Genomic DNA, 230,686 nt, shown 5'->3' with positions numbered 1-230,686 from the left:
ACCGCGCGATAAAGGTGCGGCTGTTCCGCGCTCCACAGCAGCGGGTTCGCCAGCGGCAGGCGCAACGTCGCTTTCTCGGCATAAGCTCCGCGCTCGTCAATGATCTCACTGCCAAGCGGCTGAATATTTTCTGCGACATGTTGATTACCCTGCCACAGTTGCACCTGAATTTTCAGGGCCTCGAGCGAGGTGGAAGGCGCACGCACAGCGATGTTGGCTTCCAGTTCACCCAGAGTAAAATTGGCATGCAGATGGGTTTGCAGCTGAACATCGGCGAGCTGGATTGCAGGTTTGTGCAACAGGCTGACGTCGCGGAAGATACCGCTCATTCGCCACATATCCTGATCTTCCAGATAACTGCCGTCGCTCCAGCGCAGCACCATCACCGCCAGTCGGTTGCTCCCCGCTTGCAGATAATCGCCAAGGCTGAACTCGGCGGGCAGGCGACTGTCCTGCGAATAGCCGACCCAGCGGCCGTTGCACCAGAGATAAAAAGCGGAATTGACGCCGTCGAAGATAATGCGCGTTTGCCCGGCTGCCAGCCAGTCTGCATCCACCTCAAATGTGAGCGAGTAACATCCGGTAGGGTTTTCTGCGGGAACGAAAGGCGGCGTTACCGGTATCGGATACTGGACGTTGGTATAAATCGGCGCATCATAGCCCGACATCTGCCAGTTTGACGGTACGGTAATATCGTCAGCATTTGCCAAATCGCCATCGAGCCAGGCTGCCGGTACCGCCTCCGGTTTCGCGAAGTAGCTGAATTTCCACTCGCCATTCAACGATTTTCGGCTCGGAGACTTCTTGTCTTCTCTGGCTTCGTCGGCATTACGCCAGCTTTGAAACGGCGGATGGGCCGGCAGGCGATTTACCTGCGTACAAACCGGATTCTCCCAGTCGCGGCGCGCCAGCACGTTGCCTAGCGGATTGATCGCCTCGTCTTTGTAACCTTTCATAAACCTTCCCCGTGAAAATGTTATGCGCTCACATTAATGATTTTAAAATGAGGGGAGAGAGCGGTTAAGTAAAGAAAGGAGCATTCAGAAGGCGACGCGGATCACAAATTCACTGGCAGAAGCGCACGCAAGGTATCAAAGCCGTTCCAGTCTTCGCGCAAGGCGTTTCAACTCGTCGGCGAGTGTCTGGGCGCATTCGTGCTGTTCGCCCGGAGATGAAGTGGTGTGACGTAACATCAGCGTCGTGTGCAGCAACAACGACTCGGGAATGCCCTGCTGGGGGTGTTGCAGCACCTGCACCATCCTGTTGACGCTTTCCCTTCCGCTCAGGCGAAAATCCTGCGCGATGGTGGTTAAAGGCGGTTGAAAATAGGCGCTGTCTTCCGTGTCGTCGTACCCTACCACCGACAGCTGTTGCGGTATCGCAACGCCACCTTCATGCGCGGCACGCAGCACGCCGAGCGCCATCTGGTCATTCGCGACCAATATTGCCGTGGGCCGCTGCGGCTGGTTTAACAGCCCGAGGGCAAGTTGATATCCCGAAGCCGAACTCCAGTCGCCGTGCAGGACACTAAACGGATTGAGGCTATGTTCTTTTAGTCCGCTCAGCCAGCCCTCGTAGCGCAGACGGGCCGACACTGATTCCAGCGGGCCGGTGAGCAGCGAAATATCCCGATGTCCGAGTGAAATAAGGTGTGCCAGCCCCTGACGTGCGCCTTCCAGCGGATCGAAAAGGATACTAAACAGATTAGCGTGCGGATCGACATCCAGAAACAGCACCGGCAGATCGCCGCAGCACTGTTTCACCTCATGGGCATCGGCGGTTTCGAGCGGCACATTGATAAGAATGCCGTCGACGCGCTGGGCAATCAGTTCATTGACGGCCGCGCGGCAGGATTGCAGCTGCAAATCCTCGACCATCGAGATAACCACATGATAACCCAACTGATTGGCGCGAGTCTTGATTGCCGAGGCACCCTGCGACGGCGCATTCAGCGCCAGATTGGTACTCGCCAGCCCCAGCGTAAAACTCCGTTTGCCCGCCAGCTGCTGCGCCATGCGATTCGGCACGTAGTTCAACTCGCGCATGGCCGCTTCGACCCGGACACGCGTTTTCTCGGAGACCTGCGCCGCCTGATTCAGCACGCGCGACACCGTCTGATAAGAGACGCCGGCGTGGCGGGCAACATCATCGAGCGTAACGGATCTTGGCTTGTTCAACGGCGGTATCCTGAATCGGTTTGGAGAGGACAATGGCCGATAATAACAGATTTTTTGACGCACAGAGTAGCCGACCGCGTAACCACGCAGGCTGTGCACCGATTTGGTTCAACCTCTCTCGTCAAAAGCAGAAATATTGCTCACTTCGCGCACAAATCAGGCCATGACAGCACAAAACTTGAAAGGTCATGTCATTTAACGCGCGGAGCACGCATGGCGTCAGAAATTATTTATCCTAGTCTATCAATGGGTTAATCATTACGAATAAGTGCTGTGCGTCGGGTGGCCCAGGAATTGCTAATGGGTGGAAAGACAATGATTTTACCTTTGGGGAAAAGACATGGATTCGCAACACACAGAAAGCCAGCTCAAAAGAGGGCTGAAAAATCGCCATATTCAGCTGATTGCGCTGGGCGGCGCCATTGGCACCGGCCTGTTTCTCGGCATCGCGCAAACCATCAAGATGGCGGGTCCGTCCGTGCTGCTGGGGTATGCCGTCGCCGGTATTATCGCCTTCTTTATAATGCGTCAACTGGGTGAGATGGTTGTTCACGAGCCGGTTGCAGGCTCTTTCAGCCATTTTGCCAACAAATATTGGGGTGGTTTCGCCGGTTTTATGTCGGGGTGGAACTATTGGGTTCTCTATGTGCTGGTCAGCATGGCGGAACTCACCGCCGTCGGGATCTACGTGCAGTACTGGTGGCCGGAAATCCCGACCTGGGTTTCCGCCGCCGTCTTCTTCGTCGCCATTAATCTCGTCAATATGTCCAGCGTGAAGATTTATGGCGAAGTCGAATTCTGGTTTTCCATCGTCAAGGTCGCCGCCATTGTGGGCATGATTGCCTTTGGCGCCTGGCTGCTGGCCAGCGGTAATGGCGGTCCCGAAGCCAGCGTCGCCAACCTGTGGCAGCACGGCGGCTTCTTCCCGAATGGCGTCAAGGGGCTGGTGATGGCGATGGCGGTTATCATGTTCTCGTTCGGCGGCCTCGAGCTTATCGGCATTACCGCCGCCGAAGCGGACAATCCGCAGAAAAGCATTCCGAAAGCCACCAACCAGGTTATCTATCGCATTCTGCTGTTCTACGTCGGTGCGCTGGCGGTGCTGCTGTCGCTTTATCCGTGGCAGAAAGTGGTTGAAGGCGGCAGTCCTTTTGTGTTGATTTTCCATGCGCTTAACAGCAATCTGGTTGCGACGCTCCTGAACGCCGTCGTGCTGTCGGCGGCCTTGTCCGTCTACAACAGTTGCGTATTCAGCAACAGCCGTATGCTGTTTGGTTTAGCGAAACAGGGCAATGCGCCCAAGGCATTAATGAAAGTGAATCGCCGCGGGATCCCGTTTAACGCGCTCGCCGTGTCTGCCGTGGTGACCGCGCTTTGCGTACTGCTCAACTACCTGATGCCGGGCAAAGCGTTTGAGCTGCTGATGTCGCTGGTCGTTTCGGCGCTGGTGATTAACTGGGCGATGATTAGCATCACTCACCTGAAATTTCGCCGTGCGCTGCATGGCGAGGGTCGGAAAACCCGTTTCCCGAGTCTGGGATATCCGTTGACCAACGTTGTCTGCCTGCTGTTTCTGGCCGCGATACTGGTCATTATGTTCCTGACTCCGGGCATTCGGATTTCAGTCTGGCTTATCCCCGTCTGGCTGCTCGTTCTCGCCGTGAGCTATCAGTTCAGGAAAAAGAGCTCTGCCGTCTCGGCGGTCGACATTGTAGAAACACCTCACTCATAAAACAGGGCAACAATGAAAAAAATATTCCCTCTGATCCTGCTGCTTGCCGCCGGAAGCGCCAGCGCCGAATCCCACCTGCAAACGGTGGTTAAACAAGGCACGCTGAATGTCTGCACCACGGGCGATTACAAGCCTTACACCTTTCAGAAGCCTGACGGCAGCTATGAAGGTATCGACATCTCGATGGCCGAATCGCTGGCGAAAAGTCTGGGCGTTAAACTCAACTTCGTGAAATCGACCTGGAAGACGCTGACGCCGGATCTGGTGGCCGGCAAATGTGATATCGCCATGGGCGGCGTTTCCGTCACCCTGCCCCGCCAGAAGCAGGTCTATTTTGCCGAAAGCCTCGACGTTGACGGTAAAATTCCGCTGGTTCGCTGCGAAGACGAGAAAAAGTACCAGACAATCGAGCAAATCAACGTCGCTTCGGTACGGGTCATCGAGCCTATTGGCGGCACCAACGAGGCGTTTGTCCACGCTTATCTGCCAAACAGCAACCTGATTCTTTCGCACGACAACGCCGGTATTTTCCAGCAACTGGCCGATAAAAAAGCCGATGTCATGATAACCGACGCCTCGGAAGCGCTGTATCAAAAGAAATCGCATCCTTCGCTGTGCGCCGTAAATCCCGAAAAGCCGATGCAGTACGGCGAGAAAGCCTACATGCTGCCGACCGACGACATCAGCTGGAAGCTGTATGTTGACCAGTGGCTGCATCTGGCGCGCGCCACCGGCGAGTATCAAAAGGTGGTGGCGGGCTGGCGCGGATAAAACCCGGCCCTGTCGACATCTGCCAATAAAAAAGGGGCCGTAAAGGCCCCTTTTGCGTGTCTCATTGTCTGTGTTCACACCAGGCTGCTTTCACAGTCTGGCAATGAATTACAGGCGGTCGACGTCGTTCAGTTCCTGGAACGCCTGTTCCAGACGCGTCACCATGGATGACTGTGCAGAGCGCAGCCAGACACGAGGATCGTAGAATTTCTTGTTCGGCTTGTCTGCGCCTTCCGGGTTACCCAGCTGCGCCTGCAGGTACGCTTCGTTCTTTTTGTAGAACTGAAGGATACCGTCCCAGTTTGCCCACTGCGTATCGGTATCGATGTTCATCTTGATAACACCGTAGCTGATGGACTCTTTGATTTCGGCAGCGGAAGAACCTGACCCCCGTGGAACACGAAGTCCAGGGAGTTGTGCGGCAGGTTGTGTTTCTTGCTGACGAAATCCTGGGAATCACGCAGGATAGTCGGGGTCAGTTTCACGTTGCCTGGCTTGTACACGCCGTGCACGTTACCGAAGGAAGCCGCGATGGTGAAGCGTGGGCTGATAGCGCTCAGTTTTTCGTAAGCGTAATCAACGTCTTCTGGCTGGGTGTACAGCGCAGAGGCGTCCATGTGGCTGTTGTCGACGCCATCTTCTTCACCGCCGGTGCAACCCAGCTCGATTTCCAGCGTCATGTCGATCTTGGCCATACGCGCCAGATACTTGCTGCAAATCTCGATGTTTTCTTCCAGCGGCTCTTCCGACAGGTCAATCATGTGGGATGAGAACAGAGGCTTGCCGGTAGAGGCGAAGTGTTTTTCACCCGCGTCCAGCAGACCGTCGATCCACGGCAGCAGTTTCTTGGCGCAGTGGTCGGTGTGCAGAATAACCGGCACGCCGTAGTGTTCGGCCAGCAGATGCACATGCTGTGCACCCGAGATGGCGCCAAGAATAGCTCCGCCCTGAGGGATATCGGTTTTCAGACCTTTACCGGCGATGAAGCCCGCGCCACCGTTGGAGAACTGAATGATGATAGGGCCTTTGACCTTCGCCGCCGCTTCCAGCGCAGCATTGATAGAATCAGTGCCTACACAGTTAACGGCAGGAAGCGCAAACGCGTTCTCTTTGGCTACAGCGAAGACTTTCTGAACGTCATCACCAGTGATAACACCAGGTTTTACGAAATCAAAAATTTTAGACATATTACGTTGTCCTGTTTCGTCGGTCGTAGATGGATTGAATCGGATTACAAAAAATACAGCGTAGGCAGACGATGTCTCTCATCTGCCCTGGATTATTACTTTTTAGCACGCTCTTCCAGCATCACAACGGCTGGCAGCTCTTTTCCTTCGACGAACTCGAGGAATGCACCGCCACCGGTAGAGATGTAGGAAATTTTGTCGGCAATACCGAACAAGTCGATGGCTGCCAGAGTGTCGCCGCCGCCCGCGATAGAGAATGCATCGCTATCGGCAATGGCATGCGCCACGATTTCGGTTCCTTTACGGAAGTTAGGGAACTCGAACACGCCAACCGGGCCATTCCACAGAATGGTTTTGGCGTTTTTCAGGATCTCGGCCAGACGCTGTGCAGACACGTCGCCCATATCCAGAATTTGCTCTTCGTCTTTTATATCGCTGGTCGATTTTACGGTCGCGGTTGCCGTTTCGGAGAATTCGGTCGCGACACGCACGTCGGTAGGAACCGGAATATCACAGGTTTCGAGCAGCTTTTGCGCGGTACCGACCAAGTCGGCTTCGTACAGTGACTTACCGACGTTGTGGCCCTGCGCCGCGACGAAGGTGTTGGCGATGCCGCCACCGACGATCAGCTGATCGGCGATTTTGGACAGCGCATCAAGCACGGTCAGTTTGGTCGACACCTTGGAGCCGCCAACGATAGCCACCATCGGGCGTGCAGGATTCCCGAGCGCCTTGCCGAGCGCCTCGAGCTCTGCCGACAGCAGCGGACCCGCACAGGCGACAGGCGCGAATTTGCCTACGCCGTGTGTGGAAGCCTGCGCACGGTGTGCGGTGCCGAAAGCGTCCATGACGTAAACGTCACACAGCGCGGCGTATTTTTTGGACAGGGTTTCGTCGTCTTTCTTTTCGCCCTTGTTGAAGCGAACGTTTTCCAGAACAACCAACTCGCCCTCAGCAATATCAACGCCGTCCAGATAATCTTTCGCCAGACGCACTTTAGAACCGAGCTTGTCCTTCAGGTAATTCACGACAGGCAGCAGAGAAAACTCTTCGTTGTATTCGCCTTCGGTCGGACGACCCAGATGTGAGGTCACCATCACGCGCGCACCCTGCTTCAGGGCGGTTTCGATGGTTGGCAAAGAGGCACGGATACGTGCATCAGACGTCACTTTCCCGTCTTTGACCGGCACGTTCAAATCTGCACGGATCAATACACGTTTACCTGCCAAATCCAGATCGCTCATCTTAATTACAGACATGGTGAATCCTCTCGTTGATTCTCTTTAAAGTTGCTTGAGGGCGCATCGGTCGAAACCGAGTGACCTTTTAGAAACCGCTTTCGGACATCGCCAACGTCGTGTCCAGCATTCTGTTGGCGAAGCCCCATTCATTGTCGCACCAGACCAGAGTCTTGATCAGGCGCTGACCGCTGACCCGCGTCTGTGTGCCATCAACGATGGCGCTGTGCGGGTCGTGGTTAAAATCAGTAGAAACTAATGGTAGTTCGGTATAGTCAACAATACCACGAAATGCCCCATTCGACGCCTTTTGCAACAGCTGGTTAACATGCTCTACGTCGACCTTTCTGGAAACAAAAACGCTGAGATCGATAGCGGTTACGTTGATGGTCGGCACGCGCACCGAGATGGCCTCGAAACGGTCGCAAAACTTGGGCATGATGCGGGTGATACCGGCAGAAAGCTTGGTATCTACAGGAATAATCGACTGGCTGGCCGCGCGGGTACGACGTAAATCGGGATGGTAGGCATCAATCACCGGCTGGTCGTGCATTGCAGAGTGAATGGTGGTGACCGTGCCGAATTCGATGTCGAACTCGTCGTCCAGCAGTTTGATAATCGGAATAATGCAGTTGGTGGTACAGGAAGCGTTGGAGACGATGCGGTGTTCGCGTTTGAGCAGGTGATGGTTCACGCCGTAGACGACGGTGGCATCGAGATCCGGTCCACCCGGATGCGCAAAGAGGATTTTCTTCGCCCCGGCGGCAAGCTGGGCTTCACCGTCTTCGCGACTGCCGAACACGCCGGTGCAGTCCAGCACGACATCGACACTGAGTTCGCCCCAAGGTAACAGGCTGGCATCGGGCTGATGAAGCAGGCGAATGGTGTCATCGCCTACAGAGAGCACTTCGCCTTCCTGACGCACGTCCCAGGCGAAACGGCCGTGACTGGAGTCGTATTTCAACAGGTGCGCCATCCCTTCGGGGCTCGCAAGCTCGTTGATTGCCACGACGCTGATTTCCGCGCGGCGACCAGATTCGTATAATGCGCGCAATACGCTACGGCCAATGCGGCCAAAGCCATTAATTGCGATACGTATTGGCATACTTCTCCCTGTTACACGGTTGTTACCTAAATGCGATAACCCTATAGTAATGCAGTGCGCCTTTGCGGTGAATCCTCATTGCACGCTCTTCGCAATAATTCAGAACGCAGCACCCAACGCCAACCCCTCTCACATTAACGCTATTTAGACGACGTTAAGCAAAATAACGTTAACTGAAACGGTTCAGCCGAGCATAAACCAAACTTTCAGCAAAGGGAATAATTGAATTAAATTTGCTGAAACACCTTGAACGACTGCTTTAAAATTGTTCAGCAACGTCGGTTTTACCTCGCATCAGCGCGGCGCAATAGTAATGCAGAAGCCGTTTTGGAAGGTTGACGTACATCAAGACCTTTTTAAAATCAGAAAATCTCCCCCTCGACCCATAAAAAAAGGCAGCCCCGGTCTTCACCGGAGGCTGCCCTCGCTGCACCGCGGCCCCTGCGGGCCGCCGCGCTTATTTCAGCAGGGACTGCGCCTTCGCCACCACGTTGTCGACCGTGAAGCCGAACTCCTTGAACAGCAGGTCCGCCGGCGCCGACTCGCCGAAGGTGGTCATGCCCACAATCGCGCCGTTCAGGCCCACGTACTTGTACCAGTAGTCCGCAATGCCCGCTTCCACCGCCACGCGCGCCGACACCGCCTTCGGCAGCACGGACTCGCGGTACGCCTCGTCCTGCGCGTCAAACGCGTCGGTCGACGGCAGCGACACCACGCGCACGCGGGTGCCCGCCGCGGCCAGCCTGTCCGCCGCCTCCACGGTGATACCCACCTCGGAGCCGGTGGCAATCAGGATAACCTCCGGCGTGCCCTCGCAGTCCTTCAGCACGTAGCCGCCGCGGGCCACGTTGGCCAGCTGTTCGGCGCTGCGCGGCTGCTGCGTCAGGTTCTGGCGCGAGAAAATCAGCGTCGTCGGGCCGTCGTTGCGCTCGATGGCGTACTTCCACGCAATCGCGGACTCGACCTGGTCGGCCGGACGCCACAGGCTCATGTTCGGCGTCACGCGCAGGCTCGCCAGCTGCTCGACCGGCTGGTGCGTCGGGCCGTCCTCGCCCAGACCGATGGAGTCGTGGGTGTAGACGAACACGTTGCGGATTTTCATCAGCGCCGCCATGCGCACGGCGTTGCGCGCGTATTCCACGAACATCAGGAAGGTCGCGGTGTACGGCAGGAAGCCGCCGTGCAGGGCGATGCCGTTGCTGATGGCGGTCATGCCGAACTCGCGCACGCCGTAGTGGATGTAGTTACCCGCCGCGTCGTCGCCGATGGACTTCGAGCCGGACCACATGGTCAGGTTGCTCGGCGCCAGGTCGGCGGAGCCGCCCAGGAACTCCGGCAGGATTTTGCCGAAGGCTTCCAGCGCGTTCTGCGACGCCTTGCGGCTGGCGATGTTGGCCGGCTTGGCCTGCAGCTCCTCGATGAACTTCTGCGACTGCGCCTCCCAGTCGGCAGGCAGCTCGCCCGCCATGCGGCGTTCGAACTCGGCCGCCAGCTCGGGGTGCGCCTTGGCGTAGGCCGCGAACTTGTCGTTCCAGGCGGACTCCTTGGCCTTGCCCGCTTCCTTCGCGTCCCACTGGGCGTAGATGTCGGCAGGGATGTCGAACGGCGCGTGGTTCCAGCCAATCGCCTTGCGGGTGGCCGCCACTTCGTCGGCGCCCAGCGCCGCGCCGTGCACCTCGTGCGACCCGGCCTTGTTCGGCGAGCCGAAGCCGATGATGGTCTTGCACAGGATGAGGGTCGGACGGTCGGTGACCTGGTGGGACTCCTCGATGGCCGCCTTGATGGCGTCCGGGTTGTGCCCGTCCACGCCGCGCACCACGTGCCAGCCGTAGGCTTCGAAGCGCGCCGCGGTGTCGTCGCTAAACCAGCCTTCCACGTGGCCGTCGATGGAGATGCCGTTGTCATCGTAGAACGCGGTCAGCTTGCCGAGCTTCATGGTGCCGGCCAGCGAGCAGACCTCGTGGGAGATACCCTCCATCATGCAGCCGTCGCCCATGAAGGCGTAGGTGTGGTGGTTGACGATGTCATGGCCTTCGCGGTTGAACTGCGCGGCCAGCGTGCGCTCGGCGATGGCGAAGCCCACGGCGTTGGCGATACCCTGGCCCAGCGGGCCGGTGGTGGTCTCGACGCCCGGCGTGTAGCCGTATTCCGGGTGGCCCGGGGTTTTGGAGTGCAGCTGGCGGAAGTTGGCCAGTTCGCCAATCGGCAGGTCGTAGCCGGTGAGGTGCAGCAGGCTGTAAATCAGCATGGAGCCGTGACCGTTGGAGAGGACGAAGCGGTCGCGGTCGGCCCAGTGCGGGTTGGTCGGGTTGTGGTTCATGTAGTCGCGCCACAGGACTTCGGCGATGTCGGCCATCCCCATCGGGGCGCCGGGGTGGCCGGAATTCGCTTTCTGCACGGCGTCCATGCTGAGTGCGCGGATAGCGTTCGCAAGCTCTTTACGAGAGGACATGTTCTACTCCAGGTCGGATTAAAAAAGCAGTCGAAAAAATCATTTTCTCAGACTACGGATTAAAACGGCAATCTCTATTACGGCAAGGGACACTCTTTCGGAAAGCGGCGCAGAGGGCATAGAGTTTTCAGTCTTTCCAACTATATCGCCACCGCCTGCAAAAACCAATCATGGCACAGAGCTTATAAGGAGATGTTGTCGGCATGAGAGTGATATAAGAAGAGGTTGCCACTGTCTTGCTGTTTTCGCCGCCGTTTTTCGAAACTTTGCTATTTATCATTGCCTGCAACGGAAACAAAAAACCCGGCAGCGCCGGGTTTTGAAGCAGCAATCAGGAACAGGCTTATGCGCCCTTCTTGTCTGCCTGCACGTGCAGCATTTCCAGCGCCAGTGTCGCCGCGGCCAGCGCGGTGATTTCAGACTGGTCATAGGATGGCGCAACTTCGACAATATCCATGCCGACAATATCGAGATCCAGATTTTTCAGGCCGCGCACCAGTTTCAGGGCGCGATCGGAAGTCAGGCCGCCAATCACCGGCGTACCGGTTCCGGGCGCGTGCGCCGGGTCCAGACAGTCGATATCAAAGCTCAGATAAACAGGCAGATCGCCCACAATCTGTTTCACCTGCGCCAGAATATCGTCAACGGTGCGATCGTTGACCTGCGCCGCGTCAAGCACGGTAAAGCCGAGATCTTTGTCGAATTCGGTACGAATGCCGATCTGCACGGAGTTCTCGGCAGAGATCAGGCCTTCTTTCGGCGCATGATAGAACATGGTGCCGTGGTCGAACTTGCTGCCGTTGGAGTAGGTATCGGTGTGCGCATCGAAATGCACCAGCGCCATTTTGCCGAACTTTCTGTGGTGCGCGCGCAGCAGCGGCAGCGTCACAAAGTGGTCGCCGCCGAATGACAGCATGCGCTTGCCGGAAGCCAGCAGGCGATCGGCGTGCTCTTCAAGATTGTCCACCAGGCTCTGGGCATCACCGAAATCAAACACTACGTCTCCGCAGTCGACAACTTTCAGGCGTTCACGCAGATCGAAATCCCACGGCCAGCGCTTGCCTTCCCACGCCAGATTTACCGATACCTGACGGATTGCCGCCGGGCCAAGACGCGAACCGGAACGGCCGGACGTCGCCATGTCGAAGGGAATGCCGGTGATAACCCACTCGGCATCGCTGTCGTACGGCTCGAAATTCACCGGGAATCGCAGGAATCCAAAGGCGTTGGAAACCAGCGAGTTGTCAAACTTGTGCCCCAAAGTGCTCATAACTTTTCCTTTTATGAAAACCTCGCCGGAGTCTGTCTCCGCGAGGCCATGGTTCATGCCTTATTTAAAGACTTATTCGTCTTCCAAATAGGTATAGCCGTACAGTCCGCTTTCGAACTCTTCGATAAACTGCGCCTGTAGCGCGTCGTCGAGATCGGTTTCTTTAACCTGATCGCGGAAGCGGGTCAGCAGGACATTCGGGTCGAGCTGCACGTATTCCAGCATATCGGCCACGGTATCGCCTTCGTCGGACTGCTGGACTTCAATGCTGCCGTCGGGGAACACAAACACGTCAACCGCAGCAGTGTCGCCGAACAGGTTGTGCATGTTGCCGAGGATTTCCTGGTAGGCACCGACCATAAAGAAGCCGAGCGCAGGAGGATTTTCGGGGTCGTACGGCGGCATCGGCATGGTGGTCGTCACGCCGTCGCCATCGACGTAGTGATCGATAATCCCGTCGGAGTCGCAGGTGATGTCGAGCAGCACCGCGCGGCCGATTGGCGGTTTATCAAGCCCTTCCAGCGGCAATACCGGGAACAGCTGATCGATACCCCACGCATCCGGCATCGACTGGAACAGCGAGAAGTTGACGTACAGCTTGTCGGCCATACGCTCTTGCAGTTCATCGATAATCGGGCGGTGCGCGCGATTGCTGGGATCAAGCTGCTGCTGGATAACGTTGCAGATATTCAGGTAGATCTCTTCCGCCCAGGCGCGCTGGGTCAAATCCAGAATGCCGTGCGCGTACTGGGAATGGACGTCGTGCAGGTCCATCTGGCAGTCGTGCAGCCATTCGCGAAGCGAGCGACGGTTTTCGGGGTCGTGCATTTCGTTCCAGGTGTCCCACATGCTCGACAGCGCACGCGGCGCATCCTCGGCAGGTGCGACCGGCGGCGTAAACTCGTTACGCTCGACGCCTATCACGTTGGACACCAGCACCGTGTGGTGCGCGGTGACGGCGCGGCCAGACTCGGTGATGACGGTAGGGTGCGGCAAACCGTGTTCATTACAGGCATCGCCGATGCCCCAGATAACGTTGTTGGCGTATTCGTTCAGGCCATAGTTGACCGAACAGTCAGACTGCGAGCGGGTTCCCTCGTAGTCCACGCCCAAACCGCCGCCCACGTCGAAGCACTGGATATTGACGCCCAGCTTGTGCAGTTCAACATAGAAACGGGCAGATTCACGCACACCGGTCGAGATGTCACGGATATTGGCCAGCTGCGAGCCGAGGTGGAAGTGCAGCAGTTGCAGGCTGTCCAGACGATCTGCCGCACGCAGCATTTCAACCAGTTGCAGAACCTGCGCGGCAGCCAGACCGAACTTGGATTTTTCGCCGCCGCTCGACTGCCATTTGCCGGAACCCTGCGAGGACAGACGCGCACGCACGCCCAGACGCGGGATAACATTAAGGCGCTCGGCCTCTTCCAGCACCAGCTTGATTTCGGTCATTTTTTCGATGACCAGATAGACCTTGTGGCCCAGCTTCTCGCCGATCAGAGCCAGACGAATATATTCGCGGTCTTTGTAGCCATTACAGACGATAACCGATCGGGTCATGCCTGCATGGGCCAGAACCGCCATCAGTTCGGCTTTCGAACCGGCTTCCAGACCCAAAGGTTCACCGGATTCCACCAGCGATTCGATAACACGGCGATGCTGGTTGACCTTGATAGGATAAACCAGGAAATAGTCACCGTTGTAGCCAAAGGATTCGCGCGCGCGTTTAAAGGCCGCGTTTATCGAGCGTAAACGGTGCTGAAGAATTTGCGGGAAACAGAACAGCGCCGGCAGACGTTGACCGTCCTGCTCGCGCATGTCTTTCACCAGTTGCGCCAAGTCTACGCGGGCCGAAGGGACGTCCGGATCGGGACATACACTGATGTGGCCAAGCTCATTGACGTCGTAATAGTTATTGCCCCAATGGGCAACGTTGTAAGTACGCAGCATTTTGCTGGCATCACGGTCGTTCACGGCAACCTCCTGCATGGAGCGCAAAGAAACACTGTCGCCCGCATGAGACGGACGGTGGGAATGCATGTCATCAGACATAGTTAATACCCTTTTCTACACTGACAGCATGGCCAGCCACTATCGCAGTAACAACAGGTGAGAACAACTCGGACAAAGCCGATAAACGGCGGTCGAAAGCCGGTCGTCATCTCTTCGAACAAGTCGATCACGCATATAATTGTAAATCACGTTGTCAGACTCGGTGGAATGAGTCGGGAAAAACCTTGGGGGATAGCTGAATTTTTTCACCGTGGCAGTACGCAGGGATGACAGGCGACTGCTGAGGATGCTGTTGAAATGTAACAAGCGGTAAAAAGCGGGTCATTAACTTAACCACCTCCACAGGTGCCACGCCTTGCAAACGGACATCCGGCCAAATAGGGCATAAAGAGAACAGTAATTACTGGAATACGCTGATTAATCACTAACTGGAGAATTAGTGCAGCGCGGAGGCGTTTATACCGGTAAGACTGGGCAAATGCAAAATGAAAGTGAGCCGAAAACCGTTTCTCTTAGTGAATGTCACGCCTGTTAGGCACTAATTGAACACGCGTGCTGGAAAAAAGGGCTGGCAATCACCTTCGAAGCTGTCCTAAAATAGACGTCCAGATGTTAATCCGTCTATTTTGTAAACCGTCAAACGGCTTCACGGATGGGCTTCAAATCTGTCCTTTTTCATGTTGCCTAGCTTGGCAGCAATTTATAACCGTCGTATGAAAGGTAAAGAAGATAATGGCTAAACACCTCTTTACGTCCGAATCTGTTTCAGAAGGACATCCAGACAAAATCGCTGACCAAATCTCTGATGCCGTTCTCGACGCGATTTTAGAACAAGATCCTAAAGCACGCGTTGCCTGCGAAACTTACGTCAAAACCGGCATGGTTCTGGTTGGCGGTGAAGTGACCACCAGCGCATGGGTTGATATCGAAGAGATTACCCGTAACACCATCCGCGAAATTGGCTACGTCAACTCAGAAATGGGCTTCGACGCCAACTCCTGTGCCGTACTGAGCGCCATTGGCAAGCAGTCTCCCGACATCAATCAGGGTGTTGACCGCAGCGATCCGCTGGAACAGGGTGCCGGTGACCAGGGTCTGATGTTTGGTTATGCAACCAATGAAACCGACGTGCTGATGCCGGCACCGGTGACTTATGCACACCGTCTGGTTCAACAACAGGCTGCGGTACGTAAGTCAGGTTCACTGCCATGGCTGCGCCCGGACGCAAAAAGCCAGATCACTTTCCAGTATGACGACGGTAAAATCGTCGGCATCGACGCGGTTGTGCTGTCAACTCAGCACTCGGAAGAGATAAGCCAGAAAGATCTGCAAGAAGCGGTGATGGAAGAGATAATCAAGCCGGTTCTGCCTACCGAATGGCTGAATGCCTCCACCAAATATCACATCAACCCGACGGGCCGTTTCGTTATCGGTGGACCTATGGGTGACTGTGGTCTGACCGGTCGCAAAATCATCGTGGATACCTACGGCGGCATGGCGCGTCACGGCGGCGGTGCATTCTCGGGCAAGGATCCTTCCAAGGTTGACCGGTTCGGCGGCCTACGCGGCACGTTATGTAGCAAAAAACATCGTTGCTGCCGGCCTTGCCGACCGCTGCGAGATTCAGGTTTCCTACGCAATCGGCGTAGCAGAACCGACCTCCATCATGGTTGAAACCTTCGGCACCGAAAAAGTGTCTACCGAGCAACTGACCCTGCTGGTTCGCGAGTTCTTCGACCTGCGTCCATACGGCCTGATTCAGATGCTTGACCTGCTGCACCCAATCTACAAAGAGACGGCTGCCTACGGTCACTTCGGTCGCGAACATTTCCCTTGGGAAAAAACCGACAAGGCAGCTCAGCTGCGCGAAGCCGCCGGCCTGTAATTTAGCCGAACAACGGTTAGCAAAAGTTTAACGACTTATTCCTAAAACAAACCCTGCCCTTACCGGCGGGGTTTTTTTATGGCTATTCTCTTTATGCTCGTTTTAAAGAATCGTCTTGATTTGAAAACGGTTACAGAATATATATTCTTACTAATTAATAAGTTAGAGTAATGCACAGTTACGGGTTGGCAACAATTGATTGATTTAAATCAGGGGATAGACTAGAAGTCTATATCGCTAACGCGTCCGTCTTAACAAAGTCTTACAAAAGCTCGTCACAACACGTTTGCCTATGCAACAAGAAGTGTAAGCGATTACAACTATGTGATCTGGCGCACTCTTTAGCGGCCGCTAGGCCAATAACATAGCGAGCAAAGAATTATAGCCATTTTTCGGAGGCAGGATGAGTATCTCAACGTCATATAAGGCAGAGAAGCGCTCGAACAAGAGTGTAACCTTTTTTGTCTGTTTTCTCGCCGCATTGGCCGGGCTGCTGTTCGGCCTGGACATTGGGGTGATTGCAGGGGCATTACCGTTTATCAGTCATGATTTTCAGATAACCAACCACCAGCAGGAATGGGTGGTGAGTTCGATGATGTTTGGTGCCGCCGTCGGTGCGGTAGGCAGTGGCTGGATGAACTTCCGCATCGGCCGTAAATACAGCCTGATGATTGGCGCCGTGCTGTTCGTGATAGGTTCTCTGGCGTCTGCGCTGGCTCCGAACACGGAAGTGCTTATCATTGCCCGTGTGTTGCTGGGTCTGGCAGTCGGTGTGGCCTCTTATACTGCGCCGCTTTATCTGTCTGAAATCGCTCCGGAAAAAATCCGTGGCAGCATGATCTCCATGTATCAGCTGATGATTACCATCGGGATTCTGGCGGCTTATCTGTCCGATACCGGCTTCAGCTATACCGGTTCATGGCGCTGGATGCTGGGCGTTATTACCATCCCTGCCCTGCTGCTGCTTATCGGCGTATTCTTCCTGCCGGACAGCCCGCGCTGGCTGGCTGCGCGCGGCAACGACGAGAAAGCCCGTCGCGTGCTCGAAAAACTGCGTGACACCAGTGAGCAGGCGAAGAACGAACTGAACGAAATTCGTGAAAGCCTGAAAGTAAAACAGGGTGGCTGGAAGCTCTTCACCAACAACAAGAACTTCCGTCGTGCGGTGTACCTCGGCATTCTGCTGCAAGTCATGCAACAGTTTACCGGTATGAACGTCATCATGTACTACGCGCCGAAAATCTTCGGGCTGGCCGGTTTTGCCAGCAACTCCGAACAGATGTGGGGCACCGTTATCGTAGGTCTGGTCAACGTTCTGGCAACCTTTATCGCCATCGGTCTGGTTGACCGCTGGGGCCGCAAGCCGACGTTGATTCTGGGCTTCCTGGTCATGGCTATCGGTATGGGTATTCTCGGCACCATGCTGCATATCGGTGTCGAATCGATGGGCGCGAAATACTTCGCCATCGCGATGCTGCTGATGTTTATCATCGGTTTCGCAATGAGCGCCGGTCCGCTTATCTGGGTACTGTGTTCTGAAATTCAGCCGCTGAAAGGCCGTGATTTCGGTATCACCGTTTCTACCGCAACCAACTGGATTGCCAACATGATTGTCGGGGCGACCTTCCTGACCATGCTGGACAACCTCGGCAACGCCAATACCTTCTGGGTTTACGGCGCACTGAACGTGGTGTTTATCTTCATCACTCTGGCGCTGATTCCGGAAACCAAAGGCGTGTCTCTCGAGCACATCGAACGTAACCTGATGAGCGGCAAGAAACTGAAAAACATCGGCGAATAACACGCTTCTCCGCAGGTCATCCAAGGCGCTCGTTGAGCGCCTTTTTTTATCCGCTTCTCATCCGCAGCACAGGCTTTTCACTTGCGTCACCCCCTGTTGCAGATTTATGCTGCGAAACATGAAAAGCACTCGAATTCCCATCGCCCTGCAACAGGCGGTCATGCGCTGCATGCGCGAAAAACTCGCGCTCGCCAACGAGAAGCTGAAGGTCTCGTATCCCGAGCCCGAGGTAAATTATCAGCAGCGCGGCACCAGCGCGGGCACGGCTTATCTGCAACACTGGCTAATCAGGTTGAATCCGGTGCTGTTACTGGAAAACCAGCAACCTTTCATTGATGAAGTGGTCCCGCACGAGTTGGCGCATCTGCTGGTCTTTCGACACTTCGGCCCTTCCGTCGCCCCGCACGGCAAAGAGTGGCGCTGGATGATGGAGTCGATTCTGGGCGTTTCCGCCAGCCGCACGCACCAGTTCAAGGTCGCCTCGGTGCAGAGCAAAACTTACCCCTATCTTTGCCAGTGCCGCGACCATCAACTGACCGTCCGTCGTCATAACAAAGTCATGCGCAAGGAAGCCGAGTATCGCTGCTGCCACTGCAAGACCCTGTTGCGCTTCAAAACCAGCTAGCAAGACTTCGTCAGGCCGCGAGTGGCGGGCGTTACGGCGTCGACTTACTCGTTAAAAAATACCCAATATCTCATTGATAGCGCCCTCTACATCCGCTAACCTGCCTGCTTTTAGCTCTCGGGTTGATTAACTATGTCTCGCAAACTTCTGCTGCTGCTCTCCCTCGTCGCTTTTTCGTCGTTTAGCGCTTTCAGTGAATCTTATGATCACATCAAAATTAATAACTTCACGCAGGCGAAAGCAGCGGCAGTGAAAATCAACCACGATGCGCCGACCTTTTATTGCGGCTGCAAAGTGAGCTGGACGGGTAAAAAAGGCACGCCGGATCTGCAGTCCTGTGGTTATACGCCTCGCAAGAATGCCCAGCGCGCCAGCCGCATCGAGTGGGAACACGTAGTGCCCGCATGGGAGTTCGGCCACCAGCATCTGTGCTGGCAAAACGGCGGCAGAAAGAACTGCAACAAGGACGCCACCTATCGCAAGATGGAAACCGATTTGCATAATCTGCAACCGTCCATCGGCGAAGTGAACGGCGATCGCAACAACTTCCAGTACGGCATGGCCAATATTCCGGCCGGTCAGTACGGTCGCTGTGAAATGAAGATAGATTTCAAGAACAAAGTGGCCGAGCCGCCGGTGCGTGCGCGCGGTGCCATTGCCCGCACCTATTTCTATATGCGCGACCAGTATCACCTGAACCTCTCACGCCAGCAGACTCAGCTGTTTACGGCGTGGGACAAGCTGTATCCGGTGACGCCGTGGGAATGCGAGCGCGATAACCGCATCGCTGCCGTGCAGGGTAATCACAACAACTATGTTCAGCAGGCTTGCAAGCAGGGAAACAGCTAACCTACTATATCTACATAATATGCCTGTCACGCGCGCCCTGATTCTGTCATGAGTCGGGGGCGCTGTTTTTTTATCATAGGATTACAGCCTCACATGCGCATACCCCGCATTTATCATCCCGAGCCTTTGAGCGCCCATGCCGAGATTGCGCTTTGCGAAGACGCCGCCAATCACGTGGGTCGCGTTCTGCGTATGCAACCGGGGCAACAGATCCAGCTGTTTGACGGCTCCAATCAGGTATTCGACGCAACCTTGTCCCATGTCGACAAGAAAAGCGTGCGCGTGCAGATAGGCACCGGCGAACTGGCCGACAACGAATCGCCGCTAAATCTTCATCTCGGCCAGGTGATTTCGCGCGGCGAAAAGATGGAGTTCACCATTCAGAAGTCCATCGAGCTTGGGGTGAACACGATTACCCCTCTCTTTTCCGACCGCTGTGGCGTAAAACTCGACGGCGAACGGCTGGCCAAGAAACTGCAACAGTGGCAAAAGATTGCCATCGCCGCCTGTGAACAGTGCGGGCGTAACCGTGTACCCGAAATACGCGAAGCCATGCCGCTTGAACAGTGGTGCGCCGAGCAGGACGACAGCCTGAAACTGAATCTGCATCCGCGCGCCAGCCACAGCATCAACACCCTGCCGCTGCCGGTTGAGCGAGTACGTTTGCTGATTGGCCCCGAAGGCGGCCTTTCCGCCGAAGAGATTGCAATGACCACGGGCTACGGATTTACTGATATCCTGTTGGGACCGCGTGTTCTACGCACTGAAACTACCGCGCTCACCGCCATCACCGCACTTCAGGTGCGTTTTGGCGATCTGGGCTAGAAGCAGGCCTTAAAGGAGAGAAGATGATTAAGCTTGGCATCGTGATGGACCCGATTTCTTCCATCAACATCAAGAAAGACACCAGCTTCGCCATGTTGCTGGAAGCCCAGCGTCGCGGCTATGAACTGCATTATATGGAGATGAACTCTCTGTATCTGCGCGGCGGCGAAGGCCGTGCTCAAACGCGTAAACTGCTGGTTAAGCAGGATTACGAGAGCTGGTATCAGTTTGGCGACGAGCAGGACATCGCCCTGCAGGATCTCGACGTTATCCTGATGCGTAAAGATCCGCCGTTCGACACCGAATTTATCTACGCGACCTATATTCTCGAGCGCGCAGAAGAGAAAGGCACGCTTATCGTCAACAAGCCGCAGAGCCTGCGCGACTGTAACGAAAAGCTGTTCACCGCCTGGTTCCCTGAACTGACACCAGATACGCTGGTCACGCGTGATGCCACTCAGCTCAAGTCATTCTACAAAGAGCATAACGATGTGATCCTCAAGCCGCTCGACGGCATGGGCGGCGCGTCTATCTTCCGCCTGAAACCGGAAGATGCCAATGTGTCCGTTATCATCGAAACGCTGACCGAACACGGCAGCCGTTACTGCATGGCGCAGAATTACCTGCCCGCCATCAAGGACGGCGACAAGCGCGTGCTGGTTGTCGACGGCGAACCAGTGCCTTACTGTCTGGCGCGTATCCCTTCCCAGGGCGAAACGCGCGGCAATCTGGCGGCCGGTGGTCGTGGTGAAGCGCGTCCACTCAGCGAAAGCGATTGGGCCATTGCGCGTACCGTTGCGCCTACGCTGAAGAAAAAGGGTCTGATTTTTGTCGGACTCGACATCATCGGCGATCGCCTGACCGAAATTAACGTCACCAGCCCGACCTGTGTACGTGAAATCGAGGCGGCATTCCCGGATATCTCCATTACCGGCATGCTGATGGACGCTATCGAAGCCCGTTTGGCTGCGCGTTAACGTCATGTTTTAAAATCTATTACCGATCTCAAAATCCATTAGATTTCGTGTCGTAGCCAGGCCGCGGCCGAGCAGCCCTCGTCGCCTACCCCATCAGTGACGAGGGCAAGCCAGGCCCGTCAACGTCGTTACGGCGCGAAAAATAACGGACGGATACCCAAAATGAATTTACAGCACCACTTTTTGATTGCCATGCCCGGACTTGAAGAACCCATGTTCAAGCGCTCCGTTGTCTATGTGTGCGAACACAACGACGAAGGCGCAATGGGGCTGGTCATCAACAAGCTAGTCGACGATTTCACGGTTAAAAATGTCCTCGATAAACTGGATATTGATCCGACGCCACGGGATCCGGCCATCAATCTGGATCGCCCGGTGTTTTCCGGCGGCCCGCTGGCCGACGACCGCGGTTTTATTCTGCACACGCCGCGTCAGGGTTTTGGTTCAAGCATCCAGATTTCCGATCAGACCATGATAACCACCTCGAAAGACGTGCTGGAAACGCTCGGCACCCCGGACCAGCCGAAAGACGTGTTGGTTGCGCTGGGTTACGCTGCCTGGGAACAGGGTCAGCTTGAGCAGGAACTGCTCAACAACAGTTGGCTCACCATCGAAGCCAGCAGCGATATTATTTTCAGAACGCCTATTGCCGACCGCTGGCGCGAAGCGGCCAAGATGATCGGTATCGAAATCAGCCAGCTGGCAACCCACGCAGGCCACGCATAATGGGTAATCGCACGCTGTTCGCCTTCGACTTCGGGACCAAAAGCATCGGCCTTGCCATTGGTCAGGAAGTCACGGGCACTGCACGACCGCTGACCTCGTTCAAGGCACAGGACGGGACACCGGACTGGCAGAAAATCGAAAAACTACTCAAAGAGTGGCAACCCGATTTAGTCATCGTCGGCCTGCCGCTAAACATGGACGGCACCGAGCAACCGCTCACCGCACGCGCCCGCAGGTTTGCCAACCGTCTGCACGGCAGATTCGGCGTTCAGGTCGAACTCCACGACGAGCGGCTCAGCACCGTTGAAGCACGTGCCGACCTGTTCGAACGCGGCGGGTTTCGCGCGCTGGACAAGGGCAGCGTTGATGCCGCCTCTGCGGTTATCATCCTTGAAAGCTGGTTCGAGAATCAGTGGAACACGCCTTGACCCGTATCGATTTCAGCCGGCAAGCAGCCCGGCATTGATCCGCTGTTGCCTGCTTTGCTCAAAGGTTTGCATACCGGCCTCGCCGCCGGTTTGCAGACTGTCCTGCAATTGATGGGTTTTGCCCTCGCGAATCAGATTGCATACCGCCGGGGTAGTGGTCAGCAATTCATATAAGCCTACCCTTCCGCCTTTCGGCCCCTGCACGAGTTTTTGCGCCAGAATGCCACGCAGACTGCCCGCCAGCTGGGCGCGGACAAAGGCTTTCTCTTCGGCCGGGAAGACATCCACCAGCCTGTCTACCGCCTGTGAAGCATGGCGCGCATGCAGAGTCGCCAAAACCAGATGCCCGGTTTCTGCGGCGGTCAGCGCCAGACGAATGCTGTCGCTGTCGCGCAGTTCGCCAAGCAGTAGTACGTCGGGGTCTTCACGCAGCGCGGCTTTAATTGCACCTGAAAACGAAGGCGTATGCGTGCCGAGTTCCCGCTGCTGAATTAAACAGCGTTCACTGGTGTGCAGGAATTCAATCGGGTCCTCCAACGTGATAATGTGCCTCGTGCGGGTTTGATTGAGATGGCCTATCATCGCCGCCAATGTGGTCGATTTACCGCTGCCGGTTGCGCCGGTTATCAAAATCAGCCCGTCTTCCTGTTCCGAGAGCGTTTGCAATACGGAAGGTGTCTGGAGCGCCTCCAGCGTCGGGCACGCCAGAGGCAGCGGTCGAAGTGCCAGAGACAGTCCGGCAAACTGGCGAAAAAATTGACCCGCACGCGACGACCGTCGGAAAGCGTGACGGCTGCATCCGCCTGCCCCTGCCGATGCAGGGCCGTAAGCGCCTCGTGGTCGAGCCAGATTTCGCTGAGCGTAACAAGCTGCTCATGGGTGACGGGTTCCGTCAGTGCGCCGTCTATCAGCTCGCCGTCGACACGGATTCTCGGCACGTGGCCGGTACAAAGGTGCAGATCCGAGGCATTTTGCTTTACACTTAGCGCTACAAAACTATTGATATCCATTTGAAACACTCCCGAGCCACTATGAACCAACGTCAGCATTCATCTATTGCGGAAAATCTACAGCAAGTCAGGGAGCGTATCGCCTCTTCTGCCGCCCTTTGCGAGCGTTCTCCAGAAGAAGTGACGTTGCTTGCAGTCAGTAAAACCAAACCTGCGAGCGCTATCGAAGAAGCGATCGCCGCCGGGCAACTGGCCTTTGGTGAAAACTATGTGCAGGAAGGCGTCGAGAAAGTCGCCGCCTTCGCCGATCATCCGGCCGCGCTCATCTGGCACTTTATCGGTCCTTTGCAGTCCAATAAAAGTCGTCTGGTGGCCGAGAATTTCAGCTGGTGTCATACGATTGACCGGTTGAAGATTGCACAACGACTTAACGAACAACGTCCGGAAGCCATGCCTCCGTTGCAGGTGCTGATACAGGTCAATATCAGCGATGAAGGCAGTAAATCCGGCATTGCGCTGGATCAGGTCGCATCACTGGCCGCCGAGATAGCCAGAATGCCGCGCCTGAAACTGCGTGGGTTAATGGCGATTCCCGCGCCGGAAAGCGATCATTCTCGTCAACTGGCCGTGTTCCGCCAGATGACTGCGGCTTTCAGGCAGCTTAAACAGCAATATCCCGATGTCGATACGCTGTCGATGGGCATGACCGATGACATGCCGGCCGCCATCGCGGCGGGCAGCACCCTGGTCCGCATCGGCACCGCTATCTTCGGTGCCCGTGATTATTCGAAATAAACACACCTTTAAAATGGATAACCCGATTATTGGAGCTGGCGTAAAAACGAGTCACTTTACCTGATTGCCGCGTGCATCGCGGGGGCCGGATGACCGCGTCTCCGGCAGCTTTATCAGGCCAGTGGCAAAAGCGGGGATGTAATCCACGCCACGGCAGCGCTAAATAGGAAGGGTAAAGAGGAGCAACATGCAACATCGCAAGATATGCTTTATCGGTGCAGGAAATATGGCTGGCGCAATCATCGCCGGTTTGGTCACGAGCGGTTATCCGGCAGACAAGATTACCGTCTGCGCGCCTTCCGGCAAAAACCGCGATGCGCTGAAAGACAAGTATGGCACCCTCAGCAGCAGTGACAATATCGCCAGTGCGCAAACGGCCGATGTCGTGGTGCTGGCTGTAAAACCTCAGCTGATGGCCGACGTTTGCAGCGAGTTGCAGCAACAGGTCGATTTTAGCGACAAACTGGTGCTGTCGATTGCGGCGGGCGTCAGCGTCGAGCGTTTCTATGCCCTGCTCGGCGACAATCTGCGTATCGTGCGCATCATGCCCAACACGCCGTCGCTGGTGGGTAAAGGCATGAGCGGGCTGTTTGCGCCGCAGCAGGTGTCGGAACAAGACCGCGAGTTCAGCAGCGAATTGATGACGGCGGTCGGCAAAGTCTGCTGGGTAGAGACGGAAGCAGGCATCAATCAGGTGATTGCAGCGGCGGGCAGCGCACCGGCGTATTTCTTCCTGTTTATGGAAGCCATGCAGCAGGAAGCGCAGCGTCAGGGCCTGAGTGCCGACAACGCCCGTCTGCTGGTGCAGCAGGCGGCAAGCGGAGCCGCGGCACTGGTTGAGGCCAACCCTGAAACGCCGCTGTCTACCCTGCGCGAAAATGTGACCTCCAAAGGCGGCACGACCTTCGCAGCATTGAATGTATTCAACGAACGCGATCTGACTGCTATCGTGGCGCAGGCGATGCAGGCTGCGGTGGCACGCGCGGAAGAAATGGAAAAACAGTTCTAGTTTTTCGACAGGAGCCTGCTGCGGCGGGCTTTCTGGTCAAAAACGACATCATTTGGGAAAAAGTTCTGCTGGTTCAGAGTGTTGCTTTGAACTCACTATCACAAGAATAAGGTTAAATATGCTCACGCTGACTTTTCTGGTCAAGACACTGATTGACCTCTATGTCATGGTTTTACTTTTACGTATCTGGATGCAGTGGGCGAGGACCGATTTTTATAATCCCTTCTCGCAATTTGTTGTTAAAATAACCCAGCCGATTATCGGCCCGCTGCGCAGAGTCATTCCGCCACTCGGCCCTATCGACAGCGCATCGCTGCTGCTGGCCTTCCTGCTGATGACCATAAAGTACCCGCTGCTGCTGCTGATTCAGGGTGGCGGAATTTCGCTTAGTCCTTATAACCTGTTGTTTGGACTGATTGCGCTGGTCAAATCGGCCGGTTATCTGGTGTTCTGGCTTATCATCATTCGCTCGCTCATGAGCTGGGTCAGTCAGGGCCGTGGTGCCATGGATTATGTGCTGATGCAGCTTACCGAGCCACTAATGGCCCCTATCCGCCGCATCATTCCGGCAATGGGCGGTATCGATTTCTCGGCCATGGTCGTGATTCTCATTCTGTATATGCTGAACTATCTCGGCATGGATTTGTTGGGCGAGCTCTGGTTCCTGCTGTAACCAGGATTAGCTCCTACGCCACGGACGGAAGGTAACGCTTCTGCCGTGGCGTAAATTTTTCACTTTCAGGAAGTTGACATGCAAAAAGTTGTACTGGCCACCGGTAATCCCGGAAAAGTGCGTGAACTCGCGCACCTCCTCGCTGATTTCGGACTCGACGTCGTCGCGCAGACTGAACTGGGTGTCGATGACGCAGATGAAACCGGCCTGACCTTTATCGAAAACGCGATTCTGAAAGCTCGTCATGCGGCGCAGATTACCGGTCTGCCTGCGGTTGCCGACGACTCGGGTCTGGCGGTCGATTTTCTCGGCGGTGCGCCAGGAATTTACTCGGCCCGCTATTCCGGCGAAGGCGCGACCGACCAGCGCAATCTCGACAAACTGCTCGACGCGTTGAAAGACGTGCCGGAAGGCCGGCGTCAGGCGCAGTTCCACTGCGTGCTGGTCTATCTGCGCCACGCCGAAGATCCGACGCCGCTGGTGTGCCACGGCAGCTGGGACGGTGAAATCACCCGCGCCATGTCTGGTGAAGGCGGGTTTGGCTATGATCCTATTTTCTATGTTCCGGCACTCGGCAAAACTGCCGCAGAGCTGACGCGCGAAGAAAAAGCGCCGTTTCCCACCGTGGTCTGGCGCTGGCCAAGCTGTTCAAGGCGATGTCCGAGGCTGCCGAGAAGAATGCGTAAGCTGCCACCGTTAAGTCTTTATCTGCATATTCCGTGGTGTGTTCAGAAATGTCCCTACTGCGATTTCAACTCGCACGCGCTGAAAGGCGAGGTGCCGCATGACGATTATGTGGCGCATCTGCTGGCCGATCTCGATGCCGATCTGCATCTGACCGCAGGCCGCACCGTTGAGACTATCTTTATCGGTGGCGGCACGCCGAGCCTTCTGAGCAGCGAAGCGATGCAGAATCTCCTCGATGGCGTTCGCGCTCGTCTGCCCGTTTCCCCCACGGCGGAAATTACCATGGAAGCGAATCCCGGCACGGTCGAAGCCGATCGCTTCAGCGGCTATCAGCGCGCCGGGGTGAACCGCATATCCATCGGCGTGCAGAGTTTCAGCAGCGAGAAGCTTGAACGTCTTGGGCGGATTCACGGACCGGACGAGGCAAAACGCGCCGCGCACCTTGCGACCGATTTAGGCCTGCGCAGCTTTAACCTTGATCTGATGCACGGCCTGCCGAATCAGACGCTGGAAGAAGCGCTGGACGACCTGCGTCAGGCGATTGCACTGAATCCGCCGCATCTGTCGTGGTATCAGCTGACCATCGAGCCGAATACGATGTTCGCCTACAAGACGCCGGTGCTGCCTGATGACGATGCCCTGTGGGACATCTTCGAGCAGGGCGATCAACTGCTGACCGCCGCCGGTTATCGGCAATATGAAACCTCTGCCTATGCCAAGCCGGGTTATCAGTGCCAGCATAATCTCAACTACTGGCGTTTCGGCGACTATCTCGGCGTAGGCTGTGGCGCACATGGCAAGCTGACCCAGCCCGATGGCCGTATTCTGCGCACCGTCAAGACCAAGCATCCGCGCGGTTACATGCAGGGTCGCTATATGGATAAACAGCATGAAGTCGAGAGTAAGGAGCTGCCGTTCGAGTTCTTTATGAACCGTTTCCGACTGCTTGAAGCCGCGCCGCGTGAAGAGTTCGCGATTTATACCGGTTTGGAAGAGTCCAGCGTTCGCCCGCAGATAGACGAAGCCATTGCCAAAGAGTACATGGTCGAGACGACCACGCACTGGCAGATTACCGAGAAGGGAAAACTGTTCCTGAACTCGCTGCTGGAACTGTTTTTGGCTGACTAGCGGTTACCCTTCCCCGTCTGTTACAGGGGAAGGGCATTGCCTCATGATTTGATATCGGCCAGCAATTCGCTGCGCTGCTGTTCCAGCGAGGTCACGCGATGACAGACGTTGCGGCCAAAGCTCTCAAATTCGCCCTGCTGCTGTTTCCACTCTGCCTGTACCGCCTGCTGCAAACCGCCGAGATTGCCCATCATCGCCTGTAGCGGATTTCCGCCGCTCGCCAGCTGACGGGTGCCCATTTCGTTCATGCTGTCCTGCATTACGCCGCCCATCGTCTGCTCGACCAGACGCTGGCCATCCTGCTGAACCTTGTCGATAGCCTGATGGTGGAAGGTCAGGCCGTCGGGACGATGCTCGATAATGCGGTTCATCTGCTGTTTCAGCTGACCATCGAGTGTCGTCAGGCGGTTGCGCACGTTGCTGTTGGACCCCAGCTGTTTGACGATAACGCCGTCCATTGCCACTCGGGCTTTCTCGAGATGCGCCCTGGCACCCTGATCTATCCACGGCAGGTCGCGGCGCAGTGCGGCCTGATAGTCAATCGCCTCCTGCTGCTGCCTGGCAGTCAGAGAGACTTCCTTGCCGTTCTGGCTAAGGTTGCCGTTCGGCGTAATCAGCACATTGCCGCTCGCGCCAACGATCTGCACGGATTCGGGTTTGATAACCACGTCGTCTTTCGGCTTGACGCTGCATTGGAAGTCAGCGTGAGCCTGGAGCGCCGTCAGAGCAAGAAGGCCAATCAGGCCCTGTTTTAATCCTGTTTTTGCTAACATTTTTTCTCCCTTCGGTCTGACAGGCAGCAGGCTTTGCCGCGCTGACTGCGGATGCTTGTTTAAAAATTGAGCGGCCAATGCGTTGCGCCAGTAATTCTAAGGCAGCGGTTCCTGCCAAAGAGTTCCCTGCGGCATCGAGTTCCGGCGACCAGACCGCAATGCACATTTCATCCGGCACCACGGCAATTATCCCGCCGCCCACGCCCGACTTGCCGGGCATGCCGACGCGATAGGCGAACTCGCCCGCCCCATCGTACATGCCGCTGGTGACCATCAAGGCGTTGATATGACGGGCCTGACCCGGTTCTATCAAGGGTTCGTCACCGCCAGGCGGCAAGCCCTTGTTTACCAGATACAGGAAAGTACGCGCCAGCTCGCAACAGCTCATCTTGAGTGAACAGTAGTTGAAATAGGTTTGCAGCACGGTGAGCACGTCATTGTCGAAATTGCCGAATGACTTCATCAGATAGGCGATGGCGGCATTGCGGTCGGAGTGCTCGAACTCGGAACGGGCCACCAGCGGATCGTAGTGAATATCCTGTTCGCCGGAAAGCTGACGCACGACTTCCAGCATACGCTGTTTCGGCGCGGCAAGGCGACTTTGCAGCATATCGCAAATGACCAGCGCTCCCGGATTGATGAACGGGTTGCGCGGCTTGCCCTTTTCCAGCTCCAGCTGCACCAGCGAGTTGAACGGTTGTCCGGAAGGCTCCTTGCCGCAGCGATTCCAGATCTCGTGCTCTTCATATCGGCTCATCGCAAGCGTCAGGCTCAGGACTTTGGAGATAGACTGGATGGAGAAGCGGGTCTGCGCGTCGCCCGCAAAGAATTGCCGGCCCTCGACGGTGCAGACCGCTATGCCCAGATTGTCCGGCGAGACGGTCGCCAGTGCGGGAATGTAGTCCGCCACTTTCCCAAGGCCAATCAACGGCCGAACCTGTGAGAGGATCTCTTCCAGCAAACCATTGTCTAATTCAGTCGACACCCGTTTTCCTTTAGATATTCAAGTCATACCCAAGGTCGTTGGCGTTACGGCAGGCGAAGACAGACGACGTCCGATGAGCTTACTCAGGTCAGTTATTCGGATGAGCAAGATAAGCCAGTGCAACTGTAGCGTCAAAAACGAAGGGGATTAAATTAAAAGCGCCGGGAAGGCGCTTTAGAGACAGTGACAGGATAAATCAATCCCACCAGATATCAAACAGTTCGCTGACTTCAACGTCCTGCATTTTGTGGTCTTCCAACCATTTTTTCACCGCTTCGCGATGCTCGTCGGTGCAACGGCCGATTTCCTGCAGGCAGATAAGGCCTTCCCATTGAATATAGCCGCTGCCATCGAAGGCCAGCTTGTTCGGCTCGATAACGCCTTCAACGAACTCATCCAGCGACGCGTCGATGCTTTCGACGTCGGTGCCTTCAGGGAAGCGCCATTTTACCGAGAAACCCAGCTCCTGAAACTCTTCAATGTGTAACTTCTTGCGTAAACGACGACTACGATTCTTGGCCATTATTGCTTCCTCTCAAACATCAGATCCCATACGCCGTGGCCTAAACGCTGACCACGCATTTCGAACTTGGTTACCGGGCGCGATTGCGGACGTGGCACATAGTTGCCCTCCGCCGACAGATTGCCGTAAGCCTCAACGCCGCTCATCACTTCGAGCATGTGTTCGGCATAAGGTTCCCAGTCTGTTGCCATGTGGAACACGCCACCCAGCTTCAATTTACGACGCACCAGCTCGACAAACGGCGTCTGTACGATGCGGCGTTTGTTATGACGCGCCTTGTGCCACGGATCGGGGAAGAACAGCTGCACCATGTCCAGCGAACCGTCGGGGATCATGGTTTCGAGCACTTCTACCGCATCGTGACACATCACGCGCAGGTTCTCGACGCCCTCTTCCTGAGCCGTAGCCAGGCAGGCACCGACGCCCGGAGAGTGGACCTCGATACCGATAAAGTTCTGCTCGGGATGCTGTTTTGCCATGGTGACCAGCGACGTTCCCATCCCGAAACCGATTTCCAGCACGGTGTGTGCATCACGGCCAAACAGCGAGGCAATCTCGACAGGCTGCGACTGATACTCAACGCCCATCACCGGCCACAAATTGTCCAGCGCATGTTGCTGACCCTTGGTCAGGCGGCCCTGGCGGCGCACGAAACTGCGGATACGGCGCATCGCGCGACCGTTTTCATCAAACTCCGGTGAAATGACGTCATTTTTCATAGTGCTTTCTATCTGTCTGGCGATAAATTTAGGGAAAGGCGCATTATCCAAAGTTACCCGGCTTTAGCAAGCGATCGTTTAAAATCCGCCGCTTTACCTCGACTTTGTGTGCAAATCAAGGCAAGTCTTGCAAAGATCCGGTTTACAGCAGTGAGCCGGTATGCTGCAATCCTCTGCTCGATTTTAACCCCTGTGGGATCTGTAATACGCCTATGATGGAAGCGCACCGCTTCGCGCCTGCGGTACTCGATTGGTATCAACGCTATGGTCGCAAGACCCTGCCGTGGCAGCTCGAAAAAACACCTTATAAAGTCTGGCTCTCCGAGGTCATGTTGCAACAAACGCAGGTTGCGACGGTGATTCCGTATTTTGAGCGCTTTATGACCTATTTTCCAACCGTGAGCGCGCTGGCCGCCGCGCCGCTGGATGAAGTCCTGCATTTATGGACCGGCCTCGGATACTACGCCCGCGCACGTAATCTGCATAAAGCCGCGCAGACTATTGTGGCACAACATAACGGGGTTTTCCCGACCACCTTTGAAGAAGTCAATGCCTTGCCGGGCGTTGGCCGCTCGACGGCGGGGGCCATTCTGTCGCTTTCGCTGGGTCAGCACTACCCTATTCTCGACGGTAACGTCAAACGCGTGCTGGCGCGCTGCTATGCGGTCGACGGCTGGCCGGGCGAAAAAAGGTCGAAAACAGACTGTGGAAAATCAGCGAAGACGTCACGCCCGCGGAAGGTGTTCAGCAGTTTAATCAGGCGATGATGGATCTCGGCGCGATGGTCTGCACCGGTTCGCGGCCAAAATGCGAACTCTGCCCGCTGAATTTCGGCTGTGTCGCTTATGCCAATCACAGCTGGGCAAACTATCCGGGCAAGAAGCCGAAGAAAACGCTGCCCGAGAAAACCGCCTGGATGCTGATGATTCAGCAGGGTGACAAAGTGTGGCTCGAACAGCGGCCGCCGGTGGGATTATGGGGCGGACTGTTCTGCTTCCCGCAGTTTGCCAGCGAAGACGAACTGATGGCGGGCGGTAAAAAATACGCCGTATCGCGGGCCTCAATGCAACAAATGATCGCTTTTCGGCATACTTTCAGTCATTTCCATCTGGATATTGTGCCAATGTGGATTAATATCGACTCCGCAGCGGGTTGCATGGATGAAGGCTCGGGTCTCTGGTATAACTTAGCGCAGCCACAGTCTGTCGGGCTGGCCGCACCGGTTGAACGCCTTTTGGCGCAACTGGCGAAGGCGCTGCCGCGATAGCCATTTTTTCACACTGACGGGCGGACAGGCTTGATTCATGCCGCGCCGGTTGGAACAGGACTGGACCACCAGGCCATAAATGAGGAATCGAGTATGAGCAGGACAATTTTTTGTACTTTCTTGAATAAAGAAGCCGAAGGTCAGGATTTTCAGCTGTATCCGGGCGAGCTGGGTAAGCGCATCTATAACGAAATCTCGAAAGAAGCCTGGGCGGAGTGGATGAAAAAGCAAACCATGCTCATCAATGAAAAAAATTAAGCATGATGAATCCCGATGACCGCAAACTGCTGGAGCAGGAGATGATCAACTTCCTGTTTGAAGGTCATGATGTGCACATTGAAGGTTACACCCCGCCTTCCGCATAATATTTGTCGATTATTGGGGCCTCTATTCACGCGAATAGCGGCCCTATTTTTCATCACGATACGGCTATTAAGATGAAGAAAATTTTAGCGTTGCTCCTTATTGCGCCATTACTGATTTCCTGTTCAAGCAGCAAAAAAATCCGTTTAACGAAAATTACGTCAAAGATACCAACGGGTTTGACATTTTGATGGGCCAATTTGCCCACAACATCGAAAACATCTGGGGCATTAATGAAGTTCTGATCGCCGGACCCAAAGATTACGTCAAATATAGCGATCAGTATGAAACCCGAAGCCACATCAACTTTGATTCGGGTACCATTACTCTCGAAACGATTTCGGGAACCGATCCGGTCGGCAAACTGCGTCTGGCTATCGTGAAGACCTTGCTGGTCGGTGAAGATGCCACCGGCGTTGACCTCTATTCCGACGCCAACGACATCCAGATCAGTAAAGAGCCGATGCTATACGGTCAGGTGCTGGACAACACCGGCCAGCCGATTCGCTGGGAAGGCCGCGCCAACAATTTCGCAAGCTACCTGCTGCAATACAAGCTCCAGCAGCGCCAGTCCGGCATGCATATCATCTATTCCGTCACCATTCAGATGGTGCCGAACCACCTGGACAAGCGTGCGCACAAATATCTGCCGCTGGTACGGGAAGCGGCGGCACGGTACGGCGTCGATCAATCGCTGATTTTGGCGATAATGCAGACCGAATCCGCCTTTAACCCGTATGCGGTGAGCAATGCCGATGCACTGGGTCTGATGCAGGTGGTGCAACGTACTGCCGGTGCCGACGTGTTCAAGTCAGAAGGCCATTGGGGCACACCAAGCCGCAGCTATCTGTTTGATCCGGCGAATAATATCAATACCGGTACGGCTTACCTCGCCATTTTGCAAAACTCCTATCTGGCCGGTATCGCCAATCCGACTTCGCGGCGTTATGCGGTGATTACCGCCTATAACGGCGGTGCAGGCAGCGTATTGCGCGTATTCTCGAGCGACAAGACGCGGGCGTTTGATCTTATCAACAATATGTCGCCGGGCGATGTCTACGACACGCTGGTGAGTCGCCATCCATCCGGTGAATCGCGCCGTTATCTGTATAAAGTGAACAATACACAGCGCAGTTATCGTCGTACTGACTAACCGCCCTGTGATGTAACGAAACGGAGACCCTTGATGACGGTCTCCGTTTTTTTGCATTTGCTCCGAAAATGCTGCCGATACGGCGAATTTGGTCGAAAAATGAGAATCTCGCGCCAAATTTTTTCTTAACTTAGTCTACGTAATCACCTCCCTCATCTGATTCATCCGTAGGGCAATTTTCGTGGACCATTCATGACGCTAAACGCTATTTCCTCATCCGCCATTCAACCCGCCGTCTCCGAATCCCGACTCGACCGCTTCGAGTCTGCCGCCGTCAATCCTTCGTCACTCGAGTATCTTGACCTTGCGCACCGCGGCCAGCAACTGACCGAGCAGGTATTCGAGGCGCTGCAACGCCCCAGCGATGCCGAAATACAGGCCGCATTGAACACGCTCGACGACATCCTGCATGCCGCCGAAATGCAGTCGGCAGAGGCCCTGACCGAACAACCTCTCGATGCAGAACAGTTGCAGCGCACGCTGTCTCGCTATGTGCTCGACAATACGCCCCCCGATGACAGCAACCTGTGCCGCGCCCTGCATGATCTGCCCTCGTTTGTGACCGAGTCAGAAGCAAATGGCCTCGATGCCCGTGGTGGCTGGTCCCGGCTGAGCAAAATCCTGCTGTTGTCCTGTGATGGCTATCTCTGCCGCTATCTTGGCAATACCTTCAATACCCTGATGCGCACCGGCCTGTGCGTGGCGGTGCCCACGCTGGCGCGTCAGGTTATTGCTTTCGAGGTTGAGTCCGGGCTTAACGCCTGTTCCGCAAGCCGCGAAATGCGATTTACGCTGGCCGCCGTGGCCGGATTGATGCCGACTCTGCTCAATGTGCTGGGCGCTATTCGCGATCGCGTGCAGGGCACCGAAACCCAGATAACCCAGTATTCCCGCACCTTTAATATTCTGGTCTCCACGGCGGCGCTGGTGGCCGCAGGCTCTACCGGCGTATTGAGCGGACTCGCCTCGACGCTCGTCGCCTTTCAGGGTTACAGCCTGCTTCGCGAAGGACTGCAATCGGCGCTGGGATTCACGCATCGCACTACGGTGCGCAAAAAAGCACCCTCATCGCCGCAGGCCTTTATGTGCCGAATCAGCTTGCCGTCTCGCTGACCATGAGCGCGCTGGCTTCGCCTTCCGGCGCGGCGGCGGCCCTTAATCCACCGCTGCATGGCGCACTCGCCATTAACAATGTCATGCGGGCAGGTCTGAATATGGTCGGAGAAACGGCAGATTTCCTTACTTTCACCGGCGTTCACGCCATCGAGAACAATCAAAAATTAAAAATAAAGGTGGAGAGGACCTTCCCGAGCAGCAGTGAAATGGCCACCGCCTTCTGCAACGATCTGGCGGCCAGAACCGCGCTGATGAACACGCCGCTGCTTGCAAGCGCCGCGCTGGAAAGCGCCTTTGGCGAGTATTTCGATGCCGAAACGCGCGTGCAGATAAACGATGTGCTGTGCGCGGGCATACTGGGCGTTGTATATCCCAGCTTTATCGCGACCATTACCGGACATCAGCCCGCGCCCTAATAAAAAACGGAGCCATAAGGCTCCGTTCATCTTCCTGTTACGCTTTGGCGTTATTCGGCTATCACATAACCCATGACGCGCTTCCAGCCGACCGGCTTTTTCTCGACATAGACGCCCTGCAGTTCGGGCGAGAAGCCCGGCAGAATATTGATGCCCTCTTCCAGCGCCAGAAAATAGCGTTGCACTGCTCCGCCCCACAGCTCGCCCGGCACCACGCACAATACGCCCGGCGGATAAGGCAGCGCACCTTCGGCCGCAATGCGCCCTTCTGCTTCACTGATAGGCACCAGTTCTACGTTGTCGCGAATAAACTCGCTGTGGGCGTCCTGCGCGTTCATCACCACCTGCGGGAAGCCTTTCTCGCGGAACATCTCTTTTTGCAGCTCTTTGACGTCGAAGCTGACATAAAGATTGTGCATTTCCTGACACAGCTGGCGAATCGTGTAGTCGCGATAGCGTTCTTCGTTCTTGCGATAAACCGTGGGCAATACCTCGCTCAGCAATGCATCTTCTTCGATATAGCGCTCGAAACGGGCGATTTCGTCGACAAGATGCTGCATTTTCGCAGGCGTTTCCGCAGGCGTCAGCAGGAACAGAATGGAGTTGAGGTCGCATTTCTCCGGCACAATGCCGTTTTCGCGCAGATAGTTGGCAAGAATGGTCGCAGGAATACCGAACTCGGTATATTTACCGCTGCTCGCATCGATGCCGGGCGTAGTCAGCAACAGTTTGCAAGGGTCCACAAAATACTGCTTCTCGGCATAACCTGCAAAGGCGTGCCAGCGTTCACCGGGTACGAAATCGAAGAAACGCACATCGTTGGCCATTTTTTCGGTGTCGTGATCCTGCCACGGCGTGCCGTCGATGGTTGGCGGCACAAACGGCTGGATCATCGAACACTGCTTCAGCAGCATTTTGCGGGCATCGATTCCAAGCTTCACGCATTCCATCCACATATGTCGGCCGCTGCCGCCCGCGTGCATCCGCGCATTGACATCGAGCGCGGCGAACCAGCGGATAAAACGGGCTGGTGGACGCGTGCATCATAAAGGCGTTATTAAGCTTTTTATGGCTGCAATGGCGCTTCTGTCCTTTGATGTGATTATCTTTTTTATGAATCTGCGAAGTCTGCGAGAAACCGGCCTGCTGCTTGTGAACGGACTGGGTCACGATAATCCCGGGGTCATTTTCGTCGAGTTCCAGCAACAGCGGCGAGCACTCTTTCATCATCGGGATAAACTGCTCGTAGCCGACCCACGCCGAGTCAAACAGAATGTAATCACACAGATGGCCTATTTTCTCTACCACCTGACGGGCGTTGTAAACCGTGCCGTCATAGGTGCCAAGCTGAATAATCGCCAGACGGAAAGGCCGTTTCTCTTCCGCGCGATCCGGCGCAACCTGCTGAATTTGTTTACGAAGATAGCGCTCTTCGAAACAGGCGGCATCAATACCGCCGATAAAACCAAACGGGTTACGCGCGGTTTCGAGATAGACCGGCGTCGCGCCTGCCTGCAACAGTGCGCCGTGGTGGTTGGATTTATGGTTGTTGCGGTCGAACAGCACCAGGTCGCCACGGGTCAGCAGCGCATTGGTCACCACTTTATTGGCGGCCGAGGTGCCGTTGAGCACGAAATAGGTCTTGTCGGCGCTGAACACTTTGGCCGCGTGCTTCTGGGCATCTTTGGCCGACCCTTCGTGGATAAGCAGGTCGCCCAGTTTGACGTCGGCGTTGCACATGTCCGCGCGGAAAATGTTTTCACCAAAGAATTCGGTAAATTGACGACCCGCCGGATGACGACGGAAGAATTCGCCGCCCTGATGCCCCGGACAGGCGAAGGTCGAATTTTCCATCTCGACGTATTTTTTCAGCGTATCGAAAAACGGCGGGAACAGGCCCTGCTCGTATTCATCGGCCGCGGCTTCGAGCTGCGCGGCATAGAACGCCTGATTGGCATCCGACAGAGCGAACACGCCCTTTAGCGCCGCTAAAAACTGGGGTGAAACCTGTTCCGCTCCCTGTACTGCAACAAACGCAGGGATACTGAATCCCAAGGCTTCGACGGCTGCCAGCCTGCCGTTATTCAGGTCATCCACGGAAATCACTATCGCCGCAATGTCGGTGTAGTCCGCGTCATCGAGGCTGACTACGCCACGCGGTGTGTCGAGATGGGATGCCACGGAGGCGCTTGCTGCTATTTTTAACTGTTTCATATTACAGGACTCTCAAACGGTTAAGTAAGAGGGTGTGCCAAGGGGCACGGCAATGAGCAGGTTTGTTCGACGCAGGCAGACAGTGACAAGAAAGACCCACGCGCAGACACCGGCTCGGCAAAGTGACGTTGGCTAAGAGGTGAGCTCGAGAGTTAATCAGGCGTTACTTAACATAAGCATAGCCGTTTCAGAACGATTTACCGTCTTGGCCACGTCTGATAGACATCAGTAAAATCAGAGCTTCGCTCTATTTTTAATCATGCCTAACCACGAGCAAAGGTAGCCTTACCGCATGAAAGGGTTGGCAACGGGCGAGAAACAGAAAGTGTGGAGGTCGTTGCACGCTGGCGTCATCATCAATGTTCTCGGGCACTGCAAGGCAATGCGATGTGATAAACCGGTCATGTGCCGCAACCCTCTTGAGCTGTCGCGAATAAGCGAAGGAAATCTCTGTGCGTGATGGCAAGGTATGCCAAAGCGGCGCAATAATCGCACCTTTTATCGTTATCTTCAAGCTGGAAACTTTATCAAAAAATGATCCTGCGCCAGGGTGGCAGACACAGGCGTACGCATGTCGTTCGAGGAAGATATGCGAACCCCAATCGCGTTAACACTTATGAATCAGGCTCATAAATTTGACGCAGAAAATATGTTAAAAAGACGACTCTGGAAACATTGCAGCGTAAGTGCCGCGCAACCGCATCGCTCCCGCAAAAGGTCATCTCATGCTTAAAGAAAACTTTAACGATTTAATGTCATTTCTGGTGGTGGCGCGAGAACGCAGCTTTACGCGGGCGGCGGCCAAACTGGGCGTGTCGCAATCGGCTCTCAGCCATGCGATTAGAGGACTTGAGGAACGGCTGGAAGTGCGGTTGCTGACCCGTACCACGCGCAGCGTTGCCCCGACTGCAGCGGGTGAAAAACTGGTGGACAGCATTGGACCGCATTTTGCCGAAATCGAGAGCCATCTCGATGCTCTGAGCGATATGCGTGACCGCCCTACCGGCAATATCCGCCTGACCGCCGGGGAGCACGCCGTGGATTCCGCGCTGTGGCCGGTGCTGAAAAATTTTCTGGCCGAATATCCGGATATCAACGTCGAGATTATCGTCGATAATGCGCTTATGGACATCGTCAGCGGTCGTTTCGATGCAGGAATTCGTCTGGGCGAGCAGGTTGCGAAAGACATGGTTGCCGTGCGTATCGGGCCTGAACTGCGCATGGCGGTGGTCGGCGCACCTGCCTATTTCGAAAAATACGGCATTCCCATGACGCCGCAGGACCTGCAAAATCATCGCTGTATCAATATGCGACTGCCCACGCTCGGCGGCATCTATGCCTGGGAGTTTGAAAAGGACGGGCAGGAGATCAAGGCGCGAGTCGATGGACAACTGACCTTCAACAGTCTTCGGCAACGGCTGGAAGCCGCGCAGCTCGGCTTTGGTCTGGTGTACCTACCCGAAGATGCCGTCTCACGCTCTCTGGCCGACGGCACGCTGGTCAGAGTGCTTGAAGACTGGTGCGCGCCTTTCTCGGGCTATTATCTTTATTATCCCAGCCGCAAACAGCATACCAAGGCATTTTCGCTGCTGGTTGAAGCACTTAGATATAGAGCCTGACAGAATCCCGAGTATCGCTCACGTCATTGCAAAGATGACAGCACCGATTGGCAATCAATTGACGAGGGTGCAGGAGCATGATGACAGAGATTCCCATTCAACTCAGAGATTTGATATGTCCGGTTTATTCTCAACCTTCAAGTTAAAAGACGTCACACTGCGCAACCGCATCGCCATTCCACCGATGTGTCAGTACAGCGCGGTAGACGGTGTCGCCAATGATTGGCACCGTGTGCATTATGCCAGTCTGGCGCGCGGCGGTGCAGGTCTGGTGATTGTCGAAGCAACGGCAGTATCACCTGAAGGCCGCATTACCCCGGGATGTCTGGGATTGTGGAACGAAAAGCAGGCCGCGCAACTGGCGCAGATTGCCAAAGAGATTAAAGCGGCGGGAGCCGTACCGGGCATCCAGATTGGTCATGCGGGCCGTAAAGCCAGCGCCAACCTGCCCTGGGAAGGCGACGACCATATCGCGGCGGGCGACAGCCGTGGCTGGGAAACGATTTCGCCTTCCGCCGTCGCCTTTGGCGCCAACCTGCCGAAAGTGCCGCATGAAATGACGTTGGCCGATATCGATCGCGTCAAGGCGGATTTCGTGGCGGCAACCCGCCGTGCACGTGATGCCGGTTTCGAGTGGATCGAACTGCACTTTGCCCACGGCTATCTGGCGCAAAGCTTCTTCTCCGTTCACGCCAACCAGCGTCAGGATGCCTACGGCGGCAATGTGGAAGGTCGCAGTCGCTTCCTGCTGGAAACGCTGGAAGCCGTTCGCAGGGAATGGCCGGAAAATCTGCCGCTGACTGCGCGTTTCGGCGTTATCGAATACGATGGCCGCGATGAAGAGACGCTGGAAGAAGCGATTTCGCTGACTAAAAAATTCCGCGCGGGTGGTCTGGATATGCTCAGCGTCAGCATCGGTTTCTCGACGCCGAGCGCCAACATTCCTTGGGCGCCGGGCTTTTTGGCCCCGATTGCCGAGCGTGTGCGTAAAGAGGCGGATATCGCGGTAGCCTCTGCCTGGGGTATAGATTCACCGGTGATTGCCGACCAGGCTATCGAGAAAGGTCAGCTGGATCTGGTCATGGTCGGACGCGCGCACCTGGCGAACCCGAACTGGTCTTATCAGGCGGCGAAAGTGCTGGAAAAAGAAGAGCCATCATGGGTGCTGCCTGCACCGTATGCTCACTGGCTCGAGCGCTACAAAACGGCTGAATAAGCTGATTGTGTAAAACAAAAACCCGCCTGTTGGCGGGTTTTTTACTTCTTGTTCAGCTCGCTGAATGGAACTCCGCCGCGCGATTTGTTTTCCGCTTTGGTTTCCACAATCGATACCACAACACGTTCGGCATCCACGTCCAGCGACTCGACCACGGCTTCGGTAATTTTCTTCATCAATGTGCTTTTCTGCTCGACCGAGCGGCCTTCTACGGCGTAAACCACAATCTCTGGCATGTTGGACTCTCCATCAGTGATAGTCAGTACACGAGAATAATCTTTAAAAATAATACACTAGCTCGTAACCATTGATATTATTTTTAGTAACAATAATTGAACACTTTAACCTAACTGAATAGAGGGATATTATGGGGGCAAGGCGCAATGTTTGCGCAAACATTTCCTTTTCCAGCGCGAGTTGGCTCAAGTAACCTGTGGAAAATGCATTGAATTACGAAAAATATCCTAACAAATCTCTCTCTCGTTCCCCCACGCTGGAGGATGTCGCCAAAGCCGCAGGTCTTTCTCCAATGACAGTGAGCCGTGCGCTGAACAACCCAAAAATCGTGCGCCCCACGACCGTGGCCCGAGTCATGGAGGCGGTCAACCTGACCGGTTATATTCCCAATATGCTGGCCGGTGGCTTAACCACGCGCCGCACCAAACTTATTGCTGTCGTGGTGCCGCAAATCAACAACAACATGTTCGTCGATACGGTGCAGGCGATTGGCGATGAGCTGGCGTTGCGGGGTTATCATATGCTGCTCTGTATTGTCGGCTATGACACCGATTCCGAAACCGACATCGTAGCGACCCTTCTTTCGCGACGCCCTGATGGCATCGTGCTCACCGGCATTCACCACTCTTCGGAACTCAAGCGGATCATTCTCAACGCCAATATTCCGGTGGTTGAAATCTGGGATCTCACCCCCACGCCGCTGGATATGCTGATCGGTTTTTCACATGAAAAAATAGGTCAGGCCGTAGGGCACTATTTTCTGGGTAAAGGGTATTCACGTTTCGGCATGGTCTGCGCTTCGGACCGTCGCGCGCAGGTACGCAAAAACAGCGCCATCGACGTGTTACGTCAGGACCCGCAAAACGTTGTCGAAGAAGTTACGCTGCCCGCGCCGGCCAATATGGAGGTTGGGCGCACTGCCTTTCGTCATCTGTTGCAAAAAAGCGAGCGCTTCGATGTGATTATCTGCACCTCGGATACGCTGGCGCAGGGTGTGATTATGGAAGCCGAGGCCCGGAGTTTGCGTGTCCCGGAGGATCTCAAAGTTATAGGTTTTGCCGACCTCAATTTTGCGGCCCATAATCGACCCGCCATCACGACCGTGTGTGTGGACAAATCGCGCATGGGTCAACAGGCCGCCACCATGCTGGCCGATAAAATCGAAGGGCTGGAGATTGCCGAGCACGTTGTAGATATTGGATTCTCGTTAGTCGTTCGCGAATCTGCGTAGTGTTTTAGAGGCCGCAGTCTATTATCGGCATGCGGCTTTATTATTCCCCGCCTTTTATTATTTTAGTCTTTCCTTAAAAAATAACTCCTCACCGCTTATCAATGTTCAGTATCATTATTTAAGTCAGATTATTTTAACGTCATATAAAAATGAATGATAACCACTCCTATTTGTTTATTATGTTAGAAATGTTAGCTAACAAAACCAACATTTAATAACAGGTTCTTTAGGGCCGTGATTATATTTCCCCGCTCTCTTTCCCGGAAATATAAATCTCTATGCGTCATTAAACCCTCTCGCCATCGCATAATCCTTGCGCGTTAACTGGCAACGATCACCATAAATAACGTTTTATTATCAATGAATTAATAATAATTAATTGGCAGAACTTCTTTTAGCGCATGCTACGCACACAAATTATATGGAATTTATATATTCTTTTTTAATGTGACGATGATATTATAAATTTGTACCCAAACGATTATAAAAATTAACCCTCATCTAACATTTAAGCCAGTGAGAGTCGTAGTGCTATGCTCCTTCAAAAGAAAACTACCCGCCGCAAGTTCTTGCTTGGGTCAATAATGGCTTTGCCTGTCAGCACTATCCTGATGAAAGGATTAACTGCCGCACAGGCTGCCGAAATGGCCGCACCCGAATTACTCGATTACAAGCCCGTATTTTTCAGCGCCGAAGAGTGGCAATTTATTATGGCCGCCGCCGACCGTCTGATCCCCGCAGGCGGAAAAGGCAAAGCGCCGGGCGCGCTGGAAACCAACGTGCCTATCTTTATTGACCAGCAGATGCACGGCGAATTTGGCGAAGAGATCTATCTTCAAGGTCCCTTCAACGTACATGCGCCTGCCACCATGGGTTATCAACTTCCCTATCGTCCGCAGCAGATCTACAAGATGGGCATCAAGATGGCCAACACCTGGTGCCGGCAGAATCATCAAAAAGCTTTCCACGACCTGACGGAAGCGGAAAAAGACGACGTTTCTGACCAAACTTCAGAAAAACGGCATCTCTTTCGCCCAGATGGGTGAAGAGTCGCTGGTCGCTTCGCAGTTTTTCAATGAACTGCTCTCCGATACCAAGCACGGCTATCTCGCCGACCCTATCTATGGCGGTAACAAAGGCATGAAGGCCTGGATTGCCATCGGATTCCCGGGCGCGCGTGCCAGCTACACGGAATGGGTGAAACAGCACAACATCCCTTATCCCCTGGGTCCCGTCAGTCTGTCCGGCGCACGCGCCTAGCAGACACAGCGATCACCCCTTTCCGTTTTTTGATGATTTGACAGGATTAAAGATGGCACAAGTAACCAAAGAAGAAGTCGACGTCGTTGTCGTCGGCCTTGGCTGGGCAGGCTCGCTGATGAGCATTGAGCTGGCCATGGCAGGACTCAAAGTCCGCGCACTGGAGCGCGGCGGCGATCGCGGCTATGAAGAGTTTGCCTACCCGAAACCGGCGGATGAATACGCCTACGCGGTAAGAAACAAAGTGATGGCCACCCCGGCCGAAGCCGCAGTCACTGTGCGCTACAACATGAGCGAAACCGCGCTGCCGACCCGTAAATGGGGCGCGTTTGCGCCAGGTACCGGTGTAGGAGGATCCGGCCTGCACTGGACGGCGGTATTGATTCGCCCGACGCCGACCGATCTCAAATTGAAAACCTATGCCGATCAGGCCTACAAGCCCGGGATCCTGCAGGAAGACATGCGGATCATGGACTTCCCGTTCAGCTGGGACGAAATCGAGCCTTACTACACCAAATTCGAAAATATCTGCGGGCAGTCCGGTAAAACCGGCAACCTGCGCGGCCAAATCATGGAAGGCGGCGATCCGTTCGAAGGCCCGCGCTCGGAGCCTTATCCGCTGCCGGCGCTGGAAGATACCCTCAACAGCAGCATGTTCGCCGACGTGACCAAAAAGATGGGCTATCACCCGTTCCCGAACCCTTCAGCCTGCGTGTCTCGTGCCTGGACCAATCCCTACGGCAACCAGATAGCGCCGTGTAACTACTGCGGTTATTGCAGTAAATACCCGTGCCTTAACTACTCCAAGGCCTCGCCGCAAACGGCAGTCATGGATGCGCTGAAACGTATGGACAACTTCTCCTACGAAGTTCATGCCAACGTGATGAAAGTGGTGCTGCACGACGACAAGAAAACCGCCAAAGGCGTCATTTATATCGACGCGCAGGGCAACGAATGCTTCCAGCCTGCGAAGATTGTGGTGCTGAGCAGCTTCCAGTTCTGCAACGTGCGTTTGATGCTGCTGTCCGGCATCGGCAAGCCGTACAACCCCCTCACGGAAGAAGGCGTGGTCGGGCGCAACTATGCGTTCCTGAGCAACGGCGGCTCGACGCTGTTCTTCAAGGATAAAAACTTCAATCCGTTCGCTACCGCAGGCGCAACAGGCCAGATGATCAACGATATCTCGCCGGGTAACTTCGACGGTCCCGGCCTTGGTTTTATCGGCGGTGCCAAGATCCACAGCTCGCAGGCTACGGGCACACCTATCAGCACTTCGCTGCCAAAAGGCACGCCGACCTGGGGCACAGGCTGGAAAGAAGGCATGGAGGAGTGGTACGGGCATTCGATGAAGATAAGCATCACGACGACCTGCCAGTCTTATCGCGATATCTATCTCGATTTGGATCCGAACTACAAGGACGAATACGGCTATCCGCTGCTGCGCATGACTTTCGACTGGAAAGAGAATGAACTTAAGCTGCAACAGTATCTGAAAGGGATCGTCGGCAACATCACCAAAGAGTTGAATCCGGACAGCTATAGCGAAAGTTTCCTGCCGATGGATGCTCACTTCGACCTGACCAAATACGTCTCAACCCACAATGTGGGTGGCGCAGTGATGGGCGATAACCCGAAGACGTCGGCATTGAACAAGTATCTGCAAAGCTGGGATGTGCACAACGTCTTCGTGCCGGGTGGCAACGCGTTTCCGCAGAACTTCCAGGCTAACCCAACCGATACGATTGGCGCGATCACACTGATGGCGGCACAGGCGATTAAAGATCACTATCTGAAAAATCCCGGCCCACTGGTACAGGCGTAAGTGACATGAACATGATGAATTTAAAGACGATATTAATGGCCAATGTCGTGTTGATGGGCGCGGGTTTCATGATGCAGGCGCAGGCCGATGATGCGCAGCTAATCAAACAGGGCGAGTATATTTCTCGTCTGGGTGACTGTTCTGCCTGTCACACGCTGCCCGGAAAACCGGCCTTTTCGGGCGGACTGGCTATAAAATCCGATCTCGGTACTATCTATTCGACCAACATCACGCCGGATAAAGAACACGGGATCGGAAACTACAGCGAACAGCAGTTTGCCGATGCGGTGCGCAAAGGCGTATTGCCGGACGGCACCAGTCTGTATCCGGCAATGCCTTATCCGGATTACGCCAAAACCAGCGATGAAGATATTCACGCGCTTTACACCTATTTTATGCAGGGCGTGAAACCCAGCGCGGAAGTACCGGCGAAAACCGAACTCAGTTTCCCGTTCAGTCAGCGTTGGGGCATGAAGCTCTGGAACTGGGCCTTCACCTCCGACAAACCGTTCCAGCCGATTGGCGGCGCGTCTGCCGAAATTAATCGCGGCGCGTATCTGGTGGAGAGTCTGGGTCACTGCGGCAGTTGCCACACGCCTCGTGGTTTGGGAATGAATGAAAAGGCGCTCGACAGCAGCGACGCGAAGTTCCTGTCCGGCGGTAATCTCAATGGTTGGGACGTGCCTTCGTTACGCGGCGTTGCCCACTGGAACGCGCAGGAAATTGTCGATTATCTCGGCAAGGGTCGTAACGACAAAGCGGCGGTCGGCGGAGAAATGACCTCTGTCGTGGAGAACAGCACGGGGTATATGACCGATGCCGATCTTAAGGCGATTGCTGCCTACCTGAAATTCCTGGGCGGTAATCCGGCGATTCCTCCGGCCAATACGCAGGCCGCAAACGCTACCGAAGCAAAACTGACGGCTGCGAAAAACCTGAGCGAAGGCGAGCGTTTGTATCTGGATAACTGCGCAGCCTGCCACTTTGTGACGGGTAAAGGCGCACCAGGCGTATTCCCGGAACTGGATCAGGCCACTCTCGTCAACGCGCAGGACCCCACCGGTCTGGTACATACCATTTTGATGGGAGCGCAGCAGCCTTCAACGGCGCGAGCGCCTTCAACACTTGTCATGCCGGGCTTCAAGGCGCGTCTTTCCGACGAGGAGGTGGCGCAGCTATCAACCTTTATTCGTCAGGGCTGGAGCAATAACGCGCCGGCGGTAACGGCCGATGACGTGAGCAAGGTCAGGAAGAAGCTGGCCGAGTAATCGTTCGCGGCGTGCCGGGATTACACTTCTACAATGGCTTCCTTCCCCGGAAGCCATTTTTTTATCTGCGTCATTTTAGGAATCGCTCATTTAATTCATTTAAATCAATTATTTATATTTCACTTTGGGAGTTTTTGCAGTTGCGATGCAGGTAGACTGCTTGCGGGTGCTCTGGATCTTTTTGTCCCGAGCATGACGTCTTGTTTTATACGGTGAGTGTTTGCAGTAGCAGGTATGCAGAGGACAGAAAGAGAAAAGCCCCGAATTGAAATTAATCAAAACGAGGCCTATCTGCATGCTTGGAAACATCAGGTTAGCCTCTTACCCGCCGAAAGGCAAGAGTCGGAGACTATGATGTCGCAAACCCTGAAAATACTGAATCTGGTGGTTATCTGTCTGAGAATTATCATTCTTTTGCAGATAATCGGTAACAACTACTGGGAGTTACAATCCAAACTCGGTAATAACAAGATTGAGGCTGTCATAGCCTGCGAATCTACACGGTAAAGCAACCCACAGGCGGGAGTTCGCTCCCGCCTAATGGTGCGAGAGCATGGATCCGAGAGCGCCCCTTTTCAGACAAAATGCAGAGTCGAGTAATAAAAAAAGCCCCGGCTGTTTCCAGCAGGGGCTTGGTTCATCCATAAGATTTAAATCTTATTTATTGTCCAGTGCGTAGGCAATCACGTAGTCGCCACGATCCGGTGACTGGCGAGCGCCGCCTGCCGAGATAAGGATGTACTGTTTACCGGTGGTCGGTGAAACGTAGCTCATCGGAGTACCGCCGCTGCCTACTGGCAGACGTGCTTTCCAGACTTCCTTACCGGTTGAGGCATCGAATGCACGCAGGTAGTAGTCCTGAGTACCCGCGATGAACACCAGGCCGCCCTGCGTTGCAAGCGTACCGCCCAGAGTTGGCATACCAACTGGCATCTGCGCATGCATTTTGATACCGAACGGACCTGTATCCTGCACGGTACCGGCCGGAACCTGCCAGACGATTTTCTGAGTTTTCAGGTCAATCGCAGACAAAGTACCAAACGGTGGCTTCTGACATGGGATACCCAGCGGAGACATGAAGCGGTCTTTGTTTACGCCGTACGGGGTGCCTTTCAGCGGAACTGCGCCCATACCGGTGTTAACAGACTCACCACCGTTGCTTGCGGCAACGTTGTTGTTGTTCTGCTTGATCATCTGTACCCACAGGCCCAGACGCATGTCGTTCACGAAGATGTAATGGTTGTTAGGATCGGTAGACATACCGCCCCAGTTCATTCCGCCCAGTGAACCCGGGAAGCTCAGAGACTTGTCAGTATCTGGCGCGGTGAACAGACCATCATAACGCATTGACTTGAAGCTAATGCGACACATCAACTGGTCAAACGGTGTTGCACCCCACATGGAAGATTCAGTCAGTTTGTCGGCACCGATAGAAGGCATGCCTACAGAGAACGGCTGAGTCTTGGAGTACTGCTCGTTTGGAATATTACGGGTTTTAACCGGCAGCTCTTTCACTTCTGTCAGAGGCTTACCTGTTACGCGGTCCAGTACAAAGATCTGACCGGTTTTCGCACCGATTACGACAGCAGGTTTCGTCGTGCCATCTTTCATCGGGAAGTCGATCAGGCTCGGCTGCATAGGCAGGTCGAAGTCCCACAGATCGTTATGAACGGTCTGATAAACCCACTTCTCTTTACCGGTGGTCGCATCAACGGCCAGCACGGAAGCGCCGTATTTGTGATCCAGACGGTTACGGTTTGCACCCCACAGGTCGACAGACGAGCTACCCATCGGCATGAACACGGTGTTCATGGCCGGGTCGTAGGACATCGGCGCCCATGAGTTTGGCGTACTGCGAACCGTAGGTCTGGCCCGGTTGCAGTTTGGCATTCGGATCCTGATTGCCCGGGTCGAACGCCCAGCGCATCTGGCCGGTTACCACGTCGAAGCCACGGATTACGCCGCCAGGCATGTCGGTCTGTACGTTATCCGCAACACGACCGCCAACCACTACGGTAGTCCCCGCAAGCGTTGGAGCAGAAGTCAGCTGATATTTAGGATCGGATGCATCACCCATACCGGCTTTCAGGTCAACGATACCGTTGTTGCCGAAGTCTGAACAGAACTCACCGTTGTCGGCGTTGATGGCAATCAGACGCGCATCGATGGTGTTCATCAGAATACGACGCTGACAGGTATCACCCGCGGCCAGAGAAACTGGCGCTGCTGGCGTGGAACCCGGCACGGTAGGCTGAGGAATTGGTTTGGTTGCATCAAAGTAAGCCAGACCACGACAGCGGTTCCAAACCTGGGCCTGCGCGTTGATTTCGCGTTTCCAGATTTGTTTACCAGTGTTGGCATCGACGGCAATGACGTTGTTATGCGGAGTACACAGGAAGACTTTATCGCCGATTTGCAGCGGAGTTTCCTGGTCTTCTGCACCGTTTCCGCCCGGGCTGATTGGGGTATCGCCGGTGTGGAAGGTCCAGGCAACTTTCAGATCTTTAACGTTGTCGCGGTTGATTTGGTCCAACGCAACAAAACGGTCACCGCCTGGCGTGTTACCGTAGTTATCCCAGTCTTTCTGTTGTTTTGCTTTATCAACCGGGATCAAAGGCAGTTCGTTACCCTTGAAGGCGACGGTCGGGTGCGGCATGAACATCTGCACGAATGCAACCACCATACCGACTGCCAGCACAACGGTGAAACCGTAGGACATTTTGGCGAGGCTGGTTTTGCCTTCTTTTTTGCGCAGTGTAGGCCAGGTCGCGAAGCCCAGCAGCATGAAGCCGGTAGGGACCATCAAGCGAGAGATAAGCGGCCAGAAATCCCAACCCGCGTCAAACAGTGACCAGATAAGCGTTCCAATGAACACCAGAATGAATAAGGTTACAGCGGAAGATTTACTGCGGAAGTATTGGATAGCAGACAACACCATCACGATACCGGCAATCAGGAAATACCAGCTGCCACCGAGTGAAACCAACTTCCCACCTTCAATGGCAAAAAACAAGCCGCTGACGGTCAGAATAACCCCTAATATACAACACCATAGCCTGAGTATGGGACTCGACTGGGATTTTATACCAGACATACAGGCACTCTCCGAAATTATGTAATTTGATTGTTATTACAAAGTGTAATAGTTGCTACTGTCTTCTCAAGCTTGAGCGAACAAATATATTGGCGTCAAAACGAGAGCGCAGCATTGTACCACCTGATTCGTTTTGGTGTTAACGCTATAACTGTTTCAGACCAATTTGTTAACAATTTTGCACAACCAAACTGTAAAAATCATAACTATTCAAAAAGTTATGCGTATATTTTCCATGGACTTTTTGTGCGGATTATTCTGTGCCGCCTAAACCTTCCTGAAATCATACAGCTGAAAATACGTCATAGCGTGTAGAAATTTGCGTGAGATGTGGCAATTTTAGCCACTGAAGTTGTTAAGAAAGTTTTATAAGAAACAGAATGTTAATAGAATGAACCAACTTTTAAAGGGGTTATTTTCTCGTCATTGTTAAATATTTAAACTGCACGATATATACCCTCTCCTTCGTTTAATGAATCACATTCATAACTGCATACTGAATTTATCGGCTAATAGACGACCGCTTACAGAGATATCATTAACGCTGCCAATCAACTTATCTCATTCAGGAGAATAATCGATGTCCATCCGCGATCGTCGGCGACGCGATTTAACTATTCTTGTCATTCTTTCAGCCCTCATGTCTTTGGCCTCTGTGTCTACCGACCTCTATTTACCCGCTATGCCGACCATCACTCGCGAGTTTCAGGCTGCGGGCGGCAGCATCGCGCTGACCTTGTCCGGCTTTTTGGTCGGGTTTAGCCTGGGTCAGCTGATTTGGGGACCCGTAGGCGATCGCTATGGCCGCCGCCTGCCCATCGCCCTAGGTTTGATCCTGTTTATCATCGGGTCCGCAGGCTGCGCCCTCTCCACTTCCGTGATGCAGATGATTTTCTGGCGCGTCATTCAGGCTTTGGGTGCCTGTGCCGGCCCCGTCCTTGCCCGCGCAATGGTCCGTGACCTTTACGCTCGGGAACGTTCGGCGCAGATGCTTTCGACCCTGATTCTGTTCATGGCCGTGGCACCCTTGCTGGGACCCGTTCTGGGCGGACAGATAATGGCCATCAGTTCCTGGCACAATATCTTCTGGGTGATGGTCGCCGTAGGACTTGTCGCCCTCTATGGCGTCTGGAGACTTCCTGAATCGCTACCCGCCGAAAAGCGCAGCACCGAACCCTTCAGCCGCGTCTTTGCCAACTACGCCGAACTTTTCGGCAATAAACAGGTGATGGGATTTGCGCTGACCAGCAGCTTTTACTATTGCAGTTTCTACGCCTTTATCGCCGGTACCCCGTTTGCCTATATCGATTACTACCACGTCTCACCGCAGGTGTATGGCCTGTTATTCGGAGTCAATGTGATAGGGATTATGTCGACAAACTTCTTTAACGGTCGCCTGATCGCTCGTTTTGGCAGTGAAAGACTCTTTCACTTTGGCGCATTGACAGCGGCCCTTGCCGGCACAGTGCTGGGGATAGATGCCTGGTTTGGATGGGGCGGGCTGGCCGGTCTGGTTATCCCTTTCTTTATCTTTGCAGCAATGAACGGATTTATCGTCGCCAATGCCGTAGCGGGTGCTTTGGCTGCGACGCCGACGAATGCCGGTGCGTGTTCTTCACTGGTCGGAGCCATGCAATATGGTTCCGGGATCCTGAGTGCGTCGCTGGTCGGCTGGTTTGCCGACGGCACACCCTGGCCGATGGGTGCCATCATCGCGCTCATGGCCATCCTCTGCGCCGTGGCCGCCATGCGAATGAAACGCAAAACTTCACAAAACGGACTCGACCAGTAAATAAAAATCCTCCTCTTCCTGCTCTCTTCTCTTCTACCTTTCATTTCTTTACCCTTCGGAAATGAAAGGTGATCTGGCTCACAAGCCAATTATCACGCCACTTATTCAAAGGCGCTCTCACTTTTTGACGATCTGTGAATGCCCTCTCAAATCCGCAATTTGAGTATTTTTTAAGCTTGTGAAAACTGGTCATGGGAGATAATAATTACTCCACTTTACTAAATAACGTGAAGTTGGAAAGTACATCACGGTCAATTCACAAAGGAAGACAAATGTCTGAACTCAAATTTGCTACGCGTCTGAACTCATTTGCCTCGGGGGCACACCTGTATTGGCCGGAACTGAAAGGCAAGCCTTCCACATTACAAATGATTGAACGTGCATCGACCGTTAAAGGTTTGACGCATCTCGATTTGAACTATCCACAACACATCACTACCGACATCAAGGGGATGCGCCAGCACATCGAAGACGTAGGTCTGGCGGTCAACGGTATGCAGATGCGCTGGGATGCCCCCGAATTTAAAATTGGTGCCTTTACCAATCCGAATCCTGAGATTCGTCGCAAAGCCATTGAACTGACCAAGCGCGGTATCGATGCCGGTCGTGAGTTTGGTTCCAATCTGATGACTCTCTGGATGGGTCAGGATGGATTCGACTACTGCTTCCAGGCGGATTACAAAAAGATCTGGGAAGACGCCGTTGCCGCCGTGCGCGAGATTGCCGAATACGCGCCAGACTGCGATATCAGCATCGAATATAAACCCAACGAGCCGCGCGCCTTCGCCATCTTTCCAAATGTCACCACGTGCCTGATTGCCGTTGAAGAAGCCGGTTGCCCCAATCTTGGCATCACCCTGGATTTCGCGCATGTGCTCTACGCCAATGAAATCCCGGCCTATGCCGCAGCGATGGTTTCCCGCCGCTCCCGCCTGCTTGGACTCGACTGCAACGACGGTTGGGGCAAGCGCGACGACGGATTAATGGTCGCATCGGTCAATCCGAAAGCCACGCTCGAATTCCTGTGGCAGATGAAACGCGACGGCTATCAGGGGGCGTACTATTTCGATACGTTCCCGGATGCCAGCGGGTTGGATCCTGTCCGTGAAGCCGAAGCCAATATCGCTACCGTGACCCGCCTGCTGAAGCTCTGCGACAAACTCGATGACAATCCGGCGCTTCACGCCGCCATTAGCGAGCAGGATGCAGTGGCTTCACAGCTCATCATTAATGACATTCTCTTTACTCAATAAGCTGTTTATTCCTAAAAAAAGTCCCGATACCCTACAAAATGAAGGATAGAAGATGAAAAAGCTGCTTTTACTGGCCATTGCCTCCGCCCTGCTCAGCACCAGCGTCTATGCGGCCGAGCTGGCACCTTTACAGTCCGATACCGAACCGGACAGAACCGACTGGACACAGCTCGACACCAAATACGGCCCGATCCCCAAGGCCAATGCGCAGCTGAAAATCGGCGGCGTTTCCAAAACGCTGACCAATGAATACTGGCGCTCGCTGGGTCAGGGTTACAAGAACATTGCAGATAAAGACGGCTTTACACTCGCCTACCAGGCGGCCGCCAATGAAGACGATCAACTCGGTCAGCTTTCGATTGCCGAAACGCTGATTGCCCAGGGCTTCAATGGCCTGCTGGTTTCGCCACAAACCGATGCCAACCTGCAACCGGCGTATGAAGTGGCGCAAAGCAAAGGTATTGCGGTCGTCAACGTCAACGATGCGGTCATGCCCAATGCCGCTCACTACGTGGGTAACGTGCAGAAAGACAACGGCGTGCGTGTGGCGAAATGGTTTATCGAGCATTATCCCAACGGCGGCAGCGTGGCCATCATCGAAGGTCAGCCGGGCGTTTATGCCGCAGGCCAGCGTACCAAAGGCTTTCGTGAAACTATCGCCGCCAACGGCAAATTCAAGGTGGTTGCCAGTGTTCCGGCAAACTGGAGCCGTGAAAAAGCCTACGATGCCGCTTCGACAATTTTGCAGCAATACCCTGATTTAGTCGGTTTCTATGCCAATAACGACGGCATGGCGCTGGGTGTGGTCGAAGCCGTGCGTTCAGCCGGAAAAAGCAAACAAACGGCGGTCTTCGGCACTGACGGCATTTCCGATGCCTACGCGTCTATCAAACGCGGCGAGCTGACCGGCACGGTTGACAGCTTCCCTGTATTGACCGGCGAGGTCGCCATGGATGTCCTGCTGCGCCTGATTAACGGCCAGAAGATTTCCCGTGTGGTTTCGACGCCGCAGGCGCTTATCACCAAAGACAATGCCGACGCTTTCTCGACCAAAGACAACGCGAAACTGCGCCAGCTTCTCGACCAGCAAAAATAATCAGACTACCGAATAACGGGGCAGCGGAGGGGCTATGGAAAATTATCGTTTAAGCATGCAGGGGATTACCAAAATTTACGGCAGCGTAGCGGCTATCGAAGGCGTGGATTTTTCGGTCGTCAGCGGTGAAGTGCACGCCTTGATTGGCGAAAATGGCGCGGGTAAATCCACGTTGCTGAATATTCTCTCGGGCGTTCGCGAGGCGAATGCGGGTGAAATCAAGGTTGATGGCACCGTCGTCAAAATGAAGAATCCGCTTTCGGCGCGTCATGCGGGCATTGCGATGATCCATCAGGAATTGCAGCACGTTCCTGAACTCTCCGTTGCGCAAAATATGTTTTTGGGCCGTCCTCTTACCCGCTACAAAGGGCTGTTTGTTAACAAGAAGGCGCAGCTGGCGCGTGCCATCACCATCTTGAAAACGCTGGATCCGTCGATTAACCCCGATGAACCCATCAAGAATCTGAAAGTCGCCCAGCAACAGATTGTCGAGATAGCGCGCGCCCTGCTCGATGACGCCAAGATTATTGCGATGGATGAACCGACCTCCAGCCTCACGCCCACCGAATTTGATCGTCTGGCCGAGCTGATCGCCGATTTGAAATCGATGAATGTGGCGATCATTTATGTCTCGCACAAAATGAACGAGATCTTCAGGATCTGCGACCGCGCCACCATCATGCGTGATGGCCGTCAGGTCGGCGTAGTCAATATCAAGGATGAAACCGAAGAAACCATCGTTTCCAAAATGATTGGCCGCAAGCTTGAAAAGGTGCAACACCAATCTTTTATGACCGATAAAGAGATTTTGCGCGTTGAAGGCCTGGGGCGTGGCGATGACGTGCTGCCCGCCACCTTTACCGTAACGGCTGGCGAAGTGCTCGGCATTGCGGGTCTGGTCGGTTCGGGCCGTACCGAATTGCTGAAGCTGATTGCCGGTATCGATGCCAAAACCAGCGGCACGATTTATGTCAACGGCAAACACATTCACAATCTCAATGTGTCGAATGCTATCAAGGCCGGTATCGGACTGGTGCCGGAAGACCGCAAGAAAGAGGGCATCATCAAGCAGCGCTCCGTTGCGGTCAATATGGCGCTGCCCAAGATGCGCAAATATACCCAAAGCGGATTTATCAACAAGTCCCGTCTCGATGCCAGCGCATTGCAGGTAATGACCGATTTACGATTGAGACCTTTGGATATTGAAAAGCATATCGGTTTATTAAGCGGGGGTAATCAGCAGAAAGTGATTATCGGCCGCTGGATAGCCGCAGATACCCAAGTATTTCTTTTTGATGAGCCAACCCGGGGAATTGATATTGGCGCAAAATCGGAAATTTATAATCTGATTGAAAAACTCGCCAAAGAAGGTAAAGCCATTGTCGTCGTGTCGTCAGAAATGCAGGAAATAATGCGTATCTCCGACCGTGTATTAGTTATGCGAGAAGGAAAGATCGCAGCCGAGTTAACCGGTGACGATATCAGCGAAGAAAATATCGCACAATACGCCATCAATGAAGTATTCAATAAAAAATAACCCTGCTGGCCTCTGCCTTATTTTCAGGCGGAGGCAAACTGACAAAGAGGCTGACACATGAACACTCAAGGAAAAACCATGCCTGCTTTACGTACCTCAACATTATTTAAATTTAATCTGCGTGATACAGGCACGCTGATTGGATTAATTATTATCGTCTGCACCTTTTCATTTTTGTCGCCGGTATTTTTTACCGTGCCCAATCTACTGAATATTCTGCAGCAGTCTTCCATTAACGCCGCGATTGCACTCGGCATGACACTGGTGATTATTTCCGGCGGGATTGACCTGTCGGTCGGGTCGACCGCTGCCCTGTCCGCCATCTTTGGCGCGACGTTGATGGTGGCAGGCGTTCCCGTGCCGCTTGCCATTGTCGGCACGCTCGGCATCGGCGCATTGTGCGGCCTGTTCAGTGGCGTGCTGGTTGCCTACGCGGGCCTGCAACCCTTTATCGTCACGCTGGGCGCCCTGTCGCTGTTTCGCGCACTGGCCTTGATATCGACCGGCGGCAGCCCGATTTTCGGCATTCCGCTCGAGTTCCGAAGTGCGCTGACCGGCACGCTCTTCGGCATTCCCTGCCCTATTCTTATCGTTGTGGTCATTGCCATTGCCGCGTGGATATTGATGAACAAGACGCCGCTTGGTGAATACATTCTGGCCGTGGGCGGAAACGAAGAAGCCGCGCGAGTCGCCGGTGTTCCCGTCAAGCGAACCAAAGTCACCGTCTATGTTATCTCGGGCGTGCTGGCGGCTCTGGCCTCGCTAATCCTGATTGGACGACTGGGTGCCGCCGAGCCGACGCTCGGTAACTTGTGGGAACTGGACGCCATCGCCGCCGCCGCTATCGGAGGCACCTCATTGATGGGCGGTAAAGGCAGCATTATCGGAACAATTATCGGCGCCATTATTTTAGGCTCTTTACGGACCGGCTTAACACTAATGAATATCCAGGCCTTTTATCAATTGCTTGCTACCGGCCTCATCATTATTATAGCCATGCTGATTGACCGAGCGACACGAGGTAAGTAATGAAGCAAGACCCGCGAGCAATAGGTGCTCATATTAGAATGAGGTTGCCACAACTCACGCAGCTCGAAAGAAAAGTTGTCGAATCCATTACGTCCAAAAATGATTTGTCCGAACAGACGTCATTAAAAGAAGTCGCTCTGGAAAATGCTGTCTCCGAAGCAATGATTGTTAAACTGGCAAAAAGATTGGACTTCTCGGGATTTCGGGATTTCCGGACGAGTTTGATTTATTACAATAATTCCGACGTGGCCAGTCTCCATTCTGAAATTGGGCCTGACGACTCGTCGGAGCAATTACTTGAAAAAGTTTTTCGCACCTCTATTCAGGCAATTGAAGAAACAAAAACCATTCTGGATATTTCGGAATTCAATCGGGCCGCCGATATTCTTTTCAAGGCCCGACATATCGATTTATACGGCGTAGGGGGTTCTTCGTCAGTTGCGCGCGATTTATCGCACAAGCTGCTTAAAATCGGTATCAAGGCTACGGTACATGACGATGCGCATATCATGATGATGTCGGCGGCAATATTGAATGACGATGACGCGGTTATTGCCATAAGCCATTCCGGCATGACGCGAACGGTGATTGACCCAAGCAGGCTGGCGGCAAAAAACGGGGCAAAGGTCATTGCCATCAGCAATTATGCAGGCTCGACATTGGTGAAAGAGTCCCACGTGGTGCTTAATTCCACCTCGCAGGGCTCGCATCTTCTTGGAGAAAACGCGGCGGCTCGTATTGCCCAGCTAAATATTCTGGATGCCCTGTTTGTTGCCATTGCCAGGAAAGACCTGAAAAAAGCTGCGCTCAACCTTAACAAGACTCAGCAGGCCGTTAAAAACTTGAGAGAATACTAATATGAGCAAGCTCCTCGTGGTCGGTAGTCTGCATTACGATATTATGGTGGCCGCGCACCACCGCCCTGAAAAGGGCGAAACGGTTATCGGCACCGGATGTTCCTATAAATTCGGGGGAAAGGCGGCAATCAGGCCGTTTCGGCCTCGCAGGCAGGCATCGAGGTCGCTTTTTCAGGGGCCGTTGGCGATGACGATCACGGTAACTGGTTGCTTCGCGTGCTGAAAGAAAACCACGTCGACGTTACGCACATCGAGGTCATTCACGGGGTGCCTTCCGGAATGAGCGTGGCAACCACGGATGCGGAAGGCGATTACGGCGCGGTCGTGCTGTCAAACGCCAATACCCGAATCGATGGCGAACAGTTTGATGAGGACTCCTTCTGGACTGACGTCGGCATGCTCCTGCTGCAAAACGAACTGCCCGACGACATTAATACTCGCGCCGCCGTCGAAGCCAGAAAACGCCGGATCCCCGTTTGCATCAATGCTGCGCCCGCCAGAGAGTTAACAGCACAACTTGTCGCCAGCATCGATCTTTTAGTGGTTAATGGCGTTGAGGCGCGTGATATGTCAGGCATCAATGTCGACAGCCTGCAACAGGCCGCGGCAGCTGCGACGGCGCTCAGTCAACACTATCCAACCGTAGTGGTCACCGCCGGAGAAATGGGCGTGGCGTACTGCACTCGCGGTGAAAATGCGCAAACGCTCGAAGCCGAAAAAATAGTATTAGTCAGCACGCACGGCGCAGGCGATTGCTTTATGGGCAGGTTATGTGCCGCAATATTGAAAGGCGATGGGTTGAGTGAAGCGGTAATTAAGGCAAACAAGGCGGCGGCTTTACACGTTTCTAAAATACATTAACGTCGCTTAAGCACATTATTAGATAAAGAGAAAAACATCAAATAGACGAATGAAACTCCCTCCATAGGCACGGAGGAAATCTCATCATCTTTTTCGTTACACTTTCTTATAACGCAAAGTTAAAGAACCTGTGAAACGATTTGGTTGGTCAGCGTACCGATACCGCCAATTTTGACTTCAATAACATCGCCGCTTTTCATAAATAGCGGAGGCGTTCTTTTTTACCTACGCCACCTGGTGAACCGGTGATAATAACGTCGCCCGGAGACAACGGACTAAAGCGGGAAATATATTCGATAATATCGGCAACGGAGTGAATCATATTTCCGGTGGTGTCGTTTTGAACACGCATACCGTTGAGGAAAGTTTCGATAGGCAATGCCTGAGGATCACGGATCTCGTCGCTGGTCACCAACCACGGACCAAAGCCCCCGGTTTGACGCCAGTTTTTGCCGGCGGTGAACCAGGTATGCTGCATGTCACGCACGGTTGCGTCCATGAAGCAGCTATAGCCAGCGATATAATCCAGCGCATCTTCTTTCTTGACGGCACTGGCGTAACGGCCAATGACGACGGCCAACTCACCTTCATAATCGAATTCGTCGCTGCTTGCAGGCTTGATGAGATTATCTTTATGAGCGCTGAAAGTATCCGGGAAACGAATAAATAATGTGGGAGCGTTATTATTTTCTTCAAATTCTTTTCTTTTATCGGAATAATTCATTCCGACGCAGAATATCTTGCCAGGCGATTCGATAACAGGAAGAAAAACAATCTCATCCGTTGCGTAATCGACAGGGGAACCGGAAAGCTCTTGCAGGATATCCAGCGCGTCTTCATTTAATAGTGCTTGCAGTGTGGAATACTTGTCCGAAAATCGTTTCCCTGCATCAATTACGCCTTGTTCAGTAACAATACCGTAAGACTTTTCTTCTGACTGCGGGCGATAAAAACTTGCTAATTTCATACAATTCCTTAGATCAACCTCATAAGCCGCATTAATGGGATGCCGCTTATCCGATCTCTTTATTCAGCTAAAATGACCACCTGGCGTTTAAACTACTTGGTGTAACACTACAGGATGGCAAACGAGCAAATTGCTTCAGCACATCATGCGGGCGCAATTTTCGCACAGACCCAAAGATAATGCACAGTGAAACTGAAGATTAACCCAATATTATTAGCTAAATTAATGAGGAATTGAGGTATTTGTTAACAATCCATTTCAAAAACGATCAAAACAATTAATTCACCTTTAATCTGTACGAATCATATATTTCAATAATCCGCTCATTTTGCCCGTTTTCCCGCGAGATTTCCCGCACTCACCGCCAATATTGAAAGCAGCATCAGCCCAAAGGCGGGCGCGGCGACCCCCAGCAAGCCCGTTCGATATAGGGCATCCCTTCGGCCAGCACTCTACCCCACTCCGCAGTGGGTGGCGCAGCGCCCAGTCCCAGAAAACCGAGCGAGGCCAATGCCAGCGCAATGCCCGGCACACGCAGCATGGCGTGACGAAACAGCGGTCCTATCAACGCAGGCAGCAGATAACACAGCATTTGTCGTAAAGGACCAACGCCGAGCAGCGGCAACACCTTGATATAGGCGCGCGCCCTGATGTCGGACAGCAGACTGGCGGTGTGGGCGGCCAACGGTGCCCAGCTGACGGCAATGACGGCAATGGCCGCGCCCTGTTCCGTCGGGCCACTGACGGCCACCACCAGCAAACCGGCAATCACCGGCGGCATCGCGTTGGTAACGTCAATCAGTCCGTTGAGCCAGCGCGGAAACATCCCGACAAGCAGCCCCAGGGCAAGGCAAGCCCAGGATACCAGCAGCGCGAGAAGGCAGGTCTTCAAGGTACCGTGCGCGACTCTTGCCAGCAGGTCGCGCCCCATGGCGTCCGCGCCGAAGGGCAGCAAGAGCGAAGGAGGTTGCAGACGAACAAAACTCGACGCATAGGGGTCCCGCGCCGCGCCCGCCACCACAAGCATCAGCAGCAAAATAAGGCACAGCAACGGCATCACCCATTCGAAACGACGACGAACGCGATATAGGGCAGGTAAAGGCATTGCACCGGCCTTGAGTGCAGGACCCAGAATCACGGCACGAAAAAGTTGCGCGGCGGCGGCAAGAAGCATCGCCAGCACCAGCAAAATGAGAATACCTGCCTGCAAGGCGGGTAGATCCTGAGCCGCGGCGGCCCCTAGCGTGGCACGTCCCAATCCCGGAATGGCAAAGACTTTTTCTACCGCAATCGCGCCGCCGGTCAGCGACACCAGCACCATACCCACCAGCGGCATAATGCCCGGCAAGGTGCGTTTAAGCACCGCGAAGGCTATCTGACGCCGCCCGATCCCGGCGGCGCTCCAGGTGGTTATCCAGCTTTCGCTCAAGGTTGCGGCAAGCGCATCTCCGAGAATACGCGCGAGATAACCGCCTGCCGGAATGCCCAATGCCAGCGAAGGTAATACGGCGTAGTGCCATCCAGCCCAGCCATAAGGCGGAAACGCCCTCAGAAAGACTGCGCCGACGATCAGCAGCAGCGAAGCCAGTAGAAACTCGGGAAGCGCCGTCAGCATAGCGGCCGGCAGGCCGCCGGACGTCGCCGCTTTTCCTCTTAATCCGCGCAGCAAACCCACGCTGCATAGCGCGGCGCAGAGCAATAGCGCGATACAGGCGGCATACGCCATCAGCGTTAACGACACGCCGGTCGCCTGTAACATACCGGGCAATACCGGCCTGCCGGAAACCCACGAGTTTCCGGCATCGCCGTGCAGCAATCCATCAAGCCAGCCTAACAGCAGCGCCACCGGCCCGTTTTCGAGTCCGAGTGACTGACGAATGGCGTCAAGCGTTTCCGCCGTCGCCTCCTGCTCCCCCGAACGCGCCCGCAGCAGCGCCAGCGCAGGATCCCCGCCCGACAACCACGGCAGCACGCCAATCAGCGCAACTACGGCAAACAGGGTAACGAGACGCGACAGCAACGGCACTAAACCCGACAATATCGAGGACTGACTGACGCTGGCGCAGGTTCGGCAATACAAGGATCCGCTCATTAGTCCGTGATTTTCCCGCCGTCGAATTGCGTATCGCTTGCGATCAACGTTCGCTCGCGAGGATCACGCAGGACGGCGCGGATCCCGGGACTTTCCCCTGAATCACCCGCTCGTGCAGCATGGGAATCGCCGCGTCTGTCGCCAGAATCAACCTTTCGGCCTGCATAATCGCCTCCCGTCGCGCTTCACCCGCGGGGATTGCCGCAGCCTGCTGCAAAGCGCGATCGATTTCAGGACGGCAAAGTTGAGAGATATTGAAAGAACCCTCACAGGAGAAATCACTATAGAGATAAGCCACCGGATCGCCGGAATCCAGTACCGTCGCACGCGATAAAATAAAGGCATCGAATTTTCCGGCCAGGGCATCGGCTTCAATCTGCGCATATTCGCGCACCACCTGCTTGACCGTAAATCCCGCCGCCGTGAGTTGCTGCGCCAGATACACCGCCACTTCCGGTAATTCTGCGCGGTCGCTGAAGGTCGCAAGCGTAAGCGTGATGCCGTTGGGCGCGCGGGCGTCAACCCTTTGCGCAACAGGCTTTCGTAAGGCTGCCGCCCACGGCAGTGCCGGACCCAGCAGACCTTGCGCAACATCCGCCCGATTTTCATACACGTTTGCTACCAGCTGCTGCCGATTGACAGCGTCGCGCACCGCCGCCCGAAGATGCGGGTCCTGCATTGCTCCCTGCCGCGTATTGAGATACAGCGTATTGGTGCGCGGCATCGGCACTTCGTGCACGCGCGCAGGGTCGAGAAGCGGTGCCTGAGAGACGGGAATGGCTTCAACTACATCGGCCGCACCAGTGCGCAACGCGGCGGCGCGAGCCGTGCCATCCGGCACAAAGCTCACATCTATGCCCGCAAGTCTGGCTTTAGGCCCCCAGTAATCGTCGAAACGATCAAGCGTTGCGCCGCTGGTGCCCTTTACGCTGCGTAAAACAAAGGGACCGCTGCCGTGATTGACCGGATTGACCACGCCGTCGACGGCATAGGCGGCGCGGGAGAGGATTGCCAGTTGCGGACTCGACAAGCGCTGCGGCAACAGCGGATCGGCGACCGCCGTCGAAATCAACACCGCGTTTTCGCCGTCTGCGGTTATCTCGAGCCGCACCCCGTCCAGAATGCGCGGTTTTGGCGATGCATGGGCCGCCACGGTCAACGCATTGACCACACTTGCGGCCGTCAAGACGCTGCCATCGTGAAAATGGACATTCGGTCTGAGCTGAAAGCGCCAATGCCTGTCATCAAGCTGCTGCCAGCGGGTCGCCAGCGCCGGTTTTGCCTCGCCCAATGCATCCAGCACCACCAGCGTTTCGGCCGTACTCCAGCGCGAAAGCTTGAAGGCATCGTCGCTGAGCGGCGTCAGGGCGGATCGCGGCGGTTGCAGCATCGCCAGACGCAGGCGGTTATCGCCCTCTTCCGTCGTCTTGTCGGCGGGTTCGTTAAAGCATCCAGCCAGCAACAGCGCAGCCGCTATCAGTCCGGCGCAGGGCCAGCGGGCAAAACAGGCAATCATCGGGATATCCTTTTGTTCAATAAAATAGAGGGTTAGACACTCGTCAGGAAGGAACGGCCTGTAGCAAGGCGCGGGTGTGCGGATGCTGCGGCGCGGAAAAAACAGTGGCGGTCGGGCCTTGTTCAACGAAACGCCCTTCGCTCATCACCAAGACGCGCTCGCAAAGGCCGTCAATCAGGGAGATATCGTGAGAGACCATCAGCAGTCCCATACGATGAGTGCGGCAAATCTGCTGTAGCAATGTCTTGATTTGCGCTCGCAGTGGCAGATCAAGACCGCTGACCGGCTCGTCGGCAAGCAGAAAGGCGGGTCTGACAATCAGCGCGCGGGCAATTGCGACCCGCTGCGCCTGTCCCCCGACAGCGTTGCCGCCGTGCGCGTCAACAATTGCGCATCCAGCTCGACCTGTTCCATCGCGTCCTTGATTCGTTGCGCAATATTTTCATTTAATTTCAGTTGCCTGAGCGGTTCGGCAAGCAGCGTGGCGACGGTTTGACGGGGATCCAGCGATCCCGCCGGATCCTGCATCACTATTTGCACCTTACGGCGATACCAACGCAGCGAGCGCACACTTCCGGGTTGCACGCGTCGTCCTTCGCAATAAATATGCCCGCTGTCGGCGGCGTCCAGCGCCAGCAACGTGTTGAGCATCGTCGATTTTCCGCATCCCGATACGCCGACCAGCCCGACCGTTTCATCCTGACGCAATTGCAGGGAAAGATTCGAAAAAGGGTGCGCGTGGTTGCGCGTTGCCACGGAAAACGGCGCGTGGCATGGCTTCGGCCCACATTATCCAGATGCAGAAAAGTCGTAGAAACGTCGTGAAGCAATGGATTCATAAGGCAATGGCGCTCGCTAACGGTGTCGATAACTGCACGGCGGCAATGAGCTGACGAGTATAGGGATGCTGCGGATGCGCGAGCAGTTGCCGCATGCTGGCCGACTCGACCACGCGGCCCTGCTGCATGACCAGCGCCCTATCGCAAAGTTGAGCCGCAACGGCAATATCGTGGGTAATGAACAGCAGCGCGGGGGAATCAGCTGAGGCGCAGACCTGTTGCAAAACCTGCACAACCTGACGTTGCGAGATGACGTCCAGCGCGGTAGTCGGTTCGTCGGCAACAAGCACTTTGCTGCGACTCATCAGCGCCAGCGCGATACATACTCTTTGCCGCTGGCCGCCTGAAAGCTGTGCCGGGTAACGGCTTTTCAAATCGTCGAGATGGCCCAGGCCAACCTGTTGCAGCAACGCATCGAGCGCCGTTTCGTCATCGCCCCTTTTCGGCAACAGCAACTGTTTGCCCATCGTCATCAATGGATTCAGCGCGCTGGCACTGTCCTGAAAGATGGCGGCAACGCGAGAATCGGCATTTCTCATTAAAGGATGACGGCCCAGCACTTCCTGCCCCATAACCCTGATGGAGCCCGAAAGCTCGGCATGAGCAGGTGGCGTGCCAATAATGGCTTTGGCAGTCAGCGATTTGCCGGACCCCGAAGCGCCCAGCAGACACACCTTTTCTCCGGCGCGAAGTTGCAGGTTAATGTCATTAACCTGTGTTTTGCCATCAATTTGCATACAAAGTTGAGCAACATCGAGAACAGCGGGCGAAAAGTCTTCCTTGCGGTCACGTGGCATACCAGATAAACTCATGCAATTATTGTTATGTGATAACATAACAAATTATGTCAAAATTATGCAAATGAAACTTTTCGTTACGTGAGGCAAGAAGCTGCTTTCAGGTAGGAATAAAAAAAGCGCCTGAAACGAGGCGCTTTCTAAAGAGGGGGATTAATCGAGCAGCGTAATGCTGAGTGCCTTTTGTTTAAAGACATGCTGGCAGAGGATTTTATAGCTGTCGCGGTCAAAATGGGGCGGCGGAACCTGAACCGCCTTGGCATCATCCAGCGTTTTGGCGGTGCCAAGATAGAACCAGTTATTCAATACGTGATATTCACTTCCGATGTCGGATTTCTCTTCGATGGCTATGCGCCCCGGATAAGGCCAGGCGCGTATCCGCATCGCCTCGAGCGCCGTTTTCAAACGCGCCTGATGGGCTTCCAGAGTTTCTTTACCACAGCAGACACCGGCACAGCGGCCCAGAGAAAAACGGAAACAGGCGCGCTTCGCCGACAGTTTTTCCAACCCCAACGCGCCATAGCAAAGCTTTTCCTGATCGGCGATTTCGCGCAGTCTTTCGATCGCGGCAAACTTGGTCTTGAACAGCCCAAACAGGTTTTCAGCCGTCGAAAAATCGGTTTCATTACTGAACACCACGCCCGTTCCTTCGGCGCTGACACGCAAAGAACAGAGTTTGCGGGTAACGCGCAGCCTTTTGTTAAACAACGGACGCTGGTCTTTAATCATCTGCGATTCAAGCAGCAATGCCCCTATTTCGCCGACCGTTTCGATATAGTGGATATTGGTGGTCATTCGTAACAGTTTGGCTTCGGCGGCGGTTCTAAAATGCGACATCACGCGGCTGCGAATATTGATGCTTTTGCCGATATACAGCGGAAACGTCTGGTCTTGGCCGTAAAAAATATACACCCCGCTACACGACGGCAACGTCTCGAGCGTAAAGCGAAGGTGTTCCGGATACTGATAAAGCAATGGCGAATTTTCGTTTGGCATAGAGGCTTAATAACGAGGCGGTTATCGGATAATTTTTAATCAGGCCGATATTACTGAATATTTATACAGCTATCAAGCATTAGAAATGGCGAGATTTTCGCCTGCCTCTTCTCGCCAACTATACGTTGATATAATTATTAACCGCTAAACTATGCTTTATCTTACTTTCTCCGCCCCTATCAATCCGTTGGAGATTTTCATGTTGAACCTGTTACGCGCAGAACCTAAATCGACGTTTGAATATGGACCTTTCAAAATTCGTCGTATTCGGCCCGGCAAGATCCTGCCCGAGCGAAACGATGACGCTTTTGGGCCGCTAAGCGTCATTGATCATGCCAATCTGCTGACAGGCACCCTCGTCAGCCTGCATGAGCACGTTAATGACGAAATCCTGAGTTACGTGTGGCAGGGTTCTATGGTGCATGAAGATTCAACAGGCCATCGTACGCCGCTGTCTTCCAAAAGAATCATGATGATGAACGCAGGCAAAAGCTTTTGGCACGAAGAGTCTACCCCCATTGTCGCCGCCGAGATGCTGCAAATTTTCATTCGTCCGCGCAAGGCCAACCTCGAGGGGCGTGTTCAATTTATGGAGCGCCCGGAAGGAGTAAGACTCAACGAATGGACATTGCTGGCTGCGCCCGAGGGAGAAGACGCGCCTTTGGAAATCCGGCAATCGGTGTATGTTTATGACATAAGACTGGATCACAAAGACACGGCGAAAGTGCCATCACGTCAGGGTTTTGCGCAATTTCTGTATGTAATGGACGGCGAACTGAGCGTTAAAGACAAGGTGCTGTACAAGGGTGATGCGATAAGCGCGGGGAGGAAAACCTGCCCGATATCGACTCCACCGGCCCGACAACCGCCCTATGTTTTCTCGTCGCGCTGGACGCAGAAGCGATAATGGGCGGCTTGCTCAGCGGCCAGTAAGTGATAAATGATGGGGTAGCGCCAATAATTAGCAGAATATTCTTAAAACGTTAAAAGCGTGATTTTATGCACTAGTCTTTAGGTATGTTTAATCACAAATATGGAAGGAGCGCACCATGAGCAACAAGCAAAGTTCCCCTAATGAAAACGTTTTGGGCAATGCGGCATCTTACCCTGTGCCCCCTTTTAAACAGCAAAAACAACCTTTCCCGGGTCTGGCGAGCGAGATGTCACCGCGTCCGGATCATGGCGAAACCTCCTACAAAGGCAGCGGCAAACTTGCCGGTCGCAAGGCGCTGATCACAGGTGGTGATTCCGGTATTGGTCGTGCGGTGGCGATTGCCTATGCCCGCGAAGGCGCAGACGTTGCGATTAACTATCTGCCTGCCGAAGAGTCTGACGCAAAAGAAGTCATTCAGCTTATCGAAGCGGAAGGCCGCAAGGCGATTGCGATTCCGGGTGATATCACCAACGAATCATTCTGTCAGCAACTGGTTAAACAGGCTGCAGAACAGTTGGGTGGCCTTGATATTCTGGTCAACAACGCAGGTCGTCAGCAGTTCTGCGAATCGATTAAGGATCTTACTACCGAATCCTTTGATGCCACGTTCAAAACCAACGTTTATGCGATGTTCTGGATTACCAAAGCGGCAGTCGAATATCTGCCTCGCGGCGCTTCGATCATCAACACGACATCGGTACAGGCTTATCAGCCAAGCGATATTCTGCTCGATTACGCGCAGACCAAAGCGGCCATCGCTGCCTTTACCAAATCGCTGGCAAAACAGCTGGGACCGGACGGCATTCGTGTTAACGCCGTAGCACCGGGTCCATACTGGACTGCCTTGCAGGTATGTGGTGGACAGCCGCAGGAAAAAATCGAGAAATTTGGCGAGAGCGCTCCGTTGGCGCGTCCTGGTCAGCCTGCCGAGATTGCTCCGCTGTATGTCACCTTTGCTTCGTCCGACAACAGCTACGCGTCTGGTCAGGTATGGTGTTCAGACGGTGGTACCGGTACTGTCTAAGCCTTTAACCAGAATTATACCGGCCGTTAAAAGCCGAAATAAAAAGCCCGCCTTATGGTGGGTTTTTTTATTGATAAAGCTTAATTAACTATTTCCCGTCGTCTCGATTATCTAAAATTTAAGCAACAGGGTAAAAAAATAGAGCTAAAATATTTATCATTGCTTCAACCACTTTTGGCACTGCTCGCTCCATAAACTATCTTAAATAGCCTATTTCAATAATATATCTGACTTCGAGGTGCAAAGAGGTCCATATTATAGAGAGAGGAGAGTAAAGAATGAGCCTGAAATTTCGGCCCTACCCCTCAATGTTGACGCGTCACAGCGCCATACCCGCCATTTTAAACCTTGACCTTACTCATTCAGTGAAAATTCGTGATGTGTTTTTAATCAAAATTAACAGGCCATGATGTTAAGTTAATCTAAAAATCATGTGTTTGAGATATTTAAGTCAAGAAAACCTAGAATTAGCTACTATGATGACTCCCGGTGAACGCATTAAATTGCGAAGAAAAGAGATGAAACTGACACAGCGCAACCTTGCATTAGCTGTGAAGGTTTCCCATGTCACAATTTCACAGTGGGAAAGCAGCGACACCACACCGGGTGGCAAAAATCTCTTTTCTCTGGCAGATGCACTTAAGTGTTCACCAAACTGGATTTTGTATGGTGATACAGAATATTCTCCTACACCTGCGTCTGCTCTGGCGTTGCCACTCACCGAGCGTGAACTTGAGCTGTTGCAGCTGTTTGCCTACCTTCCCGAATCCGAGAAAGAACGGCACATGCTGGATCTCCGCGGCAAAGTTGAAGATTTCAATAAGCTTTTTGCCGAACTGTTACAGGCACGCAACGATATCCGCTTGTAGAACCGGTATTGACGAATGTAGAAACGAATAAAGCAGCATCTTTCATGCCTCCCTTTCAAAATCTTGTGTAAATTTAGCCAGTTACTTTTTAAACATCACGCTAACGTGCGAATGCCCGAACCGCCCTCCTTTTTATCTGACCGCATTTGACTGGCGAAATATACGTCAATATATTTTGGTAAGTATATTTAAAACAATAAAGCCATTTAATTAATTTTACTTAAAAATAATAGTTCTATTTTTTAAAAAATAAAATACGATGCCGCAGCTTTCGGCGATACTTCTGGACTTATGCCGACGATTGCACTTACTATCCCTTTCCTCTTCCTTCGTTAAGATTTTATTAAATTAATAGTCTCTCATCAGGACATCCGTCATTACTTCGACATATCAGTAATGCTCTAGCCTGCAAAAATATAATTATTGGATTCTCCACATGAAAAAACAGACTGTTTTATTTATAGGCGGTCCGTGTAATGGGGATACGGCTACCATTCCCTGGCCGTGGTATGGCACAGGGCGCGTCATTCGATCTGCAAGAGGCGAACATGATTTCCTGCTTAATGATAAACAGGAAAGTGGAGAGGAGATGTCGCTTGCGAAGGAATATATTACCCGCGAATTTCACCATGCCGGTGAAGTCTATCTAATCGCGTTTCAGCTTGAGATTTCGCCCGAACCATATTCTTCAACAGATCCAGATGAGCGATCATCAACCCCTGCCCTGACACGTCTCTCCATTAAAGGGCTGTAAGCACATCGTTGCCAGCCCCAGGGACAACCTCTCAGGGATGAGGATACAGGTAAGGTCCGCAGTTACCTCTAACACGTCCGACCACACAATTTAACCACCGTCAGGTTGTACAATTTTGAACTTTTGTATAAGTTTGTATTAATCACGCGATCTTGCACGAATCAAGGCAAATTACGCCACTTCTCACGCCTGGCTTACTCGGCGCGTAGAGGTTTATTCGATGCATAGGGCAAGCAGCATGCTACGCTGCCTAAAATTTCCATGTATTGATGATGGGGTCTAAAAAAATGTTTGATATGGCATCTACTGATTTGAAGTTGGCCGACTACATACAGATAACGAACCCAGAACTTCATACCGATAATGAAGTTATTGCCGCGATCTGCAGCGAAGTTCGTAAATATAAAGACTCCGTCAGCAACAAGGACATCATTCTTTGCCTGATAAGAAAGATTGAGTCCGAAACAGACGAAGCACAGCAGGACCGTTATCTTCAGGCGCTGGAATACATCGTCTATAACACGCCCGATGATATGGAATAACCGCTTTACCCAGATGATAAAAAACCCGCTTCGGCGGGTTTTTTGTTTTACGGTCTGGATGCTGGCTCTAAGGGCGAGTCTCAGGGATGAGACGAGTAATCGAACAACGTTCGATGAAGAGTCCGGACCTAGAAAGCAAAAAACCCGCCTTTTGGGCGGGTTCTTCAGAATAATGGTGCCCGGACTCGGAATCGAACCAAGGACACGGGGATTTTCAATCCCCTGCTCTACCGACTGAGCTATCCGGGCAACGCGGCGCATTAAACCGTATTGGCTCTCTGCCGTCAACGGCTTTTTTAACGATAAGCCTGCCAGATCGTTTGAATGATGTTTTTTGAAGCAAAAGCCGCATTAACTGCCTGTTTAACACTCATTTTAAAGCAACTTGATGCTTATGGCTCCAGTGCCAGCCGCTGCTTAAGATAAGTAATAAAAACGCTTATTCTCGCAGGAACGTGTTTGCGATAGGTATAGACCGCAAAGATATCCGCATCGGGTGCCTGATAATCGGTCAAGACAGGGATCAGCGCTTCCTGACTCAAATCGGTTTTTATATCCCATTTCGAACGCAGAATAATGCCATGTCCATCGCGCGCGTAGTTCACCACCGTCTCGCCATCATTACTCGAAAGATCTCCGCTGACCTTCTGCACATACTCTTTACCCGCCCGTGTAAATCGCCACAGGGAATAGTCGCTTTCGTATTGTCGAAGCACAATACAGTTGTGCTGCGCCAAATCGGTAACCTGTTGGGGCACGCCTCTTTTATCCAGATAAGCCGGTGAAGCACAGACTACCCGCGAATTGCTTTTGAGTTTAATCGCTACCAGACGTGAATCAGGCGGCTCGCCGACGCGTAAATCGATATCGACGCTGCTATCGAGAAAATTAAGCGGCTGACTGGTGAGTTGAAGGTCAATGTCCAGTTCGGGATGCAGCCGATGAAACGCGGAAATAAGCGGAGCGATATAACGGCGACCAAAACCAAACGAAGCATTGATATTCAGTCGCCCCGTAAGCAGCGCCTGACTGTTGGAGACCACACTCTCCAGTTCGTCGAGCTGACTGATGATTGGCCGCGCCCCTTCCACATAGCGCTCCCCTTCGAGGGTTAAATCCAGTCGGCGCGTGGTGCGCAGGACTAACTGAACGCCGAGCCGCTGCTCGAGCAACGTCAGGCGCTTGCTCACCGCGGGCAGCGTCAGGCCCATTTCCCGGGCGACTGCCGTCAAACTGCCCAGTCGCGCCACTAGAGTAAAAAATCGCAAATCGTCGAGGGAGGCCATCATTATTCACTTAAAGTTAAGAATGCCTTAAATATTTAGCAAATTGTTGCTGCAAGGAGAAGCAAATACACTCGACGGGTCACTATTAATAATAAGAGGCCCACACCATGTCTGATAGAACACATAAAATCGCCGTGATCCCGGGGGACGGGATTGGTAAAGAAGTGATGCCGGAGGGTATCAAGGTCTTGGAAAAGATCGCCGCTAAACATGATATCAAGATCGAATGGCAGTGGTTCGATTTCGCCAGCGCCGATTACTATCTCGAACACGGTAAAATGCTGCCGGACGATTGGTATGAAACGTTGAAACCGTTTGACGCCCTCTATTTTGGCGCTGTGGGCTGGCCTGATGTCGTGCCGGATCATATTTCCCTGTGGGGATCCTTGCTGCAATTCCGCCGCGAGTTTGATCAGTATGTGAATCTACGTCCTGTGCGCCTGATGCCGGGCGTCAAAGCGCCTCTGGCAAACCGCAAGCCGGGCGACATTGATTTTTATGTCGTCCGTGAAAATACCGAGGGCGAATATTCCAGCGTCGGCGGCATTATGTTCCCTGACACCGATCGCGAAATCGTGATTCAGGAAACGGTCATGACCCGCACGGGCGTAGACCGTATCTTAAAGTATGCTTTCGAACTGGCACAAAAGCGCCCTAAAAAACATCTGACCTCGGCGACAAAATCCAATGGGATCGCCATCACCATGCCCTATTGGGATAAACGGGTGGTGGAAATGGGCAAGCATTATCCCGAAGTTGACGTCGATAAATATCATATCGATATTCTGACCGCCAATTTCGTACTGCATCCTGACTGGTTTGATGTCGTGGTGGCCAGTAATCTGTTCGGCGATATTCTTTCCGATTTGGGTCCGGCCTGTACCGGCACCATTGGCATCGCGCCGTCGGCAAATATCAATCCCGAAGGGCATTTCCCGAGTCTGTTTGAACCGGTGCACGGCTCCGCGCCCGACATAGCCGGAAAAGGCATTGCCAATCCGATAGGCCAGATTTGGTGCGGTGCCATGATGCTCGAACATCTGGGCTATGAGCGGGCAGGCGCCGAAGTCTTGCAAGCTATCGAAGCCGTGTTGAGTCAAGGCCCGGAGGTTGCGCCTCTTACCGGCGATCTCGGCGGTAAGGGCAATACTCGCCAGCTGGGTCAGGCGATTGCCGACGCACTGTAAAAAAGTTTCATCCTGAAATTAGCCGGTTTGGCTATCGATACCCAGGCGAACTCCCTGCTCATTAAATATATCTTATCAATGAGCAGGGACCGGCAATTTTGCTTTCACTGATCCTGTTCCTGCTGATAAACTCCCCCTCAAATTAATATTCTTTTTTGAATTTTAAAGTATTTAATTAAGGGGAATCTGATTGTCTTGGAATAGTCTGACTTATTTTGGCGACAGCATGCTGCTACTGCCAACAGGCATTATTATTGCCCTATTTATGGCCTGGAAGGTCAGCGGAAAATTCACTCCTGTAGCCTGGTTATTTATTTTTGGCACTACCGGATTAATTATCAGCATTTCCAAGCTGCTTTTTCTCGGCTGGGGAATTGGCAGCGCCACCTATAACTTTACCGGATTCAGCGGCCACACGACCATGTCGGCCACCGTCTGGCCGGTTCTGTTATGGCTTCTGAGCGGCGGTTATCACCGCAATGTTCATCGCGTGATGGTCGCCATTGGCTTTATCATTCCGGTGATGGTTGGCATTAGCCGCGTTATTCTCGGCGCGCACTCTCAAAGCGAAGTGATTACGGGATTGATTCTCGGTTTCGCGGCCAGCTGCCTGTTCCTGATTACGCACCGTGATAAAGTTATCAAGTCTTTCACCCTGCCTCAACTGGCGCTTATGCTGATTGTGCCGCTAATCCTGCTGACCACCGGCAAAAAGGCAACCACGCAGGGTATGATTGAACAGATTGCCGCCCACATCACCGGTCATGCTCCCTGGACGCGTGAACAGTTGTTGAGCCAACTTCCCTGAAACATCTCCGGCATCGCTTTTGACAGGCGATGTCGGTTATTGTCATACCGACCCAATGAAATGTATCGCCTTTCGCCGCCATACTCCCCCTCTTTGCTATTAATTCTCTGCATGTCGCCCGCTACAATTCCCTGAATATATTTTTTGCGCTAAGGTAATAAACAGCCGAGTAGCCTCATGGAGTATTATTACGATGTCGGAAAGTATTATCTTCAGGACAGTGTCCCGACAAAATAGAAACACCTTAATACATTATTTCTTCATCCCCTTTATTTTGCTGTTATTAATAGTGAGTCTGAATGGATGTGGCGATAATGAACTCACGCAGCGCAAGGCGTTTATCGACTTTCTGCAACAACAGATTCTTGCACAGGATACAGTGCGCGTTCCGGTATTAACCGCAGACCAGCAAAAGGCGTTTGGGCAATACAGCAAGGATTACAGGGTTATTACCGAATTTCATCGTAAAATGGATATCGCGCTGGATTCATCACTGGTGCCGGTATTTACCAGCATGAATGCGCTAACTTCCGTTAATGCCCTGCTGGAACAACGAGATGAGTTACAGAGTATGGCGCTGAAAAGCGCGAAATGGCAGGAGGAACTGACCCTGTTACGCACACAGGCCGAGGCACAGCGCCTCGCATTGAAGCAGCCGCCTGACCTCGGTGCCGTATACAACCAGGCCTATGGCAAAGTCGTTTCTCAACCCGCCGACGTGGCAACACAGGTATTTACTCTGCTGCCGGAGGTATTGAAACTCATTGTGGTCAAGGCCGATTTCATTAAATCTCAGGGCAGGAAAGTCACTGTTTCGGGAAATACCCTGCAATTTGCCTCACAGGCGCAACTGAATAAATACAACGCGATTCAGAAGCAGCTGGTTCCTCTTAATGCGCAATTGATGGCGTTAAGCAGACAGATGCAGCATATGGTCCAATAACATCCCGGGGGCAAATGTCTCGCTGATTTCAAGGGTAATGACTGCATTGCCCTTTAATCACCCAGGCTGGCCCGGCGGTTGTCAATGGCATGCCCGCGCAGCAGACTGACCGTTTTCAGCACGACGCCAATCGCCCGGCGTTTGCCCGAACCGACGCTTGAAGCTGCGCGTAAAGGATTGCTGGGAATCAAAGCCCAGGGAAATGGCAACGCTGACGATGGTTTCACCGCTGCTGGCCAGCATATCGGCAGACTTCTTCATTTTCTCGGCACGGATATATTCACCCATCGGCAGACCCGTGTGCTCCTTGAACATCCGCTGCAGGTGCCAGCGCGAATAACCTGCGCGTTCCGCCACGGTTTTGATATCCAGTCGCTCTTCCAGATTGTGATCGATCCAGTCGATCAGATCGTGAATAAAATCTTCAGTTTTCATTTCCGCTCTTCCCGTATGGTTTTACCCTCTCTTCGAGGGCCTGCAATAAGGCTGACGCAGTTTCGCATTAAATGCAAGTTTTACTATTGCATTTAATTCATCTGAGTGTAAAAGTTACAGCTCTATACAAAAGTCCCTTCGAACATAGCACATAAAGTGCAACAATAATTCTTGCAGTTTGCAAGTGCGCTCCCTACAATCCCTTCGAGTTAGTGTATCAGTAATTGATACTTTATTGTGTCCACGACAGGCACAAGCCCCCAAAAAACGGTTCAGGCAAAGGACGTCACTTCGGTGGACAGGACCGAAGCTCGTGTCTGACGACGTTTATTCACTGGAAATAAAAATAATGATCAGCAGGCAATTTGGATATCCGCGGCCTCAGGGTGGCCGTGTTCGCACGTCCCTTCTGGCGCCGCTTTCAGCCGTCGCCGTCATGGTGGCGCTGCTTTCAGGGTGTGACGACAGCGTGGCGCAGAATGCCCCGCCGCCGCCGCCTGCCGTGAGCGTTGCCAACGTGGTGGTTAAACCGATTAAACAGTGGGATCAGTTCACCGGCCGCGTTGAGGCCGTGCAGAGCGTTCAGCTGCGCCCACGGGTTTCGGGGTATATCGAGCAGGTAAATTATCAGGAAGGCGACGAGGTGAAAAAGGGTCAGGTGCTGTTTACCATCGACGACCGCACCTATCGCGCGGCGCAGGAACAGGCGAAAGCCGAACTGGTTCGCGCGAAAAATCAGGCCAGTCTGGCGCGCAGCGAATCGGCACGTACGGAAAAACTGGTGAGTTCCGAGGCCATTTCCCGCGAGCTGTGGGAGCAACGTCGGGCCGCCGCGGCGCAGTCGCAGTCCGATGTGCTGGCCGCGCAGGCCCAGCTGGACATGGCGCAGCTCAACCTCGATTTCACCCGTGTGATTGCTCCTATCGACGGCAAGGCCAGCCGCGCGATGATTACCGCCGGTAATCTGGTGACGGCGGGAGACAGCGCCAGTGTCCTGACGACGCTTGTGTCGCTGGACAAAGTCTATGTCTATTTCGACGTCGATGAAGCCACCTTCCTGCGTTATCAGTCCATTGCTCGCGCTCAGAGCCAGAAAAGTGCGCCGCTGCCGGTGCATGTCGCTCTGGTCGGGGAAAATGGCTATCCACATCAGGGAGTTATCGACTTCACCGATAACCAGCTTACCGCCAGCACCGGCACCATTCGCATGCGCGCCCTGCTCGACAACCGCGACCGCAGCTTTACGCCCGGCCTGTTTGCCCGCGTCCAGATGCCCGGCAGCGCCGAGTTTACCGCGCTGCTGATTGACGATAAGGCGGTGCTCACCGATCAGGACCGCAAATATGTCTACGTGGTCGATGCATCAGGAAAAGCGGAACGCCGCGATATCGAGGTGGGAGCGCTTTCCGGAGGGCTGCGCATCGTGCAGCAAGGCCTGAAGGCCGGCGATCGCGTGGTGGTCGATGGCGTGCAGAAAGTCTTTATGCCGGGAATGTCGGTCAACGCCAAAAGCGTGGACATGGCAAAAAACAGTATGCCCGCCGCAAACGCAGCGCAATAACAGGATCTGACCCATGGACTTTTCCCGCTTTTTTATCGATCGCCCCATCTTTGCGGCCGTGCTGTCGATCCTGATTCTTGTGACAGGGGCAATTGCCCTGCCGCTGCTGCCTATCAGTGAATATCCCGATGTCGTGCCGCCGAGCGTGCAGGTACGCGCGCAATATCCGGGAGCCAACCCGAAAGAGATAGCCGAAACCGTCGCGACGCCGCTTGAGGAAGCGATTAACGGCGTTGAAAACATGATGTACATGAAATCCGTGGCCGGTTCCGACGGCGTGCTGGTGACCACCGTGACCTTCCGTCCGGGCACCGATCCGGATCAGGCGCAGGTTCAGGTGCAGAACCGCGTCTCGCAGGCGGCGGCGCGTCTTCCGCAGGACGTACAGCGGCAGGGCGTGACCACGCAGAAGCAGTCGCCGACCATGACGCTGGTTGTGCATCTTTCTTCCCCTTCCGGCAAGTACGACTCGCTGTATCTGCGCAACTACGCCACGCTGAAGGTAAAGGATGAGCTGGCGCGGCTGCCGGGTGTGGGTCAGGTCCAGATCTTCGGCGCGGGTGAATATGCCATGCGCGTCTGGCTGGATCCCAACAAGGTTGCGGCACGCGGCTTGACCGCCTCCGATGTCGTCACCGCCATGCGCGAGCAGAATGTGCAGGTGTCGGCGGGTCAGCTGGGTGCCGAACCGATGCCGAAAGAGAGCGATTATCTGCTGTCTATCAATGCCCAAGGTCGCCTCAAGGACGAAACCGAGTTCGGTAATATCATTCTGAAAACGGGTGAAGACGGCTCAATCGTGCATCTGCGCGACGTGGCGCGAATTGAAATGGGCTCGGGCAGTTATGCGCTGCGTTCCCAGTTGAACAACAAAGACGCGGTCGGTATCGGCATCTTCCAGGCTCCGGGCGCCAACGCGATTGACCTGTCGGATGCGGTGCGAGCCAAGATGGCCGAGCTGTCGACCCGTTTCCCCGAGGGCCTGACGTGGCGCGCGCCTTACGACCCTACCGTGTTTGTCCGTGATTCAATCAGTGCCGTGGTACATACGCTGCTCGAAGCCGTCGTGCTCGTCGTGCTGGTGGTTATTCTGTTCCTGCAAACCTGGCGCGCCTCGATAATACCGCTGCTGGCGGTGCCTATTTCGGTTATCGGTACCTTTAGCGTTCTGTATCTGCTGGGTTTTTCCCTCAATACACTGAGTCTGTTCGGGCTGGTGCTCGCCATCGGGATTGTGGTCGACGATGCCATCGTGGTGGTAGAAAACGTCGAGCGAAACATTGAGGAAGGCCTGTCTCCGCGTGATGCGGCGCATCAGGCAATGCGCGAAGTCTCGGGTCCGATTATCGCGATTGCGCTGGTGCTCTGCGCCGTGTTTGTTCCCATGGCGTTCCTGTCGGGCGTAACCGGGCAGTTTCTACAAGCAGTTTGCCGTCACCATCGCCATCTCGACGGTTATTTCGGCGATAAACTCGCTCACGCTGTCACCGGCGCTGGCGGCTATTTTGCTGAAATCCCACGGTGCGCCAAAAGATTTGCCTTCGCGACTGATAGACAGACTGTGCGGCTGGATTTTCCGCCCGTTCAACCGCTTCTTCAACGCCAGTTCACACAAGTATCAGCACGCCGTCTCCAAAACGCTGAGCCGTCGTGGCGCAGTCTTTGTGGTCTATATTCTGCTGCTGGCGGCTGCCGGATTCATGTTTAAAAGCGTGCCGGGCGGATTTATTCCGACGCAGGATAAACTTTATCTGATTGCCGGGGTGAAGATGCCGGAAGGCGCGTCGCTGTCGCGCACCGATGCGGCGATACGCAAGATAAGCGCCATTGGCCTCAACACCGAAGGCGTAGTGGATGCCGTCTCCTTCCCCGGTCTGAATGCTCTGCAATTTACCAATACGCCAAACACCGGCACGGTATTTTTCATTCTGAAACCCTTGAGTGAGAGAACCCGCACGGCGGCGCAGATCAATGCCGAGATCAACGCCAAAATTTCGGGATTACAGGAAGGTTTCGCGTTTTCCATCATGCCGCCGCCGATTCTTGGGCTGGGTCAGGGTTCGGGCTATTCGCTGTATATTCAGGATAGGGCCGGTCTGGGATATGGCGCGCTGCAATCGGCGGTGAATACGCTGTCTGGCGCGATTATGCAGACGCCGGGCATGAGTTTCCCTATCTCCGCCTATCAGGCCAACGTGCCGCAGCTTGAAGCCAAAATCGACCGCGACAAGGCCAAAGCTCAGGGTGTTTCGCTAAACGAACTGTTCAGCACGCTGCAAACCTATCTGGGGTCGTCTTATATCAACGATTTCAACCGTTTTGGCCGCACGTGGCAGGTCATGGCGCAGGCCGACGGACAGTTCCGCGACAGCGTGGAAGATATCGGCAATCTGCGTACCCGAAACGACAGGGGTGAAATGGTGCCGATTGGCAGCATGGTCAACATCACCACCACCTATGGGCCGGATCCGGTAATTCGCTATAACGGCTATCCGGCGGCGGACCTGATTGGCGATGCCGACCCGCGCGTGCTCTCTTCCACCGAAGCGATGACGGACGTCAGTGCGCTGGCGAAAAATCTGCTGCCCAACGGCATGAATATCGAATGGACCGACCTGAGCTATCAGCAGTCGACGCAGGGCAATGCAGCGCTTATCGTGTTCCCGATGTCGGTATTGCTGGCATTTCTGGTGCTGGCCGCGCTGTACGAAAGCTGGACGTTGCCGCTGGCGGTTATCCTGATTGTGCCCATGACCATGCTGTCTGCACTGTTTGGCGTCTGGCTGAACGGCGGCGACAACAACGTCTTCGTGCAGGTCGGATTGGTGGTCTTGATGGGACTGGCCTGCAAGAACGCCATCCTGATTGTCGAATTCGCCCGCGAGCTGGAGTTGCAGGGCAAGGGAATTATCGAGGCGGCGCTTGAGGCTTGTCGTCTGCGTCTGCGGCCAATCGTGATGACCTCGATTGCGTTTATAGCAGGCACCGTGCCGCTCATCTTCGGCCACGGCGCAGGAGCCGAAGTCCGTGGCGTAACGGGGATTACCGTGTTCTCGGGCATGCTGGGCGTTACGCTGTTTGGCCTGTTCCTGACACCGGTATTTTATGTGGCACTAAGAAAGCTGGTCACCAAAAAGGCCGAGCCGCAAACGGCAACGGAAACCGTTATCGCCGGGTAATTCCTACGCCGGAAATGCAAAAGGGGACACGCCGCAAGACGTGTCCCCTTTTTTATGGTGGCCATCAGGTTACTTGGCGGCCACTTCTTCGCCGTTGCAAATGTAGCTGCCGTTGCGTTCGAACTCGGCCAGCGCATCGGCGACCGAATAACGCGCCAGTACCGCCATCGAGGCCTCTTCGGCTTCATGCACCACGGACTTGAAATAGCCGCAGGCATTGGCGCTGACCAGACATTTCGCCGATTTTTCGGGACGTGCCGCCCACAGGCGTTTGTCTTCAATCACGCTGGTGTAGATATCGCGCAAGGTAATGGCATCCGCCAGCCGGCCCAGTCGAATGGAACCGGTTCGACCCAGAGTCGAGACGATAATGCCGTGATGGGTCAACGGCACCATCAATTTGCGAATAAAGCTTGGATTGGCTTCCAGGCTCGCTGCCAAAGTCGCACTGGTACAGCGCTGACCGGACTTTTCAGCCAGTGCCACACTAAAAACCATCTGCATTGCTGTCGGAAAGCGAAAATCTAACATGTCGTTATCCTGGTAAAGCGGGAATCAAAATTCACATCTTCGCCGCAAAAATACATCGCTGACGAAGTGCTCAATAATATAACAAATTCTGGGGTCATTTTGAAGTTGAGGCGCACATAAAGCCCCTATCAGCGGGTATCTTCGCGGCATTTTCGGACGATTATTGCGATTTGAGGAGAGGAATGGCCTTGCAGGTTTGCCCTTCCCCACCGAGGAAAGTGAAGGAAGGGCCAGAATGACAACAGGTTAGGCGCTCAGCCAGCCCAGCTTGATGACGAACAGGATAGACAGCACAATCATCGCCGCATTCAGCTCGCGTCCACGGCCGCTCAGCAGTTTGACCAGCGTCCAGGTGATAAAGCCGAATGCAATGCCGTTGGCAATCGAGTAAGTCAATGGCATGGTCAGCGCGGTGACGGTAACCGGAGCCGCAACGGTAATGTCTTTCCAGTCGATTTCAGCCAGTCCCGAGGTCATCAAGACGGCGATGAACAGTAGAGCAGGCGCGGTCGCGAAGGCAGGAACGCTACCGGCCAGCGGGGCAAAGAACAGGCTCAGCAGGAACAGAATAGCCACGACAATCGCCGTCAGGCCGGTACGGCCGCCTGCGCCGACGCCCGCCGCCGACTCGATGTAGCTGGTCGTGGTGGAGGTCCCGAGCAGCGAGCCAAACAGTGCTGCGGCGCTGTCGGCAACCAGTGCACGCCCCATTTTTGGAATATTGCCGTCGGCATCGGTCAGACCGGCGCGCTTGGTGACGCCAATCAGCGTGCCCGAGTTGTCGAATACGTCAACGAACAGGAAGGCGAAGATGACGCTGATAAGTCCGACGTTGAACGCGCCCTTGATATCGAGCTGCATAAAGGTCGGCGCAATCGAAGGCGGCATGGACATCACGCCACCAAACGGCGTAAAGCCGAACGCGATAGCCAGCACGGTGACGGCCAGAATGCCTATCAGCACCGCGCCCGTGATTCTACGGGCTTCCAGCACCACGATGACAATAAAGCCCAGAATCGCAAACAGCGGCGCAGGTTTGGTCAGGTCGCCAAGCCCGACCAACGTTGCCTGATTGCCGATCACGATGCCCGAGCTTTCCAGCGCAATCAGCGCCAGGAACCAGGCCGATACCGGCGGCAATGGCCGAACGCAGCGGCAGGGGAATACTGCGAATGATCCATTCACGAATCTTGAAGATAGAGAGTGCGAAGAAAATACAGGCGGAGAGGAAAACGGCACCCAGGGCAATCTGCCAGGTGTAACCCATGTGCAGCACAACGGTGTAGGTAAAGAAGGCGTTCAACCCCATGCCCGGTGCGAGCGCTATCGGGTAGTTTGCGATGAATCCCATCAGTGCGGAACCGATTGCGGCAGCCAGACAGGTAGCCACGAAAACTGCGCCCTTGTCCATGCCGGTCGCGCCAAGAATCGACGGGTTGACGAACAGGATATAAGCCATTGCCAGGAAGGTGGTCAGGCCGGCCAGAATCTCGGTACGAACATTGGTACGGTGCTCTTTGAGTTTAAATATTTTCTCTAACATGGGATGTCTCTCGGACGCGCTGATTAACTACACGCTTGTTATAAGTTTTGTTTTTCAAAACACGTCCGCGCGACGAGAGTACAGAGGGCAAGATTCGTCTGACTCGAGATAAAACCACACGGAAACACTGCGTGTTTTGACGAACCCTGTCATCACTGCCTGTTATTTATAGCCAATTTGTAGAAAAACATCAGAAAAACCTGTTTTACACACAGACCTCGTACAATCTAGGAAAAATAGGTGATGCAGTCCATAATAGATAACTCACTATTTCACTGCAAAAATTAGTACACCCCTATGTCGCCATTCTCACGCTTTTCACAATACTTTGTTGAAGTTGCCCGCACCGGAAGTCTGCGCAAGGCGGCCGAGGTGCTCCATGTCTCGGCATCGGCGATAAACCGGCAGATTTTGCAGGCCGAAAAGACCATGGAAACGCCCCTGTTTGAACGTCTTCCTACAGGATTGAAACTGACCTCGGCGGGCGAAGTGCTGTTTGACGACATTAAACGCTGGCGCAAGGAATTCGCCCGCACCCGCGAGCGGTTCGATGAAATGCAGGGTTTGCGTCGGGGGCACGTCAGTATTTCGATGATAGCTGCGTTAAGTGAAGGGCTCACGGCCCAGTTGCTTGCCGACGTAGGCAGGGAGTTTCCCTATCTGACTTTTAATATTCGCATCGAAGAGAGTCGCAATATCAGCGAGCACGTCAGTTCGGCCGAAGTGGATTTTGGTCTGCTGCTGGATCCGGTCGAACATACCGGCCTCGAGGTGCGCGCGCTTCGCCGAGTTACCCATCGGGATTGCGATGCCGATAGGGCATCCGCTGGCCGACAGAAAAGCGTTGTCATTCAGCGACATCACCGATTACCGTCATATTATTCCGTCGGAACCACTGATGGTAAATGCGCGCGCAAAGCTGCTCTATAACCGCTACCAGCTTCACGAAGCGCCCTCGATTGTCTGCAACGATGTCAGAATGATGCGTGAACTGATCCGCAAGGGCGCGGGTGTCGGCGTGCTCAGCCTGCTCGACGTCATTCCCGATCTTCACGAGAAGCGGCTGGCGTTTGTGCCTTTACAGGGGCACAGCGTAAAACCGCTCACGTTGGCACTCTGTGTCGCGCCCCGCCGCCAGCTGTCACGCGCGGCGCAAATCGTGATTCAGAAAGTGATAGTCATGATGGAAAAACTGACGCTGGAAGCCTGACCGTTTTTTGACGACGTTGCATTTAGAGATCGCTCAACACCTTCTTTTCGGTCATAAAATCGATGAAAACGCGGATTTTTGGTAGCAGATGGCGGCTACTCGGCCAGACAAGGGAAAACTTGCCTGCATCGGTAATATAGTCGTCCAGCACGGAAACCAGCTCGCCCGAATGCAGGTACTCTTTGACAAGAAATTTCGGCGCATAGGTCAGGCCCATCCCTCGTACCGAGGCTTGAAGCAACCCTTCGAGATTGTTGAAGGTCAAGGATGCCGGGATTTCGCGTGGCCTGGCATCGGCGAAATCCCACGTCTGCAACTGACCATTTTTGAGAAAGCGATAGCGCAGACAAACGTGTTGTTGCAGATCTTCGGGCCGCTCGGGCGCAGGATGGCGCGATAAATAGTCCGGGCTGGCGACGATGACAAAACGGAACGTGCCGAGTATGCGCGACATCATTTCCGAATCAACGAGGTCGCCGCTGCGTATCGCTACATCAACACCTTCGGCGATAATGTCCACCAGCCTGTCGGTGAAATCCAGCTCGAGTTCAACTTCGGGATAGCGTTGCATAAATTCGGGCAGGTACGGCAGCAGCATGCGGTAACCGATATGCGGCAGACTGACCCGCAGTTTGCCGCGCGGCGTTGACGACAGCCGTGACAGCTCGTTTTCCGCTTCTTCCATTTGCGCCACAATTCGCTGACAGCGCTCGAAAAACAGCTGGCCTTCATCGGTCAGGCTGATGCGCCGCGTGCTGCGATTGAATAAGCGGACGTTCAGGCGTGCTTCAAGCCGCGCCACACTTTTGCCGACCGCCGAAGCGGAAATCCCGAGGCGCTCCCCGGCCGCCGTAAAGCTCTGCAACTGGGCCGCGCGCACAAAGGCCAGCATGCCGTTGATATTGTCCATCGACTTCCCCCGCAATATGGCTTCGATTACAGCGTTTTTGTCCTTAATCATCGGACGAGCAGCCCATTTCCGTCAAATTCCGGACTATTTATCATCATAAGCCATAACCTTGACTGGAGAAGCCCTATGATGCCCCTTTCTGCCTCCTCTTCGCCCACGAGCAAAACGCCCATACTGATAGCCATCTGTCTGGCGGCGATCATTCTGCCTTTAAGCTTTGTCAGCGGCTCGATAGCGACGCCGGTCATCAGCCGCGAACTCGGCGGTAGCGCACAGGCGTTAAGCTGGATTACCAATGCCTTTATGTTGAGCTTCGGCTGCTTTCTCATGGCCGCCGGTGCCTTGGCCGATGAAATTGGCCGTAAAAAAGTCTTTATTACCGGCGTGTCGCTGTTCGCGCTGTTCTCCGGACTTATCGGGTTTAGCTCGAGTCTGCTGTGGATTGACCTGATGCGTGCGGCTCAGGGCGTCGCCGCCGCTGCGGCATTGGCGGGGGTCGGCGTCGCTGGCACAGGAATTCGAGGGCCGCGCCCAACTGCGCGCCTTTAGTCTGCTGGGCACCAGTTTTGGGGTTGGCCTCGCCTTCGGGCCTTTTCTCGCCGGTCTGCTTATCGCCCATTTCGGCTGGCGCGCCGTGTTTCTCTCATCAATGGTGATAGCCCTGCTGTCGCTGTCGATTGGCGCAACGCGGCTGCGCGAATCGACCAATCCACAGGCGGCGGGCATCGACTGGCCCGGTACATTGTCTTTCACCGCCATGCTTGCCTCGCTGACCTGGGCATTAATGGCTATTCCGGCAGAAGGAGCCGCCAGCATGCAGGTGATAGGCTTGCTGGTATTAACGGTTGCCCTGTTGGCGCTGTTTATCGCGGTGGAAAAACGGGTTCGTCATCCGATGCTGGATCTCTCCCTCTTTCGTTATGCCCGTTTTATGGGTGTACAGGCACTGCCGCTCGCCACGGCCTTTGCCTTTGTGGTGTTGCTGGTGCTGTTACCGATGCAGTTTATCGGCATTGCGGGGATGTCCGAAGAGCAGGCGGGGCTGATGATGATGGCGCTGTCAGTGCCGATGCTGATTGTCCCGCTGTTTGCCGCCCTGCTGACGCGCTGGATTTCGGCGGGTCTGGTGTGTACGGCAGGATTGCTGATTGCCGCAGTGGGACTGCTCTGGTTAAGTCAGGCGATCGCCAGCCAGACGATGATGGCCGCTCTGCTGCCGATGGCGACAATCGGCATTGGCATCGGCCTGCCGTGGGGGTTGATGGACGGCCTGTCCATTAGCGTCGTGCCCAAAGAACGCGCGGGCATGGCGACCGGCATCTTCAGTACCACCCGCGTGGCGGGAGAAGGCATTGCATTGGCCATTGTCGGGGCGATGCTGGCGGGGTTTGTCGTGCAGGGTATGACCAGGATTGCGCCAAGCGCCACGCCTGACACTGCCGGTCTGGCGGTGCAGCGCCTCGCAACCGGCGACTTGCACAGGGCGTTGCTGGCGCTGCCCGACACGCACGCCGCCCAACTCACTGCGCTCTACGCCCATGCCTTTTACCTGTTGTTGCTGTGGCTGGCCGCCATTACCTGTGTTTCGGCGGTTATCGTCTACGCCGCATTATGTCTGAAAGGTCATCCAGCCAAGCAGGTGGTGAGAGAGCCTTAGCCTGCCATTGCTCCGGCGGGCGAACGGCTTTTATCGCCTGTTTGTCCGCCGCTGAAAGCTCAAATACATTAGCAATGTAACACTTTTAAGAATCGGATTAGGCATAAAGCGTGGTCATCATTATGTTCATCCACATTTAAAACCATGAAATTCAGTTATTCAGCATTTAAAATTGATATCCCCAAAAATTCAAAAAAATCTCCTTAAGTTAAAATTAATAAATTATATTAATGTCCGAACGGATGTTTCATTAGTTTAGTTAATGTTTTTGTTACGATGACTTTCGCACCCCTAAAGCGAGAGGATCGCCCTGATTTTTTGCTTCGTTTAAAGATTCTATTGCCACCAGAGGATTTCCACTCGCAAGTTTCTTGCGTGAAACACATCTTTTTAAGTTGTTATTGGGAGTCATCATGGGTACTAAACACATCGCTTTATCTGTATTGCTGGCTACGGCCACCCTTTCTCTCTCCTCCGGCGCGTTCGCGGCGGGCACGCTGACCGGTCAGATTGGTGTTCAGTTAACCATCAGCGCAGGCTGTACCGTGGGTAACGGCAGTATTACCGGCGGCGTCAACCAGTGGGGTAACATCAATTTCGGTAATTATTCCGACCTGACCAACGTAGTCAACGGCACCTTGATAGGCGCGGACGGCACCTCGGCGGTGACCGTAACCTGTAGCACCGGCCTCACGCCGACGATGTCTATCAATGCCGGCAACAACGGCGGCAGCGGCGTGCGAGCCATGACCGCAGGCGGCGCGACCACCATTCCTTATCGCCTTTATTCCGATACGGCACGGACCGCCGAAATCGGGATCAACACGCCCGTAGCCCTGGCTATCGGCGCGCAGGAATTCCCGATTTATGCCCGCGTTTCTGCCGGCCGATCAGACAACGACGGCCCCCGCAGCTGCAACCTACAACGATACCGTTGTCGCAACGCTTGCCTGGTAACGCCGGTTATTCAGGGTCGATAAGGCCCTGTTTATCGCGAAGGTAGTGGATAAGGCAATCAAAGGGACGAGGTATGGGATTCAAGGGACGACTACTGCTGCTGCTGTGCATCCTGTTCTCGGGTATGGGCGCGCCCTGTCTCGCCCACGCCGCAACCCTGTCCGTTCAGGCCACGCTGTTACCCGCCTGCGAAGCCGGTACCGTGACGTCTGGCACCCTCAGTTACGGCACCCTCAATTTCGGAAATTATGCTTCGTTAAGCAGCGTAATCAACGCCACCAGCGCCCAACTGGCCGGATCTATCCGGGTGAAATGTGTCAACGGGTTGAGCTACAAGATTGCGATGGACGGCGGCAAAAGCGGCGATGTGACCAATCGCAAAATGGTCAATGCCACCAATACCAGCGCCACCGTGCTGTATAACCTCTACACCAGCGCCGCGCGTTCTGTCGTCTGGGATAACACGATTGGATTGAGCGATGTCGGCAACGGCGCCGATCAGTGGCACACCGTGTATGGCCGCGTGCCGAGCCAGACCACGCCCGCCGCCGGAATCTACAGCGATACCGTTAATGTTACCGTTAGCTGGTAAGCCGAGGTGCGCCTCATGACGCCTTCTCGCCTGCTTCTCTACGCCCTGACCGGCTGCCTTCTGCTTCCGCTGCCTACGCGGGCCGCCACCACGCCCGCGCTGACATTCACCGTTTCTGCCGTTATCACCAAAGGTTGCGCCTTCGGCAGTTCACCGGTCAGTCCGATAACCAGTCTGGGCACCCTGAATTTCGGCTCTTTCGCGTCACTCCCGAGCAACGTCGATATTGCCAGTTCCAGCGGAGCCGGATCGGTGGTCGTGACCTGCACGCCGGGCACCGCCGTCAGCATTGCCATGGACTATGGCACGCACGGGGGCAGCAGCACGCAGCGCTATATGGCCAACACGGCCGGAACCGAAACCTTGCGCTATCAGCTCTACCAGGACAGCGCCCGCAGCCAGGTGTGGGGAAACGGCGCGCTGGCGATGTCTATCGCCTCTTTTCCAGCCACGACGCAAACCTACACGGTTTATGGCCGCCTGGTTCGCCGCCAGCACACTGCCTTCCGCCGGCACCTATACCGACACGGTGACGGTGACTTTAACTTACTGAAACACAGGATTTAACTATGGTTTTCTCTACATTGCGTTCTTTGGCCCGCTGGGCTGCAATGGCTGCTGCCCTGACCGCTAGCGCTTCCGCTCTGGCAGCCAGTTCGGTGCTGGTGTGGCCCGTTTACCAGATTATCGAAGCGGATCAGAATGGATCTGCGTTATGGCTGGAGAATCGCGGCGCCGATCCCGTCACCTTGCAGATTCGGGTCTATGCCTGGAAGCAGGACAATTTCAACGAAAACTATGCCGATCAAACCAATGTGGTTATCAGCCCGCCCTTTGCAACCGTGGCGCCGGGGGATCGGCAGTTGATCCGTCTGATCCGCAACACGCCCGCGCCAACGCATACCGAGCAGGCTTACCGCATCATCATCGACGAAGTCCCGTCTTCTTTGAACCAGCCTAAAGAAACCAACAAGCCGATGGTCGGGTTGCAGCTGCAAATGCGCTATCTCGCTGCCGCTGTTTATCGATGGCGAAGGATTATGGACCGACGAGCGCGCAGACGTAAAACGCGACGCAGATTCCGCCACGAAACCGATTCTGGACTGGAGCCTGCAAAGCGTCGGCGGCAAACCTTATCTGCAAGTGCATAACAGCGGCATCGTGCATGCCCGATTGAGCAACGTATTCTGGTCGGCCACTGGCGCACAGAAGCAGGCGGTGAAAACCATGACCAGCGGTTTCCTCGGCTATGTACTGCCGGGCAAGACCATGCGCTGGCCGCTGCCCACTAGTGCCGGCACGCCGGGTTCGAGCAGCCAGCTCAACGCACAGATTGCCGACAACACCCGCCCTATCGTCATTAAACACGGCGAATAAGGACGGGACCTGGCCGCATGCAACGTCGACGTTCGATGCCGAAACCGCGCTTGAGGGATCGTCGAAAGCTGTTTTATGTCAGCGGATTAAGTCTGCTGAGCGTCGGTGCGCACGGGCAGGAGTATTCCTCTTTGCCTGCGCCGCCCCGCGCCGCGCCGGTGGTCAGCAGCGCCACCTATTATCTGACGCTGGTGGTCAACGGGCAGACCGACAATCAGGTGGTGCCGGTGGTGTATCGCAACGGCCGTTATCTGGTCGAATCGGGGATTCTGGCTAAATATCATGTGCGCCTTAACGGACAGCAGCAGGGACTGGTGGACGTCGGCGCGCTGCCTGACGTCAAGGCGACCTACAAGGCGTCGGCGCAGCAGTTGCTTATCACCCTGCCCGACGACTGGCTGCCCAGACAGGATATCCAGAGCGATAGGCTACTGAATTACACGCCCGCGCAAAGCAGCACCGGCCTGCTGATGAATTATGATTCGTACTATTCGGATCCCTATCGCGGCTCGCGCACCCTGTCGACCTATCTGGAACAGCGGCTGTTCAGCGACGTCGGCATTCTTTCCAATACCGGCACCTGGCGCACCCGTATGGATGGCGGAGACAGCGCTGATGCTGGTAATCAGGACGGTTATCTGCGCTACGACACCTACTGGCGCTATAGCGACGATCAGCGGCTTGTCAGTTATCAGCTCGGGGATTTCGTGAGCGACTCGTTGACCTGGAGCAATTCGGCGCGAATGGGCGGCCTGCGTGTGAGCCGCAACTTCGGCGTGCGTCCCGATGTGGTGACTTATCCGCTGGTTCAGTACAGCGGCACGGCGGCGGTGCCGACTTCCGTGGATCTGTTTATCAACGGCTTTAAGGCGAGCAGCAGCAATCTGAACGCCGGTCCGTTTACTCTGACCAATGTTCCCTACATTAATGGCGCGGGCGAAGCGACGGTCGTGACGACCGATGCGCTGGGGCGACAAGTCTCGACCTCTGTGCCCTTTTATGTCTCGAACCAGCTGCTGAGAAAAGGGCTGACCGATTTCGATTTTTCACTCGGCAAGGTGCGCAAAAATTACGGCCTGAACAGCAGCGATTATGGCTCTCCGGCCTTCAGCGGCATCTATCGATTCGGCCTCACCAACTCGCTGACCTTTTCAAGCCATGCCGAGGCGACGCAGGGCTTGCAGCTTGGTGGCGTAGGCGCGGATATCGCCGTGTGGCGACTCGGAACGCTGAGTCTCTCGGGCAGCCAGAGCCGTGCCAATCACCGCGTGGTCGGCTCGCAGATTTCCAGTACCGACGGCATTACCCAGGCGCTGACCAACAGCGCCATTGATAACCTCGGCGGCGGTTATTCGATTGAAGACCAGCGTACGCGCGGATCGCAATATGTCATCGGCTACTCCTACTATTCCACCCGCTATAGCCTCGCCGTGCAACGCGCCTCGCGCACCGACGGGTATCAGGATCTGACCTCCTACTCCAGTGACTCGCGCCTGAGCCACCGCGCCGATCAGGCCACTTTCAGCGCTTCGCCCTTTGGCACATCGAACGGCACCGTCGGCGTTGGCTATTTCGACGTCGAAGCCTATGACCAAAGCCATACCCGCCTGCTGAACCTCTCCTATAGCCGTTCACTATGGGGACAAAGCAGCATGTTTTTGTCGATGAACAAGACGCTCGGCGAAAACGGCTACAGTGCGCAGCTGCAATTTATCATTCCGCTGGATTTCGGGGCCAACATCAACCTGAGCAGCCAGCGCGATAATCAGGGCAACTACCAGCAACAGCTGGGTGCCAGCAAATCGGTGCCGACCGACGGCGGACTGGGCTGGGATGTCGCCTATTCCACCGGCAAAAATGCCTATCAGCAGGCCGATGCCACCTGGAAAACGCATTACGCTACCGTGCAGGGCGGCGTTTACGGGCCGGAAGGGGAATACACAAACTGGGCAGATCTCAGCGGATCCGTGGTGTTTATCGACAACGACCTGTTTGTCTCGGACAAGATAAACGATGCTTTCGTGGTCGTGAATACCGATCACTACACCGGCGTGCCCGTGCTGTACGAGAACCAGAAAATAGGGACCACCGACAGGCACGGACATCTGCTGGTGCCGAATGTCAGTTCGTTTTATCCGGCAAAAATCGACATCGATACCCTGCCGCTTCCGGCAGATGTGAGCACACCGGAGGTCTCCAGGCGCGTGGCCGTGCGCGAAGGCAGCGGTAGAGTGGTCGATTTCCCGGTGCGCAGAGTGATGTCCGCTACCCTTCGACTCAACGATGTTCAGGGTCAGCCACTCAAACTCGGCACGCTGGTGACGGAAGAAAACAGCCATCAGGTCGCCGTTGTCGGTTATGACGGGCTGGTCTATTTCAGCAATCTACAGCTCCACAACCAGATTAGCGTACAGCTTGAGGGCGCGGCACCCTGCCGCCTCGGCTTCGACCTGAACGCCGCCAGCCACAGCATCCAGCAGGTCGGCCCGCTGGTCTGCCGTCCGGGCGCTTTCGTTTCACATGAGGAGAAAAAATGAGAAAGGCGACAGGAATACGCGCCGTGCTTTTACTGCTGTCGAGTCTCGCAGGAATGGGCACGGCGCTGGCAGACTGCACCAACGGAGCCGGGGCAGCGGTAGGCAGTGCCAGTTTCGGCACCCAAAGCTCGTTTACGATTAACGGTACGTCGCAATTGGTCACCGCCAACACCGGTTATAGCTGTTCCGGCAATGTACTGTCGTTGCTGTCGACCAACACCATCCGACTCACACTCTCGTCGAGCACCAATGCCAGTGGCAGCACGCCGCGACTCTACGCGCCCGCCAACGGCAGCACGCCGGCCGCCTATGTTCCCTATACGCTGTGCATCGATTCTGGCTGTGCCACGACGTTGCCGGTCGGCAACAGCTACACCAATTCGCAAACGTCGCTGCTTGGCCTGCTTGGCCTGTTTACGGGCACCAACGGCACACTGCCGCTGTATCTGAAAACGTCGCTGGCCAATGTTCCTGCCGGAACCTACACCGATACGCTGAATCTGAGCTGGGCATCGCACGTCTGCTTTATCGGTCTGCTGGGGTTGTGCATCTATACCGACCAGACTGCCACCACCACGATTCCGGTCACGCTTGTGGTCACCAACTACTGCTACCTCGACAGCGCGCCCAACGTCAGCTTTGGTTCCAACCCTTTCCCGAGCAGTTTTACCACGCCCGTGACCAGCAACAGCCTGAGCGTTCGCTGCACCCAAAGCGCGGCCTACACCATCAAAATGGCCAGCAGCAATCCCCTTAGCGGACAGTATCGCCAGATGTCTTCATTGATCAATGGCACCACGTATTACCTGCAATATCAGCTGCTCAAGGCCGACTCGACGGTATGGACGCCGACCAATGATTTGGCCGCGACCGGCAACGGCAACTCGCAGGCGGTGTCTTACACGGCGCAGGTCAATACCAGCCAGGCGAATGTGCCCGCAGGGAATTACAGCGATACCGTGACGGTCACTGTAACGTATTAGAAAGGGAGCAAGGTATCGCCGCTGGACGCAGAGGCCAACGGCGAGAAAGCAGGGTTTACAGCGCCTTGAGGATTTTGACCGTCGCGTCTACGTCGATTTCATCTTCCGAGAAGACGTAGGTGGAATTCTGGAAGGTCGTGATCAGCAGTTTCTTGATAGTCCGCGTCGTGGCCCTGGCTTCTTCGTCTTTTGGCTTGATGCGGTTCATCAGCAGGCCCACGGAAAGCACGGCGTTTTCCTTGTCGATTTTGGAATCCGCAGGCACTTCTTCGCTAAAGGCCAGGAAAGACTTGATGCTGGTGATTTTGATGCGCTCACCGGCAATGTGAATGTGCTTGCTTTCGGGCGCCACTTTCACCGCAAAGGCCGAGAGTCCCTTGGTATTGGTCGTAGGCTCGAAGGTCACCACGGCATCTTTCTTGATAAGATCAGGATTGGCGACTTTAATCACATGGAAATAGCGGTTATCTCCGTTTTCATCTTTGATAAAGCCAAAACCTTTATCTTCAAACCAGGTTGTGATTACACCGTTCATCGCTCTTACCACCTAATAAATTCGTTCAAAAATGCCTGTTTTACCCGCTACGTTTTTTTGAAACCTGGGAGGGAAACAGTGAAGCCGCCTAGTTTAATGCACAACGGGCGCGAAGTCCTGCGCTTTACGCAACGCAGGGCGATTGCGCGGTCAATGCGCCTTGCGGAAGGTCAGATTAAAACGGTATTGCCCCGTTAGTGGATGTTCACCCACTTTCAGCGGCAGGATCCCGTGATAGCGCAGTCGCGCCGGTCCGCCCCACACAACGATATCGCCGTGCGTCAGATTCACCCGCAGAGTCGGGTCACTGCGCTCCAGCCCGCCAAACTGAAACACCGCCGGAAGACCCAGAGAAATCGACACGATAGGCTGGCCGAAATCGTCTTCGTCCTTGTCCTGATGCAGCGACATTTTCGCACCCGGCTGGTAGCGGTTAATCAGACAGGCGTCGGGCAGAAAGTTGTCGAAACCGGCCTCTTTGGCGGCGTGAATCGCAAGCGTGCGGAAGATATCGGGCATCGGCGGCCACTGTTTGCGCGTTTCGGGCGAAGTCGTCTGATAACGATATCCCTGACGATCGGTTACCCAGCCCAGTTCGCCGCAGTTGGTCATCGCGACCGACATGGCATAACCGCCCGGTGTGGCGCGATACTGGAAGGGCGCCTTGATGGCGATTCGATTGATAGCCTTGAGCAGTTCACGCTCATCGGCCAGCGCCGCGCCGCGTAATACCACGGCGCCCGGGCAAATATCTTCACGCCAGCTTGGGTGAAAATCCGGGTGCGCAAAAAGATCCAGGTTCATGTGTCCTCCTGCCAGACAGTTCAACGTTAAGTATAACAGCCCTTGGCGAAGGCGGCGGGAATGCCGAAGACAAGAAGGCCCGAGTCACCTGCGCGACTCGGGCCTTCTTTATTCTGCCTGTGAAAAGCGTTACTGCGCCGCTGCGCCGCCTTTCTCTTCGCCGACCAGACCGACTTTCAGGTAACCGGCGGCACGCAGTTTATCCATCACGCTCATGATGGTTGCGTAATCCACCGACTTGTCGGCACGGAAGAAGATAGTGGTTTGCTTGTCGCCCTGCGTGCGCTGGTCGAGCAGCGCGCCGAGGTTGTCAGGCGTAATCACATCGTCGCCGATAAACATCTGGTTGTCAGCCTTGACCGACAGGAACACCGGTTTAGGCGGGCGAGGCTGGGACTGGGCGGTGGAGGCAGGAAGATTGACCCGCACATCTACCGTCGCCAGAGGCGCTGCCACCATGAAGATAATCAGCAGCACCAGCATAACGTCGATAAACGGCGTGACGTTAATGTCATGCATTTCGCCGCTTTCATCGAGGTCGTCGTTTAAACGAATTGCCATGATTAACTTATCCTACGCGTAGCTTGTGACCCGCCTGCGCGCGCGGTGCCTCTTCGACACGGGTTGCCAGGTCAAGATCACGGCCCTGAAGCAGCAGAATCTGGGCTGCCACATCGCCAACCTGATGACGGTAAGACGCAATGGTACGGGCGAAAATGTTGTAGATAACCACCGCAGGGATAGCCGCAACCAGACCGACCGCCGTCGCCAGCAACGCTTCTGCAATGCCGGGAGCCACAACCGCCAGATTGGTGGTTTGAGTCTGTGCAATGCCGATAAAGCTGTTCATGATGCCCCACACGGTACCAAACAGGCCGACAAAAGGAGAAATCGCTCCGATGGTCGCCAGAATACCGTTGCCACGGCCCATATGACGACCGGCAGCGCTAACGCGGCGCTCGAGACGGAAACCGGTACGCTCCTTGATGCCGTTGTTGTCGGTGGAACCGGCAGACAACTCCAGCTCGTTTTCGGCATCGCGCAGCATCTGGCTGCTGGTGCTGTTGGCGGAGAAGCTTTCAGCCTGATCCAGCGCCTCTTTCAGTGAACGAACCGGCAACAGGGCAGCCAGTTCACGGCGCAGACGGCGACGCGCAGAGAGGATTTCGGCACCTTTGCTAAACAGCAGCGTCCAGGTCACCACCGACGCCAGCAACAGTCCGATCATCACGATTTTTACCACGATGTCCGCGTGCTGGTACATGCCCAGCACCGAGAGATCCTTGGGAATGATCGGACCCTGTGAATCCTGGGCGGAAGCCGCGCCGGTCGTGCTTTGCAGCACAGGCGCTGCGCTACCGTCGGTTGACGTCGCTGCCGGAGCAAGTGCCGAAGTGGTTTGCGCAGGCGTGACTGCATTGGCCGCATTTGAAGAAGGCGCTGCCCAGGCACTGCCGCTCAAACCTGCAATCAGTACCAGTGAAGTCATTACCGTACCGATTTTTGCTGTACCGCTTTTACGCGTACTCATCATCTGTTTTACGTCCGTCGAAAATGACACCGCTTTGTTCATCTTAATGCGACACGTTTGCACGTAGCGCCTCCAGCCGTGATCAATAAAAGTGAAATTATTAATAGCGGCAAATGATAACAAAATAAAAGCCATAATTGATAGTAGTTCTCATTATTATTTACATTACGTATTGGCATGAAAAAACAGGGTTATTCATTAAATGAAAAATTTTCACACACCCCGGCAAAGAAATGACCCTGTCCCTGCGGCATGTTACCGTAGGAAAAATGCCGTATGGCGGGAATGACAAGGTGAAATCGGTCTTATGACATCCAGAAAGATTGAAACTGCGTTAGTGAGCGCAGGAAGAGATAAAAAGTTTACGCAAGGCTCCGTAAATGCGGTTATTCAGCGTGCCTCCTCGCTGGTATTCGAAACCGTCGCCGCCAAGAAATTTGCCACCGCCAACCGTGCCAACGGCGAACTGTTTTACGGACGTCGCGGCACGCTGACCCATTTCTCGCTACAGGAAGCGATGGTTGAACTCGAAGGCGGCGCAGGGTGTGCGCTGTATCCTTGCGGCGCTGCCGCCGTCAGCAATGCCATTCTCGCCTTTATTCAAAGTGGCGATCACGTACTGATGGCCAGCTCCTCCTATGAACCGACGCAAGATTTTTGCAGCAAGGTGCTGACACGTCTGGGCGTTGACACCACTTACTATCCTGCGTCCATCGGGGCCGATATTGCCCGCCTGGTTCAGCCCAACACCCGCGTGGTGTTTCTTGAGTCGCCGGGGTCGATAACAATGGAAGTGCCGGATATTCCGGCCATTGTCAGCGCCGTGCGTGCCGTTTCTCCGGAGGTCATCATCATGATCGACAACACCTGGGCGGCGGGTATTCTGTTCAAGGCGCTGGAGTTTGATATCGATATTTCGATTCAGGCAGGCACCAAGTATATCGTCGGCCATTCCGATGCGATGATAGGCACGGCGGTGTCGAACCGCCCGCTGCTGGGACCAGCTGCGCGAGCAGTCCTACCTTATGGGTCAGATGGTCGATGCCGATACCGCCTACGTCGCCAGCCGCGGCCTGCGCACGATGGGCATTCGTCTCAGACAGCACGCCGAAAGCAGCCTGCGAATTGCCGAATGGCTGCAAACCCGTCCCGAGGTGGCGCGCGTCAACCATCCTGCGCTGCCCGGCAGTCGAGGGCACGAATTCTGGAAGCGCGACTTTACCGGCAGCTGCGGCCTGTTCTCCTTTATTCTCGCCAAGCGCCTGAGCGACAGCGAAATGGCCGAATATCTCGATCATTTCCAGCACTTCGGCATGGCCTATTCATGGGGCGGCTTCGAGTCACTGGTGCTGGCCAATCAGCCCGAAGAGATTCAGGCCATTCGTCCGGGTGAAACGGTGGATTTCGAGGGCACGCTGGTGCGCGTGCATATCGGGCTGGAACATTGTGACGACCTGATAGCCGATCTTGAGGCGGCATTTGCCCGCATCGCCTAAGCTTAATAAAATCATTGCGACAAACCGCCCAGATCCTTACTTATCTGATAGGATGATGGGCGGATTTTAACCATAATACGTTAAATACTAATAAAGATTGATAGCAGCATTTTACTTTAGCGTGACATCAGGGCCACCCGATATTTCACGTCTTTGAAGCAACCCAGACAGGAAAGCTTATGGCTGTTTTAACTCAGATCCTTCATGCACTTTGGCAGCATGATTTCAGCGTTTTGGCGAATCCCAACGTTTTATGGGTCGTCTATGCCGTGCTGTTTACCACTCTTTTCCTCGAAAATGGCCTGCTCCCCGCCTCTTTTCTGCCGGGCGACAGCCTGTTGCTGCTCACGGGCGCGCTGGTTGCCAAAGGCGTGATGAATATTGTTCCGACGCTTGTCATTCTGGTAGTGGCTTCAAGCCTGGGCTGCTGGCTGAGTTATCTGCAGGGCCGCTGGCTTGGCCATACCCGTATCGTGAAAGGCTGGCTGCTGCAGTTGCCCGCGCATTACCATCAACGCGCCCATGAACTGTTCGACAAACACGGGTTGACCGCGCTGCTGGCGGGGCGTTTTCTGGCATTTGTGCGCACCCTGCTTCCGACTATCGCGGGTATTTCCGGTCTCGACAACGCCCGTTTCCAGCTGTTCAACTGGTTGAGCGCGGTGCTTTGGGTCGGCGTCATCGTCGGCATGGGGTATGCCATCTGCCAAATTCCGCTGGTGCAGCGTCATGAAGATAAAGTCATGGCCGGTTTGATGATCCTCCCTGCCCTGCTGCTGGTGACCGGACTTGCCGGTGCGCTGCTGGTCGTCTGGAAGAATCGCCGGAAAGTCGCCTCATAGGCCGGTAGGTTTCGAGGGCGGCAAGCGTCGACGCCTGCATCTTTGCGTCATGCCGGAACTTACGCCCGCCGCCGGTAATAGACAGACCGTCAGGACCCAAAAACGGTTTCGGACAGCGTCAAGGCATTGCCTTCGCGCATGCGGGCAATTTCATCACTCGGCGTCACGCCAAAGTAACGTTTGAACTCCCGGCTAAACTGCGACGCGCTCTCGTAACCGACATTGAGCGCGGCGCTGCTGGCCTTCACTCCGTCGTAAATCATCATCGCCCGCGCCTTGTGCAGCCGGTAGTTTTTAAGATACTGCAACGGCGAAGTGCTGGTGACCGCCTTGAAATTATGGTGAAAAGCCGACACGCTCATGTTCACGTCACTCGCGAGTTGCTCCACGCTCAGCGGTTGAGCATACTGATTTTCTATTTTACGCAGCGCCTTGGCTATCTGGCTGAAATGCGTATGTCGATTTACCAGCGCCTGTAACGCGCCGCCGTTTTCACTGGTCAGAATAAAGAACAGGATCTCGCGGATAATCTGCGGGCCGAGCACTTTTGCGCGCAGCGGTTTGTCCATGACATCAAGCAATCGCTCGCTGGCGCAGAGGATATCTTCATCCAGCACGCCCGAAGTAATGCCCGAAGAGTGATCCGGCTGGTGCGGAAAACCTTCATCGCCCATCTCAATCAGTAAATCCTGCAACATTCCGGAATCGATACGAATCGACACGCCTGTCACCGGCCTTTCGGGTGTGCCAAAGGTTTCGCATTCGAACGGCAGGGGCACCGTCAGCATCAGGTAGTTTTTGGGATCATAGGAGAACGTCTTGTTGCCGAGATAGCCTATTTTGCTGCCCTGAAAAACGATGGTGACGCTCTGGTCGTAAATCACCGGCTGACGGGGGTGATAGCTTGAGTAACACATCAGCGTCGCCTGCGGCACACTCGATTGAAACTTAAGCGACCCTTCAGTCAGACGTTGTACTTTTTTGCCAACGCGGCACACAGGCTTTCGACATCTTGCATCGCGCTTCCCCCTTGAAAACAAACCGGCAATGATTTTGCCATATCCCCTGCCATTTCTATAGCGGCTTGCAGGAACGGGCAAGGTTTAAACAGGATTGAGCATTAAAAAACATCCTGAATGCTGCCACAGTGACAAGTCAGTGCTGCACTGGGGCTTTTTAAGCTAACAACATGTTTTGAGATAAATTACTGAAAATGAATCATTAGCAAACTCTGCGCAATGTGCATTCATTTACTAGACTTAGCCAGTCAGGCAACAAATGCGTGGATTACGCATTTCCTCAACAGGAGAAATTTATGTCATCGCAATCCATCATCAAACTTCACGACGACACGCGTATTCCTCAACTGGGTCTGGGTGTGTGGAAAGCCAGCAACGACGAAGCGACTCACGCCGTCGGCACGGCACTGAACGCCGGTTATCGCCATATCGATACCGCCGCCGCGTATAAAAATGAGGAAGGCGTGGGTAAGGCGCTTCAGGAAACCAGCGTCGCTCGGGAAGATATCTTCATTACGACCAAACTGTGGAACGATCAGCAGTTATATGCGCAGAAAGCGCTGGAAGAGAGTCTGGAAAAACTCAAGCTGGACTATGTCGATCTCTACCTGATCCACTGGCCGCTGCCCGCGCAGGATAACTATGTGGAGTCCTGGAAGCAGCTGCTGAAACTGAAAGAGCAGGGGTTGGCGAAAAGCGTCGGCGTCTGTAATTTCCAGATCCCGCATCTGCAACGTTTAATCGATGAAACCGGCGTCGCGCCAACGGTTAACCAGATTGAGCTGCACCCTTCCCTGCCGCAGCGCCAGTTACACGCGTGGAATGCGACACACCGCATCGCCACAGAATCCTGGAGCCCGCTGGCTCAGGGCGGCGACGGGCTGTTCGACCAGCCGCTGATTGAACAGTTGGCGAAGAAGTATGACAAGACTCCCGCGCAGATTGTCATCCGCTGGCACCTGGATAACGGCTTGATTGTTATTCCTAAATCCGTCACGCCAAAGCGTATTCACGAAAACTTCAACGTCTTCGACTTCAAGCTGGATAAAGAAGAGTTGGCGGCATTTACCAAGCTGGACACCGGCACGCGTCTGGGTCCGGATCCGGACGATGCCAACGCATTCAAGTAAAAGAAGCGTAATACACTGCCCCCGCCGCAAGGGTGGGGGCAAGCGCGGACTCAGGATCCTGCCGAAGGCTGAATCACCATCTGGCCCATCGTGCCACGGTCGGCAAGTTCCAGCGTCTGGCTGTAGAAGAAGAACGGGAAATGCTCGTAGGAAGGCTGGTTAAGATAGACCAGCAGCTCCACCTCCCCGTCGACCCACACAGTATCCTTGAATCCGGCGTCCTCAATCAGCGGCGCAGCGCCATTGACCGTCTTGACCATAAAGGTGACGCCCTGAACGTGGAACGGCTGCGGCAGGTCGGCGTGCACCGTCCAGCGCTCCCACGTTCCCTGCATCGCCTGCACGTCGGTTCTTGACGGGTCAAACACCGCGCCGTTAATGCCGGGCTGATTGTCGCCAAGACGGAATTCGCGACTGCGCACCACATTGCCCACGATGAGCTGATCGGCCAGTAACCGCATCGGCAGGTTGTCGGTCACCAGCGGCAGCAGGCCGGTCGGCTTGATAGTGAGTACAAGCGTTGACACCAGAATGCTCGACGGCTGGAACAGCCCGCGTAACCGGTCCATGATGCCCGCCGCTTCACCCGCCGTAATCGACACCTCGTCGCCCTGCGTCATATCCACCAGCACTTCGCGACGTTCGCCCGGCGCAAGCGAAAGACGCTGTACGCTCACCGGCGTCGGCAGGAATCCCTGATCCGAGGCAATGACGTGGAACGGCCGATTGTCGGTCATGGTCAATTCATAACGTCGGGCATTGGAGGCATTGAGCAGACGCAAGCGCACCCAGCCGCGCGAGACGTTGACGTAAGGGCTCTGCACCCCGTTGACCAGCATGGTATCGCCAAAGAATCCGCCGCTGGCAGGCGTGTCGTACTGCGGCACGCCAAAGTTGTCCAGCCGCTTGTCCTGAAGGATTATCGGGAAATCGTCGACCGCATAGTGATTCGGCAGCGGCAGGCTTTTACTGACTTCATCTTCCACCAGCCACATTCCGGCCAGTCCGTTGTAGACCTGCGACGCCATATGTTCCGGCGTGTTGGCGTGATACCAGCACGTTGCGGCGGGTTGGCGAATGGGCAGCACGGGCGACCAGTCGCTGCCGGACGACATCATGCGCGCACCGCCGCCGGTCAGCGTGCCCGGAACCTGCAAGCCGCTGATGGTGATGGAAGCCGGTGCCGGCAGGCGGTTGCTGTAAATAAGTTTGACGTCATCGCCATTGTAGACCCGCACTGTCGGGCCGAGATACATGCCGTTGAATCCCCAGACCGGCGCTTTCGAGCCACCAAGAAATGACCAGTGCGACGGCTGAAGCGTCAGGAACAGCGGTTGTCCACGGCGGGATTCAATCAGGGGAGGAACGGGAAGTGCGGGTTGTACACCGGCAGCCTGTGCCCTCAGCGGCAACGATCCGGCAGCGAGAGCCATACCCGATGCCTGTAAAAAATGACGACGACTGAGGGACATATCTTCTCCATGAAAACAAAATCAGAATCTCGGGGTAGCCCGCTAACCTTCAATGGTGACGGACGCTAAATAATCGCCGTCAGGCAGGGAAGAAATTCCCCGACCCGTTCGGATGATTAGCAATCGGCTTATTTTTTTACTTTTGCGTCGGCTTCACGTCTGGCGACTTCGGCATCAAGCTCGGCAATTTTATCGGCCATAATTTGGCGGCAGTGCTCGGACAATTCACGTAAACGCTCCTTGCCATACTGCGTGGTATCCACCGGCGGCAGCATTTCAATAATAACCAGCCCGTTATTCCAGCGGTTGAGCTTGATCTTATTATTAGTGTTGGAAACGCAGATTGGCACGATAGGCACGCCTGCCGCAATGGCCGCGTGGAAGGCACCGGTTTTGAACGGCATCAGGCCACGGCCGCGGCTGCGGGTGCCTTCGGGGAACATCCAGATAGAGACGTCTTTCTTTTTGATTTGCGCCACCACCTGAGAGATGGTGCCATGCGCCTTTGCGCGATTCTCGCGGTCAATCAGCAGGTTACCGGTCAGCCAGTACAGCGGCCCGAAGAACGGGATCCACAGCAGGCTTTTCTTGCCCACGGTAACGGTACGTGGCTGAACCATGTTTGAAACGGTCACCATGTCGAAGTTGTTCTGGTGATTGGCGATATAAATACAGTTGCCGTTTTGCGCGGCATCGGCAGGAATACGCTGTTCTACCTTCAGGCCGAAAATCGGTGCCAGTCCGCCAAAGAGATGGCCGAAAGTCGCGACATGTTTAGGATTTCTTGGGCTGAAAAGGCAATAAATCGAACCGAATATACATACCAGAATTGAGAAAACCACGACATAAATAACGCGAAAAATAAATAACATAACACCCTCTTAAGCATACAACCGACATCAGCATGAAGCCGACTCTGTCGTTCCTTTGCCGCTGGACTATTCTCGTGCCTCGGCACGCTCTATACAATAGCTATTCTTCACCCTGAACGGGTTTTTATTAATACAAACAATGTTGATTGCAACAAAGTAAGTGATTTGTGCCTAAAACCCAAAAGAATAAATGATGCTGCCACGGTAAAGATTATTCAGGGCACCGAAGTGCCCTGAAAGGATAGCTGAAAAAAACCTTACTCTTCGCTATTTCCGATTGTCGGGCGCGAAGGCGCGTCATATTCCACACGGTCAATCTTCTGAAGCCCGCGCGGTAACAGCGTGCCTTTGCGGCCGCGTTTCTGCGCTGAATTTCTGTAAATCTTCAGGGCGCAGCGTCAGTTTGCGTTTACCCACGTGCAGCGTGATGGATGACTGCGGTGCCAGCACCAGCAGCCATGCCAGCGTGTCGACGCCCGCGGCTGCATCTGCCGCCGAAATAGAGACAATCTTGTTGCCCTTGCCTTTCGACAGTTGCGGCAGGTCGGCCACCGGGAACATCAGCATGCGGCCCGCCTGAGTTATCGACAGCAGCATGTTGTCTTCGCCGTCAAGCTCGATAGGCGGCAAGGCTCTGGCGTTTTCCGGCAGCGTAATCATGGCTTTACCGGCGCGGTTACGGGCGACCAAATCGGAGAAGTTACACACGAAGCCGTAACCGGCGTCCGACGCCATCAGCAGTTTCTGGTCGTCGGCGGCCATCAGCACCTGCTGGATGGTCGCGCCCGGCGGCGGTGTCAGCTTGCCGGTCAACGGCTCGCCCTGCCCGCGTGCCGATGGCAGCGTATTGGTGTCGAGCGCGTAACTGCGCCCCGTGGAGTCGATAAACACCACCGGCTGATTGCTCTTGCCGCGCGCGGCACTGCGGAAACTGTCGCCTGCCTTGTAGCTAAGACCGGTCGGGTCGATGTCGTGCCCTTTGGCACTGCGCACCCAGCCCATTTCAGACAGCACGACGGTAACCGGCTCGGACGGAATAATGTCGCTTTCGCTCATGGCTTTGGCTTCGCCGCGCTCGATGATTGGCGAACGACGCTCATCGCCGTAAGCCTCGGCATCGGCCTGAATTTCTTTGCGAATAAGCGTACTGAGCTTACGCTCGGAGCCCAGCAGCGCCTGCAGCTGATCGCGCTCTTTCTCGAGCTCGGCCTGTTCGCCGCGAATCTTCATCTCTTCCAGTTTGGCAAGATGACGGAGTTTCAGCTCGAGGATGGATTCGGCCTGGGTTTCGCTCAGGGCGAAGCGCGCCATCAATACGGGCTTGGGTTCGTCTTCGGAACGAATAATATGGATAACGTCGTCGATATTCAGGAAGGCGATCAGCAAGCCTTCAAGAATGTGCAGGCGTTTCAGCACCTTGTCGAGACGGAAATTCAGACGACGGCGCACCGTTTCACGGCGGTAAGACAGCCATTCGGTGAGGATATCTACCAGCCCTTTCACCTGCGGGCGATTATCCAGACCTATCATGTTCATGTTGATGCGGTAACTGCGCTCGAGATCGGTGGTCGCAAACAGATGGTTCATGACCTGGTCGAGATCGATACGGTTGGAGCGCGGCACAATGACCAGACGCGTCGGGTTTTCGTGATCCGACTCGTCGCGCAGGTCTTCAACCATCGGCAGCTTTTTGGCCCGCATCTGGCTGGCGATTTGCTCCAGCACTTTTGCACCGGAAACCTGATGCGGCAAGGCCGTGATGACTGCTTCGCCGTCCTCTTTTTCCACAGCGCGCGCATACGCACCGAGCCTTTGCCCGACTCGTAAATCTTGCGGATTTCATTGCGTGGGGTGATGATTTCTGCTTCGGTCGGGAAGTCCGGCCCCTGCACGTATTCCAGCAGGTCTTCCAGCGTGCTGCCCGGTTTTTCGAGCAGGGCGACGGCAGCATTGGCGACTTCACGCAGGTTGTGCGGCGGAATATCCGTCGCCATACCGACTGCGATACCGGTAGTGCCGTTCAGTAGAATGTTGGGCAGGCGCGCAGGCAGCATCTTCGGCTCCTGCAAGGTGCCGTCGAAGTTTGGCACCCAGTCCGCCGTGCCCAGCGCCAGTTCACGCAGCAGAACTTCGGCATACTTCGACAGGCGCGATTCGGTATAACGCATCGCGGCGAAGGATTTCGGGTCATCCGGCGCGCCCCAGTTTCCCTGACCATCTACCAGCGGGTAACGATACGAGAAAGGCTGCGCCATCAATACCATCGCTTCATAACAGGCGCTGTCGCCGTGCGGATGGTATTTACCCAGTACGTCGCCGACGGTACGGGCGGATTTCTTGAATTTTGCGCTATTGCCGAGACCCAGTTCGGACATCGCGTAGATGATTCGACGCTGAACCGGCTTCAGGCCGTCGCCGATATAAGGCAGTGCCCGGTCCATGATGACGTACATGGAATAATTCAGGTAGGCATTTTCGGTAAACGTGTGCAGAGCAATGCGCTCTGTCCCGTCATGAGTCATTTCACTCATTAATTTTTTATCCTCAGACCCGTGGCACTATTGTGCTGGAAAATAAACGTTCTGGACTGTGTTCTGATTCTGTTCCAGACAATTTCTGGACAACAAGGAGGACTTCGCGCGCAGATGCCTCGGCACATGGCGATGATGACCGCGATAGTACATCAAATGGCGTATTGCTGTCACAGTTGCTGTGTTTTGGTCGCCCATGTTATGCTCAAACTCCGCGTAAAAAGTCGATAAGCCCCCTCGATTATTGCCAGCCTGACAATAGTATTGTGCTCTAGCGCACATTTTTATCTGCAACAATATTGTGTACACTTCGTTTAATAAGTTTACCAACGAGGCCAATGCTATGAGCAACATACTGATTATCAACGCCGGAAAAACCTTTGCCCACTCCAAAGGTGCCCTCAATATCAGCCTGACTGACATTGCCGACAGTTTTCTGCGTGATGCGGGCCATAGCGTTCGCGTCACCCATCTTGAAGAAGGCTACGACATAGAAGCCGAAATCCAGAGCTACCTGTGGGCCGATGCCATCATTTATCAGATGCCGGGCTGGTGGATGGGCGCGCCGTGGACGCTGAAAAAATACATCGACGAAGTCTTCACGGAAGGCCACGGTCGTCTGTATGAAAGCGATGGCCGTACCCGTTCCGACGCCTCCAAAAAATACGGCTCCGGCGGCCTGCTGCAAGGCACCGCGTACATGCTGTCCGTCACCTGGAATGCGCCGCTTGAAGCATTCGAAGATAAAGACCAGTTCTTCCACGGCGTGGGCGTAGACGGCGTTTACCTGCCGTTCCACAAGGCCAACCAGTTCATCGGTATGGACACCCTGCCGACCTTTATGTGCAACGACGTCATCAAGCAGCCTGATATCGAGGGTTACTTTGCCAACTATCGTGCGCATCTGGATAACGTATTCGGTCAGGCTGAAACTGCCGAGTAACTTTCCGCATTTGGCAAACCAAGCGTTTATTGCCACACTGTGAAAGCATTATTCGAGCGGGTCGGACTGTTTCGATGGCCCGCAAATTTTCAGGGAAACCGAGGTTTTTATGATAACCGTGATTGCTGAAATCATCATCAAGCCGGGCCGCCGCGATGCTGTACTGGAAAAAATCCGCCAGCTGCTGCCGACCGTACTGGAAGAGAAAGGCTGCCATCGTTACGAGCCTTTTATCGATGTGAAAGGACAGATCCCGTGGCGTCAAAGCGCGCCCGACTCCATCTTTATGGTCGAAGACTGGGCGAGTCTGGCACATCTCGAAGATCATCAGCAGGCCGCGCACATGCACGCGCATCGTGAAAACATCAAAAATGATGTGGTAGACGTCAAGATCAATATCATCGAAACCGCCTGATAACGTCCTGCCCCATAAAAAAACCGGAGCCAAAAACTCCGGTTTTTTTGTTTAGGGCCACGCCCTGACTAAAAAACAATCCGCAAGTTAACCCCTTATCATTCAAAATTCAGGTAGGCGGCAACGACAGCCAACCCCCTGAATGAAGACTGATACCGGTTAAACAGACAGCTCGGCAGTATCGCCTTTGTCTTGAAGCCAATTACGCCTGTCTTCCGATCTTTTCTTCGCCAGCAGCATGTCCATCATGCGCAGCGTCTGGTCGACATCTTCTTCGTCTATTGTCAGCTGTACCAGACGACGTGTATTTGGATCCAGCGTCGTTTCACGCAGTTGCAGCGGGTTCATCTCGCCCAGACCTTTGAAGCGCTGCACATTCGGCTTGCCCTTTTTGCGCTTGAGCTGTTCCAGCACTCCGGTCTTTTCTTCTTCATCCAGCGCGTAGAAGACTTCCTTGCCGAGGTCGATACGGTAAAGAGGCGGCATCGCGACATAGACGTGACCGCCGCGTACCAGCGAGCGGAAATGGCGTACAAACAGCGCGCACAGCAGCGTGGCGATGTGCAGCCCGTCGGAGTCGGCATCCGCAAGAATGCAGATTTTGCCATAACGCAGCTGGGTCAGATCTTCGCTGTCGGGATCGATGCCTATCGCCACAGAGATGTCATGCACCTCCTGCGAGGCCAGCACTTCGTCCGACGAGACTTCCCAGGTGTTCAGGATTTTGCCTTTCAGCGGCATGATAGCCTGATATTCACGATCGCGCGCCTGTTTTGCCGAGCCGCCTGCGGAATCCCCTTCGACCAGAAACAGTTCGGTCATTTTGAGATCCTGCGAGGTGCAGTCAGCCAGTTTGCCGGGCAGTGCCGGACCGCTGGTCAGCTTTTTACGCACCACTTTCTTCGCGGCGCGCATACGGCGCTGGGCGCTGGAAATCGCCAGTTCGGCCAGCTGTTCGGCGGCCTGTACGTTCTGGTTCAGCCACAGGCTAAATGCGTCTTTCACTACGCCGGAAACAAAGGCCGCACACTGACGGGAAGACAGACGCTCCTTGGTTTGCCCCGCAAACTGGGGATCCTGCATCTTGACCGACAGCACATAGGCACAGCGCTCCCAGATATCTTCCGCCGACAGTTTCACACCGCGCGGCAGAATGTTGCGGTATTCGCAGAACTCGCGCATGGCATCAAGCAGACCCTGACGCAGCCCGTTGACGTGCGTGCCGCCCTGCATGGTCGGGATCAGGTTGACGTAGCTTTCGGTCAGCATTTCACCGCCTTCCGGCAGCCACAGCAGCGCCCAGTCTACCGCTTCGGTATCACCGGCGAACGCACCGACAAAGGCTTTTTCCGGCAGCGTAATCAGGCCGTTGACCGCTTCCATCAGGTAATCGGTCAGGCCGTCCTGATAGCACCAGCTCTGTTCGGTATTGTTGACCTTGTCCTTGAACACAATCTCGACGCCCGGACACAGCACCGCCTTGGCTTTCAGCAGGTGACTGAGACGGCTTACGGAGAAGCGCGGGCTGTCGAAGAAACTGCCGTCGGGCCAGAAATGGACACTGGTGCCGGTATTGCGTTTGCCGACGGTGCCGGTCACGGTCAGGTCCTGCACCTTGTCGCCGTTTTCAAAGGCCATGTTGTAGATTTGGCCGTCACGACGCACGGTCACTTCCACACGCGTCGACAGGGCGTTAACCACGGAAATGCCGACGCCGTGCAGACCGCCCGAAAACTGGTAGTTCTTGTTGGAGAATTTACCGCCCGCATGCAGACGGCAGAAAATCAGTTCAACCGCAGGAATGCCCTCTTCCTGGTGGATATCCACCGGCATGCCGCGGCCATCGTCGGTCACTTCAAGTGACTGATCGGCGTGCAGAATAACTTCGATTCGACGAGCATGGCCCGCCAGCGCCTCATCGACGCTGTTATCGATAACTTCCTGTCCCAGGTGGTTTGGCCGGGTGGTATCGGTGTACATGCCCGGACGGCGGCGCACAGGTTCGAGGCCGCTGAGAACCTCGATAGAATCCGCGTTATAAGTTGATTGACTCATCGTTTTTTAATTCGTGGCTCTGGTTGTGAGTGAACGATACTGTTGCTGGCGAAAATTAATCCGTAGCCAGCCCCAAGAAATCCACAATCGGTGAGAAATAACGTTCAAACCCGACAAATGCATGATTGCCCTCGGGTTCTACGGTCTGGCGGCACGCGGTAAAATAGGCTACGGCCTGACGGTAGTCGAGGGTCTCATCGCCGGTTTGCTGGAGCAACCACAGTAGATCGGGTGACTCCAAAGGTTCGATCTGCATCACTTTGAGATCGTAAACATGGCGAGACTCTAACACATATTGCTGGCCGGTGTAGGGGTTCTGATTGACACCCAGGTAGTCGATTAAAAGTTCATAAGGACGAATGGCAGGATTAACCACTACCGCCGGCAACATAAAGCATTGCGATAACCAGGTCGCGTAATATCCGCCGAGCGAGGAGCCGACAATGCCGATTTTCTCGCCCGAACGGTCCATCACCAGCGTCTCAAGTTGCTCGGCGGCATCGGCCGGATACGGCAGCAGCTGCGGGATAACCATCTCGATATGCGGATGATGGTCGGCCAGCCAGCTTCTCAGCGCAGTGGCCTTGGCGGAGAGAGGCGAACTGTTGAAGCCGTGCAGATACAGCAAAGTGCTCATTAATAACCTTCTGCGTCGGCATCGGGGCTGAACTCGTCGCTGTCGATACGACAGACTTCGGTTTCAACACGACCGTCGGGATGAAGTGTCAGATAACGCCAGCCGGGCGCGAGGCTGTCCAGCGTGAAGTTGGTGCAGTGCGGCTTGAACTGGACGCAGGTGGAAGGCGTTGCGTAAAGCCGTTTGCCGTACCAGTCGAGATCCAGCTCCTGATGAATATGCCCGCAAATCAGCGTGGAAACCTGCGGGTAATCTTCCAGCACGGCGGCCAGCGTGTGCGCATTGCGCAGGCTGTGCTGATCGAGCCAGGTACAGCCGGAAGGCAGCGGATGATGGTGCAGCATAATCAGGGTGTAGCGCTCGGGGAACTGATCCAGACAGCGCGTCATCCATTCGAGTTGATACTCGCTGATTTCGCCGTGCGGCACGCCGAATACCTGGGTGTCGAGCAGCAGGACCTGCCACTGATTGCCGAGCAGAACCTGCTTGGAGGGGCGAATGCCAGCTTCGGCCAGTGCATCGACCATCGCCGGTTGAAAATCGTGGTTGCCGGGCAGCCACACGCAGGGCGCATCGATTCTGGCGATACCCTGCGCGAAATGGTGATAGGCCTCGAGCGACTGATCCTGCGCCAGATCGCCGGTTGCGGTAATGATATCCACCTCGTGATTGCGGGCGCAAATGGCGTCCAGCACGGCGCGATAGCTGCGAAACGTGTTTACGCCCAGCAAAGTCTGCTCTTCGCCCGCAAAGAGGTGGGTATCAGTAATCTGAAGTATCCTGACTTTGGCCCCATCAACCAAAGGCAGCGTAAACAGGCTTTCCAAATTCGATCCTTTGTTATTGAAGTCTGTCTAACAAACCGGAACCGGCATAGCTCCATGCGCCAGACAATAGCGCAACCAATCGGCAAGGAACTGGTTAATTTGATGCTTTTCATCACGCTGATGCAACTTTTTGTTAGGATAATCATAGCGTGCTTTGAAACGAAAGATCTGCTGGCTCGCACACACTTCGGCAACCATGGCGTCATGATAAAGACGCACGGTAAGCGAAGGCAGGCTCCAGTAAGAGACGGCCGGTGCCGTCTGGCTAATTTCAACCAATGAAGTATAGCGTGTCGATTCCAGAATTTTCAGCTGGTAGGTCGCGTTGGTCACCTGATATGACACTGTCTGCCCGACTTCATCGTTTCGAGGGAGCAAACGACGCAGCTGGGCGAAATTGGTTTCGCACAGGCGCATCATTTCGGGAAAATCGGGAACGTAGCGCTTAATCATTCTTTAACCCATTCTTTTCTAAGAGATTCATGGTGCAGCGCCAACCATTGCAGAGCAATGACCGATGCCGCATTATCTATGGCTCCTTCTTCCACCCAGCGATAAGCCTGCTCCCGACTCACCACATGTACCCGGATGTCTTCATTTTCAGTGTCCAGCCCATGAATTCCTTCTGCCTTGGAGGCATCGACTTCCCCTACCATAATGGAAAGTCGTTCGCTGGTGCCACCCGGACTTGCCAGATAGCTCAGCGCCGGTTTACAGCGTTTTACAGTGATACCTGCCTCTTCGGCGGCCTCGCGGCGCGCGACATCTTCAACCGTTTCGCCCTCTTCGATGATACCTGCGACCATCTCGAGCAGCCACGGTGTTTCGCTGCTTTCCAGCGCGGGGAGACGGATTTGCTCGATGAGCACAACCTCGTCGGTTACAGGATCATAAGGTAACAGAACCGCCGCATGACCACGCTCAAAAACTTCGCGCACCACCTCACCGCTCATTTCGCCATTGAACAGACGATGGCGAAAACGGTAGGCGTTGATGGCGAAGAAGCCCTGGTAGCGGTTTTCGACGGCAATGATTTCCAGATCGTTCCTGCCGTAACTGACTGGTGAATCTTTGAATTTGGCCATAAAACGTTCTCCCGTTAGCGGTAAAAAGTTTTTAATCTCCTCATCGGAACATTTAGATGAAGATGCGGTAATAATAATCAAGGTTATTTGTGGTAGATTTGGATTCGCGCGGCAGAGATGGCACATTAGGCCATGCAATTTTCTCACGGGTCTCTGCTAGAATCCGCGTCGATACCTTTATGGTTTAATGACAGCATTAAATAATAACATTGCTGCACTACAAGGAATGCAAATGAAGAAACTGCTCCCTCTTCTCATCGCGTTGAGCCTCGGCGGCGTCAGCACGGTAAGCCAGGCTGAAAATCTCGTGCAGGTCTACAAGCAAGCCAGGGAAAGTAACCCGGATTTGCGTGCGTCAGGTGCGACGCGTGATGCTGCATTCGAGAAAATTAATGAAGCACGCAGTCCGTTGCTGCCGCAATTGGGATTGGGTGTCGATTACGCTTACAACAACGGCTATCGCGATGCCAACGGTGTAAACAGTAATGAGACTAGCGGTTCATTGCAGCTGACGCAGACGATTTTCGACATGTCCAAATGGCGTGCCTTGACCCTGCAGGAAAAAACCGCCGGTATTGCCGACGTGACCTTCCAGACCGCGCAGCAGACCCTTATTCTGAACACCGCCACCGCCTATTTCAACGTTTTGAGTGCGATTGATGCGCTCTCTTACACGGAAGCGCAAAAACAGGCTATTTATCGCCAGCTGGATCAAACCACCCAGCGCTTCAACGTGGGCCTGGTCGCCATCACCGATGTGCAGAATGCCCGTTCCGAATACGACACCGTTCTGGCCAACGAAGTCACGGCCCGCAATACGCTCGACAACGCGCTCGAAGTGCTGCGTCAGGTGACCGGGGTTTACTATCCGCAGTTGGCTTCGCTGAACATCAATACGTTCACCACCCAGCGCCCCGAGCCGGTGGCCAATCTGCTGAGAGAAGCCGAAAACCGCAACCTCAGTCTGCTGTCGGCGCGTCTGTCGCAGGATTTGGCGCGTGAAGAGATTCGCTACTACCAGACCGGCCACATGCCAACACTGGATCTCACCGCTTCAAGCGGCATCAGCAACACCAAATATAACGGCTCCAGAACCGGCGAAGGTTCCAGCTATCAAGACAGCGATGCCGGGCAAAACAAGGTCGGCCTGAGCCTGACGATTCCGCTGTACAGCGGCGGCTCCGTCACCTCGCAGGTCAAACAGGCGCAGTACAACTTCGTTACCTACAGCGAGCAGCTTGAAAGCGCGCACCGCAGCGTCGTGCAGACCGTGCGTTCCTCTTTCAACAATATTTCAGCGTCCATCAGCAGCATCAACGCCTACAAGCAGGCCGTGGTTTCTGCGCAAAGCTCGCTGGATGCCACCGAAGCCGGTTATCGGGTCGGCACGCGTACCATTGTCGACGTGCTTGACGCGACCACCACGCTCTACAATGCCAAGCAGCAACTTTCCAGTGCGCGTTATACCTATCTTATCAACCAGCTAAACGTGAAATCGGCGCTCGGCACGTTGAATGAGAATGACCTGCTGTCGCTCAATGGCGCATTGGGTGCGCCGGTTCCGACCAATCCGGAACAGGTCGCGCCCGAGACGCCACAACAGAATGCCGCCGTCGATGAAGGCAACCCAAGCATAGCACCTGCGGCACCCGTGCAACGTGCCAGCACACCGGTTGCTCCGAAAACGGTAAAAACCAGCGGTAATCCTTTCCGTAACTAACCATCGATTATTGCCTGAAACCTGTTCAAAACCGCCTGTCATGGGCGGTTTTTCCTTTCGGCACGCCGATAAACGGCGCGTTACCCCCTCCGAACGTAAAGTCTGGTAACGATGGACTTTCCTGCTTTAATTGTAAGCACCTTTACCTTATTCTTATTCTGTTACAACTGTAACCTACTCTGGGTAAAGGGCGGTCACGCCCGACGATGGGATAAATAAAATGAAACGGACACAAAACGTCAATCTGGCGACTTTTCGTAAAACCTGGCGCAGCTCGCGCATTACGCCCGCCGCTGTCGCAATCAGCGCCGTTTTTATGCTTAGCGCCTGTGAAAAAAGCGATGAAAACGTCTCGCTTTACCAGAAACGCCGACGACTGCTCCAAAGCCAATCCGTCCAATAGCGCGCAATGTACCAAAGCATTCAACGATGCCAAGGCCGAAGCCGCCAAGACAGCGCCAAAATACGCCAACCGCGCAGACTGCGTCGCCGAATTCGGTGAGTCGCAGTGTACTCAGACCCCGGCACAGGCCGGTATGTCGGCCGAATCGCAACAGGGCGGCAGCATGTGGATGCCGCTGATGGCCGGCTTTATGATGGGCCGCATGATGAGCGGTGGCGGCTATGCGCAGCAACCGCTGTTTACCTCGAAAAACGCGGGCAGCCCTGCCAGCGGCAAATTCGTCGATTCCAGCGGCAAGAGCTATGGTCCCGCGACTACCGGGCGCAGCATGAATGTTCCACGCACCGCTTTGGCCCCTAAACCGGCCACCACCAGCACGGTAACGCGCGGCGGTTTCGGCGAAAGCGTCGCCAAACAGACCTCCATACAGCGTAGCTCGGCATCGGCCACACGTTCCCCTTCCCGCAGCATGGGTGGCTAGGCATGAAACGTGTAGCCATACAGGAGCGTCCCGACTGGCGCGAAAAGGCCACGGAATTCGGCTTCAATTTTCACACCATGTACGGCGAACCCTACTGGTGTGAAGATGCCTATTATCAGTTTACGCTGGCGCAGATTGAACAGATAGAAACGGCGACGGCAGAGTTGCATCAGATGTGTTTGCAGGTGGTCGAAAAGGTCGTCGCCAGCGATGCATTAATGGCTAAATTCCAGATCCCGAAACATGTCCGGGAATTTGTTCGCGCCTCCTGGCGCACCCACCAGCCTTCGCTCTATTCGCGTATGGATCTGGTTTATGACGGCGTTAATCCGCCCAAGCTTCTTGAAAATAACGCCGATACGCCGACCTCTCTCTATGAGGCCGCGTTTTTCCAATGGTTGTGGCTCGAAGATCAAATCGCGGCAGGCAAACTGCCGCCGCAGGCCGATCAGTACAACAGCATGCAGGAAAAACTGATTGAACGTTTCGGCGAACTAAAATCACAGCACGGTTTTTCGCTGCTGCATTTCGCCTGCTGCCAGGATACAGAAGAGGATCGCGGCACCGTGCAGTATTTGCAGGACTGCGCGCTCGAGGCCGATCTCGCCAGCGAGTTTCTGTATATAGAAGAGATTGGTCTGGGCGAGCGCGGGCAATTTACCGATCCGCAGGATCAGGTCATCAGCAACCTATTCAAACTGTATCCGTGGGAATTCATGTTCCGCGAAACATTTTCGACCAAGCTCGAAGATGCGGGCGTGCGCTGGCTGGAACCGGCCTGGAAAGCGATTATCTCCAACAAGGCACTGCTGCCGCTGCTATGGGAAATGTTCCCTCATCATCCTAATCTGCTGGCGTCCTACTTCGCCGAAGACGCGCATCCGCCGATGGAACGCTACGTGATAAAACCGCTGTTCTCCCGTGAGGGCGCGAATATTCGCATTATCGACAACGGCAAGGAAGTCGCCAGCGCCGACGGCCCATACGGAAAGGAAGGCATGATTGTGCAGGAATATTGCCCCATGCCGCGCCATAACGACAGCTATACCCTGATTGGCAGCTGGCTGGTTGACGATACGCCGTGCGGGATAGGCTTACGTGAAGATAAAGCGCTGATCACTCAGGATCTTTCACGCTTTTATCCTCACGTTATTGTCGATTGATAGAAAGCCTGCGATCCGCGCTTAACCCAGCTGGACAGACAGCATGCTCAACGAACTCATCACAATGCCCTGTGTCGGCAAAGTGATGGGTTCAACGCCATCCCAGGATCCCAGCAGGTAAAGCAGCGGCAGGTAGTGTTCAGGCGTGGGATTGGACAACGCCGCCCCTTCATGCTGCATGAAGTTGACTAATGGATGATCCTTGGCGTCGCCCTTCCAGTGCAGGTTGTCTACCACAAACTGACTGAAGGAATTCGCCCACGGATAAGCCTCGGCATCACCTTCCCATTTCACCATACGCAGGTTGTGCACCACGTTGCCGCTCGCCACAATCATCACGCCTTCGTCGCGCAGCGCCGTCAGCTTTTGCCCCAGCTGATAATGATATTCTGCCGGTTGGGTGCCGTCGATGCTGAGCTGAACCATCGGAATATCCGCATCGGGATACATCTTGGTCAACACGCCCCACGAACCATGATCGAATCCCCATTCGCCGGTGTCGGCCTGCACGGCAACCGGCGACAGCAGTGCCTGAATCCGTTCTGCCAACGCCGGGGAACCCGGAGCCGGATAACGGACATCAAACAGCGCCTGTGGAAACGCGCCAAAGTCGTGAATGGTGCGCGGATGTTCCATTGCCGTCACCGCCGTTCCTCGCGTATACCAGTGCGCAGACACCGCAAGAATCGCCTTCGGACGCGGCAGGGTTTTCCCGAGCGCTTCCCATGCACGGGTATAAATGTTGTCTTCCAGCACGTTCATCGGGCTTCCGTGGCCAAGAAACAGCGCAGGCATACGTGAAGTAGTCATAAAATTTTCCTTACCGCCTGGTCAAGAGGTCGCGGATGCCGTATTGCTCCGCTCGATGGGGAAAAGACTACTCGCTTTATCGCCCCGGATCTGCCGGATAAGCATGATGAAGATATTCAAAAAATTTGATGGGTAATGTCAGAAAAAAGCCGACGCAGAAGGTCGGCCTGAATCATGAAGTCACGGGTTATAACAGCCGTCACGCGTGTCGCGAAACTCAGCCCTGCAAATAGGCCACCAGGTCATCAATGGTGACGACCGGCATGTTGTGCTGGTTGGCAAAAACAATGGCTTCGGGCGCGTGCGCCATCGTGCCGTCATCGTTGGTCAGTTCGCAAAGCACGCCGTAAGGGCGGAATCCGGCCAGCTTGACCAGATCGATAGTCGCTTCGGTATGGCCCGGACGCGTTAATACGCCGCCATCGCGCGCGCGCAGCGGGAATACGTGGCCGGGGCGATTGAGATCGGAAGGCGTAGCGTCGTCGGCAATTGCCGCGCGAATGGTAGTCAGGCGATCGGCTGCAGAAACGCCGGTGGTCACGCCTTTAGCCGCTTCGATAGTGACCGTAAAACCGGTCTGATAATGGCTGGAATTATGCTCGACCATCATCGGCAACTCGAGTTGCTGACGGCGTTCGTCAGTCAGACACAGGCAGACAATGCCGCTGCCGTGGCGAATGGTCAGCGCCATCTGCTCGACGGTCATGGTTTCTGCGGCGAAAATCATATCGCCTTCGTTTTCACGATTTTCGTCATCCAGCACCATCACACCTTGTCCGTTGCGCAGGGCGGCAACAGCACGTTCAACACGCTCGGCAGGTGTACCGAATTCGGAAAGTAGAGTCTGATTCATGGTAAAATAACCTCATTAATGCTTTAAAATAAATGGATTACCAGAATCAGGGCGTCTTGCGGAGATAGCATGGCCGTGCCTATGGCAGACCATAACGATAAATAACGTAGCGGGCATCGAGGCCCTTCATGTCGTTACTCTCTCCCATCCGGACTATAACCGTCGGCCCCGGAATTACACCGGATCTGCTGACCTTCTGCCTTTCATCAGATGAAAAGACACAAGCGCTCGCGGGCTTCCACGATGACGAAAAGGGTTTCATCACATACTCTGTGGTTTACCGCCGGTGGGGACTTGCACCCCGCCCTGAGAATAAGCAGGTCAACTATAACGCCAATGAATGGACGGAGCAATGCACCCGTTGTGCTATTAAAAGCATGCAGATAGGTTTATAGAATGCCATTCAGGCATTACACTAAGAGAAAGCCACTTCTCTGAAACAGGGTAACGACGATGATCGACACTAAAAAAATTGAACAAATTGCTCGCCAGGTCCACGAAGCGATGCCAAAAGGGATCCGCGAGTTTGGTGAAGATACCGAAAAGAAAGTCCGTCAGGTCCTGCAGGCGCAGTTCAGCCGTATGGATTTGGTCAACCGCGAAGAGTTTGACGTGCAGACGCAGGTTCTGCTGCGCACCCGCGAAAAGCTGACCCTGCTGGAACAGCGTCTGGCCGAGCTTGAAGGCAAACTGGCCAACGCCAATAACGCACCTACTGCGCCGATTGCACCGACCATGAATACTCCGCAGGCCGACACTTTCGCTCCGCCAACGTCTACCGCGCCGAACCACGGCATCTTCTCCGGCCGCTGCGCCAAAAATCGACAAGCCTATTGCCTGATTGACGGAGCATTTCAGCTTTCGTCAAGCCAGCACGGCGAACAATAGAAAAGGCCCACATTTGTGGGCCTTTTTTTGACGGCAATTATGTTATCAATGAGATGAAAACTACTCTTGTGATTTGATCTGATTAATGATTTTTGTCGTCGAAAGACCGTCTTCGAAGTTCAGCACTTTCACTTCGCCGCCGTTGGCCCAGACTTCATCACAGCCTGCAATCTCATGCGGCTGATAATCGCCGCCTTTCACCAGCAGATCCGGCAGGATCCCGGCTATCAGCCGACGGGGTGTATCTTCTTCGAAACTCACGACCCAGTCGACCGCACCCAGCGCGGCGAGTACCGCCATACGCTGCGGCAACGGATTCACGGGGCGGGTTTCACCCTTCAGGCGTTTGGTCGAGGCATCGCTGTTGACGGCTACAATCAGACGATCGCCGAGCTTGCGGGCATTCGCCAGATAAGACACGTGACCGGCATGCAGAATGTCGAAGATGCCGTTGGTCATGACCACTTTCTCGCCGCGCTGACGCGCCTGCGCCACGGCTGCCTGCAATTCGGCTTCGCTCATCACGCCAAAACCGGTTTCGGAACGGCCATGTATGGCGTTTTCCAGTTCAACGGTAGAGACGGTTGACGTCCCGAGTTTGGCGACCACTACACCGGCGGCGGCATTGGCAAGGAAACAGGCCTCTTCAAGACTGTTGCCCGCGGCAAGAACCGTTGCCAGCACGCCAATCACCGTATCGCCAGCACCGGTAACATCGTAGACTTCCTGCGCCTGCGTCGGCAGATGCAGCGGCGGTTTGCCCGGTTGCAGCAAGGTCATGCCCTGCTCGGAGCGGGTCACCAGCAGCGCCGACAGCTCGAAGCGGGCAATCAGCGCCATGCCTTTTTCCACCAGCTGATCTTCGGTCTTGCAGGCTCCGACAACGGCTTCGAATTCGGACAGGTTCGGCGTCAGCAGCGTGGCGCCACGATACGGTTCGAAATCGGAGCCTTTCGGATCGATAAGCACCGGCACACCCGCAGCTTTCGCCAGTTGAATCATGGCCTGCACGTCTTTCAATGCGCCTTTGGCGTAATCGGACAGCACCATCGCGCCCGTCTGCGGCAAGGCGGTTTTGATTTTTTCCAGCATCGGCTGGAGATCGATCCCTTCGAATCCTTCTTCGAAATCGAGGCGGATCAACTGCTGGTTGCGCGACAGGATGCGCAGCTTGGTAATGGTTGGATGAGTTGGCACCGCGAGGAAATCACAGCTGACGTTGACTTCGCTCAGACGTTCGTTCAACGCACGGGCGGCATCATCGGCACCGGTCAGGCCAATCAGGCAGGAACGCGCGCCGAGAGAGGCAATGTTCATCGCCACGTTTGCCGCACCGCCCGGACGCTCTTCAATGGTATTGACTTTCACCACCGGCACCGGCGCTTCCGGTGAAATACGGCTGGTTGGGCCATACCAGTAGCGGTCTAGCATTACGTCACCTACGACCAACACTCCGGCACGGTCAAACTTAGGCAAGGTTACTTTCATCCCACACTCCAAAACAGGTAAACCCGACGTCCCGAGAGCCAAAACTCAAAGACTTTGGGTATAAAACTTGGCAAACAGGCTCGATAGACAGATCGTAGCCAAAATTAGGGTCATCCCGAAAACAATGCGCGCGATAATATCACAAGCGAAAAAGGATGGTGATAAAACCACTCAGCCGAGCCAGCGCTGCCAGCTGGTGCGAACCTGCTCGCGCTCGGTGGCAAACATATCGACCGCAACTTTGCCGTTATGTTCCTGCAACGCCAGATGATGAATCTCGTCTCGCAGCGTCACGTAGGCATGGGTCAGCTGTTCGGCTTCCTCTTTCGGCACTCGGCGGTATTTCGCCATCAGTTCGAAAATGCGCACATTATCGGACCAGCGGGTCAGTTCCGGCTCTTCGCTGGCATAACGCAGCACCAGATACTGGGCGATAAACTCGATATCGGTAATGCCGCCCGGATCGGTTTTAAGGTCGAATACCTCGCCTTTTTTGGTCGCGAGGTGGGCAACCATTTTTTCGCGCATCTCGCGTACGTCTTTTTTCAGCGCCTCGCCGTCGCGCGGGGTACAGAGAATTTCGCGGCGGATGGCGTTAATCTGCCGTGTCATTTCCGGGCTGCCGTACACCACGCGTGCGCGCACCAGCGCCTGATGTTCCCACGTCCAGGCGCTTTCCTGCTGGTACTCCCTGAACGCCGTAATCGTGCTCACCAGCATGCCGGAAGCGCCCGAAGGCCGCAGGCGATCGTCGACCTCGTACAGAATGCCGGACGCGGTGCGGGTACTGAACAAATGCATGATGCGCTGCGCCAGTCGCAGATAGAACTGACGACCATCGATGCTGCGCGGACCGTCGGTGACGACATCCATCGGACAGTCGTGCAGGAACACCAGATCCAGGTCGGAGCTGTAGCCCAACTCCCATCCGCCGAGTTTGCCATAACCGATGACCGCAAACCCGCGCCCTTCGCGCTGTTGGAGATGGGCAGGCTGGCCGTAACGCGCCAGTATGTGATCCCACGCCTGCTGAATCACCGCATTCAGAATCGCCTCCGCCAGCGAGGTCAGATGATCGCTTACCTTCATCACCGGCAACACGCCCGCTATATCTCCGGCCGCGATGCGCAGTTGCTGTGCCTGCTTGAACTGGCGCAGCGCTTCAATCTGCTGCTCTTCGTCGTCGGGCGGGACACGCAGCAAATACTGGCGCAGTTCGTCAGGATAGGATTCCGGCGCGATAGGCTGATACAGCGTATTCGGGTCAAGCAGTTCGTCGAGCAGAATCGGGTGACGCGCCAGCTGATTGGCGACCATCGGCGAGGCGGCGCAGAGGCGAATCAGCTGTTTCAGCGCGCCGGGATATTCGACCAGCAGCTCGATATACGTCGTGCGGGTTACGATATTGAGCAGTAGGAGAGTGAGGCGCTGCAAGACGATATCGGCATTAGGGTAAGTACACACTTGCGCCAGAAGTCTTGGCATTAGCTGGTCTAACTGGTCGCGACCGCGTGGACCGATGGTCCGTTTATCGACATCCTGACGAAAACTCACCAGCGTGCGCTGTAGATTGCCGCGCCCCTGGTTCGGACAACTCGCCCACCAGCGGCAGAAGGTCGCTGTCGTCGAGCTGATCGCTCCAAAGGCTGCTGTACTGCTCCTGCTGGGGGTCGTCGCCGGCATCGGGCGTGTCGTCGCCGATGAGTTCGTCAAACACCGCGCGCACCGCCTGCATATGGTGAATAATCCGGGCATTTAATTCGGCGTACGACGCGAAGTCCATGCCCCACGCCAGTCGGGCGCGGTTTAGCTCATCGCCCGGCAGCGTTTGGGTCTGCTCATCGGCAATGGCCTGTAAAAGATTTTCGAGACGACGCAAAAACAGATAACTTTCAGTCAGTTGTCGTACCTGATTTTCAGGCAATAGATGCAGCGTTTCGAGCGTGGCGAGGGTTGGCAGCAGCGCGCGCTGTTGCAGCAGCGGCTCACGACCGCCGCGAATAAGCTGGAACACCTGCACGATAAACTCAATCTCGCGGATACCGCCCGCGCCCAGCTTGATGTTGTCTTTAAGCCCACGGCGGCGCACCTCGCGGGCAATCATGCCTTTCATGTTGCGCAGAGACTGGATCACGCTGAAATCGATGTAACGACGGAAGACAAACGGCTTGAGCATCTTGCGGATTTCCTGACTGCTCGCGTCGTCGGACTCGCCCATCAGCTTGGCTTTCACCATCGCATACCGCTCCCAGTCGCGGCCCTGCTCCTGATAGTAGTCTTCCAGCGCCGCAAAGCTCAGCACCAGCGGACCGCTGTCGCCGAAGGGACGTAACCGCATGTCGACGCGATAGACAAAGCCGTCGATAGTGGGTTGATCCAGCGCCTTGATAAGCCTCTGCCCCAGACGAATAAAGAACTGTGCGTTCTCGAGCTGGCGACGTCCGCCCTGTGTCTGGCCGTTTTCGGGATAGGAAAAATCAGGTCGATATCGGAGGAGAAATTCAGTTCACCGCCGCCAAGCTTACCCATACCAAGAATCAGCAGCTTTTGCGGTTCACCCGCGGCATTGGTCGGCGTGCCCCACTCGCGGCAGCAGGCGTCATACAGCCAGTCGCGCGCGGCGACAATCAGCGTTTCAGCCAGTACGCTCAGCTGTTGCAGCGTCTGCTCGCAGCTACTGGTTTGCCTCGCCTGCGACCAGCTGATACGCAGCATTTTTTCCTTGCGAAACAGGCGCAACGCCTTCATTAATCCGGCTTCGTCCTGCACCTGTTCAAGTCGGCTGGCGATGTCGGAGGAATAATGCTGCCACTCGTCAACCTGCGGCGGATGGGCAGAAATCGCCTGCCACCACTGCGGATGAACGATGAAATTCTCACTGATAAAGTCGCTGCTGGCTAATATGCGCAGCGCCTCGTCGGTTAACGCGGGCACGTCGTTCAACTGCTGTTGTTCAACGCTTTGTCTGAAACGCAGGTGCAGCTTGTCGGCCTGAGCCTCGAGCAGCGGAGTGAGAGGCAACATTCTTTCTTTCCTTCGATAATCGGCCTGACATGGCGTCAGGCCGGGCTATTCATTAACGGGGCTGGCCGTTTAACCAGAATGCAGGCTGCATAACGGCATGCTGACGCGCCGAATCTTCCCAGGCGTGCTGCTGCTGCACGATAGCCTGTTGAAGTTCGGTCCACACGGTAATATAAACCATTGCCTCTTCAAGCGGATACGCACCCGACAACAGGTGGAAAGCCAAGATCTGGCGCTTCAGACGGGCGAGCTGGTCGCGATAACCCTCTTCGGTCAGCGGCTGCGAGAAAGCCTCTTTCAGATCGGCTGCGGTGCGGCCCAGCATGATGTCGGCAAAACGTTTGAACGAACCGTCGAGTTTCTTCTGCGACTTGTCATCGACAAACGGTTTCCACTGCTGATTGGCCAACCACGAAGTAAGCACTAACTTACATTGCAGATAGTCGGCGCTCAGGCAGACTTCTTCGGCGTCCAGCCCTTTCTTGTCGAGCTTCTCGGCGAGTTCAGTCAGACGTGCACGAAGATCGGTCGAGGCCTTGCGCGGGATAAGCCCGCCGTAGATAACCAGCGCCTGACGCACCACTTCTACCGCTTGCAGCACGGAAATACGGGACGTTTTGTCGCCACGCACCCAGAGTTCTTCCTGATATTGCCAATGACTCAGGCCCAGCTCAAGCATGCCGCTCAGCGCCTGCTCGACGGAGGCTTTCGGCTCGGCGCGGTAAACCGGCAGCGGAGCAGACTCGCGCAGCACATTGCCCTGTGCAAGATGATAACCGCGTGCCGCCTTGCTCAGGCCGCCCAGACGCAGACCGCCTTTTTGACCCAGCAAGGTCGCCAGCGCCAGCAGATCGGCCGTATTGCCCTGCTTAATCTCGAGTTCGATTTCAGATAATGGTTCAGACAGTTCACCTGCCGAGACACTGCCCTGATCCAGACCAAGTTCAATCTCGCTTTGCTGGTAAGTGATTACCCACTTTTCACGCACGAAATCAGTACGGAACAGCGGCTTTAATTCCGCTTGCAGCGCGGCGACGTCAACATCTTGCGGCCAGATGTCTGCCGGGAACAGGCTCAGATCCAGTTCGGGCGTGGCGATATCGACATTATATTCAGGGCGTTGGTGTAAACCCGCCACCACTTTGCCGGCGGTTTTGATTGTCATCTCGTAACGGTCGTCAAAACCGCGGATGCGCAGGCCCATGTCCAGCTTGCGAAGACGGTTATCCGGGGTTTCGTAATAGATATTGGTCAGTTTTTGTGGCGCAGAATGCTGGCAGGTCAACGCAGACAGCTGCTCCGGAAGCTCGGCGATGGCCGCAGGGCTGGCAATAAATTTTAGTTCTATTTCTAAGGTCATAACGCTTTGCACCGCTTCTAGGCTTAACAGGAAAATTTTTCTCAATTCTAACACACACACCCCGCGCAAGCCGCATTCCGTGGGATTGTAAGATAGTTCTCATTTCGGTTTTTGCGTTGCGTCGTCACACTGTTGCCCTTACTATCGTTCCTCACGAATGTAATCGACAGCCGGGGCACTGATTCGCAGGCCCGCAACTACGAAGAATGACAAATAATGCATAAATTCCGCCTTTTTGGCTTCGCTTTGATCGCTTTAGGCATCACTTGGGGCGCTCACGCAGATGAAAAGCGCTATATTTCCGACGATTTGATTACCTACATCCACAGTGGTCCGGGCAATCAGTATCGTATCGTGGGTACGTTGAATTCAGGTGATGAAGTGACCCTGAAAAACGTCAACAATAGCACCAACTACGGCCAAATCGTCGACGCCAAAGGCCGCGACGCCTGGATCCCGCTTGACCAGCTGAGCAACTCTCCAAGCTTGCGCACCCAGGTTCCCGACCTTCAGCAGCAGGTGAAAACGCTCACCGACAAACTGACCAATATCGATTCCAGCTGGAACCAGCGCACCGCCGAGATGCAGCAGAAAGTCTCGTCGAGCGATGGCATCATCAATGGTCTGAAGAGTGAAAATCAGGATCTGAAAAACCAGCTGATCGTGGCACAGAAAAAGGTTAGCGCCGTAAATGTGCAACTCGACGATAAACAGAGAACCATTATTCTGCAATGGTTTATGTATGGCGGCGGTGTAGCGGGCGTGGGCCTGATTCTGGGTCTGCTGTTGCCTCATCTGGTGCCGCGCCGCAAGAAGAAAGACCGCTGGATGAGCTGAGTCCCCCGACTCGCCTTGCACATTCCGCTTAACAAAAGGCACCGCGTGTGCCTTTTCGCGTTGCTGTCATTCAGGCCTGAACGCGGTTTAACCCACAATTCCATTAACAAATTTGCTACAATAGCTGGGTAAAAGTTTTTTTGTCTTGGTTCTCTATTCTCAGGAGTTAGCCCGTGAAAATCTATTTGGTCGGCGGTGCCGTCCGTGACAGTCTGTTAAACCTTGCCGTCAGTGAGCAAGATTGGGTCGTGGTCGGATCCACGCCCGAAGCGATGCTCGATCTTGGTTATCAACAGGTTGGCAAAGATTTTCCCGTATTTCTGCACCCTGTGAGCCGCGATGAGTACGCCCTCGCGCGCACCGAGCGCAAATCGGGCACGGGGTATAACGGCTTTACCTGCCATGCTTCACCCGATGTCACGCTGGAGCAGGATCTCATGCGCCGCGACCTGACCATCAACGCCATTGCCCGCAGCGCCGACGGTGAACTGGTCGACCCTTATCAGGGTCAGGCCGATATTGAATCCCGCACGTTACGCCATGTTTCCGAGGCTTTCGGCGAAGATCCTCTGCGTGTTCTGCGACTTGCCCGCTTTGCTGCGCGCTTCGCCCATCTTGGATTCACCATCGCGCCCGAAACGCAGCAGTTGATCACCAAAATGGCCGCCAGCGGCGAACTTGAGGCTCTCACGCCCGAAAGAGTGTGGAAAGAGACGGAGAAAGCCCTGCAAACCTCGGATCCGCAGGTTTATTTCCAGGTGTTGCGTGACTGCAATGCCCTGAAAGTTCTGTTCCCCGAAGTGGACGCGCTGTTTCGGCGTGCCCGCGCCCGCGAAATGGCATCCCGAGATCGATACCGGTATTCATACCTTGATGACGCTGAAAATGGCGGCCGAACTGAGTCCCGACGTCGATATTCGTTTCTCGGCGCTGTGCCACGATTTAGGTAAAGGCCTGACGCTGCCCGAACTTTGGCCAAGTCATCACGGCCACGGACCTGCGGGGGTGAAGCTGGTTGAAGGGTTGTGCCAGCGTCTTCGCGTGCCGACGGCCATTCGTGAGCTGGCTGTGCTGGTCGCCGAGTTCCACGACCTTATCCATACCGTTGAACGTTTGCGCCCCGAAACGCTCCTGAAACTGTTCGACACTATCGATGTCTGGCGCAAGCCGCAGCGACTTGAGCAGATGATTCTGACAAGCGAAGCCGATGCGCGCGGCAGGACCGGTTTCGAACGCAATCCTTATCCGCAGGGCGATTACCTGCGTGCTGCTTTCGCAGCGGCCAACAGTGTGTCTATCAAAGAGGTGGTGGATTCCGGTCTGAAAGGCATGGCCATTCGCGAAGAGCTTGGCAAACGCCGTATTGCCGCCATTGCGGCATGGCGTGAAACGCAGGATATTCTGGCCCGCCAGCCTTGAGCCTCGACATTCGTTCTTCCATAAAAAAACCCGCCGCAGCGGGTTTTTTCGTTTGTCATCGACTAGGTCAGAAACACCCAGTAAACCAGCCCTGCCACGATAAAGCGATAAATCGCGAAAGGCACAAACGAGATACGTTTGATAACGGTCAGGAAGGTTTTGATGGCGATTAACGCGACGATAAACGCCGTGACAAATCCTACGGCAAACATGGGCAGATCGGCCCAGCTCAGGATCGAGTGATTCTTGTAGAGGTCAAGAATACTGGCCCCCAGCATCATTGGTACCGCAAGCAGGAAGGAGTATTCGGACGCCGCATAGCGACTCACGCCCATCAGCAAACCGCCGCCGATAGTCGCCCCCGAGCGGGAGAATCCGGGCCACAGCGCCAGACACTGGAAACAACCAATCATAAACGCCTGCAAATAGGTAATGTCATCGATACCCACGGCCTTTGGAAACTTGGGTTTGACCCATTCGGCAATCAGGATATAGATACCGCCGACAATCAGCGCATACATCACAAAGCGAGGCTCGAAAAGTCCCTTGATCTGATGGCTGAAAAGCAGACCCACGACCACCGCCGGGATCATGCCGAGCAGGATGTGCAGCAGGGTAAGATGCCCTTTGCCTATCCCTTCGTGCTCAACCTTCTTTCCGAAATGAATGCCGATAAGGCCAAATAGACGGCGCCAGAACATGACGACAACAGCAAGAATGGAACCTAATTGAATAATGACTTCGAAAACCTTCGATTTGTCATCGTTAAAGCCCATCAAGTTACCGGCAATAATTAAATGTCCGGTGGACGAGACAGGCAGAAACTCGGTCAACCCTTCCACAATCCCCATAATCAGCGCAATTAGAAGCTGATGGCCTTCAGTTACCATATGTATCCCTGCCCTAAATAGAGTGTTCACTTAAAAGCGGCGTAATGCTCTAACAACTTAGGGCACGTTTTTCTGCCCTGTGTGCAATCCCAGAAATCGACGTTCCAAGCTATCGAAAAGTAATGCATTATTGTGACAGCAGTTTTTCACGTTTTGCATGGAAAGCCATCATTTAAAATAAAATTATTTATTACGCTGGCCGCGCTCGATGATAACGCCGACGTTGGCAGCCTGTGCGATGGCGCCCGGCTTGCTCAGTTTGATGCGAACCCAGGGGTGTTGAAGCGCGTCATCAGCAGACTGGCGACCTCTTCGGCCACGCGTTTCGACCAGTGCGAAACTTTGTGACGTAACGTGTTCGATGACCACATCGCTGACGTCGGCGTAGCTCAGACAGTCGTTGACGTCATCACTTTTGGCTGATTTTCGGTTATCCCAGGCGAGTTCGATATCAAACACCAGTTTCTGCTGAATGGTTTGTTCCCACTCGAAAGCGCCGATCGTGGTGATGACATTTAGTTGCTCAATAAATACGATATCCATCATACGTCTCTCTGTTTTAAGCCGTGCCGGAAGCCAATGCATCTGCGCTTTGAAAGAGGATGGGTATACCACTTCCAGCGGAAAGTGCGTATTATCCATAGAAGTAGTGTTTTACACGACCCCTAATAGACGGAATTGCTTTTATGAGTGCAACCGCGCTTGGAATGATTATTTTCGCCTACCTTTGCGGCTCGATTTCCAGTGCTATTCTGGTCTGCCGCCTGGCGAGATTACCCGACCCACGAACTCAAGGCTCCGGCAATCCGGGCGCAACCAACGTCCTCAGAGTCGGCGGAAAAGCCGCGGCGGCGTGCGTGCTGGTGTTCGATATCCTCAAAGGCATGCTGCCGGTGTGGCTGGCCTACAAGCTTCATGTGACACCGATGTATCTCGGGCTTACGGCGATTGCAGCCTGCATCGGCCATATCTATCCCGTCTTCTTCCGCTTCAAGGGCGGCAAAGGCGTGGCGACCGCTCTGGGGGCCATCGCTCCCATAGGCTGGGATCTGACCGGCCTCATGACCGGCACCTGGCTGCTGACCGTGCTCCTGAGCGGCTACTCGTCGCTCGGCGCCATTATCAGCGCGCTGATTGCCCCGTTCTACGTCTGGTGGTTCAAACCTCAATTTACCTTCCCCGTCGCCATGCTCTCGTGCCTGATTCTGTTGCGGCATCACGACAATATCCAAAGGCTGTGGCGCGGACAGGAAACCAAAATCTGGACCCGCCTCAAAGAGAAACGCGCCGCCCGAAAAGCCGCGCAAAACGGCAAATAGCAGACATAAAAAAACGACCTCATCGGGTCGTTTTTTGTTTTTACTGTTCGCCTGACTCCTGCATCAAGCCTGCGTGAATCATGGCTTACAGAGGCAAAACTCCAGCTTATACAGGCGAAAGTTCGTCCAGCGGCCAGCGAGGACGAACGGAGATCCCGAGATCCGTGTTGGCGCTGGTTTTCAGTCGCACCATGCCCGCGTAGGCAATCATTGCGCCGTTGTCGGTACAGAATTCAGGACGGGCGTAAAACACTTCTCCGCCACGTTTTTCCATCACTTCGGCCAGTTTGCTGCGCAGCGTACGGTTGGCGCTGACGCCGCCCGCCATGACGAGGCGTTTGAATCCGGTCTGTTCCAGCGCGCGCTTGCACTTGATAGCCAGCGTATCGACCACCGCGTCTTCAAAGGCGCGTGCGATGTCGGCATGCGTCTGCGCGTCGCTTTCATTGCCGCGAATGGTGTTGGCAGCAAAGGTTTTCAGGCCGGAAAAACTGAAATCGAGTCCGGGGCGATCGGTCATCGGGCGCGGGAAGGTAAAGCGCCCCGCCACACCTTGCTGCGCCATTTTCGACAGCAACGGACCGCCGGGATAGTCCAGCCCCAGCAGTTTTGCCGTTTTGTCGAAGGCTTCGCCTGCGGCGTCGTCGATAGACTCGCCAAGCAGCGTGTATTCACCGATGGCCGTCACGCTAATCAGCTGGGTATGGCCGCCGGAAACCAGCAGCGCGACGAAGGGGAATGCGGGCGGATTGTCTTCCAGCATGGGCGCAAGAAGATGGCCTTCCATGTGATGCACAGGAATGGCAGGCACGTTCCAGGCAAACGCCAGCGAGCGGCCGATTGTCGCGCCGACCAAGAGCGCACCGACCAGCCCCGGACCTGCGGTATACGCTACGCCGTCGATGTCCTGTGCGGTCAGATTCGCTTCTTTCAACGCTTCTTTTATCAGCGGCAACGTTTTGCGCACGTGGTCGCGTGAGGCCAGTTCCGGCACCACACCGCCGTAGTCGGCATGGACTTTTACCTGACTATACAGTTGGTTAGCCAATAACCCGTTTTCGGTGTCGTAAATTGCTATCCCGGTCTCATCACAGGACGTTTCAATACCCAGTACTCGCATCACTCTTTCCATCATGTTTTCGCGCCAACTCGCGGCGCGTAGTCTATCACACAACCCGTCGGGCAGATCGCCCCGTCATGACCGAAACGCGCAATTTGCGCGCAGAAAACCACGTCTTGGTGCAAAACATTGATTAATCGCGAGCAATTCGAGTTGATTGGTATATAATCGCCGGCCGACGCAAAAGCGAGCGCACAGTCCCCCGTCACGTGGATTGTATTACGCCCGTTTCAATTTGCCATTGGGCTTTACAAGGCTGGGCAAATTGGAGTAAAATTCCGCACCATTTTGAAATGTGCTGGCACAACGCTAGCAAACAAACCGATTTTATCGAGGTGAGAGGCACATGCCTGTAATTAAAGTACGTGAAAACGAGCCGTTCGACGTAGCTCTGCGTCGCTTCAAGCGTTCCTGCGAAAAAGCGGGTGTTCTGGCCGAAGTTCGTCGTCGCGAATTCTATGAAAAACCGACTACCGAACGTAAACGCGCTAAAGCATCTGCAGTAAAACGCCACGCCAAGAAACTGGCTCGCGAAAACGCACGTCGCACTCGTCTGTATTAATCTTTCGGGGGCAACCCCAATCGCGTAATAGAGTTTTTTATCACGCGCAGACCGAGTAGTAGCATACGAAGGCCGTGCTTTCCGCAAGGAATGCGCGGCTTGTTCTCGTTTATAGGCTGCACCCAAAAGATTTCGTGAACCTGTTTTTTCAAGCGGTTTTGCGAAAGATACAGGGTAAGTGAGTAAGGGGCTTATGGCTGGGAGAATTCCGCGCGTATTCATCAATGACTTGCTGGCTCGCACCGACATCGTCGATTTAATCGATGCCCGTGTAAAGCTCAAGAAGCAAGGCAAGAACTACCACGCGTGCTGCCCATTTCACCATGAGAAGACACCCTCATTTACCGTAAACAGCGATAAGCAGTTTTATCACTGTTTCGGTTGTGGCGCTCACGGCAACGCCGTCGACTTCCTGATGAATTACGACCGACTCGAGTTTGTCGAATGCATCGAGGAACTGGCGACCATGCAAGGTCTGGAAGTGCCGTATGAAGTTGGCACCGGCCCTACCCCGATGGAACGCCATCAGCGTCAAAGTCTTTATCAGTTGATGGAACCGCTCAGCGAGTTTTATCGGCAGTCACTTAAACAACCTGCTGGCGCACCTGCCCGCGAGTATCTGGCTCAACGCGGTTTAAGCGATGAAGTAATCAACCATTTTGCCATTGGTTTCGCCCCGCAAGGCTGGGACAACGCGTTAAAACGCTTTGGCAAGACCGCAGACGACAGAAGCTCTCTGACCGACGCCGGTATGTTGATTACCAACGAACAAGGGCGAACTTACGACCGTTTCCGTGAACGCGTCATGTTCCCTATCCGTGATAAACGCGGAAGGGTGATTGCGTTTGGTGGACGAGTGCTGGGCGACGCCTTACCCAAATATCTCAACTCCCCGGAAACCGAGATTTTCCATAAAGGCCGCCAGCTGTATGGCCTTTATGAAGCACAGAAAAATCATCCTGCGCCTTCCCGCCTGTTGGTGGTTGAAGGCTATATGGACGTCGTTGCGTTGGCGCAGTTCGGCATCGATTATGCCGTCGCCTCACTCGGAACCTCGACCACCGCTGAACATATTCAGCTGTTGTTCCGCGCGACCGATACGGTTATCTGCTGTTACGACGGCGACCGCGCAGGCCGGGAAGCAGCCTGGCGCGCGCTTGAAACCGCCTTGCCGTATCTGCAGGATGGCCGCCAGTTGCGGTTCATGTTTTTACCCGACGGTGAAGACCCGGACACTCTGGTACGAAAAGAAGGCAAAGAGGCCTTTGAGCAGCGTATGGAAGAGGCGCATTCGATCTCGACCTTCCTGTTCGATACCTTGATGCCGCAGGTTGATCTGAGCAGTCCCGAGGGTCGCACCAAGCTGAGTATGCTGGCGCTGCCGTTGGTAAGTCAGGTTCCGGGCGAGACATTGCGGCTCTATCTGCGTCAGCAGTTGGGCAACAAGCTCGGAATTCTGGATGATAGCCAGTTGGAAAAACTGATGCCGAAGCCGGCTGAAAGTGCAAATAGCTACCAGGCACCCCAGCTAAAACGCACAACCATGCGTATACTGATAGGGTTGCTGGTACAAAATCCACAACTGGCTACACTTATACCCTCGTTGCAAGGTTTAGAGCAATCAAAAATTCCGGGCCTGGATCTGCTTAAAGAGCTGGCCGATATCTGCAATGCGCAGCCTGGCCTGAAAACCGGACAGCTGCTGGAGATGTACCGCGATAATAAATTCGGCCCACAGCTTGAAATCCTGGCAATGTGGGACGATATAGCAGATAGGGACATTGCAGAAAAAACATTCCTGGACGCGCTGGACCATTTGTTTGACTCGGCATTGTTGCAACGACTGGACACTCTGCTTGCCCGTTCACGCACCGAAGGCCTGACCGCCGAAGAACGGGAAGAAGTACGAGCCATCAACGAAGCGCGTGGCAGAAAAGGTTAACGACTATTCTCCTGATTCAAAGGGGAACGCAACGTCATTGGTGCTACGGCAGGGCGACAAGCGCGAACGTTTCCGGGAGCTTGCCTCGGCAAGTCACCGGCGTGATTGAACGCAGCCAGGCTACACAGACTTTGCCAGACAGAACTCAACGGCTTAAGTGCCGATATATAGCGGGATGCTACCCCGCCGAATGCCGCCATAGTGGGCCGCGGCGAAATCAAATACGCCCCAAATGTTATTGTTGGCGGTTTCGCCGACCGACACCAACCCAATACTCTGAAGTGTGGATACCGTCTTATGGAGCAAAACCCGCAGTCACAGCTTAAGCTACTTGTCACCCGTGGTAAGGAGCAAGGCTATTTGACCTTTGCTGAGGTCAATGACCATCTGCCGGAAGATATCGTCGACTCCGACCAGATCGAAGACATCATCCAGATGATCAACGACATGGGTATTCAGGTTCTTGAAGAAGCGCCTGATGCCGATGACTTGATGCTGGCCGAAAATAGACCTGATACCGACGAAGATGCAGCAGAAGCAGCAGCGCAGGTGCTCTCAAGCGTAGAATCTGAAATCGGCCGTACCACCGATCCTGTCCGCATGTATATGCGTGAAATGGGTACCGTTGAACTTCTGACCCGTGAAGGCGAAATCGACATCGCCAAACGTATCGAAGACGGTATCAACCAGGTTCAGTGCTCGGTTGCCGAATATCCTGAAGCTATCACCTATTTGTTAGAGCAATATGACCGTGTTGAAGCGGGCGAAGCACGCCTGTCAGATTTGATAACCGGTTTTGTTGATCCTAACGCAGAAGAAGATATTGCACCGACCGCGACGCACGTCGGTTCCGAACTGTCCAACGAAGAGCTGGACGACTCGGACGATGACGAAGACGAAGACGACGATGCAGAAGACGACAACAGCATTGACCCTGAGCTGGCGCGCCAGAAGTTCACCGAACTGCGTGAACAGCATGAAGCGACGCGTTCTGTCATCAAGAAGAATGGCCGCAGCCACAAGAGCTCTGCCGAAGAGATTCTGAAGCTGTCCGAAGTCTTCAAACAGTTCCGTCTGGTGCCAAAACAGTTCGATTTCCTGGTAAACAGCATGCGCTCCATGATGGACCGCAGCTCGTGCCCAGGAACGTCTGATCATGAAGCTGTGCGTTGAACAGTGCAAAATGCCGAAGAAAAACTTCGTCAATCTGTTCGCAGGTAACGAAACCAACCAAACCTGGTTCGATGCTGCACTGGCAATGGCCAAGCCATGGTCTGAAAAACTGAAAGAAGTAACCGAAGATGTGCAGCGTGGTCTTCAAAAACTGCGCCAGATCGAAGAAGAAACCGGTCTGACCATCGAACAGGTTAAAGATATCAACCGTCGCATGTCGATCGGTGAAGCGAAAGCGCGTCGCGCCAAGAAAGAGATGGTGGAAGCCAACTTGCGTCTGGTTATTTCTATCGCCAAGAAATACACCAACCGCGGTTTGCAGTTCCTCGACCTGATTCAGGAAGGTAATATCGGCCTGATGAAAGCGGTAGACAAGTTTGAATACCGTCGTGGTTACAAGTTCTCGACTTATGCGACCTGGTGGATCCGTCAGGCTATCACCCGCTCCATCGCCGACCAGGCGCGTACCATCCGTATTCCGGTGCATATGATTGAGACTATCAACAAACTCAACCGTATTTCTCGTCAGATGCTGCAGGAGATGGGTCGCGAGCCGACGCCGGAAGAGCTGGCCGAACGTATGCTGATGCCGGAAGACAAGATCCGCAAGGTGCTGAAGATTGCCAAAGAGCCTATCTCCATGGAAACGCCAATCGGCGACGATGAAGATTCGCATCTGGGTGATTTCATCGAGGATACTACCCTCGAGCTGCCGCTGGACTCTGCGACTTCCGAGAGCCTGCGTTCTGCGACGCACGACGTGCTTGCCGGTCTGACCGCACGTGAAGCGAAAGTGCTGCGTATGCGTTTCGGTATCGATATGAACACTGACCACACGCTTGAAGAAGTGGGCAAACAGTTCGACGTTACCCGTGAGCGTATTCGTCAGATTGAAGCGAAGGCGTTGCGTAAATTGCGCCACCCAAGCCGCTCCGAAGTTCTGCGCAGCTTCCTCGACGATTAATCGCTAATCGTCGAGTGCTGACCCACAGCCGAACGCTAAAAGCCCCATCTGGACGACCCGATGGGGCTTTTTTATTGGGTATCGCAGAAGAATATCGACCGTTTTTTTCTGCTGATTAATGAGAATGCGCCGTGCTGAACGGTTCCCAACATCGGAGTTTTTGTAACCCCTGCCCGCCAAACGTTTGTTTTTTCTCTGGCAAAGAGGAGATGCATGTTCAGAAAGCGGTTACAAAGCTTCCTGGCGCTATTCAATGGCATCAAACAACTCGCGATAGCGATTAACGAGTTCGTCCAATGTCGCGCGATTGAGGCCGCTTGGATTCGGTAGAACCCAGACTTCCGTTTCACCTATCATCAGTTCCTGACGGCCCCACGCGACCTTGCGAATACCAAACGCGCTGCTAAAAGCCTGCTTGCCCAATACTGCCAGCGCTTTCGGTTGATACTGCATCATTTTCGCTTTCAGCGCTTCTCCGCCCTCTTGCAACTCATTGCGAGCCAGTTCCGTCGCCTCGACCGTTGGGCGTTCGACCAGCATCGTAATGCCGCAGCGCGTATCCAGCAGATGCTGCTCCTCTTCCGGTTTGAGCTGCCGTTCCGTGAATCCTGCCTGATGGATGACCTTCCAGAAGCGGTTGTTGCCATTGGCAAAATGAAAGCCGTGATGCGCCGTCGAAAGACCCGGATTAATGCCGCAAAAAACCACCTGCAGGTTCGAACTGATAATGTCAGTAATCATGTTTATGCCTTGAGCCGTATTTAATGAGGTTATCCTAAAAACTCGCAGCAATAACAACAAGCTAAAAGTTGAACATAAAACACGCATACAGTTGGATGAAGTGTAGACCTGAGGCTGCGAACTACCGTATAATCCCGCACCGCGGCCCCTTAGCTCAGTTGGTTAGAGCACGCGACTCATAATCGCTTGGTCACTGGTTCAAGTCCAGTAGGGGCCACCAGATTTTCCCTGTTAAATCAGGCATTTAAGCCACTCCTTAGCGAGTGGCTTTTTTGTTCCTAGGGCAAAGTGTCGCAAAAGTGTCGCACAAAAAAACTGACCTATGTTTTCGAGTCGCTTTTACGGCAAAAAAAACCTGCTTGCGCAGGCTTTACAAAAATAATTTTTAAATCCAAAGATTGCCTTGATTGCCTCGACCAGGATGCGGTGGCACTGGATTGATCAAAGCAGGTTTTGAAATTATATACTCAATGGTTTCAAGTGATTTAAAAGTGCACCCGCAGTTAATATTTGTGCATTGGTGATATCTTTCTTTTGTTTCAGTACTGAGGAATCGACTGGATCTAGTATGAGCGGTATTTTGGCAAAGCGGGCAATTCATCATTCAGGCAGTCTCCTCAGAAGTTTAAGACTATCTACACGCATAACTCACCCAAAGCAAGTTAAAACTCACTTTAAGTGAATCACTCAAATTCCTCATAGCTCACATCTGACAGCAGCACCTCTAAATTCAGCATGGTAATAAAGCCGCTATTGCTCATATTGTGCTGTACCTTACTGATTATCCACCGCTGGGCATCAATTACCGTTTTGAATCCACTGACCGTTACCGGCGTTTCAGGAAAGAGATCCGCACGCCCCATTGCCAGCGTTAAAGAAAATTCCGCCACACCGCGCTGCAACTTCTCCCATTTGGATGTCGCTGCACGCATGGCCGCTGACTTGGTCGCATAAACTGTGGTAAGAGCCAGCACGTTGTCCTCCGTTCCGGCCATGTATTCGCCTTCTTTTTCCTCGGGCTTTTTGGTCGCTTTCTTCTTCACCTTGGCCTTAGGGTGTTCCAGAGCGCGCAGGTGTGGCTCGCTTTTCTTGCGCTTCACCTTTACCTTTTTGGGCGCAGGGTCTTTAGTGTGCAGCCAACTAGCCGTTACGCCAGTGTATGCCCCTCGGTCAGCAATACTGAAACTGTGGCGATCGCCATCTTTTCGGATGATGGTCATTTGTGGGATAGGCTTACCGGTGGCGGTTACGCCTGTGCCTGGCTTGATAAACAACAGACGACCCTGTTTTACGGCAGCTATTGCGCCATTCAACGTTGCCAGGCGAGTAATAAATTTAGCGTCCGTCTCCTGCGTCTGGTCGATATGCGGGATCGCAATGTTTGCCAGCCCGTCGGCCAGCATGGCTTTCAAGTTATTGCGCTCGGCAATCTGTGTAACAACCTCACCCAGCGTGGTGTCATGGTAGGACAAGGCACGACGGGAATTTAGCGTGCCTCTGAAATCGGCACTGCGGGCGCGAATTGTCAGCGTATCAGGCGCGCCATGATGTTCAACTTCATCAACGGTAAAGCTCCCCTTTCCAACCAGTGCGGAACCCTTCCACCCAAGAAATACCGACAATACGGCTCCGCGCTCCGGCATGGTTACCATGCCGTCGGCGTCGTCCAGCTCAATATCAAGCTGGTCAGCTTCAAACCCACGATTATCGGTAAGGTTCAGTGACAGTAATCGTGAGCGGATATTTTGCGTTATGTCGCGCTGGTCGAGGTTAATCATAAAATCCGGCGTAACCTCGGCCCCTGCCGGCAGGTTCACTGAGGTGATCATGACAACAGCCCCCGACAATAGTTTGAGCCTGAGAGGATAGGCTACCGATTACAGATTGAACGCTTGAAGAAAGGTTGTTGCCTTGTCCCAGCAAATCGTTAGCCTGCGTTTTTAAATCGCCAAACATCGCAGTCAGCGACTCATCTACGCGCAGGAGGCTCGCGTTAAATTCAATACGGCGGGCGCTGCCGTCAGAGAAAAACTCCGATGCATTGGTGTTGATATTTTCAACCACGTACATTCCATAAATCGTGCCATCGCCTCCAATCAGCGGCCATGCCCGCCCCAAGTCTGCCAGCGCCTTGAGCGTTGCCAATGACACTTTACCGCCGGTAATTTCCGGAAGTAGTAGCCCGCTGAGGGTTATTTTCTCGTCGCCTGGCCCGAGAAATTGCGCGGTCGCGCGCTGGCCTACACGGTTATTGGTCGGCCATCGATAATCAACGTTGTGCTGCAACCCCTGATAGGGCAAGGTCTGGCGCATGAATACCATCATGCCTAATGTCATCATCATGTTACCTGCTCCTTAATCATTTCCCATCTGACTGCGTTGGCGGGCAAGTCGTTCACGCTCCTGTCGTTGGCGGTCTTGCGCCATAAGTGCCAGCGCGTCGTCTTTGCTCATGCCTGCCGGAATGTTTATCTGGTAATGATTGGTTGTCTGACTTTTATCAACGAACCCTCCCCCGCCTCCGCGAGTCACCGGCGCATAACCGTCGCCCGCAGAAATCGGCGCATAGGCACCCCCACCAAAAGCCAATGGCATACGCTCACCTGGCGCAGGGGTATACCCCCCACCCCCAAAAGCCGCGCTGCCTGGCTCGCCATTTTTCGGCACCTTATCGGCGAGGCCGTTTGATTTGTCATCTATCAACCCCAGCTTGTCCAACACCCAATCTATGCCGGTGCGCAGTTGGTTCAGTGCGTCCAGTGGGATACGTAATGCGCTGCCGATCCATTCGCCGAATTGCTTGCCCGCGCCGCGGCAATTGTCGAGTGATTCCTGCGTGGCTTTGACCGGCGCAACCAATTCCTTAAACCATCCCCACGCGGCCTTGACCTTATCGGCTATCCACCCAAATTGGTCAGCGAACGGGGCCAGCGCATCACCGACGGGTAGAAATGCCGCTTTAATACCTTCCATCACGCCGCCGAAAAAGGCGCTGATTGGCTCCCAATATTTTCGTATCATCAGCACGGCACCGACAATCACCGCAACAGCTGCAACCACGGGCCATGTAATCGCGCCAAAGACACCGGCAATCGTACTGCCTGCAACGCTGAATGCAGTGCCGAGAAAGCCAGCACCTGCAATCAACACATTCAAACCTGTCATAACCGGCCATGCCACCAGACCAATTGCCCCAATAACACCAGTTAGAATTAAGCCAGCTGTAGCGGCTGTCCCTAAACCTTTTGCAAGTTCAGGGTTTTTCTGTATCCATCCGTCAACCTTCAAAAGAAACGCAGTAAGGCTTTGAGTGAGCTTTCTCAAACTGCTGTCCTGTTGGTCAAACAAGTCAGTACCAATAGCCTCATAGCCCGATTGCAGTTCTTTGAAATCGCCGCCCAGGTTGTCTTGCTGCACCTTGACCAGCTTTTCCGTGCTGCCATCTGAATGCTCAAATGTGCTCGTCAGCCTATCCAGCTTTCCGCTCACGGCATCATCAAGCAGTATGGCCGCCGATTTCATGGCATCTTCGCCAAAAATGGTTTTGAGGTATTCTGCCTGCTGTGCCGTACCGAGCTTGTTTTTAGTGAATGACCGCTGCATCTCCTTCAAAATTGTGAACACGGGGCGCATGTTGCCTTTGCTGTCCGAGGTTTTCACATTCAATTCCTTGAGCGCCTTGAAAGCCTCGCCTGTTGGCCCTTGCAAACGCGTAAGCAGTGCGCTGGTTCCCGTTCCCGCCATGCTGCCGGTTATGCCTTTGTCTGCCAGAGAACCAACAATTGCCGCCGTCTGCTCAACGCTGACATCGGCCTTTTTCGCGCCTGGCGCAATGTAGGTCATCGCATCGCTCAGGCCTTCAAAGTCCGTGGCGGTTTTATTCAGCGTGGAAGAAATCACGTCGCCCAGGTGCGCGACCTGACTGTTAGCCAGACCAAAGGCGTTTTTCGTGCTCATCAAAAGGCGGGCGTTGTCCTCCATTGAACGTTCGTTTGCCAGGGACATATTCAACGTGACCGGCGTTGCGGCCATGACTGCCGAGACATCGCCGCCGCCCTTGGCAATGATATTTTGTGCCGAGGCAGCGTCACCGGCGGAAGCCGCCGTGTTATCACCGATTTGCCTCGCCTGGGTTCGCAACGCCGCCATTTCAGGGGAATTCTTTTCTAAGCCGAGTGTTGCCTGCAACGTCGAGTTTTTCTGCGCGAATTCGAAGCCAGGCTTGAGCAGGGTCATTTCTGCCACACCGCCGACCGTTGCCATGCCAATGCCAGCGCCGCCAATGTTACGCACCTTGCCGGATAACTCTTGCCCCGCCCTGTAACGCTCACTCACACGATTGAGCTTTTCCTGCTGCTGACTCAAACGCGCCAGCTCCTGTTTCTGGCGAACAATGCTGCTTTTGGCCGCATCAGCAGCGGCCTTGAGACGTTGCTGCTCCGAACTCAGCCGCTTGGTCGATATACCGGCAGCGCTGAGCGCTTCACGTTGCTGCTGAACGGAAAGACGCAGGCCGTTTTGTTTGGTTTGCAGCTCGGCGGTCGCACGCTTGGATTGCTCAAGCAGTCGGATTTGTGCCTTGGTCGGATTGGCGGTATTTCGAATTTGAAGCGCAAGCGCGGCGGTTTCTTCCTGGGCTTTTTTAAGTGCCTGGCTGGTGACAGCAAGCTGGGCGCTGCTTTTGCGAAACCCTTCCACTTTGGATGCCTGGGCATTCAATTCGCGCAGGTTTTCTTCGGCTTTCTTGACGTCACCTGACAATGATTTCGAAGCGTTTCTGAATAGCCTTAAAAGGTCGGCTCGCCTGGTCAACGGCTTTAAGCAGCACCTGCAATTTTAAGCTGTTACTCATCAGTGTTTCCGTTTCGCAAGAGGGCTTTGTGACGCCAGTCCAATAACTCGGCCAGCGTCATATTGAACATCTCGGAGGGTTGCCAGTGAAACAGGATTGCGATATCGGCCATCAGGTCATTGACCATCAGGCCGCGAGGCCAGTCTATTTCTCCGACTTCGGCGATAAAAAACCGATCACCTTTCCTGCCAGCGCCACCAGGTCGGGCAACTCCATCCTGCCCACTTCGTCCTTGGTCAGGCTTGGCAGGGTAATACGCGGCAGGACAACCAGCAGCGCGTCAACGTCGGCATTTGCCACGGCGGCCAAGCCTACGCCGCGCAACGCACCGGCATTGGGTTTGATAATTTCTACCTGGGTGATTTCGGTTTCGCCGCGCTTAATCGGGGTATCCAGCGTTACCATGTTTTCGTTCTGTTCCATAAAATGTTGTCTCTTTAAAGTCAGTTGTGACCAGCGCCTTAACGCTGGCTTGATAAATTACAGGCCGATGTTTTTGCGATGCTCCGCAAGCAGGTCTACGCCGTTCACCTTCTCAATCATGTTGATAGTGTCGATCTCGAGCAGCTCCTGACCGCCCCAGGTGAGTTTGTAATACGTACATTGCGTAGAAACTTTGGTTTCGGTGTCTTCGCCCTGCTTTTTCTCACCCATGTCGATTTCCTTGTGGCGTCCGCGCATCACCACTTCGACCGCCGTTGTCTCGCCGGTGTCGTCGCGTTGATAGGAGCCAGCAAAGCGCAGCGGCACGCCCGCAATTTGGGCGCTCCCCCACTGCTTGAGCACCAGATCGTCAATACCGCCCATCGACCACTCGACCGCCAGTGCGTCATCATCCAGCCCAAGGTCAACCGGCGCGGCCCCGTTCATGCCGCCGCCGCGATAGTTTTCCAGCTTGCGGGTCAGTTTTGGCAGCGTAATTGAGGACACCACGCCCTGATAACTGTTGGCATCGTTGAACAGGTTCAACATCTTTAATTTTCTAGGCAAAGCCATGATTCAAGGCTCCTTAATTGCTGTTAACGGACGCAGCGAAATCAGCCAGATAGGTATCGGTGATGCGCTGGCGCAGCGTGAGATCTTCGAGTGGCGGCACGGGCGTGTAGTCGTAATCTATAAACAACTTGCCCGCCTTGAGGGTGTCTTTATCGTTGGCGCTTTCGTCATACCAAGCAGTTGCACCCAGCAGATAACCGGCGTTGACCAGCTCGCGAAATTTGGCGTTGATGCCTTCAATCACGTCTTTGACCAGCGTTGGCGTCATGGGCTTGTCGTTGGCCCATAAATGCGCCTCGGCCATCGTATCCGCAATCACCTGTGCGGTGCGGGTGTAGTTCTCAAACTGGAACAATGGATCATCCGAACAGGTACGGTTCCCCCAAAAACGGAAACCATCCTTGCGAATAAGCGTGGTAACGCAGGCCTGATTAAGCAGGTCGGCATCGGTTCCGACAGTTTGCAGATCCCAAAACACACTGGCCGAAACGCCGGTAACGCCATTGATGCCGACGTTTGACAGGGTTTTGTGCCAGCCGGTGTCCTGGTCGATTTTGGCGCGCAGGCCCATTGCCCGCGATACGGCATACGCCGTTTCTGACTTGTTGGCCGTAGTATTGAAACTGATAAAATCCGGCCAAATCAGCATAAGTTCGCGCTGACTAAAATTGTCACGGTAGGCGATGGCTTCGGACAGGGTTTTACATCCCCATGCGGAAATATAACCAAAGGCGCGCAGCTGCTGACAGACCGAAGCCAACGCCGTTGCCACTTCCAGAGGGTCAAGGCCTGGCACGCCCAAAATGCGAGGCTTAACGCCGCACTCGGTCTGCGCACTGAGCAACGCTTTCATGCCGGTATAGCGCCCGTTTTCATCCGTTTTGCCAATGACATTGGAAATAGTTTCCGCGTCGGTCGCGCCCTCAGCCACACGAACAACCACGGTCACCGGCTTACACTGATCGGCAATGGCTTGCAGCGCCGTAGCCAACGTGCCTTTAGTGCCAGCCTTGGCAATGCCCGCCTGAACGTTGGTCAGCAGTACCGGAGTATTTAGGGGAAAGGCCGTCGCATCGGCATCCTGAGCGGTGCATACAATGCCAAGGATTGCCGTCGACACGGTTGAGATAGTGCGCGTGCCGTCGTTGATTTCGACGACGCGAACACCGTGATGATAATCAGCCATCTGTTTTTTAGCTCCATCATGAAGGGGTGCGGCTAGGATGCCGTGCCTTCGCACAGGGGGCATCTCTTCGGGGACGTGTCGCCCTTCACACAACAAAGACATAAAAAAAGCGCCCCGAGGGACGCCTTTTTATCTTGGAGCAATTACGCCGTGGGCATTTCGGGCCAGTTAATGGCGGGCGCTTTACCGGCATCAATGGCGTGCACGGCCTGCGCGAAGGCCATCCACCGTGTAAGGCTCGCGCGGTCGGCCTCGGTTATCATCCCGAGTTGTAGCTGAGTCTGCCAAAACTGCGTGGTTGTAGCGACATACGCCAATAGCTGAGCCTTCTTATTTTTCGCAACCTGCACATCATCTACGACCGGCGCTTTTAGCATCGGCGCGCCGTTCTCGTCGGCGGTAATAATCTTGCCCTCGGCCTGCCCGTTCATGACTTTCGAATACAGGGCTGCGGAGATTATTACGGCATCGTCAGGCATGTTGTCGCCGTTGATATCACTGTTATAAAAACCCGATGTTGATTTACTGAAATACAAAGTCGTCATGATTAATAACCCCAAACCAAAATACGTCCGGAAAGTCCGTTCTGCGTAGTAGGCCCACCCGAACTCAAAACATTTCTCACCCGCGCGACGGCTGTTGTCACCGTCGAACCTGAAAGGTCAAAACCCCATACCGTTACGTTTGTTGGACTCCAACCTGTTGGATTAGCTTCATTTGCCACCCCGCCGCACATCTGACTTTTAAAAGCGGTTGGCAATGAAACTGTCATAATCCCATTGGCGTCACAAACGCCGGATGCCCACTGTAAAATCAGACCGGACGGAAATTTTTGATAACCATTGCCTGCCTTTAAAAAACCATAACTGCCCATGTCAGGGATTTGATTGACTCCCGTACCCACGGTTTTTACCGCCGCATCACCTAACCCAAGGTTTCCCCTGAATTTCTCCACATCGACAATATCAGCGCCGTTTTGCTCCTTCGCCATTTTTTCGGCGACCTTGTTAAGCATGGTGGTCGAAAAGTTCGGATCGTCACCCAGCGCCGCCGCCAGTTCGTTCAACGTATCCAGCGCATCAGGCGACCCGTCAACCAGCGCAGACAGTGCCTTTCGCACATAAGCCGTGGTAGCCAGCTGCGTACTGTTGTTGCCTTCGGAAGCGGTCGGCGCGGTCGGGACGCCGGTAAATTGCGGGCTTTCCTTGAATGCATATTGCGGGTGCGGATTCGGGTCGCTGACGTGTTGAGCCACCAATTCATCAAGATGCTTGCTGACCTGCGTGTTTTGGTCATCCACATATTGGCGGGTAGCCAGCACAACCGACGGGTCAACTTTTAACGTTACCGTGTCCGTGCTATTTACAATCAGGATCATGCGCACGGTTTGAGTTCGCCCGCTACCCTCCTGCAAAAGTGGCTTATAGGTTTCGGGGCAGTTCGCTACGGCAATCAGTGTGCCGTTGCTGTCAAACAAACCGATCTCGCGTATCCAGAAGCCGCCCTCATTTTCGGGAATGATTTGCTCGGCGATAATCTGGCTGCTGTTGGCCGCATCAACGCTGAGCGTGTTGATAGCGGCACGCCGCTTTTCAGATACCAGCGCTGTTTGTGACGGGTTTGGCGTTGGCAGCGTGCCGTTGCCGTCACCCACCGCCATTTGCGTAATTTGCAACTTGGTACCCAAAGCCGCCATGTTTGCCAGCTTGGCCGCGCCAAGTGTCGTTAGCAGGGCAAAATATTTAGCTGTCATGCGTTTACTCTCATGTTATCGATAATATGCACACCGGCACCGGTATAGCCTGGGCCAGTTATGGTTATTACTTCGGGGCTGTAGGGGTACACCGTCAGCGTGTCGCCGCTATAACTTGTCACGCTGACCCGTGATGCGCCGGTTGTTTCAAGGTTGATGGAAAGGCCGATAAGGTGGCGGCTACAGGGTTTCGCATCGGCTATGAGGCGCTCCAGCTCCTGATACATCTCATCGGTAATTCCCGTATCAAGCACGCCAATTTCCAGCCGAAACGTACCTGGCGCCTCGTTCGTCTGCCACCATTCGACTACGCGGATCAGATAGCCCAACGGCTCAACCACACGACGCAGCGCGCCTATCGTCCCTTTGTGCTTATGCACTGATTGCGACGCGGCCACTACCGACCGCTTGGTGGACTCGGGCCACTTTTCGTTCCAGCTATCAACAGACCACGCCCACGCCAGATAAGGCAGTAACGACAGCGGGCATTCGTAGGCGTTCCACAGCGTGCGAAGCGGCACGGGGATGCCTTCAATCCGCGCACACGCCTGTGCGGCGGCAACCTCAAGCGCGCTTGAACCTACGGGCATCAACCGCTCAGTCATCGCGCACCCCGATTTCAATCGCTGTGCCGGTGCAGTGACCAGCCTGCGTTTTGTCCAGGATAAAATCGGTTGCCGGTTCCGTCAGTTCAACATACTCGACGCCCGCCACGCGCAACACCGAGGCGTAGGCCTGCCGACGTATACTACGGCCCAGCTTTCGCTGCTCTGCGATAAAGGCCGAAAGTTTATTACCGGCATCCACCAGGCAAGGGCCAGCGGCCACGTCGTCGTAAAGATAGAGCTTGGCGCTTACCGAATAGTCTGTAATTGCCGCCGATTGCACCGTAACCCTGTCAGCGACCGGCCTCACATCCTCGGCGTTCAATGCCGCTTCAACCGCTGACAACAAGGCGGCATTGGCTTCGCCGCTGCCTTCGCGCGCGAGTACCGTGATCGTGACGGTTGCCGGTGATGGGCTGATTGCCGACGCATCGGCAATCGCGCCATCTACGCTGCGGGCGTGCCACTCATAGGCAGCAGACGGGCCCGCAACGCTCAAGCCTTCGAACGATTGCTGGATGCGCAGCAGAAAATCGCCGTCACTCTCCATGACGGCGACCGTCGGCGGTATTGTGCTTTCATCGGCAGCGACGAGGGTTAGGCGCTCGACGTTGTAATTTGCTCCAATTTGGTCGAGGTCGTTGCCGGTCGAATAGGCCAGCATCACCGCCCGCGCCGCCTCATTAACTCGCTGGCGCAGAATGACTTCACGGTAAGCATTTTCCTGTAGCAGCTTAACTATCGGTTCGGATTCAAGCGTAAGCGTGCGCGTAATGGCCTCCTGGTCTTCTTCTGGATACAAGGAAACAAGCGTGGCCTTTCGCTCGGCCAGCAAAGTTTCATAGTCCAGCGTTTCCACCACGTCCGGTGCGGGTAACTGACTTAAATCGATAATTGACATGATTTCAGCTCACAGGTAAGGAAAGAGAAAAGGTTGCTGAGGTGTCGACGCGCGTTCCTGTAATTTCCACGACCATTTTGCCCGCCTCGCCTTTCTCAAAAGTGATACCCGTCAGCTTGATGCGCGGCTCCCATTTCAAAACGGCGATGTAGCACGCGGCCATGATTTGCAGCCGCAGAGCGTCATTTTTCGGCTGGTCAATCAGGTCGGACAACATCGAGCCGTAATCACGCCTCATGACACGCGAGCCGATGGGCGTGCCGAGAATGTCACTCAGCGATTGCCGTATATGCTCAAGGTCGTCTATCGCTGCGCCGGTTGCGCGGCTCATCCCGAGATAACTTGCGTTAGCCATATGTCCCCTTGGTCTGCGAACCACCGCTTTGCACATTGCCGTGTTTGTGGTCATCAACCACGATGCCGTTGGATGTAAAACTGCCGCCCGAGTGTGTAACGTCCCCGCTCATCTCGCCGCCTTCGGTTACTTTTAAGGTTTTGGCTATCAGTTCATGGGTGCATTCCACCGTCGGCGTATCCAGCGTGATTTTTTGAGAGGCGTTGACCAATACAACCTTGGTCTTGGCAGTAATGGATTCGGTGGCTTCCACGTTGGCAGATTTGATGCCGACGGCTTTTAGCGCGCCGGTTTTGGGTTCGTACTCGATAACCGCACCGTCGGAAAAGGTAAAGTGCAAGGCCTCGGCAGAATTGGACGGCGCGGGGAATTTGTCGGAGAAAATACCAGGCAGGACGAACGCGGCATCAAGCTCGCCGCCCAGGGAAAATATCAGAACTTGCTCGCCCACGGACGGGGCGAACCAGGTGCGCGTATTGCCTGCGCGGGCGCTCAGCCATTGCAGCCAATCGGTAATATTCTCTCCCGTTTGAACGCGACATTTACCCGCAACCAGGTCAATCTCGGTCACGGTGCCAATGCGGATCAGGTTGCGAATAAGTCGCAGAGTTTCGTTGATTTCTTCGAGTAGGTTCATAGGGCAATAATCCCGCGAGGGGCATCCATGCCGCAATCAACAGAGGTTCATTCACCCATGACACAACAGGCTATTTAGCAAGATGGCTAATAATGATGCTTTCGATATTCTGCATATCATCCTCACTGAACCCCAGCAACGGACGGGCGTCGTATTTAACCTCTTTGTCATGACTATTTCGCGTGATTTTGTCTCTCAATCCATAGTGATGAACGCGCGCCATACGTTGCACCTTGCCGGTAAATTCTACCGATGCATCGTTGCCGGTCGCCTTGGCCTTCATGTATTTATTGGTGCGCATCTTGGTAAACATTTCACGTTTAACACGCCCTTTTTTCGCCCTGATTTTTTGCGTTTTTCTCGCAGCGAAGGGCGTGCCGTCCGGCGCGCGTTGCGCCTTGATATTGGCCTGCTGGCTGGCGCGGAGCCTCTTTGCAATGTCTGCGGCCATTTGCTTTCGCGACGCGGGCGACAGGTTGGCAATCAGCGCCGCCAGACGTTCTTCGAATGCCTGCAAATCATTCACGCCATTCACTCACTAACTCGCCATGAACATAAAGCTGCCTCGGGCGCGGTATATTTTCCGGCTCCTGCGGCTCCGGCACATGCTCAACGTGCAGCGCCCCATCGATATCTTTCACTATTACGCGCTCGGTAAGCTGCAAATCAATGCTGATATCAACCGTGCTGTCACTGATCACATCCACCTTGAACGTGTACCCCGTCTGACGTTTTTCAGTCGTGGCCATGATGTCGGGCTGATTCACACGTAGCCAGGCAAGGATGGGCACGACCAATAAATCCACGTCTGCGGAGTAATCGGTAATAACGATATTGACCTGATACTGGTATTCAAATGAAAGCGACGGGGCCAGCGTGGAAACCACCCGCCCGCGATCGATAAACATATTGAAACTATCGGGGTTGCGTTGCAGATAAGGCGATGCCTGGGTGAGCGCTTCGCGTAGCTGCTTGGGTTTTAGCATCTTGCTTCTCCTGACACTGCTTGACGGCTTCGACCTGCAAGCCGCACGCCGCCAGCGCGCCTTCAAGCTGACGAATATCGGCGCTTAGGTCGCCGTTGGTTTTGGGATCACTTGCCGGAAATGGGCAGCTCGTTACCCTCGGACAGCCAACGTAAATAATCGTTGGCACTGGCAAAGGCGGGGCGCTCTTGCAGCCGGATAACAGCATCAGGCAAAGCAGCATTGAACCAAGTTTTGAGCGTTTCATTTTCAGCGATTAACCTCTGAATTTTTGCTTCACGATTGCGCGCCGCCGAGTTGGCATCCCCGAGCAACATGCGCAGGGCCAGCTCGCTTTTTTCACGCTCGGCAGATTCATCTTGCAGGCGAGCGATCGCGGCATCGCGGCTTTCGATACCGGCAGACAAGGTGCCGACTATCCTGTTCGCACTTTCCAGTTGAATACTCAGGTGATGGGCGTAACCGGCGGCAGCGAGCAAAGCCAGAAGCGCGACAACCAAAAGACCGATGGCGATGCGCATGTTACACCCCGCTCAGGCAAAGCTTGCGCTCAGCCTGGCGGCGTCTTTCCAGACCAGCCGACACCTTGCCATTCACGAATACCCAGCGGGTAAGCTGATCGCACGCCTGCCACCACTGATGCCGATTGAGGTACGACACCAACGTTGAGCGGCAGGCCGCGCCGGTTCCCACGTTAAATGAGAAACTCACCAGCGCATCGTAAACCGGCTGCGGCATTGCCACCGGTGCGCAGACAGCCAGCTGGCTTTCAACCTTTTTACATCATCGACAAGGTTCGTCGCCGCCTGCCGTTCCGTGACATGGCTGCGGCCAGTTACACCGACGGTATGCCCAATGCCGTTTGTCCACGTTCCTGCCTGACACTTGTAGGGCGAAAGCCGACAGCCCTCGAAATCGGTGATAAGGCGCAACCCCGCCTCGGAGGTGTGAAGCTGCCGATAATCCGGCAACGTGGCGGCAAGGAGCAAAACCGCCGCCGCCAGACAGCGTTTAACGAGTGTATTCATTGATAACCTCCTCGCTCATTCCTCGCGCCCGCAACAGCGCCAGCGTTGCGCGCTTGTAGTGCCAGTTAACGATCGCGCTGACCAGGTTGATTATCAGCGTCCCCACCGCGACCAGGCTACCGACGATAAAGGCGATATCCTGCGGCGAGTGACGGGCGAACCACGCCAGAAGGATCGCGACAAAATAGGCAACGGCCGATTTAATCCATTCCATTTTTAGTCCCAAAGTTGAACGGTTTCGCGCACGGTCGAGGCGGCTACCTCCGGCATTTCCAGCGCGTAGCCGTGGGGAAGGATCACCCCCATGTTTGCCAGACCTGGATTAGCCGCAAGGACTTGCTCAAAAACGGACTCGGTGCGCCCGTAAAAGCGCCAGCATATTGAGTCCACGGTATCGCCCTGCCGCGCATACACTTTCATCACAACAACCCGATAATGCAGGCCGAGCGACCGGCAATCTTGCTGATACTAAAACGCGCATCACGCCATAGCTCTGATGCCGACACGTCGATTTCCTCAGCCTTTCGTGTGCCGCTGGCGTCATAACCGCGATAGCGTTCGACAATCGTTGCGCCGGTCAGGGCGCACACGGCGGCCTCGTAGTGGGTCAGCTTGATGCTCTCCCCGTCTATCTTGTCGGCAGGAACGTCGGCAAGGGTGAGATAACCCGCCTCCATTTGTGCCGTGCGATAGTCGTACAGCTCCGCGTTTACTTCCGAAATGGCTGTTTTTACCGCCTGGCGCAAACGCTCGGCGGTCACGGTGCCTTCATAGCGCAGCGAGGCGCGCAGGCTTTTCAGGTCAACGTCCGGCCAGAAGAACGTATTTTTTATCGGCTTTTCGTCAGCGTCTGACGGTTTCGGGGCCGGTATTACTAGCGACATAATGACCTCTAAATGGGGGACGGTGGACGACGGCATGATCGCGGTAAAACCGGTCGCAGCCGTCGTGCCGTCCTGCTCGGGGAGCATTCTTTTTAACGGCTTACCTGATTGCGCAAATCACGGGCCAGCCGCTCAATATCTTTGACGACGCCGCAGCGGTCGTGCAGCTGCAACGCGCGTTTTAGGTGCTCTAACGCCTCTAAAGCCCTGCCCGCATCGCGCAGCACATACCCGATAATTTTGTGCAGCTTGGCGCGCACCTGGTCGGGCATGTCTTCCGCATTCGTCAGCTCCAGCGTCGCCAGCAGCGGCGCGGGGTCTACCGCCTCCTTTGCCGTATAGGCGCGGGTTGCCGCGTCGGAGACTTCCTCGGCCAGCAGGTAGGCCGTGCTGTTGCGCTTGTACAGGTCGGGCGGTACCAGGCCAAAGCGCAGCGCGTAACGGGCGATATCCAGCGCGCCGGTAATGTCTCCGGCATCGAGACGCCAGATCATGACGGTCATCAGGATGGCATCCTGCGCGCCGCGGCCCTCACTCAAGACACCGTCGACCCACGGCACGTACTCGGTAAGCAGTTTCCGCTTAATCTCGGCTTTCTTCTCGTTCGAGCGCACCTGTTTCAGCGTGCGTTTGTCTTCATTGAGCTTGAGCAGCATCCGCTCGTAGCCGTTGGCATAGCGCAGCGGGCCGGAGTCCCGCTGCGAAGCCTCGACCGCAGACTGGCGCATCATGTGACGGCGGGCAGGGCTTAACATGGCTTACTCTCCCGCTGATGCTTCGGCCTCTCCCGCTGATGCTTCGGCGGCTTTGGCAAATTCACCCAGCTGAATATTTTCAACCAGCGCACCGCAGGCATAATCCTCAACCACGTAATCTTCATTGATGGATTCGTAGTTTTCGATGCGGTCACGCTTCGCGACTTCATCGACCATGCGGCGGTTGGTATCTTCCTGCCAGTAGATAGACAGGTTATCGAGGCGGGTGATAAGCAACGCATTCGCGGGGAAGTACGGCACGCGATAGGCAGGCAGGTTGCCAATGCGTTTTTGGCTCACAATCATGTCGGCGGCCAGCGCTTCGGTGTTTGCCTGGGTCTGGTTAACCAGCGGGAAGTATTTATCCGCGAGCAGTTGACGACCGCAGATCACAACCAGCTCGGGGTCTTCCTGATACCACGGCTCAATCAACGTGTTGGTCGCATCCATCACCAGCGCGTCGAGGTTGGCATAGTCGCCGTTTTTGCCGACGCGGATTTTATCGGATACCACCGCATCACCTTCGCCGACGATTTTGTTCATCACGCGGGTTGGCGCGTTGTCGCGGTATTTCTGCAACCAGCCTACGGCCACATCCTGCAACAGCGGATACTTGGTGCGGTTTGACGTCTTCGCGCGGCTGATACCGTTGAAGCCAATCATGATGCGGTCAAGCGCCTGGCGTTTGATGATGGCATCACGCAGTCGGGTCTGAAAATCTTCGTAGCGCGCCCACAGGTCAAGGGTGTTGTAGCGGATATGGAAATCGTAGTTAACCTGCACGCATTCGTAGCCCTCACTGTCAAGGGAGGCGAAATCAGCCGTTTCGCGCTCGTCACCGCCCGCCGTGTCCGTGGTGCTGGCGATAGAACCGCTCACGCCCACGCCGATTTTTTCCCCTTCATTTCGGCAACCGGCACGATATTGATGCGGGTCAGAAACTCGGACGACTCTTGCACGCGGTTCATCAGCGTTTGCGTCACGGACGGAGCAACGGTAAATTTTTTGTTCAGGTCGCCGGTTTCGACGTTGTTCAACTCGGCCAGGCGAGAGAGAAAAGCATTAAATTTAAAACGGGTTGGTTGACGCATTTTTTTCCTAATAAGTTCGGGGTTTGACGGTCGTTCTGGTTTCGGCAGGCCGCGATTAACAGTCGGTCAGGACTTCATTTTTTCCGTTACCGCCGCTGGACTGCGGGCGACGCGATTGAGTAAAGCTATCGCTGGTCGAAAGTTTTTGACTCAGCTCGACCAGCTCGGCACGGTCGGCCTCGGTGGCCTGCTCCAACAGGGCAAGGCGTTCATTGAAAGACGCCTCAACCGTTGCAATCTGTTCACGCACCTGCCCGACTTCCTGCTGGGCAAATCCGGCCACTTCTTCCACAGCGGCATGCACTTCTGTCAGCCGTGCGTCGTCACTTGCCTGTTTTTTGGCAAACTTGTCCTTGATGCGGGAAAGCAGTGAAACAGCGGGTTCGGTGACCTCTTCAAATATCAGCTCGGCTTCAACGGCGGCGGTAAAGAGGTTGTCAGGGTCTACCTTGCGGCTTGCCAGCGGGTTGAGCTTGGCCGTGGCGCTGAATGCCAGCATTTCGGTGCCAAGGCTCGCGGGGTCATCAGTGATCGCCAGCCCGACCAGGTAGGCCTGATTGGTGTCGGCAAATTTGGGGTTGACCTCAATCGAGGTGTAGATTTTCTGGCGCGCCTTGCTCAATTCGACCAGTTCAGGGGTTGGATTAATTTCACCGTACAGCGCCAGCTTGCCCTGCATTGGCCCTTCGGTAATTTCTTCGGCGGTCAACGCGGTCACGTCACCGTAGCGGCGAAATGCGCTGTCGGGGGTGTAACCCTTGATGTGCTCCATGTTGATGCGGGCACCGTACATCGACGGGTCATAGTTGGTTGCCATTTGCGAAATCCAGTCACGGGAAATCGCTCGACCGTCGGTCGTTGCGCCCTCCACGGCGATACGAAAACGCTTTGCTTTAACTGTCATGAATCAGGCTCCGGTTGTGGATAGGTTCGGGTTGAAGGCCAGTTTCCAGACCTTGCCCCCAAGTCACAACGAGCGCCGGTTGTGCGCATTCCCACACAACAGCCAGCACGGGCAGGCGCGGGCGCGCCTCGGTAGCCTGTTGCCATGAACACTACCCCGAACCTCATCATCAGCGACCCACGGCGACAAGCTGCCCTTCTCTACTGGCAGGGCTTCTCCGTTCGCCAGATTGCGGAAACGCTGCATCAAAAAGCCCCGACCGTGCAAAGCTGGAAGAAGCGAGACGCATGGGACGCCGTTGCGCCCATTAGTCGCGTCGAAACCAGCATGGAAGCACGGTTGATTCAACTCATCGCAAAAGACGCAAAAGACGGGAGGGACTTCAAAGAAATTGACCTGCTAGGCCGACAGATTGAACGCCTGGCAAGGGTTGACCGCTATCGTCAGTCCGGCAACGAAGCAGATCTCAATCCCAACGTGCGCAACCGCAACAAGGGCGAGCGCGCGCCGGTCATCAAGAACGTATTCAGTGAAGAAGCGACGGAAAAACTCAGTGAAATTTTCATGGGGGAGTCGTTCGACTATCAGCTGCACTGGCACAAGGCCGGACTCCAGCACCGTATTCGCAACATCCTCAAGTCTCGCCAGATTGGCGCAACCTTCTACTTTGCCCGTGAAGCCCTGATTGACGCACTGACCACGGGCCGCAATCAAATTTTTCTCTCGGCCAGCAAGGCGCAGGCGCACGTTTTCAAGAATTACATCATCGACTTTGCCCGTCAGGTCGATGTTGACCTGAAAGGCGACCCGATTGTGCTACCAAACGGCGCGCGCCTCATATTTCTTGGCACCAACGTGCGCACCGCTCAGAGCTATACCGGCAACCTGTACCTGGATGAATATTTCTGGATACCTAAGTTTCAGGAGCTGCGCAAGGTCGCCTCGGGCATGTCGTTGCACAAGAAATGGCGCACAACCTATTTTTCTACACCGTCGAGTCTGGCGCACAGCGCGTACCCGTTCTGGTCGGGGAGCTGTTCAACAAGGGGCGTCGCGACAAGGCATCCCGTATCGAGCTGGACTTGAGCCACAGCCATTTGTCGAAAGGCGTGCTGTGTGAAGACGGCCAGTGGCGGCAGATTGTCACGGTCGAAGATGCACTGACCGGCGGCTGTAACCTGTTCGACCTGGATCAGCTGTCGCTCGAATACAGCCCGGCAGAATACGACAACCTGCTGATGTGTGAATTTGTGGATGATGCCGCATCCGTCTTCCCGTTCGCCGAGCTTCAAACCTGCATGGTAGACAGCCTTGAAGAATGGCTGGACTTCAATCCGTACTCCCTGCGGCCCTTCGATTATCGCCCCGTCTGGATTGGTTATGACCCGTCACACACCGGCGACAGCGCAGGCTGTGCCGTGGTCGCACCGCCTATGGCGCACGGCGGCAAGTTCCGCGTATTGGAGCGTCACCAGTGGCGCGGCATGGACTTTGCCGCGCAGGCGAAATCCATTGAGGATTTAACCAAGAAATACAACACGGAATACATCGGCATTGACTCGACCGGCATCGGGCAAGGCGTTTTTCAGCTGGTACGCCAGTTCTTTCCCGCCGCACGCGAAATCCGGTATTCACCTGAAATCAAAACCGCAATGGTACTGAAAACCAAAGACACCATCACCAGCGGGCGCCTGGAGTACGACACCGGCAGCACTGACATTACACAAAGCTTTATGGCGATACGCAAAACCATGACGGCCAGCGGCAACCGTTCCACCTACGAGGCCAGCCGCAGCGAAGAAGCCAGCCACGCGGACGTTGCCTGGGCAATCATGCACACACTGTTAAACGAACCGCTCACCGCCGCCAACGGCAACCTAAGCCCGAACATTCTGGAGTTCAACTAATGAGTAAGCGCAAGGGCCGCAAGGCCTTATCCCTGCAACATACCGCTACACCTCCCGCACCGCAGGCCGAGGCGTTTACCTTTGGTGAACCGTCGCCGGTGATGGATAAGCGGGACATTCTGGATTATGTCGAGTGCATCGGAAACAGCCGCTGGTATGAACCGCCGGTAAGCTTCGACGGGCTGGCGCGCAGCCTGCGCGCCGCCGTGCATCACAGCTCGCCGATTTACGTAAAACGTAATATTCTGGCCTCGACGTTCATCCCTCACCCGCTGCTCACCCAGCAGGAATTCAGCAAATTTGCCCTGGATTATCTGGTATTTGGTAACGCCTTCGCCGAGCTGCGACGCAATGCGCTCGGCGAACCGCTGCGCCTGGAAACCTCACCGGCCAAATATACGCGTCGCGGTGCCGAAACTGGCGTGTATTGGTTTACGCAGTATTGGAAAGACGCGCACGAATTTGAAAAGGGCAGCGTTTTTCACCTGCTTGAGCCGGATATCAATCAGGAGCTTTACGGCCTGCCGGAGTATCTCAGCGCGCTGAACAGCGCCTGGCTGAATGAGGCGGCCACGCTATTTCGCCGCAAGTATTACCAGAAACGGCGCACATGCCGGATACATTCTCTACATGACCGACGCGGCGCAGAGCAGCAGCGATATCGACCAGATGAGAAAAGCGATGCGCGACACAAAGGGATTGGGGAATTTTCGCAACCTGTTTATGTACGCCCCCAACGGCAAGCCCGACGGCATCAAGATTTTGCCGCTCAGTGAAGTGGCAACCAAGGACGATTTTTTCAATATCAAAAAAGTCAGCCGTGACGACCTGTTAAGCGCGCACCGCGTACCGCCGCAGATGATGGGCATCATCCCCGACAACGCGGGGGATTTGGGGATGTTGAAAAGGCGGCAAAAGTTTTTGTGCGTAACGAGCTGACACCACTGCAAGAGCGCATGAAAGAAATCAACCAGTGGATAGGCGTTGACGTGATCCAGTTCCAGCCCTACAAGCTCGGCGACGACTAACCCCTGGCCATGTACGAGCCGCCCAGCAAGGCGGCTTTTTTCACCTTAACATCACCTCTCGCCCTGGCCGACCCGCTCAAACCCGCTCTAAGACCAGAGCGCCTCAGACGCACGACACGACGCGCAACACTCACGCCCCCTCCCAAGCCTGATTTTTGACGCCGCACCGCCCTGCGTGCGTCTGGCTGCGCCTACGCCTAGCCGCTGCTAGCCTCTGCGCGCAATACTTTCCCCGCCGCGCCTGCCCGCTTTGTAGACCGTTTTTAATGCGGTTGCACGACCGTAAAAAACCAGGCGGGGCCTGGTCTTTAGAGTGATAGATGATCCTATCGAGATCATGCGGATTCATGCACTGTATGCATGCAAGGTGATTTTTTTAATCAGCACCGCTCTTTTGCTGCCTGTGGCTAATTTTTGCGGCCTGTAAAATCTCTGCAATGCTCATACCTGATAGCTCGGCAATCCAAATCAAAGCGATATCTTTATCGTTATTTTGGCAATCGCAACTCGATGAAAGCCGAGCAATCAGGTTAATTCGTTCAAGTGTGACAACCTCTTCTAAATCTGACACCTTTTTTACCCCCTGGTGTTTGAAACACTGTATGCATAAACAGTATGGTAGATGCAGAGAGGAAATAATTCCATACATATCTTAGGAAAAAACTAAAAAAACTTAGAAAAAAATAACACTGTTAACTCACTGAAACTATTAGATTCGCAACTTTAAAAGCCATAATTACCTCTCATTCACCGCAAAATAAGCCCATTAACTCTACAAAACTTTGCCGTCCATACCTCATGAAACTTAATCCAAACTATCGTCTTTTATGAAAGGTGGCGCGCTTTTCGTGACAGGTCACACGCTTAGCTTTGTTTCTTTCCATCCGAATGTTTGCCAGCAAGCCCCCTCACCTATCAACGGACATCCCTCCGGACTGCCTGGGAGACTGTCACCGCATCGGCCGCAGGCTCGCTCTTTCTGTTTGGCTAATTGCGCCCACAGCTCTGCATTGTCCTTTCGGATCAGCATTGTGATGTATTCATTCAACTCATAAGGCTCTCGCTGCGGGCGACGAGCGGCGCAGTTCTGCGCCAACATAATAAGCTCCTGTTCGTCCAGAATTAAATCTAGCTTGCGACAACCTTTTTCAGCTTGACGCAGCCGCTGTGCGGCTTTCCTTTCTGCTGCTGACTTTGCCATTTTTTTGCTCCTAACTATTGATAGAAATCTGCCCAATCCTGGATAACATTAAATTGCACGCTTTCATCTCCGAACTTCATCATCGCGCCCCGTGTCAGCGCTTCCAGCTGCCATTTCTCCGCTACAATGCCCTTACCGATAAGTTTCTGACGAATTTCAGGAATTCTCGCCCGCTCTGCCTCGGTTAAGCGTGCCGACGGGGCCACCTCGCGATATTTGAACGGGTTGGCACTGCGTTGTTGCCGGTTTACCTTCGGCAACTCCTGCTTAATTCGCGCCACAATCGCCCTCACGGCGGCAGTGTCGTCCCAATCAATCACCGCATGTTGCTCGCTAAATAACGCCTCTGTGTGGCTCCCAGCCTCGCCACCGTGGCTATCTGCTACCGCTGCGCTTTCGACCAACCCACAGTTATTGACAGGACTCCGAGGCGCGCCAGAGGCGCTTTTTAAAGTCAAAAGATCAACGTCAACGGCAGAAGAAACGATGCGCCATTGTGTTGACCTGGTTTCAAATACGTTGGACTCACCCAAGTGCGGGGCAAAGATACCGACAACCTTTTTAACTTCCTCGTCATAGGCATTCAGTTCTTCTGCGGTGCGACGCGCTACGCGCACGGTCTGGCTATCGCGTGGCGTATTAGCCCCGCCCTGGGCCTCAATGTAGGCGGCAAAATTTCCCGCGTCGGCTGCGGCGCGCACGGCTTCCACTTCCTCGTCGAAAGTCTCAGTCAGATTGAGTGAACGAATGCGTCGGCACTCACGGTAAGCGCCCATTGAAGGCAGGCCGATTGAGTGAAATTGAGGGATGCGCCATGTAGCCGCCCAGGCGGTCACAGCAGTAGCGGCATCGGAAAGTAGCTCGCCGGTTTCAAAGTCGCGATCGCCTTCCAGCGCGTAGCCATCAATATTTTTAGCGATGTACTTTGCGATATAACCGGCAGCGCCGCCTTTGTTCATATGCTTGCAGTCAAAGCGGTTCTTTGCGGCCCCGCGCTCGTCGCCGTCTTCTTTCATGGCGTATTTACGCATGATGTCGATAATCTGCTGACGTTGGGCGCGCTTGGCGAACAGCATCATGTGCCAGTGCGGCGTTGCATCATGGTGTGGCTCAACAACGCGCATACCGTAAACTTTCAGGCCGTTGTCTTTAAAAGCGGTGCGGATTTTTGCCCAGACCTTACAAAGGTAGCGCTGGCCGTCTTTCGGGGTGTAAGCCTCTTTGTCCCAATTGTGGTTAAACTGGACTCGCTTATCCTTACCCACGGTACGCGTCGGATGGTATTTGGAAGGGGTCGTGATAGTGATAAACATTCCGACGTCGCCATTGTCTGCCGCATATTGCTCAGTAAAGGCGATGGTGTTCATTAGCTCCATACGGCGGATCTCAGGATTCGAGATACTGGCCATTACCTTTTCAATCAGACTGAAACGCTCGCCGGTTTCGGTATTTTCAAGCTCGCAGCTTTTCAGGTATTCCAGATTCGACAGGCGGCGCGCCTTGACCTCGCGGACGGCTTGAATACTGGCATAGGCAGAAGCCGCGCTGGCACGACTTACCGCCCCGATCGCAATCAAGAGAGCTTCACGCCATTGCATGCGCTGTGCTTTAAACTTTCGCTCCCACCACTCCGCGTTTACCAGGCGTGACAAGCTGGCAATGGCTGACTGAGCATCCATCTTACCTTTTCGGTAACGCGTCCAGTGCATGGGTTGAACGTTGAAGGCGCGAGCCATTCCTGCAATCTGTCCATAAAGGGCAGATTGGGTGCGGCTATCAAATAGCACCGAATTATCGCCATCGTTTTCGGCAATTAACTCTTCACAACGGCTTTCATAAATCTGCATCAGCTGACCGGCTATGCGCATGCAAAGGCGCTTCAAGTCCTTATCCTTCATGCCAGGCAGACGGTTGTATTCATCCGACTCCGAAAGAAATCGAGCCGATGCCTTGATATTCATGGCATGCGCTTCATTTACAAATTCAACGCGCGGCAGAATCGTGCGACCCAAAGTGAATACAAGATATTTGTTCGCCGCGTGGTGTCCTTTTTCTTTTAAAAGGAATTTGTGGCGACTAAGGAATTTTTCAGCCAGCTCATAAGGCAATGTTTTAACTTTGGCTAAAACGGCTTGCCCCTGATGGTATTCATCACGGGTAAGCTGTCTTTCCGGCCCTGCAATTGCAGGGCGCGGGGCGTTCCAAAAATATGCCCATTCAGTTACAGCAGGGATCATTCGCAAACACCTGCATAAGCACTTACGCACGTGGAGTCATCAGTCACAGCCATGAGCAAGTCAAACTGATTCCCGCCACGTGTTGTTAATGCCCAATCTCTGTAAGTCTCAATACCATGAGACGCAAGACTTACCTCAGCACCATTCTTAGTGGCTTTTTTCGGATCATGACCTGAGTGAAAAAACACCGCATTGCCACGGCGAGAGCAAGCTGCAACCATTTTCTCCCACTCTGCAAGACGCTTTATCTCGTCCGGCCAACGCTTAAAAATCTGTCCCATTTCAGACTTAGCGACATTAACGCACGGCATGCAACCAACGCGGTTACACCCTTTTTCGTACAGGGGGTTGGGCTTGATACCATGACGTTTTGCATACGCAAATACTTCCTCATGCGTCCAATTAAGGATAGGGCGATAGACGCTCAACCCTTTACCCAAATCGAACCCAGACTCCCATTCAGCCAAATTAGCCCGTTGTGGCGACTCCTGGGCACGTACCCCTTGCCATGTGACAACTTGCTCATAACGGTCAAGCAAAGGTTTAACAAACTGCTCACTGACAGGTTGCTGCTTTAAGTCAATTGAGCAGAATTTGCTCTTGGTTGAAGGGAAACGCCCCTTCCACATACACAAATCCAAAAATGGAATGCCGGTAGGATAAAGAGTGGCTAGGGCTGTTTGGATAATCTTTTCAGCCTGCTTATCCGTAAAGCCACACTCAGCCGTCAGTGATTCAGGCCATTTTTCAGAAATGAATTTTCTCTTGTTTGCGATGCGTAGAGAGAAATCAGCCCTAACTCTTTTAACCGTTCTAGCTTGCTCTCCAGGTAAGACAAGTATTCAAGCGTTAACGGATGCTCATGCCCTGTATCTGCAAATACAGTCATATATAAAACACCAGCTTCACGCGCTCGAAGCCACTGGGTCAACGAATCTTTACCACCTGAAACAAGGATGGCGTTCATCGTTCCCCACTCAAAACAACGGTTGTCTATAGCGTTCATAACCGCAACTCCGCTTAAATTAGTAAAAGCATTCAATAACTGTCAGTAAAATCTTTTAAATAGACGCTCTTTCTTTTCTTCTGATGATTGGCAATCGACACAACGCGTCACACCAATAATGGTCGCCCGACGTTCCGCTGAAATAACATCCTCACAGTCAACACACGTCATAGTAGATACACTGACCGGTTTACTGGTTGCAGCTTTGATTTGCGCGTCCAAAACTTCGGCCTGCCTTGCCTGCTCTAAATCCATTGGATCACTCATTGTTATTTATCCTTTGTTAGGGTTGTTGTAGCTACTTTGCATAACTTGCAAAGACGTTTAATTTCTCGTTCCAAATCCTCTGCATCATTTATTTGCTTGGAATAAATCAATGCAGAGATACTTCTATGCACAAAGTCGTTATATAAGCTGACTAGATTTTGATACACCGCATAGGTTGTCAGATGTTCACGACTAGAAGATTTATCAATTACCTTTTGCGCAAGGATATATTCCCCACCTTTCGGGACGATGAAATAGAAATCTGAAATAGCGACTTTATTACGCCCTTCAAAAATAGATTTTCCCTCGACCTCCCGAACCTTGCCCATTAGTGGATTTCCTCAGACTCACTGCGAATACGCTCGGCCTCCTGCCGGAGTGTTTCCACTGCGCCGCGACCGTCGATTTCTTTATGAATCAGATGTGCGGCAATAGCTTCCAGCCTTGCAGCAAATACAGCGGTAAGGTTTTTACGCTCGTCCAGGCGAGCTTCGGTCAGGGCCAATAGAAAACCCTCTTGCGCGGTAGGCACCTGCACCTTTTCAGCGCCAACTTTGATTTGATGAATTTGAATGTTTCGCATTTTGATGCTCCTGTTTTTAGGCAATACAATGCCCGACGCGTAAGCGCCTATTATTTAAAAAGGGAATTAATGATTAGAGTTTGTTTTGCAATCGTCTTTGCTAACGAACCTTGGCAAAGTCCCTGCAAAATCAATTAAAGAATTCAGCGCAGCAACCACTTGCAATCTTTCGGTATAACTCAACTCCGAAAACTTGGCATTAATATGTCGCGCCTTTAATCCAGCGTGAAAACAAATTGTTTTACGCATATGCAACGGACTTTCATCAAATGTTTCCTGCGCTACATTCTTCTTGAATGCCAACATTTCTTTTATTTTAGAAATATGTTTAATTCCAATCTCTCTTTGTTTGTCGTCTGCCAGTAACATAAACACCTCAACCAAATAAGCGTTTTAACAATTTTCTTGCCTGCTTCGGCTTGGATGCCTTTACAGCCATTACGTGTTTTCTTTCAGGATTCCAGCGATTACCGTTTGGCAATTCAATCCATCCGTGGCCGAAGTGACGAGACGGACTTTGCTGCTTTAATAAGGGTGCAATTGAGATAGTCATAGATTTCCTTAACTCAGTCCTATTGATGCGCCTAACCCGCTAATTACCTCGGCAGTTGAGGAAAGCGCAGGGTTAGAGTGAATGCGAGCCTGTAAAGATATTCCGGCCAATGTCAGGCAGCGAATTGCAGAATTGATACCTGCGGTAAACGCACCCTGGCGGCAGGCTGTCATTCGTTCTGTTGATATAACCTCGGCGGCCACGCTGCCCACTGCTGCCGTTGCCTTCATTACATAAACCGGCAATTTTTCGGCTGTCATTTCATTTACCGGCACTGATGGGAGGCAATTGATTTGAGCCAGCATCCCGTCAAGCAATGTCGGGTCTTCGGTTAAATCGGTTAACACCATCAGCTCTTCAATCGTCAAGCGGTGGTTTTGTTCAGGGTTGAGCTTGTTACGTAAAACCTGAACGGACATTCCTGCTTTCGGCCCTATTTCTGCGAGATTGTGTGCTAAAGCAAACTTGCGACAAGCTTCGGCATAGTGGGCATGTGTGGAAATGCGATAATCAAACATAGGCGACTCACCTTTAGTGAAGTAACTTCTAGCCAACGCTTAAGGCTATGTTGCATTCAGAAAGGGCTTGGATGGTCAATGCAGCCATGTTTACTTCGACCAGCCCGCGAGCCTTGTTTTTCTTGGGTTTAATTGTTAAGCGGCCATCCTTGATCATCTCGCGAGCGGTCCCCATAGGCGTGCTAGTCAACTCGCAATAAGCATCAAGTGGGAGATATGGAACGGGTATCGTAATTGTAATGTTAGGTCTCATAAGGCAAAATCTCCGGTTAGTTTGTACTCATCAATATTCATCAACATTCATTAACATTAAGCTTTCATTAAGCTACAAAGCGGATATTAATCTAGCTTTAAGAAAGTAATCAAGGAAAAACTTCCGTGAGCCTACAAATAAATTTTGAAACTGGTGGCGGTAAAGTGTTGGATCGAGTCCTAGCCGCCTACGGATTTACAACTAAGATCGCCTTGTGCGAGCACTTAGGGATTGCAAGTAGCAGCTTAGCCAACCGTTACAAGCGGGATTTCTTTCCGTCGGATATTGTGATTAGGTGCATTGCAGAGACTGGCGCAAGCCTGAAATGGCTTGCCACAGGGGAAGGAACGGCCGGTGATGCAGGAGATCAGAATGCGGTCAAATGCCTTTCTGATACTTTAGTTAACGTTCCCTGCAGCAACTTGATAAACGGGGAGTTAAGAAAAGAATATGACTTAAAGATTGATTCAAGATTTTTACCAAACAATGCAGACGGTATGTCTCTCCATCTCGTAATCGAGAACAGCATCCAGTATTTCATCAATAAAGATATTACAGATTTAAAAGATGGGAAATGGCTTGTCCAAATCGAAGGGGCGTTATCCATCAGGACGTTAACTAGAATCCCGGTTGGCCGCGGTTCGCATTCAAGGCGATGGGGCTGATTTTGAATGCAGAGTTGATGATATAAAGCCCCTAGGGCATGTGATCATGCATTGCTATCGTTAGATAATACTTTAAGGGACTAAATTAAATGAGATGTTTTATTCTTTACCTGACTATGTTAGTTACATTCAGTTCATTTGCAGCACCTAAACACTTTGCTTCTGTTACAGATGTTCAAGCCGACTTTAATAATTACCCCCTTCGGAGGGTGATTTTGTCGTCCTAAAAGAGAAACCACTCACGGTAACTGTTTCGCCGAGAACCGTAGCCGAGGACTCGCCTAACGTGACGGCTAGGCTACTCGAAAAAGCATCAATTAATGTTGCTTACCGCTCATTCATACATACAGACATAAACCAGATAACTATTATCGCATTCCCCCATGAATATAATTATCAAACACATAGTTCTGTATTTTTAAAAGATAAGCCTTTAAAACTCACTATCACTCGTCAAGCAGCTCTTAGTGAAGTTCAAAAGTACCTGCACGTTAGTAGCTTTAATGACCTCGTGGAAGAAGATGGCACGACTTTTACATCCAACTTTTACAACTGTTGTTACTTGCCTGAAGGTAAGCCTGGATTGAAATCCTTTTACTCCACCATATCGAAGAAGTAGCGCTGCTATGCCAATAAGAAAACTAGATTCTGGCTTATGGGTATCAGATTTTTACCCGCTGGGGAGAGGGATAGGTAAGCGTGTCCGCAAGAAGTTTGCCACCAAAGGCGAGGCGTTAGCATTTGAGCGATTCGCACTCGACCCAGACAAAAATAAAGAATGGCTCGGACCTATAGAAGACAAGCGGTTGTTATCTGATTTGGTAGAGTCATGGTTTTCAGCTCACGGGATCACTTTGGGTGACGGGGAGCGAAGAAAGGGGGCGATGCTTCATGCATGTAAATGCATGGGCGAGCCTACGGCTATGGAGTTTAGTGCGGAGCATTTCTCACGTTACAGAGAGAAAAGGCTTAAGGGGGAGTTTGCGCGTTTCTGCACGAGTGGAAAAAATCTCTGCGCGCACAATCAATTTAGAGTTGGCATATTTCAAAGCTGTGTTTAATGAACTAACACGCTTAGGCCGCTGGAAACATAACAATCCAGTTGAGCATCTTCGTGCATTCCGCACAGGTGAAGGCGAAATGGCTTTCCTTACAGCCGATGAAATTGAAATTTTGCTAAAAGAATGTGAATCCAGCTCGTCAAAAGCTTTAGTAAGCGTCGTTAAAATTTGCCTTTTGACGGGAGCACGTTGGTCAGAAGCTGAAAGCCTAAAGCGCTCGCAGTTCACTCCACATAAAATCACCTTCATTCACACTAAAGGGAAACGAAATAGGACCGTACCTATAAGCGAAGAGTTTTATAATGAGATCCCTAAAAAAAGTGGTCAGCTTTTTGTATCTTGCTACTCGGCATTTAGGACTGCACTTAAGAGGACTGGTATTGAGTTACCTGCAGGTCAGTTGTCCCACGTTTTGCGGCATACATTCGCAAGTCATTTTATGATGAATGGCGGAAATATTTTGGTTTTGCAACGCATCTTAGGTCATACAGATATCAAGATGACAATGCGTTACTCTCACTTTTCCCCTGACCATTTGGACGAGGCAGTGAAATTTAACCCTTTAGCCAAAAGTGTCGCAAAAGTGTCGCAATAGAACCCGAACCCTCGTTAATATTCGTTAATATTCGGTGCGTATCTCATTGATTTATATTGTAACTAATTGATTTACATAGACCATAAAAACAACTCATAATCGCTTGGTCACTGGTTCAAGTCCAGTAGGGGCCACCAAATTTACTGTTTAAATACAGACAATTAAGCTACTTTCCGAAGTGGCTTTTTTGTTTCCTGAATTTAGAGTGGCTGACCTGCCCCCAATATCAGATACAACCTTAAGTTAGTAATGGACTGATCCCACGACGGTAGACAGTTCCTGTCCTCACGACGAGGCCTGTTCAAAGGCCTCCGGACTGACGCCGCCGAGATGACTGTGGCGCCGGGCCCGATTGTAGAACACTTCTATGTAATCGAAGATATCCGCCCGGGCCAGATCCCGGGTTTTATAGATGCGTTTTCTGATCCGTTCTTTTTCAGTGAACTGAAGAACGATTCGGCCACCGCATTATCCCAGCAGTTGCCACGCCGGCTCATGCTCGGGGCCAGGTTATTGGCCCGACAGGAGCGCCGCCAGTCGTCACTGCCATACTGGCTGCCTTGGTCCGAATGCACGATGACCTCACTGTCGGGTTTACATCGCCAGACCGCCATCATCAGCGCATCCAGCGCCAGCTCCCGTGACAGAGTAAGCTTCATCGACCAGCCCACCACGTTACCCCCCGCCAGATAGAGCCAGCCCTGCCAGGTGCGAATATAGATAATGTCGATGACCCAGACCTGATTGGCCCGGATGACGGTAAACTGCCGCTGCACGCGATTTGGAGCCACAACGGAAGGTCACCCGGCTATGCGGCGTGGCACTTGATAGCCGCGCACGGCTTTTATCCGGTTCAGTTGCATAATACGGCTCACCCGATTTTTACCGCAAGTTTCACCGATTTCATTCAGATCACCATGAACCCGGCGGTAACCATACCCCCACTCAGGGCATAGGAATCACGGATGAGCATCGGCAAACGCTGGTTATCTTTATCGCGTGCCGAAACCGGATTATGCAGCCACGCATAAAATCCGGCCCGGGCGACATTCAGTACCCGACACATCGTCATGACACCCCACACAGTGCGGTGTTCATTGATAAAGCGGTACTTCAGTCGGGCGCCCTTGCAAAGTACCGCGCGGCCTTTCTCAGGATATCCCGTTCTTCTTCGGCACGCTTCAGCTGCGCCCTGAGTTTCAGGATCTCGCTTTTAGCCTCCAGTAAATCCCGGGCATGCTGCTCGCTGTTATCAGGTTTAAACGCCCGTAACCATTTATAGAGACTGTGTGCTGAAACGCCCAGCCGGTCAGAAACATCAGCACGGAATAACCGCGTTCCGTTATTTGACGGACGGCTTCTTCCTTAAATTCAGGTGTAAATCGTGGTGTGCCCATACGCTCCTCCTATGCTCAAACTATAGGGCAGGATCGTCTACCGGGGTGGGGTCAGTCCAAAGGAGATTGGCAACTGACCAGATAAAGGCGGCCGTTTGAGAGAAGTTAGTGTTAGTCATAGCAAGTTCCGTAGCCATAAGCATAATAAGTGAGTCATGATTTTATGAAATCATACCTGCCACGGCCTAAATCTCAAACTCACCATCTTGGTGACACCGCGCTTTTGAAACATCGAATAAGCTATTAATGAACAAATAATTGCGAAAGAATTGCCAAAGCAGCTACAAAGACATCCTATCCAATTGTTTTAAATGATCAAAAATAACAACTAAATATTTTAAAAAAATAATAGGTCTAATCCTAGATTAGCCAAAATAAAACCATTAGAGTTATCTTAAAAAGAAATGCTCCTTTCATATTACTCATGGTGTAAAAAATGGATTTCATCCTCGTTCCTGGTGTGATGGTACGCAATGGTATTTTGTGGGCCGCGGGGATTTTAAAATTCCCGTCGGCTCCGGGTTCCGTTACGATCCTTCTCGTACTTGCGCTCATTATTTGCGTGTATCGCTGGCACCAGCAGGTCAAGCGTCGTTCGAACGCTTTATTAAATATTACGAATAAAATTAAAAGCATTCCTAAAGACGAGTTTAATCTGCGTATTGCCGAGATCGACAGTGACATAGGTGACTCACGCGGCAGCGAAGAGACAGACAACGTCGCCAATGCATGGGAAGAGTATCGTGAGACACATGTCACCGACGACCGCGAAGGGTTAGCGATAGCCCGTAATACTGTCCGCCCTGGGCATTTCTTTAATCTGGAAGATATCCATTTTACCCCGGGATTTTGGCGGATTGTCCCCGGGCTTTTCGTGACCATTGGCCTTTCATTAACGTTTTTAGGCCTTATCTCCGCGCTAAACTCAATGAGTACGACATTAGGTGATGGTGGAAGTGCCGCGCTTGAAGGATTGTTAACCATTGCCTCAGCGAAGTTTATTATGTCGCTGACCGGGCTATTCTGCTCAATTGTCTTTACCGTTTCTCTCCGACTAGGCACATCCAAACTAGAGAAAAATGTTCACAACCTTAATAGTCTGATTGAGCAACGCCTGGCCTTTATTAGCCTGGAGGAGCTAACGCTTCGCCAGCTCAAAGCCACTGACGAAAACCGCGATCACTTCCGCAAAATTGGGATGGAGATGGTCGCAGAGCTGGGCCGTCCATTACGTGAAGAGTTACCGAGAGCAATTTCGGAATCGATCAGCAAGGCCATTACGCCGGTTATTGAGCAGGTCAGCCGTTTGGGCAACGACGGCGTCGGCGAAATGGTGCAAAACCTCTCCTCCCGCTTCTCTGAAGACGTGGGTCATGCGCTGACTCAGGCCAGCGACCGTATTTCTCTCGCTGGCGACCAGATCAAACTACTGGCCGAACGGATGGACCAAAGCTCGGGCAAGATGGGCAATGAGATGGAGAATGCGCTGAGCAGACTTGGCCAGGCGGTGGAAAACTTGCGCGACGGTATGTCGCAATCGGCTGAAACTGCGACTTCTGCCTTTAATCAGGGTGCAGAAAATCTGCTGGCGACGATGAATACTACCCTGCAAGGTATCCGCGATAATACCGGTGAAGGCGCGCGCGCCATGAGTGAAGCCGCATCGGATATGAAAACCGCCGCGATAGGTATTCGCACCGAATTGGAGTCCGCAGCAAAACAGGGCTCAGAAGCGGCTCAGGCGCGTATGTCTGAGTCAGCCTCACAGGCCAGCGAAGCGATTAACCAGGCAGCTACGCACGTGCTTGGCGCCTTTGGTAACACGGCCAATGAAATTACGCGCACGACAGAAGAGTTGTCGCGTAAAGCCAGCGCCGAGTTGCTGACTCCACTCTCGGCTATTGCGGAACAGTTAGATACCGTTAAAACGTCACTGGCTGACTCCAGCAGCGCTTTACGTCGCTCTTCGGAGAGTATTAAAGAAGGCGCGATAGCGTCTGAGAATGCATCGGGTACCTTCCGGACCTCTACTCAAGCCCTGGCATCAGCGGCCGACCCTATTCGTGCCACTATGGAACGTATTGAGCTCAGCACGCGCCAGCTTCGAGAAAGCAGCGAAAACAGCCTTGCCTCCATTGCTACCGCCGCAAAAACCAATGCTGAACAGTCGGCAATGACACTATCGGCGGCGCAGGAAACGCTGGGCGGCCAGCAGCGCGCAATTGAGTCAACCTTAACCAGCCTGCGGTCACTTATCGACGCGCTGCGTGGTCAGGGCGATCGTCTGGATGATATTGACGAAAGATTAGGCAAAGCCTTCGAGGTTTATCAGCGGCAAGTGGAGGCATCTGTAGAAACGCTGTTTAGTCATGTTAAATCCATGCAGGACTCGTTGAATCCAGCTCTTGATACCATGCAGGCGATTGTCGATCAGGCTGAAGCCTTTGCTCCGAAACAGAGGCCGCTGCAATGAGAGGAGGTTCGGCCCGCAGGCGCTCCAGCGAGGAAGAAGAAGAGTCAGTCTTTGTCTCAATGACGGATATGACCGTGAGTTTTCTATTTATTGTGATGGTGCTGCTGGCATTTTTTGCCAGCCGCTATAACGATAAAAATACCGTGCCCCGCGATGAGTATGAAACCGCCGTTAAAACGCGAGATAAAACCATTGAGGACTTACGTGCGCAAATCGTCGAACTCAAAAAAGTCGACCCGCTCGAGCAATATATGTCGCAGGCTGCGGCCGCTCGTTTGAGTTTGCTCTACAAGCTACGCGACAGTATCAAAACGGCCTATCCTCAACTTCCGGTCGATGTTATCCCAGAAGAGGGCACACTACGTTTCCAGGGGAGGGCCTGTTTGCCAGCGGCAGCTATACCTTAAATGATGATAAACGTAAGATTGTAGAGACGCTGGCTACGACACTGAACTCTCTGCTCCCCTGCTACACCTTCGGGAAAACGGTCAGTTGGAACCAGAGCTGCAACCCCTCTTTCTCGATTATTGAGGCAGTGCAAATTGAAGGCCACACCGATGCGAAAGGTGATGACCTCTATAACCTGAATTTATCCACCAACCGCGCGATTACCACCTTTACCACGATGCTGACCGCCGCCCCCGATCTCGTTGCGCACTTTAATATGCGCCACCAGCCGGTACTGTCAGTAGCAGGCTATGGCAAGATGCGCCCGGTCAGGCCTAATGATACGCCGCAAAATATGGCGATGAATCGCCGTATCGACCTGCGCATTATTATGCATACTCCGGCTAATGCAGCTGAAATCGAAAATATTAGAAAACGTCTGATTGAGCCTCTGGGGAGCACGAACTAATGACCCTGAGCCAGTTATTGTTTAAATCCCACACACTCTTTCATCCGGCATTGCCGGTCTCTAAAGATTTTAATCATAAAATTCAGCAAATTCATGAGCGCTGGCCAGATGTCGTTGTTGAGGTGCCTGAGCGAGATCGTGAATTGGTGATGAAAAAGTTATTGGCATTAGTGCAGAGCTGGGAGTGGGATGAAGTAAAGATGTCGTTTATCTGCTCCGGAGCCCCTATCGTTTTTAACGAAGACTTTCGCGCTCGAGAAATTTTCTCTCCTCTACAACAGTTCTACCTACGCGAAACCGAGTTAACCGATTCCTCTTCGTTTTTATCCGCCATGATGGCGGCTTATATTCGCAGTTATCAACCGGGTGCTGAACACACGCGTAAACTCAGTCAGTCCCTTACTCTTGCTAAAGAGAATATGGGGGCAAAATGGAGAGATATACTGGCGGCCTTACCAGAGCTGCTTGACCCTCAACGTGCACATATTGCGCTGGCCACCAAAATGGTCACCATGGATTCACCTTGGCAGGAGTTACGCAACGTCGGTATTGTTCGCCCCCACGAGCCGGGTGTGATGTCCTTTGCTCATCAGGCCTACGTTGAGCTGCTCTCTCCTGATTTAGACCAAAAAGTGGTGATCGAGAAGCTTTTTGACTGGTTGAAACCTGAGGGCAGAGCAGCACTGATGTTCGGTGCCGCCGAAACGATTAATGCGTTACTTGCCCCCTGGATAAAGACTCAACCAGATGAGAGGCTTTCACGCTACCTCACCGATAAACTGGTCGAACTCTATGGCGATCCGCGTTTGGGGTTGGGTGGTATTTGGGGCGGTGTCGAGGAGGCCTGCCGTAACACGATTATCAATTGGCTGACCCGAGAGAATATTCTCTTCTTTCTTGATGTTGTATCAGATGTTGAAGATAGCCACATGTGGGAACCAAGGCGTAAGTTTTGGTTAGGACTCTATAACCAAGAGAAAATCACCTCGGCTTGGGTAGCATTTAGCGATCAGGCTGCTTTCCATGCACGCGCAATTAAACGGTCAATGAAAGATGCCTCTACCCTTAGTTTTGGCAGCCAGACGGCTCGAGGTTCAAGGACAAATACTTCATTATTAATTTTAAGAATCGGTGACTGCATTGTTGTTGAGGGTTCACACAATTATAAAGTTCACATATTCCGCATCAACAACGATAAAGCTCCCCAACTCTTTCAACTAGGCTATGACTGCGACACGATCAGGTGGATCCCAGACTCAATAAGTATTCCTCACTTAGGTCAATGGCAGTCGAAAGTCCTTGAGCAAATTGAGTATCTATCATGACTTTTAACTTTAGCCACAACGTGCATGAAGTGGTTCTGAGCATCGAGCCTGATAAACAAAGCTTTATTGGCCGTCTGCTAAAAAGAAAGGAAACCGAGAGTTTCGCTAAGCTCTCTAACAGCGATCGCGCACTGGCCTTTGCTATCTCCGATTTAAAAGCCCTGGCCGAAGAGCATAACGAGGATCTGATTATCACCGATGATCAAATCCACTTATCACATAAGCTGGCAGGTTTACTCGACTCCCATGCCGCACAAACGCTCAGCTTTCCACCGCTCATCGACTTAACCTTAAAAACCGATATTGAAGGCTCTCTGGGCAGCAGCTCATTCAGGTTGCAACATGAATGGTTGCGTAACGGCGTACGCCAATCACCACGCCGCATTGGTTCAATTTTATCTACTTCGCAGGGATTGCGCCGCCTGCCGCTGTGGATGATGGAAGCAGTTGAGGTCGCAGAGAATTTTACCCCCGGTGGGGGTGAGGCTTCAGATTGGGAAGCCATGGCCCGCTTCAGGCAATCCCTCGACCCCGGCGTAAAAATGGGTAGTGAGATTGATGCAGTTCGCGTCTCAATGACAGATTTCCTGCAGGGACTAGAGGTTCGCCTTGCCGATCGTTTCTCTATTTCTGCCACCCAAAATCAGGATGAAGCAGATTTCGAAATTGTCCCTTTTTCTGGGAAATCGATAGACGGTCTAGGGGAAGCAGGAGAAACCGTCAGTGAATCTGACGGCGAACTCACTGGTAATATGCTGCATCGTTTTCAACAGCGCGTTAGAACCCAGGGCGTTTCTACCTGCTTATCGTGTTGGCGAAGGCAGTTATTTAGTCGTCGACAGAAGCGCACGCCCAATTTTGGAAGTGATGGCAAACAAACAAAAAGCGCCAACAGAAGAGCGATTGTCATTTATTCAAAATCCAAGACCCGCGATTACCGAGGCCATTGAGTCTGCTTTGCGCAGCGCTGGAAAACTAGATGGCTTGGATGAGCAAGGTGAAGAAGAAGCGATAGAAGCGGCAGCGGGTCCTGCGTTTGTTGAGACTGCTGAGTACTCTGAACGTGTAACCGGGCTGCTGAATTATCGTAAATCACTTAAAAACGTTCAACTTGGTGACACCTCATGGCTACCTGAGGAAATTCCAGATGCGTTGCTAAAAACGCTCAATGACATGGACCAAGCCGCTCTGGAAAACGTTTGCAGTGGCTTGCGCAAAGCTATCGATCAGGGCGAAAAACAGATTAGTTTAGGCTCTCATACCATTGATGCATCTGCAGAGACTTTAGCTGCTCTCGAAAAGCGTCTGGATGAGCTAGCCGATATAGAAGACCCAAAGCTATCCAACCTGACTCAGGACGATGATGGAATAGACTTACCTCCGGCAACCATCATTCTAAACACCAAAGACAACTTTGATGATTTAGGATGGCGTCCTGACCTAATTGGGCGTAAAACGGTCATTGCCGAGCAACTGCCGCAAGGTATAAAAACACCGTTGCGCTCACATCAGACCGAAAGTTTTCAACTCCAGCTCTCGTCCTGGAAAACAGGTATGCCGGGTATTCTTAATGCCGATGAGCAAGGATTAGGTAAAACGCTACAGACCATTGCATTTTTACGTTGGTTAAAAGAGAACAATGCTGCCAGCACTGAACCCGGTAAAGCACGTGGTCCTATTCTTATCGTTGCGCCCACCTCTCTACTTGAGAACTGGAATGCCGAGGTTGAGCAGCATACTGATGCCGATCGTCTGGGACACTTAATGAGGCTGTATGGCTCAGCGCTGAGTCAGTATAAAATTCTCGGTGCCAAAGGAGTTGAGACAAAAGATGGCAACGCCTTGCTGAATTTTGACCAACTCCATGAGTCAATTAATGAAGGCAAGGGCCACCGCTTCTGGATACTTACCACCTACACTACGCTGACCAACTACCAGCATTCATTCGCCAAAATCCATTTTTCAGCGGTAGTGTTTGATGAGATTCAGGCGATTAAAAATCCTGTATCGCTTCGCGCCTATGCTGGCCGCGCAGTCAATGCTGATTACCGCATTGGGTTAACCGGTACCCCCATCGAAAATGCCACAACAGATTTGTGGGCCATAATGGATCAGCTGGCTCCGGGTTCTCTCGACACTTTGACCAATTTCAAAGAGCAATACGACGAACCCGAAGAAGATAATATGCAACGGCTTCATCAACGCGTCTTCTATTCTCAGAATGGTCTTCCTGCCTTAGCTTTTCGTCGTCTAAAAGAGGATGTCGCTAAAGAGCTGCCGCCAAAAAGCCGGTATCTATATCCACGCCTCATGCCTGAAGGACAGGCCATCGCCTATGAAAACGCACGCGTAAAATTGTCGCAAGGTGGTGCAGGCGCGGCATTAAAAATGTTGCAGCACATTCGCGGTGTTTCTGTGCACCCTACGATGGACATGTCCGGCGGTTATCAAAGCTTTATTGATGCATCGGCGCGTTTACAGGCCTGTTTTAAAATCTTGCATCGTATTAAAGAGAAAGGTGAGCGCGCTCTGGTATTTATTGAACACCGCAAAATGCAGTTCCGGTTTATGGAGCTAGCCAGGCAGGAATTTAGTCTCGAGCATATTGATCATATCAATGGCGATACCCCCATCAAAAAACGCCAACAGATCGTAAAAAAATTCCAACAACATCTGCTTCAAGATGGTGGCTTTGATTTGCTGGTGTTAGGTCCAAAAGCAGCGGGCACGGGTTTGACCCTGACAGCAGCGACGCATGTTATTCACCTCTCGCGTTGGTGGAACCCTGCCGTAGAGGAGCAGTGCAACGATCGCGTGCACCGTATTGGCCAGAAATATCCAGTGAATGTCCATATGCCAATGGCCATTCATGCGAGCTATCGAGAGCACTCTTTTGACTGTTTACTGCAAAGCCTTATGTCACGTAAGCGCCGCCTTGCACGATCGGCTTTATGGCCAATGGGCGACAGTACTGACGATACCCAACAGTTACAAAATGCGCTTAAGCAAGATAGAAGCGAATCTGAGTCCGTCAATGATGCCGTTAAAGTTAGCATGCAGGCCATGTTTGACAGAGATGGAGAAACTGATGGCATGCCATCTGACAATGGTTCGTATCGGATTAGTTAGCTCGGTTATCGATTCAGGTTGCTATTAAGGAGTTCTACTCAATGAGTCGTTTTGCAGGTGAACAACCGTCAGAAGAAATTTTATCCGCGGCAAGTCAATGGAAACAACACTGCCTCCTTGATCAAGGTTCACTGTTTAGCAATAGTTTACTGTGGAACAGTGAATACATTGCCGAAATCGAGCTGCGTTTTATTAATAGCGAGTTAGAGCTAACTGGAAAATTTCTTGAGCAGTTAGAACAGCAATTAAGGCCTTGTTCCGCCATGGCAAAGAAACTGGCCGCAGAATTATTTTGGCTGCTGCTACTGTGCCCGGATAATATTAATGCTGAAACTAAACGGGTTCAGGTTGCCGAAATCTGGTCATGGTCTGGTGAAACTTTAATTGTTAGCAACTCACTATTGAAAGACAACGTTTTAAACGGAGTTGGCAGTGGAGGGGTAGGATATAACTCCTTACGCTACAAAGAGTTTGTCTTTGAAATTTTAGTAATTAAGCACTTGCTGGCTCTTTCTCTTACCGAGCGCCAAAAACTATTAAACAATGGCTTCGAGTTCGCCGCCTGGCTGAAAACTATCCCTGAAAGTGAAACACGCCAGTTTCGCCATATGCTGCTCTTTTTACTGTTTCCAGACGATTTTGAACGCATTTTTGGCGGCAACGATCGTAGGTCGGTTATTAAAGCGTTTTCCGGTATCAATCCAAATAAGATGAGTGCGCTGGAGATTGATAAGCAGTTACTGGAGATCCGCCGAGAACAACAAGAAAAATATCCAGATATGCCGTTGGATTTTTACGTCTTACCTCTTTCAAAGGACTGGCAGAAAACAGATAAACCTATCCTGCCTCAGATCATTGCGGAATCTGTGCCTGTAAGCCCCATGCAGGATGCTTTACCTATCAACTTAATTCTGTTCGGACCTCCGGGAACAGGTAAAACCTTTGAGTTGAACCTACTAAAGGCAAAGTATGTAAGCACTGCCAGCACCATCACTCGAGAACCAGTGGCTAACCGAACAGCTGGCTGAGAAGTCGTGGTGCGATGTAGTATTTATGGCACTTTGGGATTTGGGAGGTAAAGCGAAAGTCAGTGAGATCAAAAATCATGAATTTATTGCGGTCAAAGCAGCAGCTCAGGGACGCACCCAAAATTTGCAACAAACAATGTGGTCAACGCTGCAGCAACATGCAGCTGAAAACTCGGATACAGTAAAATACGCAAGGCGTACCTCCCCTATTTATTTGATAAACGTGAAGACAGTAGTTGGTTCATATTACCAGAGAGTGATGATGAGTGTGTTGAGCTCGTGACATTGAGTAAGTCATTAAAATTACAACCCGATGCAAAAAAACCATCCAACGCTATGAATTCGTCACCTTTCACCAAGCCTACAGTTATGAAGACTTTGTCGAAGGTATTCGACCAGAATTAGATGAAGAGAGTGGGGAGCTAAGCTATAGCCCACAGGATGGGGTTTTCCGCAGGATCTGCCATCGTGCTGAGGCAGATCCTGAGAATCGCTATGCCATTTTCATTGACGAAATTAACCGCGGTAATGTCGCGAAAATCTTCGGTGAGCTAATTACTCTGATTGAGATCGATAAGCGCCTTTCAGCAACTGGCGGCATGCAAATTACTTTGCCCTATTCCCGTAAACCCTTTGGCGTACCGGATAATTTAGATATCTACGGCACAATGAACACGGCTGACCGCTCAATATCGCTTTTAGATACCGCACTACGTCGCCGCTTTCAGTTTAAGGAATTAATGCCGAATGCTGATTTTATTGCCGGAGCAACGGGTGATGGGCTGATTGATGATGGCGAAGGCAATCCTATCCATTTGCGCCAACTGTTGGAAGCCATGAACCAGAGGATCCGTTTTTTGATCAGCCGCGATCTGATGCTGGGACACGCTTACCTCTGCAAAGTGAAAACCTTTGAAGATCTAAAAGCCGTTTTTTTGAACCAGTTTATCCCTCTGTTACAAGAGTATTTTTACGATGACTGGAACAAAATCCAAAGAATTTTTAAAGATATCGACGCTAATGGGGCTCTCGTTGAAGCGCCGCTTATTGGGCACATTAGGCTTACCAGCAAAGATGTCTTTGGTTTTACTCAAGATGACTTCGAAGATGTTATGGAATACAAAGTAAGTCGGGCTGATGAAATCACTCCTGATTCGATCAGAAAAATCTACGCATCTCTGGATTAAACGAGATGCCAGAAATTCTAAGCTGTATTGAACATTCAACGCTTAAGTTGGTAACGGAAAGAGCGCCTTTTGAAAGAGCACTCAGCCTCCAGCATGCCGCATTACTGGAAAAACTTGCATTAACGCTTCCTGCTGGCGCAATAAGTTGGGGCAATCAATCGGTGCGTTTTTCACAATATTGTGGAGTGATTCAACTTGGGGAACTAACCATTGAGGTCTTGCCAAAAATCCATGGCAAAGAACCCAACCTGAGTCTTGCCGCGCGGCCCTGATCCATATGCTATACGCTGCTCGAGTGCTTAATAGCCATAAGAGCGGTAGTGCCGGGATTAATACACAGAATCACACCTTGCTAGATATTTTTGTTCAGCATTTTTGTCAGGATGTCCACGTTCTGCTGTTACAGGGAAAATTAAAGAGCTACGTTACTCAGGAAGATAACCTGCCGGTTTTGCGGGGGCGATTGGCTATCCCACAACATATCAAACACAATATGGTTCATCGAGAGCGTCTGTATTGTCGTTTTGATGAATTCAGTGATGATATTCTGGTAAACCAAATTATCCGTTTCACCTTAAAACTGTTAATCCCACAGGTAAGATCAAGGCAGACTAAAACAACGCTCCATGAACTGTTAATGCACTTCGACGGTATACACGAAACAGCCATTACAATACAAACTTTCAAAAAACTAAATAATGACAGATTCAGTCTTCGATATCAGCCTGTTATCGAGCAGTGTCGGCTGTTTGTGTCAGGTATGAAACCTGATATTTTGGCCGGTGGGATTGCGCTATTCTCATTATTGTTTGATATGAACCGTCTCTTTGAAGCTTGGGTCGCCGAGCTGCTGAAACCATGGGCCCATCAAAAAGGTTGGTATCTTCGGACCCAAGGCCCCAGAAGATATCTCGCACAGCGGCAAGACAACGGACACGATGTTTTCCAGATGCGGCCAGATATAGCTTTTGTCGACGAAAAAGATAATGTCGTAATGATAGCCGATACTAAATGGAAATTGCTCAATAGTGACGACCGCAAGTTTGGTATTAATCAAGCCGATGCTTATCAGCTTTATGCCTACGCTGGTCGCTATTCTATACCGCACGTACAGATGATTTATCCAGCACAGATAGGATTAGGTAAAAGTTTCAAATTCCAAATGGCAGGTGTGCATCAGTCCATGCTCACCGTTAAAACGGTGGCTATAGAGAAATTGAAAAGCCTAGAATGGTCGATAGAATAGGCCTTATCGAGGCTCACTAACCACAATTTATCAAGGAAAGTGAATGCGTAAAACCCTCCACTCCGAACAGCCGTTCCGGCGGTCACACGAAGGTGTGGCTGCCCCGACGGTTTATTCGGGGATTACCCATGCAAACAAGAGATCGAGCGCTTCGTCGTCATCATATGAAAAGACTCAAAGCTAAACGCGGTCGCTATAATAGTGCGGCTTACAGCTGGCCTGAAGGCGCGACTATTATCAATATCGGTAAGGCTTATCATACGCCCTGTAACTGTTCATGCTGGATGTGCGGACATCAGCGTCTTCATTGCGGAATGAACATGCAGGAAGTGAGAGCAAGAGCGAAATACCAAGATTGAGCACCTGGGTCCACCTTAAGGGTGGGCTCTTTTTCAGCAAACTCCATCTGATAAACCACCTTGTCAGCCCCTCGCCCACCCACTACAATCTCAAAAAACACAATGAGGACCACACAATGCAAAGTCGAGCCACCAGCGCCAAGATCACCAAACAACAAATCTACCGTTCCGTCGCTAGCTCAACGGCTATTGAAACTGGCGAAGCTGTGCAGAAAATTGAGCAAAATCTTAAGCAGTACCAAGCTCAGGCAAAAATCATTGGTTTAGCTCGCTAATCCGGCAAAATATCGTTAACCAGCTGCATCATTGGCTTATAGTTACCTGAGACACCGGCCTGAATTGCCTTGAAATAAAAAGCTTTATGCTCGTCCCAGAGGCTGTAATCCAGCAACCCAGTGCCAGCCTGAATCGACAGCGCATCAAAAAGCAGACGCGACAACCTGCCGTTTCCCTCTCTGAATGGGTGGATCAGGATAAACTCCACATGGCATTCAGCCAGATAATCGATTAGTTCCAATCGGCTCAGGGTGTTAAGTTCTTCAAAGCGATGCAGATAACGCTTTTCAAAGCCTGCAATGAGATGGGGGATTCGATCAGCAGCTGAAAATTTAAAACCATCTTTCACGAGATTAGCATTACGCAATCTACCTGCCCAATCGTAGACATTTCCCAGCCAATGCCGATGCCACTCCTGGATATGCCCAAAATCTAACGCTGTTAGGGGAGCTGATTCTATAAAAATCTGCTCATACAACATCAGCAGTAATCCCGATTCCAGCGCTTCCATTTCAGCTTCATCTACAATGCTCAGTTTATTTAACAATACGCTGTCCGATGAACCAGGCTGGTAAATCATCTCTGAAGAATTCAGACTATATTTAGCCAATTCTCATCCCCTCTGGAATAAATTCACCACATTGCTGGTGGCCTGCTCAACATTATTAACCCTTTTCTCCCACTGCTCTAACGCCCTCCTCTTCTCTACCAGATAGTCATAGCGGTCATAGTGTTTTGAACTGACATCCTGAAGGGCATGGTTTTGGATACGGTCACGTAGCTCTTTCGTAATGCCGATTTCCCCCATCAAGGTTTTGCAGGTTCGGCGCAAATCACGCGCAACAAAGCTTGGATTAGTGGGGAAAAACTCACGGTAATAGATGATTGCCTGAGCAAAACTATCAGTTCTCAAATGCTTATCGGCATTTTTACGCTGTGAAAAGATATAAGCAGAGTCACTGCCGCTTTCTTCTTTTACGCGCTGCAAGATTTCAATAGCGGATTCGGTTAACGGTACCAGGTGGTCACGTTTGTTTTTAGAAACATCAGCGACCACTAACAGCGTTTTCTCTTCCCAGTTAACGACATTCCAGCGACTCGCCGCCAGCTCATGCGGTCGTTGACCACCGGTATAAACACAGAGGTTAAGCAAATGGCTAACGATGCTACCCACCCCGGAAGCTTGAGGGAAAGCGCCCATCAGATCCTGTAGTTCATTGAGCGTAAGCCAGTTTTCACCGACCTTTTCTGCCGATGACTGTTTTGGGATAACGCTGACAGGATTCATCTCCAGCTCGAACATGACGTTTTGCTGGTGGTTTGCAGGATCGTTATCAGCCTTCAGGCCGTAGTTAAAAGCTGCGATAAGATAAGAACGAGCCGCGGTTTGCCTCAACGCTCGCTCCGCGTTGGATGATAGCTGCTAATATCTGTTTGATATGCAGCGGCGTTACTTGATTGGCTTTGGTATCCCGACTAATAAAGAAATAGGTCTCTTTTTCAAGTCTAGTGAGTACCTGTTACCAAGTCCGTTTACCCTCTTCACGCATTTTACTGGTGTAACCCTGTATCAGCTGTTCAATACTGCCTTTAAGCTGTTCTGCGCGCTTTTACTGTTCTTGGGCACCTTCTTGCTCCGCTTTCACCGTTTTAGGGTTTATATCCTCTTTAAGCGTCCCAGCATATCCTTTAGCCTGCTGTCTTGCCTGAGCCAGGGACATTTCTGGGTAGCGTCCCAAGAGGATGAACTGACGTTGAGCCTGCCAGTAATAGCGGTAGTAAAAAACTCGCTGCCCGGAAGGCTCAACTTTTACACCCAATCTGCCAGCACCGCGCTCACCGCTTTTGTCCCAAACATAGTGAGCAGCATCTAATGGTTTGAGGCCGCGTATCAATGAATCCGTTAAATTATCTGCCAAAAGATATTCTTCCTGGTGCTGTTTTCTGGGTGATGTAGCAGGTGATGTAAGGATGATACTGAAAGGAAGATCGTGGAACAACATGAAACGAAGAAAACAGTATAACTCCATGTTTTAATGCAATTAACTAAACATCTTGGGTTATAATGCAAAAGGATGAAACAAGCTATTCATATGACTCATAATCGCTTGGTCACTGGTTCAAGTCCAGTAGGGGCCACCAAATTTTCCCTGTTAAATCAGGACATTAAGCCACTCCTTAGCGAGTGGCTTTTTTGTTTTTAAGTAACAAGTGTCTCAAAAATGGCGCACGGCAATTCTCACTCCCAAGCCGGTCGGCTCAAAACATAACTATCCCCCCTCGTGCGCGGCTCCCAGCCTCGCCACCGAGGCTATTTGTTCCCGCTGCGCTTTCGACCCTCCCACAGTTATTGACAGGACTCCGAGGCGTGCCAGAAGCGCTTTTAAAGTAACTCTTCGTCATAGGCATTCAACTCTTCGGCTACATGCAAGGTCCGGCGAATGCGAGAGGTGTTAGCACTGCCTTGTGCCTTGATGTAAGAGGCAAAGTTATCTGCGTCAGCGGCGGCACAAACAGCACCAAAGACAATCTCATTAACCACTCATTACCTGCTTTTTCCCTTTCTCTCTCCTCATCCCCATCTACACTGAAAGGGTCTTAAACGTTCGGCGAAAGAGGAAAAGATATGCTTGGAAAATGGTTATTCATTATTGCAGCGGCAGCAGCCATTCTGATATTCATCAACTGGGACAAAATCCTTGTTTCTATTGAGCCAATGCTGCGTTAAATCCGCTATCATTCGCCCCATACCTTTTCGTATTTTATCCCGCTGGAGAGAACCTCATGAAAGACGGCCCCCTGAACGAAGAAGAGCTCGAATGGCTTGAAGATGTGCTGATCAAGTACGGCAATGACGAATCCGTTCTGGATGTTGCCGAACTGGACGGCATGTTGACGGCTATCCTCTCCGGTCCAAACATGATTGAGCCAAGCGTATGGCTGGTCGCCCTGTGGGGTGGAGAGGATTTTATCCCGGACTGGGAATCTCAGGAGGAAGTGACCCGCTTTATGGATCTGACTTTCCAGCACATGAATGATATTGCAGACCGGCTCAATGATTATCCGGAACAGTTCGAGCCGCTGTTTGGCGAGCAAACGGTAGAGGGAACGGACTATACGGTCGTCGACGAATGGTGTTATGGCTATATGCGCGGCATTGCGCTGGATGACTGGTCCTCGCTGCCTGCGGCATTTAAACCTTCTCTCGAGGCGATTGAGTTGCACGGTTTGGAGAAGAATATGACCACGCTCGAAGGGATGACGGACGATCAGATTGAAACCACGATCGAAGAGATAAAACCGGCTGCGTTGAACCTGCATGGTTACTGGTTAAGCCAGCGTCAGGAACGTCATTAATTCTTTGATTTTTATGCTTCAAAAAATGCATAAAAAAAGGCCGCACAGTATGCGGCCTTTTTTCTATAACAGAGTTTAAAGATTGTCTTAATACGCGGCTTTATGGATAAACCCTTTGAAAATCGTCAGGAAGATAATCTTGAGATCTAGCCCCAGACTCCAGTTATGGATGTAATCAAGGTCAAACTCGACGCGTTTTTCCATTTTGTCCAGCGTATCGGTTTCTCCGCGCCAGCCATTAATTTGCGCCCAGCCTGTAATGCCCGGTTTCATTTTATGGCGCAGCATATAACCACTAATCATGGTGCGATACAGCTCATTATGCGCCACGGCATGAGGTCTTGGGCCCACAATAGACATATCGCCTTTCAACACGTTGATAAACTGTGGCAGTTCATCCAGCGAGGTTTTACGCAGGAAACTTCCGAGCTTGGTAATACGAGCATCGCCCTTTGTTGCCTGAACAACACTGTCACCGTTTTCCATGACAACCATGCTTCTGAATTTCCAGACGGCAATACCTTTGCCATCAATACCATAACGCTGTTGCTTGAAAATCACCGGTCCCGGCGACGTTAATTTCACGGCAATCGCAATGAACAGCAGGATGGGTGAAATAAAGGTCAGAATGATAATGGAGACAATGATGTCTTCCAGTCGTTTAATAAGCCTGTTCACCCCAATCATGGGGGTATCGAACAGCGAAACCACCGGAACACCGTTTATTTCATCGGTGCGCGCATGCAGTAAATTAAAGGTAAAAACATCGGGGATAAGCACCACGGAACAGGTTGAATCGGAGAGTTCTTCAACGGCTTCCTTGATGATTTTTTCCTGAGTCATCGGCAAGGCGATATAGACCCGATCGATTTTACCGACGCGAGCATCATGAATTAGCTGTTTGAAATCGCCGATTTTCGGAATGTCGGTATCTTGTGGCACGTCGCCATCATCATAGATGCCAAGCACTCTAAAGCCCATCCAATGCGCATCGCGCAGGGATTCCGCCAGTTTGATACCCGGCGTGAAAGCGCCCATAATCGCGACATTACGGGTGTTATAACCTTTATTGCGTAGATGACCAATAACATAGCGAATAACGAGTCGCGAGATGATTAATCCTAAACAGACAATAAGGAACCAGGTAGCGCAAATAACAATATTTTCGTTGACGATCTGGACCAGAGATAAGGCACCAAAGGTCACCAATACACTTAACACCCAACTCTGAAGAACGACCCTGAGTTCAAAACCAATCCTGACACCGCGCCAGGAGCGGTAAAAATCGGTAAAACCACCAATCATCTGGAATACAATTATCGAAGCCAATACCATGATTATATCTTGGTACATGAATGCTTCATGAAAAAACAAACGCGTGAAATATAACCCAAATGATATAGTCAAGATATCGGAAAGTCTTTGAATGACTGAAGTGACAGAAGCACTATACTGTAATGTTTTTCTACCGAAACTCGTCATGTTGTTTGCCTGTCTGCGATCATGGATATCATATGCCCATAAGGAAATATGTCGGATACAAGTCTTGGCTATGCGCCCGGCAAGTTGGCCTTGCTCTTGAAAAACTCTTCGAAGTCTCAATGCTTCCAAGATAAAGGGTTCAAAAACGACGTTAAATGCCCTGAAAAAGTTCTGACTTGGCTTCCGAAATACTTCTCAAATTGGCTAAACAAGAGACAGATTGCCCCTGCAAGCCTTCAAAACACCGTAAAAAACCGGAGAGTAAATGACTTTCTGCGCCCCATTCCTTAGGGTTGCAAAAGCCGCAATGCATTCTATCTTACTGAAAAAACACAATTTCACAATTGCTGCTAGCTACTTGCTGCTTATGAACTTCATCAGCATAGCTATTTCATAAGAGTACGAACCGAGCGAGCCTCCTTTAAGAAATTCCTTAACCCCAATGATAACGAGAGACAATTTTAGCGTGCTTTATTAACATCTCTCGGCTCTGACAAGTTAGCTACGCTGTAGATTATAGATGATATGTTAAATCCATAAAAAAACCTGCTTTGGCAGGTTCAAATCACAGATAATTCGGAATTAGCCGCAATAAAAGAATCGCGAATGTTTCGTTATCCAATATATCTGTGATTTGCCAACTCTGCTGCTGTCGATATTTAAGTCAAATTCGACGTATTCGCCAAACCGTTGGTGCCAAATATTAGCTCGCTAATTTAGGCAACCAGCTTTGGCAGGCCTCATCAATTAACTGGTACACATGATCGAACGCCTCTCGACTCTGGCGATAAGGATCGGGGATCTCTTTTTTATCCAGCCAGTGCCCCAGGAGTAATGTTTTCCCCCGGGCTTCCGATGCCTGCTTTGATACCTGTTCAATATGAGACTGGTCCATCACCAGAATTAAATCGTACTGACGAGCCAATTCAGCGCTGAATTGCTGCCCACGATGTCCTTCCAATGAAAGCCCATGCTCTTTAGCAATAAAAGAAGCCTGAGAATCGGCCTGGTGCCCAATAAGGGCACCCACGCCAGCCGAATCGATCTTCTTGCCCGGCAGTAACTGACGAAGCCGTCTTTCGGCCGTCGGCGAACGGCAGATGTTTCCGGTACACACCACCAATACCGAATTAAACATATATTAGTCCCAGTTTTTGTAGAACTGCAGAGTCTGAAGCGTGTCGTGCGTACCGGTAATGGTAGGAAGCAGCTGTGAAATTACGCGGTTCCAACGAACAAGAGGCGCGGTAGTCACATAAACAATGTCGTACGGCTTGAGCTGGAACTGCGCAGCCATCACCATCGCGGAGGCATCTTTGGCCTGAAGCTGATAGATATTGGCGATACGCCCCTGCTTGTCGCCTTTCAACTGGCGAATAACAAAGATGCCCGAGGCGTCAGATTGAATCTGATCAATACCTGAAGAGTTACCCAGGGCTTCGGCCAGCGTCATGCCACTGCGGTCCATCTTCATGGTTGCCTGCTGCAAGACTTCGCCCATCACGAAGACTTTCTGGCTGTCATTGCGCGGAACATAAAGAATGTCACCCGGATATAACAGGTGGTTCTGCATCAGGTCGCCCTTTTGCAGCAACGATGCCAGGTTGATAATCGTATCCTTGCCATCGTGGGTAAGGACCACATTGCGCCAGTCGGCATCGGAAGCCAAACCGCCTGCGGCATTGATGGCATCGACCACAGTCATCGGAATGTTGGTGATAGGCAGTTGGGCAGATTTGTTGACCTGACCGGAGACGTAGGCTTTTTGCGAGCGGAAGGCCGCTACACTCACGTCAACCTGCGGGCTTTCAATATAGGTGACGAGACGCTTGGCAATATCCTGACGGACTTCGGCCATGGTTTTGCCCACCACGTGCACTTTACCGATATAAGGATAGAAAATATTGCCGTCGGCGCCGACCCAGTTACCGCTGTCTTCGGCACTGCGATACTGACCCGCAGGCGTAGTCAATTCTGCGTGATCCCACACGGTGACGTTGACGACATCGCCGACACCGATGCGGTATTGGTAATTATTTACCTGCGCGTCCAGAGCAGGGTTCGGGCGAGACAACACTTTCGGAGGACGCATTTGCTGAACCAGCTGAGGCGTCATCGGATAGACGTTGACTTTTTGATCCCAGTCGGAATTGCTGTCCGGCTGTTCAACCACATTCTTACCGACGCTGTTCAATCCCTGACCAGGCACTACGGTACAGCCACTAAGGAGACCCACAAGAACAGCAACGGCTGTCAACTTGATTACATGTTTTTTTGTCATTGATTTCATTCAAAAGTTAGAGTCAAGTATTGGAAAGGACGCGCTATCACCCTTGTCCCTGTTGTATTGCCAAACCACGTGGGAAGACGCGTGGTTTAAAGGTTTAAGGAAATTTCAACTGTGCCCGTTACCGGCGTCATCGCAGCCCATGCTTTTTGCCTTGCTGCACCGCACCTGCGTGCGCGACGAAGGGAAACTTAAACGTCCCTGAATGGTTGTAGTATCAGGCACAGAAAAATTTTGCGCCATAGGGTCGGCACAAATCAGATATTGCCGTAGGCGATAGCGAATTTCATCGCCGGGCTTCAAGGACTGTAAACGCGAACTGGAAGTCGAAAACTCGGCAACCCTTTGTGAAATAGAGGATTTTCTGATAGGTAAAAATCCGCTCGCGGAGAGGCAAGCGCCAAGGCATGACGTGTCGACTGCGAATTCTTTTTCCATCAGGGAAAACCTTCTCCTTTGCCGATAATGACTGTACGTTCAAATTACGATGGAATGGCCCATCCGTAGGTCGATATGGAGAAAAAAGCGCAACGCCAAAAATCGGATCGACTCGGCAGTGTTCATGATACCGCCCCTAATCGCGCTAACCTGTTGAATAGGCGTTACGACGGATAATGCCACAGCGAAGGGTATAGATTACAGGTTTTTCAACGAATGAAACCGCAGCCGATAATTTCGCCATCCACGCTACCGCCTTGGCTTATCAGCAACCAGAGCACTGTGGGCTTCCAGCCCGCCAACTACCAGACGATTATTCCGACTTTTTTCCAGCAAAACCAAGCAATAACAATTTATCGCCCAGAAGGATTTGTGATGAAGATAACAAAAATTCGTCAAAATTGCGCTAACGATGTCGTTCATTCGTTAACAACTTACTTTAATTATTTAAAATTTAAAATGAGAAGGTTCTCTGATGATTCGAGACATCCGCCACCGCAGCAGTGAATTTATGCCCTTCCAGCGTCAATAGAAGCGTTTTTGCCTCCAGACCACCGGCAAAACCGGTCAATGCACCAGATGCGCCAATGACGCGATGACAGGGAGCGATGATAGAAATCGGATTACGCCCATTCGCAGCGCCGACGGCGCGAACGGACTTGGGATTACCCAGCGCCAGCGCTATCTGGCTGTAACTGCGGGTTTCACCATAGGGAATTTCCAGCAATGCCTGCCAGACCCGTTTCTGAAATTCGGTTCCCTGAAAATCCAGCGGGAGGTCGAAACGGGTTCGCGTTCCTGCGAAATACTCGTTTAACTGACGCTCGGTTTCGACGAGTATCGGGTGTGTCTCATTTTCAATCAATGTGCCAAGGCGAACGCGGTTTTCCCGCTCAATCTCCCACAGCACGGCGGCCAGTCTGTCGCCCCGCGCCACCAGCGTTAAAATACCCACCGGTGAATGCATGCGTTTGAAGGTATTGTTCATCTTGTCGAACCCTGCTGGCGTTGAAAAAGAGTGCAACCAGTGTAGACAATATTGTGCACCTTAGGAACGCAAAGCGTGATAACCCAAGAGGTGTAGCGACATTACGCGCTGATTATGGCAGTAAGATGAAAAATAATAACCTGACTAAAGTTTTATTTTGTATTGATAGCCTATTTTCATCAGGCCAAAGCTATTTCTGGCACCTAATTTCTGCATCACGTTTCTTTTGTGGGTTTGCACGGTTTTATAGCTTACCCCCAGCGATTCGGATATTTCCATCGGCGTCTTGTTATTCAGCAATAATGACATCACGCGTAACTCGCTCGAGGTGAGCGACAGCTCATTGCTGTCGGAGTTGACTATCTCCAGCAGGTTCGGACTGCAATAATAATCGCCCGAGATCCCTTTATCGATGGCGTGTTCAACCGACACGATGTCATCTTTCTTGGAAATAAGCACACGCGCTTTGCACTTCATCAACTCTTTGATAAGAAAAACATTATCTACATCAGTACAAATTATGAGCGTCACACGATTCCAGTGTTCTGCATTGCGGCGGATAAAATCGATGCCGTCCATTGGAAATAGATTGGTGTCATATATTTCCATGATGACAATATCAATCATTTCGGCGTCGAGCATCGATTGTAACGGAGAGAAACCTTTTAACGCGCCCCGAATTTTAACATCTTCAGGAATTAGCGCTCTCATGGCCAAGGAGGTAAAGGAATGAGGTTCCATTATGACCAAGTTTTTCATAGTTCCCTTAAATATAAAGAGTCATCCTAACGGCTAGTAAAAATATAAAATCAGCCGTACAGCATGAATAGGCCTAAATGGTTTAAATCCAATTAAAACGTAAAACCCTGAAAACCTGAGCTCCTGCAATTTTTTATGTCGGTAAAGAGGGTTTATCAAAATTTAACCCTAACTTTAACCGCGCTGAAATAGCCATTTCGACGCAAATTTACAGAAAATTAACACTTGAGGGGCCTGCATGTTACTAGGAATTTTCTTAGCAAAGCCACTCAAACCGCTTATAACTCAAAAAACGTTAATGTTTACTGGTTAAAAAACAGCTAATTACAGAATGAATAAGACTCTAGCGAAAATCATCTATTAATAATTCTACTCATTCCCCACTCATTAGCCAGACAAGATTTGGCCCGCCCTTCAGGCCCTGGCGGCTATTTTTTGATGTTACTGCCCTGCTTGCCTTGGGAAATCATCACCCTGTTAAATTGACGTTAAATATTAATGCGACTGTTGTTTTATAACTTTTATGCCATTTACGGGGGTTCATATTCCAGATTGTTTTTTGCACAATAATAAAGGCCAGTGATAGAATGTGACCTAAATCACACTTTTACCGTTTTCAACATCTCCAAACTTCTACCATAACTTATTTAAATTCATGGCGTTGCCCTGAAATTATGCCGTTTCGTATGTGTATAAGGTTGCATGTATTAAGGACTTAATTCGATGAACACCCTGACGACTGGATTCATGATGATGCGCTGGGAATTACTGAGCGCGCTGATGATGTTTTTTGCCAGCCAACTGAATGTGGTTTGCCGTCAAACCAGTAAGAACACCCTGGCATTTATGTGCAGCGGATTAGGTCTGTCGATGACCTGCTGGTTCGTGATGGGTCTGATGGGGATGACGTTCAGCGTTGAAGCCCTGTCACATTTCTGGCTGACGTCCAAAGACGTGTTTATCGATATTATGAGTCAGCAGCCAACGACCTGGCCTATGCCCTGATCCCTTTTTCTGCGGCAGCGAACCGTGCGCAATGCCCCCTCGCTGCCGGAAATGCCCGTCTTTATCTGCGTTAAGTTACTAATCCTTTCTATATCTTACATATTATTTGCTAAAGCCTGAATTCCCGTATTAGATACTGTTCATACTTTTCCCAAAAATGACATTTGACCCTCTGCCCTTATCTCGCGCTATTTTCGAGAAGCCGGAGGGAGATATAGGATATCGAATGAAGACGCATTACGTGATTGGCGCAGTCGTTTTGATGTTGGGTTCTCCGCTTTATGCTCTCGCCGCCGAGGCGCAAACGCCGGTCTCTTCGGCCATTCCACAGACACAAATAAAACAGCGCGATAGCTTTATCGCCACTCTCATGAAGAAGATGACGCTGGACGACAAAATCGGTCAGCTTAATCTGGTGAGCGTCGGCCCCGATAATCCGAAAGAAAAGATCATGGCCGATATTCGTGAAGACAAGGTTGGCGGCGTATTCAATACCGTGACCAAGCCGGATATCCGCCGTATGCAGGATCAGGTGCAATACAGCCGCCTCAAGATCCCGCCTTTCTATGCCTATGATGTGGTGCACGGTCAGCGCACGATATTTCCTATCAGCCTTGGACTGGCGTCGAGCTGGGATATGCAGGCCGTCGCCACCAGCGCACGCGTGTCGGCAGAAGAAACCGCCGCCGATGGCCTGAACATGACCTTTTCCCCCATGGTCGATATCACGCGTGATCCCCGCTGGGGCCGTGTCTCTGAAGGGTTTGGCGAAGATACCTATCTGACCTCGCGTCTGGCCTATGAAATGGTCAAGGGCTATCAGGGCGATGACCCTTCCGCGCCCGGCAACGTGATGGCCAACGTCAAGCACTATGCGCTGTACGGCGCAGTGGAAGGCGGACGCGAATACAACACGGTCGACATGAGCCTGTCGCGGATGTTCAACGACTACATGCCGCCCTACAAGGCTGCCGTCGATGCGGGTGTGGGCGGCGTAATGGTCGCGCTGAACTCCGTCAATGGCGTACCGGCCACCTCGAACGGCTGGCTGCTGAAAGATATCCTGCGCGATCAGTGGAAATTCCACGGACTCACGGTAAGCGATCACGGCGCCATCGGCGGTCTGGTCAAACACGGCGTAGCCGAAGACGATCGTCAGGCGGCAGCCATGGCGCTCAAGGCCGGCGTCGATATGGACATGGCCGACAATCAGTACGGCCAGTATCTGCGCGGCTTGCTGAAAGACAAACTCATCAGTGAGCAGGATATCGACCGCGCGGTGCGTGATGTATTGATTGCCAAATGGGACATGGGCCTGTTCGCCGACCCTTATCGCCATCTTGGGCCGCCCTCCACCGACCCTGTCGATACCAATGCCGAAAGTCGTCTGCATCGCACCGAGGCGCGTGAGGTCGCGCGCGCCTCGATGGTGTTGCTGAAAAATGACAACCACGTTCTGCCGTTGCAGAAAAAAGGCACCATTGCGCTGATTGGCGCACTGGCCGACAGTCAGCGCGACATGATGGGCAGCTGGTCTGCGGCGGGGGTTTCCAAACAGACGATCACCGTGCGCAAGGGCATGCAGGATGCGATAGGCGACAAGGCCACGCTGCTATACGCACGTGGCTCCAATATTATCGACGATCCAGCCATCGTGACTTTCCTGAACTCGTATGAAAAACAGATCCAGAACGATCCGCGTCCGGCACAGGAAATGATCGACGAAGCGGTGAAAACCGCCGAGAAAGCCGATGTCATCGTCGCCGTGGTCGGGGAAGCGCAAGGCATGGCGCACGAGGCTTCCAGCCGCACTGATATCAGCATTCCGCAAAGCCAGAAAAATCTGCTGAAGGCGCTGAAAGCCACCGGTAAACCGCTGGTGCTGGTGCTGATGAACGGGCGTCCGCTCACCCTGCCGTGGGAAAATGACAATGCCAACGCGATGCTCGAAACCTGGTTTGCGGGCACCGAAGGCGGTCATGCAGTTGCCGATGTGCTCTTTGGCGACTACAACCCGTCGGGCAAGCTGCCGATGACCTTCCCGCGCGCCGTCGGCCAGATCCCGCTCTACAACAGCGTGCTGAACACCGGCAGGCCGTTTAATCCGCAAAAGCCGGACAAGTACACCTCGCGCTATTTCGATATCACCAACGGACCGCTGTTCCCGTTTGGCTATGGCCTGAGTTATACCGATTTCTCTGTGTCGGATGTCAGCCTGTCCTCCACCACGCTTGCACGCAACGGCGCGATAACCGCAAGTGTCAGGGTGAAAAATACCGGCAAGGTCGCGGGCGCGACCGTGGTTCAGCTTTATACGCAGGATGTCACCGCTTCAATCAGCCGTCCGGTTAAAGAGCTCAAGAACTTCGAGAAAGTGTATCTGCAACCCGGCGAAGAGAAGCAGGTCAGCTTTACGCTGCGCACGGCCGATCTCGGCTTCTATGACAACCAGCTCAAATGGGCCGCCGAGGCCGGAAAATTCAACGTCTTTATTGGCCTGGATTCGGTAAACGTCAAGGAAAACAGCTTCCTGCTGCTCTAATCTCCCCTTCTGCGCCTGTTGAAGCCCCCTGCTCTCAACAGGTGCAGTCCCCTGCTTCATAATAATTCTTGATACCTGTCACAATCACGGCAGCCCGCGCTGGAAAGCCGCGTCACAGGCGTTAAATTTAAGCCATCTCATCCGACCACTTTCGTAGTGTGGCTACTGATTTCGATGGAGTGCGTTATGAAGCGTTGGTCTGTACCTTATCCTCATCTGCTTGCGCCGCTGGACTTGGGGTTTACCCAGCTCAAGAACCGCGTCTTGATGGGCTCGATGCATACGGGACTTGAGGAGCGGGAAGATGGTCCCGAACGTCTGGCCGCCTTCTACGCCGAGCGCGCGGCCGCGGGTGTCGGGCTTATCGTGACCGGCGGGATTGCGCCCAATACACAGGGTGTGGTGTATCAGGGCGGCTCCGTGCTGAATCACCCTTCGCAGGTCGGCCAGCATAGAATAGTGACCGATGCCGTGCATGCTGCGGGCGGAAAAATCGCGCTGCAAATCCTCCACGCAGGCCGCTACAGTTATCAGCCCCATCCCGTTGCGCCCTCTGCGCTGCAAGCGCCCATCAACCGGTTTGCCCCACACGCGCTCAGTGACGTCGAAATCGAGCAAACCCTTGAAGACTTCGCTCACTGTGCGCAACTGGCGCGCGAGGCGGGTTATGACGGCGTAGAGATCATGGGGTCGGAAGGTTATCTGATTAACGAATTTTTGACTGCCCGCACCAATCAGCGCGAAGACAAATGGGGCGGCAGCGCCGAGAATCGCATGCGGTTTGCCGAAGAAGCCGTGCGCCGTGTGCGGCGTATCTGCGGCACGAACTTTATTATTATTTACCGCCTCTCCATGCTGGATCTGGTGGAACAGGGCAGCAACTGGGAAGAGACGGAACTGCTGGCGATGAAAATCGAGCAGGCGGGCGCGACCCTTATCAACACCGGCATTGGTTGGCACGAGGCGCGCATTCCGACCATCGCCACCCGCGTGCCCCGCGCCGCCTTCGGCTGGGTCACGCAGCGGCTGATGGGCAAGCTCGGCATTCCGCTCATCACCACCAACCGCATCAACGATCCTGATATTGCAGAAGACCTGCTGGCCAACGGCTATGCCGATATGGTCTCGATGGCGCGCCCTTTCCTCGCCGATCCGGCGTTTGTGCAAAAGGCCGCCGAGGATAGGGCAGACGAAATCAATACCTGTATCGGCTGTAATCAGGCCTGTCTCGACCAGGTTTTCGCAGGGGAATTGGCCTCCTGTCTGGTGAATCCACGCGCCTGCCATGAAACCGAAATGCCGCTGTTCCCAACCAGCCAGAGTAAACGCCTGGCGGTCGTCGGGGCAGGCCCTGCGGGGCTGGCTTTTGCCACCACGGCGGCGCAGCGCGGTCATCACGTTACCCTGTTCGATGCCCAGCCCGAAATCGGCGGACAGTTTAATATCGCCAAACAGATCCCCGGAAAAGAGGAGTTTTATCAGACCCTGCGCTATTACTCGCGCCAGCTTGCCCTGCTCGACGTCCAGCTGAGACTGGGCAGCCAGGTGAATGCCGAGACGCTTGACGGCTTTGATGAGGTGATTCTGGCCTGCGGTATTCTGCCGCGCTTGCCCGACATCACGGGCATCGATCACCCGAGCGTGCTGACCTATCTCGAGGTGCTGCGTGACAAAAAGCCGGTAGGCCAGCGCGTTGCTATCATCGGCGCGGGCGGGATCGGCTTTGATACCGCCGAATATCTGGCGCATGTCGAGCCTTCCGCCAGCCTCAATATCGCGATGTTCAATCAGGAATGGGGCATTGATTCCAGCCTGTGCCAGCGCGGCGGACTGGCCGTCGAAGGTGCCCGGCCGCTGCCTTCTGCCCGTGACATCACCCTGTTACAGCGCAAGACCAGCAAGGTCGGCGCAGGGTTGGGCAAGACGACGGGCTGGATCCATCGTACCAGCCTGCTGGCGCGCGGCGTGAAGATGCTGAACGGCGTGAGCTACGAGCGTATCGACGATAACGGTCTGCATATTCTTCGTGAGGGAGAGGCGCACTGTCTGGCGGTTGATAACGTGATTGTCTGTGCGGGTCAGGAGTCACAGCGCGGGCTGGAAGCACCGCTGCGTCAACGCGGCAAGACGGTCCATCTGATTGGCGGCGCGGACGTTGCCGTAGAACTGGATGCCCGTCGCGCAATCGATCAGGGCACCCGTCTAGGACTGAAGATTTAAGACTTAAAAGCTGTTGAGTCCGGCACTGGTTTTCACCGCGCGCAGAACAACGAATTTCTGGTTGGTCGCGAGCGTGGTGCAGTTGCCGAACAGACGGCGCAGTTTCTGGTAGTAATCCAGATGTCGGTTACCCACAATTCGCAGCTCGCCGCCCGGTTGCAGGCAGCGCTTGGCGTCGCAGAACATGCGCCATGCGGTATCGTCGCTGATGACGGTGCCCTGATGGAAAGGCGGATTGCACAGCACCGCATGCAGCGATTCACGCTCCACGCCGGCCAGCATGTTGTTCACTTCAAACTCGCAGCGCGCCAGATCCTGCGGCAGATTGTTCGCCACATTGGCACGGCTCGATTCCACCGCCATGTAAGACTCGTCGACGAACAGCATGTCGGCATCGGGATTCAGCGCCAGGGCGGTAATGCCTATCACGCCGTTGCCGCAGCCGAGGTCGGCGATGCGCCCTTCGATTCCTTCCGGCAGATGCTGCATAAAGAAGCGCGCGCCGATATCCAGCCCCGTACGCGAGAACACGTTGGCATGGTTGGTAATGCGCAGCTCGCTGTCATCCAGCGCCCATTCGGTGGTGACCGGCTCGGCTGGCTGCATGTCTTTCTCGGGCTGACAATGGATCAGACGCGCCTTCTTCCACGCCAGACTGGTGCGCGTGGTGCCGAGAATTTTCTCGAACAGTTGCAGCGTCGAGGTGTGGATGTCGCGTGCCTTGCCACCCGCGATAATCTGGGTGTCCGGCGTCACGACTTCACGCAGCGCACGCAGTTGCTGCTCAAGCAGCGCCAGCGTCTTCGGCACCTTGATAATCACCAGACCCGGTGCCTGCGGCAGAGGATCAAGGCTGCTCTGGGTGGTCACCAGCGAATCATCGAGATTGTTTAGACGCAGGTTGTAGCGCGCCGCCAGCTGACTCATGAAAGAGTCGCTGACATTGACCGGCGAGAAGGCGTGCAGCGCACAGGTCAGTGCCCCAAACGCGTCGTTGAAGATCAGCACGGGACGGCCATTGAGTGTGTCGGTGGTCAGGGTTTGCAGCAAGTATTCGTCGGCTGCTTCCCACGCCTGCAGCGTCGTGGACTCTTCCTGTAGCGGATAACGTTCCAGCTCAAGTTGCAGTGTACCCAGTTCAAAATGGCTCATTGGCCCTCCTCAAATTACAATTTGCGCTGTTTATCCCTTAAATTGCGCTATCAGTAAAATGTTTTTTCAGTTAAAAAGGGATTATCTGTCTCCCCTTGCTGCCCGCGGGTCATTCACAGGCGGATAGCGTTCGGGTTTTCACTTCATTAAAGAGAGCCAAAGCAAACAGTTATGCCAGAATTGACCTATCTGCAAGGATATCCGGAACATCTACAGGCTCAGGTGCATAGGCTGATTGAAGAAAAGCGCCTGGGTAGCGTGCTGCTCGGCCGTTACCCCGCCCCGCATGAACTCACCAATGACAAAGCGCTGTATCAGTATACGCTCGAGTTGAAGAACCAATATCTGCGCAGCTCGTCACCGCTAAGCAAAGTGGCCTACGACAACAAGATTCACGTCATGCGTCACGCGCTCGGGCTGCATACGGCCATTTCGCGCATTCAGGGTGGCAAGCTCAAGGCCAAGGCGGAAATCCGCGTCGCGACGGTATTTAAAACCGCGCCCGAGGCATTCCTGAAAATGATCGTGGTTCACGAGCTCGCGCATATTAAGGAAAAAGAACATAACAAAGCCTTTTACAGCCTGTGCTGTCATATGGCGCCCGATTATCATCAACTTGAGTTCGATACCCGCATGTATCTGACGCATCTTGATTTATTCGGCAAACTCTATGTCTGATAATCAGATCTTCATCATGATTACCTCACATCTTTCTCATGATTTTTTCATGAATTCTTCAGAATTTAATAGGGAGTAGACCATGATTCGCTTTGCCGTAGTGGGCACTAACTGGATAACGCAAAGCTTCATCAATGCCGCACATGAAAGTGGCAAACTCAAGCTGACGGCTATCTATTCTCGCACGCTGGAAAATGCCAAGGCACTCGGTCATGAATACCCTGTCGAACACTATTTTGATTCCCTTGAGGCGCTGGCGGCCTCCGACGCGATAGACGCGGTATACATCGCCAGCCCGAATTCACTGCACTGCGAACAAACCCTGCTGTTTCTCAACCATAAAAAACACGTCATCTGCGAGAAACCGCTGGCCTCCAATCTTGAAGAAGCGGAGCGCATGATTGCCTGCGCGACCGACAATCAGGTAGTGCTGTTCGAAGCCTTCAAAACCGCCTATCTGCCCAATTTCCTGCATGTGAAAAGTACCCTTGGGCGAATGGGCCCCTTGCGTAAGGCCGTGCTGAATTACTGCCAGTATTCTTCGCGTTATCAACGCTATCTGGACGGCGAAAACCCGAACACCTTCAATCCGGCCTTTTCCAACGGCTCGATTATGGATATCGGCTATTATTGCCTCGCCAGCAGCGTCGCACTGTTTGGCGAACCCGACACGGTGAGTGCCGGCGCAACGCTGCTCGACAGCGGCGTGGATGCACAGGGCACGGTCGTGCTGGGCTACCGGGATCACCTTTACGGCGATTTCGACGTTGTCATTAACCACTCCAAAGTCAGCGACAGCTGGCTCGACAGCGAAATTCAGGGCGAAAGCGGTACACTGCTTATCGAAAAACTCTCGGAGTGTCAGGGCCTGAACTACATTCCACGCGGCGGACAGAAACTCGAGCTCACACAACCGCAGCACATCAATACCATGCTTTATGAGGCCGACACCTTCGCTACGCTGGTCAGCAGTCAGTTTTATAACCATCCCGGTCTTGAAGTGTCACGCATCACCGCGCAGTTATTGACAGAGATTCGTCGTCAAACCGGCGTCATTTTCCCGGCGGATAACTAGTCGGCAGACTTTGCCTGCCGATCGCCAGCCTGTGGCTAAACTTATTCAAGGAGTCAGCATGAATCAATCCGACCTGAAACCGCTGCTAATTCTTCAAACCGGACAGGCACCCGAGCCTATTCGCGCGTTGCACGGCAATTTTCCGCAGATGTTTATTCGTCAGGGAAATATCGACAGTCAGCAGGTCATCGTCATTGATTTGCAGGCCGGTGAGCGCCCGCTTCCTCCGCATCACTACGCCGGTGCGGTAATTACCGGTTCGCGTAGCATGGTGACGGAACATCTCGAGTGGAGCGAATATGCCGCCGACTGGATCCGGCAGGCGATGCTGCTTGATCTGCCGATGCTGGGCGCCTGCTACGGCCACCAGCTGATGGCTTACGCGCTCGGCGGCGAGGTCGGTTATCATCCGCAGGGCATTGAAGTCGGTACCGAAGAGATTGAACTGCTGCCCGCTGCGGCGCACGACCCTTGGGTTTCGGGTCTGCCTGCGCGTTTCAATGCCAACCTGATTCATCTGCAAACCGTGCTGCAAGCCCCCGCCTGCGCCACCGTGCTGGCAAAATCGGCCCACGATCCGCACCAGATCCTGCGTTATGGTCCCAACGCGGTCAGTACCCAGTTTCATCCCGAATTCAGCGCGGCAATCATGAAAACCTATCTGCCGTGGCTCGACCAGCAGGCAAGCGATGACCACGTCGATTATCTGGGCAAGCTGCAAAACATCGGCGAAACGCCGCTGAGCCAGGGATTGTTGCTGGCGTTCGTCGACTCGCTCGGCAAACAGCGCGCGCTGGCAGGATAATTGTCTAAATGTGTCAAGATTCTTGACGCCTGAAATACTTTGAATTATTTTTTAACGAGCAAAGGGGAGTAACTTCCTGCCGGTTAATCGTCAATACGGTGAGTCATCTCACCCGGTGACCGGGCGACTGAAATAGCCTGTTGTTTCAGTTGTAAGTGAGACCTTGCCGGAAGGCAAGGTTGGCTCGAAATTCGATAAAGAGCGGCTGACGTCTTCTGACGTTGGCCGTTTTTTTTACTTTTTCGAGGATTGGATAATGGAAAATTCCGTAGGAAGTCCGCTGTTGTGGGGCATCTTCGCGCTGGTCGTGGTGATTATGCTGGCAGTCGATATGCTGTTGCAGGGTCGCAAGGGTTCACAATCGATGACCATGAAGAGCGCCGCGCTGTGGTCGCTGCTCTGGGTGGGTCTTTCCCTGCTGTTTAACGCGGGTTTCTGGTGGTATCTCAACGGCGAATTCGGTCGCGAGGTGGCCGACAAGCAGGCGCTGGCCTTCCTGACCGGCTATCTGATTGAAAAGGCGCTGGCGGTGGATAACGTCTTCGTCTGGCTGATGCTGTTCAGCTATTTCGCCGTGCCTGCCAGCTTGCAGCGCCGCGTACTGGTTTACGGCGTATTGGGTGCCATTGTGCTGCGTACCGGCATGATTTTCGCAGGCAGCTGGCTGGTGGCGGAGTTTAGCTGGATCCTCTATCTGTTCGGCGCATTCCTGCTGTTCACCGGTATCAAGATGGCGCTGGCCAAAGAAGATGATGCGGCGGTCGGCGATAAACCGATTGTTCGCTGGCTGCGCGGCCATCTACGCATGACGGACGAGCTGTCGGGCGAGAAATTCTTCGTGCGTCGCAACGGGCTGCTTTACGCCACACCGCTGCTGCTGGTGTTGATTATGGTCGAGTTGAGCGACGTGATTTTTGCCGTCGACAGTATTCCGGCCATCTTTGCCGTCACCACCGATCCGTTTATCGTGCTGACTTCAAACCTGTTCGCGATTCTCGGCCTGCGTGCGATGTATTTCCTGCTGGCGAACGTCGCGGAACGCTTCTCGATGCTGAAATACGGTCTGGCTATCATCCTGATTTTTATCGGCGCGAAAATGCTGCTGCTCGATGTGGTGCATATTCCGGTCGGCATCTCACTGGGCGTTGTCGCCACTATTCTGGCCCTGACGCTGATTATCAATGCCTGGGTTAATTACCGTAACGACAAGGCACAGTCCTGATAACCGCGGGCGCGCTCCGGTGCGCCCGCGCTTTCTCCCCGTTTAACTTCGCCCCGCCATATCAAAAGCATCGTTTCCTGAGAGTATTGTGTAGCGATTTCGCATAGCCTGCGGGTTGGCCCTCTATTGATGAAAGGTGCATTCAATGACTCCGCTCACGGCAGGTTTATCCGTTCGCTCGACGGCGCTTTTAAAGCAGGTCGACCGCAATCCCTCAACCCGAAACATCAAGAAATTCATCAATAATATCAGTGAGGTTAAAAACAGGGGCGGCTGTCTGTTCTTTAGAAGCCGAAGAAGAAATGACTTTGTCAGCCATGACAAGACCGTCGACGATTTGCTGAAACTTAAATTCGGCCCCAATTTTTTCAGTAATCGAAAAATGAAGCTGATCGACAAGGCGATTGTCGAGAATAGCCAGGGCAGACCGCATTCACTCAAGAATTCCCGTCACATCGATACCGCTACGATGTACGAATTTTTAAGAAAATTTAATATCGACCCGCTTAATCAAAAGATGACGCTGCCCTCATCCTCCTCCTCGTTGAAAGAAAAAAATCAAATACAGACGCGGGCCGATGTTTACCAAACTCATGATCCCGACTGTGCGGGTCGTCCGGCCATTTCAACCTTCTATGACACACTCGGCGTCGCCGAGTCGCCCGCCGACACCTTGACCCCCATTACCGAAAATTTCGCGCAGGAAGTCATTAAGGATTGCAGCAAAATCTCGCTGGAGAGCGTCGTGCAAGAAGAATGAGACGCGTGTCGACGACGTTCTGAAATCATCGTTTTTCGAGAGTTTATTCAGAAAATACCTTCTAGGATCGCAAGTTCCAGGAAGGCTAAAAGGGAAAGACCATGACATTGATAAGCAGGGCGCTGACACATACCAATATGTTGTTCGACAAGGCGATGACCACGCAGTCCAGAAAAGACATCGCTAACTACATAAAAAACATCACGCTTTCCAAAAATAAACCCCACAGCTTTTTAGGCATGCTCGGGTTGAAGAAATCCATTGAATACGATCCTATCTCTCTCGCCAAACTGAGCGATCTTCGCGATCACTTAAAGCTCAACTTCGATCATCAGGATAAAAAACTGAATGCCGTGATCGACAAGCTGATGAGCCAGGCACCCTTGCATCTTGTGCAGAACCGCTTTGGCCCATTCTACGACGCACCTTTGCCTCGCGCCGTGTCGCAGCAAGCTACCTCTGCCGAGAAACCTCCTGCTGTCCGCACGCCCGAGCCGGAAGTGATTTTCATCAACACCAATTCCAAGCTGGAACAACGCTACCGATTTCTCGCCAACACCAGGAAATATCAGAGCCTGACCACGCCGGAACAACGCTGCAAATTGATGAGCGCCAACAACGTTATTATTCATCACGATAAAAACGCGGTCATCGTCGAGCCCAAGATTAACCTTTTCACCCACACGACCCTTCGTACCGACCAAAATACGCACCACTACAAAACGCTGGTCGAAAACGCACTCGAGTTTTCCAAAGCGTGCAAACTCAATATCGACGACACCCTCGATCAAATGTACAGGGCGTTGAAGCATGCCCATGTGAACACTGACAACGTGGTGATTGATTTCAAAGTGAAGGATATCGTTCGGGAAGCCTCTCTCAGGCACCCGCCGGGTTTGCAGTATGATCCCGTAGAAAGCTTTTTCGAAATCACTCTGAAAGCGCCGTTAATGAAAGATCCCGAACCGCTGGCGCGCCCCGTGTTTCATCGCAACGTAAACTCGCCGCTTCACGGATATCGGGCAGAAACGCGACGACACGTCGGACTCCGACAGTGAAATGCAAGATGCCTATCTGAAGAGTGAAAGAGACTTCGGCCAATTCACCGTCGTCAAACGCTTTGCCTATGTTTAACCGCGTTGAGTCTGCACCGGCTCACGCCTGCGCGAAGACACGCACAAAACGCATTGCACACGCGAAGCAAGGCGGCTAATTTTATAGCCCTTATGGCGGCAAAAACGCGCCTCCACGTTCGCAAGGTGACCTATGGCACGACATAAAATTATTCTCGACTGCGATCCGGGCGTCGATGACGCCATCGCCATTCTGCTGGCGCTGGCTTCGCCGCAGGAGATTGAACTGGTAGGAATCACCACGGTGGCGGGCAATGTTTCGCTGGCTCACACTGCCCGTAATGCTCGGCGGATTTGTGCGCTGGCGAAGCGCGAAGATATCCCTGTGTATGCCGGTTGCGCCCGTCCGATGCTTGAGGCCGAAGGTCGTGTTTCGACCGTGCACGGCTTTGAGGGTTTAGGTAACGTTACCCTGCCGGAAGCGGATTTTGCGCTGCAACCCGAACACGCCGTGGATTATATTATTCAGGCCATTCACACTGCACCCGGTGAAATTACGCTGTGCCCGATAGGTCCGATGACCAATATCGCGCTGGCTATCGTCAAAGATCCGACGATTGTGCCAAAGATAAAACAGCTGGTGTTTATGGGCGGCGCAGCATTCTGCCCGGGCAATAGCTCACCGGTTGCCGAATTCAATATTTATGTCGATCCCTGGGCTGCCCATGTGGTGCTGAGCGCCGGAATCAGGCAGGTGATGCTGGGGCTTGATGTCACGATGCAGGCGAAAATCACCGCCTCCTATCTTGATGATCTGCAAAAGAAAAGCCCGCTACTGGAAAGCGCTGCAGCCATGATGCGCAGCTATGGCGCGGGCGATCCTTGTCTGCATGATCCCTGTGTCATCGCGTGGCTTATCGATCCCACGCTGTTTAACGGCGTTGAAGGGCGTATCAGCGTAAGCTGCCAAGACGACCGCCATCGCGGGCAAACGCTGGTCGCCGTCAAGCCGCGCCATCTGCTCGGGCAGCAACCCAATATCACCGTGATAACCGAGGTCGATAATCCGCGCCTGCTCGAGATGCTGGCCGAACGTTTGGCGCGGCTGTAAACGTGAAACGGCCTCCGTGCTGGAGGCCGTCATACGCTCTTTCTGAATCACTGCCAGCCGTAACGACGGACAAAATAGCCTTTCACGCCCTGCGTCAGCACCATGTAGGCGGCGAGGATCAGAATCAGCCACGGGAAATACCCGAGCGGCAACGCCTGAAGCTGCAGGAATCCGGCGGCGGGCGAGAAAATCAGACCAATGCCGGTCACTACCACCAGCAGCGTCATGATGCACAGCGGCCATGAGGCGCGGCTCTGAATAAACGGCACTTTGCGGGTGCGGATCATATGCACGATCAGCGTTTGCGACAGCAGGCCTTCAATAAACCAGCCGGACTGGAACAACGTCTGCATTTCCGTGGTATTGGCCTTGAAAACCCACCACATCAGCGAAAACGTCAAAATATCGAATACGGAACTGATAGGGCCAAAGAACACCATAAAACGGCCGATGTCACCTGCGTTCCAGCGCTGCGGTTTGGCAAGCTGCTCCTCGTCGACGTTATCAAACGGAATGGCGACCTGCGAGACATCATAAATCAGATTCTGCACCAGCAGATGCAGGGGCAGCATCGGCAGGAAAGGCAGGAAAGCGCTCGCCACCAATACGCTGAACACATTGCCGAAGTTTGAACTGGCGGTCATTTTTATGTATTTCAGCATGTTGGCAAAGGTGCGACGCCCTTCTGTCACGCCCTGTTCCAGAACCATCAGGCTCTTTTCAAGCAGGATGATATCGGCCGCTTCCTTGGCGATATCCACCGCCGAATCTACCGAAATGCCAATATCTGCCGCCCGCAGCGCAGGTGCATCGTTGATGCCGTCGCCCATAAAACCGACGACATGGCCCTGATCGCGCAGCACACGTACAATGCGTTCTTTGTGCAGCGGTGCCAGCTTGGCAAAGACGCTGGTCGTGGCTGCCAGCGCGGCCAGGTTCTGTGTCGTTCAACACTTCGACTTCACTACCTACCACAATGCGCTCGACCGCCAATCCCACATCTGTGCAAATCTTGCGCGCCACCAGCGGATTGTCGCCGGTAAGGATTTTCACCGTCACGCCTTTGTTCTGCAAGGCTTTCAGGGCAGGCGCGGTACTCTCTTTCGGTGGATCGAGAAAGGCGATATAACCCGCGAGGATCAGACTGGATTCATCGGGCACCGCGTAATCCGGCGCACGTGCCGGCATAACTTTGTGCGCCACGGCGACAACGCGCAACCCCTGTTGATTGAGCTCGTCGGTAATGCCGCGAATGCGCGCCAGCAGCGCAGCGGTCAGCGGCACCGTTTGCCTGTCGAGCTGTACCTGGGTGCAGATAGACAGGATCTCTTCCAGAGCGCCCTTGCAGATCAACCGATGTTCATGCTCTCCCTCCGATACCACGACCGACATCCGACGGCGTTCGAAATCAAACGGGATCTCGTCTATCTTGATGGACGGATCCCTGCCCTCTTCCATCAATCGCGCTTCGGCGCTTTCGAGCACCGCCACGTCGAGCAGATTTTTCAGGCCGGTCTGATAATGGCTGTTCAGCCACGCGAGATGCAGTACATCGTCGCTCGGCGATCCGAGGACATCGGTATGACGCTCGAGAATGATTTTATCCTGCGTCAGCGTGCCGGTTTTATCGGTGCAGAGAATGTCCATCGCGCCGAAGTTCTGAATCGCGTCCAGATGTTTGACGATCACTTTCTGATGCGAGAGTTTTACCGCGCCTTTTGCGAGCGTGGAAGTCACGATCATCGGCAGCATCTCAGGGGTAAGCCCTACGGCCACCGACAGCGAAAACAGCGCCGCCTCCCACCAGTCGCCTTTTGTGTAGCCATTGATAAGCAACACGACCGGCGTCATCACCATCATAAAACGAATCAATAACCAGCTGACTTTACTGATGCCGCGCTGAAAGGCGTTGGGCTGCTCGTCTTGACGAATCACCCGTTCGGCGAGTTGGCCGAACCAGGTCTGCGCACCGGTCGAAATCACTATCGCCATCGCCGTACCGCTTATCACATTGGTGCCCATGAAGCACAGCGTGTCCTGCTCGAGCGGATCGCAATCCAGCGGCATACGGCTCACCGCCTGCTTTTCGACCGGCAGCGATTCACCGGTCAGCGCAGCCTGGCTGATAAACAGATCCTTGGCCGAGAGAATACGCAGATCGGCCGGGATCATGTCACCGGCGGAAAGTTTGACGATATCGCCGGGAACCAGTTGATTGATAACCAGCTCAAGGCTGTCGCTACGACCGCTGTGTGCATCGCTTCGCAGCACCGTGGCGGTATTGCTGACCATGGCTTTCAGCGCGTCGGCGGCTTTATTGGAACGGGCTTCCTGAATAAAGCGCATCAGGGTGGAAATCACCACCATGCTGCCGATAACCAGCGTCGCCTTCATATCTTCCGTCGCATAGGACACCGCCGCAAGAAGCGTCAGCAGCAGATTGAACGGATTACGATAGCAGATCCACAAATGCTGCCACCACGGCGCAGGTTGTTGATCGTCGGTCTGATTTGCGCCGACGCGTTCACGAATGGCTGCGGCTTCGGCCTCGGTCAGCCCTTCGAAATGGCTGTTGAATTGGGTATAAAGATCATCGGCACTGGCGCGTGCGCAGGCCTGGCAGTGCACGACAATAGAATGAGGCACCTCGTGGCTCGCGGCGGGACGGGCGTTTCTCCAGCATAGGCGAGCGATGAACAAGGCGACGTGGCAGAGTGCGGCTGAAGACGTCGAAGAGCCGTTGGGTCAATGTTTTGAACATAATGCATACCTTTCTCGCGCCCACGGCAAAGCATGACCTCGCTTTTTCGCCTACCACCCCAATAAAGGGCGCAGCATAAAGCTCGGCAAATAGCCGTAGAACAGCAAGTAACAGGCAGAGCGGCATGGGGAAATGCGCGCTGCTGCTTACCAGATTTAACCGGTAAGCAGCAGCGAAAAGGCGGGTGCTTACCGGATCATGACGGACTTACAGTGTCGGGGTCGGGATCCATAACAATATTCTCGGTAAGTGGAGTGATTTGCGGGGCGTATTGTGACCTAAACCGCGTTGTCTGTGCTGATCTCGATCAACTCAGTGGCCGAATCATACGCCTTAAAGTATTAACCGATGCTAAACCGCAGCCTATTGCCCGCCGTCACGTCGAGTGCAGGTTTTCAATCAGCCGTTATGCTTAGGTTTTAACCTTCAGGTCGAAGAGGCTGAAAAGATGAGTAAAATAAACCGACAGGATGTTGAAAGGCTGCTCGAATACGTTGGAGGCAGCGAGAATATCGCCTCCGTTACCCACTGTATTACCCGTCTGCGTTTTGCCCTGAATGATCCGGCGAAAGCCCGCCCCAAAGAGATTGAAAGCTTGTCCATGGTCAAAGGCTGCTTCACCAATGCCGGTCAGTTTCAGGTGGTGATAGGGCCGGAAGTCGACGATTACTATAAGGCTCTGCTCGAAATCTCCGGCCAGTCCACCGCCACCAAAGCACAGACAAAAGCGGTCGCGCGGCAGAACATGAATCTGTTCGAGCGCATTATCTCGCACATTGCCGAAATCTTTTTCCCGTTGTTACCGGCGCTTATCAGCGGCGGCCTGATTCTGGGTTTTCGCAACGTGATAGGCGACGTTCCCTTCAGTCATGGCCAAACACTGGTGCAGATGCACCCTATATGGAAAACGATTTATGATTTTGTCTGGCTGCTTGGTGAAGCCATCTTTATGTTCCTGCCGGTCGCCGTCTGCTGGTCGACGGTAAAAAAGCTCGGCGGCACCGAAATTCTCGGCATCGTACTCGGCATTACGCTGGTTTCTCCTCAATTGATGAATGCCTACCAATTAGGCCAGCAGACGCCGGATGTCTGGCGTTTTGGCTGGTTTACCATCGAGAAGGTCGGCTATCAGGCGCAGGTTATCCCGTCGATGCTGGCAGGGTTGACGCTGGCATGGATTGAAAATGCCTTGAAGAAAATTATTCCGAACTATTTACAGCTGGTTATCGTGCCCGTGGTTTCACTGCTGCTGGCCGTTTTCCTGGCGCATACGTTGATTGGGCCTTTTGGTCGCACGATTGGCAACGGCGTGGCCTGGGTGGTGAAAACCGTGATGACCGGCAGCTTTGCGCCCATTGGCGCGGCGGTCTTTGGTTTCCTGTATGCCCCGCTGGTGATTACCGGCGTGCATCAGACCACGCTGGCCATCGATATGCAGATGGTGCAAAGCACGGGCGGCACGCCGGTCTGGCCGCTCATCGCGCTGTCGAACATTGCGCAGGCCAGCGCAGTGCTGGCGATTGTGATTATCAGCCGTAAACATAACGAGCGCGAAATCTCCGTTCCGGCCACTATTTCGGCCTATCTCGGCGTGACGGAACCGGCGCTTTACGGCATCAATCTGAAATACCGTTTCCCGATGCTGTGCGGCATGACGGGATCCGCCCTCGCTGCGCTGCTTTGCGGTTTAAACAGCGTGACCGCCAATGGCATCGGCGTCGGGGGTTTACCCGCCATCCTGTCTATCAAAACGCAGTTCTGGGCGATTTATGGGGTAGCGACGCTGATTGCGATTCTGGTGCCTCTGCTGCTGACGCTATTCGTCTACAAGCGTAAACAGCGACGCGGCGAGTTTGCCAACGGCGTATGAAAAAGCGCGCACAGTGAGGCGATTTCAAGGCGTTCCGCCCATCGCCCGCTTCCTTGTTTCACGTCAATAAATCGTCCAAAAAGCAGGAGGTTTTATCTATATCTAGCGCATACAATGCTCACAAATCGCTACATATAGATATTCCTCCTACAAGGACGCACAGTGTGAAATCAGCCCTTCCTTCATTACCGGTCATTGGCCGATTTGCGCAAAGGCTGCGCGCATGGGCGCATCGCCGTGACCTGAAACGCGAACTGCACAGCCCGCTGAATCAGGACATTCGCGGCCTGGTGGAGCAAAGCAATCTCGCGTTACTGAATGAAAATGCCAATAAGGACAGCAAGGTCATTCCGACTCAGCGCGATCTTCTGGCGGGCATTGTCGCCAAACACTATGCCTGTCGGCAGATGTTGCCGCAGGATGTGGTGCAGGCGCACGAGCGCGGCGAAATTCACTATCATGACCTTGATTACGCGCCCTTTTTCCGATGTTCAACTGCATGCTGATTGACCTTGAAGGCATGCTTACTCGCGGATTCAAAATGGGCAACGCCGAGATTGATACCCCGAAATCCATCTCGACCGCCACCGCGGTAACCGCGCAGATCATAGCGCAGGTCGCCAGCCATATTTATGGCGGGACAACCATCAACCGCATCGATGAAATCCTTGCGCCCTTCGTCACTCTATCTTTTGAAAAGCATAAAAAAACGGCGCAGGAATGGCAGATTGCCGATGTTGAAACCTACGCGCGTCGGTTGACCGAAAAAGAGTGTTTCGATGCTTTTCAGTCGCTGGAATATGAAGTGAACACGCTGCATACCGCCAATGGTCAAACGCCGTTTGTGACCTTTGGTTTCGGGCTGGGAATGAGTTGGCCGTCGCGCCTGATTCAACAGGCTATCTTGCGCAATCGCCTTGCGGGCCTTGGCAAGAATCGTAAAACGGCGGTCTTTCCCAAGCTGGTATTCGCCATCCGCGACGGCGTCAATCACAAGGCGGGCGACGCCAACTACGATATCAAACAGTTGGCGCTTCACTGTGCCAGCAAACGGATGTATCCAGATATTCTCAATTACGATCAGGTGGTCAAGGTCACCGGGTCGTTCAAGACGCCGATGGGCTGTCGCAGTTTCCTCGGCGTTTACGAACAACAGGGCGAAATGATTCACGACGGGCGCAACAATATCGGCGTGATTAGCCTGAATCTGCCGCGCATTGCATTGGAAGCCAAAGGCGATGAAAAGGCATTCTGGACACTGCTGGACCAACGCCTTTCAATGGCGAGAAAAGCCCTGATGACCCGTATTGCGCGGCTTGACGGCGTGAAAGCCCGCGTCGCCCCCATTCTGTATATGGAAGGGGCCTGCGGCGTGCGATTGCAGCCCGACGATGAAATAAGCGAAATCTTCAAACACGGCCGCGCCTCCATTTCACTGGGTTATATCGGCATACACGAAACCCTGAACGCGTTGTATGGCGGCGCAGAACATCCCTTCGATGCCCACATGTCAAGAGTCAAAGCCGTGGCGATTGTCGGCTATCTCAAGGCCGCCACCGAACGCTGGAAAGAGGAAACCGGCTACGGATTTAGCCTTTACAGCACGCCCAGCGAAAATCTGTGCGATCGATTTTGCCGTCTCGACGCCGCCGAATTCGGCGTCATCAAAGGCGTAACCGACAAAGGCTATTACACCAACAGTTTCCATCTCGACGTCGAAAAACGGGTCAATCCCTATGAAAAACTCGATTTCGAAGCGCCCTTTCCGCCCATAAGCGACGGCGGTTTTATCTGTTACGGCGAATACCCGAATCTGCAACACAACCTCAAGGCGCTGGAAGATGTCTGGGATTACAGCTACTCGCGCGTGCCCTATTACGGCACCAATACGCCCATCGACGAGTGCTATCAGTGTGGTTTCAGCGGCGAGTTTACCTGCACCAGCAAGGGCTTCACCTGCCCGAAATGCGGCAACCACGATGCGGCCAGAGTGTCGGTCACGCGGCGAGTCTGCGGTTATCTCGGCAGCCCCGACGCGCGGCCTTTCAACGCGGGCAAACAGGAAGAAGTCAAACGCCGGGTCAAACATCTCGGCAACGGAGAAATAGGGTAATCCAATGAATTTTCATGACTATTATCCCGTCGATGTCGTCAACGGGCCTGGCACGCGCTGCACGCTGTTTGTCTCGGGCTGTGAGCATCAGTGTCGCGGTTGCTACAACCAGAGTACCTGGCAGCTGGCATCCGGCAGGCCATTTACCCAGGTCATGGAGGAGCGGATTATTGCCGATTTGCAGGACACCCGAATCCCGCGTCAGGGGCTGTCGCTGTCGGGCGGCGACCCCCTGCATCCACAAAATCTGGCTGCCATCAACCGCCTGCTCGAACGCATCGCACAGGAGTGTGTCGGCAAAGATATCTGGCTGTGGACCGGTTATCGCATGAGCGAACTGAGCGCGGATCAACGCAAGACCATCGCGCGGATTAACGTGTTGATCGACGGGAAATTTGTCAAGGAACAGCATGATCCCGCGCTTATCTGGCGGGGTAGCAGCAATCAGATAATCTGGCATCTGCGCTAATTCCGCCCTCCGCATTCTTCACTTTTCTGCAATCCGCGCTTCACCGAACTGTCATTTACCCCCTGCAAGATGATGCCAACGTCGAACCGAGGTTGACATCATGCCGCAATTTACCGCCATTCCGCGCGTTATTTTCTCTTGCCCAGGCAGGGTCGCCAATCTCGTACACGTCACTCCGTCAGCGAGGTATTCATTGTGATTAACTTATCTAGACATCCGACCAGTTACCCGACGCGCTATCAGCAGATTGCCGCGCAGCTCGAGCATGAACTGCGCAGTCACTATCGCTGCGGCGACTATCTGCCGCCGGAAAACCAGCTTGCCGAACGTTTTGACGTCAATCGCCACACGCTGCGCCGTGCGGTGGATGAACTGGTCGAACCGCGGCTGGCTTCAGCGTCGACAGGGAATCGGCACGCTGGTGCTGATGCGCCCGTACGACTATCCCCTGCATTCGCAGGCGCGGTTCAGCCAGAACCTGCTGGATCAGGGCAGTCATCCCACCAGCGAACTGCTGCTGGCGGTGATGCGCCCCTGCACGGAGCATGTCGCTACGGCCCTCGGCAAGCAGGAAGGCGATACCGTCATTCATCTGCGCACCCTGCGCCGTGTGAATAATGTGCCAGTGTGCGTTATTGACCACTATCTGCCGGATCTCGACTGGTGGTCTGCGCTTCAGCATTTTCGCAGCGGCTCGCTGCATGATTTTATCGCCCACGAACTCAAGCAGCCGCTAAGCCGTCGCTCGACTCGGATCAACGCCCGCCGCGCGCTGGCAAAAGAGAGCAAGCTCCTGGAGATAGTCCCGCAGGCTCCGCTGCTTTGCGTGCGTACCCTCAACATTTGTGACAGCAACGGCAGCCTTGCGGAATATTCCGTCAGTCTGACGCGTGCCGACATGATTGAACTGACCATGGAGCATTAATGGACGCCTTGCAAACCCGTCGACGCTGGATGTCGGTGCTGGCGCACAGTCAGCCGCAGGAGCTGCTGGAACACTGGCAGCCGCTGAATCTCAGCCCCACCTTTGAACCTATACGTCCGCCGGAAACCGGTCTGACCCAGTTGCAGGGCCGTATGGGCGGTACCGGCAAGCGCTTCGTGATGGGCGACATGACGGTTACCCGCGCCGTTATCCAGCTTGCCTCCGGCGTGTATGGCTACAGCTATGTGCGCGGTCGCGACAAGGATCACGCCGAACTTTGCGCCGTCCTCGATGCGCTGTTACAGGTAGCGGGAATGGACGAACTCTTGCACAAACGCGTTATTGCGCCGCTGGCCGCCCGTCAGCAGGCGCGTCGCGAAGCCAGGGCGCGGCAGGTTGCGTCCAGCCGCGTCGATTTCTTTACTCTGGTTCGGGGAGAATAATCATGTCACTTGTTGCCAGCTTTCAGCATCCTGTTGCCGATGCCCAATACAGTTTCCGCCGCATTCTCAAGGCGTTGAGTGAACCGGGCACCGTGGTACAACTGCCCGCCATGCCGGGCTTCGGCCTGCTCGACTCCGCCAGCGCCTGCGTTCTATTGACCCTTATCGACCGCGACACGCCGCTCTGGATCAGTGCGCAGCTTGACGACGAGATCCTGCGAAAGAACCTGCGTTTCCATACCGGCGCGATGCTTACCGACGATCCGGGCAGCGTCAGCTTTGCGCTGGCCAATACGTCACTCGACAGCGCCACCCTGCTCGCCTTCCCGTGCGGTGATGAAATGTCGCCGGAGCTGGCGACCAGCGTGATAGTGCAGGTGGATTCTCTCGAGGGCGGCGAACCTTTGCGCCTGAGCGGGCCGGGTATCGAGCAATCACGCATTGTCGCGCCGCAGTTGCCGCAATCCGTCAGAGACTATCTGCTGCATCGTCCGCACCGCTTTCCGTTGGGGCTGGATTTCATGATAACCCACGGTGAGCAGTTGCTCGCCCTGCCGCGCACCAGCCGCGTGGAGGCCTGCTAATGTACGTCGCTGTCAAAGGGGGCGAAAAAGCCATCGAGGCCGCCCATGAACTGCTGGCCCACCAGCGCCGCGGCGACACGCAGGTGCCCGAGATCGAGGTGGATCAGATAGCGCAGCAGCTTGAGCTGGCCGTGGATCGCGTGATGAGCGAAGGCGGTATTTACGATCCGCAGCTTGCCGCGCTGGCTATCAAGCAATCCTCCGGTGATCTTGTGGAAGCCATTTTTCTGCTGCGCGCCTATCGGACTACGCTACCGCGTCTGGCAACCAGCGAGCCGCTGAATACGGCCGGGATGCGTCTGGAACGGCGCGTGTCGGCGATTTACAAGGATCTGCCGGGCGGTCAGGTATTGGGGCCGACTTACGACTATACCCATCGCCTGCTCGACTTTGCGCTGCTGGCCGAAGGGTTGCCCCCTGCCGCGCCCGAAGCGGACGACACCCTGCCGGGATCCTGCGCCCACGTTTTCGACCTGCTGGCCAGTCAGCAACTGGCCGTGCTCGAAGAGGACGACGGCAGCGAACCTGCCGATATCACCCGCACACCGCCCGTCTATCCGGCTACGCGTGCCGCAAGATTGCAGCAATTGGTGCGCGGTGACGAAGGATTCCTGCTGGCTCTAAGTTACTCCACCCAGCGCGGTTATGGCCGCACACACCCGTTTGCCGGTGAAATCCGCACGGGATGGCTGACGGTCGAGATAGTGCCCGAAGAGCTGGGTTTTGCCATCGATATCGGCGAAATCCTGCTGACCGAATGTGAAATGGTCAATGGATTCGTTACGCCGGAAGATAAACCGCCGCACTTCACCCGAGGTTACGGGCTGGTGTTTGGACGAGCCGAACCGCAAGGCGATGTCGATGTCGCTGGTGGACCGCGCGCTGCAAACCACAGAGCACAATGAGCAGGTTCGCAGCCCCGCACAGGACGAAGAATTCGTGCTGTCGCATGCCGATAACGTCGAGGCCGCCGGTTTTGTCTCGCACCTGAAACTGCCGCATTACGTCGACTTCCAGGCCGAACTGGAGCTGTTACAGCGCCTGCGCGAATCCGCTGCAGAAAAGGCGATGATGAAGGGGAAATCCTCCGATGAAAACTAGTCAAAAGCGCCTCGGTCAGACAACGGTCACGGGCTACAATCCGGGTTATCTGGACGAGCAGACCAAGCGCATGATCCGCCGCGCCATTCTCAAAGCCGTGGCTATCCCGGGTTATCAGGTGCCGTTTGCGGGGCGTGAAATGCCGATGCCCTACGGCTGGGGTACCGGCGGTATTCAGCTTACCGCGAGCGTGATCGGTCAGGACGACGTGTTGAAGGTTATCGATCAGGGCGCGGACGACACCACCAACGCCGTATCGATCCGCCGCTTTTTCAAGAATGTGGCCGCCGTTGAAACCACTGAAAAAACCCGTGACGCGACCTTGATCCAGACCCGCCACCGCATTCCCGAAACGCCGCTGCACGAGGATCAGATTCTTGTCTATCAGGTGCCGATTCCAGAACCGCTGCGCTTTATCGAACCCCGCGAAACCGAAACGCGAAAAATGCACGCGCTGGAAGAGTACGGCGTGATGCAGGTGAAACTTTACGAAGATATCGCGCGCTTCGGCCATATCGCCACGACGTACGCCTATCCGGTCAAGGTTAACGATCGCTACGTGATGGATCCTTCGCCTATTCCGAAATTCGATAACCCGAAGATGAACATGATGCCTGCATTGCAACTGTTCGGCGCGGGTCGCGAAAAGCGTATCTATGCCCTGCCGCCGTTTACCAAAGTCGAAAGTCTGGATTTCGAGGATCACCCTTTTACCGTTCAGAAATGGGATCAACCGTGCGCGATTTGCGGATCGCACGATAGCTATCTCGATGAGGTGGTGCTCGACGACCTCGGCAACCGGATGTTTGTCTGCTCCGATACCGACTACTGCGCCCAACGGGGCGCAACCGCATCTTCACAGGAGAACGGACCGCAATGAATCCGCTACTTTCGGTTGAAAATCTGACCCATTTATATGCGCCGGGCAAAGGCTTCAGCGACGTGTCCTTCCAGATCCATCCCGGCGAAGTGCTGGGGATAGTCGGTGAATCGGGATCGGGCAAGACCACGCTGCTGCACGCGATTTCAGGCCGCCTTGCCCCGCAGCAGGGACGGGTGATTTATGACAACGGCGTGCAGTCCGCGCAGTCGCTGTACGCGATGGCGGAGAGCGATCGCCGCCGCCTGCTGCGTACAGACTGGGGCGTAGTGCATCAGCATCCGATGGACGGCCTGCGTCGTCAGGTGTCGGCGGGCGGCAATATCGGCGAGCGGCTGATGGCTATCGGCGAACGCAATTATGCCCATATTCGCAAGCAGGCCGGTCAGTGGCTGGAAGACGTCGAGATCCCGATTTCGCGTCTTGACGACCTGCCGACCACTTTTTCCGGCGGAATGCAGCAGCGCCTGCAAATCGCCCGCAATCTGGTGACCCATCCACGCCTGGTCTTTATGGATGAACCCACCGGCGGACTGGACGTGTCGGTGCAGGCCCGCCTGCTGGATCTGCTGCGCACGCTGGTGGTGGAAATGCGGCTCGCCGTGGTGATTGTGACCCACGATTTGGGCGTGGCGCGGCTGCTGGCCCACCGCTTGCTGGTGATGAAACAGGGTCAGGTGGTGGAAAGTGGGTTAACCGATCGCGTACTCGACGATCCGCATCACCCTTATACCCAGTTGCTCGTGTCCTCCGTTTTGTCCTGAATCCATGATGAGAAAATGCCATGACAATCAGACTTAAGGTCGAAAAACTCGGCAAGACATTTGTCTTGCACAATCAGCAGGGCATCCGGCTGCCGGTCTTTTCCGACGCCAACCTCGAAGTGAACGCCGGGGAGTGCGTGGTGCTGCACGGCCATTCAGGTAGCGGGAAATCTACCCTGCTGCGCTCGCTTTACGGCAATTATCTGCCCGACAGCGGCCAAATCTGGGTCAGGCACGGCGAGCAGTGGGTAGACATGGTCAGTGCGCAGGCCAGAGAGATTCTCGAGGTACGCCGCCACAGCGTCGGCTGGGTCAGTCAGTTCCTGCGCGTTATCCCGCGAATTAGCGCGCTCCAGCTGGTCATGCAACCGCTGGTCGAGCTGGGCGTGGCCAAAGCCGAGGCGGAGCAGCGCGCCGCTGCCTTGCTACAGCATCTCAATGTGCCGGAACGCCTCTGGCCGCTTGCGCCGTCGACCTTTTCCGGAGGAGAACAGCAGCGGGTAAACATCGCCCGTGGCTTTATTGTCGATTATCCCGTGCTGCTGCTCGATGAACCGACCGCCTCGCTGGATGCAACAAACCGCGCGGCCGTGGTCGCGCTGATTGAACAGGCCAAGGCGCGCGGTGCCGCCGTGGTCGGTATTTTCCATGATGAAGACGTGCGTGCGCGTGTCGCGGATCGTCTGCACGTCATGACCCCGGAACTGGCCAATGCGGAGAAAATGGCATGATTATTACGAACGTCAATCTGGTGTTGGCAAATGAAACGGTAAAGGGATCGATTGAGGTAAAAGAAGGGGTTATCGCGTCATTTTCCGATAATTCCAGTCAGCTTTCACAGGCTCTCGACGCAGAAGGCGCCTGGCTGATGCCCGGCTTTGTCGAACTGCATACCGATAATCTGGACAAGTTTTTTACTCCGCGTCCGAAGGTCGACTGGCCTGCCCATTCGGCGATGAGCAGCCATGACGCGCTGATGGTTGCCAGCGGCATTACGACGGTGCTGGACGCCATCGGGGTTGGCGACGTGCGCGACGGCGGCCATCGCCTAGATAATTTGCAGAAAATGATCGATGCGGTGATCAACAGCCAAAAGGCCGGATTGAATCGCGCCGAACATCGACTGCATCTGCGCTGTGAACTGCCGCATGAAACCACCCTGCCGCTGTTCGAACAGCTGATGACGCAGTCCGGCGTGTCGCTGGTGTCGTTGATGGACCATTCGCCGGGTCAGCGCCAGTTTTCCACGCCGCAGAAATATCGCGAATATTATCAGGGAAAATATCAGCTTAACGATCAGGAGATGGAAGCGTTCCAGCATGAACAGATGGAGAATTCCCGCCGCTGGGCGCAGCCGAACCGGATAGCGATTGCCGCGCACTGTCGTGAACGTGGCATCGCGCTTGCCAGCCATGACGACGCGACCGCCGCCCACGTTTTGGAATCCAGGGCGCTGGGCAGCGTGATTGCCGAATTCCCGACTACAGAAGAAGCGGCACGGGCCTCGCGCGCAGAAGGACTGCAAGTGTTGATGGGTGCGCCCAATATCGTGCGGGGCGGCTCGCATTCCGGCAATGTGGCGGCAAAAGATCTGGCATCGCTCGGCCTGCTTGATATTCTCTCTTCCGACTATTATCCCGCCAGCCTGCTGGATGCCGTGTTTCGCATCGCCAAAGATGACAGCAATGCATTGACGCTGCCGCAGGCAGTGGCGCTGGTCACGCGAAATCCGGCACAGGCGCTGGGGCTGGAAGACAGAGGCGTGATTGCCGAGGGGAAACGCGCAGATCTACTACTGGCACGCGCACATGACCCGCATCACTATGTGCAGAACCACTACGTGCAAAACGTCTGGCGTCAGGGAATACAGATATTCTGATGGCAAAACTGGTCTATGTTGTGGGGGCGTCGGGGTCGGGCAAAGACAGCCTGCTCGACGCGCTGCGGGAGAAAACGCCGCCGGCCTTGCTGGTGGCGCACCGCTATATCACGCGTCCGGCACATGCCGGTGCAGAGAATCACATTGCGCTGAGTCACAGCGAGTTTGCCCTGCGTCAGTCGCGCGGCCTTTTTGCGCTCGACTGGCAGGCGCATGAAACGCGCTACGCGCTGGGTATTGAAATCGACCTGTGGATGCAACAGGGTTTTACCGTGGTAGTCAACGGCTCACGGGCGCATCTGCCCGAGGCGCTGGCACGCTATGGCGATGCGCTGCTTCCGGTGTATCTGCATGTGTCGCCCGAGGTGTTGGCAGAGCGGCTCAAGGCACGCGCAAGGGAATCCTCCATCGAAATCGAACAGCGCCTGCGCCGAGCGGCCGAGTATCAACAAGGTCTGCCCGCGACGTGTCGACGGTTGAACAACGATGGCGATTTGCACGACACGCTTGCGAACCTGATGGACGTGTTGCAGCAGGCGCAGTGTCTGGCGCACCGCGTTTCCCTCGCCTGAGCCTTAAAGGTGTATGACCGCCGTCCTGCCCTGTGCCATACAAAAAAGCTATACCGCCGATCTTTTTAAGTCATGTTCCAAAGGCTCCGTGCCTCAGATAATCGAATAAAGTCTGGGTTAAAGGAGCCATAACCATGCCGTTTCACGATTTACGCAGTTATCTTGACGCGCTAGACGCACAGCAGCAGTTGCTGCACATCACCGAACCAGGTTACGCCGGAGCCGGACATTTCGGCCGCCGCCTGCGCCGCCGCCAAACTGGGCGACACCTCACCCGCGCTGCTGTTTGAAAATATTCTGGGTTACCACGATGCCCGAATCGCGATGAACGTTCACGGCTCGTGGCCGAATCTAGCTATCGCAATGGACATGCCGAAAAACACGCCGCTCAAGCAGCAGTTTTTCGAGTTCGTTCGCCGCTACCAGAATTATCCCGGCGAGGTCGAACACCGCGACAGCGCGCCGTGGCAGGAAACCATCATTGAGGATGAGATAAACCTGTTCGATATTCTGCCGCTGTTTCGTCTCAACCACGGCGACGGCGGTTTTTATATCGACAAGGCGAGCGTAGTCTCGCGCGATCCTTCCCTTGAAGGCGAAGCGCATGAAGCCAGCCAGAACGTGGGTATTTATCGCATTGAAGTGAAAGGTAAAAACCGTCTCGGGCTACAGCCTGTTCCGGCGCATGATATCGCGATTCATCTCCAGCGCGCCGAAGAGTTGGGCGTTGATCTGCCTATCGCCATTACTATCGGCAATGACCCGATGATAAGCACCGTCGGCGCGATGCCGATTCTCTACAACCAATCGGAATACGCAATGGCAGGCGCACTTAACGGCGTGCCTTATCCGGTGGTGAAGGCCGAACTGACCGGGCTTGACGTGCCGTGGGGGTCCGAATTCGTGCTTGAAGGCCGTATTCTGTCGCGGGTGCGGGAAGCCGAGGGGCCTTTTGGCGAATTTACAGGGCATTACTCGGGCGGTCGTCAGATGCCGGTGGTCGAGATAACCAAAGTGTCGCACCGCAAAAATCCCGTGTTCGAACATCTTTATCTCGGCATGCCTTGGACCGAAATCGACTACATGATGGGCATCAACACCTGCGCACCGCTGTATGTGCAGCTGAAAGAGGCCTTCCCCGAAGTGGTGGCGGTCAACGCGCTCTACACCCACGGGCTGGTGGTCATTGTGTCGACCAAAACCCGTTTCGGCGGTTTCGCCAAGGGAATTGGCATGCGCGTACTGACAACGCCGCACGGGCTGGGTTACGCCAAAATGGTTATTGTGGTCGACGAAACCATTGATCCTTTCAACCTGCCGCAGGTGATGTGGGCCATGTCGACCAAGTTTAATCCGCAATATGATCTGGTGACGGTTCCGGGCCTCTCTATTTTGCCACTCGACCCTGCATCGCAGCCTGCGGGCATGACCAGCAAGGTGATTATCGATGCCACCACGCCCAAGGCGCCGGAAGATCATGGGCACTTTTCGCAGGAACTGCGTGATCCTATCACCACAGACGTGTGGGTCGAGAAGCTGCAATCGATGATGCAAAACCCGGACAACCGCGATTAATTCAGGCAGGAGAAAAATGTATGAAACCCGAAAATATGAGCTTGCACCCTGAACGTTGCCCGCGCTGTGAGTCAGGCGGCCCGGAAGCCTTGAGTCATTCGCCTGTCAAAGGCGCATGGACGGTGTTCCACTGCAAGACCTGCTTTTTCACCTGGCGCAGTACCGAACCGGATTTCATTACCGATCCACAAAAATATAATCCGAACTTCAAGTTTTCACCGGCGGATATGGCTGACTTCGGCGTCATGCCCGCCGTTCCCGAACTGAAAACAAAGGGCTAATACCCGCTATCGGTTCAGGCGACAAAGGCGTCGATTACCGTTCGCAGCACCGTATGACAAGGGTGGGGCGAACGGTAGATCAACACGAGATCGTCGGCAACGGCGTCAAGTTCAGGCACCGGCAGCGTCAGTAGCGTCGACACCTCGTGATTTTCTTCCAGCATCGGCAACAAGCCTACGCCCATTCCCTGTTCGACCAGATATTTCATCATGGGTACATCCGAGGCATCAGCCAGAATCTGCGGTTTTAATCCGGCTTTTAGGAAAAACTGCATGACGTTGTCATACACGCCAAAGCCGGATTTACGCCGCATGACCACCAGCGGCCACTCGACGAGTTGCGTCAGCGTCACTTGCCTGTGGTGCGCCAGCGGCGAATCGGCAAGACACATCACGCGAAAACAGGCACGGGCCAGGGGTTGGATAGCCAAATCTTCATCGCGTGTGGTCAGCGGCAGATGCACCAGCGCGACGTCGATGCGCCGCCTGTCCAGCAACTCCTCCAGATAGCCCGTATCGCCCTGTTGCAGGGAAAAGCCGAGATGAGGATGTTCGCTTTTAAGTCGTTTCATTGCGGCAGCCACGCGAGGAATGCCCATCGATACGGTGCCGATGCGCACCACACCGCGATCGCCCTCGCCAAAGGCCTGCATCTCTTCGTCGATTTCGCTCGCCATTTGCAGCAGATCGCTGGCGCGGCGATAAAGATAGGTCCCGGCTTCGGTGGGCGTCATGCCACGGCTTGAGCGGTCAAACAGTTTAACGCCCCACTCGTCTTCCAACTGATGCAACGCTTTGCTAAGCGGCGGCTGGGCGATAAACAGCACGTCGGAAGCCGCCGAAATTGACCCATGTTCACAAACGGCCTTGAAGTAACTCAACGGCTTCAGTTTGATCATGGCTCCCGCTTCCACCACAGTTTGGTGCCAAACCCCAGCGTATTGTCGGTCATCTTGATGTCATCCAGCGCCAACTGCCAGACAGGCGCTTTCATGGAGGCGGCGATGGGAAACTGTTTGCAGTACAGCGCACGCGCACGTTCATCTTCTTCACCCTGTAAAATCGTGGCGCGACCGCGATACTGAATCCCCTGAATCAGGGCAATATTTTCGGGCTGGGTCGCAATCGTGCCGACGATTTGGGGTTTTTCGCCATCAGTGCGCCGTGCAGCGTTTTAAGTTCAGTCATGAAATACAGACACATCGGGTCGGCATCCGTCACATAAAAGCAGTTGGCGCTCCACAGCTGGTCTTCGGCCTGCGCGCACAGCGCCAGCACGTGGTTATCGCCCAGAAAGCGGCGAATTATCTCGATATCGTTAGCGTCGTTCATGTCCGGCTCCGAAAAAGGGGAGTCCAGTTTAGCGCGATGTCAGACAAGTTAAAGTCCGAGGTTTTGCGGATGATGCGGTTTTGCTTCACTTATTCAAAAGGCTGTGGGTTAATCTGCTCTATCGTTCGATTCGCCAGAAAGAGTGTTATTCCGTGACCGACATTGCCGCGCCTTCTCTTCCTTCCGCCAACGGCTGGCATCTTTACATGCTGCGCACGCCGACGGGCATGCTCTACACCGGCATTACCACCGATGTCATGCGCCGTCTCAACCAGCATCAGCTCGGCAAAGGGGCGAAATCACTGCGGGGAAAAGGCGAGTTGACGCTGGTGTATCACTGTGCGGCGGGGGATCGCGCCGAGGCGTCGAAGCTGGAATATCGGGTCAAGCAGTTGAGCAAAAAACAGAAAGAGCAGCTGGTTCGCAGCTGCTCTTCTGATGTGGCGGCGTTCTTGCTGGCTATGGATAAATAGCCCTGAACGCTTCGTTTACAGCGCGACGTTGACCGTCACACCGCCGACGAAGGCATCTTTAACCTGACTCACTGCGCCCGGTGCCGCAATGTATTGCAGGTTTGGACGAATGGTCATCCACTCTGTAGCGCGAATTCCGTAATACAGCTCGTAGTTATATTCCGCCCCGCTCTGCACCGGCAGATAGGTTGGATTGCTGTAGTTGTTCACGCCATTGGCATTGTTTTGATCACGCTGCGTCTGGGTGAAATCGTCATTGACGTGAATACGCCCTACGCCGAAGCCAATCTCGTCTTTTGGACGACCATCAAACAGCCCCATGTAAGTCAGCGCCACGGACTGATAGTTGTCGGTGCTCGAGGTCTTCTTGTCGTTCATCACGGCCTGAACCGTCAGCGACAGACCGCGATCCTTGTTGCCATTGACAGAAGTCAGCTGCTGCTGGACCAGCAGGTAACCGCCGTAGGAGTGCGCTTCGTCGCTATAAGTCATCGCACCGTTTTGAATTTCACCGCTGCTGTAGACGTTGCCCTTGGTGGAGCTGTAGTAGGCGCCCAGCGCGTATTTACCCGGCAGCTCTTCAGGGCCGAGTTTCGGCAACCAGCCAAACTCCAGTGGGATAAGATTGCCGATGGAATTTGATGTATCCAGACGGAAGCCGTTACCGGTGTCATAGTTTTTCGGATTCTGATTGTAGATACCCACCTGAGCATAGTACTCAGGCGACAGGTTCAGCTTGATACGGCCACCCCACTGGGAAACCGGCCAGTTGTACCAGCGATCGCCACGCCAGTTACCGGCCTGCCCGCTGCCGAGCGCAAGGTTCTGGAAGTTGCTTTTCAGAGAGTCAAAGTCTTCGCCCACGGTGACACGGCCGGCTTTGATATCCAGCGTATCGTCGAAATAGCCCTGACGGATCCAGAACTGGGTCAGACGCGTGGTTTGCCCACGGCCCCAGACTTCCTGCGAGGAAGAAAGTGTGCTGGTACGCGGATCGCCAACGGCATCGTTGGAGATATTTCGGCCGTTACGGTTGGTGACGGTCATCTGGAATTCGGTGTCTTTCCAGTTCAGCAGCTTGTCTAAATCAAGGTCAACGCCGAACTGCCACTGGTCTGAATAGCGCGCAGTGGTATTGGTGTCGTAGCCGCCCGCAAAGTTGCTGCCGGCTTCACCGGTGTAGTTAACCTGGAAATCGACGCCGTCATCTTTGAGTGCGGTTCGTTCGCCGCCCCAGTCACCCAGCATGTAGGTCGAAGTCGGCGAGAAAGGTCCTTCGGCGGCCAATACCTGGGCCGAACCGAATAGCAGTCCAACGGTACATGCCAGCGTCAGCTTGTTGAAGCGAAGAGAAGGTTTATTGGCCACTTTAGATTCCTTATAATTCTTAAAGTTCAGTGGCGCTTATAATATTCCACAACAGGCAATATTCTGTGACCCATATTTGATATTTTACAGGCAAACGGCATTTTATTATAAGAACAGCACTAAGCGCACAAGCGATGATTTAAATATCGTCAATTTACCAATTTGTGCTGTTATTTTGGACTGCACTTCTAAAAGTAATCAAACGACGTGAAAATTACCACAACTCTATGATTTTAAGGTGATTAATAATTTTCATTGCACAAGATTTATCGAATACAAAAAAGTATCGGTTATTTTTTAGCAATTAAGGTCATTTTCGAGAATAAGCACGTTATGCAAACCTGGAAGGAGAATAATAGGCCAACGGTAAAATATTGGCCTATTAACACATACAGCGTAGCGCTTAAATGTGATTAAAATGTGGAGGGTATTCCACCTGTCCGTTCGCGCCTTCAAGCGCGTTGTCGGCCAGAACATACAGCTGGAAAGATTTTTCGGAGTCAGGCCAGCGGCAGTGGAGCTGGTAATCGGCGGCGGGCTTGAAGCCAAAGCGACCGTAGTAGTCCGGTGAACCCAGCACCACAACGGCGGCATAGCCAAACTCGTTCAGGGCATCAAGCCCCTCGTAAATCAGCTTTTCGCCGATTCCCTGACGGCGCTGCGAAGCGTCTACGGCCATAGGCCCGAGCGCAACCCACTGGCGATCTTCGCCGTGCACGTCCACGGGCGTAAAGGCGGCATATCCGACAACGCCGCCCTCGTCATCGGTCGCGACGATGCCCAGGGTCATCAGGCCGTCTTCACGCAGACGCTGAACCAGATCGGCTTCGACATCCCGCCCGAAGGCGTCGCGCAGCAACTTGTCGATGCCTGCGGCATCCACTGGAATTTCAACTCTAATTAACATGGTGATACTGCCGGTGAGAATAACTCGCCGTCCTCTTGTCGTCCGGCTTCTACAAAAGCCGCCAGGTGGTCGAGCGCGTGGCGCAGTAAAGCAGGCATGCTGTCGAGCTCGATGGAGTCCATCAGGTTTTTTACATTCAGGCCCAATTCAGTATCTCCTTCAATACGTAAACGCCGTTGGAAAAACAGCGTATCAGGATCTTCTCTTCGGGCGGCGACCAGAATCAGGTCGTTGGCATTACCGCTGAAGCTGACATCGGCCTCGCCGTGTCGGCATACCCGAAGCTTGCCGTTTTCGAGCGTCATCAGCCATTGCAGGTCGAGATCGGTTATCTCGATGCGCAGCCAGCGATGGTTCAGAAAATCGAGTTCACCCTCGTCGAGGGCCTCCTGAAATTGCCAGCCAAGCAGCTGTTCCAGCACTTTGCGCTTGAGAGCAAAAGGAATGAATTTCGCTGGAACCTTGAGCAGTGACGGTCCTTGATGCACCCATTGTGCACGCAATTGTACACATCGTTTTTGCAACACTGGCACTTCTCCTTAAGCTAACGCCGCTATGCACAATCGTGATGCGGGGACGGCCTATTTTGCCATATCGACAGTTTCGTACCGTCGCCCAAATCAATATTGTCATATAAAAATAGTGCACCAGAAATAATCCGCGCACAACCTCTGCCTTTCTTTGCCTGCGCCAAACTCCCCGTAAACTGCCGCAAATCAAAATATTGGCCGCCTACCTTCTCTAAGATAACCCCCGATACCGGCCGTTGTTGACGGCGGTCCCTTAACGAAACCCCGGAGGCGACGATGGAGCTACTTTGCCCCGCAGGCAATCTGCCTGCGTTGAAAGCGGCAATAGATGAAGGCGCGGATGCGGTGTATATCGGTTTGAAGGATGACACCAATGCCCGCCATTTTGCAGGGCTTAATTTCACCGAGAAAAAACTGCGCGAGGCCGCTGACTATGTGCATCGTCGGCGTCGCAAACTGCATATTGCCGTTAATACCTTTGCTCATCCCGACGGCTTTGAGCGCTGGGAACGGGCGGTGGATATGGCGGCACAGCTGGGAGCCGATGCGCTTATTCTCGCCGACCTGGCGATGCTTGAGTATGCCGCCACGCGCTATCCACAGGTTGAACGCCATCTGTCTGTGCAGGCGTCAGCGACCAACGAACAGGCGATACGATTTTATAAAAACAATTTTGATATTGCCCGCGTGGTACTGCCGCGCGTACTGTCGATGCATCAGGTGCGGCAGCTTTCCCGCGTGAGTCCGGTCCCGCTTGAGGTGTTTGCCTTTGGCAGTCTGTGCATCATGGCCGAGGGGCGTTGCTACCTCTCATCCTACCTGACCGGCGAATCTCCCAACACGGCGGGTGCCTGTTCGCCTGCCCGTTTCGTTCGCTGGCAGCAAACGCCGCAGGGTATGGAAGCGCGGCTCAACGACGTGCTGATTGACCGCTATGAACCCGGCGAGAACGCCGGTTATCCCACTTTGTGCAAAGGACGTTATCGCGTCGACGACGTTCGCTATCACACGCTCGAAGAGCCCACCAGCCTGAATACTCTGTCGCTGCTGCCCGAACTGTTCGCCGCCAATATCGTGTCGGTGAAAATCGAAGGCCGCCAGCGCAGCCCGGCGTATGTCAGCCAGGTCACCCGCGTCTGGCGCGCCGCCATTGACCGCTGCCAGCGAAATCCTCAGGAATTTATCAGGGAACAAAGCTGGGAAAAGGCGCTCGATGAGCTGTCTGAAGGCGCGCAGACCACACTCGGCGCCTATCACCGTGAATGGCAGTGATTAAGGAAAAATCATGAAATACTCATTAGGAGCGCTGCTTTATCACTGGCCGAAAACAGATATCGAGGCGTTTTATCAGCAAGCTATCGCAAGCGAGGCCGAGATTATTTACCTCGGCGAAAATGTTTGCAGCAAACGGCGGGAGATGAAAGTTGGCGACTGGCTCGCGCTGGGCAGGCAGATTGGCGCCAGCGGCAAGCAGGTTGTCATGTCAACCCTTGCGCTGCTGCAAGCGCCTTCCGAGCTGAACGAAATCAAGCGCTATGTCGACAACGGCGAGTTTTTACTGGAGGCCAACGATTTTGGAACCGTAAATATGGCGGTCGAACGCGGGCTGCCTTTTGTGGCGGGTCATGCCCTCAATTGCTATAACGCGGCGACGTTGAAAATCTTGCAGCGTCAGGGAATGATGCGGTGGTGCATGCCGGTCGAGCTTTCCCGCGACTGGCTGGTCAAGCTCCTGACGCAGTGTCAAACGCTGGGCATTCGGGGGCTGTTCGAGGTTGAAGTGCTGGCCTATGGTCACCTTCCGCTCGCCTACTCGGCGCGCTGTTTTACGGCACGGGCCGAAAATCGCGCCAAGGATGAGTGCGAAAACTGCTGCATTCGTTATCCGCAGGGCCGACAGGTGTTGTCACAGGAGAACCAGCCGCTCTTCGTGCTCAACGGCATTCAGACTCAGAGCGCGGCCTGCTATAACCTTGGCAATGATCTGCTCATGATGCAGGAATGGGTAGACATCGTGCGGCTTTCGCCGCAGAACGTGGCAACGCTCAACGTGGTGGCGGATTTCCGCGCCAATGAAAAGGGGCTGAATCCGCTGCCGATAAATGCCGCCGAGCATTGCAACGGCTACTGGCAGAATATTGCGGGGATGACATTGCATGAGTAGCCTCGCCTGACGTTGCTCGTCAGGCGAGGTCATCAATCGTTCTTCAACGGCTTCTTGCGGTGCAGCAGAGTGCGCAGGCGGCCGCTGTCGCGCAGAATACCCAGCCCGATGCCCAGTGCGGTATACAGCACGCACAGTAGCAGCAGCTTCATGATATCGCTGCCCACCTCGCTAAATGCCAGTCCCATCTGGTTTACGCCCGCAATGGCCTTGGTCGCCCAGGTTGACGGCAGCATTGACGACACACCATATACCCAGTCGGGCATCGCCTGTCTCGGCCAGATAGTGCCGGAAAGATAGAACACCGGCATGGTGACAAAGGACAGCGTCAGATAAATCATTTCGACGCTACGCAGACATTCGGTCACAAACTTACCCAATCCCATGACCGCCAGCACAAACGGGAAGGTCAGCAGGATGATTTCGGGAATACTGGCCGTCTGCCGATAACCCAGCAACCACGGCCACAGCACGAACAATACGATGGAAAGAAACAGCCAGATAGGCACCAGCGCCGAAAGCGCGCCGAAGAATGCGGGCAGCGAAGCCTTGCCGTCCGGCGTATTTTTCAGGGTGATATTGACCCGCACGCTGGCTATCAGCAGGGAGTGCTGCAACAGCATTACCAGCAGACCGGGGAAAATAATGGCCGCAAAACTGATGCCGGGGTTAAACAGATCCAGCGTTTGTCCAACGATGGGCGTGAGCAGTACGCTGGCCTGACGCGTACTAAACCCGTTTTGCAGCAGCAACTGCGTGTTGTATTGCGACAGCAGACTCTGATAGGCCGCCAGCACGTCCTGCTGAATCTGACCATTGGCCAGCCGGTTGGTGGCATCGCCATACACCGGAATGACAATGTCTTCGCCCGCCAGAATCTTCTTTTCAAGGTCGACCGGCATAATAACTACGGCAAAGAGCTTGCGCAGACCCAAATCGCGCCGCGCTTCGGGAATACTGTCGTAACTGACCGTTTCAACCTTGGACGTGGCATCGAGGTCGCGCGTCAGCATACGGCTGGCGCTGCTGTGGTCCTGATCGACCACCGCGACGGGCAGATCCCAGACGGTGCGGTGCGCATACACGGTGCTCATCAGACACAGCGAAATCAGCAGCATCATCCACATCGGCTTTTCCAGCATGCCGTACAGGGAGTGGGCAAAGGTGTGCCAGTAGATTGAGAACGCTTCTCCACGCTTCATTTGCCCGGCTCCTGTTTCTTGAGACGCAGGTACAGTTTGCGGTGCACCAGCAGACCGGTAACCAGCGGATACACCAGCAAGACGGCGCACACACTCAGGATTCGGGTGCTCGGCACCTGACGCAGAAAGACGTCGAACATGGCGTTCAGCGCGTGGGTCAGCGGTTCTATTTCGGAGATAATCTTCGCGGGCAGTGACATCGACAGTTCAGGCACCGCCATGCCGGAAAAGGTCAGCGCCAGTCCCACAAAGGTCGCCATCAGCGTGTAGGCCGTAATCGTGGTGCTGGTAAAGGTAAACAGCAGCAAGCCAAGACTCTGCGCGGAAATCACATAAAAGAAGGCGATAATCAGCATGTCCAGCGGATTGCCACTCACCCGCGCATCGAACACGCCGACCAGCAGCGCAATCTCCACCATCAACAGCGTGGTGAAACAGAGCGTATAAGGTGCAAGCTTGCCGAGCAGCGCGAAGGTGAAAGACGGCGACGCAAGCAACGACTGGCTGCGGGCCATCACGTAAATCATGCACGTCACGGTAAAGAGTTGCAGCAGGTGAATGGTGGCCGCAAACTGCTGATAGTAAATATAGCTGCCGCTGGCGTTGAACAGGCTGCCATAGGAGAGATCGACGCTGGCCAGCGACGGCACGGTTTTACCGATTTCGGTAGCAATAATGCTGCGATAGCTGCTGTTTAGCTCGGTAATCAGACCGCTGAAATCCTGCGTCGAATAAAGCCCTGCCCCGTAAAACAGCGCATTGTAGTAAAGCACCACGCTCGGCTGACGGCCTGCCAGTACATCGGCTTCGAAGCGCGGCGGAATGTAGAGCAGCGCGTAATCTTCGGCGGTGCGCAGGCGGTATTCCGCCTCCTGCAGCCCGCCTTCGTAGGCAACGACGTGCGCGTGGGAACCGGCGTCGAGTTTGCGTGTTATCTCCTGCGACAGCTTGCTGTGGTCGTTATCGACGACCGACACGGGCAGGTCAAGCAAGGTGCCTTCGGAGAAGTTGCTCGCAATCAGCGCAAACAGAATCAGCGGAAAACACCAGCAGAGCCAGTGGATAACCGGACGCCGAAAGGCGGTATTGGCCTCGGCGGTGAACGCGCGACCAAAACAGCGCCATGCGGCTTTTATGCGATGGGTTGCCTGCGCCATTAGTGGGCTGCTTTCCACTGCCACAGCGCGCTCATGCCCTGACGAAGTCCTTCAACGGGTTGCAGCGGATACAGGCGTACCTCGAAGGTTTTGAGGTCGAAATCTCCGGTGGCGCGTGTCGCACGTTTGGTAGCGTAATCCCCCAGCGGCGCGATATAGCGCACTTCGGCTTCCACCCTGCGATTGCCAATTCCCGGCACGCGCAGCTGAATTTTATCGCCCTTGCGGATGCCGGCCAGAATATCTTCGCGCAGATTGAAGACGAAATAGGCCTGCGGCAGCCGAACCAGTGTCAGCAGCGGGCTTTCGGCGCTTTCAAGCTCGCCGACTTCGGTCGGAATCGGACCGACTTCGCCGTCGACCGGCGCTTTGACTTGCAGGTCATCGGTTTGCGCCTTGATCTCCAGCAGATTTTCTTCGGCGGCACGTAACTCGGCAGCGTAAACATCCCGCTGCTCGATCCTGTCGCCATTTACCCCTTCATCAAGATTGGCCTTGGCAGCCTGCACCTGCTGATAGGCGCTGTCGCGCGATTCGCGGGAGTCTTCGAGATCAGACTGGGCAATGTAGCCTTTCGCGGCGATACGGGCATTGCGGTTATAAAGGTCGCGGGCATTGACGTAGGTGGCCTGCGCCTGCGCCAGTGCCGCCTTGAGGTTGCGGATGCTCTCTTCGCGCGTGCCGTTCAAGGACAGGTCCAGTTGTGCCCTGGCCTGATCGCGTGACGCCTGCAATGAACGCAACTGCGCCATCAACTCGGGACTGTCGAGGGTTATCAGCAGTTGACCTGCCTTGACGTCATCGCCTCGGCGCACATGACGTTCGACAATTCGCCCTTTGGCCTTGGAGGCCACGATAACTTCCGGTGCATCGACTTCACCCTGCAATAACAAAGACTGATTGCTGGCTCGAAACAGGACGGCAAGAGAAATCACCACTGCGACCAACAGCAGCGTGAATAAGACCTTTTTGTTCATCGAACCCTTACCTTCTTTTTTATTTAATGAGAGTAATTTAAGCACATAATGTGGTGGTTTATAAGGTATTGAATTGTGTTGAGTTACTTCTTGAACAGCGGCAAACGTCGTGAATACCGCTCAAATAGCGTATTCAGTGTGCAGGAAATGGTGAATACTGGTTTTTATCATTAGCTGGCAAAGATTTAACTTTCGCCAGAGTCTACGAGGTGGAAATTATTATGTCTGAAGCGAACGCTAAAAACATTCCTGTCCCTTTCTCTGTACTCGATCTCGCGCCGGTTCCACAGGGCAAAAATCCGGCCAATGCCTTTCAGTGCTCGCTGGATCTGGCGCAGCACGCCGAAAAGTGGGGTTACCAGCGCTATTGGCTGGCCGAGCATCACAATATGACCGGGATAGCCAGTGCGGCAACCTCTGTACTCATCGGCTTTATTGCATCGGGGACCAAAACGATTCGACTCGGTTCGGGCGGCGTGATGCTGCCAAACCATTCTCCGCTGGTTATCGCTGAACAGTTTGGTACGCTGGCCACGCTTTATCCCGATCGTATCGACCTGGGACTGGGCCGCGCGCCGGGCACCGATCAGCGCACCATGATTGCGCTGCGCCGTAATATGTCCGGTGAGATTGATAATTTCCCGCAGGATGTGCAGGAACTCCAGCACTACTTTGGCGAGGTACAGACCGGTCAGGCGGTGCAGGCCGTTCCGGGGCAAGGTCTACACGTGCCCATCTGGTTGCTGGGCTCGAGTCTTTACAGTGCGCAACTCGCCGCAGCGCTGGGTCTGCCGTTTGCCTTCGCCTCGCACTTCGCGCCGGATATGCTCTACCAGGCGCTGGCTATCTATCGTAGCAAATTCCAGCCTTCCGCACAGCTCGAGAAGCCGCATGCCATGGTCTGTGTCAACGCGATTGCCGCCGACACCGACGAAGAAGCGCGCCGGATGTTCACCTCGAATCAGCAGCAGTTTATCAATCTGCGTCGCGGGAATCCGGGCAAACTGCCTGCGCCTGTCGACAACATCGAGAGCCTGTGGTCAGCGCAGGAGCGTTTCGGCGTTGACCAGGCCTTGAGAATGTCCGTGGTCGGCAATAAAGAGAGCATTCGTCAGGGATTGCAGTCGATTCTGCGAGAAACCGATGCCGACGAGTTGATGATTAACGGACAAATTTTCGACCATGCCGCGCGTCTGCGCTCGTTCGAAATTGTGTCCGAGCTTCAGGGCGAAGTATTTAAAACCCCGCGCCTCGACTAATTTTTTAGTCTGCATTTTTGGCAGGACTACTCAATCGGGCCTATTGATCGTGATGATCAATAGGCTTTTTTTGGGCTGCTGGGGCTAACGCCTTTATTTGGGCCGCAATATTTTCTCTGCGACGAGCAGCAGGCGGTGACGGGTCAGGAAGCGTGATAATTGCCCCAGCAGCCAATTACTGCAGCCGGTAATCAGCGAAGGACGATTCTTGTCAACGCCGTGGAGAGCCTGATAAACCACGCTTTTTGGCGTCATTCTTTTTCCGACCGAAGCTTCTTCGGCATTGACCACTTCAAAAAAGGCGGTATCCGTCGCCCCCGGACAGAGGGCCAGGACACGAATACCGCGCGTCCGATTTTCGGCCCAAAGCGCATTCGAAAATGAAAGCAAAAATGCCTTGCTCGCGCCGTAAATCGCCATGTAAGGGTCTGGCTGCATCGCCGCCGTCGACGCCACGTTAATAATCACTCCGGAACCGCGCGTCAGCATGGCGGGCAATAGGGAATGAGTCAGCTCGACGGGAACCAGGCAATTGATCTGCACCTCTTCTTTCTGGCGTTCCACAGATTGCGCCTCAAAAAATCCGTAGGTGGCAAAGCCGGCATTATTTATCAGGATATCGGGAGACAGACGCAATTCATTTAGCCGCGCAACGAGGGCAGCATTCGCCTGTGCCTGCGCTAAATCCTGCACGATAACCGTAGTGGCAACACCGTGCTTTTGAGTTAACTCGGTGGCGAGCGCATTCAGTTTTTCACGGGAGCGGGCAATCAAGATCAACGCAACGCCGCGTGCCGCGAGCTGATGGGCAAACTCCAGGCCAATTCCCGACGATGCTCCCGTAATCAGCGCCGTTTTATCAGTGTAATCAAAAGAATCCATGTTTCTCTTCCTGTTTGACGATATGCTGCAAACAGAATAAACCGTGGACTAGCGTCTACGGTCAAGCACAACTCAACTTACTCGAAGCAGGTCACGATGAGAATTGGCGAACTCTGTTCAAAAGCCGGATTGCCTAAAGATACGGTGCGTTATTATGAGCGTCAGGGCCTGCTGGAAAAAATTCCGCAGCCCAACGGCAGCAACAATTATAAAGTCTATTCCGCCGTGGATTTACAGCGTTTGAAGATGATCAAACATGCCAAGATGTTGGGCTTCAGCCTCGCAGAAATCGCCGACGTGTTGGCCGTATGGGTCGATGATCAGTTTACCGGCGAACAAAAACGCGCCTGCCTGCAACGCAAACTGGTGCAAATTGACGAGAAAGAAAAAGCGTTGGCCGAATTGCGTGCTGGCATTAACAACGCGCTGAATAAAGTCGGGCAGCCGTGTGACGACGCTTTTTGACTGCGCCAAACAAAAATAAGAGGTGTTAAGGCAAAAAAAACCAGCCCGGAGGCTGGTTCTTATTGCTCATCTATCGGGACTTTGGAAAGTCGGACAGATTATGCGTCAGTTGTGCGACGTGGTGCGCGGCTTGGCGGACGACGTTCGCCGGCTGCAGAGTTACCCCCGTCACGACGGTCGCCGTTGAATGGACGGCCACGGCCTGCACCACCTTCACGACGTTCACCGCTGAAAGAGCGCGGCGCACCGTTACCACGACGATCACCACCGGCCGGACGTTCACGACGGTCGGACTGTGGCACTGCATCGCCCATCAACTGCATGTTCATCGGCTTGTTCAGGATGCGGGTACGGGTGAAGTGAGACAGGATCTCGCCCGGCATACCTTTAGGCAGCTCGATAGTTGAGTGGGTACCGAACAGCTTGATGTTACCGATGTAACGGCTGCTGATATCGCCTTCGTTGGCGATAGCGCCAACGATGTGACGAACTTCGACACCGTCATCACGGCCAACTTCAATGCGGTACAGTTCCATCTCGCCAGCGTCACGACGTTCACGACGTGGAGCGCCATCACGCGCTGGACGATCGCCATCACGTGAAGGACGATCACCGCGAACAGGACGGTCGCCACGTGAAGGACGGTCACCACGGTCTTCGAATTCACGACGCGGTGGACGGCTCTTGAATACTGGATCTGCAGCAACGATCAGAGGACGTTCGCCCTGAGCCATTTTCAGCAGTGCGGCAGCCAGAGTTTCAACGTCCAGCTCTTCGGCAGGCTGAAGTTTAGCCAGCAGCGCACGGTATTGATCAAGATCGCTGCTTTCAAGCTGCTGCTGAACTTTAGCGGCAAACTTGGCCAGACGACGTTGACCCAGCACTTCTGCAGTTGGCAATTCCACTTCTGGAATGGTCAGCTTCATGGTGCGTTCTACGTTGCGCAGCAGACGACGTTCGCGGTTCTCGACGAACAGCAGCGCGCGACCCGCACGGCCAGCACGACCGGTACGGCCGATACGGTGAACGTAAGACTCGGAATCCATAGGGATATCGTAGTTTACCACCAGGCTGATACGTTCAACGTCCAGACCACGTGCTGCCACGTCGGTTGCAATCAGAATATCCAGACGGCCGTCTTTCAGACGTTCCAGAGTCTGCTCGCGCAGGGCCTGGTTCATGTCGCCGTTCAATGCAGCAGAGCTGTAACCGCTACGCTCCAGCGCTTCGGCCACTTCCAGGGTCGCATTCTTCGTGCGAACAAAGATGATGGCTGCGTCAAAGTCTTCCGCTTCCAGGAAGCGAACCAGCGCTTCGTTCTTGCGCATACCGTATACAGACCAGTAGCTCTGGCTGATGTCCGGACGAGTGGTTACGCTTGACTGGATACGCACTTCCTGCGGATCTTTCATGAAGCGACGAGTAATGCGACGAATCGCTTCCGGCATGGTTGCAGAGAACAGCGCGGTCTGATGTTCAGCCGGGATCTGCGCCATGATGGTTTCTACGTCTTCGATGAAGCCCATACGCAGCATTTCATCGGCTTCGTCCAGTACCAGACCGCTCAGGTTGGAGAGGTTCAGAGTACCGCGTTTCAGGTGGTCCAGCAGACGGCCCGGAGTACCCACAACAACCTGTGGACCCTGACGCAGAGCGCGCAGCTGCACGTCATAACGCTGGCCGCCGTACAATGCAACAACGTTCACGCCGTGCATGTGCTTGGAGAAATCGGTCATGGCTTCGGCAACCTGAACCGCCAGTTCGCGGGTCGGGGCCAAAACGAGAATTTGTGGTGCTTTCAGGGAAGCATCAATGTTGTGCAACAGTGGCAGCGAGAAGGCTGCAGTTTTACCACTACCGGTCTGGGCCATACCCAGAACATCGCGACCGTTCAACAGGTGAGGAATACACTCGGCCTGGATCGGTGATGGTTTTTCGTAGCCCAGATCGTTCAGGGCAGAAATGATAGGAGCAGACAGCCCCAGGTCAGCAAAAGAGGTTTCAAGCTCAGTAGTCATGTACACGTGCCTCATTAATAATGGCAGCCAGTCTACATAACTCGTCGAGAAAATTTTCAGTCATTTTCATTGAAAAGTGTGAACCGGCTCAAATTAGTTTATAAAACGAACAAAGCAACCCTCGCCCGTTAAGACGATTAAAAATGGCATAAGCCATGGTTAATCAGGCTGATTAGTGTCGTCAGCTATTGCTGGTCCGATTCTGATAGGTCGTCTTGCTCTTGGCCCAAAAGCGCCAATTCCAACAATGCATAGCGGTGCTCAACAAAGTTATGAACGTTGTTAGCTACCGTCAGTTTGAACAGTGCAGAAGCGCTGTCCTTGTCCCCCAGACTTAGGTAATGCTTACCTAAATAGAAGTCAGTTTCACTGAGATGCTCAGCGAGCGAAGTGTTATCCGTTGCTTCTGCCTTCAGGCGGTCCATCAGCGTAGATTCGCTGATTTTGCCAAGGTAGAATTCGACGATATTCCATCCCCATTGCCCTCTGTCCGCTTTGTCGTAACGCTCTTGAAGCGCTACATCGGCATTCTTGGGATTGATTTCTCTCTCCGCAAGGTATAGCCACAACGAACGGAAGGGATCATTTGGATCGTCTCGATAAAACGCCTGCAAATCATCCTGCGCTAGCGAATATCTGCCACCGTAATACAGGGCGATACCGCGATTCAAACGCGCGTAATTGTAAGTTGGATCAAGCTCTAGTACAGAATCAAACGCTTCATAGGCGGCATCGTAGTTGCCGGCCTGCGTTAGGTAAATCCCCAGGTAGTTAAAAACTTCTGGCATATCAGGACGAATAGATAGCGCTTGTGAAAAATCATTTCGCGCTAGTGCTCTGAGTCCGAGACTATCATACAGCACACCGCGCTCATATAATAGCTGTGCACGCTCATCATCTGTCAATGAGCGACTGGCAAGTATTTGTTCCATACGCGCCAGGATCACTTCCTGCTGCAAAGTAGGCTGCAACGGGATCGCCAGGACTTCGTTTTTGCGCCAATCATGGTTGCTGCATCCTGCCAACAAAAGTGTTGTCGCAACATAACAACAGCGCAAGAAAGGCTTCATTTCAACTCCCGAAGACAAACATTGGACAAACTTCCTGTTATCCGCTTGCTTAGCACAAGTGCATCCTGCACTCGTGATACGAACAACTCCCGGCGATTAAACCGGGAGCTGTAAACTACAGGTTACAGATTACTCTGCAGCTGGCTCGGCCGAATCTTCAGAAGGGGTGGTCGCTTCTTTAATGCTCAAGCGCACACGGCCCTGACGATCAACTTCCAGAACCTTGACCGGAACTTCCTGGCCCATTGTCAGGTAATCAGTCACTTTCTCTACGCGCTTGTCGGCGATTTGAGAAATGTGAACCAGACCTTCTTTACCGCCACCGATGGCAACGAATGCGCCAAAGTCAACGATACGGGTCACTTTACCCTGATAGATACGGCCAACTTCGATTTCGGCAGTAATTTCTTCGATACGACGGATAGCGTGTTTCGCTTTCTCGTTGTCGGTCGCAGAAATTTTCACGGTGCCGTCATCTTCGATTTCGATGGTCGTGCCGGTTTCTTCGGTCAGCGCACGGATTACAGAACCACCTTTACCGATGACGTCTTTAATCTTGTCAGCGTTAATCTTGATGGTGTGAATACGTGGCGCGAGACTGGGAGATGTCGCCGCGAGATTCGCTGATGGCATTGTTCATGACGCTCAGGATGTGCGTACGAGCACCTTTGGCCTGGCTCAATGCCGCCTGCATGATTTCACGGGTGATGCCTTCGATTTTGATATCCATCTGCAGCGCAGTGATACCGTCGATGCTGCCGGCAACCTTGAAGTCCATGTCGCCCAGGTGGTCTTCGTCACCCAGAATGTCGGACAGAACAACGAAGTTGTCGCCATCTTTAACCAGACCCATCGCGATACCCGCAACGGCGGCCTTGATTGGCACACCTGCGTCCATCAGGGCCAGTGACGCGCCACAAACGGAAGCCATGGAAGATGAGCCGTTTGATTCGGTGATTTCGGAAACAACGCGAACGGTGTATGGGAAATCTTCAAACTTCGGCATGACTGCCAGCACACCGCGTTTCGCCAGACGGCCGTGACCGATTTCGCGACGCTTGGGAGAACCAACCATGCCGGTTTCGCCTACGGAGTACGGAGGGAAGTTATAGTGGAACAGGAAGGTGTCGGTTTTGGCACCCATCAGTTCGTCAAGATTCTGCGCATCACGGGTTGTACCCAGCGTTGCGGTAACCAGCGCCTGAGTCTCGCCACGGGTAAACAGTGAAGAGCCGTGAGTACGTGGCAGAACGCCGGTACGCACATCCAGTGCACGGATGGTGTCTTTTTCGCGGCCATCGATACGTGGAGCACCGCTCAGTACGCGGCTACGCACCACGTTCTTCTCGATAGCGCCCAGCAGATCGGCAATCTCGCCAGCATCCAGGGTTTCGTCTTCGGCTTGCAGGGAAGCGATGACTTCGTCCTTGATGACGTTGATGCGAGCATAACGCTCCTGCTTGTCGGTGATGCGGTAAGCATCGCCCAGCAGGGATTCGGCTTTCGCAGCAATGCGAGCGTGCAGCGCGTCGTTGACGGCTTCTGGCTGCCAGTCCCACTTTGGCTTGCCGGCTTCGGCAACCAGCGCGTTGATTTCGTTGATAACGATCTGCTGTTGCTCGTGACCGTAAACAACCGCGCCCAGCATCTGCTCTTCGCTCAGCACTTCGGCTTCGGATTCAACCATCAGAACGGCGTTCTGAGTACCGGCAACAACGAGGTCCAGCTTGCTTTCAAGCAGTTCGTCGGCGGTCGGGTTCAGCACGTACTGGTCATTGATATAACCTACGCGCGCTGCACCGATTGGGCCGTTGAACGGAATGCCTGACAGGCTAAGCGCAGCAGAAGCACCGATCATCGCAACGATGTCAGGGTTAACCTGCGGGTTCAGGGAAACAACGGTCGCAATAACCTGAACTTCATTCAGGAAGCTGTCCGGGAACAGTGGACGAATTGGACGGTCGATCAGACGGGAAGTCAGGGTCTCGCCTTCGCTTGGACGGGCTTCACGACGGAAGAAACTGCCCGGGATCTTACCGGCAGCGTAGGTACGCTCCTGGTAGTTGACGGTCAGAGGGAAGAAGCTCTGGCCCGGCTTGGCTTTTTTCTGGCCGACAACGGTCACGAATACCGCGGTGTCGTCCATGCTAACCATAACGGCTGCGGTGGCCTGACGAGCCATCATGCCGGTTTCGATCGTTACGGTATGCTGACCGTATTGGAACTTGCGAATTTTTGCATCAAGAA

181 protein-coding genes, 3 tRNA genes, 42 pseudogenes and 1 riboswitch (2 of these 227 cut by a window edge) are annotated in these 230,686 nt (G+C 53.8%); of the genes and pseudogenes, 115 read left to right on the top strand and 111 right to left on the bottom strand.

The window, feature by feature from the left end:
• Together O1V66_RS20780 and O1V66_RS20775 are read right to left on the bottom strand one after the other, a co-directional pair.
• A protein-coding gene (locus O1V66_RS20780) for a beta-galactosidase (protein WP_045049590.1) crosses the window boundary here: on the bottom strand, nucleotides 1-956 show its beginning. The gene continues 2,176 nt to the left of window position 1, outside the view; only the first 956 of its 3,132 coding nucleotides appear in the window; its start codon is at nucleotides 954-956; its stop codon lies beyond the left edge, outside the window.
• Between the two features lie 135 nt (nucleotides 957-1,091).
• Nucleotides 1,092-2,177, bottom strand: coding sequence for a LacI family DNA-binding transcriptional regulator (locus O1V66_RS20775; RefSeq protein ID WP_045049591.1), 1,086 nt, complete (start codon nucleotides 2,175-2,177; stop codon nucleotides 1,092-1,094).
• A 340-nt stretch (nucleotides 2,178-2,517) separates the two neighbouring features.
• Here O1V66_RS20775 and O1V66_RS20770 point away from each other — a divergent pair, with 340 nt between their 5' ends.
• Both O1V66_RS20770 and O1V66_RS20765 read left to right on the top strand, forming a co-directional pair.
• Nucleotides 2,518-3,909: an amino acid permease gene (locus O1V66_RS20770; RefSeq protein ID WP_045049592.1), complete on the top strand. Its 1,392-nt coding sequence runs from the start codon at nucleotides 2,518-2,520 to the stop codon at nucleotides 3,907-3,909.
• A 12-nt stretch (nucleotides 3,910-3,921) separates the two neighbouring features.
• Entirely contained in the window at nucleotides 3,922-4,680 is a 759-nt protein-coding gene (locus O1V66_RS20765) for a transporter substrate-binding domain-containing protein (RefSeq protein WP_045049593.1), read from the top strand.
• Nucleotides 4,681-4,788: 108 nt separating this feature from the next.
• Here the strand turns inward: O1V66_RS20765 and fbaA are convergent.
• The 6 genes and pseudogenes from fbaA to speA all read right to left on the bottom strand — a co-directional run bounded on the left by fbaA (nucleotide 4,789) and on the right by speA (nucleotide 13,984).
• Nucleotides 4,789-5,867: pseudogene (fbaA, locus tag O1V66_RS20760) on the bottom strand (class II fructose-bisphosphate aldolase).
• Nucleotides 5,868-5,962: 95 nt separating this feature from the next.
• Nucleotides 5,963-7,126: a phosphoglycerate kinase gene (pgk, locus tag O1V66_RS20755; protein WP_045049595.1), complete on the bottom strand. Its 1,164-nt coding sequence runs from the start codon at nucleotides 7,124-7,126 to the stop codon at nucleotides 5,963-5,965.
• A gap of 67 nt (nucleotides 7,127-7,193) precedes the next feature.
• Complete coding sequence (gene epd / locus O1V66_RS20750; RefSeq protein ID WP_045049596.1) at nucleotides 7,194-8,210, bottom strand: erythrose-4-phosphate dehydrogenase; 1,017 nt, start codon at nucleotides 8,208-8,210, stop codon at nucleotides 7,194-7,196.
• Nucleotides 8,211-8,667: 457 nt separating this feature from the next.
• Nucleotides 8,668-10,662, bottom strand: coding sequence for a transketolase (tkt, locus tag O1V66_RS20745; RefSeq protein WP_269127999.1), 1,995 nt, complete (start codon nucleotides 10,660-10,662; stop codon nucleotides 8,668-8,670).
• Nucleotides 10,663-11,005: 343 nt separating this feature from the next.
• Entirely contained in the window at nucleotides 11,006-11,932 is a 927-nt protein-coding gene (gene speB / locus O1V66_RS20740; protein WP_045049204.1) for an agmatinase, read from the bottom strand.
• A 72-nt stretch (nucleotides 11,933-12,004) separates the two neighbouring features.
• A complete protein-coding gene (gene speA / locus O1V66_RS20735) occupies nucleotides 12,005-13,984 on the bottom strand; it encodes a biosynthetic arginine decarboxylase (RefSeq protein ID WP_045049203.1) in 1,980 nt (659 codons plus the stop codon).
• Between the two features lie 693 nt (nucleotides 13,985-14,677).
• Between speA and metK the strand changes: the two are divergent.
• The 8 genes and pseudogenes from metK (at nucleotide 14,678) to ruvX (ending at nucleotide 22,061) form a co-directional block, all read left to right on the top strand.
• Nucleotides 14,678-15,830, top strand: a pseudogene (metK, locus tag O1V66_RS20730) (methionine adenosyltransferase).
• Nucleotides 15,831-16,233: 403 nt separating this feature from the next.
• Nucleotides 16,234-17,631, top strand: a complete 1,398-nt coding sequence (locus tag O1V66_RS20725; RefSeq protein WP_045049201.1) for a sugar porter family MFS transporter — start codon at nucleotides 16,234-16,236, stop codon at nucleotides 17,629-17,631.
• Between the two features lie 118 nt (nucleotides 17,632-17,749).
• Nucleotides 17,750-18,256 carry a SprT family zinc-dependent metalloprotease gene (locus O1V66_RS20720; RefSeq protein WP_045049232.1) on the top strand — a complete coding sequence of 169 codons (507 nt, stop codon included), beginning with the start codon at nucleotides 17,750-17,752 and terminating at the stop codon, nucleotides 18,254-18,256.
• A gap of 132 nt (nucleotides 18,257-18,388) precedes the next feature.
• Entirely contained in the window at nucleotides 18,389-19,105 is a 717-nt protein-coding gene (endA, locus tag O1V66_RS20715) for a deoxyribonuclease I (protein WP_045049200.1), read from the top strand.
• A 93-nt stretch (nucleotides 19,106-19,198) separates the two neighbouring features.
• Entirely contained in the window at nucleotides 19,199-19,930 is a 732-nt protein-coding gene (gene rsmE / locus O1V66_RS20710; RefSeq protein ID WP_045049199.1) for a 16S rRNA (uracil(1498)-N(3))-methyltransferase, read from the top strand.
• A 23-nt stretch (nucleotides 19,931-19,953) separates the two neighbouring features.
• Nucleotides 19,954-20,907, top strand: a complete 954-nt coding sequence (gene gshB / locus O1V66_RS20705) for a glutathione synthase (protein WP_045049198.1) — start codon at nucleotides 19,954-19,956, stop codon at nucleotides 20,905-20,907.
• 162 nt (nucleotides 20,908-21,069) lie between these two features.
• Nucleotides 21,070-21,633 carry a YqgE/AlgH family protein gene (locus O1V66_RS20700; RefSeq protein ID WP_045049197.1) on the top strand — a complete coding sequence of 188 codons (564 nt, stop codon included), beginning with the start codon at nucleotides 21,070-21,072 and terminating at the stop codon, nucleotides 21,631-21,633.
• Complete coding sequence (gene ruvX / locus O1V66_RS20695; protein WP_045049196.1) at nucleotides 21,633-22,061, top strand: Holliday junction resolvase RuvX; 429 nt, start codon at nucleotides 21,633-21,635, stop codon at nucleotides 22,059-22,061. Before O1V66_RS20700 ends, ruvX begins: the two co-directional genes overlap by 1 nt.
• A 12-nt stretch (nucleotides 22,062-22,073) precedes the next feature.
• Here the strand turns inward: ruvX and O1V66_RS20690 are convergent.
• Nucleotides 22,074-23,071: pseudogene (locus O1V66_RS20690) on the bottom strand (type IV pilus twitching motility protein PilT).
• A 21-nt stretch (nucleotides 23,072-23,092) separates the two neighbouring features.
• Here O1V66_RS20690 and O1V66_RS20685 point away from each other — a divergent pair.
• From O1V66_RS20685 to hemW, 5 genes and pseudogenes are all read left to right on the top strand, one after another.
• A complete protein-coding gene (locus O1V66_RS20685) occupies nucleotides 23,093-23,806 on the top strand; it encodes a YggS family pyridoxal phosphate-dependent enzyme (protein WP_045049194.1) in 714 nt (237 codons plus the stop codon).
• A gap of 187 nt (nucleotides 23,807-23,993) precedes the next feature.
• A complete protein-coding gene (gene proC, locus O1V66_RS20680) occupies nucleotides 23,994-24,815 on the top strand; it encodes a pyrroline-5-carboxylate reductase (RefSeq protein WP_045049193.1) in 822 nt (273 codons plus the stop codon).
• A 118-nt stretch (nucleotides 24,816-24,933) separates the two neighbouring features.
• Complete coding sequence (locus tag O1V66_RS20675) at nucleotides 24,934-25,488, top strand: YggT family protein (protein ID WP_045049192.1); 555 nt, start codon at nucleotides 24,934-24,936, stop codon at nucleotides 25,486-25,488.
• Nucleotides 25,489-25,566: 78 nt separating this feature from the next.
• A pseudogene (rdgB, locus tag O1V66_RS20670) lies at nucleotides 25,567-26,040 on the top strand (RdgB/HAM1 family non-canonical purine NTP pyrophosphatase); the annotation flags it as partial.
• A 126-nt stretch (nucleotides 26,041-26,166) separates the two neighbouring features.
• Entirely contained in the window at nucleotides 26,167-27,303 is a 1,137-nt protein-coding gene (gene hemW, locus O1V66_RS20665; protein ID WP_045049190.1) for a radical SAM family heme chaperone HemW, read from the top strand.
• A 41-nt stretch (nucleotides 27,304-27,344) separates the two neighbouring features.
• Here the strand turns inward: hemW and O1V66_RS20660 are convergent, their stop codons facing one another.
• From O1V66_RS20660 to trmB, 4 genes and pseudogenes are all read right to left on the bottom strand, one after another.
• Nucleotides 27,345-28,076 (bottom strand): YggN family protein, encoded by a 732-nt coding sequence (locus O1V66_RS20660; RefSeq protein WP_045049189.1) that lies wholly within the window; start codon nucleotides 28,074-28,076, stop codon nucleotides 27,345-27,347.
• A 61-nt stretch (nucleotides 28,077-28,137) separates the two neighbouring features.
• A pseudogene (gene glsB / locus O1V66_RS20655) lies at nucleotides 28,138-29,061 on the bottom strand (glutaminase B); the annotation flags it as partial.
• Nucleotides 29,062-29,257: 196 nt separating this feature from the next.
• On the bottom strand, nucleotides 29,258-29,584 hold the full coding sequence (locus tag O1V66_RS20650) for a YggL family protein (RefSeq protein WP_045049187.1): 327 nt from the start codon (nucleotides 29,582-29,584) through the stop codon (nucleotides 29,258-29,260).
• Nucleotides 29,584-30,303, bottom strand: a complete 720-nt coding sequence (gene trmB, locus O1V66_RS20645; protein WP_045049186.1) for a tRNA (guanosine(46)-N7)-methyltransferase TrmB — start codon at nucleotides 30,301-30,303, stop codon at nucleotides 29,584-29,586. The genes O1V66_RS20650 and trmB overlap by 1 nt, the downstream gene beginning before the upstream one ends.
• Nucleotides 30,304-30,515: 212 nt before the next feature.
• Between trmB and mutY the strand changes: the two are divergent.
• The 5 genes and pseudogenes from mutY to O1V66_RS20620 all read left to right on the top strand — a co-directional run bounded on the left by mutY (nucleotide 30,516) and on the right by O1V66_RS20620 (nucleotide 34,618).
• Nucleotides 30,516-31,570, top strand: a pseudogene (mutY, locus tag O1V66_RS20640) (A/G-specific adenine glycosylase).
• 93 nt (nucleotides 31,571-31,663) lie between these two features.
• Nucleotides 31,664-31,935, top strand: a pseudogene (locus O1V66_RS20635) (oxidative damage protection protein).
• Between the two features lie 72 nt (nucleotides 31,936-32,007).
• Nucleotides 32,008-33,086 (top strand): annotated as a pseudogene (mltC, locus tag O1V66_RS20630) (membrane-bound lytic murein transglycosylase MltC).
• 192 nt (nucleotides 33,087-33,278) lie between these two features.
• A complete protein-coding gene (locus tag O1V66_RS20625; RefSeq protein ID WP_269127997.1) occupies nucleotides 33,279-34,199 on the top strand; it encodes a hypothetical protein in 921 nt (306 codons plus the stop codon).
• The gene (locus tag O1V66_RS20620) at nucleotides 34,172-34,618 is read left to right on the top strand and encodes a hypothetical protein (protein ID WP_269127996.1); all 447 of its coding nucleotides are present in this window, start codon (nucleotides 34,172-34,174) and stop codon (nucleotides 34,616-34,618) included. The genes O1V66_RS20625 and O1V66_RS20620 overlap by 28 nt, the downstream gene beginning before the upstream one ends.
• Before the next feature lie 50 nt (nucleotides 34,619-34,668).
• Here O1V66_RS20620 and speF read toward each other — a convergent pair.
• Nucleotides 34,669-36,832 (bottom strand): annotated as a pseudogene (gene speF, locus O1V66_RS20615) (ornithine decarboxylase SpeF).
• A 725-nt stretch (nucleotides 36,833-37,557) separates the two neighbouring features.
• Between speF and O1V66_RS20610 the strand changes: the two are divergent.
• Both O1V66_RS20610 and O1V66_RS20605 read left to right on the top strand, forming a co-directional pair.
• Entirely contained in the window at nucleotides 37,558-38,451 is an 894-nt protein-coding gene (locus tag O1V66_RS20610; RefSeq protein WP_045049231.1) for a LysR family transcriptional regulator, read from the top strand.
• Between the two features lie 115 nt (nucleotides 38,452-38,566).
• Nucleotides 38,567-39,667, top strand: coding sequence for an NADH:flavin oxidoreductase/NADH oxidase (locus O1V66_RS20605; protein WP_269127995.1), 1,101 nt, complete (start codon nucleotides 38,567-38,569; stop codon nucleotides 39,665-39,667).
• Nucleotides 39,668-39,708: 41 nt separating this feature from the next.
• On the opposite strand, the gene O1V66_RS20600 is transcribed toward O1V66_RS20605, so the two are convergent.
• Nucleotides 39,709-39,903, bottom strand: a complete 195-nt coding sequence (locus tag O1V66_RS20600; protein WP_045049179.1) for a tautomerase family protein — start codon at nucleotides 39,901-39,903, stop codon at nucleotides 39,709-39,711.
• A gap of 209 nt (nucleotides 39,904-40,112) precedes the next feature.
• Here O1V66_RS20600 and O1V66_RS20595 point away from each other — a divergent pair, with 209 nt between their 5' ends.
• The 4 genes and pseudogenes from O1V66_RS20595 to O1V66_RS20580 all read left to right on the top strand — a co-directional run bounded on the left by O1V66_RS20595 (nucleotide 40,113) and on the right by O1V66_RS20580 (nucleotide 45,485).
• Complete coding sequence (locus O1V66_RS20595) at nucleotides 40,113-41,135, top strand: LacI family DNA-binding transcriptional regulator (protein WP_045049178.1); 1,023 nt, start codon at nucleotides 40,113-40,115, stop codon at nucleotides 41,133-41,135.
• 533 nt (nucleotides 41,136-41,668) lie between these two features.
• Nucleotides 41,669-42,395: pseudogene (locus O1V66_RS20590) on the top strand (gluconate 2-dehydrogenase subunit 3 family protein).
• A 52-nt stretch (nucleotides 42,396-42,447) separates the two neighbouring features.
• A complete protein-coding gene (locus tag O1V66_RS20585) occupies nucleotides 42,448-44,217 on the top strand; it encodes a GMC family oxidoreductase (RefSeq protein ID WP_045049176.1) in 1,770 nt (589 codons plus the stop codon).
• 35 nt (nucleotides 44,218-44,252) lie between these two features.
• A complete protein-coding gene (locus O1V66_RS20580; RefSeq protein ID WP_414058490.1) occupies nucleotides 44,253-45,485 on the top strand; it encodes a c-type cytochrome in 1,233 nt (410 codons plus the stop codon).
• Between the two features lie 657 nt (nucleotides 45,486-46,142).
• On the opposite strand, the pseudogene O1V66_RS20575 reads toward O1V66_RS20580, so the two are convergent.
• Nucleotides 46,143-48,579: pseudogene (locus tag O1V66_RS20575) on the bottom strand (glucose/quinate/shikimate family membrane-bound PQQ-dependent dehydrogenase).
• Nucleotides 48,580-49,159: 580 nt separating this feature from the next.
• On the opposite strand from O1V66_RS20575, the gene O1V66_RS20570 reads away from it, so the two are divergent.
• From O1V66_RS20570 to O1V66_RS20540, 7 genes and pseudogenes are all read left to right on the top strand, one after another.
• Nucleotides 49,160-50,371 carry a Bcr/CflA family multidrug efflux MFS transporter gene (locus tag O1V66_RS20570; protein ID WP_045049172.1) on the top strand — a complete coding sequence of 404 codons (1,212 nt, stop codon included), beginning with the start codon at nucleotides 49,160-49,162 and terminating at the stop codon, nucleotides 50,369-50,371.
• Between the two features lie 272 nt (nucleotides 50,372-50,643).
• On the top strand, nucleotides 50,644-51,624 hold the full coding sequence (locus O1V66_RS20565; protein WP_045049171.1) for a TIM barrel protein: 981 nt from the start codon (nucleotides 50,644-50,646) through the stop codon (nucleotides 51,622-51,624).
• Between the two features lie 52 nt (nucleotides 51,625-51,676).
• A complete protein-coding gene (locus O1V66_RS20560; RefSeq protein ID WP_045049170.1) occupies nucleotides 51,677-52,720 on the top strand; it encodes a sugar ABC transporter substrate-binding protein in 1,044 nt (347 codons plus the stop codon).
• A gap of 34 nt (nucleotides 52,721-52,754) precedes the next feature.
• The gene (locus O1V66_RS20555; RefSeq protein WP_045049169.1) at nucleotides 52,755-54,257 is read left to right on the top strand and encodes a sugar ABC transporter ATP-binding protein; all 1,503 of its coding nucleotides are present in this window, start codon (nucleotides 52,755-52,757) and stop codon (nucleotides 54,255-54,257) included.
• A 57-nt stretch (nucleotides 54,258-54,314) separates the two neighbouring features.
• Nucleotides 54,315-55,286, top strand: coding sequence for an ABC transporter permease (locus O1V66_RS20550; protein ID WP_045049168.1), 972 nt, complete (start codon nucleotides 54,315-54,317; stop codon nucleotides 55,284-55,286).
• Entirely contained in the window at nucleotides 55,286-56,143 is an 858-nt protein-coding gene (locus tag O1V66_RS20545; RefSeq protein WP_045049167.1) for a MurR/RpiR family transcriptional regulator, read from the top strand. Before O1V66_RS20550 ends, O1V66_RS20545 begins: the two co-directional genes overlap by 1 nt.
• Nucleotide 56,144: 1 nt before the next feature.
• A pseudogene (locus tag O1V66_RS20540) lies at nucleotides 56,145-57,004 on the top strand (ribokinase).
• 119 nt (nucleotides 57,005-57,123) lie between these two features.
• Here O1V66_RS20540 and O1V66_RS20535 read toward each other — a convergent pair.
• The 6 genes and pseudogenes from O1V66_RS20535 to cho all read right to left on the bottom strand — a co-directional run bounded on the left by O1V66_RS20535 (nucleotide 57,124) and on the right by cho (nucleotide 64,211).
• Nucleotides 57,124-57,971, bottom strand: a pseudogene (locus O1V66_RS20535) (fumarylacetoacetate hydrolase family protein).
• Nucleotides 57,972-58,294: 323 nt separating this feature from the next.
• Nucleotides 58,295-60,063, bottom strand: a pseudogene (locus tag O1V66_RS20530) (ABC transporter permease subunit).
• Nucleotides 60,063-61,579, bottom strand: a pseudogene (locus O1V66_RS20525) (ABC transporter substrate-binding protein). Before O1V66_RS20525 ends, O1V66_RS20530 begins: the two co-directional pseudogenes overlap by 1 nt.
• Nucleotides 61,580-61,622: 43 nt before the next feature.
• Nucleotides 61,623-62,418 (bottom strand): annotated as a pseudogene (locus O1V66_RS21960) (ABC transporter ATP-binding protein).
• Entirely contained in the window at nucleotides 62,415-63,230 is an 816-nt protein-coding gene (locus O1V66_RS20510; RefSeq protein ID WP_241481433.1) for an ATP-binding cassette domain-containing protein, read from the bottom strand. The pseudogene O1V66_RS21960 and the gene O1V66_RS20510 overlap by 4 nt, the downstream one beginning before the upstream one ends.
• A 138-nt stretch (nucleotides 63,231-63,368) precedes the next feature.
• Nucleotides 63,369-64,211, bottom strand: a complete 843-nt coding sequence (cho, locus tag O1V66_RS20505) for an excinuclease Cho (protein ID WP_045049161.1) — start codon at nucleotides 64,209-64,211, stop codon at nucleotides 63,369-63,371.
• A gap of 199 nt (nucleotides 64,212-64,410) precedes the next feature.
• On the opposite strand from cho, the gene O1V66_RS20500 reads away from it, so the two are divergent.
• The 5 genes from O1V66_RS20500 to O1V66_RS20480 all read left to right on the top strand — a co-directional run bounded on the left by O1V66_RS20500 (nucleotide 64,411) and on the right by O1V66_RS20480 (nucleotide 68,334).
• Nucleotides 64,411-65,118: a pirin family protein gene (locus O1V66_RS20500; protein ID WP_269127992.1), complete on the top strand. Its 708-nt coding sequence runs from the start codon at nucleotides 64,411-64,413 to the stop codon at nucleotides 65,116-65,118.
• A 142-nt stretch (nucleotides 65,119-65,260) separates the two neighbouring features.
• On the top strand, nucleotides 65,261-66,169 hold the full coding sequence (locus O1V66_RS20495; protein ID WP_045049159.1) for an SDR family oxidoreductase: 909 nt from the start codon (nucleotides 65,261-65,263) through the stop codon (nucleotides 66,167-66,169).
• Nucleotides 66,170-66,645: 476 nt separating this feature from the next.
• Nucleotides 66,646-67,038: a helix-turn-helix domain-containing protein gene (locus O1V66_RS20490; protein ID WP_045049158.1), complete on the top strand. Its 393-nt coding sequence runs from the start codon at nucleotides 66,646-66,648 to the stop codon at nucleotides 67,036-67,038.
• A 436-nt stretch (nucleotides 67,039-67,474) separates the two neighbouring features.
• Nucleotides 67,475-67,792: a hypothetical protein gene (locus tag O1V66_RS20485; protein WP_269127991.1), complete on the top strand. Its 318-nt coding sequence runs from the start codon at nucleotides 67,475-67,477 to the stop codon at nucleotides 67,790-67,792.
• A gap of 287 nt (nucleotides 67,793-68,079) precedes the next feature.
• On the top strand, nucleotides 68,080-68,334 hold the full coding sequence (locus O1V66_RS20480; protein WP_045049157.1) for a biofilm development regulator YmgB/AriR family protein: 255 nt from the start codon (nucleotides 68,080-68,082) through the stop codon (nucleotides 68,332-68,334).
• Between the two features lie 173 nt (nucleotides 68,335-68,507).
• Here O1V66_RS20480 and O1V66_RS20475 read toward each other — a convergent pair.
• Both O1V66_RS20475 and O1V66_RS20470 read right to left on the bottom strand, forming a co-directional pair.
• Nucleotides 68,508-68,583 (bottom strand) — tRNA-Phe (locus tag O1V66_RS20475).
• A gap of 143 nt (nucleotides 68,584-68,726) precedes the next feature.
• Nucleotides 68,727-69,620 (bottom strand): LysR family transcriptional regulator, encoded by an 894-nt coding sequence (locus tag O1V66_RS20470; RefSeq protein WP_045049229.1) that lies wholly within the window; start codon nucleotides 69,618-69,620, stop codon nucleotides 68,727-68,729.
• 107 nt (nucleotides 69,621-69,727) lie between these two features.
• Between O1V66_RS20470 and O1V66_RS20465 the strand changes: the two genes are divergently transcribed.
• The 3 genes from O1V66_RS20465 to O1V66_RS20455 all read left to right on the top strand — a co-directional run bounded on the left by O1V66_RS20465 (nucleotide 69,728) and on the right by O1V66_RS20455 (nucleotide 72,558).
• Complete coding sequence (locus O1V66_RS20465) at nucleotides 69,728-70,807, top strand: tartrate dehydrogenase (RefSeq protein WP_045049156.1); 1,080 nt, start codon at nucleotides 69,728-69,730, stop codon at nucleotides 70,805-70,807.
• Nucleotides 70,808-70,997: 190 nt separating this feature from the next.
• Nucleotides 70,998-71,615, top strand: coding sequence for a phosphatase PAP2 family protein (locus O1V66_RS20460; protein WP_045049155.1), 618 nt, complete (start codon nucleotides 70,998-71,000; stop codon nucleotides 71,613-71,615).
• A gap of 193 nt (nucleotides 71,616-71,808) precedes the next feature.
• Entirely contained in the window at nucleotides 71,809-72,558 is a 750-nt protein-coding gene (locus tag O1V66_RS20455; RefSeq protein WP_082051052.1) for a DUF3053 domain-containing protein, read from the top strand.
• A gap of 81 nt (nucleotides 72,559-72,639) precedes the next feature.
• On the opposite strand, the gene O1V66_RS20450 is transcribed toward O1V66_RS20455, so the two are convergent.
• The gene (locus tag O1V66_RS20450) at nucleotides 72,640-72,993 is read right to left on the bottom strand and encodes a helix-turn-helix domain-containing protein (protein ID WP_269127990.1); all 354 of its coding nucleotides are present in this window, start codon (nucleotides 72,991-72,993) and stop codon (nucleotides 72,640-72,642) included.
• 436 nt (nucleotides 72,994-73,429) lie between these two features.
• On the opposite strand from O1V66_RS20450, the gene O1V66_RS20445 reads away from it, so the two are divergent.
• Together O1V66_RS20445 and O1V66_RS20440 are read left to right on the top strand one after the other, a co-directional pair.
• Nucleotides 73,430-74,554 (top strand): efflux RND transporter periplasmic adaptor subunit, encoded by a 1,125-nt coding sequence (locus O1V66_RS20445; RefSeq protein WP_072045114.1) that lies wholly within the window; start codon nucleotides 73,430-73,432, stop codon nucleotides 74,552-74,554.
• 13 nt (nucleotides 74,555-74,567) lie between these two features.
• Nucleotides 74,568-77,733, top strand: a pseudogene (locus O1V66_RS20440) (efflux RND transporter permease subunit).
• A gap of 69 nt (nucleotides 77,734-77,802) precedes the next feature.
• Here O1V66_RS20440 and O1V66_RS20435 read toward each other — a convergent pair.
• Both O1V66_RS20435 and O1V66_RS20430 read right to left on the bottom strand, forming a co-directional pair.
• Nucleotides 77,803-78,264, bottom strand: a complete 462-nt coding sequence (locus O1V66_RS20435; RefSeq protein WP_045049152.1) for an RrF2 family transcriptional regulator — start codon at nucleotides 78,262-78,264, stop codon at nucleotides 77,803-77,805.
• Nucleotides 78,265-78,510: 246 nt separating this feature from the next.
• A pseudogene (locus tag O1V66_RS20430) lies at nucleotides 78,511-79,807 on the bottom strand (NCS2 family permease).
• Nucleotides 79,808-80,104: 297 nt separating this feature from the next.
• On the opposite strand from O1V66_RS20430, the pseudogene O1V66_RS20425 reads away from it, so the two are divergent.
• Nucleotides 80,105-81,017: pseudogene (locus tag O1V66_RS20425) on the top strand (LysR family transcriptional regulator).
• 22 nt (nucleotides 81,018-81,039) lie between these two features.
• Here the strand turns inward: O1V66_RS20425 and O1V66_RS20420 are convergent.
• Nucleotides 81,040-81,927 (bottom strand): LysR family transcriptional regulator, encoded by an 888-nt coding sequence (locus O1V66_RS20420; RefSeq protein WP_045049149.1) that lies wholly within the window; start codon nucleotides 81,925-81,927, stop codon nucleotides 81,040-81,042.
• Nucleotides 81,928-82,053: 126 nt separating this feature from the next.
• Between O1V66_RS20420 and O1V66_RS20410 the strand changes: the two are divergent.
• The 8 genes and pseudogenes from O1V66_RS20410 (at nucleotide 82,054) to O1V66_RS20375 (ending at nucleotide 90,030) form a co-directional block, all read left to right on the top strand.
• Nucleotides 82,054-83,584 (top strand): annotated as a pseudogene (locus O1V66_RS20410) (MFS transporter).
• Nucleotides 83,585-83,997: 413 nt separating this feature from the next.
• On the top strand, nucleotides 83,998-84,564 hold the full coding sequence (locus O1V66_RS20405; RefSeq protein WP_269127987.1) for a Csu type fimbrial protein: 567 nt from the start codon (nucleotides 83,998-84,000) through the stop codon (nucleotides 84,562-84,564).
• Nucleotides 84,565-84,614: 50 nt separating this feature from the next.
• The gene (locus O1V66_RS20400) at nucleotides 84,615-85,133 is read left to right on the top strand and encodes a Csu type fimbrial protein (RefSeq protein WP_082051050.1); all 519 of its coding nucleotides are present in this window, start codon (nucleotides 84,615-84,617) and stop codon (nucleotides 85,131-85,133) included.
• Nucleotides 85,134-85,148: 15 nt separating this feature from the next.
• Nucleotides 85,149-85,686: pseudogene (locus tag O1V66_RS20395) on the top strand (Csu type fimbrial protein).
• A 16-nt stretch (nucleotides 85,687-85,702) separates the two neighbouring features.
• The gene (locus tag O1V66_RS20390) at nucleotides 85,703-86,284 is read left to right on the top strand and encodes a fimbrial biogenesis chaperone (RefSeq protein WP_269127986.1); all 582 of its coding nucleotides are present in this window, start codon (nucleotides 85,703-85,705) and stop codon (nucleotides 86,282-86,284) included.
• Between the two features lie 22 nt (nucleotides 86,285-86,306).
• Nucleotides 86,307-86,510, top strand: coding sequence for a hypothetical protein (locus O1V66_RS20385; RefSeq protein ID WP_269127985.1), 204 nt, complete (start codon nucleotides 86,307-86,309; stop codon nucleotides 86,508-86,510).
• A gap of 17 nt (nucleotides 86,511-86,527) precedes the next feature.
• Nucleotides 86,528-89,047, top strand: a complete 2,520-nt coding sequence (locus O1V66_RS20380) for a fimbria/pilus outer membrane usher protein (protein WP_045049145.1) — start codon at nucleotides 86,528-86,530, stop codon at nucleotides 89,045-89,047.
• Complete coding sequence (locus O1V66_RS20375; protein WP_045049144.1) at nucleotides 89,044-90,030, top strand: Csu type fimbrial protein; 987 nt, start codon at nucleotides 89,044-89,046, stop codon at nucleotides 90,028-90,030. The genes O1V66_RS20380 and O1V66_RS20375 overlap by 4 nt, the downstream gene beginning before the upstream one ends.
• Nucleotides 90,031-90,085: 55 nt before the next feature.
• On the opposite strand, the gene O1V66_RS20370 is transcribed toward O1V66_RS20375, so the two are convergent.
• The 4 genes from O1V66_RS20370 to exbB all read right to left on the bottom strand — a co-directional run bounded on the left by O1V66_RS20370 (nucleotide 90,086) and on the right by exbB (nucleotide 92,903).
• Complete coding sequence (locus O1V66_RS20370) at nucleotides 90,086-90,565, bottom strand: cold-shock protein (protein WP_045049143.1); 480 nt, start codon at nucleotides 90,563-90,565, stop codon at nucleotides 90,086-90,088.
• A 150-nt stretch (nucleotides 90,566-90,715) separates the two neighbouring features.
• Nucleotides 90,716-91,369, bottom strand: coding sequence for a DNA oxidative demethylase AlkB (gene alkB / locus O1V66_RS20365; RefSeq protein ID WP_045049142.1), 654 nt, complete (start codon nucleotides 91,367-91,369; stop codon nucleotides 90,716-90,718).
• A 129-nt stretch (nucleotides 91,370-91,498) separates the two neighbouring features.
• Nucleotides 91,499-91,930, bottom strand: coding sequence for a TonB system transport protein ExbD (gene exbD, locus O1V66_RS20360; protein WP_045049141.1), 432 nt, complete (start codon nucleotides 91,928-91,930; stop codon nucleotides 91,499-91,501).
• Nucleotides 91,931-91,937: 7 nt separating this feature from the next.
• Nucleotides 91,938-92,903, bottom strand: a complete 966-nt coding sequence (gene exbB, locus O1V66_RS20355) for a tol-pal system-associated acyl-CoA thioesterase (protein ID WP_414058415.1) — start codon at nucleotides 92,901-92,903, stop codon at nucleotides 91,938-91,940.
• 304 nt (nucleotides 92,904-93,207) lie between these two features.
• On the opposite strand from exbB, the pseudogene metC reads away from it, so the two are divergent.
• Nucleotides 93,208-94,396: pseudogene (gene metC, locus O1V66_RS20350) on the top strand (cystathionine beta-lyase).
• A gap of 179 nt (nucleotides 94,397-94,575) precedes the next feature.
• A complete protein-coding gene (locus tag O1V66_RS20345; RefSeq protein ID WP_045049139.1) occupies nucleotides 94,576-95,238 on the top strand; it encodes a DedA family protein in 663 nt (220 codons plus the stop codon).
• Between the two features lie 89 nt (nucleotides 95,239-95,327).
• Here the strand turns inward: O1V66_RS20345 and O1V66_RS20340 are convergent, their stop codons facing one another.
• A complete protein-coding gene (locus O1V66_RS20340; RefSeq protein ID WP_330873429.1) occupies nucleotides 95,328-96,155 on the bottom strand; it encodes an AraC family transcriptional regulator in 828 nt (275 codons plus the stop codon).
• A 398-nt stretch (nucleotides 96,156-96,553) separates the two neighbouring features.
• Here O1V66_RS20340 and dkgA point away from each other — a divergent pair, with 398 nt between their 5' ends.
• Entirely contained in the window at nucleotides 96,554-97,387 is an 834-nt protein-coding gene (gene dkgA, locus O1V66_RS20335) for a 2,5-didehydrogluconate reductase DkgA (RefSeq protein WP_045049137.1), read from the top strand.
• A gap of 50 nt (nucleotides 97,388-97,437) precedes the next feature.
• Here the strand turns inward: dkgA and ftsP are convergent, their stop codons facing one another.
• From ftsP to parC, 3 genes and pseudogenes are all read right to left on the bottom strand, one after another.
• Entirely contained in the window at nucleotides 97,438-98,859 is a 1,422-nt protein-coding gene (gene ftsP, locus O1V66_RS20330) for a cell division protein FtsP (RefSeq protein ID WP_045049136.1), read from the bottom strand.
• Nucleotides 98,860-98,987: 128 nt separating this feature from the next.
• On the bottom strand, nucleotides 98,988-99,731 hold the full coding sequence (locus O1V66_RS20325; RefSeq protein WP_045049135.1) for a 1-acylglycerol-3-phosphate O-acyltransferase: 744 nt from the start codon (nucleotides 99,729-99,731) through the stop codon (nucleotides 98,988-98,990).
• 257 nt (nucleotides 99,732-99,988) lie between these two features.
• Nucleotides 99,989-102,262, bottom strand: a pseudogene (gene parC / locus O1V66_RS20320) (DNA topoisomerase IV subunit A).
• Nucleotides 102,263-102,605: 343 nt separating this feature from the next.
• Here parC and O1V66_RS20315 point away from each other — a divergent pair.
• Together O1V66_RS20315 and O1V66_RS20310 are read left to right on the top strand one after the other, a co-directional pair.
• Nucleotides 102,606-103,205, top strand: a complete 600-nt coding sequence (locus tag O1V66_RS20315) for an NAD(P)H-dependent oxidoreductase (RefSeq protein WP_045049133.1) — start codon at nucleotides 102,606-102,608, stop codon at nucleotides 103,203-103,205.
• Nucleotides 103,206-103,314: 109 nt separating this feature from the next.
• A complete protein-coding gene (locus tag O1V66_RS20310) occupies nucleotides 103,315-103,620 on the top strand; it encodes a putative quinol monooxygenase (RefSeq protein WP_045049132.1) in 306 nt (101 codons plus the stop codon).
• 159 nt (nucleotides 103,621-103,779) lie between these two features.
• On the opposite strand, the gene parE is transcribed toward O1V66_RS20310, so the two are convergent.
• The 5 genes from parE to nudF are packed head-to-tail and all read right to left on the bottom strand — an operon-like array spanning nucleotide 103,780 to nucleotide 108,224.
• The gene (gene parE / locus O1V66_RS20305; protein ID WP_045049131.1) at nucleotides 103,780-105,675 is read right to left on the bottom strand and encodes a DNA topoisomerase IV subunit B; all 1,896 of its coding nucleotides are present in this window, start codon (nucleotides 105,673-105,675) and stop codon (nucleotides 103,780-103,782) included.
• Nucleotides 105,676-105,730: 55 nt separating this feature from the next.
• Entirely contained in the window at nucleotides 105,731-106,312 is a 582-nt protein-coding gene (gene yqiA, locus O1V66_RS20300) for an esterase YqiA (protein WP_045049130.1), read from the bottom strand.
• Nucleotides 106,312-107,139, bottom strand: coding sequence for a 3',5'-cyclic-AMP phosphodiesterase (gene cpdA / locus O1V66_RS20295; RefSeq protein ID WP_045049129.1), 828 nt, complete (start codon nucleotides 107,137-107,139; stop codon nucleotides 106,312-106,314). The genes yqiA and cpdA overlap by 1 nt, the downstream gene beginning before the upstream one ends.
• Before the next feature lie 27 nt (nucleotides 107,140-107,166).
• Entirely contained in the window at nucleotides 107,167-107,592 is a 426-nt protein-coding gene (locus O1V66_RS20290; protein WP_045049128.1) for a DUF1249 family protein, read from the bottom strand.
• Nucleotides 107,589-108,224, bottom strand: coding sequence for an ADP-ribose diphosphatase (nudF, locus tag O1V66_RS20285; protein WP_045049127.1), 636 nt, complete (start codon nucleotides 108,222-108,224; stop codon nucleotides 107,589-107,591). The genes O1V66_RS20290 and nudF overlap by 4 nt, the downstream gene beginning before the upstream one ends.
• A 232-nt stretch (nucleotides 108,225-108,456) precedes the next feature.
• On the opposite strand from nudF, the gene tolC reads away from it, so the two are divergent.
• The 3 genes from tolC to O1V66_RS20270 all read left to right on the top strand — a co-directional run bounded on the left by tolC (nucleotide 108,457) and on the right by O1V66_RS20270 (nucleotide 111,991).
• Entirely contained in the window at nucleotides 108,457-109,944 is a 1,488-nt protein-coding gene (gene tolC, locus O1V66_RS20280) for an outer membrane channel protein TolC (RefSeq protein WP_045049126.1), read from the top strand.
• 341 nt (nucleotides 109,945-110,285) lie between these two features.
• A complete protein-coding gene (locus O1V66_RS20275; RefSeq protein ID WP_269127983.1) occupies nucleotides 110,286-110,828 on the top strand; it encodes a DUF1190 family protein in 543 nt (180 codons plus the stop codon).
• A gap of 2 nt (nucleotides 110,829-110,830) precedes the next feature.
• Nucleotides 110,831-111,991 carry a glutathionylspermidine synthase family protein gene (locus tag O1V66_RS20270; RefSeq protein ID WP_045049124.1) on the top strand — a complete coding sequence of 387 codons (1,161 nt, stop codon included), beginning with the start codon at nucleotides 110,831-110,833 and terminating at the stop codon, nucleotides 111,989-111,991.
• 21 nt (nucleotides 111,992-112,012) lie between these two features.
• Here O1V66_RS20270 and ygiD read toward each other — a convergent pair whose 3' ends face one another.
• Nucleotides 112,013-112,801: a 4,5-DOPA-extradiol-dioxygenase gene (ygiD, locus tag O1V66_RS20265; RefSeq protein WP_045049123.1), complete on the bottom strand. Its 789-nt coding sequence runs from the start codon at nucleotides 112,799-112,801 to the stop codon at nucleotides 112,013-112,015.
• A 217-nt stretch (nucleotides 112,802-113,018) separates the two neighbouring features.
• Nucleotides 113,019-113,654: a 3,4-dihydroxy-2-butanone-4-phosphate synthase gene (ribB, locus tag O1V66_RS20260; RefSeq protein WP_045049122.1), complete on the bottom strand. Its 636-nt coding sequence runs from the start codon at nucleotides 113,652-113,654 to the stop codon at nucleotides 113,019-113,021.
• A gap of 132 nt (nucleotides 113,655-113,786) precedes the next feature.
• A riboswitch (FMN riboswitch) is annotated at nucleotides 113,787-113,972 on the bottom strand.
• A gap of 135 nt (nucleotides 113,973-114,107) precedes the next feature.
• On the opposite strand from ribB, the gene ubiK reads away from it, so the two are divergent.
• Entirely contained in the window at nucleotides 114,108-114,542 is a 435-nt protein-coding gene (gene ubiK / locus O1V66_RS20255) for a ubiquinone biosynthesis accessory factor UbiK (protein WP_269127982.1), read from the top strand.
• 60 nt (nucleotides 114,543-114,602) lie between these two features.
• Here ubiK and hldE read toward each other — a convergent pair whose 3' ends face one another.
• From hldE to O1V66_RS20240, 3 genes and pseudogenes are all read right to left on the bottom strand, one after another.
• Nucleotides 114,603-116,030, bottom strand: coding sequence for a bifunctional D-glycero-beta-D-manno-heptose-7-phosphate kinase/D-glycero-beta-D-manno-heptose 1-phosphate adenylyltransferase HldE (hldE, locus tag O1V66_RS20250; protein WP_045049119.1), 1,428 nt, complete (start codon nucleotides 116,028-116,030; stop codon nucleotides 114,603-114,605).
• 171 nt (nucleotides 116,031-116,201) lie between these two features.
• Nucleotides 116,202-119,054 (bottom strand): annotated as a pseudogene (gene glnE / locus O1V66_RS20245) (bifunctional [glutamate--ammonia ligase]-adenylyl-L-tyrosine phosphorylase/[glutamate--ammonia-ligase] adenylyltransferase).
• A 52-nt stretch (nucleotides 119,055-119,106) separates the two neighbouring features.
• On the bottom strand, nucleotides 119,107-120,414 hold the full coding sequence (locus O1V66_RS20240) for a CYTH domain-containing protein (protein WP_045049223.1): 1,308 nt from the start codon (nucleotides 120,412-120,414) through the stop codon (nucleotides 119,107-119,109).
• Nucleotides 120,415-120,630: 216 nt separating this feature from the next.
• Between O1V66_RS20240 and O1V66_RS20235 the strand changes: the two genes are divergently transcribed.
• Both O1V66_RS20235 and O1V66_RS20230 read left to right on the top strand, forming a co-directional pair.
• On the top strand, nucleotides 120,631-121,251 hold the full coding sequence (locus tag O1V66_RS20235) for a TIGR04211 family SH3 domain-containing protein (protein ID WP_045049117.1): 621 nt from the start codon (nucleotides 120,631-120,633) through the stop codon (nucleotides 121,249-121,251).
• A 173-nt stretch (nucleotides 121,252-121,424) separates the two neighbouring features.
• A pseudogene (locus O1V66_RS20230) lies at nucleotides 121,425-122,670 on the top strand (multifunctional CCA addition/repair protein).
• 62 nt (nucleotides 122,671-122,732) lie between these two features.
• Here the strand turns inward: O1V66_RS20230 and bacA are convergent.
• Nucleotides 122,733-123,560, bottom strand: a complete 828-nt coding sequence (gene bacA, locus O1V66_RS20225; RefSeq protein ID WP_045049115.1) for an undecaprenyl-diphosphate phosphatase — start codon at nucleotides 123,558-123,560, stop codon at nucleotides 122,733-122,735.
• Between the two features lie 183 nt (nucleotides 123,561-123,743).
• Complete coding sequence (gene folB, locus O1V66_RS20220; RefSeq protein WP_269127981.1) at nucleotides 123,744-124,106, bottom strand: bifunctional dihydroneopterin aldolase/7,8-dihydroneopterin epimerase; 363 nt, start codon at nucleotides 124,104-124,106, stop codon at nucleotides 123,744-123,746.
• A 140-nt stretch (nucleotides 124,107-124,246) separates the two neighbouring features.
• Between folB and plsY the strand changes: the two genes are divergently transcribed.
• Entirely contained in the window at nucleotides 124,247-124,879 is a 633-nt protein-coding gene (gene plsY, locus O1V66_RS20215; protein WP_045049114.1) for a glycerol-3-phosphate 1-O-acyltransferase PlsY, read from the top strand.
• 106 nt (nucleotides 124,880-124,985) lie between these two features.
• On the opposite strand, the gene tsaD is transcribed toward plsY, so the two are convergent.
• Nucleotides 124,986-125,999, bottom strand: coding sequence for a tRNA (adenosine(37)-N6)-threonylcarbamoyltransferase complex transferase subunit TsaD (tsaD, locus tag O1V66_RS20210; RefSeq protein ID WP_045049113.1), 1,014 nt, complete (start codon nucleotides 125,997-125,999; stop codon nucleotides 124,986-124,988).
• Between the two features lie 346 nt (nucleotides 126,000-126,345).
• Here tsaD and rpsU point away from each other — a divergent pair, with 346 nt between their 5' ends.
• The 3 genes and pseudogenes from rpsU to rpoD all read left to right on the top strand — a co-directional run bounded on the left by rpsU (nucleotide 126,346) and on the right by rpoD (nucleotide 130,640).
• On the top strand, nucleotides 126,346-126,561 hold the full coding sequence (gene rpsU / locus O1V66_RS20205) for a 30S ribosomal protein S21 (protein ID WP_001144069.1): 216 nt from the start codon (nucleotides 126,346-126,348) through the stop codon (nucleotides 126,559-126,561).
• Nucleotides 126,562-126,754: 193 nt separating this feature from the next.
• Nucleotides 126,755-128,503, top strand: a complete 1,749-nt coding sequence (dnaG, locus tag O1V66_RS20200) for a DNA primase (protein ID WP_045049112.1) — start codon at nucleotides 126,755-126,757, stop codon at nucleotides 128,501-128,503.
• Between the two features lie 297 nt (nucleotides 128,504-128,800).
• Nucleotides 128,801-130,640 (top strand): annotated as a pseudogene (rpoD, locus tag O1V66_RS20195) (RNA polymerase sigma factor RpoD).
• Nucleotides 130,641-130,886: 246 nt separating this feature from the next.
• Here the strand turns inward: rpoD and mug are convergent.
• Nucleotides 130,887-131,381 carry a G/U mismatch-specific DNA glycosylase gene (mug, locus tag O1V66_RS20190; protein ID WP_045049109.1) on the bottom strand — a complete coding sequence of 165 codons (495 nt, stop codon included), beginning with the start codon at nucleotides 131,379-131,381 and terminating at the stop codon, nucleotides 130,887-130,889.
• 143 nt (nucleotides 131,382-131,524) lie between these two features.
• Between mug and O1V66_RS20185 the strand changes: the two genes are divergently transcribed.
• A tRNA-Ile gene (locus tag O1V66_RS20185) sits at nucleotides 131,525-131,601 on the top strand.
• Nucleotides 131,602-131,766: 165 nt separating this feature from the next.
• Here the strand turns inward: O1V66_RS20185 and O1V66_RS20180 are convergent.
• The 25 genes and pseudogenes from O1V66_RS20180 to O1V66_RS20060 form a co-directional block, all read right to left on the bottom strand.
• A complete protein-coding gene (locus O1V66_RS20180; protein ID WP_072045109.1) occupies nucleotides 131,767-131,985 on the bottom strand; it encodes an ogr/Delta-like zinc finger family protein in 219 nt (72 codons plus the stop codon).
• A 79-nt stretch (nucleotides 131,986-132,064) separates the two neighbouring features.
• Nucleotides 132,065-133,210 (bottom strand): phage late control D family protein, encoded by a 1,146-nt coding sequence (locus O1V66_RS20175; RefSeq protein WP_045049108.1) that lies wholly within the window; start codon nucleotides 133,208-133,210, stop codon nucleotides 132,065-132,067.
• Nucleotides 133,152-133,724, bottom strand: coding sequence for a phage tail protein (locus tag O1V66_RS20170; RefSeq protein ID WP_269127980.1), 573 nt, complete (start codon nucleotides 133,722-133,724; stop codon nucleotides 133,152-133,154). Before O1V66_RS20170 ends, O1V66_RS20175 begins: the two co-directional genes overlap by 59 nt.
• 12 nt (nucleotides 133,725-133,736) lie before the next feature.
• Nucleotides 133,737-136,233: pseudogene (locus O1V66_RS20165) on the bottom strand (phage tail tape measure protein).
• Nucleotides 136,226-136,360: a GpE family phage tail protein gene (locus O1V66_RS20160; RefSeq protein WP_045049105.1), complete on the bottom strand. Its 135-nt coding sequence runs from the start codon at nucleotides 136,358-136,360 to the stop codon at nucleotides 136,226-136,228. Before O1V66_RS20160 ends, O1V66_RS20165 begins: the two are co-directional and overlap by 8 nt.
• 17 nt (nucleotides 136,361-136,377) lie before the next feature.
• The gene (locus tag O1V66_RS20155) at nucleotides 136,378-136,656 is read right to left on the bottom strand and encodes a phage tail assembly protein (protein WP_045049104.1); all 279 of its coding nucleotides are present in this window, start codon (nucleotides 136,654-136,656) and stop codon (nucleotides 136,378-136,380) included.
• 57 nt (nucleotides 136,657-136,713) lie between these two features.
• Nucleotides 136,714-137,229: a phage major tail tube protein gene (locus O1V66_RS20150; RefSeq protein ID WP_045049103.1), complete on the bottom strand. Its 516-nt coding sequence runs from the start codon at nucleotides 137,227-137,229 to the stop codon at nucleotides 136,714-136,716.
• Between the two features lie 13 nt (nucleotides 137,230-137,242).
• Complete coding sequence (locus tag O1V66_RS20145) at nucleotides 137,243-138,415, bottom strand: phage tail sheath protein (RefSeq protein ID WP_045049102.1); 1,173 nt, start codon at nucleotides 138,413-138,415, stop codon at nucleotides 137,243-137,245.
• Between the two features lie 143 nt (nucleotides 138,416-138,558).
• Nucleotides 138,559-138,960 carry a tail fiber assembly protein gene (locus tag O1V66_RS20140; RefSeq protein ID WP_045049101.1) on the bottom strand — a complete coding sequence of 134 codons (402 nt, stop codon included), beginning with the start codon at nucleotides 138,958-138,960 and terminating at the stop codon, nucleotides 138,559-138,561.
• A 2-nt stretch (nucleotides 138,961-138,962) separates the two neighbouring features.
• Nucleotides 138,963-140,168, bottom strand: a complete 1,206-nt coding sequence (locus O1V66_RS20135; protein WP_082051049.1) for a phage tail protein — start codon at nucleotides 140,166-140,168, stop codon at nucleotides 138,963-138,965.
• Nucleotides 140,165-140,773, bottom strand: coding sequence for a phage tail protein I (locus O1V66_RS20130; RefSeq protein WP_045049100.1), 609 nt, complete (start codon nucleotides 140,771-140,773; stop codon nucleotides 140,165-140,167). Before O1V66_RS20130 ends, O1V66_RS20135 begins: the two co-directional genes overlap by 4 nt.
• Nucleotides 140,766-141,674, bottom strand: coding sequence for a baseplate J/gp47 family protein (locus O1V66_RS20125; protein ID WP_045049099.1), 909 nt, complete (start codon nucleotides 141,672-141,674; stop codon nucleotides 140,766-140,768). Before O1V66_RS20125 ends, O1V66_RS20130 begins: the two co-directional genes overlap by 8 nt.
• A gap of 4 nt (nucleotides 141,675-141,678) precedes the next feature.
• Entirely contained in the window at nucleotides 141,679-142,029 is a 351-nt protein-coding gene (locus O1V66_RS20120) for a GPW/gp25 family protein (RefSeq protein WP_045049098.1), read from the bottom strand.
• Nucleotides 142,022-142,666: a phage baseplate assembly protein V gene (locus O1V66_RS20115; RefSeq protein ID WP_045049097.1), complete on the bottom strand. Its 645-nt coding sequence runs from the start codon at nucleotides 142,664-142,666 to the stop codon at nucleotides 142,022-142,024. Before O1V66_RS20115 ends, O1V66_RS20120 begins: the two co-directional genes overlap by 8 nt.
• Before the next feature lie 70 nt (nucleotides 142,667-142,736).
• Nucleotides 142,737-143,192, bottom strand: coding sequence for a phage virion morphogenesis protein (locus O1V66_RS20110; protein WP_045049219.1), 456 nt, complete (start codon nucleotides 143,190-143,192; stop codon nucleotides 142,737-142,739).
• Nucleotides 143,185-143,652 carry a phage tail protein gene (locus O1V66_RS20105; RefSeq protein WP_045049096.1) on the bottom strand — a complete coding sequence of 156 codons (468 nt, stop codon included), beginning with the start codon at nucleotides 143,650-143,652 and terminating at the stop codon, nucleotides 143,185-143,187. Before O1V66_RS20105 ends, O1V66_RS20110 begins: the two co-directional genes overlap by 8 nt.
• Entirely contained in the window at nucleotides 143,582-143,875 is a 294-nt protein-coding gene (gene lysC / locus O1V66_RS20100; protein WP_152623654.1) for an Rz1-like lysis system protein LysC, read from the bottom strand. The genes O1V66_RS20105 and lysC overlap by 71 nt, the downstream gene beginning before the upstream one ends.
• Nucleotides 143,760-144,173, bottom strand: coding sequence for an Rz-like lysis system protein LysB (lysB, locus tag O1V66_RS20095; RefSeq protein ID WP_072045108.1), 414 nt, complete (start codon nucleotides 144,171-144,173; stop codon nucleotides 143,760-143,762). Before lysB ends, lysC begins: the two co-directional genes overlap by 116 nt.
• Nucleotide 144,174: 1 nt before the next feature.
• Nucleotides 144,175-144,680, bottom strand: a pseudogene (locus O1V66_RS20090) (lysozyme).
• Nucleotides 144,664-144,894 carry a hypothetical protein gene (locus O1V66_RS20085; protein ID WP_045049094.1) on the bottom strand — a complete coding sequence of 77 codons (231 nt, stop codon included), beginning with the start codon at nucleotides 144,892-144,894 and terminating at the stop codon, nucleotides 144,664-144,666. Before O1V66_RS20085 ends, O1V66_RS20090 begins: the two are co-directional and overlap by 17 nt.
• Before the next feature lie 2 nt (nucleotides 144,895-144,896).
• Nucleotides 144,897-145,100 carry a tail protein X gene (locus O1V66_RS20080; protein WP_045049093.1) on the bottom strand — a complete coding sequence of 68 codons (204 nt, stop codon included), beginning with the start codon at nucleotides 145,098-145,100 and terminating at the stop codon, nucleotides 144,897-144,899.
• A complete protein-coding gene (locus O1V66_RS20075; RefSeq protein ID WP_082051056.1) occupies nucleotides 145,100-145,564 on the bottom strand; it encodes a head completion/stabilization protein in 465 nt (154 codons plus the stop codon). The genes O1V66_RS20080 and O1V66_RS20075 overlap by 1 nt, the downstream gene beginning before the upstream one ends.
• A gap of 92 nt (nucleotides 145,565-145,656) precedes the next feature.
• Entirely contained in the window at nucleotides 145,657-146,319 is a 663-nt protein-coding gene (locus O1V66_RS20070; RefSeq protein ID WP_045049092.1) for a phage terminase small subunit, read from the bottom strand.
• A 3-nt stretch (nucleotides 146,320-146,322) separates the two neighbouring features.
• Nucleotides 146,323-147,410, bottom strand: a pseudogene (locus O1V66_RS20065) (phage major capsid protein, P2 family).
• A gap of 55 nt (nucleotides 147,411-147,465) precedes the next feature.
• The gene (locus O1V66_RS20060; protein ID WP_045049090.1) at nucleotides 147,466-148,314 is read right to left on the bottom strand and encodes a GPO family capsid scaffolding protein; all 849 of its coding nucleotides are present in this window, start codon (nucleotides 148,312-148,314) and stop codon (nucleotides 147,466-147,468) included.
• Nucleotides 148,315-148,458: 144 nt separating this feature from the next.
• Between O1V66_RS20060 and O1V66_RS20055 the strand changes: the two are divergent.
• Both O1V66_RS20055 and O1V66_RS20050 read left to right on the top strand, forming a co-directional pair.
• Nucleotides 148,459-150,221 (top strand): annotated as a pseudogene (locus tag O1V66_RS20055) (terminase ATPase subunit family protein).
• Nucleotides 150,221-151,249 (top strand): annotated as a pseudogene (locus O1V66_RS20050) (phage portal protein). The pseudogenes O1V66_RS20055 and O1V66_RS20050 overlap by 1 nt, the downstream one beginning before the upstream one ends.
• A 376-nt stretch (nucleotides 151,250-151,625) precedes the next feature.
• On the opposite strand, the gene O1V66_RS20045 reads toward O1V66_RS20050, so the two are convergent.
• The 11 genes and pseudogenes from O1V66_RS20045 to O1V66_RS19995 all read right to left on the bottom strand — a co-directional run bounded on the left by O1V66_RS20045 (nucleotide 151,626) and on the right by O1V66_RS19995 (nucleotide 157,867).
• Nucleotides 151,626-151,820, bottom strand: coding sequence for a hypothetical protein (locus O1V66_RS20045; protein ID WP_152623653.1), 195 nt, complete (start codon nucleotides 151,818-151,820; stop codon nucleotides 151,626-151,628).
• 285 nt (nucleotides 151,821-152,105) lie between these two features.
• Complete coding sequence (locus tag O1V66_RS20040) at nucleotides 152,106-152,450, bottom strand: hypothetical protein (protein ID WP_045049086.1); 345 nt, start codon at nucleotides 152,448-152,450, stop codon at nucleotides 152,106-152,108.
• Between the two features lie 14 nt (nucleotides 152,451-152,464).
• Nucleotides 152,465-154,687: a replication endonuclease gene (locus O1V66_RS20035; RefSeq protein WP_045049085.1), complete on the bottom strand. Its 2,223-nt coding sequence runs from the start codon at nucleotides 154,685-154,687 to the stop codon at nucleotides 152,465-152,467.
• A pseudogene (locus O1V66_RS20030) lies at nucleotides 154,684-155,693 on the bottom strand (phosphoadenosine phosphosulfate reductase domain-containing protein). Before O1V66_RS20030 ends, O1V66_RS20035 begins: the two are co-directional and overlap by 4 nt.
• A 42-nt stretch (nucleotides 155,694-155,735) precedes the next feature.
• Nucleotides 155,736-155,960 (bottom strand): TraR/DksA C4-type zinc finger protein, encoded by a 225-nt coding sequence (locus tag O1V66_RS20025; RefSeq protein ID WP_045049083.1) that lies wholly within the window; start codon nucleotides 155,958-155,960, stop codon nucleotides 155,736-155,738.
• A gap of 2 nt (nucleotides 155,961-155,962) precedes the next feature.
• Nucleotides 155,963-156,289: a DUF5405 family protein gene (locus O1V66_RS20020; protein ID WP_045049082.1), complete on the bottom strand. Its 327-nt coding sequence runs from the start codon at nucleotides 156,287-156,289 to the stop codon at nucleotides 155,963-155,965.
• Nucleotides 156,289-156,543 carry a DUF2732 family protein gene (locus O1V66_RS20015; protein ID WP_052673456.1) on the bottom strand — a complete coding sequence of 85 codons (255 nt, stop codon included), beginning with the start codon at nucleotides 156,541-156,543 and terminating at the stop codon, nucleotides 156,289-156,291. Before O1V66_RS20015 ends, O1V66_RS20020 begins: the two co-directional genes overlap by 1 nt.
• A 66-nt stretch (nucleotides 156,544-156,609) precedes the next feature.
• A complete protein-coding gene (locus tag O1V66_RS20010; RefSeq protein WP_045049081.1) occupies nucleotides 156,610-156,912 on the bottom strand; it encodes a hypothetical protein in 303 nt (100 codons plus the stop codon).
• A gap of 7 nt (nucleotides 156,913-156,919) precedes the next feature.
• Nucleotides 156,920-157,096 (bottom strand): phage filamentation protein Fil family protein, encoded by a 177-nt coding sequence (locus O1V66_RS20005; RefSeq protein WP_072045107.1) that lies wholly within the window; start codon nucleotides 157,094-157,096, stop codon nucleotides 156,920-156,922.
• An 8-nt stretch (nucleotides 157,097-157,104) separates the two neighbouring features.
• The gene (locus O1V66_RS20000; protein ID WP_045049080.1) at nucleotides 157,105-157,614 is read right to left on the bottom strand and encodes a phage regulatory CII family protein; all 510 of its coding nucleotides are present in this window, start codon (nucleotides 157,612-157,614) and stop codon (nucleotides 157,105-157,107) included.
• Between the two features lie 28 nt (nucleotides 157,615-157,642).
• The gene (locus O1V66_RS19995) at nucleotides 157,643-157,867 is read right to left on the bottom strand and encodes a hypothetical protein (RefSeq protein WP_045049079.1); all 225 of its coding nucleotides are present in this window, start codon (nucleotides 157,865-157,867) and stop codon (nucleotides 157,643-157,645) included.
• A gap of 125 nt (nucleotides 157,868-157,992) precedes the next feature.
• Here O1V66_RS19995 and O1V66_RS19990 point away from each other — a divergent pair, with 125 nt between their 5' ends.
• The gene (locus O1V66_RS19990; RefSeq protein ID WP_269127979.1) at nucleotides 157,993-158,532 is read left to right on the top strand and encodes a phage repressor protein CI; all 540 of its coding nucleotides are present in this window, start codon (nucleotides 157,993-157,995) and stop codon (nucleotides 158,530-158,532) included.
• A gap of 626 nt (nucleotides 158,533-159,158) precedes the next feature.
• Nucleotides 159,159-160,188: pseudogene (locus O1V66_RS19985) on the top strand (phage integrase).
• Nucleotides 160,189-160,473: 285 nt separating this feature from the next.
• On the opposite strand, the pseudogene O1V66_RS19980 reads toward O1V66_RS19985, so the two are convergent.
• A pseudogene (locus O1V66_RS19980) lies at nucleotides 160,474-161,585 on the bottom strand (IS3 family transposase).
• 436 nt (nucleotides 161,586-162,021) lie between these two features.
• Between O1V66_RS19980 and O1V66_RS19975 the strand changes: the two are divergent.
• From O1V66_RS19975 to O1V66_RS19920, 12 genes are all read left to right on the top strand, one after another.
• Entirely contained in the window at nucleotides 162,022-164,058 is a 2,037-nt protein-coding gene (locus O1V66_RS19975) for a hypothetical protein (RefSeq protein WP_045049075.1), read from the top strand.
• Nucleotides 164,059-164,117: 59 nt separating this feature from the next.
• Entirely contained in the window at nucleotides 164,118-164,465 is a 348-nt protein-coding gene (locus tag O1V66_RS19970) for a hypothetical protein (protein ID WP_269127978.1), read from the top strand.
• 128 nt (nucleotides 164,466-164,593) lie between these two features.
• Nucleotides 164,594-164,914, top strand: coding sequence for an OmpA family protein (locus O1V66_RS19965; protein WP_330873428.1), 321 nt, complete (start codon nucleotides 164,594-164,596; stop codon nucleotides 164,912-164,914).
• Nucleotides 164,914-166,239, top strand: a complete 1,326-nt coding sequence (locus O1V66_RS19960; RefSeq protein WP_045049073.1) for an EH signature domain-containing protein — start codon at nucleotides 164,914-164,916, stop codon at nucleotides 166,237-166,239. Before O1V66_RS19965 ends, O1V66_RS19960 begins: the two co-directional genes overlap by 1 nt.
• Entirely contained in the window at nucleotides 166,236-167,189 is a 954-nt protein-coding gene (locus O1V66_RS19955; RefSeq protein WP_269127977.1) for a hypothetical protein, read from the top strand. Before O1V66_RS19960 ends, O1V66_RS19955 begins: the two co-directional genes overlap by 4 nt.
• Nucleotides 167,107-169,368, top strand: coding sequence for a DEAD/DEAH box helicase (locus O1V66_RS19950; RefSeq protein ID WP_269127976.1), 2,262 nt, complete (start codon nucleotides 167,107-167,109; stop codon nucleotides 169,366-169,368). The genes O1V66_RS19955 and O1V66_RS19950 overlap by 83 nt, the downstream gene beginning before the upstream one ends.
• 41 nt (nucleotides 169,369-169,409) lie before the next feature.
• Nucleotides 169,410-170,396 (top strand): hypothetical protein, encoded by a 987-nt coding sequence (locus tag O1V66_RS19945; protein WP_269127975.1) that lies wholly within the window; start codon nucleotides 169,410-169,412, stop codon nucleotides 170,394-170,396.
• 25 nt (nucleotides 170,397-170,421) lie between these two features.
• Nucleotides 170,422-170,679 (top strand): hypothetical protein, encoded by a 258-nt coding sequence (locus O1V66_RS19940; protein WP_269127974.1) that lies wholly within the window; start codon nucleotides 170,422-170,424, stop codon nucleotides 170,677-170,679.
• A 13-nt stretch (nucleotides 170,680-170,692) separates the two neighbouring features.
• Nucleotides 170,693-171,583 (top strand): McrB family protein, encoded by an 891-nt coding sequence (locus tag O1V66_RS19935; RefSeq protein WP_330873499.1) that lies wholly within the window; start codon nucleotides 170,693-170,695, stop codon nucleotides 171,581-171,583.
• A gap of 5 nt (nucleotides 171,584-171,588) precedes the next feature.
• Entirely contained in the window at nucleotides 171,589-171,855 is a 267-nt protein-coding gene (locus tag O1V66_RS19930) for a hypothetical protein (protein ID WP_269127973.1), read from the top strand.
• A 5-nt stretch (nucleotides 171,856-171,860) separates the two neighbouring features.
• Nucleotides 171,861-172,829 (top strand): McrC family protein, encoded by a 969-nt coding sequence (locus O1V66_RS19925; protein WP_269127972.1) that lies wholly within the window; start codon nucleotides 171,861-171,863, stop codon nucleotides 172,827-172,829.
• Nucleotides 172,830-173,304: 475 nt separating this feature from the next.
• Nucleotides 173,305-173,463: a hypothetical protein gene (locus O1V66_RS19920; protein ID WP_152623652.1), complete on the top strand. Its 159-nt coding sequence runs from the start codon at nucleotides 173,305-173,307 to the stop codon at nucleotides 173,461-173,463.
• On the opposite strand, the gene O1V66_RS19915 is transcribed toward O1V66_RS19920, so the two are convergent.
• Together O1V66_RS19915 and O1V66_RS19910 are read right to left on the bottom strand one after the other, a co-directional pair.
• The gene (locus O1V66_RS19915; protein WP_045049067.1) at nucleotides 173,460-174,074 is read right to left on the bottom strand and encodes a Fic/DOC family protein; all 615 of its coding nucleotides are present in this window, start codon (nucleotides 174,072-174,074) and stop codon (nucleotides 173,460-173,462) included. The genes O1V66_RS19920 and O1V66_RS19915 overlap by 4 nt on opposite strands.
• Nucleotides 174,075-174,077: 3 nt before the next feature.
• Nucleotides 174,078-175,383 (bottom strand): annotated as a pseudogene (locus tag O1V66_RS19910) (tyrosine-type recombinase/integrase).
• A gap of 139 nt (nucleotides 175,384-175,522) precedes the next feature.
• On the opposite strand from O1V66_RS19910, the gene O1V66_RS19905 reads away from it, so the two are divergent.
• Nucleotides 175,523-175,606, top strand: a tRNA-Met gene (locus tag O1V66_RS19905).
• A 241-nt stretch (nucleotides 175,607-175,847) separates the two neighbouring features.
• Here O1V66_RS19905 and O1V66_RS19900 read toward each other — a convergent pair.
• Entirely contained in the window at nucleotides 175,848-176,006 is a 159-nt protein-coding gene (locus tag O1V66_RS19900) for a hypothetical protein (protein ID WP_414058412.1), read from the bottom strand.
• A 242-nt stretch (nucleotides 176,007-176,248) separates the two neighbouring features.
• On the opposite strand from O1V66_RS19900, the gene O1V66_RS19895 reads away from it, so the two are divergent.
• Nucleotides 176,249-176,821 (top strand): UPF0149 family protein, encoded by a 573-nt coding sequence (locus O1V66_RS19895; protein ID WP_052673454.1) that lies wholly within the window; start codon nucleotides 176,249-176,251, stop codon nucleotides 176,819-176,821.
• 87 nt (nucleotides 176,822-176,908) lie between these two features.
• Here the strand turns inward: O1V66_RS19895 and wcaJ are convergent, their stop codons facing one another.
• From wcaJ to O1V66_RS19865, 6 genes are all read right to left on the bottom strand, one after another.
• Entirely contained in the window at nucleotides 176,909-178,303 is a 1,395-nt protein-coding gene (wcaJ, locus tag O1V66_RS19890) for an undecaprenyl-phosphate glucose phosphotransferase (RefSeq protein ID WP_045049066.1), read from the bottom strand.
• Between the two features lie 703 nt (nucleotides 178,304-179,006).
• Complete coding sequence (locus tag O1V66_RS19885; RefSeq protein WP_045049064.1) at nucleotides 179,007-179,441, bottom strand: arsenate reductase/protein-tyrosine-phosphatase family protein; 435 nt, start codon at nucleotides 179,439-179,441, stop codon at nucleotides 179,007-179,009.
• A gap of 3 nt (nucleotides 179,442-179,444) precedes the next feature.
• Nucleotides 179,445-180,584 carry a polysaccharide export protein gene (locus O1V66_RS19880; protein ID WP_045049063.1) on the bottom strand — a complete coding sequence of 380 codons (1,140 nt, stop codon included), beginning with the start codon at nucleotides 180,582-180,584 and terminating at the stop codon, nucleotides 179,445-179,447.
• A gap of 114 nt (nucleotides 180,585-180,698) precedes the next feature.
• Nucleotides 180,699-181,028: a hypothetical protein gene (locus O1V66_RS19875; RefSeq protein WP_269127971.1), complete on the bottom strand. Its 330-nt coding sequence runs from the start codon at nucleotides 181,026-181,028 to the stop codon at nucleotides 180,699-180,701.
• Nucleotides 181,029-181,482: 454 nt separating this feature from the next.
• Entirely contained in the window at nucleotides 181,483-182,016 is a 534-nt protein-coding gene (locus tag O1V66_RS19870; RefSeq protein ID WP_045049062.1) for a methylated-DNA--[protein]-cysteine S-methyltransferase, read from the bottom strand.
• A gap of 144 nt (nucleotides 182,017-182,160) precedes the next feature.
• The gene (locus O1V66_RS19865) at nucleotides 182,161-182,775 is read right to left on the bottom strand and encodes a response regulator transcription factor (RefSeq protein WP_045049061.1); all 615 of its coding nucleotides are present in this window, start codon (nucleotides 182,773-182,775) and stop codon (nucleotides 182,161-182,163) included.
• A gap of 723 nt (nucleotides 182,776-183,498) precedes the next feature.
• Between O1V66_RS19865 and O1V66_RS19860 the strand changes: the two genes are divergently transcribed.
• The 3 genes from O1V66_RS19860 (at nucleotide 183,499) to O1V66_RS19850 (ending at nucleotide 188,542) form a co-directional block, all read left to right on the top strand.
• Nucleotides 183,499-183,780 carry a YjcB family protein gene (locus O1V66_RS19860; RefSeq protein ID WP_045049060.1) on the top strand — a complete coding sequence of 94 codons (282 nt, stop codon included), beginning with the start codon at nucleotides 183,499-183,501 and terminating at the stop codon, nucleotides 183,778-183,780.
• Nucleotides 183,781-184,006: 226 nt separating this feature from the next.
• Nucleotides 184,007-186,322, top strand: coding sequence for a beta-glucosidase BglX (gene bglX, locus O1V66_RS19855; RefSeq protein ID WP_045049059.1), 2,316 nt, complete (start codon nucleotides 184,007-184,009; stop codon nucleotides 186,320-186,322).
• A gap of 186 nt (nucleotides 186,323-186,508) precedes the next feature.
• Entirely contained in the window at nucleotides 186,509-188,542 is a 2,034-nt protein-coding gene (locus tag O1V66_RS19850) for an NADPH-dependent 2,4-dienoyl-CoA reductase (protein WP_152623651.1), read from the top strand.
• 3 nt (nucleotides 188,543-188,545) lie between these two features.
• On the opposite strand, the gene rlmG is transcribed toward O1V66_RS19850, so the two are convergent.
• Nucleotides 188,546-189,694, bottom strand: a complete 1,149-nt coding sequence (gene rlmG, locus O1V66_RS19845) for a 23S rRNA (guanine(1835)-N(2))-methyltransferase RlmG (RefSeq protein WP_045049057.1) — start codon at nucleotides 189,692-189,694, stop codon at nucleotides 188,546-188,548.
• 171 nt (nucleotides 189,695-189,865) lie between these two features.
• Between rlmG and O1V66_RS19840 the strand changes: the two genes are divergently transcribed.
• The 7 genes from O1V66_RS19840 to O1V66_RS19810 all read left to right on the top strand — a co-directional run bounded on the left by O1V66_RS19840 (nucleotide 189,866) and on the right by O1V66_RS19810 (nucleotide 196,418).
• Entirely contained in the window at nucleotides 189,866-190,372 is a 507-nt protein-coding gene (locus O1V66_RS19840; protein ID WP_045049056.1) for a M48 metallopeptidase family protein, read from the top strand.
• 82 nt (nucleotides 190,373-190,454) lie between these two features.
• Entirely contained in the window at nucleotides 190,455-191,447 is a 993-nt protein-coding gene (locus O1V66_RS19835) for a Gfo/Idh/MocA family protein (protein ID WP_045049055.1), read from the top strand.
• Between the two features lie 58 nt (nucleotides 191,448-191,505).
• Nucleotides 191,506-192,252: a glutamine amidotransferase gene (locus O1V66_RS19830; RefSeq protein ID WP_045049054.1), complete on the top strand. Its 747-nt coding sequence runs from the start codon at nucleotides 191,506-191,508 to the stop codon at nucleotides 192,250-192,252.
• Nucleotides 192,253-192,508: 256 nt separating this feature from the next.
• Nucleotides 192,509-193,474, top strand: coding sequence for a TerC family protein (locus O1V66_RS19825; protein WP_045049053.1), 966 nt, complete (start codon nucleotides 192,509-192,511; stop codon nucleotides 193,472-193,474).
• Nucleotides 193,475-193,619: 145 nt separating this feature from the next.
• Entirely contained in the window at nucleotides 193,620-194,234 is a 615-nt protein-coding gene (locus O1V66_RS19820) for a hypothetical protein (protein ID WP_045049052.1), read from the top strand.
• A gap of 101 nt (nucleotides 194,235-194,335) precedes the next feature.
• Nucleotides 194,336-195,292 carry a hypothetical protein gene (locus tag O1V66_RS19815; protein WP_269127970.1) on the top strand — a complete coding sequence of 319 codons (957 nt, stop codon included), beginning with the start codon at nucleotides 194,336-194,338 and terminating at the stop codon, nucleotides 195,290-195,292.
• A gap of 208 nt (nucleotides 195,293-195,500) precedes the next feature.
• Nucleotides 195,501-196,418 carry a nucleoside hydrolase gene (locus tag O1V66_RS19810; RefSeq protein WP_045049050.1) on the top strand — a complete coding sequence of 306 codons (918 nt, stop codon included), beginning with the start codon at nucleotides 195,501-195,503 and terminating at the stop codon, nucleotides 196,416-196,418.
• 47 nt (nucleotides 196,419-196,465) lie between these two features.
• On the opposite strand, the pseudogene mgtA reads toward O1V66_RS19810, so the two are convergent.
• Nucleotides 196,466-199,179, bottom strand: a pseudogene (mgtA, locus tag O1V66_RS19805) (magnesium-translocating P-type ATPase).
• Nucleotides 199,180-199,627: 448 nt separating this feature from the next.
• Between mgtA and treB the strand changes: the two are divergent.
• The 14 genes and pseudogenes from treB (at nucleotide 199,628) to O1V66_RS19735 (ending at nucleotide 212,635) form a co-directional block, all read left to right on the top strand.
• Nucleotides 199,628-201,049 carry a PTS trehalose transporter subunit IIBC gene (gene treB, locus O1V66_RS19800; RefSeq protein WP_045049048.1) on the top strand — a complete coding sequence of 474 codons (1,422 nt, stop codon included), beginning with the start codon at nucleotides 199,628-199,630 and terminating at the stop codon, nucleotides 201,047-201,049.
• A 194-nt stretch (nucleotides 201,050-201,243) separates the two neighbouring features.
• Nucleotides 201,244-203,162: pseudogene (gene nrdD, locus O1V66_RS19795) on the top strand (anaerobic ribonucleoside-triphosphate reductase).
• A 4-nt stretch (nucleotides 203,163-203,166) separates the two neighbouring features.
• Nucleotides 203,167-203,631: an anaerobic ribonucleoside-triphosphate reductase-activating protein gene (nrdG, locus tag O1V66_RS19790; RefSeq protein ID WP_045049047.1), complete on the top strand. Its 465-nt coding sequence runs from the start codon at nucleotides 203,167-203,169 to the stop codon at nucleotides 203,629-203,631.
• Nucleotides 203,632-203,829: 198 nt separating this feature from the next.
• Nucleotides 203,830-204,556 (top strand): annotated as a pseudogene (gene phnF, locus O1V66_RS19785) (phosphonate metabolism transcriptional regulator PhnF).
• Entirely contained in the window at nucleotides 204,556-204,999 is a 444-nt protein-coding gene (phnG, locus tag O1V66_RS19780) for a phosphonate C-P lyase system protein PhnG (RefSeq protein WP_045049046.1), read from the top strand. Before phnF ends, phnG begins: the two are co-directional and overlap by 1 nt.
• Nucleotides 205,000-205,001: 2 nt before the next feature.
• Nucleotides 205,002-205,583, top strand: coding sequence for a phosphonate C-P lyase system protein PhnH (phnH, locus tag O1V66_RS19775; protein ID WP_045049045.1), 582 nt, complete (start codon nucleotides 205,002-205,004; stop codon nucleotides 205,581-205,583).
• Nucleotides 205,583-206,684, top strand: a pseudogene (locus O1V66_RS19770) (carbon-phosphorus lyase complex subunit). The gene phnH and the pseudogene O1V66_RS19770 overlap by 1 nt, the downstream one beginning before the upstream one ends.
• Nucleotides 206,674-207,564, top strand: a complete 891-nt coding sequence (locus tag O1V66_RS19765) for an alpha-D-ribose 1-methylphosphonate 5-phosphate C-P-lyase PhnJ (protein WP_045049043.1) — start codon at nucleotides 206,674-206,676, stop codon at nucleotides 207,562-207,564. Before O1V66_RS19770 ends, O1V66_RS19765 begins: the two are co-directional and overlap by 11 nt.
• The gene (gene phnK / locus O1V66_RS19760) at nucleotides 207,561-208,328 is read left to right on the top strand and encodes a phosphonate C-P lyase system protein PhnK (RefSeq protein WP_045049042.1); all 768 of its coding nucleotides are present in this window, start codon (nucleotides 207,561-207,563) and stop codon (nucleotides 208,326-208,328) included. The genes O1V66_RS19765 and phnK overlap by 4 nt, the downstream gene beginning before the upstream one ends.
• Nucleotides 208,329-208,348: 20 nt before the next feature.
• Entirely contained in the window at nucleotides 208,349-209,059 is a 711-nt protein-coding gene (gene phnL / locus O1V66_RS19755) for a phosphonate C-P lyase system protein PhnL (protein WP_045049041.1), read from the top strand.
• Entirely contained in the window at nucleotides 209,056-210,207 is a 1,152-nt protein-coding gene (gene phnM / locus O1V66_RS19750) for an alpha-D-ribose 1-methylphosphonate 5-triphosphate diphosphatase (RefSeq protein WP_045049040.1), read from the top strand. Before phnL ends, phnM begins: the two co-directional genes overlap by 4 nt.
• Nucleotides 210,207-210,779 carry a ribose 1,5-bisphosphokinase gene (phnN, locus tag O1V66_RS19745; RefSeq protein ID WP_045049039.1) on the top strand — a complete coding sequence of 191 codons (573 nt, stop codon included), beginning with the start codon at nucleotides 210,207-210,209 and terminating at the stop codon, nucleotides 210,777-210,779. Before phnM ends, phnN begins: the two co-directional genes overlap by 1 nt.
• 134 nt (nucleotides 210,780-210,913) lie before the next feature.
• Nucleotides 210,914-212,354 (top strand): annotated as a pseudogene (locus O1V66_RS19740) (non-oxidative hydroxyarylic acid decarboxylases subunit C).
• 20 nt (nucleotides 212,355-212,374) lie between these two features.
• Nucleotides 212,375-212,635, top strand: a complete 261-nt coding sequence (locus O1V66_RS19735) for a non-oxidative hydroxyarylic acid decarboxylases subunit D (protein WP_277619541.1) — start codon at nucleotides 212,375-212,377, stop codon at nucleotides 212,633-212,635.
• A gap of 14 nt (nucleotides 212,636-212,649) precedes the next feature.
• On the opposite strand, the gene O1V66_RS19730 is transcribed toward O1V66_RS19735, so the two are convergent.
• Together O1V66_RS19730 and O1V66_RS19725 are read right to left on the bottom strand one after the other, a co-directional pair.
• Nucleotides 212,650-213,534 carry a LysR family transcriptional regulator gene (locus O1V66_RS19730; RefSeq protein WP_045049037.1) on the bottom strand — a complete coding sequence of 295 codons (885 nt, stop codon included), beginning with the start codon at nucleotides 213,532-213,534 and terminating at the stop codon, nucleotides 212,650-212,652.
• A pseudogene (locus O1V66_RS19725) lies at nucleotides 213,531-213,967 on the bottom strand (YhbP family protein). Before O1V66_RS19725 ends, O1V66_RS19730 begins: the two are co-directional and overlap by 4 nt.
• A 206-nt stretch (nucleotides 213,968-214,173) precedes the next feature.
• On the opposite strand from O1V66_RS19725, the gene O1V66_RS19720 reads away from it, so the two are divergent.
• Nucleotides 214,174-214,440: a GIY-YIG nuclease family protein gene (locus O1V66_RS19720; RefSeq protein WP_045049211.1), complete on the top strand. Its 267-nt coding sequence runs from the start codon at nucleotides 214,174-214,176 to the stop codon at nucleotides 214,438-214,440.
• Between the two features lie 15 nt (nucleotides 214,441-214,455).
• Here the strand turns inward: O1V66_RS19720 and O1V66_RS19715 are convergent, their stop codons facing one another.
• From O1V66_RS19715 to ubiT, 3 genes are all read right to left on the bottom strand, one after another.
• The gene (locus O1V66_RS19715; protein ID WP_045049035.1) at nucleotides 214,456-215,808 is read right to left on the bottom strand and encodes a carbohydrate porin; all 1,353 of its coding nucleotides are present in this window, start codon (nucleotides 215,806-215,808) and stop codon (nucleotides 214,456-214,458) included.
• Between the two features lie 403 nt (nucleotides 215,809-216,211).
• The gene (locus tag O1V66_RS19710; RefSeq protein WP_045049034.1) at nucleotides 216,212-216,715 is read right to left on the bottom strand and encodes a GNAT family N-acetyltransferase; all 504 of its coding nucleotides are present in this window, start codon (nucleotides 216,713-216,715) and stop codon (nucleotides 216,212-216,214) included.
• Entirely contained in the window at nucleotides 216,709-217,242 is a 534-nt protein-coding gene (gene ubiT, locus O1V66_RS19705) for a ubiquinone anaerobic biosynthesis accessory factor UbiT (protein ID WP_045049033.1), read from the bottom strand. The genes O1V66_RS19710 and ubiT overlap by 7 nt, the downstream gene beginning before the upstream one ends.
• Before the next feature lie 279 nt (nucleotides 217,243-217,521).
• Here ubiT and ubiU point away from each other — a divergent pair, with 279 nt between their 5' ends.
• Both ubiU and O1V66_RS19695 read left to right on the top strand, forming a co-directional pair.
• A complete protein-coding gene (gene ubiU, locus O1V66_RS19700) occupies nucleotides 217,522-218,517 on the top strand; it encodes a ubiquinone anaerobic biosynthesis protein UbiU (RefSeq protein ID WP_045049032.1) in 996 nt (331 codons plus the stop codon).
• Nucleotides 218,518-218,530: 13 nt separating this feature from the next.
• Nucleotides 218,531-219,409 carry a U32 family peptidase gene (locus O1V66_RS19695; RefSeq protein ID WP_045049031.1) on the top strand — a complete coding sequence of 293 codons (879 nt, stop codon included), beginning with the start codon at nucleotides 218,531-218,533 and terminating at the stop codon, nucleotides 219,407-219,409.
• Between the two features lie 32 nt (nucleotides 219,410-219,441).
• On the opposite strand, the gene O1V66_RS19690 is transcribed toward O1V66_RS19695, so the two are convergent.
• Genes O1V66_RS19690 through O1V66_RS19680 form a run of 3 tightly spaced genes read right to left on the bottom strand, consistent with a single transcriptional unit; the run spans nucleotide 219,442 to nucleotide 222,745 of the window.
• On the bottom strand, nucleotides 219,442-220,611 hold the full coding sequence (locus O1V66_RS19690; protein WP_045049030.1) for an ABC transporter permease: 1,170 nt from the start codon (nucleotides 220,609-220,611) through the stop codon (nucleotides 219,442-219,444).
• Nucleotides 220,608-221,768, bottom strand: a complete 1,161-nt coding sequence (locus O1V66_RS19685) for an ABC transporter permease (protein ID WP_045049029.1) — start codon at nucleotides 221,766-221,768, stop codon at nucleotides 220,608-220,610. Before O1V66_RS19685 ends, O1V66_RS19690 begins: the two co-directional genes overlap by 4 nt.
• Nucleotides 221,768-222,745, bottom strand: coding sequence for an HlyD family secretion protein (locus tag O1V66_RS19680; protein ID WP_045049028.1), 978 nt, complete (start codon nucleotides 222,743-222,745; stop codon nucleotides 221,768-221,770). The genes O1V66_RS19685 and O1V66_RS19680 overlap by 1 nt, the downstream gene beginning before the upstream one ends.
• Nucleotides 222,746-222,966: 221 nt before the next feature.
• Between O1V66_RS19680 and O1V66_RS19675 the strand changes: the two genes are divergently transcribed.
• Entirely contained in the window at nucleotides 222,967-224,004 is a 1,038-nt protein-coding gene (locus O1V66_RS19675) for a luciferase-like monooxygenase (protein WP_045049027.1), read from the top strand.
• A gap of 93 nt (nucleotides 224,005-224,097) precedes the next feature.
• On the opposite strand, the gene O1V66_RS19670 is transcribed toward O1V66_RS19675, so the two are convergent.
• Nucleotides 224,098-224,886, bottom strand: coding sequence for an SDR family NAD(P)-dependent oxidoreductase (locus O1V66_RS19670; RefSeq protein ID WP_045049026.1), 789 nt, complete (start codon nucleotides 224,884-224,886; stop codon nucleotides 224,098-224,100).
• Between the two features lie 96 nt (nucleotides 224,887-224,982).
• On the opposite strand from O1V66_RS19670, the gene O1V66_RS19665 reads away from it, so the two are divergent.
• A complete protein-coding gene (locus O1V66_RS19665) occupies nucleotides 224,983-225,351 on the top strand; it encodes a MerR family transcriptional regulator (protein ID WP_045049025.1) in 369 nt (122 codons plus the stop codon).
• Nucleotides 225,352-225,449: 98 nt separating this feature from the next.
• Here O1V66_RS19665 and O1V66_RS19660 read toward each other — a convergent pair whose 3' ends face one another.
• From O1V66_RS19660 to pnp, 4 genes and pseudogenes are all read right to left on the bottom strand, one after another.
• The gene (locus O1V66_RS19660; protein ID WP_045049024.1) at nucleotides 225,450-227,369 is read right to left on the bottom strand and encodes a DEAD/DEAH family ATP-dependent RNA helicase; all 1,920 of its coding nucleotides are present in this window, start codon (nucleotides 227,367-227,369) and stop codon (nucleotides 225,450-225,452) included.
• Complete coding sequence (gene yrbN, locus O1V66_RS21955; protein ID WP_223499600.1) at nucleotides 227,359-227,433, bottom strand: protein YrbN; 75 nt, start codon at nucleotides 227,431-227,433, stop codon at nucleotides 227,359-227,361. Before yrbN ends, O1V66_RS19660 begins: the two co-directional genes overlap by 11 nt.
• 121 nt (nucleotides 227,434-227,554) lie before the next feature.
• Nucleotides 227,555-228,439, bottom strand: a complete 885-nt coding sequence (gene nlpI / locus O1V66_RS19655) for a lipoprotein NlpI (RefSeq protein WP_045049023.1) — start codon at nucleotides 228,437-228,439, stop codon at nucleotides 227,555-227,557.
• Between the two features lie 129 nt (nucleotides 228,440-228,568).
• Nucleotides 228,569-230,686 (bottom strand): annotated as a pseudogene (pnp, locus tag O1V66_RS19650) (polyribonucleotide nucleotidyltransferase); it runs 7 nt beyond the window's last position.

The organism is Rouxiella chamberiensis, assembly GCF_026967475.1.
In the GTDB taxonomy this organism is placed as follows: Bacteria; Pseudomonadota; Gammaproteobacteria; order Enterobacterales; family Enterobacteriaceae; genus Rouxiella; species Rouxiella chamberiensis.
The sequence above is the reverse complement of the archived record's forward strand: the minus strand, read 5'-3'. Positions and strand labels throughout refer to the sequence as shown.

Coding starts and splice junctions, on each gene's coding strand:
- O1V66_RS20770 (WP_045049592.1), top strand. CDS start 2,518: ATGGATTCGCAACACACAGAAAGCCAGCTCAAAAGAGGGCTGAAAAAT.
- O1V66_RS20765 (WP_045049593.1), top strand. CDS start 3,922: ATGAAAAAAATATTCCCTCTGATCCTGCTGCTTGCCGCCGGAAGCGCC.
- pgk (WP_045049595.1), bottom strand. CDS start 7,126: ATGTCTGTAATTAAGATGAGCGATCTGGATTTGGCAGGTAAACGTGTA.
- epd (WP_045049596.1), bottom strand. CDS start 8,210: ATGCCAATACGTATCGCAATTAATGGCTTTGGCCGCATTGGCCGTAGC.
- tkt (WP_269127999.1), bottom strand. CDS start 10,662: ATGTCCTCTCGTAAAGAGCTTGCGAACGCTATCCGCGCACTCAGCATG.
- speB (WP_045049204.1), bottom strand. CDS start 11,932: ATGAGCACTTTGGGGCACAAGTTTGACAACTCGCTGGTTTCCAACGCC.
- speA (WP_045049203.1), bottom strand. CDS start 13,984: ATGTCTGATGACATGCATTCCCACCGTCCGTCTCATGCGGGCGACAGT.
- O1V66_RS20725 (WP_045049201.1), top strand. CDS start 16,234: ATGAGTATCTCAACGTCATATAAGGCAGAGAAGCGCTCGAACAAGAGT.
- O1V66_RS20720 (WP_045049232.1), top strand. CDS start 17,750: ATGAAAAGCACTCGAATTCCCATCGCCCTGCAACAGGCGGTCATGCGC.
- endA (WP_045049200.1), top strand. CDS start 18,389: ATGTCTCGCAAACTTCTGCTGCTGCTCTCCCTCGTCGCTTTTTCGTCG.
- rsmE (WP_045049199.1), top strand. CDS start 19,199: ATGCGCATACCCCGCATTTATCATCCCGAGCCTTTGAGCGCCCATGCC.
- gshB (WP_045049198.1), top strand. CDS start 19,954: ATGATTAAGCTTGGCATCGTGATGGACCCGATTTCTTCCATCAACATC.
- O1V66_RS20700 (WP_045049197.1), top strand. CDS start 21,070: ATGAATTTACAGCACCACTTTTTGATTGCCATGCCCGGACTTGAAGAA.
- ruvX (WP_045049196.1), top strand. CDS start 21,633: ATGGGTAATCGCACGCTGTTCGCCTTCGACTTCGGGACCAAAAGCATC.
- O1V66_RS20685 (WP_045049194.1), top strand. CDS start 23,093: ATGAACCAACGTCAGCATTCATCTATTGCGGAAAATCTACAGCAAGTC.
- proC (WP_045049193.1), top strand. CDS start 23,994: ATGCAACATCGCAAGATATGCTTTATCGGTGCAGGAAATATGGCTGGC.
- O1V66_RS20675 (WP_045049192.1), top strand. CDS start 24,934: ATGCTCACGCTGACTTTTCTGGTCAAGACACTGATTGACCTCTATGTC.
- hemW (WP_045049190.1), top strand. CDS start 26,167: ATGCGTAAGCTGCCACCGTTAAGTCTTTATCTGCATATTCCGTGGTGT.
- O1V66_RS20660 (WP_045049189.1), bottom strand. CDS start 28,076: ATGTTAGCAAAAACAGGATTAAAACAGGGCCTGATTGGCCTTCTTGCT.
- O1V66_RS20650 (WP_045049187.1), bottom strand. CDS start 29,584: ATGGCCAAGAATCGTAGTCGTCGTTTACGCAAGAAGTTACACATTGAA.
- trmB (WP_045049186.1), bottom strand. CDS start 30,303: ATGAAAAATGACGTCATTTCACCGGAGTTTGATGAAAACGGTCGCGCG.
- O1V66_RS20625 (WP_269127997.1), top strand. CDS start 33,279: ATGACGCTAAACGCTATTTCCTCATCCGCCATTCAACCCGCCGTCTCC.
- O1V66_RS20610 (WP_045049231.1), top strand. CDS start 37,558: ATGCTTAAAGAAAACTTTAACGATTTAATGTCATTTCTGGTGGTGGCG.
- O1V66_RS20605 (WP_269127995.1), top strand. CDS start 38,567: ATGTCCGGTTTATTCTCAACCTTCAAGTTAAAAGACGTCACACTGCGC.
- O1V66_RS20600 (WP_045049179.1), bottom strand. CDS start 39,903: ATGCCAGAGATTGTGGTTTACGCCGTAGAAGGCCGCTCGGTCGAGCAG.
- O1V66_RS20585 (WP_045049176.1), top strand. CDS start 42,448: ATGGCACAAGTAACCAAAGAAGAAGTCGACGTCGTTGTCGTCGGCCTT.
- O1V66_RS20580 (WP_414058490.1), top strand. CDS start 44,253: ATGGCCAATGTCGTGTTGATGGGCGCGGGTTTCATGATGCAGGCGCAG.
- O1V66_RS20570 (WP_045049172.1), top strand. CDS start 49,160: ATGTCCATCCGCGATCGTCGGCGACGCGATTTAACTATTCTTGTCATT.
- O1V66_RS20565 (WP_045049171.1), top strand. CDS start 50,644: ATGTCTGAACTCAAATTTGCTACGCGTCTGAACTCATTTGCCTCGGGG.
- O1V66_RS20560 (WP_045049170.1), top strand. CDS start 51,677: ATGAAAAAGCTGCTTTTACTGGCCATTGCCTCCGCCCTGCTCAGCACC.
- O1V66_RS20555 (WP_045049169.1), top strand. CDS start 52,755: ATGGAAAATTATCGTTTAAGCATGCAGGGGATTACCAAAATTTACGGC.
- O1V66_RS20550 (WP_045049168.1), top strand. CDS start 54,315: ATGAACACTCAAGGAAAAACCATGCCTGCTTTACGTACCTCAACATTA.
- O1V66_RS20545 (WP_045049167.1), top strand. CDS start 55,286: ATGAAGCAAGACCCGCGAGCAATAGGTGCTCATATTAGAATGAGGTTG.
- O1V66_RS20510 (WP_241481433.1), bottom strand. CDS start 63,230: ATGAGTTTATCTGGTATGCCACGTGACCGCAAGGAAGACTTTTCGCCC.
- cho (WP_045049161.1), bottom strand. CDS start 64,211: ATGCCAAACGAAAATTCGCCATTGCTTTATCAGTATCCGGAACACCTT.
- O1V66_RS20500 (WP_269127992.1), top strand. CDS start 64,411: ATGTTGAACCTGTTACGCGCAGAACCTAAATCGACGTTTGAATATGGA.
- O1V66_RS20495 (WP_045049159.1), top strand. CDS start 65,261: ATGAGCAACAAGCAAAGTTCCCCTAATGAAAACGTTTTGGGCAATGCG.
- O1V66_RS20490 (WP_045049158.1), top strand. CDS start 66,646: ATGATGACTCCCGGTGAACGCATTAAATTGCGAAGAAAAGAGATGAAA.
- O1V66_RS20485 (WP_269127991.1), top strand. CDS start 67,475: ATGAAAAAACAGACTGTTTTATTTATAGGCGGTCCGTGTAATGGGGAT.
- O1V66_RS20480 (WP_045049157.1), top strand. CDS start 68,080: ATGTTTGATATGGCATCTACTGATTTGAAGTTGGCCGACTACATACAG.
- O1V66_RS20470 (WP_045049229.1), bottom strand. CDS start 69,620: ATGGCCTCCCTCGACGATTTGCGATTTTTTACTCTAGTGGCGCGACTG.
- O1V66_RS20465 (WP_045049156.1), top strand. CDS start 69,728: ATGTCTGATAGAACACATAAAATCGCCGTGATCCCGGGGGACGGGATT.
- O1V66_RS20455 (WP_082051052.1), top strand. CDS start 71,809: ATGTCGGAAAGTATTATCTTCAGGACAGTGTCCCGACAAAATAGAAAC.
- O1V66_RS20450 (WP_269127990.1), bottom strand. CDS start 72,993: ATGAAAACTGAAGATTTTATTCACGATCTGATCGACTGGATCGATCAC.
- O1V66_RS20445 (WP_072045114.1), top strand. CDS start 73,430: ATGGTGGCGCTGCTTTCAGGGTGTGACGACAGCGTGGCGCAGAATGCC.
- O1V66_RS20435 (WP_045049152.1), bottom strand. CDS start 78,264: ATGTTAGATTTTCGCTTTCCGACAGCAATGCAGATGGTTTTTAGTGTG.
- O1V66_RS20420 (WP_045049149.1), bottom strand. CDS start 81,927: ATGGACAATATCAACGGCATGCTGGCCTTTGTGCGCGCGGCCCAGTTG.
- O1V66_RS20405 (WP_269127987.1), top strand. CDS start 83,998: ATGGGTACTAAACACATCGCTTTATCTGTATTGCTGGCTACGGCCACC.
- O1V66_RS20400 (WP_082051050.1), top strand. CDS start 84,615: ATGGGATTCAAGGGACGACTACTGCTGCTGCTGTGCATCCTGTTCTCG.
- O1V66_RS20390 (WP_269127986.1), top strand. CDS start 85,703: ATGGTTTTCTCTACATTGCGTTCTTTGGCCCGCTGGGCTGCAATGGCT.
- O1V66_RS20380 (WP_045049145.1), top strand. CDS start 86,528: ATGCAACGTCGACGTTCGATGCCGAAACCGCGCTTGAGGGATCGTCGA.
- O1V66_RS20375 (WP_045049144.1), top strand. CDS start 89,044: ATGAGAAAGGCGACAGGAATACGCGCCGTGCTTTTACTGCTGTCGAGT.
- O1V66_RS20370 (WP_045049143.1), bottom strand. CDS start 90,565: ATGAACGGTGTAATCACAACCTGGTTTGAAGATAAAGGTTTTGGCTTT.
- alkB (WP_045049142.1), bottom strand. CDS start 91,369: ATGAACCTGGATCTTTTTGCGCACCCGGATTTTCACCCAAGCTGGCGT.
- exbD (WP_045049141.1), bottom strand. CDS start 91,930: ATGGCAATTCGTTTAAACGACGACCTCGATGAAAGCGGCGAAATGCAT.
- exbB (WP_414058415.1), bottom strand. CDS start 92,903: ATGATGAGTACGCGTAAAAGCGGTACAGCAAAAATCGGTACGGTAATG.
- O1V66_RS20345 (WP_045049139.1), top strand. CDS start 94,576: ATGGCTGTTTTAACTCAGATCCTTCATGCACTTTGGCAGCATGATTTC.
- O1V66_RS20340 (WP_330873429.1), bottom strand. CDS start 96,155: ATGTGTTACTCAAGCTATCACCCCCGTCAGCCGGTGATTTACGACCAG.
- dkgA (WP_045049137.1), top strand. CDS start 96,554: ATGTCATCGCAATCCATCATCAAACTTCACGACGACACGCGTATTCCT.
- ftsP (WP_045049136.1), bottom strand. CDS start 98,859: ATGTCCCTCAGTCGTCGTCATTTTTTACAGGCATCGGGTATGGCTCTC.
- O1V66_RS20325 (WP_045049135.1), bottom strand. CDS start 99,731: ATGTTATTTATTTTTCGCGTTATTTATGTCGTGGTTTTCTCAATTCTG.
- O1V66_RS20315 (WP_045049133.1), top strand. CDS start 102,606: ATGAGCAACATACTGATTATCAACGCCGGAAAAACCTTTGCCCACTCC.
- O1V66_RS20310 (WP_045049132.1), top strand. CDS start 103,315: ATGATAACCGTGATTGCTGAAATCATCATCAAGCCGGGCCGCCGCGAT.
- parE (WP_045049131.1), bottom strand. CDS start 105,675: ATGAGTCAATCAACTTATAACGCGGATTCTATCGAGGTTCTCAGCGGC.
- yqiA (WP_045049130.1), bottom strand. CDS start 106,312: ATGAGCACTTTGCTGTATCTGCACGGCTTCAACAGTTCGCCTCTCTCC.
- O1V66_RS20290 (WP_045049128.1), bottom strand. CDS start 107,592: ATGATTAAGCGCTACGTTCCCGATTTTCCCGAAATGATGCGCCTGTGC.
- nudF (WP_045049127.1), bottom strand. CDS start 108,224: ATGGCCAAATTCAAAGATTCACCAGTCAGTTACGGCAGGAACGATCTG.
- tolC (WP_045049126.1), top strand. CDS start 108,457: ATGAAGAAACTGCTCCCTCTTCTCATCGCGTTGAGCCTCGGCGGCGTC.
- O1V66_RS20275 (WP_269127983.1), top strand. CDS start 110,286: ATGAAAACGTCTCGCTTTACCAGAAACGCCGACGACTGCTCCAAAGCC.
- O1V66_RS20270 (WP_045049124.1), top strand. CDS start 110,831: ATGAAACGTGTAGCCATACAGGAGCGTCCCGACTGGCGCGAAAAGGCC.
- ygiD (WP_045049123.1), bottom strand. CDS start 112,801: ATGACTACTTCACGTATGCCTGCGCTGTTTCTTGGCCACGGAAGCCCG.
- ribB (WP_045049122.1), bottom strand. CDS start 113,654: ATGAATCAGACTCTACTTTCCGAATTCGGTACACCTGCCGAGCGTGTT.
- ubiK (WP_269127982.1), top strand. CDS start 114,108: ATGATCGACACTAAAAAAATTGAACAAATTGCTCGCCAGGTCCACGAA.
- hldE (WP_045049119.1), bottom strand. CDS start 116,030: ATGAAAGTAACCTTGCCTAAGTTTGACCGTGCCGGAGTGTTGGTCGTA.
- O1V66_RS20240 (WP_045049223.1), bottom strand. CDS start 120,414: ATGACCTTAGAAATAGAACTAAAATTTATTGCCAGCCCTGCGGCCATC.
- O1V66_RS20235 (WP_045049117.1), top strand. CDS start 120,631: ATGCATAAATTCCGCCTTTTTGGCTTCGCTTTGATCGCTTTAGGCATC.
- bacA (WP_045049115.1), bottom strand. CDS start 123,560: ATGGTAACTGAAGGCCATCAGCTTCTAATTGCGCTGATTATGGGGATT.
- folB (WP_269127981.1), bottom strand. CDS start 124,106: ATGATGGATATCGTATTTATTGAGCAACTAAATGTCATCACCACGATC.
- plsY (WP_045049114.1), top strand. CDS start 124,247: ATGAGTGCAACCGCGCTTGGAATGATTATTTTCGCCTACCTTTGCGGC.
- tsaD (WP_045049113.1), bottom strand. CDS start 125,999: ATGCGAGTACTGGGTATTGAAACGTCCTGTGATGAGACCGGGATAGCA.
- rpsU (WP_001144069.1), top strand. CDS start 126,346: ATGCCTGTAATTAAAGTACGTGAAAACGAGCCGTTCGACGTAGCTCTG.
- dnaG (WP_045049112.1), top strand. CDS start 126,755: ATGGCTGGGAGAATTCCGCGCGTATTCATCAATGACTTGCTGGCTCGC.
- mug (WP_045049109.1), bottom strand. CDS start 131,381: ATGATTACTGACATTATCAGTTCGAACCTGCAGGTGGTTTTTTGCGGC.
- O1V66_RS20180 (WP_072045109.1), bottom strand. CDS start 131,985: ATGATGAATTGCCCGCTTTGCCAAAATACCGCTCATACTAGATCCAGT.
- O1V66_RS20175 (WP_045049108.1), bottom strand. CDS start 133,210: ATGATCACCTCAGTGAACCTGCCGGCAGGGGCCGAGGTTACGCCGGAT.
- O1V66_RS20170 (WP_269127980.1), bottom strand. CDS start 133,724: ATGATGATGACATTAGGCATGATGGTATTCATGCGCCAGACCTTGCCC.
- O1V66_RS20160 (WP_045049105.1), bottom strand. CDS start 136,360: ATGGTCAATGACCTGATGGCCGATATCGCAATCCTGTTTCACTGGCAA.
- O1V66_RS20155 (WP_045049104.1), bottom strand. CDS start 136,656: ATGGAACAGAACGAAAACATGGTAACGCTGGATACCCCGATTAAGCGC.
- O1V66_RS20150 (WP_045049103.1), bottom strand. CDS start 137,229: ATGGCTTTGCCTAGAAAATTAAAGATGTTGAACCTGTTCAACGATGCC.
- O1V66_RS20145 (WP_045049102.1), bottom strand. CDS start 138,415: ATGGCTGATTATCATCACGGTGTTCGCGTCGTCGAAATCAACGACGGC.
- O1V66_RS20140 (WP_045049101.1), bottom strand. CDS start 138,960: ATGACGACTTTGTATTTCAGTAAATCAACATCGGGTTTTTATAACAGT.
- O1V66_RS20135 (WP_082051049.1), bottom strand. CDS start 140,168: ATGACAGCTAAATATTTTGCCCTGCTAACGACACTTGGCGCGGCCAAG.
- O1V66_RS20130 (WP_045049100.1), bottom strand. CDS start 140,773: ATGACTGAGCGGTTGATGCCCGTAGGTTCAAGCGCGCTTGAGGTTGCC.
- O1V66_RS20125 (WP_045049099.1), bottom strand. CDS start 141,674: ATGTCAATTATCGATTTAAGTCAGTTACCCGCACCGGACGTGGTGGAA.
- O1V66_RS20120 (WP_045049098.1), bottom strand. CDS start 142,029: ATGGCTAACGCAAGTTATCTCGGGATGAGCCGCGCAACCGGCGCAGCG.
- O1V66_RS20115 (WP_045049097.1), bottom strand. CDS start 142,666: ATGAACCTACTCGAAGAAATCAACGAAACTCTGCGACTTATTCGCAAC.
- O1V66_RS20105 (WP_045049096.1), bottom strand. CDS start 143,652: ATGCTAAAACCCAAGCAGCTACGCGAAGCGCTCACCCAGGCATCGCCT.
- lysC (WP_152623654.1), bottom strand. CDS start 143,875: ATGCTGCTTTGCCTGATGCTGTTATCCGGCTGCAAGAGCGCCCCGCCT.
- lysB (WP_072045108.1), bottom strand. CDS start 144,173: ATGCGCATCGCCATCGGTCTTTTGGTTGTCGCGCTTCTGGCTTTGCTC.
- O1V66_RS20085 (WP_045049094.1), bottom strand. CDS start 144,894: ATGGAATGGATTAAATCGGCCGTTGCCTATTTTGTCGCGATCCTTCTG.
- O1V66_RS20080 (WP_045049093.1), bottom strand. CDS start 145,100: ATGAAAGTGTATGCGCGGCAGGGCGATACCGTGGACTCAATATGCTGG.
- O1V66_RS20075 (WP_082051056.1), bottom strand. CDS start 145,564: ATGTCGCTAGTAATACCGGCCCCGAAACCGTCAGACGCTGACGAAAAG.
- O1V66_RS20070 (WP_045049092.1), bottom strand. CDS start 146,319: ATGTTAAGCCCTGCCCGCCGTCACATGATGCGCCAGTCTGCGGTCGAG.
- O1V66_RS20060 (WP_045049090.1), bottom strand. CDS start 148,314: ATGACAGTTAAAGCAAAGCGTTTTCGTATCGCCGTGGAGGGCGCAACG.
- O1V66_RS20040 (WP_045049086.1), bottom strand. CDS start 152,450: ATGGCAAAGTCAGCAGCAGAAAGGAAAGCCGCACAGCGGCTGCGTCAA.
- O1V66_RS20035 (WP_045049085.1), bottom strand. CDS start 154,687: ATGATCCCTGCTGTAACTGAATGGGCATATTTTTGGAACGCCCCGCGC.
- O1V66_RS20025 (WP_045049083.1), bottom strand. CDS start 155,960: ATGAGTGATCCAATGGATTTAGAGCAGGCAAGGCAGGCCGAAGTTTTG.
- O1V66_RS20020 (WP_045049082.1), bottom strand. CDS start 156,289: ATGGGCAAGGTTCGGGAGGTCGAGGGAAAATCTATTTTTGAAGGGCGT.
- O1V66_RS20015 (WP_052673456.1), bottom strand. CDS start 156,543: ATGCGAAACATTCAAATTCATCAAATCAAAGTTGGCGCTGAAAAGGTG.
- O1V66_RS20010 (WP_045049081.1), bottom strand. CDS start 156,912: ATGTTACTGGCAGACGACAAACAAAGAGAGATTGGAATTAAACATATT.
- O1V66_RS20005 (WP_072045107.1), bottom strand. CDS start 157,096: ATGACTATCTCAATTGCACCCTTATTAAAGCAGCAAAGTCCGTCTCGT.
- O1V66_RS20000 (WP_045049080.1), bottom strand. CDS start 157,614: ATGTTTGATTATCGCATTTCCACACATGCCCACTATGCCGAAGCTTGT.
- O1V66_RS19995 (WP_045049079.1), bottom strand. CDS start 157,867: ATGAGACCTAACATTACAATTACGATACCCGTTCCATATCTCCCACTT.
- O1V66_RS19975 (WP_045049075.1), top strand. CDS start 162,022: ATGGATTTCATCCTCGTTCCTGGTGTGATGGTACGCAATGGTATTTTG.
- O1V66_RS19970 (WP_269127978.1), top strand. CDS start 164,118: ATGACGGATATGACCGTGAGTTTTCTATTTATTGTGATGGTGCTGCTG.
- O1V66_RS19960 (WP_045049073.1), top strand. CDS start 164,914: ATGACCCTGAGCCAGTTATTGTTTAAATCCCACACACTCTTTCATCCG.
- O1V66_RS19955 (WP_269127977.1), top strand. CDS start 166,236: ATGACTTTTAACTTTAGCCACAACGTGCATGAAGTGGTTCTGAGCATC.
- O1V66_RS19950 (WP_269127976.1), top strand. CDS start 167,107: ATGGCAAACAAACAAAAAGCGCCAACAGAAGAGCGATTGTCATTTATT.
- O1V66_RS19945 (WP_269127975.1), top strand. CDS start 169,410: ATGAGTCGTTTTGCAGGTGAACAACCGTCAGAAGAAATTTTATCCGCG.
- O1V66_RS19940 (WP_269127974.1), top strand. CDS start 170,422: ATGGCACTTTGGGATTTGGGAGGTAAAGCGAAAGTCAGTGAGATCAAA.
- O1V66_RS19930 (WP_269127973.1), top strand. CDS start 171,589: ATGCCAGAAATTCTAAGCTGTATTGAACATTCAACGCTTAAGTTGGTA.
- O1V66_RS19925 (WP_269127972.1), top strand. CDS start 171,861: ATGCTATACGCTGCTCGAGTGCTTAATAGCCATAAGAGCGGTAGTGCC.
- O1V66_RS19920 (WP_152623652.1), top strand. CDS start 173,305: ATGCAAAGTCGAGCCACCAGCGCCAAGATCACCAAACAACAAATCTAC.
- O1V66_RS19895 (WP_052673454.1), top strand. CDS start 176,249: ATGAAAGACGGCCCCCTGAACGAAGAAGAGCTCGAATGGCTTGAAGAT.
- wcaJ (WP_045049066.1), bottom strand. CDS start 178,303: ATGACGAGTTTCGGTAGAAAAACATTACAGTATAGTGCTTCTGTCACT.
- O1V66_RS19885 (WP_045049064.1), bottom strand. CDS start 179,441: ATGTTTAATTCGGTATTGGTGGTGTGTACCGGAAACATCTGCCGTTCG.
- O1V66_RS19880 (WP_045049063.1), bottom strand. CDS start 180,584: ATGACAAAAAAACATGTAATCAAGTTGACAGCCGTTGCTGTTCTTGTG.
- O1V66_RS19875 (WP_269127971.1), bottom strand. CDS start 181,028: ATGGAAAAAGAATTCGCAGTCGACACGTCATGCCTTGGCGCTTGCCTC.
- O1V66_RS19870 (WP_045049062.1), bottom strand. CDS start 182,016: ATGAACAATACCTTCAAACGCATGCATTCACCGGTGGGTATTTTAACG.
- O1V66_RS19865 (WP_045049061.1), bottom strand. CDS start 182,775: ATGAAAAACTTGGTCATAATGGAACCTCATTCCTTTACCTCCTTGGCC.
- O1V66_RS19860 (WP_045049060.1), top strand. CDS start 183,499: ATGAACACCCTGACGACTGGATTCATGATGATGCGCTGGGAATTACTG.
- bglX (WP_045049059.1), top strand. CDS start 184,007: ATGAAGACGCATTACGTGATTGGCGCAGTCGTTTTGATGTTGGGTTCT.
- O1V66_RS19850 (WP_152623651.1), top strand. CDS start 186,509: ATGAAGCGTTGGTCTGTACCTTATCCTCATCTGCTTGCGCCGCTGGAC.
- rlmG (WP_045049057.1), bottom strand. CDS start 189,694: ATGAGCCATTTTGAACTGGGTACACTGCAACTTGAGCTGGAACGTTAT.
- O1V66_RS19840 (WP_045049056.1), top strand. CDS start 189,866: ATGCCAGAATTGACCTATCTGCAAGGATATCCGGAACATCTACAGGCT.
- O1V66_RS19835 (WP_045049055.1), top strand. CDS start 190,455: ATGATTCGCTTTGCCGTAGTGGGCACTAACTGGATAACGCAAAGCTTC.
- O1V66_RS19830 (WP_045049054.1), top strand. CDS start 191,506: ATGAATCAATCCGACCTGAAACCGCTGCTAATTCTTCAAACCGGACAG.
- O1V66_RS19825 (WP_045049053.1), top strand. CDS start 192,509: ATGGAAAATTCCGTAGGAAGTCCGCTGTTGTGGGGCATCTTCGCGCTG.
- O1V66_RS19820 (WP_045049052.1), top strand. CDS start 193,620: ATGACTCCGCTCACGGCAGGTTTATCCGTTCGCTCGACGGCGCTTTTA.
- O1V66_RS19815 (WP_269127970.1), top strand. CDS start 194,336: ATGACATTGATAAGCAGGGCGCTGACACATACCAATATGTTGTTCGAC.
- O1V66_RS19810 (WP_045049050.1), top strand. CDS start 195,501: ATGGCACGACATAAAATTATTCTCGACTGCGATCCGGGCGTCGATGAC.
- treB (WP_045049048.1), top strand. CDS start 199,628: ATGAGTAAAATAAACCGACAGGATGTTGAAAGGCTGCTCGAATACGTT.
- nrdG (WP_045049047.1), top strand. CDS start 203,167: ATGAATTTTCATGACTATTATCCCGTCGATGTCGTCAACGGGCCTGGC.
- phnG (WP_045049046.1), top strand. CDS start 204,556: ATGGACGCCTTGCAAACCCGTCGACGCTGGATGTCGGTGCTGGCGCAC.
- phnH (WP_045049045.1), top strand. CDS start 205,002: ATGTCACTTGTTGCCAGCTTTCAGCATCCTGTTGCCGATGCCCAATAC.
- O1V66_RS19765 (WP_045049043.1), top strand. CDS start 206,674: ATGAAAACTAGTCAAAAGCGCCTCGGTCAGACAACGGTCACGGGCTAC.
- phnK (WP_045049042.1), top strand. CDS start 207,561: ATGAATCCGCTACTTTCGGTTGAAAATCTGACCCATTTATATGCGCCG.
- phnL (WP_045049041.1), top strand. CDS start 208,349: ATGACAATCAGACTTAAGGTCGAAAAACTCGGCAAGACATTTGTCTTG.
- phnM (WP_045049040.1), top strand. CDS start 209,056: ATGATTATTACGAACGTCAATCTGGTGTTGGCAAATGAAACGGTAAAG.
- phnN (WP_045049039.1), top strand. CDS start 210,207: ATGGCAAAACTGGTCTATGTTGTGGGGGCGTCGGGGTCGGGCAAAGAC.
- O1V66_RS19735 (WP_277619541.1), top strand. CDS start 212,375: ATGAAACCCGAAAATATGAGCTTGCACCCTGAACGTTGCCCGCGCTGT.
- O1V66_RS19730 (WP_045049037.1), bottom strand. CDS start 213,534: ATGATCAAACTGAAGCCGTTGAGTTACTTCAAGGCCGTTTGTGAACAT.
- O1V66_RS19720 (WP_045049211.1), top strand. CDS start 214,174: ATGCTGCGCACGCCGACGGGCATGCTCTACACCGGCATTACCACCGAT.
- O1V66_RS19710 (WP_045049034.1), bottom strand. CDS start 216,715: ATGTTAATTAGAGTTGAAATTCCAGTGGATGCCGCAGGCATCGACAAG.
- ubiU (WP_045049032.1), top strand. CDS start 217,522: ATGGAGCTACTTTGCCCCGCAGGCAATCTGCCTGCGTTGAAAGCGGCA.
- O1V66_RS19695 (WP_045049031.1), top strand. CDS start 218,531: ATGAAATACTCATTAGGAGCGCTGCTTTATCACTGGCCGAAAACAGAT.
- O1V66_RS19690 (WP_045049030.1), bottom strand. CDS start 220,611: ATGAAGCGTGGAGAAGCGTTCTCAATCTACTGGCACACCTTTGCCCAC.
- O1V66_RS19685 (WP_045049029.1), bottom strand. CDS start 221,768: ATGGCGCAGGCAACCCATCGCATAAAAGCCGCATGGCGCTGTTTTGGT.
- O1V66_RS19680 (WP_045049028.1), bottom strand. CDS start 222,745: ATGAACAAAAAGGTCTTATTCACGCTGCTGTTGGTCGCAGTGGTGATT.
- O1V66_RS19675 (WP_045049027.1), top strand. CDS start 222,967: ATGTCTGAAGCGAACGCTAAAAACATTCCTGTCCCTTTCTCTGTACTC.
- O1V66_RS19670 (WP_045049026.1), bottom strand. CDS start 224,886: ATGGATTCTTTTGATTACACTGATAAAACGGCGCTGATTACGGGAGCA.
- O1V66_RS19665 (WP_045049025.1), top strand. CDS start 224,983: ATGAGAATTGGCGAACTCTGTTCAAAAGCCGGATTGCCTAAAGATACG.
- O1V66_RS19660 (WP_045049024.1), bottom strand. CDS start 227,369: ATGACTACTGAGCTTGAAACCTCTTTTGCTGACCTGGGGCTGTCTGCT.
- nlpI (WP_045049023.1), bottom strand. CDS start 228,439: ATGAAGCCTTTCTTGCGCTGTTGTTATGTTGCGACAACACTTTTGTTG.